Annotated in this window: 207 protein-coding genes, 3 tRNA genes, 3 pseudogenes and 2 riboswitches (1 of these 215 cut by a window edge); of the genes and pseudogenes, 145 read left to right on the top strand and 68 right to left on the bottom strand. The window is 40.0% G+C overall.

Features of this window, described 5'->3' with window-relative positions; all coding sequences use genetic code 11:
- The 3 genes from ACKWB9_RS10545 to ACKWB9_RS10535 form a co-directional block, all read left to right on the top strand.
- Positions 1 to 1,007, top strand: the end of a protein-coding gene (locus ACKWB9_RS10545; RefSeq protein ID WP_414002971.1) for a DUF5686 family protein. 1,495 nt of this gene lie to the left of the window's left edge; the window shows 1,007 of its 2,502 coding nt (coding positions 1,496–2,502); the start codon falls outside the window, past its left edge; its stop codon occupies positions 1,005 to 1,007.
- 74 nt (positions 1,008 to 1,081) lie between these two features.
- Positions 1,082 to 1,609, top strand: a complete 528-nt coding sequence (locus ACKWB9_RS10540) for an inorganic diphosphatase (protein WP_414002970.1) — start codon at positions 1,082 to 1,084, stop codon at positions 1,607 to 1,609.
- Positions 1,610 to 1,726: 117 nt separating this feature from the next.
- Positions 1,727 to 4,108 carry a sodium-translocating pyrophosphatase gene (locus tag ACKWB9_RS10535; RefSeq protein WP_414002969.1) on the top strand — a complete coding sequence of 794 codons (2,382 nt, stop codon included), beginning with the start codon at positions 1,727 to 1,729 and terminating at the stop codon, positions 4,106 to 4,108.
- A 70-nt stretch (positions 4,109 to 4,178) separates the two neighbouring features.
- Here the strand turns inward: ACKWB9_RS10535 and ACKWB9_RS10530 are convergent, their stop codons facing one another.
- Both ACKWB9_RS10530 and ACKWB9_RS10525 read right to left on the bottom strand, forming a co-directional pair.
- Positions 4,179 to 4,880 (bottom strand): energy transducer TonB, encoded by a 702-nt coding sequence (locus ACKWB9_RS10530; protein WP_414002968.1) that lies wholly within the window; start codon positions 4,878 to 4,880, stop codon positions 4,179 to 4,181.
- Between the two features lie 308 nt (positions 4,881 to 5,188).
- Entirely contained in the window at positions 5,189 to 5,803 is a 615-nt protein-coding gene (locus ACKWB9_RS10525; protein ID WP_414002967.1) for a deoxynucleoside kinase, read from the bottom strand.
- Between the two features lie 347 nt (positions 5,804 to 6,150).
- On the opposite strand from ACKWB9_RS10525, the gene metK reads away from it, so the two are divergent.
- The 24 genes from metK to ACKWB9_RS10405 all read left to right on the top strand — a co-directional run bounded on the left by metK (position 6,151) and on the right by ACKWB9_RS10405 (position 37,345).
- Positions 6,151 to 7,407, top strand: a complete 1,257-nt coding sequence (gene metK / locus ACKWB9_RS10520; protein ID WP_414002966.1) for a methionine adenosyltransferase — start codon at positions 6,151 to 6,153, stop codon at positions 7,405 to 7,407.
- A gap of 183 nt (positions 7,408 to 7,590) precedes the next feature.
- A complete protein-coding gene (locus tag ACKWB9_RS10515) occupies positions 7,591 to 9,534 on the top strand; it encodes a CocE/NonD family hydrolase (protein ID WP_414002965.1) in 1,944 nt (647 codons plus the stop codon).
- 212 nt (positions 9,535 to 9,746) lie between these two features.
- A riboswitch (SAM riboswitch) is annotated at positions 9,747 to 9,869 on the top strand.
- A 236-nt stretch (positions 9,870 to 10,105) separates the two neighbouring features.
- The gene (locus ACKWB9_RS10510; RefSeq protein ID WP_414002964.1) at positions 10,106 to 11,398 is read left to right on the top strand and encodes an O-acetylhomoserine aminocarboxypropyltransferase/cysteine synthase family protein; all 1,293 of its coding nucleotides are present in this window, start codon (positions 10,106 to 10,108) and stop codon (positions 11,396 to 11,398) included.
- A 50-nt stretch (positions 11,399 to 11,448) separates the two neighbouring features.
- Complete coding sequence (gene thrA / locus ACKWB9_RS10505) at positions 11,449 to 14,835, top strand: bifunctional aspartate kinase/homoserine dehydrogenase I (RefSeq protein WP_414002963.1); 3,387 nt, start codon at positions 11,449 to 11,451, stop codon at positions 14,833 to 14,835.
- A 152-nt stretch (positions 14,836 to 14,987) separates the two neighbouring features.
- Positions 14,988 to 16,163 (top strand): trans-sulfuration enzyme family protein, encoded by a 1,176-nt coding sequence (locus tag ACKWB9_RS10500; RefSeq protein WP_414002962.1) that lies wholly within the window; start codon positions 14,988 to 14,990, stop codon positions 16,161 to 16,163.
- Positions 16,164 to 16,236: 73 nt separating this feature from the next.
- The gene (locus ACKWB9_RS10495; RefSeq protein WP_414002961.1) at positions 16,237 to 16,647 is read left to right on the top strand and encodes an RrF2 family transcriptional regulator; all 411 of its coding nucleotides are present in this window, start codon (positions 16,237 to 16,239) and stop codon (positions 16,645 to 16,647) included.
- 198 nt (positions 16,648 to 16,845) lie between these two features.
- The gene (locus ACKWB9_RS10490; protein ID WP_414002960.1) at positions 16,846 to 17,109 is read left to right on the top strand and encodes a DUF2061 domain-containing protein; all 264 of its coding nucleotides are present in this window, start codon (positions 16,846 to 16,848) and stop codon (positions 17,107 to 17,109) included.
- A gap of 9 nt (positions 17,110 to 17,118) precedes the next feature.
- A complete protein-coding gene (locus ACKWB9_RS10485; RefSeq protein ID WP_414002959.1) occupies positions 17,119 to 17,742 on the top strand; it encodes a phosphoadenosine phosphosulfate reductase domain-containing protein in 624 nt (207 codons plus the stop codon).
- Positions 17,743 to 17,814: 72 nt separating this feature from the next.
- The gene (cysD, locus tag ACKWB9_RS10480; RefSeq protein ID WP_414003020.1) at positions 17,815 to 18,750 is read left to right on the top strand and encodes a sulfate adenylyltransferase subunit CysD; all 936 of its coding nucleotides are present in this window, start codon (positions 17,815 to 17,817) and stop codon (positions 18,748 to 18,750) included.
- A gap of 80 nt (positions 18,751 to 18,830) precedes the next feature.
- Positions 18,831 to 20,081, top strand: coding sequence for a sulfate adenylyltransferase subunit 1 (locus ACKWB9_RS10475; protein ID WP_414002958.1), 1,251 nt, complete (start codon positions 18,831 to 18,833; stop codon positions 20,079 to 20,081).
- A gap of 159 nt (positions 20,082 to 20,240) precedes the next feature.
- Complete coding sequence (locus ACKWB9_RS10470; RefSeq protein ID WP_414002957.1) at positions 20,241 to 22,331, top strand: nitrite reductase; 2,091 nt, start codon at positions 20,241 to 20,243, stop codon at positions 22,329 to 22,331.
- Positions 22,332 to 22,333: 2 nt separating this feature from the next.
- Entirely contained in the window at positions 22,334 to 23,164 is an 831-nt protein-coding gene (gene cobA, locus ACKWB9_RS10465; RefSeq protein WP_414002956.1) for a uroporphyrinogen-III C-methyltransferase, read from the top strand.
- Between the two features lie 89 nt (positions 23,165 to 23,253).
- Positions 23,254 to 24,315, top strand: coding sequence for an NAD(P)/FAD-dependent oxidoreductase (locus ACKWB9_RS10460; RefSeq protein WP_414002955.1), 1,062 nt, complete (start codon positions 23,254 to 23,256; stop codon positions 24,313 to 24,315).
- A 120-nt stretch (positions 24,316 to 24,435) separates the two neighbouring features.
- Positions 24,436 to 24,564, top strand: a riboswitch (SAM riboswitch).
- 189 nt (positions 24,565 to 24,753) lie between these two features.
- The gene (locus ACKWB9_RS10455) at positions 24,754 to 25,758 is read left to right on the top strand and encodes a homocysteine S-methyltransferase family protein (RefSeq protein ID WP_414002954.1); all 1,005 of its coding nucleotides are present in this window, start codon (positions 24,754 to 24,756) and stop codon (positions 25,756 to 25,758) included.
- On the top strand, positions 25,751 to 28,456 hold the full coding sequence (metH, locus tag ACKWB9_RS10450; protein WP_414002953.1) for a methionine synthase: 2,706 nt from the start codon (positions 25,751 to 25,753) through the stop codon (positions 28,454 to 28,456). The genes ACKWB9_RS10455 and metH overlap by 8 nt, the downstream gene beginning before the upstream one ends.
- A complete protein-coding gene (locus ACKWB9_RS10445; RefSeq protein WP_414002952.1) occupies positions 28,449 to 28,622 on the top strand; it encodes a hypothetical protein in 174 nt (57 codons plus the stop codon). Before metH ends, ACKWB9_RS10445 begins: the two co-directional genes overlap by 8 nt.
- 82 nt (positions 28,623 to 28,704) lie before the next feature.
- Positions 28,705 to 29,658, top strand: a complete 954-nt coding sequence (metF, locus tag ACKWB9_RS10440; protein WP_414003019.1) for a methylenetetrahydrofolate reductase [NAD(P)H] — start codon at positions 28,705 to 28,707, stop codon at positions 29,656 to 29,658.
- A 98-nt stretch (positions 29,659 to 29,756) separates the two neighbouring features.
- Positions 29,757 to 30,857: an acyloxyacyl hydrolase gene (locus ACKWB9_RS10435; RefSeq protein WP_414002951.1), complete on the top strand. Its 1,101-nt coding sequence runs from the start codon at positions 29,757 to 29,759 to the stop codon at positions 30,855 to 30,857.
- A complete protein-coding gene (locus ACKWB9_RS10430; protein WP_414002950.1) occupies positions 30,854 to 31,699 on the top strand; it encodes a head GIN domain-containing protein in 846 nt (281 codons plus the stop codon). Before ACKWB9_RS10435 ends, ACKWB9_RS10430 begins: the two co-directional genes overlap by 4 nt.
- Positions 31,700 to 31,792: 93 nt before the next feature.
- Positions 31,793 to 32,941 carry a serine hydrolase domain-containing protein gene (locus tag ACKWB9_RS10425; protein WP_414002949.1) on the top strand — a complete coding sequence of 383 codons (1,149 nt, stop codon included), beginning with the start codon at positions 31,793 to 31,795 and terminating at the stop codon, positions 32,939 to 32,941.
- A gap of 384 nt (positions 32,942 to 33,325) precedes the next feature.
- On the top strand, positions 33,326 to 34,153 hold the full coding sequence (locus ACKWB9_RS10420; protein ID WP_414002948.1) for a prephenate dehydratase: 828 nt from the start codon (positions 33,326 to 33,328) through the stop codon (positions 34,151 to 34,153).
- The gene (locus ACKWB9_RS10415; protein ID WP_414002947.1) at positions 34,150 to 35,295 is read left to right on the top strand and encodes a pyridoxal phosphate-dependent aminotransferase; all 1,146 of its coding nucleotides are present in this window, start codon (positions 34,150 to 34,152) and stop codon (positions 35,293 to 35,295) included. Before ACKWB9_RS10420 ends, ACKWB9_RS10415 begins: the two co-directional genes overlap by 4 nt.
- Before the next feature lie 5 nt (positions 35,296 to 35,300).
- Positions 35,301 to 36,167 (top strand): prephenate dehydrogenase, encoded by an 867-nt coding sequence (locus ACKWB9_RS10410; RefSeq protein WP_414002946.1) that lies wholly within the window; start codon positions 35,301 to 35,303, stop codon positions 36,165 to 36,167.
- Positions 36,168 to 36,262: 95 nt separating this feature from the next.
- Positions 36,263 to 37,345 (top strand): chorismate mutase, encoded by a 1,083-nt coding sequence (locus tag ACKWB9_RS10405; RefSeq protein ID WP_414002945.1) that lies wholly within the window; start codon positions 36,263 to 36,265, stop codon positions 37,343 to 37,345.
- Positions 37,346 to 37,390: 45 nt separating this feature from the next.
- Here the strand turns inward: ACKWB9_RS10405 and ACKWB9_RS10400 are convergent, their stop codons facing one another.
- Positions 37,391 to 37,831: a hypothetical protein gene (locus ACKWB9_RS10400; protein WP_414002944.1), complete on the bottom strand. Its 441-nt coding sequence runs from the start codon at positions 37,829 to 37,831 to the stop codon at positions 37,391 to 37,393.
- A gap of 193 nt (positions 37,832 to 38,024) precedes the next feature.
- Between ACKWB9_RS10400 and rsgA the strand changes: the two genes are divergently transcribed.
- From rsgA to ACKWB9_RS10355, 9 genes and pseudogenes are all read left to right on the top strand, one after another.
- On the top strand, positions 38,025 to 38,975 hold the full coding sequence (rsgA, locus tag ACKWB9_RS10395) for a ribosome small subunit-dependent GTPase A (protein ID WP_414002943.1): 951 nt from the start codon (positions 38,025 to 38,027) through the stop codon (positions 38,973 to 38,975).
- Positions 38,975 to 39,426 (top strand): annotated as a pseudogene (dtd, locus tag ACKWB9_RS10390) (D-aminoacyl-tRNA deacylase). The gene rsgA and the pseudogene dtd overlap by 1 nt, the downstream one beginning before the upstream one ends.
- Positions 39,427 to 39,508: 82 nt before the next feature.
- Positions 39,509 to 41,422: a DUF3857 domain-containing protein gene (locus tag ACKWB9_RS10385; RefSeq protein ID WP_414002942.1), complete on the top strand. Its 1,914-nt coding sequence runs from the start codon at positions 39,509 to 39,511 to the stop codon at positions 41,420 to 41,422.
- 21 nt (positions 41,423 to 41,443) lie between these two features.
- Positions 41,444 to 43,453, top strand: coding sequence for a DUF3857 domain-containing protein (locus ACKWB9_RS10380; protein ID WP_414002941.1), 2,010 nt, complete (start codon positions 41,444 to 41,446; stop codon positions 43,451 to 43,453).
- A gap of 4 nt (positions 43,454 to 43,457) precedes the next feature.
- Positions 43,458 to 43,784 (top strand): nucleotide pyrophosphohydrolase, encoded by a 327-nt coding sequence (locus ACKWB9_RS10375; RefSeq protein WP_414002940.1) that lies wholly within the window; start codon positions 43,458 to 43,460, stop codon positions 43,782 to 43,784.
- 77 nt (positions 43,785 to 43,861) lie between these two features.
- Positions 43,862 to 45,091, top strand: coding sequence for a 3-phosphoshikimate 1-carboxyvinyltransferase (locus ACKWB9_RS10370; RefSeq protein ID WP_414002939.1), 1,230 nt, complete (start codon positions 43,862 to 43,864; stop codon positions 45,089 to 45,091).
- 155 nt (positions 45,092 to 45,246) lie between these two features.
- Complete coding sequence (gene queA, locus ACKWB9_RS10365) at positions 45,247 to 46,296, top strand: tRNA preQ1(34) S-adenosylmethionine ribosyltransferase-isomerase QueA (protein WP_414002938.1); 1,050 nt, start codon at positions 45,247 to 45,249, stop codon at positions 46,294 to 46,296.
- A gap of 129 nt (positions 46,297 to 46,425) precedes the next feature.
- Entirely contained in the window at positions 46,426 to 47,469 is a 1,044-nt protein-coding gene (rlmN, locus tag ACKWB9_RS10360; protein ID WP_414002937.1) for a dual-specificity RNA methyltransferase RlmN, read from the top strand.
- Positions 47,470 to 47,624: 155 nt separating this feature from the next.
- Positions 47,625 to 48,602 (top strand): polyprenyl synthetase family protein, encoded by a 978-nt coding sequence (locus tag ACKWB9_RS10355; protein WP_414003018.1) that lies wholly within the window; start codon positions 47,625 to 47,627, stop codon positions 48,600 to 48,602.
- 141 nt (positions 48,603 to 48,743) lie between these two features.
- Here the strand turns inward: ACKWB9_RS10355 and ACKWB9_RS10350 are convergent, their stop codons facing one another.
- Entirely contained in the window at positions 48,744 to 50,150 is a 1,407-nt protein-coding gene (locus ACKWB9_RS10350; RefSeq protein WP_414002936.1) for a beta-propeller fold lactonase family protein, read from the bottom strand.
- 470 nt (positions 50,151 to 50,620) lie between these two features.
- Between ACKWB9_RS10350 and dnaG the strand changes: the two genes are divergently transcribed.
- Positions 50,621 to 52,603, top strand: coding sequence for a DNA primase (dnaG, locus tag ACKWB9_RS10345; protein ID WP_414002935.1), 1,983 nt, complete (start codon positions 50,621 to 50,623; stop codon positions 52,601 to 52,603).
- Between the two features lie 53 nt (positions 52,604 to 52,656).
- Here the strand turns inward: dnaG and ACKWB9_RS10340 are convergent, their stop codons facing one another.
- Entirely contained in the window at positions 52,657 to 53,286 is a 630-nt protein-coding gene (locus ACKWB9_RS10340) for a response regulator (RefSeq protein WP_414002934.1), read from the bottom strand.
- A gap of 161 nt (positions 53,287 to 53,447) precedes the next feature.
- Positions 53,448 to 54,245 carry an NAD(+) synthase gene (gene nadE / locus ACKWB9_RS10335; protein ID WP_414002933.1) on the bottom strand — a complete coding sequence of 266 codons (798 nt, stop codon included), beginning with the start codon at positions 54,243 to 54,245 and terminating at the stop codon, positions 53,448 to 53,450.
- A 91-nt stretch (positions 54,246 to 54,336) separates the two neighbouring features.
- Here nadE and gldB point away from each other — a divergent pair, with 91 nt between their 5' ends.
- Complete coding sequence (gene gldB, locus ACKWB9_RS10330) at positions 54,337 to 55,293, top strand: gliding motility lipoprotein GldB (RefSeq protein WP_414002932.1); 957 nt, start codon at positions 54,337 to 54,339, stop codon at positions 55,291 to 55,293.
- Entirely contained in the window at positions 55,294 to 55,629 is a 336-nt protein-coding gene (gldC, locus tag ACKWB9_RS10325; RefSeq protein ID WP_414002931.1) for a gliding motility protein GldC, read from the top strand.
- Positions 55,630 to 55,725: 96 nt separating this feature from the next.
- Here gldC and ACKWB9_RS10320 read toward each other — a convergent pair whose 3' ends face one another.
- Positions 55,726 to 56,499, bottom strand: a complete 774-nt coding sequence (locus ACKWB9_RS10320; RefSeq protein ID WP_414002930.1) for a hypothetical protein — start codon at positions 56,497 to 56,499, stop codon at positions 55,726 to 55,728.
- Between the two features lie 216 nt (positions 56,500 to 56,715).
- Here ACKWB9_RS10320 and ACKWB9_RS10315 point away from each other — a divergent pair, with 216 nt between their 5' ends.
- Positions 56,716 to 57,114: a GTPase gene (locus ACKWB9_RS10315; RefSeq protein ID WP_414002929.1), complete on the top strand. Its 399-nt coding sequence runs from the start codon at positions 56,716 to 56,718 to the stop codon at positions 57,112 to 57,114.
- Here ACKWB9_RS10315 and yihA read toward each other — a convergent pair.
- Positions 57,107 to 57,736, bottom strand: a complete 630-nt coding sequence (yihA, locus tag ACKWB9_RS10310; protein WP_414002928.1) for a ribosome biogenesis GTP-binding protein YihA/YsxC — start codon at positions 57,734 to 57,736, stop codon at positions 57,107 to 57,109. The two genes, ACKWB9_RS10315 and yihA, sit on opposite strands and share 8 nt — an antisense overlap.
- 12 nt (positions 57,737 to 57,748) lie before the next feature.
- A complete protein-coding gene (locus tag ACKWB9_RS10305; RefSeq protein WP_414002927.1) occupies positions 57,749 to 58,513 on the bottom strand; it encodes an alpha/beta fold hydrolase in 765 nt (254 codons plus the stop codon).
- A 247-nt stretch (positions 58,514 to 58,760) separates the two neighbouring features.
- Here ACKWB9_RS10305 and ACKWB9_RS10300 point away from each other — a divergent pair, with 247 nt between their 5' ends.
- The 15 genes from ACKWB9_RS10300 to ACKWB9_RS10230 all read left to right on the top strand — a co-directional run bounded on the left by ACKWB9_RS10300 (position 58,761) and on the right by ACKWB9_RS10230 (position 74,904).
- Positions 58,761 to 59,219, top strand: a complete 459-nt coding sequence (locus ACKWB9_RS10300) for a division/cell wall cluster transcriptional repressor MraZ (protein ID WP_414002926.1) — start codon at positions 58,761 to 58,763, stop codon at positions 59,217 to 59,219.
- Positions 59,206 to 60,114, top strand: a complete 909-nt coding sequence (gene rsmH / locus ACKWB9_RS10295) for a 16S rRNA (cytosine(1402)-N(4))-methyltransferase RsmH (protein WP_414002925.1) — start codon at positions 59,206 to 59,208, stop codon at positions 60,112 to 60,114. The genes ACKWB9_RS10300 and rsmH overlap by 14 nt, the downstream gene beginning before the upstream one ends.
- Before the next feature lie 31 nt (positions 60,115 to 60,145).
- Positions 60,146 to 60,472 carry an FtsL-like putative cell division protein gene (locus ACKWB9_RS10290; RefSeq protein WP_414002924.1) on the top strand — a complete coding sequence of 109 codons (327 nt, stop codon included), beginning with the start codon at positions 60,146 to 60,148 and terminating at the stop codon, positions 60,470 to 60,472.
- 2 nt (positions 60,473 to 60,474) lie between these two features.
- Positions 60,475 to 62,481 (top strand): penicillin-binding protein, encoded by a 2,007-nt coding sequence (locus ACKWB9_RS10285; RefSeq protein ID WP_414002923.1) that lies wholly within the window; start codon positions 60,475 to 60,477, stop codon positions 62,479 to 62,481.
- Entirely contained in the window at positions 62,478 to 63,947 is a 1,470-nt protein-coding gene (locus tag ACKWB9_RS10280; RefSeq protein ID WP_414002922.1) for a UDP-N-acetylmuramoyl-L-alanyl-D-glutamate--2,6-diaminopimelate ligase, read from the top strand. Before ACKWB9_RS10285 ends, ACKWB9_RS10280 begins: the two co-directional genes overlap by 4 nt.
- Positions 63,948 to 64,033: 86 nt before the next feature.
- Positions 64,034 to 65,254, top strand: coding sequence for a phospho-N-acetylmuramoyl-pentapeptide-transferase (mraY, locus tag ACKWB9_RS10275; RefSeq protein ID WP_414002921.1), 1,221 nt, complete (start codon positions 64,034 to 64,036; stop codon positions 65,252 to 65,254).
- A complete protein-coding gene (murD, locus tag ACKWB9_RS10270; protein WP_414002920.1) occupies positions 65,255 to 66,589 on the top strand; it encodes a UDP-N-acetylmuramoyl-L-alanine--D-glutamate ligase in 1,335 nt (444 codons plus the stop codon).
- Positions 66,590 to 67,792 (top strand): FtsW/RodA/SpoVE family cell cycle protein, encoded by a 1,203-nt coding sequence (locus tag ACKWB9_RS10265; RefSeq protein ID WP_414002919.1) that lies wholly within the window; start codon positions 66,590 to 66,592, stop codon positions 67,790 to 67,792. It abuts the gene before it with no gap.
- The gene (murG, locus tag ACKWB9_RS10260) at positions 67,779 to 68,882 is read left to right on the top strand and encodes an undecaprenyldiphospho-muramoylpentapeptide beta-N-acetylglucosaminyltransferase (protein ID WP_414002918.1); all 1,104 of its coding nucleotides are present in this window, start codon (positions 67,779 to 67,781) and stop codon (positions 68,880 to 68,882) included. The genes ACKWB9_RS10265 and murG overlap by 14 nt, the downstream gene beginning before the upstream one ends.
- Positions 68,883 to 68,938: 56 nt before the next feature.
- On the top strand, positions 68,939 to 70,291 hold the full coding sequence (murC, locus tag ACKWB9_RS10255) for a UDP-N-acetylmuramate--L-alanine ligase (RefSeq protein WP_414002917.1): 1,353 nt from the start codon (positions 68,939 to 68,941) through the stop codon (positions 70,289 to 70,291).
- Positions 70,281 to 71,000 carry a cell division protein FtsQ/DivIB gene (locus ACKWB9_RS10250; RefSeq protein WP_414002916.1) on the top strand — a complete coding sequence of 240 codons (720 nt, stop codon included), beginning with the start codon at positions 70,281 to 70,283 and terminating at the stop codon, positions 70,998 to 71,000. The genes murC and ACKWB9_RS10250 overlap by 11 nt, the downstream gene beginning before the upstream one ends.
- 4 nt (positions 71,001 to 71,004) lie before the next feature.
- Positions 71,005 to 72,327, top strand: coding sequence for a cell division protein FtsA (gene ftsA, locus ACKWB9_RS10245; protein ID WP_414002915.1), 1,323 nt, complete (start codon positions 71,005 to 71,007; stop codon positions 72,325 to 72,327).
- A 45-nt stretch (positions 72,328 to 72,372) separates the two neighbouring features.
- Complete coding sequence (ftsZ, locus tag ACKWB9_RS10240; protein ID WP_414002914.1) at positions 72,373 to 74,271, top strand: cell division protein FtsZ; 1,899 nt, start codon at positions 72,373 to 72,375, stop codon at positions 74,269 to 74,271.
- 87 nt (positions 74,272 to 74,358) lie between these two features.
- Positions 74,359 to 74,802 carry a GatB/YqeY domain-containing protein gene (locus tag ACKWB9_RS10235; RefSeq protein ID WP_414002913.1) on the top strand — a complete coding sequence of 148 codons (444 nt, stop codon included), beginning with the start codon at positions 74,359 to 74,361 and terminating at the stop codon, positions 74,800 to 74,802.
- A 28-nt stretch (positions 74,803 to 74,830) separates the two neighbouring features.
- Positions 74,831 to 74,904 (top strand) — tRNA-Arg (locus ACKWB9_RS10230).
- Positions 74,905 to 75,024: 120 nt separating this feature from the next.
- Here the strand turns inward: ACKWB9_RS10230 and ACKWB9_RS10225 are convergent.
- The 6 genes and pseudogenes from ACKWB9_RS10225 to mutS form a co-directional block, all read right to left on the bottom strand.
- Positions 75,025 to 75,276, bottom strand: a pseudogene (locus ACKWB9_RS10225) (transposase); the annotation flags it as partial.
- 75 nt (positions 75,277 to 75,351) lie between these two features.
- A pseudogene (locus tag ACKWB9_RS10220) lies at positions 75,352 to 75,582 on the bottom strand (transposase); the annotation flags it as partial.
- Between the two features lie 38 nt (positions 75,583 to 75,620).
- Positions 75,621 to 75,854 (bottom strand): transposase, encoded by a 234-nt coding sequence (locus tag ACKWB9_RS10215; protein ID WP_414002912.1) that lies wholly within the window; start codon positions 75,852 to 75,854, stop codon positions 75,621 to 75,623.
- Between the two features lie 680 nt (positions 75,855 to 76,534).
- A tRNA-Leu gene (locus ACKWB9_RS10210) sits at positions 76,535 to 76,619 on the bottom strand.
- 111 nt (positions 76,620 to 76,730) lie between these two features.
- Positions 76,731 to 76,803, bottom strand: a tRNA-Gly gene (locus tag ACKWB9_RS10205).
- Between the two features lie 185 nt (positions 76,804 to 76,988).
- A complete protein-coding gene (gene mutS, locus ACKWB9_RS10200) occupies positions 76,989 to 79,571 on the bottom strand; it encodes a DNA mismatch repair protein MutS (protein WP_414002911.1) in 2,583 nt (860 codons plus the stop codon).
- 144 nt (positions 79,572 to 79,715) lie between these two features.
- On the opposite strand from mutS, the gene ACKWB9_RS10195 reads away from it, so the two are divergent.
- The gene (locus ACKWB9_RS10195; protein ID WP_414002910.1) at positions 79,716 to 80,261 is read left to right on the top strand and encodes an RNA methyltransferase; all 546 of its coding nucleotides are present in this window, start codon (positions 79,716 to 79,718) and stop codon (positions 80,259 to 80,261) included.
- Between the two features lie 105 nt (positions 80,262 to 80,366).
- Here ACKWB9_RS10195 and folK read toward each other — a convergent pair whose 3' ends face one another.
- On the bottom strand, positions 80,367 to 81,506 hold the full coding sequence (gene folK / locus ACKWB9_RS10190; RefSeq protein WP_414002909.1) for a 2-amino-4-hydroxy-6-hydroxymethyldihydropteridine diphosphokinase: 1,140 nt from the start codon (positions 81,504 to 81,506) through the stop codon (positions 80,367 to 80,369).
- Between the two features lie 69 nt (positions 81,507 to 81,575).
- Between folK and sppA the strand changes: the two genes are divergently transcribed.
- From sppA to ACKWB9_RS10175, 3 genes are read left to right on the top strand one after another with little or no spacing between them, the layout of a single operon-like run.
- Positions 81,576 to 83,330, top strand: coding sequence for a signal peptide peptidase SppA (sppA, locus tag ACKWB9_RS10185; protein WP_414002908.1), 1,755 nt, complete (start codon positions 81,576 to 81,578; stop codon positions 83,328 to 83,330).
- A gap of 3 nt (positions 83,331 to 83,333) precedes the next feature.
- Positions 83,334 to 84,044: a queuosine precursor transporter gene (locus tag ACKWB9_RS10180; RefSeq protein ID WP_414002907.1), complete on the top strand. Its 711-nt coding sequence runs from the start codon at positions 83,334 to 83,336 to the stop codon at positions 84,042 to 84,044.
- 44 nt (positions 84,045 to 84,088) lie between these two features.
- Positions 84,089 to 86,797, top strand: coding sequence for an AsmA-like C-terminal region-containing protein (locus ACKWB9_RS10175; protein WP_414002906.1), 2,709 nt, complete (start codon positions 84,089 to 84,091; stop codon positions 86,795 to 86,797).
- Between the two features lie 88 nt (positions 86,798 to 86,885).
- Here ACKWB9_RS10175 and ACKWB9_RS10170 read toward each other — a convergent pair whose 3' ends face one another.
- On the bottom strand, positions 86,886 to 87,680 hold the full coding sequence (locus ACKWB9_RS10170; RefSeq protein ID WP_414002905.1) for a DUF2797 domain-containing protein: 795 nt from the start codon (positions 87,678 to 87,680) through the stop codon (positions 86,886 to 86,888).
- Between the two features lie 77 nt (positions 87,681 to 87,757).
- Here ACKWB9_RS10170 and ACKWB9_RS10165 point away from each other — a divergent pair, with 77 nt between their 5' ends.
- Both ACKWB9_RS10165 and ACKWB9_RS10160 read left to right on the top strand, forming a co-directional pair.
- Complete coding sequence (locus ACKWB9_RS10165; protein WP_414002904.1) at positions 87,758 to 89,272, top strand: GH3 auxin-responsive promoter family protein; 1,515 nt, start codon at positions 87,758 to 87,760, stop codon at positions 89,270 to 89,272.
- Positions 89,273 to 89,767: 495 nt separating this feature from the next.
- Entirely contained in the window at positions 89,768 to 90,325 is a 558-nt protein-coding gene (locus ACKWB9_RS10160) for an alpha/beta hydrolase family protein (protein WP_414002903.1), read from the top strand.
- On the opposite strand, the gene clpX is transcribed toward ACKWB9_RS10160, so the two are convergent.
- The 7 genes from clpX to ACKWB9_RS10125 form a co-directional block, all read right to left on the bottom strand.
- The gene (clpX, locus tag ACKWB9_RS10155) at positions 90,322 to 91,557 is read right to left on the bottom strand and encodes an ATP-dependent Clp protease ATP-binding subunit ClpX (protein ID WP_414002902.1); all 1,236 of its coding nucleotides are present in this window, start codon (positions 91,555 to 91,557) and stop codon (positions 90,322 to 90,324) included. The two genes, ACKWB9_RS10160 and clpX, sit on opposite strands and share 4 nt — an antisense overlap.
- Positions 91,558 to 91,642: 85 nt before the next feature.
- Positions 91,643 to 92,323, bottom strand: a complete 681-nt coding sequence (clpP, locus tag ACKWB9_RS10150) for an ATP-dependent Clp endopeptidase proteolytic subunit ClpP (protein ID WP_414002901.1) — start codon at positions 92,321 to 92,323, stop codon at positions 91,643 to 91,645.
- A gap of 85 nt (positions 92,324 to 92,408) precedes the next feature.
- A complete protein-coding gene (gene tig, locus ACKWB9_RS10145; protein ID WP_414002900.1) occupies positions 92,409 to 93,731 on the bottom strand; it encodes a trigger factor in 1,323 nt (440 codons plus the stop codon).
- A gap of 95 nt (positions 93,732 to 93,826) precedes the next feature.
- On the bottom strand, positions 93,827 to 94,177 hold the full coding sequence (locus ACKWB9_RS10140; RefSeq protein ID WP_414002899.1) for a phage holin family protein: 351 nt from the start codon (positions 94,175 to 94,177) through the stop codon (positions 93,827 to 93,829).
- A 126-nt stretch (positions 94,178 to 94,303) separates the two neighbouring features.
- On the bottom strand, positions 94,304 to 95,932 hold the full coding sequence (locus tag ACKWB9_RS10135) for a G-D-S-L family lipolytic protein (RefSeq protein ID WP_414002898.1): 1,629 nt from the start codon (positions 95,930 to 95,932) through the stop codon (positions 94,304 to 94,306).
- Positions 95,933 to 96,061: 129 nt separating this feature from the next.
- Positions 96,062 to 96,835: an alpha/beta fold hydrolase gene (locus ACKWB9_RS10130; protein ID WP_414002897.1), complete on the bottom strand. Its 774-nt coding sequence runs from the start codon at positions 96,833 to 96,835 to the stop codon at positions 96,062 to 96,064.
- Positions 96,832 to 97,545, bottom strand: coding sequence for a pyridoxine 5'-phosphate synthase (locus ACKWB9_RS10125; RefSeq protein ID WP_414002896.1), 714 nt, complete (start codon positions 97,543 to 97,545; stop codon positions 96,832 to 96,834). The genes ACKWB9_RS10130 and ACKWB9_RS10125 overlap by 4 nt, the downstream gene beginning before the upstream one ends.
- A gap of 92 nt (positions 97,546 to 97,637) precedes the next feature.
- Between ACKWB9_RS10125 and ACKWB9_RS10120 the strand changes: the two genes are divergently transcribed.
- The 7 genes from ACKWB9_RS10120 (at position 97,638) to ACKWB9_RS10090 (ending at position 104,825) form a co-directional block, all read left to right on the top strand.
- A complete protein-coding gene (locus ACKWB9_RS10120; RefSeq protein ID WP_414002895.1) occupies positions 97,638 to 98,294 on the top strand; it encodes a CBS domain-containing protein in 657 nt (218 codons plus the stop codon).
- A 2-nt stretch (positions 98,295 to 98,296) separates the two neighbouring features.
- Entirely contained in the window at positions 98,297 to 99,178 is an 882-nt protein-coding gene (locus ACKWB9_RS10115) for an NAD kinase (RefSeq protein ID WP_414002894.1), read from the top strand.
- 116 nt (positions 99,179 to 99,294) lie between these two features.
- Positions 99,295 to 99,981, top strand: a complete 687-nt coding sequence (gene porG / locus ACKWB9_RS10110) for a type IX secretion system protein PorG (RefSeq protein ID WP_414002893.1) — start codon at positions 99,295 to 99,297, stop codon at positions 99,979 to 99,981.
- A gap of 8 nt (positions 99,982 to 99,989) precedes the next feature.
- The gene (locus ACKWB9_RS10105) at positions 99,990 to 100,730 is read left to right on the top strand and encodes an isoprenyl transferase (protein WP_414002892.1); all 741 of its coding nucleotides are present in this window, start codon (positions 99,990 to 99,992) and stop codon (positions 100,728 to 100,730) included.
- Positions 100,731 to 100,734: 4 nt separating this feature from the next.
- Positions 100,735 to 103,341 (top strand): BamA/OMP85 family outer membrane protein, encoded by a 2,607-nt coding sequence (locus ACKWB9_RS10100; RefSeq protein ID WP_414003017.1) that lies wholly within the window; start codon positions 100,735 to 100,737, stop codon positions 103,339 to 103,341.
- A 104-nt stretch (positions 103,342 to 103,445) separates the two neighbouring features.
- On the top strand, positions 103,446 to 104,276 hold the full coding sequence (locus tag ACKWB9_RS10095) for an OmpH/Skp family outer membrane protein (RefSeq protein ID WP_414002891.1): 831 nt from the start codon (positions 103,446 to 103,448) through the stop codon (positions 104,274 to 104,276).
- A gap of 39 nt (positions 104,277 to 104,315) precedes the next feature.
- Complete coding sequence (locus tag ACKWB9_RS10090; RefSeq protein WP_414002890.1) at positions 104,316 to 104,825, top strand: OmpH/Skp family outer membrane protein; 510 nt, start codon at positions 104,316 to 104,318, stop codon at positions 104,823 to 104,825.
- A 61-nt stretch (positions 104,826 to 104,886) separates the two neighbouring features.
- Here the strand turns inward: ACKWB9_RS10090 and ACKWB9_RS10085 are convergent, their stop codons facing one another.
- The 4 genes from ACKWB9_RS10085 to gcvP all read right to left on the bottom strand — a co-directional run bounded on the left by ACKWB9_RS10085 (position 104,887) and on the right by gcvP (position 110,478).
- Positions 104,887 to 105,741: a glycosyltransferase family 2 protein gene (locus tag ACKWB9_RS10085; protein WP_414002889.1), complete on the bottom strand. Its 855-nt coding sequence runs from the start codon at positions 105,739 to 105,741 to the stop codon at positions 104,887 to 104,889.
- A 57-nt stretch (positions 105,742 to 105,798) separates the two neighbouring features.
- Positions 105,799 to 106,323 carry a methyltransferase gene (locus ACKWB9_RS10080; RefSeq protein WP_414002888.1) on the bottom strand — a complete coding sequence of 175 codons (525 nt, stop codon included), beginning with the start codon at positions 106,321 to 106,323 and terminating at the stop codon, positions 105,799 to 105,801.
- A 77-nt stretch (positions 106,324 to 106,400) separates the two neighbouring features.
- The gene (locus ACKWB9_RS10075; RefSeq protein ID WP_414002887.1) at positions 106,401 to 107,456 is read right to left on the bottom strand and encodes a 3-oxoacyl-ACP synthase III family protein; all 1,056 of its coding nucleotides are present in this window, start codon (positions 107,454 to 107,456) and stop codon (positions 106,401 to 106,403) included.
- Positions 107,457 to 107,628: 172 nt separating this feature from the next.
- On the bottom strand, positions 107,629 to 110,478 hold the full coding sequence (gene gcvP, locus ACKWB9_RS10070; RefSeq protein ID WP_414002886.1) for an aminomethyl-transferring glycine dehydrogenase: 2,850 nt from the start codon (positions 110,476 to 110,478) through the stop codon (positions 107,629 to 107,631).
- 126 nt (positions 110,479 to 110,604) lie between these two features.
- Between gcvP and ACKWB9_RS10065 the strand changes: the two genes are divergently transcribed.
- Positions 110,605 to 111,429, top strand: a complete 825-nt coding sequence (locus ACKWB9_RS10065; RefSeq protein WP_414002885.1) for a UbiA prenyltransferase family protein — start codon at positions 110,605 to 110,607, stop codon at positions 111,427 to 111,429.
- Here ACKWB9_RS10065 and ACKWB9_RS10060 read toward each other — a convergent pair.
- Together ACKWB9_RS10060 and ACKWB9_RS10055 are read right to left on the bottom strand one after the other, a co-directional pair.
- A complete protein-coding gene (locus tag ACKWB9_RS10060; RefSeq protein ID WP_414002884.1) occupies positions 111,426 to 111,653 on the bottom strand; it encodes a hypothetical protein in 228 nt (75 codons plus the stop codon). The genes ACKWB9_RS10065 and ACKWB9_RS10060 overlap by 4 nt on opposite strands.
- A 3-nt stretch (positions 111,654 to 111,656) precedes the next feature.
- Positions 111,657 to 112,211 (bottom strand): sigma-70 family RNA polymerase sigma factor, encoded by a 555-nt coding sequence (locus ACKWB9_RS10055; protein WP_414003016.1) that lies wholly within the window; start codon positions 112,209 to 112,211, stop codon positions 111,657 to 111,659.
- Positions 112,212 to 112,325: 114 nt separating this feature from the next.
- Between ACKWB9_RS10055 and ACKWB9_RS10050 the strand changes: the two genes are divergently transcribed.
- Positions 112,326 to 112,667 carry a rhodanese-like domain-containing protein gene (locus tag ACKWB9_RS10050; RefSeq protein ID WP_414002883.1) on the top strand — a complete coding sequence of 114 codons (342 nt, stop codon included), beginning with the start codon at positions 112,326 to 112,328 and terminating at the stop codon, positions 112,665 to 112,667.
- A gap of 100 nt (positions 112,668 to 112,767) precedes the next feature.
- On the opposite strand, the gene ACKWB9_RS10045 is transcribed toward ACKWB9_RS10050, so the two are convergent.
- From ACKWB9_RS10045 to ACKWB9_RS10035, 3 genes are all read right to left on the bottom strand, one after another.
- The gene (locus ACKWB9_RS10045; RefSeq protein WP_414002882.1) at positions 112,768 to 114,795 is read right to left on the bottom strand and encodes a M3 family metallopeptidase; all 2,028 of its coding nucleotides are present in this window, start codon (positions 114,793 to 114,795) and stop codon (positions 112,768 to 112,770) included.
- A 140-nt stretch (positions 114,796 to 114,935) separates the two neighbouring features.
- The gene (gene purE / locus ACKWB9_RS10040) at positions 114,936 to 115,427 is read right to left on the bottom strand and encodes a 5-(carboxyamino)imidazole ribonucleotide mutase (protein WP_414002881.1); all 492 of its coding nucleotides are present in this window, start codon (positions 115,425 to 115,427) and stop codon (positions 114,936 to 114,938) included.
- 58 nt (positions 115,428 to 115,485) lie between these two features.
- Complete coding sequence (locus ACKWB9_RS10035) at positions 115,486 to 116,640, bottom strand: 5-(carboxyamino)imidazole ribonucleotide synthase (protein ID WP_414002880.1); 1,155 nt, start codon at positions 116,638 to 116,640, stop codon at positions 115,486 to 115,488.
- A 138-nt stretch (positions 116,641 to 116,778) separates the two neighbouring features.
- Between ACKWB9_RS10035 and ACKWB9_RS10030 the strand changes: the two genes are divergently transcribed.
- The 5 genes from ACKWB9_RS10030 (at position 116,779) to ACKWB9_RS10010 (ending at position 121,997) form a co-directional block, all read left to right on the top strand.
- Positions 116,779 to 117,885 (top strand): adenylate kinase, encoded by a 1,107-nt coding sequence (locus ACKWB9_RS10030; RefSeq protein WP_414002879.1) that lies wholly within the window; start codon positions 116,779 to 116,781, stop codon positions 117,883 to 117,885.
- A 143-nt stretch (positions 117,886 to 118,028) separates the two neighbouring features.
- Positions 118,029 to 119,030 carry a GTPase ObgE gene (obgE, locus tag ACKWB9_RS10025; RefSeq protein WP_414002878.1) on the top strand — a complete coding sequence of 334 codons (1,002 nt, stop codon included), beginning with the start codon at positions 118,029 to 118,031 and terminating at the stop codon, positions 119,028 to 119,030.
- Between the two features lie 66 nt (positions 119,031 to 119,096).
- Entirely contained in the window at positions 119,097 to 119,627 is a 531-nt protein-coding gene (locus ACKWB9_RS10020) for a DUF4136 domain-containing protein (protein ID WP_414002877.1), read from the top strand.
- A 577-nt stretch (positions 119,628 to 120,204) separates the two neighbouring features.
- Complete coding sequence (locus ACKWB9_RS10015; RefSeq protein WP_414002876.1) at positions 120,205 to 121,269, top strand: sensor histidine kinase; 1,065 nt, start codon at positions 120,205 to 120,207, stop codon at positions 121,267 to 121,269.
- Positions 121,266 to 121,997 carry a LytR/AlgR family response regulator transcription factor gene (locus ACKWB9_RS10010; protein ID WP_414002875.1) on the top strand — a complete coding sequence of 244 codons (732 nt, stop codon included), beginning with the start codon at positions 121,266 to 121,268 and terminating at the stop codon, positions 121,995 to 121,997. The genes ACKWB9_RS10015 and ACKWB9_RS10010 overlap by 4 nt, the downstream gene beginning before the upstream one ends.
- Before the next feature lie 294 nt (positions 121,998 to 122,291).
- Here ACKWB9_RS10010 and ACKWB9_RS10005 read toward each other — a convergent pair whose 3' ends face one another.
- From ACKWB9_RS10005 to ACKWB9_RS09985, 5 genes are all read right to left on the bottom strand, one after another.
- A complete protein-coding gene (locus ACKWB9_RS10005) occupies positions 122,292 to 123,311 on the bottom strand; it encodes a transglutaminase domain-containing protein (protein ID WP_414002874.1) in 1,020 nt (339 codons plus the stop codon).
- Entirely contained in the window at positions 123,311 to 124,042 is a 732-nt protein-coding gene (locus tag ACKWB9_RS10000) for a carboxypeptidase-like regulatory domain-containing protein (RefSeq protein ID WP_414002873.1), read from the bottom strand. The genes ACKWB9_RS10005 and ACKWB9_RS10000 overlap by 1 nt, the downstream gene beginning before the upstream one ends.
- Positions 124,043 to 124,190: 148 nt before the next feature.
- Positions 124,191 to 130,580: an alpha-2-macroglobulin family protein gene (locus ACKWB9_RS09995; protein ID WP_414002872.1), complete on the bottom strand. Its 6,390-nt coding sequence runs from the start codon at positions 130,578 to 130,580 to the stop codon at positions 124,191 to 124,193.
- 127 nt (positions 130,581 to 130,707) lie between these two features.
- Positions 130,708 to 131,493: an SDR family oxidoreductase gene (locus ACKWB9_RS09990; RefSeq protein ID WP_414002871.1), complete on the bottom strand. Its 786-nt coding sequence runs from the start codon at positions 131,491 to 131,493 to the stop codon at positions 130,708 to 130,710.
- Between the two features lie 15 nt (positions 131,494 to 131,508).
- A complete protein-coding gene (locus tag ACKWB9_RS09985; protein ID WP_414002870.1) occupies positions 131,509 to 131,826 on the bottom strand; it encodes a cupin domain-containing protein in 318 nt (105 codons plus the stop codon).
- A gap of 96 nt (positions 131,827 to 131,922) precedes the next feature.
- Here ACKWB9_RS09985 and ACKWB9_RS09980 point away from each other — a divergent pair, with 96 nt between their 5' ends.
- The 7 genes from ACKWB9_RS09980 to ACKWB9_RS09950 all read left to right on the top strand — a co-directional run bounded on the left by ACKWB9_RS09980 (position 131,923) and on the right by ACKWB9_RS09950 (position 139,184).
- Positions 131,923 to 133,281 carry a UDP-N-acetylmuramate--L-alanine ligase gene (locus tag ACKWB9_RS09980; protein ID WP_414002869.1) on the top strand — a complete coding sequence of 453 codons (1,359 nt, stop codon included), beginning with the start codon at positions 131,923 to 131,925 and terminating at the stop codon, positions 133,279 to 133,281.
- A 212-nt stretch (positions 133,282 to 133,493) separates the two neighbouring features.
- Positions 133,494 to 134,192 carry a RadC family protein gene (radC, locus tag ACKWB9_RS09975; RefSeq protein WP_414002868.1) on the top strand — a complete coding sequence of 233 codons (699 nt, stop codon included), beginning with the start codon at positions 133,494 to 133,496 and terminating at the stop codon, positions 134,190 to 134,192.
- Positions 134,193 to 135,488 carry a polysaccharide deacetylase family protein gene (locus tag ACKWB9_RS09970; protein ID WP_414002867.1) on the top strand — a complete coding sequence of 432 codons (1,296 nt, stop codon included), beginning with the start codon at positions 134,193 to 134,195 and terminating at the stop codon, positions 135,486 to 135,488.
- Complete coding sequence (locus tag ACKWB9_RS09965) at positions 135,481 to 136,170, top strand: YjjG family noncanonical pyrimidine nucleotidase (protein ID WP_414002866.1); 690 nt, start codon at positions 135,481 to 135,483, stop codon at positions 136,168 to 136,170. Before ACKWB9_RS09970 ends, ACKWB9_RS09965 begins: the two co-directional genes overlap by 8 nt.
- 62 nt (positions 136,171 to 136,232) lie before the next feature.
- Positions 136,233 to 136,778, top strand: coding sequence for a hypothetical protein (locus ACKWB9_RS09960; protein WP_414002865.1), 546 nt, complete (start codon positions 136,233 to 136,235; stop codon positions 136,776 to 136,778).
- The gene (locus ACKWB9_RS09955) at positions 136,775 to 138,211 is read left to right on the top strand and encodes a DUF5723 family protein (RefSeq protein WP_414002864.1); all 1,437 of its coding nucleotides are present in this window, start codon (positions 136,775 to 136,777) and stop codon (positions 138,209 to 138,211) included. The genes ACKWB9_RS09960 and ACKWB9_RS09955 overlap by 4 nt, the downstream gene beginning before the upstream one ends.
- A gap of 85 nt (positions 138,212 to 138,296) precedes the next feature.
- Positions 138,297 to 139,184: a hypothetical protein gene (locus tag ACKWB9_RS09950; protein WP_414002863.1), complete on the top strand. Its 888-nt coding sequence runs from the start codon at positions 138,297 to 138,299 to the stop codon at positions 139,182 to 139,184.
- On the opposite strand, the gene ACKWB9_RS09945 is transcribed toward ACKWB9_RS09950, so the two are convergent.
- Positions 139,181 to 140,458, bottom strand: a complete 1,278-nt coding sequence (locus tag ACKWB9_RS09945) for a replication-associated recombination protein A (RefSeq protein WP_414002862.1) — start codon at positions 140,456 to 140,458, stop codon at positions 139,181 to 139,183. The two genes, ACKWB9_RS09950 and ACKWB9_RS09945, sit on opposite strands and share 4 nt — an antisense overlap.
- Before the next feature lie 147 nt (positions 140,459 to 140,605).
- Here ACKWB9_RS09945 and ACKWB9_RS09940 point away from each other — a divergent pair, with 147 nt between their 5' ends.
- A complete protein-coding gene (locus tag ACKWB9_RS09940) occupies positions 140,606 to 141,352 on the top strand; it encodes a rhomboid family intramembrane serine protease (RefSeq protein WP_414002861.1) in 747 nt (248 codons plus the stop codon).
- Position 141,353: 1 nt separating this feature from the next.
- Here ACKWB9_RS09940 and rlmB read toward each other — a convergent pair whose 3' ends face one another.
- Positions 141,354 to 142,094 carry a 23S rRNA (guanosine(2251)-2'-O)-methyltransferase RlmB gene (gene rlmB, locus ACKWB9_RS09935; protein WP_414002860.1) on the bottom strand — a complete coding sequence of 247 codons (741 nt, stop codon included), beginning with the start codon at positions 142,092 to 142,094 and terminating at the stop codon, positions 141,354 to 141,356.
- A gap of 356 nt (positions 142,095 to 142,450) precedes the next feature.
- On the opposite strand from rlmB, the gene rpsL reads away from it, so the two are divergent.
- The 36 genes from rpsL to ACKWB9_RS09755 all read left to right on the top strand — a co-directional run bounded on the left by rpsL (position 142,451) and on the right by ACKWB9_RS09755 (position 165,330).
- Positions 142,451 to 142,825, top strand: a complete 375-nt coding sequence (gene rpsL / locus ACKWB9_RS09930) for a 30S ribosomal protein S12 (protein ID WP_413967456.1) — start codon at positions 142,451 to 142,453, stop codon at positions 142,823 to 142,825.
- A 22-nt stretch (positions 142,826 to 142,847) separates the two neighbouring features.
- On the top strand, positions 142,848 to 143,324 hold the full coding sequence (gene rpsG / locus ACKWB9_RS09925; RefSeq protein ID WP_414002859.1) for a 30S ribosomal protein S7: 477 nt from the start codon (positions 142,848 to 142,850) through the stop codon (positions 143,322 to 143,324).
- Between the two features lie 7 nt (positions 143,325 to 143,331).
- Positions 143,332 to 145,458, top strand: a complete 2,127-nt coding sequence (gene fusA, locus ACKWB9_RS09920) for an elongation factor G (protein WP_414002858.1) — start codon at positions 143,332 to 143,334, stop codon at positions 145,456 to 145,458.
- Between the two features lie 10 nt (positions 145,459 to 145,468).
- On the top strand, positions 145,469 to 145,774 hold the full coding sequence (gene rpsJ / locus ACKWB9_RS09915) for a 30S ribosomal protein S10 (RefSeq protein ID WP_026915146.1): 306 nt from the start codon (positions 145,469 to 145,471) through the stop codon (positions 145,772 to 145,774).
- Positions 145,775 to 145,949: 175 nt separating this feature from the next.
- Complete coding sequence (gene rplC / locus ACKWB9_RS09910; RefSeq protein WP_414002857.1) at positions 145,950 to 146,567, top strand: 50S ribosomal protein L3; 618 nt, start codon at positions 145,950 to 145,952, stop codon at positions 146,565 to 146,567.
- Complete coding sequence (gene rplD / locus ACKWB9_RS09905; protein ID WP_414002856.1) at positions 146,567 to 147,196, top strand: 50S ribosomal protein L4; 630 nt, start codon at positions 146,567 to 146,569, stop codon at positions 147,194 to 147,196. The genes rplC and rplD overlap by 1 nt, the downstream gene beginning before the upstream one ends.
- A 7-nt stretch (positions 147,197 to 147,203) precedes the next feature.
- Positions 147,204 to 147,494 carry a 50S ribosomal protein L23 gene (gene rplW / locus ACKWB9_RS09900; protein WP_414002855.1) on the top strand — a complete coding sequence of 97 codons (291 nt, stop codon included), beginning with the start codon at positions 147,204 to 147,206 and terminating at the stop codon, positions 147,492 to 147,494.
- 9 nt (positions 147,495 to 147,503) lie between these two features.
- Positions 147,504 to 148,328, top strand: a complete 825-nt coding sequence (gene rplB / locus ACKWB9_RS09895) for a 50S ribosomal protein L2 (RefSeq protein WP_414002854.1) — start codon at positions 147,504 to 147,506, stop codon at positions 148,326 to 148,328.
- Between the two features lie 13 nt (positions 148,329 to 148,341).
- Positions 148,342 to 148,620 carry a 30S ribosomal protein S19 gene (gene rpsS / locus ACKWB9_RS09890; protein ID WP_414002853.1) on the top strand — a complete coding sequence of 93 codons (279 nt, stop codon included), beginning with the start codon at positions 148,342 to 148,344 and terminating at the stop codon, positions 148,618 to 148,620.
- 3 nt (positions 148,621 to 148,623) lie between these two features.
- Positions 148,624 to 149,031 carry a 50S ribosomal protein L22 gene (rplV, locus tag ACKWB9_RS09885; protein WP_414002852.1) on the top strand — a complete coding sequence of 136 codons (408 nt, stop codon included), beginning with the start codon at positions 148,624 to 148,626 and terminating at the stop codon, positions 149,029 to 149,031.
- A 1-nt stretch (position 149,032) separates the two neighbouring features.
- Positions 149,033 to 149,752 carry a 30S ribosomal protein S3 gene (gene rpsC / locus ACKWB9_RS09880; RefSeq protein WP_414002851.1) on the top strand — a complete coding sequence of 240 codons (720 nt, stop codon included), beginning with the start codon at positions 149,033 to 149,035 and terminating at the stop codon, positions 149,750 to 149,752.
- Positions 149,753 to 149,771: 19 nt separating this feature from the next.
- The gene (gene rplP, locus ACKWB9_RS09875) at positions 149,772 to 150,197 is read left to right on the top strand and encodes a 50S ribosomal protein L16 (RefSeq protein WP_414002850.1); all 426 of its coding nucleotides are present in this window, start codon (positions 149,772 to 149,774) and stop codon (positions 150,195 to 150,197) included.
- A gap of 12 nt (positions 150,198 to 150,209) precedes the next feature.
- Entirely contained in the window at positions 150,210 to 150,401 is a 192-nt protein-coding gene (rpmC, locus tag ACKWB9_RS09870) for a 50S ribosomal protein L29 (protein ID WP_414002849.1), read from the top strand.
- Positions 150,402 to 150,414: 13 nt separating this feature from the next.
- Positions 150,415 to 150,672: a 30S ribosomal protein S17 gene (rpsQ, locus tag ACKWB9_RS09865; protein WP_094996003.1), complete on the top strand. Its 258-nt coding sequence runs from the start codon at positions 150,415 to 150,417 to the stop codon at positions 150,670 to 150,672.
- A gap of 3 nt (positions 150,673 to 150,675) precedes the next feature.
- A complete protein-coding gene (gene rplN / locus ACKWB9_RS09860; protein ID WP_013993867.1) occupies positions 150,676 to 151,044 on the top strand; it encodes a 50S ribosomal protein L14 in 369 nt (122 codons plus the stop codon).
- 13 nt (positions 151,045 to 151,057) lie between these two features.
- Positions 151,058 to 151,372, top strand: coding sequence for a 50S ribosomal protein L24 (gene rplX, locus ACKWB9_RS09855; protein ID WP_414002848.1), 315 nt, complete (start codon positions 151,058 to 151,060; stop codon positions 151,370 to 151,372).
- 2 nt (positions 151,373 to 151,374) lie between these two features.
- Complete coding sequence (rplE, locus tag ACKWB9_RS09850; RefSeq protein ID WP_414002847.1) at positions 151,375 to 151,926, top strand: 50S ribosomal protein L5; 552 nt, start codon at positions 151,375 to 151,377, stop codon at positions 151,924 to 151,926.
- Position 151,927: 1 nt separating this feature from the next.
- A complete protein-coding gene (gene rpsN / locus ACKWB9_RS09845; RefSeq protein WP_414002846.1) occupies positions 151,928 to 152,197 on the top strand; it encodes a 30S ribosomal protein S14 in 270 nt (89 codons plus the stop codon).
- Between the two features lie 70 nt (positions 152,198 to 152,267).
- On the top strand, positions 152,268 to 152,666 hold the full coding sequence (rpsH, locus tag ACKWB9_RS09840; protein ID WP_414002845.1) for a 30S ribosomal protein S8: 399 nt from the start codon (positions 152,268 to 152,270) through the stop codon (positions 152,664 to 152,666).
- Positions 152,667 to 152,685: 19 nt separating this feature from the next.
- Positions 152,686 to 153,228, top strand: a complete 543-nt coding sequence (rplF, locus tag ACKWB9_RS09835) for a 50S ribosomal protein L6 (RefSeq protein ID WP_414002844.1) — start codon at positions 152,686 to 152,688, stop codon at positions 153,226 to 153,228.
- 10 nt (positions 153,229 to 153,238) lie between these two features.
- Entirely contained in the window at positions 153,239 to 153,595 is a 357-nt protein-coding gene (rplR, locus tag ACKWB9_RS09830) for a 50S ribosomal protein L18 (RefSeq protein ID WP_414002843.1), read from the top strand.
- A gap of 9 nt (positions 153,596 to 153,604) precedes the next feature.
- The gene (gene rpsE / locus ACKWB9_RS09825) at positions 153,605 to 154,129 is read left to right on the top strand and encodes a 30S ribosomal protein S5 (RefSeq protein WP_414002842.1); all 525 of its coding nucleotides are present in this window, start codon (positions 153,605 to 153,607) and stop codon (positions 154,127 to 154,129) included.
- A 101-nt stretch (positions 154,130 to 154,230) separates the two neighbouring features.
- Positions 154,231 to 154,410 (top strand): 50S ribosomal protein L30, encoded by a 180-nt coding sequence (rpmD, locus tag ACKWB9_RS09820; RefSeq protein ID WP_414002841.1) that lies wholly within the window; start codon positions 154,231 to 154,233, stop codon positions 154,408 to 154,410.
- Positions 154,411 to 154,422: 12 nt separating this feature from the next.
- Positions 154,423 to 154,875 carry a 50S ribosomal protein L15 gene (rplO, locus tag ACKWB9_RS09815; RefSeq protein WP_414002840.1) on the top strand — a complete coding sequence of 151 codons (453 nt, stop codon included), beginning with the start codon at positions 154,423 to 154,425 and terminating at the stop codon, positions 154,873 to 154,875.
- 14 nt (positions 154,876 to 154,889) lie between these two features.
- On the top strand, positions 154,890 to 156,233 hold the full coding sequence (gene secY / locus ACKWB9_RS09810; RefSeq protein ID WP_414002839.1) for a preprotein translocase subunit SecY: 1,344 nt from the start codon (positions 154,890 to 154,892) through the stop codon (positions 156,231 to 156,233).
- Between the two features lie 3 nt (positions 156,234 to 156,236).
- Entirely contained in the window at positions 156,237 to 156,452 is a 216-nt protein-coding gene (gene infA / locus ACKWB9_RS09805; RefSeq protein ID WP_013305172.1) for a translation initiation factor IF-1, read from the top strand.
- Position 156,453: 1 nt separating this feature from the next.
- Positions 156,454 to 156,570 carry a type B 50S ribosomal protein L36 gene (gene ykgO, locus ACKWB9_RS09800; protein ID WP_010519235.1) on the top strand — a complete coding sequence of 39 codons (117 nt, stop codon included), beginning with the start codon at positions 156,454 to 156,456 and terminating at the stop codon, positions 156,568 to 156,570.
- 2 nt (positions 156,571 to 156,572) lie between these two features.
- Positions 156,573 to 156,947: a 30S ribosomal protein S13 gene (gene rpsM / locus ACKWB9_RS09795; protein WP_120712460.1), complete on the top strand. Its 375-nt coding sequence runs from the start codon at positions 156,573 to 156,575 to the stop codon at positions 156,945 to 156,947.
- 9 nt (positions 156,948 to 156,956) lie between these two features.
- The gene (gene rpsK, locus ACKWB9_RS09790) at positions 156,957 to 157,349 is read left to right on the top strand and encodes a 30S ribosomal protein S11 (protein ID WP_414002838.1); all 393 of its coding nucleotides are present in this window, start codon (positions 156,957 to 156,959) and stop codon (positions 157,347 to 157,349) included.
- Between the two features lie 88 nt (positions 157,350 to 157,437).
- On the top strand, positions 157,438 to 158,043 hold the full coding sequence (gene rpsD / locus ACKWB9_RS09785; RefSeq protein WP_414002837.1) for a 30S ribosomal protein S4: 606 nt from the start codon (positions 157,438 to 157,440) through the stop codon (positions 158,041 to 158,043).
- Positions 158,044 to 158,057: 14 nt separating this feature from the next.
- On the top strand, positions 158,058 to 159,050 hold the full coding sequence (locus ACKWB9_RS09780) for a DNA-directed RNA polymerase subunit alpha (protein ID WP_414002836.1): 993 nt from the start codon (positions 158,058 to 158,060) through the stop codon (positions 159,048 to 159,050).
- Positions 159,051 to 159,113: 63 nt separating this feature from the next.
- The gene (gene rplQ / locus ACKWB9_RS09775) at positions 159,114 to 159,647 is read left to right on the top strand and encodes a 50S ribosomal protein L17 (protein WP_414002835.1); all 534 of its coding nucleotides are present in this window, start codon (positions 159,114 to 159,116) and stop codon (positions 159,645 to 159,647) included.
- A gap of 99 nt (positions 159,648 to 159,746) precedes the next feature.
- Positions 159,747 to 160,874 carry a glutamine-hydrolyzing carbamoyl-phosphate synthase small subunit gene (gene carA / locus ACKWB9_RS09770; protein WP_414002834.1) on the top strand — a complete coding sequence of 376 codons (1,128 nt, stop codon included), beginning with the start codon at positions 159,747 to 159,749 and terminating at the stop codon, positions 160,872 to 160,874.
- Between the two features lie 105 nt (positions 160,875 to 160,979).
- Positions 160,980 to 162,275: a phosphopyruvate hydratase gene (gene eno, locus ACKWB9_RS09765; RefSeq protein WP_414002833.1), complete on the top strand. Its 1,296-nt coding sequence runs from the start codon at positions 160,980 to 160,982 to the stop codon at positions 162,273 to 162,275.
- 105 nt (positions 162,276 to 162,380) lie between these two features.
- The gene (locus ACKWB9_RS09760) at positions 162,381 to 163,916 is read left to right on the top strand and encodes a glycogen synthase (RefSeq protein ID WP_414002832.1); all 1,536 of its coding nucleotides are present in this window, start codon (positions 162,381 to 162,383) and stop codon (positions 163,914 to 163,916) included.
- 127 nt (positions 163,917 to 164,043) lie between these two features.
- Positions 164,044 to 165,330, top strand: coding sequence for a citrate synthase (locus ACKWB9_RS09755; protein WP_414002831.1), 1,287 nt, complete (start codon positions 164,044 to 164,046; stop codon positions 165,328 to 165,330).
- 199 nt (positions 165,331 to 165,529) lie between these two features.
- On the opposite strand, the gene ACKWB9_RS09750 is transcribed toward ACKWB9_RS09755, so the two are convergent.
- Positions 165,530 to 165,955 (bottom strand): hypothetical protein, encoded by a 426-nt coding sequence (locus tag ACKWB9_RS09750; RefSeq protein WP_414003015.1) that lies wholly within the window; start codon positions 165,953 to 165,955, stop codon positions 165,530 to 165,532.
- A 113-nt stretch (positions 165,956 to 166,068) separates the two neighbouring features.
- Between ACKWB9_RS09750 and argS the strand changes: the two genes are divergently transcribed.
- Together argS and ACKWB9_RS09740 are read left to right on the top strand one after the other, a co-directional pair.
- The gene (gene argS / locus ACKWB9_RS09745; protein ID WP_414002830.1) at positions 166,069 to 167,850 is read left to right on the top strand and encodes an arginine--tRNA ligase; all 1,782 of its coding nucleotides are present in this window, start codon (positions 166,069 to 166,071) and stop codon (positions 167,848 to 167,850) included.
- Between the two features lie 8 nt (positions 167,851 to 167,858).
- Positions 167,859 to 168,671 (top strand): zinc-dependent peptidase, encoded by an 813-nt coding sequence (locus ACKWB9_RS09740; RefSeq protein WP_414002829.1) that lies wholly within the window; start codon positions 167,859 to 167,861, stop codon positions 168,669 to 168,671.
- Positions 168,672 to 168,683: 12 nt separating this feature from the next.
- Here the strand turns inward: ACKWB9_RS09740 and ACKWB9_RS09735 are convergent, their stop codons facing one another.
- The 3 genes from ACKWB9_RS09735 to ACKWB9_RS09725 form a co-directional block, all read right to left on the bottom strand.
- Positions 168,684 to 171,212 (bottom strand): TonB-dependent receptor, encoded by a 2,529-nt coding sequence (locus ACKWB9_RS09735; protein WP_414002828.1) that lies wholly within the window; start codon positions 171,210 to 171,212, stop codon positions 168,684 to 168,686.
- Positions 171,193 to 172,104: a FecR family protein gene (locus ACKWB9_RS09730; RefSeq protein WP_414002827.1), complete on the bottom strand. Its 912-nt coding sequence runs from the start codon at positions 172,102 to 172,104 to the stop codon at positions 171,193 to 171,195. Before ACKWB9_RS09730 ends, ACKWB9_RS09735 begins: the two co-directional genes overlap by 20 nt.
- Before the next feature lie 132 nt (positions 172,105 to 172,236).
- The gene (locus tag ACKWB9_RS09725) at positions 172,237 to 172,734 is read right to left on the bottom strand and encodes an RNA polymerase sigma factor (protein WP_414003014.1); all 498 of its coding nucleotides are present in this window, start codon (positions 172,732 to 172,734) and stop codon (positions 172,237 to 172,239) included.
- A gap of 121 nt (positions 172,735 to 172,855) precedes the next feature.
- On the opposite strand from ACKWB9_RS09725, the gene ACKWB9_RS09720 reads away from it, so the two are divergent.
- The 5 genes from ACKWB9_RS09720 to ACKWB9_RS09700 all read left to right on the top strand — a co-directional run bounded on the left by ACKWB9_RS09720 (position 172,856) and on the right by ACKWB9_RS09700 (position 179,669).
- Positions 172,856 to 174,616 (top strand): hypothetical protein, encoded by a 1,761-nt coding sequence (locus ACKWB9_RS09720; protein WP_414002826.1) that lies wholly within the window; start codon positions 172,856 to 172,858, stop codon positions 174,614 to 174,616.
- Positions 174,617 to 174,850: 234 nt separating this feature from the next.
- Positions 174,851 to 176,182 (top strand): signal recognition particle protein, encoded by a 1,332-nt coding sequence (gene ffh / locus ACKWB9_RS09715; protein WP_414002825.1) that lies wholly within the window; start codon positions 174,851 to 174,853, stop codon positions 176,180 to 176,182.
- 57 nt (positions 176,183 to 176,239) lie between these two features.
- The gene (locus ACKWB9_RS09710) at positions 176,240 to 176,602 is read left to right on the top strand and encodes a four helix bundle protein (RefSeq protein WP_414002824.1); all 363 of its coding nucleotides are present in this window, start codon (positions 176,240 to 176,242) and stop codon (positions 176,600 to 176,602) included.
- 36 nt (positions 176,603 to 176,638) lie between these two features.
- Positions 176,639 to 177,523 carry a bifunctional 5,10-methylenetetrahydrofolate dehydrogenase/5,10-methenyltetrahydrofolate cyclohydrolase gene (locus ACKWB9_RS09705; protein WP_414002823.1) on the top strand — a complete coding sequence of 295 codons (885 nt, stop codon included), beginning with the start codon at positions 176,639 to 176,641 and terminating at the stop codon, positions 177,521 to 177,523.
- A gap of 103 nt (positions 177,524 to 177,626) precedes the next feature.
- On the top strand, positions 177,627 to 179,669 hold the full coding sequence (locus tag ACKWB9_RS09700) for a M13 family metallopeptidase (RefSeq protein WP_414002822.1): 2,043 nt from the start codon (positions 177,627 to 177,629) through the stop codon (positions 179,667 to 179,669).
- A gap of 52 nt (positions 179,670 to 179,721) precedes the next feature.
- Here the strand turns inward: ACKWB9_RS09700 and ACKWB9_RS09695 are convergent, their stop codons facing one another.
- Positions 179,722 to 179,868 (bottom strand): hypothetical protein, encoded by a 147-nt coding sequence (locus tag ACKWB9_RS09695; protein ID WP_414002821.1) that lies wholly within the window; start codon positions 179,866 to 179,868, stop codon positions 179,722 to 179,724.
- Between the two features lie 114 nt (positions 179,869 to 179,982).
- On the opposite strand from ACKWB9_RS09695, the gene ACKWB9_RS09690 reads away from it, so the two are divergent.
- The 3 genes from ACKWB9_RS09690 to ACKWB9_RS09680 all read left to right on the top strand — a co-directional run bounded on the left by ACKWB9_RS09690 (position 179,983) and on the right by ACKWB9_RS09680 (position 183,587).
- Positions 179,983 to 181,983, top strand: a complete 2,001-nt coding sequence (locus ACKWB9_RS09690; protein ID WP_414002820.1) for an ATP-binding protein — start codon at positions 179,983 to 179,985, stop codon at positions 181,981 to 181,983.
- A 127-nt stretch (positions 181,984 to 182,110) separates the two neighbouring features.
- A complete protein-coding gene (locus ACKWB9_RS09685; protein ID WP_414002819.1) occupies positions 182,111 to 182,434 on the top strand; it encodes a hypothetical protein in 324 nt (107 codons plus the stop codon).
- A 298-nt stretch (positions 182,435 to 182,732) separates the two neighbouring features.
- Positions 182,733 to 183,587: an alpha/beta hydrolase gene (locus ACKWB9_RS09680; RefSeq protein WP_414002818.1), complete on the top strand. Its 855-nt coding sequence runs from the start codon at positions 182,733 to 182,735 to the stop codon at positions 183,585 to 183,587.
- 92 nt (positions 183,588 to 183,679) lie between these two features.
- Here ACKWB9_RS09680 and ACKWB9_RS09675 read toward each other — a convergent pair whose 3' ends face one another.
- From ACKWB9_RS09675 to ACKWB9_RS09665, 3 genes are read right to left on the bottom strand one after another with little or no spacing between them, the layout of a single operon-like run.
- Positions 183,680 to 184,519 (bottom strand): alpha/beta fold hydrolase, encoded by an 840-nt coding sequence (locus tag ACKWB9_RS09675; RefSeq protein ID WP_414002817.1) that lies wholly within the window; start codon positions 184,517 to 184,519, stop codon positions 183,680 to 183,682.
- 45 nt (positions 184,520 to 184,564) lie between these two features.
- Positions 184,565 to 185,119, bottom strand: coding sequence for a hypothetical protein (locus ACKWB9_RS09670; RefSeq protein ID WP_414002816.1), 555 nt, complete (start codon positions 185,117 to 185,119; stop codon positions 184,565 to 184,567).
- 4 nt (positions 185,120 to 185,123) lie between these two features.
- Complete coding sequence (locus tag ACKWB9_RS09665; RefSeq protein ID WP_414002815.1) at positions 185,124 to 186,629, bottom strand: helicase HerA-like domain-containing protein; 1,506 nt, start codon at positions 186,627 to 186,629, stop codon at positions 185,124 to 185,126.
- A gap of 358 nt (positions 186,630 to 186,987) precedes the next feature.
- On the opposite strand from ACKWB9_RS09665, the gene ACKWB9_RS09660 reads away from it, so the two are divergent.
- Positions 186,988 to 187,620: a 7-carboxy-7-deazaguanine synthase QueE gene (locus tag ACKWB9_RS09660; RefSeq protein ID WP_414002814.1), complete on the top strand. Its 633-nt coding sequence runs from the start codon at positions 186,988 to 186,990 to the stop codon at positions 187,618 to 187,620.
- A 110-nt stretch (positions 187,621 to 187,730) separates the two neighbouring features.
- On the opposite strand, the gene ACKWB9_RS09655 is transcribed toward ACKWB9_RS09660, so the two are convergent.
- Together ACKWB9_RS09655 and ACKWB9_RS09650 are read right to left on the bottom strand one after the other, a co-directional pair.
- Positions 187,731 to 188,627: a hypothetical protein gene (locus tag ACKWB9_RS09655; RefSeq protein WP_414002813.1), complete on the bottom strand. Its 897-nt coding sequence runs from the start codon at positions 188,625 to 188,627 to the stop codon at positions 187,731 to 187,733.
- Positions 188,628 to 188,673: 46 nt separating this feature from the next.
- A complete protein-coding gene (locus ACKWB9_RS09650; protein WP_414002812.1) occupies positions 188,674 to 189,384 on the bottom strand; it encodes a class I SAM-dependent methyltransferase in 711 nt (236 codons plus the stop codon).
- Positions 189,385 to 189,458: 74 nt separating this feature from the next.
- Here ACKWB9_RS09650 and ACKWB9_RS09645 point away from each other — a divergent pair, with 74 nt between their 5' ends.
- From ACKWB9_RS09645 to ACKWB9_RS09635, 3 genes are all read left to right on the top strand, one after another.
- Positions 189,459 to 189,959, top strand: a complete 501-nt coding sequence (locus ACKWB9_RS09645; RefSeq protein ID WP_414002811.1) for a YkgJ family cysteine cluster protein — start codon at positions 189,459 to 189,461, stop codon at positions 189,957 to 189,959.
- Between the two features lie 504 nt (positions 189,960 to 190,463).
- Positions 190,464 to 191,261, top strand: a complete 798-nt coding sequence (locus ACKWB9_RS09640) for a helix-turn-helix domain-containing protein (RefSeq protein WP_414002810.1) — start codon at positions 190,464 to 190,466, stop codon at positions 191,259 to 191,261.
- A 215-nt stretch (positions 191,262 to 191,476) separates the two neighbouring features.
- Positions 191,477 to 192,277 (top strand): CPBP family intramembrane glutamic endopeptidase, encoded by an 801-nt coding sequence (locus ACKWB9_RS09635; RefSeq protein WP_414002809.1) that lies wholly within the window; start codon positions 191,477 to 191,479, stop codon positions 192,275 to 192,277.
- Positions 192,278 to 192,289: 12 nt separating this feature from the next.
- Here ACKWB9_RS09635 and ACKWB9_RS09630 read toward each other — a convergent pair whose 3' ends face one another.
- Positions 192,290 to 193,579, bottom strand: a complete 1,290-nt coding sequence (locus tag ACKWB9_RS09630; RefSeq protein ID WP_414003013.1) for an exo-beta-N-acetylmuramidase NamZ family protein — start codon at positions 193,577 to 193,579, stop codon at positions 192,290 to 192,292.
- 3 nt (positions 193,580 to 193,582) lie between these two features.
- Between ACKWB9_RS09630 and ACKWB9_RS09625 the strand changes: the two genes are divergently transcribed.
- The 6 genes from ACKWB9_RS09625 to ACKWB9_RS09600 all read left to right on the top strand — a co-directional run bounded on the left by ACKWB9_RS09625 (position 193,583) and on the right by ACKWB9_RS09600 (position 199,969).
- Positions 193,583 to 194,824: an ABC transporter permease gene (locus ACKWB9_RS09625; RefSeq protein WP_414002808.1), complete on the top strand. Its 1,242-nt coding sequence runs from the start codon at positions 193,583 to 193,585 to the stop codon at positions 194,822 to 194,824.
- A gap of 75 nt (positions 194,825 to 194,899) precedes the next feature.
- Positions 194,900 to 195,676 carry an aldose epimerase family protein gene (locus ACKWB9_RS09620; RefSeq protein WP_414002807.1) on the top strand — a complete coding sequence of 259 codons (777 nt, stop codon included), beginning with the start codon at positions 194,900 to 194,902 and terminating at the stop codon, positions 195,674 to 195,676.
- Between the two features lie 10 nt (positions 195,677 to 195,686).
- Positions 195,687 to 196,277, top strand: coding sequence for a DinB family protein (locus ACKWB9_RS09615; RefSeq protein ID WP_414002806.1), 591 nt, complete (start codon positions 195,687 to 195,689; stop codon positions 196,275 to 196,277).
- Positions 196,278 to 196,297: 20 nt separating this feature from the next.
- Positions 196,298 to 196,636, top strand: a complete 339-nt coding sequence (locus ACKWB9_RS09610; RefSeq protein WP_414002805.1) for a TfoX/Sxy family protein — start codon at positions 196,298 to 196,300, stop codon at positions 196,634 to 196,636.
- A gap of 60 nt (positions 196,637 to 196,696) precedes the next feature.
- On the top strand, positions 196,697 to 198,427 hold the full coding sequence (locus ACKWB9_RS09605; RefSeq protein ID WP_414002804.1) for a SulP family inorganic anion transporter: 1,731 nt from the start codon (positions 196,697 to 196,699) through the stop codon (positions 198,425 to 198,427).
- 132 nt (positions 198,428 to 198,559) lie between these two features.
- Entirely contained in the window at positions 198,560 to 199,969 is a 1,410-nt protein-coding gene (locus tag ACKWB9_RS09600) for an MBL fold metallo-hydrolase (RefSeq protein WP_414002803.1), read from the top strand.
- Between the two features lie 41 nt (positions 199,970 to 200,010).
- Here ACKWB9_RS09600 and ACKWB9_RS09595 read toward each other — a convergent pair whose 3' ends face one another.
- Both ACKWB9_RS09595 and ACKWB9_RS09590 read right to left on the bottom strand, forming a co-directional pair.
- The gene (locus ACKWB9_RS09595; RefSeq protein WP_414002802.1) at positions 200,011 to 201,405 is read right to left on the bottom strand and encodes an exonuclease domain-containing protein; all 1,395 of its coding nucleotides are present in this window, start codon (positions 201,403 to 201,405) and stop codon (positions 200,011 to 200,013) included.
- Positions 201,406 to 201,444: 39 nt separating this feature from the next.
- Positions 201,445 to 203,754: an FdhF/YdeP family oxidoreductase gene (locus tag ACKWB9_RS09590; RefSeq protein ID WP_414002801.1), complete on the bottom strand. Its 2,310-nt coding sequence runs from the start codon at positions 203,752 to 203,754 to the stop codon at positions 201,445 to 201,447.
- A gap of 210 nt (positions 203,755 to 203,964) precedes the next feature.
- Between ACKWB9_RS09590 and ACKWB9_RS09585 the strand changes: the two genes are divergently transcribed.
- Positions 203,965 to 204,798 (top strand): glycoside hydrolase family 16 protein, encoded by an 834-nt coding sequence (locus ACKWB9_RS09585; protein ID WP_414002800.1) that lies wholly within the window; start codon positions 203,965 to 203,967, stop codon positions 204,796 to 204,798.
- A gap of 522 nt (positions 204,799 to 205,320) precedes the next feature.
- Here the strand turns inward: ACKWB9_RS09585 and ACKWB9_RS09580 are convergent.
- The 12 genes from ACKWB9_RS09580 to ACKWB9_RS09525 form a co-directional block, all read right to left on the bottom strand.
- A complete protein-coding gene (locus ACKWB9_RS09580; protein ID WP_414002799.1) occupies positions 205,321 to 205,851 on the bottom strand; it encodes a hypothetical protein in 531 nt (176 codons plus the stop codon).
- 41 nt (positions 205,852 to 205,892) lie between these two features.
- The gene (locus ACKWB9_RS09575) at positions 205,893 to 206,612 is read right to left on the bottom strand and encodes a hypothetical protein (RefSeq protein ID WP_414002798.1); all 720 of its coding nucleotides are present in this window, start codon (positions 206,610 to 206,612) and stop codon (positions 205,893 to 205,895) included.
- Positions 206,609 to 208,498, bottom strand: coding sequence for a thrombospondin type 3 repeat-containing protein (locus tag ACKWB9_RS09570; protein WP_414002797.1), 1,890 nt, complete (start codon positions 208,496 to 208,498; stop codon positions 206,609 to 206,611). Before ACKWB9_RS09570 ends, ACKWB9_RS09575 begins: the two co-directional genes overlap by 4 nt.
- Before the next feature lie 4 nt (positions 208,499 to 208,502).
- Entirely contained in the window at positions 208,503 to 209,540 is a 1,038-nt protein-coding gene (locus tag ACKWB9_RS09565) for a right-handed parallel beta-helix repeat-containing protein (RefSeq protein WP_414002796.1), read from the bottom strand.
- Between the two features lie 35 nt (positions 209,541 to 209,575).
- Positions 209,576 to 209,833 carry a hypothetical protein gene (locus ACKWB9_RS09560; protein ID WP_414002795.1) on the bottom strand — a complete coding sequence of 86 codons (258 nt, stop codon included), beginning with the start codon at positions 209,831 to 209,833 and terminating at the stop codon, positions 209,576 to 209,578.
- A gap of 306 nt (positions 209,834 to 210,139) precedes the next feature.
- On the bottom strand, positions 210,140 to 211,087 hold the full coding sequence (locus ACKWB9_RS09555) for a hypothetical protein (RefSeq protein ID WP_414002794.1): 948 nt from the start codon (positions 211,085 to 211,087) through the stop codon (positions 210,140 to 210,142).
- A 10-nt stretch (positions 211,088 to 211,097) separates the two neighbouring features.
- Positions 211,098 to 212,021, bottom strand: a complete 924-nt coding sequence (locus ACKWB9_RS09550) for a DUF6175 family protein (RefSeq protein ID WP_414003012.1) — start codon at positions 212,019 to 212,021, stop codon at positions 211,098 to 211,100.
- Between the two features lie 16 nt (positions 212,022 to 212,037).
- Positions 212,038 to 212,595: a hypothetical protein gene (locus tag ACKWB9_RS09545; RefSeq protein WP_414002793.1), complete on the bottom strand. Its 558-nt coding sequence runs from the start codon at positions 212,593 to 212,595 to the stop codon at positions 212,038 to 212,040.
- Positions 212,592 to 213,842, bottom strand: a complete 1,251-nt coding sequence (locus tag ACKWB9_RS09540; protein ID WP_414002792.1) for a hypothetical protein — start codon at positions 213,840 to 213,842, stop codon at positions 212,592 to 212,594. Before ACKWB9_RS09540 ends, ACKWB9_RS09545 begins: the two co-directional genes overlap by 4 nt.
- Before the next feature lie 206 nt (positions 213,843 to 214,048).
- Positions 214,049 to 214,717 (bottom strand): response regulator, encoded by a 669-nt coding sequence (locus ACKWB9_RS09535; RefSeq protein ID WP_414002791.1) that lies wholly within the window; start codon positions 214,715 to 214,717, stop codon positions 214,049 to 214,051.
- Between the two features lie 12 nt (positions 214,718 to 214,729).
- Complete coding sequence (locus tag ACKWB9_RS09530) at positions 214,730 to 216,370, bottom strand: ATP-binding protein (RefSeq protein ID WP_414002790.1); 1,641 nt, start codon at positions 216,368 to 216,370, stop codon at positions 214,730 to 214,732.
- Positions 216,371 to 216,684: 314 nt separating this feature from the next.
- On the bottom strand, positions 216,685 to 216,834 hold the full coding sequence (locus ACKWB9_RS09525; protein ID WP_414002789.1) for a hypothetical protein: 150 nt from the start codon (positions 216,832 to 216,834) through the stop codon (positions 216,685 to 216,687).
- Between the two features lie 144 nt (positions 216,835 to 216,978).
- On the opposite strand from ACKWB9_RS09525, the gene ACKWB9_RS09520 reads away from it, so the two are divergent.
- Both ACKWB9_RS09520 and ACKWB9_RS09515 read left to right on the top strand, forming a co-directional pair.
- Entirely contained in the window at positions 216,979 to 217,704 is a 726-nt protein-coding gene (locus tag ACKWB9_RS09520; protein ID WP_414002788.1) for a hypothetical protein, read from the top strand.
- Positions 217,705 to 217,712: 8 nt separating this feature from the next.
- On the top strand, positions 217,713 to 218,309 hold the full coding sequence (locus ACKWB9_RS09515; RefSeq protein ID WP_414002787.1) for a hypothetical protein: 597 nt from the start codon (positions 217,713 to 217,715) through the stop codon (positions 218,307 to 218,309).
- A 3-nt stretch (positions 218,310 to 218,312) separates the two neighbouring features.
- Here the strand turns inward: ACKWB9_RS09515 and ACKWB9_RS09510 are convergent, their stop codons facing one another.
- The 3 genes from ACKWB9_RS09510 to ACKWB9_RS09500 form a co-directional block, all read right to left on the bottom strand.
- Positions 218,313 to 218,813: a FlgO family outer membrane protein gene (locus ACKWB9_RS09510; RefSeq protein ID WP_414002786.1), complete on the bottom strand. Its 501-nt coding sequence runs from the start codon at positions 218,811 to 218,813 to the stop codon at positions 218,313 to 218,315.
- 659 nt (positions 218,814 to 219,472) lie between these two features.
- On the bottom strand, positions 219,473 to 223,246 hold the full coding sequence (locus ACKWB9_RS09505) for a caspase family protein (protein ID WP_414002785.1): 3,774 nt from the start codon (positions 223,244 to 223,246) through the stop codon (positions 219,473 to 219,475).
- Positions 223,247 to 223,257: 11 nt separating this feature from the next.
- Complete coding sequence (locus tag ACKWB9_RS09500) at positions 223,258 to 225,198, bottom strand: caspase family protein (protein WP_414002784.1); 1,941 nt, start codon at positions 225,196 to 225,198, stop codon at positions 223,258 to 223,260.
- A gap of 72 nt (positions 225,199 to 225,270) precedes the next feature.
- Between ACKWB9_RS09500 and ACKWB9_RS09495 the strand changes: the two genes are divergently transcribed.
- The 3 genes from ACKWB9_RS09495 to ACKWB9_RS09485 all read left to right on the top strand — a co-directional run bounded on the left by ACKWB9_RS09495 (position 225,271) and on the right by ACKWB9_RS09485 (position 230,471).
- Positions 225,271 to 226,092 (top strand): hypothetical protein, encoded by an 822-nt coding sequence (locus tag ACKWB9_RS09495; protein WP_414002783.1) that lies wholly within the window; start codon positions 225,271 to 225,273, stop codon positions 226,090 to 226,092.
- 101 nt (positions 226,093 to 226,193) lie between these two features.
- Positions 226,194 to 229,424, top strand: a complete 3,231-nt coding sequence (locus ACKWB9_RS09490) for a caspase family protein (RefSeq protein WP_414002782.1) — start codon at positions 226,194 to 226,196, stop codon at positions 229,422 to 229,424.
- A gap of 138 nt (positions 229,425 to 229,562) precedes the next feature.
- Positions 229,563 to 230,471, top strand: a complete 909-nt coding sequence (locus ACKWB9_RS09485) for a hypothetical protein (RefSeq protein ID WP_414002781.1) — start codon at positions 229,563 to 229,565, stop codon at positions 230,469 to 230,471.
- The last annotated feature ends 215 nt before the right edge of the window (positions 230,472 to 230,686 follow it).

The following is a 230,686-nucleotide window of genomic DNA, read 5'->3' as shown; positions in this document are numbered from 1 at the left end:
ACGGTATTTCGGGTAAATTTTTACTGGATAAAAATAGTCGTTTGATCCTTTCAGGAGGGAATAGGAGGGATATAGAGCAATTGGGCGGAAGCCTTACCGCTACCAATGATGTGTTAGGGAGAAGCGTTGCCTCGTCATCTTTGGTTACAGTGGGTGCTAACAATAGGCTGACGAATATTAATCTGAGTGCGCTGAACATTGAAATAGAGCCTTTGACCAATTTTAGAATTGGTTTGGGAAGTACTTTTCGTACCCTGAGTTCCGCATTGCCACAGGATTTTAGCTTGGATTATGTTTCCCCCGAATCCCCTACGGGAATAGCTTCGGAAATACGACAATTCGATGTCAACGGGCTTTTAATTTATACCCCCGGTAAAAAGACCATTGGTAATGGTGTTGAGCGGGTCAACGTCAATGATAATTACAGCACCTTGCTGGTGAGTTACACTAAAGGTATAGAAGGTTTTTTAGATAGCGATTTTAGTTATGACAAGTTACAGTTTTCCTACAGCCAACCATGGCAGATCGGTGGATTTGGCAGGTTGTTCAGTACCTTGGAGGTAGGTAAGACCTTTGGTGATGTACCCTTGGGGCTTTTAAGTGTAGTACCGGGGAATCAAACGGTTTTCTCCAATTATGGCACATTCCACAATCTCGATTTTTATGAATTTGTAACGGATACCTATTTGTCATTGCATTTGCAGCATAATTTTAACGGTAGGTTATTCTCTCGAATCCCCTGGTTACGTAAATTAAACCTTAGGGAGATAGTTGGGTTAAGAGGTGTATGGGGGAATCTTTCGGATTCCAATATTGCCTTGAATGCCCCTGCATCCATAATTACTCCGCTTCAGGCACCGTCCGATAATATATATTATGAATATTCTTTTGGTATAGGCAATATCTTTAAAATCTTCCGTATCGATTTTAATTTTAGGGGGAATTATCTGGATAATCCGAATGCCAGACCCTTTGGTGTCACCGGAACTTTTGGATTTAGTTTTTAATTCGAATAATTCATGCAATTTCCAAAATACTTTAACGTTTCTCTACGTAAATTTGCCAATCTAAAATTGAATATATGCCTGATAAGCAAGAAGTGACATTTGATGTGTTGATAGAAATTCCAAAAGGTAGTAGGAATAAATATGAATACGATTTTACCCTGCATAAGATACGCTTTGATCGAACGTTGTTTTCATCTATGATGTATCCGGGAGATTATGGCTTTGTGCCGGAAACCTTAGCGTTGGACAAGGATCCGTTGGACGTTTTGGTTTTGGGAACGGAACCAACATACCCTATGGTAGTTATGGAGGTAAAGCCCATTGGCGTATTTCATATGACCGATGAAAAGGGCCCCGATGAGAAAATTATCTGTGTACCCGTTTCGGATCCCGTATGGAGCATGAGAAACGATATAAGCGATTTAAATCCGCACCGACTTAAGGAAATAGAGCATTTTTTTCAGGTTTATAAGGATTTGGAAAAGAAAAAAGTAGATACCGGCGGTTGGGGCAATGCTCCAGAGGCAATAGACATCTATCACCAATGCGTAAAAAGATACGAGGAAAGTGAACATAAAAAGAAACGTACCTTCACAATTTAAAGAACTGATATTTATAGTTTAAAACCACACTGGGTATTCTCTCAGGGTGGTTTTTTTTATTCTGTTCTATTTTATTACATTAGCTGCCGTTAAAAAAAACTATAAAGAATCAAACCAATGGATTTAATCGTGAAATTTTTACCGGCATTTGGGGTACTGGCGCTCATTTTTGTATTTGTAAAAAATGCCTGGGTGTCAAAACAAGATGAAGGTGATGCTAAAATGTCTAGAATTGCCAAAAATATTGCCGATGGGGCAATGTCATTTTTAAAAGCGGAATACAAGATCCTTTCGGTTTTTGTAATCGCCGTGGCAATTTTATTATTTTTTAAAGGAAGCACCGAAGCCGGATCTAACGGAATGGTGGCGGTATCGTTCATTGTCGGGGCAATTTGTTCCGCTTTGGCTGGTTTCATAGGGATGAAGGTAGCGACCAAGGCAAATGTAAGGACGACCAATGCTGCAAGGAATTCTTTAGGAAAAGCACTTGAAGTGGCTTTTGCAGGAGGTGCCGTAATGGGACTAGGTGTTGTAGGATTGGGTGTTTTGGGACTTAGTGCCCTTTTCGCGTTCTATAGCGGACAAGGTTGGGAAATCAATGAAGTATTGAACGTACTTTCTGGATTTTCATTGGGAGCTTCGTCCATTGCTCTTTTTGCACGTGTTGGCGGTGGTATCTATACCAAGGCTGCCGATGTTGGTGCGGATTTGGTAGGAAAGGTGGAGGCTGGTATACCGGAAGACCACCCTTTGAACCCCGCTACCATTGCGGATAACGTAGGCGACAATGTAGGTGATGTTGCAGGAATGGGGGCCGACCTTTTTGAATCTTATGTAGGTTCTATCATCGGTACTATGGTATTGGGTGCCGCATTTACTCAAATTCCGGCCTTTGCAGGTGCGTTCGATGGTTTAGGTGCCGTTTATCTTCCTTTGGTATTGGCCGCTATAGGAATCATTATGTCCATAATAGGTACATTCTTTGTAAGGGTAAAAGATGGTGGTAATCCGCAATCTGCCTTGAATATTGGTGAATTTGGATCAGCCGGTTTAATGTTGGTGGCGTCCTATTTTATTATTCAGCAGATGTTACCGGAGACCTGGACTTTTGGGGGGTCGGAATACTCCAGTATGGGTGTTTTCTTTGCGGTAATAGCTGGTTTGGTCGCAGGGCTGGCCGTGGGTAAGGTAACGGAATATTATACAGGTACGGGTACCAAGCCCGTGAATTCGATTGTACGCCAGTCCGAGACCGGAGCGGCCACGAACATAATTGCCGGTTTGGGTGTTGGAATGATGTCGACCATGTTCCCGATTATATTGATCGCTGCCGCAATTTTGGTTTCGCACCATTTTGCGGGATTATATGGTATTGCGATTGCTGCGGTAGGAATGTTGGCAAATACGGGAATTCAATTAGCGGTTGATGCATATGGGCCTATTTCCGATAACGCCGGCGGAATTGCCGAAATGGCGGAATTGCCCAGTGAAGTACGTGAACGTACCGATAAATTGGATGCTGTTGGGAATACTACGGCTGCCATTGGTAAAGGTTTTGCCATTGCTTCTGCAGCATTAACGGCATTGGCCTTGTTTGCGGCTTTTATGCAAACGGCCGGGGTTACTGCGATCGATGTTTCCAAGCCTACCGTTATGGCCGGGCTTTTGGTAGGAGGTATGCTTCCTTTTGTATTTTCCGCCCTGTCCATGAATGCGGTTGGTCGTGCTGCAATGGCCATGATAGAAGAAGTACGCCGTCAGTTCCGTGATATTCCCCAGTTGAAAGCTGCCCTGGAAGTAATGCGGGAGGTAAATTCGGATATGTCCAAAGCAACTGCCGAACAAAGAAAGGTTTTTGATGCTGCCGATGGTGTTGCCGAGTATGATAAATGTGTGGCGATTTCCACACAGGCTTCCATTAAAGAAATGGTATTGCCCGGATTATTGGCCATTGCCGTTCCGGTTGCCGTTGGTTTTCTTGGCGGAGCGGAAATGCTTGGAGGGCTATTGGCAGGTGTTACCACCTGTGGTGTGTTGATGGCTATTTTCCAGTCCAACGCCGGTGGTGCCTGGGACAATGCGAAGAAAATGATAGAAGAACAAGGGAAGAAAGGTACGGATGCCCATAAAGCGGCCGTTGTTGGAGATACCGTTGGTGATCCATTTAAGGATACCTCAGGGCCTTCTTTGAATATCTTGCTGAAGTTGATGTCCGTTGTAGCCTTGGTAATTGCACCAAGTATTGCTTTGAACGGTGATACAGGTGTGGCCAACGTTACCGAAGAAGCTTCCAAAACCATTATGATGAACGTAGAACATAATGATATGACGGAAGCTACCGTAGATTATACTGCGGTGGTAGATAAAGAGGAAATATCCGAAGAAAAAAACGTTACCGGAACCAAGGTTGAAACCGCATCACGATTGAAAGTTGCCGAAAATAAAGCGGTTGCTGTGAAAGCTGATGAGATTGCCTTAAAAAGTAGCGATAGAAATTAGTCTTTATTGGAGATAAAACTAAAACGGGGCCTTTGGAATTCCAAAAGCCCCGTTTTTTATGCCCGGATTTTTATTGCAATTTAAATGTGATAGGTTGTGCAAAAGATACTTTCACGGATTTGTCCCGCTGTTTTCCCGGTGTCATTTTTGGGAGTTTGGAAATAATCCGAACCGCCTCTTTGACCAGAATGTCGTGTGGTCCCCGTTTGTTTATAGTTCCGATTTCCCCGTCTTTTTCTATAATGAATTGTAAATCCACCCTGCCTTCTAATCCCATTTCTTGAGCGGGAAGGGGATATTTGAAATTTTTCTTGATATGTTTTACCATCATTTTTTGAAAACACGCTCTTTTGTCCTTTGCATTTTCACAACCTGGAAAAATGGGAACTTCTTCTATGGTCACCCAATTTACTTTTACCTCTTCATCTACATCATCTATTATAATATCCTCTACTGCTATAATTTCGGTGTCGGTATTGGATTCCGTGGATAATATTTCCGTTTCTATAATCTCAACGTCATCTTCCTCAATCTTAATTTCCGGGGGTAAAACCTCTTTGATCTTTGGTTTTTCTATCTCGAATTTTTCAACGACCTCTTCCACTATGTCATTTTCCTGTATGTTCATTGAGGGGGCATAAACGTATTTCAGTTCATACGTTTTCCATTCCAAAGCCACAAAGGCCAGGAACATGACCAATAACAGTCCAAATACAAAGAAAAGTCCACTTTTTCTGTTGAGGTCCTTTTTAGGATTCTTTTTTGGTTCCATCTTTTTTAAGGTTTGTTCCCGCAGTTCTGCGAGATGGGTTAAACATCGTCTAAGTTCAATTGAAAAATACGGCCAGAATAAATCTTAAAAAATAGGAAATGAGGGAAGTGTCCGTTTAAATGAGGGAACGGGAAGGTATTTGTATAAAGAGGGTTTCCTTTTATATCAATTCAATTTAAAATGAAAGGAAATAGAATAGTTTATCCTTATGGAATTGATGGGGTATAAGTTGTTGGCAATGCAAAACAAACGACTTAAAAACCTGATAGGGCTGGGCCGTTCCGGAAACTGAAACTGATAAATCTTACCTAAAACAAGCCGTGGATTTCTGCATCGATTTTATTGATGACGCTCCCTAAATCTTCGGGATTGTCAACAAAATTCAATTGATCCACATCGATTACCAAAAGATTCCCTTTTTCGTAGCCGTGTACCCAGGCTTCGTAACGTTCGTTCAACCGGCTTAGGTAATCTATAGAAATGGTATTTTCATACTCCCTGCCCCTTTTATGTATCTGTTTTACCAAATTGGGAATGGAACTTCTCAAATAGATCAATAGGTCCGGGGGCTCTACCAAGCTCTCCATCAATTCGAACAAACTGGAATAATTTTGAAAATCCCTATTCGTCATCAATCCCATGGCGTGGAGGTTGGGTGCAAAAATATGGGCGTCTTCATAAATTGTTCGATCTTGGATGATACTTTTGCCGCTTTCCCTTATTTTAAGAATTTGCCGGTACCGGTTGTTCAGGAAATAGATTTGAAGATTAAAGCTCCATCGTTCCATTTGGGTATAAAAATCGTCTAGGTAAGGATTGTCCACTACATCCTCAAAATGTGCTTCCCATTTGTAGTGTTTGGAGAGTAACCTGGTCAATGTCGTCTTCCCTGCCCCAATATTTCCCGCTACGGCAATATGCATTATGCTTGGTTTTTTTTGGTTAGTGTTTATAAAAGGTTGTACCGCACAAGATACAAAGTATGGTGGGTTTGAAAAAAAATAGTAGATGAAATACGGATATTATTTTAAGTTGTTTTTATAACAAAAAAACGGATGTTTTATTTTTAAGAGGAACTATTTTCATACTTTTGACACTTCAAAATATGAGGAAAGATTTGACTGATTGCAACCTCCTGTCCTGAACGTGTTTCAGGATTTAAAAATGCTAAAGCAGTTTACTCCGATTTGGATCAAGAATTCCCTTTTCAGGGATACGTAAGCTACTTTTGGAAAACCCGTCAAATCTTTTGGAAATTTAAAGTTAGAGCATGGCGTATTTATTTACTTCAGAATCTGTTAGCGAAGGGCATCCCGATAAAGTTGCCGATCAGATAAGTGATGCATTATTGGATAATTTTTTGGCCTTTGACCCGGAAAGCAAAGTGGCCTGTGAGACATTGGTGACCACAGGGCAAGTAGTACTGGCGGGAGAGGTTAAGAGCCATACCTATTTGGATGTTCAACAAATTGCCCGGGAGGTCATCAATAAAATTGGCTATACCAAGGGGGAATATCAATTTAGCGGGGATTCCTGTGGGGTAATTTCATTGATCCATGAGCAATCGCAGGATATCAATCAGGGAGTGGATAGGGGTTCCAAAGAACAACAAGGTGCAGGTGATCAGGGAATGATGTTCGGTTATGCTACCAAGGAAACGGAGAACTATATGCCTTTGGCACTCGATATTTCACATCGAATTCTTCAGGTTTTGGCCGATTTACGTCGTGAAGGCAAAGAAATAGACTATTTAAGACCGGATGCCAAGGCACAGGTTACTATAGAATATTCGGATGATAACATTCCGCAACGGATAGATACGATCGTGGTTTCAACACAGCATGATGCTTTTGATGCGGATGACGAAAAAATGTTGGGCAAGATCAAGTCGGATATCATTGCCATCCTGATTCCCAGGGTAAAAGCGCAATTGCCCGTTACCATTCAGGAATTGTTCAATGACCGGATTACCTATCATATTAATCCTACCGGAAAATTTGTAATTGGCGGACCTCATGGGGATACGGGATTAACAGGACGAAAAATCATAGTGGATACCTATGGTGGTAAGGGTGCCCACGGGGGTGGTGCTTTTAGTGGAAAAGACCCCAGTAAGGTAGACCGTAGCGCTGCCTATGCCGCACGGCATGCTGCCAAGAATTTAATTGCCGCAGGTATTGCCGATGAAATTTTGGTACAGGTAAGTTATGCCATTGGAGTGGTGGAGCCCACCTCCATTTTTGTGGATACCTATGGTACGGCAAATATTGATATGAATGATGGTCAGATTGCCGAAAAAGTAGCTGAATTGTTCGATATGCGGCCATTTGCTATTGAAGAACGGTTAAAATTGCGGAATCCCATCTATTTGGAAACCGCCGCCTACGGTCATATGGGCAAAGTCTCGCAAAAAGTGACCAAAGTTTTTGAATCGCCCTATAATGGTCGTATAGAGAAAGAAGTGGAATTGTTCACTTGGGAAAAATTGGATAAGGTTCAAGAGATAAAAGAAGCCTTTGGGCTTTGATTTTTTGACTTGGACCATAAGATCGTTCCCTTTAGTGGGTTTTAAGGGTGTGGCCCTAATTGTTCTGGATTTATCCCTAGACCTATCCACGCAAAGAATACGTTGAAAAAGCACGGACTTCTCCCACTTTTATTCGTGTTCCTGATTGAACTTTAGTAGTTTTAAGCTTTAAAACTTTATGGCATGTTAAAATTCATATTCCAATTTTTTATTTTTTGTTTCGCAATGGTTTTGGTCGCTACTTCCTGTGGAAAGACCACAAAAGTTGTGGAAGAGGAGAAAATTACGAATACCTATGTTTCGGATAATTATACCAAACAAGAGGTGACCATAGCAATGCGAGACGGGATAAAACTGCATACTGTAATTTATTCCCCAAAAGATACTTCAAAAAAATATCCGATATTGATGCAACGTACACCCTATAGTTCCGGGCCTTATGGGGCGGGAGAATTTAAAGAAAAGATAGGGCCCAATATCCATTTGATGAAAGAAGGGAATATCATTGTCTATCAAGATGTGCGTGGAAGATGGTTGAGCGAGGGGCATTATGAAAATATGAGAGCCTATGTTCCGAACAAGACTTCGGAGAAAGATATAGATGAAAGTTCGGATACTTATGACACTATAGAATGGTTGGTGAACAATGTGAAGAACAATAACGGTAATGTAGGTATATGGGGCATATCATATCCCGGATTCTATTCTACCTATGCTACCGTAGATGCCCATCCCGCATTAAAAGCGGCATCGCCGCAAGCCAGTATCGGTGATTTCTTTTTTGATGATTTTCATCACAACGGGGCATATTTGTTGAGCTATTTTAGGGTTATCTCTCTTTTCGGTACACCCAGGCCCAATAATGATCGCCCCATTGACACTGCCTGGTACGATCTGCCCGATTTGCGTACCGCCGACCAATATCAATTTTTTCTGGATGCCGGCCCCTTAAAGAACCTGAACACCTTCTTTGAATATGAAACCAAAGATGCCCCAAGATTGGCCGTGGACGGAATGACCGATGATTATTTCTGGAACGAGTTAAAGGAGCATCCTAATTACGATGAGCTATGGCAAAGCAGGGGATTGATACAGCACTTGAAAAATGTAAAATCCCATGTAGCCACCATGGTCGTTGGCGGTTGGTTTGATGCCGAGGATCTGTATGGCCCTTTGGAAACCTATAAGAATATAGAAAAGTACAATGCCGGTAACTATAACACTATGGTCTTTGGGCCATGGGATCATGGGCGGTGGTCCAAAAGGGATGGGCGAACCGTAGTGGGCAATTACTATTTTGGCGATGGCGTATCCGAATTTTTTCAAGAGCATATCGAAACAAAGTTCTTTAATCACTTTCTAAAGGGAAAAGGCGATCATAACAGTGGATTGCCAGAAGCCTATGTTTTTGATTCCGGAAGAAAGGAATGGAAACAATACGATTCCTGGCCTCCGGAAGGTGTTGAAAAATATAAAATGTTCCTTTCCGAAAATCAGGAATTGACGACCGAATTAAAAAGCAATGCGAGAATAGAGTTTGTTAGCGATGTAAAAAAACCGGTACCCTATTCAGAAGATATAAAAACCGTATTTACCCCCAGAAAGTATATGACGGATGACCAGCGTTTTGCGGCAAGGCGTGCAGATGTTCTTGTTTTTGAAACCGGTGTAATGGAAGAGGATTTTACCTTGGCGGGCGATATCCTGGCCAAATTAAAAGTGGCGACTACTGGTACCGCAGCGGATTGGATCGTTAAAGTGATTGATGTGCATCCGGCAAATACCGAAACCAATGAAGAAATGCAAGGCCATTTAAAAATGAGCAATTACCATCTTATGGTACGGAGCGAAGTACTCCGTGGGCGATTTAGGAATAGTTTTTCCGACCCGGAACCATTTGTGCCCAATGAAAAAACTGATGTTACCATAAAACTTCAAGATGTTTTTCATACCATAAAAAAAGGACATAAGCTACAGGTGCAGGTACAAAGTACGTGGTTTCCCCTTATAGATTTAAACCCACAGACCTATGTAGCGAATATTTTTAAGGCCGATGAGGAGGATTTCAAAACCCAAAAACATACGGTATATACAGATTCCAGTATCGAGTTTTCGGTATTGGAATAAAATCGGATATGCATTTTATGCACGACCGATAAAAAAATCGACATTCGTGTAAATTAGTGAAATTGGTGTCGGTTTAAATGAGGATTGGATTTGTGAAATGTATTGTGCCAATTAGAAAACATATGCTTCAAATTGCATAATTTCCCCGATTCATTAGGATTTTAAAAAATTCTGACGTTATATTTGCAGTATAAGTTCAAACACATATTGAATAGTTATCAAGAAAGGTGGAGGGAGTAGACCCTTTGAAGCCTTAGCAACCCTTGTTTATCCCGATAACTATCGGGGTCTGCAAGAAGGTGCTAAATTCTATCTTTATACTATCCCGATAATCGCGTCTGGATACTTCAACATCTGTTGAATCGAATTTAAAGAATAGATAACAGTCATCGATATTTCTCGATTTCACTTTCTTATAACTTTTTGATTTTACCTATCCGCAATGTCGGCGGGGTAGGGTTTGGCTTTTAATATTTTATTTCGAGCTTGTACTAAACTTGTTTTAGTAAAAGAAGGGAATCAATTTAAAAACCGGCATCAAAAACAAAACGGATGCGTAAAACTTAAGATTATGAGTGATTCAAAATTTTCGACCAACGCTTTACATGCAGGACATGATGTATCCGCAAACGGAGGAACAAGGGCGGTGCCTATTTATCAAAGTACGGCTTATGTCTTTAACAATGCGGACCATGCGGCAAACCTTTTTAACCTTTCCGAACCGGGATTTATCTATACCCGGTTGAACAATCCTACCACAGATGTTCTGGAGCAGCGTCTGGCCACTTTGGAAGGAGGTATCGCAGCAGTGGCAACGGCATCTGGAACAGCAGCTATATCTACGGCTTTATTGGTATTGTTAAAAGCAGGGGACCATATTGTGGCCTCTAATAGCCTGTATGGCGGAACCTATAATTTATTGGCGAATACATTGCCTAGATTGGGAATCACCACCACTTTTGTGGATCCCGCCGACCCTACAAATTTTGGTAAAGCGGTGGAGGATAATACCCGGGCTATTTTTGTAGAATCCCTGGGGAATCCAAAGTTGGACGTGTTGGACCTAAAAGCCATTTCTTCAGAGGCCAAAAAAGTGAAAGTTCCCTTTATTGTGGATAATACCGTGGCCACACCAGCTTTGTTGAACCCTATTGAGCACGGTGCGAATATTGTTGTCCATTCCTTGACCAAATACATTAATGGAAACGGAACTTCTTTGGGAGGTGCAATTATAGATGCCGGAACCTTTGATTATGGTAACGGAAATTTTCCGGAGTTTACGGAACCTTCCCCGGGATACCACGGTTTAGTGTACCACGAGGCATTGGGCCCCGCTGCCTTTATAGCAAAAGTGAGGATAGAGGGGCTACGCGATTTTGGGGGAGCTATTAGTCCATATAATGCATGGCAGATCATCCAGGGACTGGAAACCTTGTCCATCCGTATGAAGCAACATAGTGCTGGTGCACTGGCTTTGGCGGAATGGTTGGAAAGTAGGGAAGAAGTGGCATGGGTCAATTATCCGGGATTAAAATCGAGTGCTTATTATGCCCAAGCGGAGGCTTATTTGCCCAACGGACAAAGTGGGATCGTAACATTTGGTGTAAAGGGCGGCTTTGAATCGGCCAAGAAAATTGCGGACGGGACCAAGATATTTTCCCTGTTGGCCAATATCGGAGATACCAAGTCCTTGATTATCCATCCGGCCAGTACCACGCACCAGCAGTTGGATGATGCGGCACAGGAAGCTACGGGAGTGACCAAAGATTTGATTCGTTTATCCGTAGGTCTGGAGGATATTGAAGATTTAAAAACGGATCTTGAAAATGCATTTGCCACGATCGATAAATCGGTTTTGGCCTAAACTTAACAGATCTGTCGGTTTTTAAAACTAGATGGATTTAACTTTTGACAATGTTACATCATATCAAAATAGAAAATTATACCACTTTGAGTGGCGTATCCCAAGAGATTCAATTATCCTATCAACTTTTTGGCAGAGAACTGCATTCGGCACCCATAATTTTGGTCAACCATGCCCTTACGGGAAATTCCAATGTAACCGGAAAAGATGGGTGGTGGTCTGCACTTATCGGGGATGGAAAATGTATAGATACCCAGAAGTATACCATTCTCTCTTTTAATATTCCCGGTAACGGATATGATAAATTTGTTATAGACAATTACAAGGATTTTGTTGCAGGAGACGTAGCGCGCATTTTTCTTTTGGGATTGAAAGCGTTGGAAATAGACCGACTTTTTGCCATTATCGGTGGGTCTCTAGGAGGAGGAGTCGCTTGGGAAATGGCGGCGTTGGACCCAAAACTTACCGAGCATTTGATCCCGGTAGCCTCGGATTGGAAATCTACGGATTGGTTGATCGCCAATTGTCAGATCCAGGAACAATTTTTGGTGAATTCCAAACAGCCTGTTCATGATGCACGTATGCATGCCATGCTGTGTTACCGTACGCCGGAATCCTTCAAAGAGCGTTTTAAGCGAAGTACCAATGAAGAGCTTCAGGTCTTTAATGTGGAAAGTTGGTTGATGCACCACGGTAAGAAGTTACAGGAACGTTTTCAACTATCGGCTTATAGGTTGATGAACCAATTGCTAAAGACTATTGATGTTACCCGTAACGGAGAGCAAAATTTTATCGCTTTGCAAAATAGTGATACCAATATCCATATCATTGGAGTGGATTCCGACCTGTTTTTTACCGCCAAGGAAAATAAGGAAACTTTTAAACGATTGGCCCAGGCCAATAGTAACGTTACTTATGGGGAAGTGCAATCCCTTCATGGCCACGATGCTTTTTTGATCGAATTTGAACAGATGGAGAAACTTTTGGATGGTGTTTTTAATTCCAATGGAAAATCCGGGAAGGTCAAGGTCTTGAAATTCGGAGGTAAATCCCTGAGTAACGGAGAAGGATTGGAACGGGTACTGGATGTAATTGTTTCCAAGGTCGAAAAGGGAGAAAACATTGCCGTAGTGCTTTCGGCCCGGGAAAAGGCGACCGACCAGTTGGAGAATATATTGGAAAAAGCGGCTAAGGGAGAAGACTATCGCAAAGATTTTGGGGCTTTTGAAAAATATCAAAAGCATACGTACACCAATATAGATCTGTCCGAAGAGTTTAAAGGGCTTGCCAAACTTTTTGAGGGCGTTTCCCTTTTGGGCGATTATAGTGCCAAGATAAAAGATGAGGTACTGGCCCATGGGGAGTTACTTTCGGCCAGGCTGATCGCTAAACTCCTTATAGGAAAAGGAATTAAAGCACGGTTTCTGGATTCCAGAAAATTGATAAAAACCGATGCTACTTTTGGTGATGCCAAGGTATTGGATGCCGTTTCCAAGGAGAACGTACTCCTGCAGTTTGCTCAATTGCCAAATGATACGGTTCCGGTGATCACCGGCTTTATAGCCTCTACCCTAGAGGGGGGAACCACTACTTTGGGGAGGAATGGCAGTAATTATTCCGCAGCGCTCCTGGCCAATTTTCTGGATGCCGGGGAATTACAGAATTACACGCATGTAGACGGTATATTTACGGCAAATCCGGATCATGTCCCCGAGGCCAAGCGCATTGCTAATCTATCTTATGCGGAGGCAAACGAATTGGCCAATTTTGGAGCTACCATTTTGCATGCAAAGACCATTATTCCGTTAATAGAAAAGAACATCCCATTACGTATCCTTAATACCTATAATAACGATAATGAGGGAACGCTGATCAGTGCTGAATCCAGTAAGGAAGGTATTAAATCACTTTCGGTAATTGAAGATGTCGCACTCATCAATTTAGAGGGGAGGGGACTTTTGGGGAAAGTAGGGATAGATGCCCGTATTTTTAAAACGCTGGAAAATAACAATATAAGTGTAAGCATCATTTCACAGGGTTCTTCGGAGAGGGGTATTGGACTGGTGGTGAAACAAGAAAAGGCGCAGAAGGCGAAACGTGCATTGGACAATGAATTTACAAGTGATTTTCAGGCCAAGGATATCAATATGATTACGGTCGTGGATGACGTTTCCGTCATATCCATCGTAGGTCAGGACCTGAGTACCTTTCATAAACCGTACAATGCCCTGATCAAAAATCAGATTACGCCTTTGTTGTTCAATAATACGGTATCTGGAAAAAATGTGAGTTTGGTGGTCGATAAAAGTGATCTGACCAAGGCACTAAACGTAATGCACGGGCAGATTTTCGGAATCAGTAAAAAAGTGAACTTGGCTATTTTTGGTCATGGCAATGTAGGAGGTACCTTGATCGACCAAATTTTAAAATCGGCCAAGACCATAGAAAATAGGAAAGGAATAGACCTTAATGTTTTTGCTATTGCCAATTCTAAAAAAGTATTGCTCAACGCAAAAGGGGTTTCCAAAAACTGGAAAACGAGTATCCGGACCAAAGGGAAATCATATCAGATCCAGGATATTTTCGATTTTGCGAAAAACCATCATTTAGAGAATCTGATCGTGGTAGATAATACCGCTAATCAGGATTTTGTGGCCCATTATTTCGATTTCGTGGAAAATGGTTTTGATTTGGTGTCCTCCAATAAGATCGCCAATACATTAGGTTTTGATTATTACCAGTTGTTGCGGGAGGAATTGGGCAAAAACCAAAAACAATATTTGTACGAAACCAATGTTGGGGCGGGTCTTCCATTGCTGGATACCATTAAGCTATTGCATTTGTCCGGGGAGAACATTACACGTATCAAAGGTGTTTTTTCCGGTTCGCTCAGTTATATTTTCAACACGTTTTCTGAGGTGGATGCTCCATTTTCATCCATTTTAAAAGATGCCATGCAGAAAGGCTTTACCGAACCGGATCCAAGGGAAGATCTGTCCGGAAACGATGTGGGTAGAAAATTGTTGATTTTGGCCCGTGAACTGGATTTAAGCAATGAATTTTCCGATATTCATATAGAGAATCTGATTCCTTCGACTTTACAAGAGGGTGCTGCGGAGTTTTTCATAGAAAATATGGAAGTGTTGAACGATAAATTCAATGAAATAAAAAAGAACCAAAAATCAGGTCATGTGTTACGGTATGTTGGCGATTTGCATGGTAATCTGCAAAAGGAAAAAGGTGTTTTGGATGTAAAATTGGTATCCGTTCCCAAGGAAAGTGCGTTGGGGCAGGTGAAAGGCTCGGATTCCATCATTGAAATCTATACGGAATCCTATGGGGAAAATCCATTAGTCATTCAAGGTGCGGGAGCCGGAGCTGCCGTAACGGCAAGGGGCGTATTTGGAGATATCTTACGGATTGCCGAAAAAAGCTGATCAAAAGGCGATATCGGAAATGTGCAGACAAGAAAAAGAATATGGGAAAGAGAAAAATCAGGACACAAGAAAACCCTTTGCACTTATAGCGGAGTGGCCTTTTGACTTTTCCATACGATCGTGAAAAGTAAAAATATCGAAGAAAAGATTTTATGAAAACGGATAGAGAAAATAAATTTGAAACCAACGCTATACGAACGCAGGTAAACCGAACGGAACATTTAGAACATTCCGTACCCATGTACCTGACCTCTAGTTTTGTATTTGAGGATGCCGAAGATATGCGGGCTTCTTTTGCCGAGGAAAAAGAACGCAATATTTATTCGCGTTATTCGAACCCCAATTCTTCGGAATTTATAGAGAAAGTCTGTAAAATGGAAGGAGCGGAAGATGGTTTTGCCTTTGCATCTGGTATGGCGGCCGTTTTTTCTACCTTGGCGGCCTTGTTGGACAGTGGCGACCATATTCTTTCTGCACGCAGCATTTTTGGTTCTACCCATTCGCTTTTCGATAATTTCTTTCCAAAGTGGAATATTTCCCATAGCTATTTTAAGATCGATGAACTGGATGCCCTGGAAAATCTGATTACGCCAAAGACCAAGTTGATCTATGCCGAATCGCCCACAAATCCGGGAGTGGATATTTTGGATTTGGAAGCATTGGGCAAAATTGCCAAAAAACATAATTTGATTTTGGTCATCGATAATTGTTTTGCATCGCCTTATTTGCAACAACCCATAAAATTTGGGGCAGATCTGGTCATCCATTCCGGCACCAAATTAATGGATGGTCAAGGAAGGGTTTTGGCAGGAATAACCGTGGGTACGGCGGCACTTATAGATAAGGTGTACCGTTTTTCAAGGATTACGGGCCCGGCACTTTCGCCCTTTAATGCCTGGGTGCTTTCCAAAAGTCTGGAAACCTTGGCGATACGAGTGGATAGACATTGTGAAAATGCCTTAAAACTAGCTGAATTTTTAGAAGGCCATCCCAACGTGAATTGGGTAAAATACCCCTTTTTAAAATCGCATCCCAAATATGAAATAGCCAAAAAACAAATGAAGGCCGGAGGCTGCGTGGTGGCTTTTGAGGTTAAGGGCGGACTGGAAGCGGGACAAAAGTTTTTTAATGCCATAAAGTTATTGTCATTGTCCGCAAATTTAGGAGACTCTAGAAGTATTGTTACCCATCCTGCATCCACTACGCATAGTAAATTGTCAACGGAAGAAAGGGTGGAATCCGGAATCACGGATGGTATGGTTCGGATATCAGTAGGTTTGGAGCATATTGATGATATTATTGGGGATATTGAACAGGCCTTGAAGTAAACACATTATAATATGTTTTTTACATTCGATATCTAAGCATCCGACTTTTTTCCATTTTCCCTATCTTAGCTACATGCTCTCAAAAAAGACAAAATACGGTTTAAAGGCATTGGCACATCTGGCTTCTCAGGAAAATAAAAAGCCGGTACAGATTTCCGAAATTGCCCAATGTGAGAATATTTCCCAAAAATTTTTGGAAAGTATTTTATTGTCTCTTAGGAAAACGGGTTTTTTGGGTTCCAAAAAGGGAAAAGGAGGAGGATATTACCTCATTAAAGATCCTGATGAAATTCTTATGACCGATGTAATGCGCGTTTTGGAAGGACCTATTTCCATGGTGCCCTGCGTTAGCTTAAACTTCTATGAAAAATGTGGGGACTGCCCGGACGAGGATTCCTGTGCCGTACATAAATTAATGTTACAGGTTAGGGACAGTGCCTTGGAAATCTACCGAAACAATACGTTGGCCGATATATTAAATTAATGCCATACCGATTAATGTAAAGGCGAAAATCTCTCCAATTTTAGTGCCAAAATCGTAAAATATAGTTCCTTTTGTTAATAATCTACTAAATCTATAGGGTAAACGTAAATTATGAATACTTATAACGTCATACTTTAAAAAATAATTCTACTTTTGTTATCCTATTAAATTGGTAGAGTAATAAGATTTTTAGAAAGTATGATTGTAGATCAACTGATTTTAGATAAAAAAACTTCAAAGGGAAAATACACATCGGATAAAAAATCCGAGAAGCCTATCCGTAGTATTGCCAAAGCAATAAGTTGGCGGGTTATTGGAACTTTGGATACCTTGTTGATATCCTATATCCTTACCGGGAAAGTAGCTGTAGCGGCATCTATAGCTTCCATAGACTTTGTGACGAAGATGTTCCTGTATTTTTTTCACGAACGTATCTGGAACAAGATCAACTGGGGTAAATAATATTGAATTATGACATTTACACAAGAGCAAATCGACAAATTGAATATTCAGTTCAAGGGAATTCCACCGGAGGAAATCATTTCTTGGGCGATAAAAAATGCACAAAAGCCTTTGGTCACAACAAACTTTAGACCCTATGAAGTGGCTATTTTGTATGCGATTACACAAGTCAAGAGCAATATTCCCGTAGTTTGGTGCGATACAGGTTATAACACTCCCAATACGTATAAACATGCAGAAGATTTGATCGAAAGATTGGGACTACATATCGATCTGTATGTGCCAAAACAGACAACGGCACATCGGGATTCTGTAATGGGAATCCCCCAGATAGATGACCCCAAGCATGCAGAATTTACCGAACAGGTAAAATTGGAACCCTTTAGAAGGGCGATGGATGCCCACAAACCGGATGTTTGGTTCACCAATCTTAGAAAGGGACAGACCGCCCATAGGGATTCTTTGAATATTTTAAGTTTAGGCAAAGATGGAGTGTTAAAAGTAAGCCCTTTTTATCACTGGGACGATACGCAATTGGATGTCTATTTAAAGGACAGGGAATTACCGAACGAACATAAGTATTTTGACCCTACCAAGGTATTGGAAAATAGGGAATGCGGGCTACATACATAACTATAGAATATAAATACCTCCTTGTTCATAAATAAGAAGAAAGGACTATAAAAAAGAAAAGATTTGGATACAATAGCTGAAATAGATACAAAAAGAGTTGCGACCGAGGCAATAAATACCTCCCATATAAATGCTTTGGAAAATGAGGCTATTTATATTATGCGGGAAGTTGCCGCACAATTTGAAAAACCGGTACTATTATTTTCTGGAGGAAAAGACTCCATTACCTTGGTGCGATTGGCCCAAAAAGCGTTTTGGCCATCCAAAATTCCATTTCCTTTAATGCATATAGATACGGGGCATAATTTCCCTGAAACGATAGAATTTAGAGACAGATTGGTAGAGGAATTGGGATTGGAACTTATTGTAAGGAATGTTCAGGATTCCATAGATCAGGGAAAAGTAAAGGAGGAAACCGGACGGTATTCCAGTAGAAATTCTTTGCAGACGACCACCCTATTGGATGCGATTGAAGAGTTTAAGTTTGATGCCTGTATCGGTGGTGCAAGACGGGATGAAGAAAAAGCCAGGGCAAAAGAACGTATTTTTTCGGTACGGGACGATTTTGGACAATGGGACGAAAGAAATCAAAGGCCCGAACTTTTCGATATGCTGAACGGTCAGATCGAATTGGGCCAGAACGTTCGTGTATTTCCCATTTCCAATTGGACGGAACTGGATGTATGGTCCTATATTCAAAAAGAACAAATAGAAATACCGTCCATTTATTTTGCCCATAAAAGGAAAGTCTTTTTAAGGGACGGACTTATTTGGTCCCATTCGGAATACGTGTATCAAGAAGAGGAAGAAGAAGTGCTGGAGCGTATGGTACGTTTTAGAACCGTAGGGGATATGAGCTGTACGGCAGCAGTCTTTTCCGAAGCTACCGATATTGATGCCGTAGTACAGGAAATCAGGGATTCCACAATATCCGAAAGAGGTGCCAGGATAGATGATAAACGGTCAGAGGCCGCAATGGAAAAAAGAAAACAACAAGGTTACTTTTAAAAGTTGGCGGTTTTCGGTCTCGGCAGACGTTCAAAATATAATCTGCCATGACCATGACTGCCTACTGAATACTAAAATATATGGAAGTATTAAAAATAGCGACAGCAGGAAGTGTAGATGACGGTAAAAGTACCTTGATAGGAAGGCTTTTATACGATACAAAATCATTGACCACCGATAAATTGGAGGCGATAGAAAAAACCAGTAAGCAAAAAGGATATGATTATCTGGATTTTTCCTTGGCAACGGATGGTTTGGTGGCGGAACGGGAACAGGGTATTACCATAGATGTGGCCCATATTTATTTCTCAACGGCGAAAAAGAGCTACATCATAGCGGATACACCGGGACATGTGGAATATACCCGGAACATGGTCACCGGGGCATCTACATCACAGGCCGCAATTATATTGATAGATGCCAGAAAAGGGGTTATAGAGCAAACAAATCGTCATTTCTTTATCAATAACTTATTGCGTATTAAAGACGTGGTAGTGGCTGTCAATAAAATGGATTTGGTGGATTATTCCGAAGAGACCTATAATGAAATAAAAGCGGATTTTGAAGAGTTGATGTCCAAGCGGGACTATCAAGATCAAAAAATTACATTTATACCCGTAAGTGCCTTAAAAGGGGATAATGTCGTGAATAAATCGGACAGAACCCCCTGGTATACCGGTCAAACCTTATTGGAACATTTTGAGGCCCTGGACAGAAAGGATATCTATAATGTAGGTACGCCAAGATTTCCGGTCCAATATGTCATTCGCCCAAAAACGGAGGAGCATCATGACTTTAGGGGATTTGCGGGAAAAGTGTATGGCGGGGAATTGAGTGTGGGCGACGAAGTGGTAGCATTACCATCACGGACACGTTCCAAAATAAAGGAGATTTATTTCTATGACAAAGCATACCAAACCGCTTCCAGAAGATCATCCGTTACCATTACGTTGGAGGATGAAATTAATTTGAGCAGGGGTGATATGTTGGTCAAGACAAACGATTTGCCGACCATTGATAAACAGTTTACGGCGACCATTTCCTGGATGGATTCGCAAAAACTTGTGACGGGCAATAAATATATTATACAGCATGGTGTCAATAAAGTTTTGGCGAAGGTGGATAATGTTCATCATAAGATAGCACCGGACTATTCCGGAGTGGATACAGAAGTGGATACACTGGGAATGAACGATATTGCCCAGGTAAGTTTTAGGTTGAACAAACCCATTTTCTATGACAAGTTTAAGGACCATAGGACCAATGGTTCTTTTATTTTAATAGATACGCAGACCAATAGTACGGTAGGGGCAGGATTTATTAATGAATAATTGTTTTTTGGATAATTTTCTTTAGGGGATAAGAAATACCCTTAATTGATGCGAATCCAAAAGGAAAGTAACGGATAATTTAATAAACCTATAAAATCTATAGGATTAATATATAAAAAGTCTGATATCTAACGTTTAGGTATTAGCGACAAAAAGAAAATGCGAAGTTTTAGAACAGAAATAGAAAACCCGATAGTTGAAAAGGATATCCTGGAATTGGAACGTAAGATCCATGAGTTCCATGCAGGGAAATTGGACGAGGAAAAATTCCGGAGCCTGCGATTGGCACGTGGTGTTTACGGTCAACGGCAACAGGGTGTTCAGATGATCCGAATTAAATTGCCCTATGGAAAGGTAACTTCCAGACAATTGAAGCGTATCTGTGATGTTTCGGATGAATATTCTACAGGGCGTTTGCATATTACTACCCGTCAGGATATCCAGATCCATTATGTGGACCTGGACCGTACTCCAGAGCTATGGGCCCAATTGGAAAAGGACGAGGTAACTTTGAGAGAGGCATGCGGTAATACCGTACGGAACGTTACGGCAAGTGAAACGGCCGGGATCGATACGGACGAGCCTTTTGATGTTTCTCCCTATGCAGATGCATTGTTCCGTTATTTCCTTAGAAACCCCATTAGTCAGGAAATGGGCCGTAAATTCAAGGTTTCTTTTTCGGCCAGTGATGCCGATACGGGCCTCTCCTATATGCACGATTTAGGATTCATCGCTAAAATTAAGGATGGCGTAAAAGGATTTAAAGTGTTATTAGGTGGTGGATTAGGTTCACAGCCACGTCATGCCGACGTACTTTTTGAATTTTTACCATCGGATAAGATCATTCCGTTGATGGATGGCGTTATCCGTGTTTTTGACAGATACGGAGAACGTAAAAGTAGGGCCAAGGCACGAATGAAATTTTTGTTAAAGGATGTTGGTCTGGATGGATTTAAACAGTTATTGGAGGAAGAACAAAAAGCGGTTCCGCACGTATCCGTTGCTATAGATGCGGACAGTTATCCAAAAATCCAAGTTGCGGAGACTGAAACGCCCAAGGTAAATATTACCGATACCGAAGCTTTTGAAAAATGGAAATCGACCAATATAGTGCCTCAAAAACAAGAAGGCTATGTGGCGATCGGTATCAAAGTATTGCTAGGGGATTTTTATACGGACAAAGCCAGGTTGCTGGCCGATCTGGTACAGCAATATGCCGCTGGGGAAATCCGTCTATCACTTCGTCAAAATATATTGATCCCCTATGTAAAAGAGGCATTGGTTCCTTTCTTTTATACGGCCTTGGAAAAATTGGGTTTTGTAGAAGCGGGATACAATAAAGCTTTGGATATAACGGCCTGCCCGGGAACGGACACCTGTAATCTGGGGATTGCCAGTAGTACAGGAATCGCCGTAGAGTTGGAGCGGATTATAAAGGCCGAATACCCACAGTATATCAGCAATCCGGATGTGGTTATCAAGATAAGTGGTTGTATGAATGCCTGTGGGCAACATAATATGGCCAATATCGGTTTTCAGGGAATGTCCGTTAGGACCAAGGATAAACTCGTGGCACCGGCACTTCAGGTCTTGTTGGGCGGTGGAAATATTGGAAACGGCGAAGGGAAATTTGCGGACAAGGTGGTAAAAGTACCCAGTAAAAGAGGCCCAGAAGCACTTCGTATTATCCTGGACGATTTTGATGCCCATGGAAATGGGCTGTCCTATGCGGAGTATTACGCCCAAAAAGGGGAACATTACTTCTATGACCGTTTAAAACACCTTTCGGACATAGAGAACCTGACCCAAGAAGACTTTATCGATTGGGGAAATACAGAGCGATACAAAAAAGAAATAGGTATTGGGGAATGTGCGGGAGTCGTTATCGATTTGATTGCGACCCTTTTATTTGAAAGCAAAGAAAAAATTGAAAATTCAGCGTCGAATTTAGCCGAGGAAAAATGGGCCGCAAGTATCTATCATGCCTATTCCTCTATGGTGAATTCCGCAAAAGCATTATTGACCTCGGAAAAGGTGAAGGTGAATACGCATAACAGTATCATCAAGGATTTTCAGGAAAAATTCGTGGAAACAGGAAGAATTAAGGTCGATGGCGGATTTGGGGAATTGGTACTTCAATTAAATAAAAATGAACCATCGGAAACCTTTGCAAAGCGTTATTTGGAAGATGCAAAAAACTTTTTGACTTCCGTAGAACAGTTTAGGGAAAAAGAATTGGCAGAAGCATAATTATGGAATATTCCGATAAAAATAGTGTTGCCCCGGGCCAAATAACTCCCTCCAATTTAGGGGTTAACGGGCTATTGACCGTAATTGGTGCCGGCCCTGGCGATGTGGAACTCATTACCCTAAAAGCGATCAAGGCCTTACAAATTGCAGATGTGGTTTTGTACGATGCCCTGGTAAACGATGTGCTATTGGAATATGCCCCAAATGCAGAAAAAATATTTGTGGGCAAACGTAGGGGATGTTATGCCTATCAACAAGAGCAGATCAATGAATTGATCGTTAACAGGGCCAGAATGCGTAAACACGTGGTTCGGTTAAAAGGTGGTGATCCCTTTGTCTTTGGCAGGGGTGCCGAAGAAATGGAACATGCGGCCGCCCAAGGTATAACCGTTGCCATGGTTCCCGGAATATCATCCAGCCTGTCCGTTCCGGCGGCTCAGCACATTCCCGTAACCAAAAGAGGTGCGGCAGAAAGTTTTTGGGTAATTACAGGAACCACTAAAGAACATAAACTTTCGGGAGATATTGCCTTGGCCGCAAAATCGAACGCAACGGTCGTTATTTTAATGGGAATGTCAAAATTAGCACAGATCGTATCGCTTTTTAAGAAAGAAGGAAAATCGGAAACGCCCATTGCCATTATACAAAATGGAACAAGGGAAAATGAGAAAATAGGAATTGCCACTATTGGAACCATAGAAGAGGAAGTAGAAAATAGACAATTGGCGAATCCCGCTATAATTATAATTGGAGAAGTAGTAAAACACAGGGAAAACATTATAAAAATTGCTCAAGAACAAGAATTGGTCGGAGCAAGCATAACAGATTATTGATTAATTAAATTTTAACGCCTTCCCTTGACCCATGGAAGACGGTATTGGTCAAAACCAATAATAAAAAAGGTCAAAGAAAAAAATAGACTATGATCAAAACAGATATATTGATAGTAGGTGCGGGACCAACAGGATTGTTTACGGTCTTTGAGGCAGGATTATTAAAGTTAAAAACGCATCTGATCGATGCCTTGGCACAGCCCGGAGGGCAATGCTCGGAAATCTATCCAAAAAAACCCATTTATGATATTCCTGCATTCCCGGAAATCTTGGCCGGGGATCTTGTCGATAACCTTATGGAACAAATAAAGCCGTTCGAACCTGGATTTACCTTGGGCGAAAGGGCCGAGACTTTGGATAAGTTGGATGATGGTTCCTTTGTAGTAACGACCAATAAAGGTACAAAGCACAGTGCCCCTGTAGTGGTTATTGCAGGAGGATTGGGTTCTTTTGAACCACGTAAGCCACCTATTGAAAATATCACCGATTTTGAGGATAAGGGCGTGGCCTATATGGTCAAGGATCCCGAAGTATATCGTGATAAGAAAGTTGTGATTGCCGGAGGTGGGGACTCTGCCTTGGACTGGGCCATTTTCTTAGCGGATGTAGCATCGGAAGTTTCTTTGGTACACCGTAGAAATGAATTTCGCGGTGCCCTGGATTCCGTAGAAAAAGCATCGGAATTGGCCAAATTGGGCAAAATAAAACTGTACACCGAAGCCGAGGTGAAAAAATTGTATGGCGATGAACATTTAGAAGCCGTTGTAATTAAGCACAACGATTCTGAAAAAGGAGAAACCTATGTGGAAGTGGATAATTTCATTCCCCTTTTCGGCCTTTCCCCAAAATTAGGGCCTATTGGTGATTGGGGCTTGGAAATAGAACGGAATGCCATTAAGGTTAACAATGCCAAGGACTACCAGACCAATATTCCAGGAGTTTTTGCCATTGGGGACGTTAATACATATGAGGGAAAATTAAAGCTCATTTTGTCCGGTTTTCACGAGGCGGCGGTGATGTGCCAGTATGCCTATCAAATCATTAATCCAGGTAAGCGGTATGTAATGAAATATACTACCGTAGGTGGTGTAGAAGGGTTTGACGGCTCTAAAAAAGAAGCAAAAAAAGAAGTAGTACAGAGTATTGCATAACATTTTGGTTTGGACCGTACAGGTTTTCAAAACCTGTACGGTCCTTAAAAATTACAAACTTTCCTTGTTTTTGATAAAGTTGTAGCTTTACTTTGTACCCAGTTCATTAAAAATCTGAATTTGTTATCAAGAAAGGTGGAGGGAATAGACCCTTTGAAGCCTTAGCAACCCTTGGTTCATCTCGATGCCTATCGGGACCTAAGAAGGTGCTACATTCTACCCCTGTCCTGATTAATTTTAGGATGTAAAAGGGATTAGATAACCAAAAAAGGACGGTTCGTCTTACCTTTTTTCCTTACTTGATAATTTTTTGGCATTACCGCATACTATTGCGGTCGGGCTTTGTATTTTTAGTTTAGCGGTGTATGGCCATGAACCGATCAGGTTTAATAAAACCCATTAAGAAGAAATCATGGGTATGTGTTTTTAAGAAATAGGATGAAAGACATAAAAAAGATATTGCAAGAGAGAATCCTCGTATTGGACGGTGCCATGGGTACCATGTTGCAGCGCTATAAATTTACGGAAGAGGATTTTAGGGGGGAGCGGTTCAAGGACTGGGAACATCCCCTGCAAGGGAATAACGATCTGTTGTCATTGACCCAACCCGAGGCCATTGCAGAAGTACACCGTAAATATTTTGCCGCCGGGGCGGATATTGTGGAAACCAATACCTTTTCAGGTACCACCATTGCCATGGCGGATTATCATATGGAAGAATTGGTGTACGAGCTTAACTATGAATCGGCACGAATTGCCAAAGAAGTGGCAAATGAGTTTTCGATCAAGGAACCGGACAAGCCACGTTTTGTGGCAGGTAGCATAGGTCCCACCAATAAAACGGCCAGTATGTCCCCAGATGTGAACGATCCGGGATTCCGGGCCGTGTCCTTTGATGAATTGCGGATTGCCTATAAACAACAAATAGAAGCCCTGTTGGATGGTGGGTCCGATATTTTACTGGTTGAGACCATTTTTGATACTTTGAACGCCAAAGCGGCATTGTTTGCTATAGAAGAGGTTAAAGAAGAGCGGAACATAGAAGTGCCCATTATGGTGAGCGGTACCATTACGGATGCCTCGGGCCGTACCCTGTCCGGGCAGACCGCGGAGGCATTCTTAATATCCATATCCCATATTCCCATTTTATCCGTCGGATTTAATTGTGCCTTGGGGGCAAGCCAACTCGTACCACATTTGGAGGTTATTTCCAATAGAACGGAGCATGCCATTTCTGCCCACCCAAATGCGGGCCTTCCCAATGCCTTTGGGGAATATGATGAAACCCCGGAGCAGATGGCCGCCCAAATGAAAGAGTATGTAGAAAAAGGGTTGGTCAATATTGTTGGGGGCTGTTGTGGTACGACACCGGAACATATAAGTGCGATCGTAGAAGTGGTAAAAGGGTTTAGTCCCAGAAAAATAGCGGTTGAAAGTGAGTGATAACAAACCAAAATATCTAAAATTAAGCGGTTTGGAACCGTTGATCGTCACTGCTGAAAATAATTTCATAAATGTAGGCGAGCGTACCAATGTAGCGGGTTCCAAAAAATTTCTTCGTTTGATCAAAGAGGAGAAGTTCGAGGAAGCCTTGGACGTGGCACGCCATCAAGTAGAGGGGGGTGCCCAGATTATAGATATTAATATGGACGATGGTCTGATCGATGGTAAGGAAGCCATGGTCAAATTCCTGAACCTGGTCATTGCCGAGCCAGATATTGCCCGGGTTCCCATAATGATAGACAGTTCCAAATGGGATATTATAGAGGCGGGCCTACAAGTGGTTCAGGGAAAATGTGTGGTCAATTCGATCAGTTTAAAAGAAGGTGAGAAGCAGTTTGTCCATCAGGCCAAACTTATAAAGAGATACGGGGCCGCAGTTATTGTAATGGCCTTTGATGAAGTTGGCCAGGCGGATAATTACGATCGGCGTATTGAAATCGCCAAACGCTCCTATGATATTTTGGTCGATCATGTTGGTTTTCCACCGGAGGATATCATTTTTGATTTGAATATCTTTCCCGTGGCCACGGGAATGGATGAGCATAAGCGCAATGCCATAGATTTTATTGAAGCGACCAAATGGGTACGTGAAAACTTACCGCATTGCAGTGTTAGTGGAGGGGTCAGCAATGTTTCCTTTTCGTTTAGGGGGAATAATCCCGTGAGGGAGGCCATGCATTCCGTGTTCTTGTACCACGCCATAAAAGCAGGGATGAATATGGGTATTGTAAACCCCACGATGTTGGAAGTTTATGACGATATTCCCAAAGATTTATTGGAATATGTGGAAGATGTTATCCTTAATAGAAGGGATGATGCCACGGAACGCCTGTTGGAGTTTGCCGAATCGGTAGTAGGGAAGACCAAAGAAAGCAAAGTAGATCTGTCCTGGCGGGAAGAACCTTTACAGGATAGGATAACGAGGGCCCTCGTAAAAGGAATAGACCAATATATTACCGAAGATATCGAGGAGGCAAGACAAGCCTCGGACCAACCCATTGAGGTCATAGAAGGGCATTTAATGATCGGTATGAACGTGGTGGGCGATTTGTTCGGTAGTGGAAAAATGTTCTTGCCGCAGGTGGTAAAATCCGCCCGGGTCATGAAAAAGGCGGTAGCATATCTGTTACCCTATATTGAGGCCTCTAAAGGTGGCACAACGGAGGGAGCGGGAAAAATCCTTATGGCGACCGTAAAGGGCGATGTTCACGATATTGGAAAGAACATCGTAAGTGTGGTACTGGCCTGTAACAATTATGAGATTGTAGATTTGGGCGTAATGGTACCGCCCGAAAAGATTATCCAGGCCGCTATAGAAGAAAAAGTGGATGTTATTGGCCTTAGTGGGCTGATTACCCCTTCTTTGGATGAAATGGTACATTTGGCCAAGGAAATGGAGCGCAAGAACTTTAACATACCACTTTTAATAGGTGGTGCTACAACCAGTAAGGCCCATACGGCGGTAAAAATAGACCCGCAATACAGCAATGCCGTGGTACATGTGAACGATGCGTCGCGTGCGGTAACCGTAGTGGGCGATCTGTTGCAGAAGGAAACATCGGAAGGATACCAAAACGGGATTAAACAGGACTATGAAATTTTTAGGGATAAATTTTTAAAGCGTACTAAAAAGAAGGATTATAAAACGTTGGCCGCCGCCCGCAAAAATAAATTCCGGATAGATTGGCAGCAAGCGGAGATCGTAAAGCCCCGGGAATTGGGAGTGCAGGTCATTGAGGACCTGGCATTGGAAAAACTTTTACCTTTTATTGATTGGTCGCCCTTTTTTAGAAGCTGGGATTTGCATGGAAAGTATCCGGATATACTAACGGATGATGTGGTGGGAACACAGGCCAAGGAACTTTTTGAAGATGCCCAGGAAATGATGGGTAGAATAATTAGCGAAAAACAATTAGGGGCAAAGGCCGTTTTTGGATTGTTTCCTGCAAATAGTGTTAATGATGATGATATAGAGGTTTTATATTCTTCTCAGGTAGGGGAGTTGTCGGGCCAAGACGGGCAGAAGGGATTTTTCAGGACCCTGCGCCAACAATTGCAGCGAAGGGAAGGGGTGCCGGACTACGCCCTGGCCGACTTTATAGCACCAAAAGAGACCGGGATCCAGGATTATATGGGCTGCTTTTGCGTAAGCACCGGATTTGGTACCGCAGAACTGGCCGCACAATATGAAAAAGATCTGGATGACTATAGTTCCATTATGATAAAGGCGTTAGCGGACCGATTGGCGGAAGCCTTTGCCGAGTATTTGCATAAAGAGGTGCGGACTGGACATTGGGGATATGCGGAAAAAGAAAACCTGACGAATACGGAATTGATAAAAGAATCCTATGAAGGTATTAGACCGGCTCCGGGGTATCCGGCATGCCCGGACCATTTGGAGAAGTTAACGATCTGGGAAATACTTGGGGTAGCGGAGAGGATAGGCGTAAAATTAACGGAAGGTCTGGCCATGTGGCCAGCGGCATCGGTAAGTGGATATTATTTTGGAAATTCGCAGGCCAGGTATTTTGGATTGGGAAAAATAAAGGAGGATCAAGTAGCGGATTTTGCAGAACGAAAGGGAATGCCACTGGAGGAAGCTATGAAATGGCTTGCCCCGAACATTGCGGATGATTGATCTGGACAAGAACTGTCCGGTTTTGAAAACGGATAATTTTGAGGCATACGTTAGGGATAGAGGTATTGTTGGAGCTCTTTTTCGCTCGCCGAGCGAAGCGGAAGCGATCGAAAAAAGCGACTACCGAAAGCCCGACCGCACTAAAAGTGGGGAAACGCCCGTATAGAGAAAAAATAAAATTGAATACGAACAGATAATATACCCTGATAAAAACTTCCTCTCTTTTGGGGAGGGTGGGGATAGAGGCCATGAAAATAACAGAGCATATAAAAAAATCCAACGGGAAGACCTTATTTTCCTTTGAGATCATACCTCCTGTAAAAGGACGCAATATTCAAGAATTGTACAACAATATTGACCCGTTGATGGAGTTTAACCCTCCGTTTATTGATGTGACGACGTCCCGAGAGGAATATGTGTACATTGACCGTAATGGGCTTTTGGATAAAAAATTGACCCGAATGCGACCTGGAACGGTGGGTATTTGTGCCTCTATAAAACATAAGTACAACGTAGATACCGTACCACATGTGCTTTGTGGTGGGTTTACAAAGGAAGAGACCGAATATGTTTTGGTGGATTGCCATTATTTAGGCATAGATAATGTAATGGCCTTGCGGGGCGATGCCATGCGGGAACAACAGTATTTTGAACCGACCGAGGGAGGGCATCCCTATGCCGTAGACCTGGTAGGGCAGATACACGACCTGAACTGTGGAAAATATTTGCACGAGACCATAGAATCCGATAACTGTGCCGATTTCTGTATTGGTGTGGCCGGCTATCCTGAAAAGCATTTGGAGGCACCATCTTTAAAAACAGATTTAAAACGTTTAAAGGAAAAAGTTGATGCCGGGGCGGATTATGTGGTAACACAAATGTTCTTTGACAATAAAAAATACTTTGAATTTGTGGCTGCCGCAAGGGCAATTGGGATAGAAGTACCCATTATTCCCGGTATAAAACCCATTGCCGTAAAGCGCCATTTACAACTGTTACCACAGGTGTTCCGTATAGATTTGCCCCAGGATTTGATAGATGCCGTGGACGGTTGTAAAACAAATAGGGAAATCCGTCAGGTAGGGGTTGAATGGGCCATTCAGCAGTCCAAAGAATTAAAGGAGGCGGGAGTACCTGTTCTACATTATTACTCCATGGGAAAATCCGATAATATAAAGGCGATAGCCAAGGAGGTTTTTTAAGGGAAAAGGTTTCTTGTTCATAATTTCAGTTTATGGAAGTCGATTTTGGACAAGAAACAATGGAAACTTAAAACCAGAAGTACTTACCTTTGCCTCCCATGAACCTTAGGATTCTTTTTTACCTGCTTTTTCCGGTTGTTTTTTGCTTTTCCCAAAACCGGAAGGAGAAAAAAAAATATACGATAGATGCCAGTCCCTTTTACGGGTCTGTATTATTGCATAACCCCGATATTTCGCATTTGATCACGGACCATCCCGGTGGGGCCATTTTAAGTTTCAACAGAAAAACCTATGGCTTGGAGGAATGGGAACAGCACTATAACTATCCGGATTATGGGGCTTCGTTTGTTTATCAGGATATGAACAATGAAACCCTGGGGAAAAATTTTGGACTCTATGCGCATTACAATTTCTACTTTTTAAAACGAAATATACAGTTTAGGATAGGACAGGGAATTGCATACACCACTAATCCTTATGATAAAGAGACCAATTTTAGGAACAATGCCTATGGGTCGGATTTTATGAGTTCTACCTATTTGATGCTCAATTACCACAAAGAGAATATTTTCAAGGGATTGGGCTTTAAGGCGGGGATTTCGCTCATACATTATTCCAATGCCAATTTTAGGGCGCCCAATACCTCCACCAATACCCTGGCTTTAAATGCCGGACTTATTTATGATTTGGATGGAGGCGAAACATTTGAATATCTGCCCAAATCCGAGAAGGTGAAAATTACGGAACCCATAAGATATAACATGGTTTTGCGGGGTGGATTGAATGAAAGTGATGTAATCGGTTCCGGGCAATATGGGTTTTTTATACTTTCTGCCTATGCCGATAAACGTTTGGGCAGGAAAAGTGCTGTCCAATTGGGGGCCGATGTATTTTTTTCCAACTTTTTAAAGGAACTGATTCGCTTTCAGTCCATATCCTTTCCAGAGATGAATGTGAATATAGATGATGATTACAAGCGCATTGGCCTATTTTTAGGACATGAACTGTTCATTAATAAAATGAGCGTGGTCACACAATTGGGGTATTATGTGTATTATCCGTTCGATTTTGAAGGTAAAGTATATAACCGTATCGGTCTAAAACGATATTTTGGGGATAAGGTATTTGGTGCAATAACCTTAAAGTCCCACGGTGCCGCCGCAGAAGCTGTTGAATTTGGAGTAGGAATTAGATTATGAACACTTTGAGACCGGAAATTGGAAATACGATGGTGAAAGAACGATACCATAACATCCAGGGTGTAATTGAAAAATTAGGGATGGTTTTCTATATAGGGAAAACCACTCTTTTTATGCTATTGGTTTTATTGGTGTCCTGTAATTCCGAAAACGCTCCGGACTGCTTTCAAAATGCCGGGAACCTTATCCGCAAAGAAGTTTCCCTGCCAACTTTTACGAAAATTACCGTTTTTGAGAAAGTCGCTTTGGTACTTAAGGAGGGACTTGAACAAAAGGTGGAAATAGAAACGGGGGAATTTTTATTGGATGAAGTAAGTGCCAAAGTTGAAGGTGATAGATTGATTTTGAGGAACTGGAACGGCTGTAATCTGTTCCGGGAATATGGGATTACCACAATTTATGTAACCGCTCCCAATATTACAGAAATACGAAGTAGTACCGGCCTTTTGATACGTAGTGATGGCCTTTTGAACTATCCGAATATGACCTTGCTTTCCGAGAGCTTCGTAAACCCTGAAACCGAGACTACCGATGGTGAGTTTGATCTGGAGGTCAATGCTGCCCGTGTTACCGTTGTAGCAAACGGTATTGCTTATTTTAAACTGAGGGGGACCGTGGAAAACCTGAATTTAAATATTGCGGCGGGAGATTCCCGGATCGAAGCTGAAAATCTTGTAACACAAAACGTGAATTTAAATCATCGGGGCACCAATGATATATTTATCGATCCACGGCAATCTATAAGGGGGAGTATACGTGGTACAGGAGATGTAATCAGCTTTAACCGCCCTATGACGGTTGAAGTGGAAGAGCTCTTTAACGGGAGGTTGATTTTTAGATAAAACGCTTCCATTTGATAAGGTAAGTGAAATGCTATGCTCCTGGAGCAATGCCATTAGAGCCATGGAAGGTACCATTGTTAAATTAAAATTGTTTTGGCGAACCCTATTCTTACATACCTTAAAAACTTATTCGTCTCCCAACGTATTATAGGAGATGATGTAGTGTTGGGCGGTTTGGTCGAGGCGGATATGTTGTTGCAGGCTTTGGTAGATAAGCAGAAGGTTCCGGGGCTTGCGATTGCCGTATTAAAAGAAGGGCGACCCATTTTTCAAAGGGGATATGGCTATGCCGATTTGGAGAACAAGACCCGGATTCATCCACAAAAAACCATTTTTCGTATTGCCAGTATCTCCAAACCCATTGCCGCAACCGCTTTGGCCCATATGGTGGAAGAAGGCATTATAAATTTGGATGCTTCTTTTTATGATTATGTACCCTATTACCCTAAAAAGCAATGGGATTTTACCATTCGCCAATTGGCAGGGCATACCGCAGGTATCCGTGGTTACCGGGGCATGGAATATGGATTGAACAAACCTTATTCCATAAAAGAAAGTATCGAAATTTTCAAGGATGACGACCTGCTTTTTGAGCCGGGAACGGACTACCTGTATAACAGTTACGGTTGGGTCTTGATTTCTTTGGCAATGCAGGAGGTGAGTGGCATTCCTTTTGAAAAATATGTGCGGGAAAAAGTATTGGTCCCTTTAGGGATGACAGCTACTTTTGCTCCCGAAAACCCCAAGGGTTCTTCAAATTTGCTAGGAATACGACCAAATCTGATGGCAGAGCGTAGCTTGTGTTATTCCAAAAACCGATTTGGTTTTAGGGAAGCCGTTCCTGTAAATAATTATTACAAACTGGCAGGCGGGGGCTATCTCTCCACAGTTGGTGATATTGCCAAATTAGGACGGGCCTATTTGGAGGGCAAAATTTTGAACGGGGAAATTATTTCACGATTCCTGACCTCGAAAACCATAAACGGGAAACCAACATATTACGGTCTGGGATGGCAAGTAAGCAAGGACAAAAGTGGTCGGTCTTACTATGGCCATATTGGTAATGGTGTGGGCGGTTATTCCAACTTTTTTGTATATCCCGAAGAACAAATGGTGTTTACTGTTTTGGTGAATTGTACGGATCCAAAAGTGCAGAAAGAATTGGATGATGTGCTGAGGATTTTTATAGAATACCGATCAAGGACAGCGGCAAAAAATAGGTGTAAGAGAAAATCGGATTAGCAGGGAATCCTGCTTTTTATGCACGGGTACACATTGTAAAGGAAAAACTGCTTTAGGATTCTATAAAACAAATTGCTTTTAATTAAAAAATTCGCATCAAACTTTCCTGATTTTCAGAAAATTGAAAAAACACACGCTTTTATCATGATTTTTAAATTTAATTACTACATTAGCCCCAGTTAAATACACAATGACAAAGCAATATTTTTGGAACGGTTTTTATTTTTACTTCTTTTTTAAAAGAGGTACGGGACTGTTCTAGTATAATTTGAATAAATGATATAGAAATAAGTTCCGATAGCCGTCGGAACTTTTTTTTGTTCAAAATTTAAAACCCTTAACCAGTATTGAAGGATCAAAGAAGTATAAAAAATAATAGGATAAGTGAGTTTAAAAATTGCCATACAGGGAATAAAAGGTTCTAACCATCATCAGGTCGCACAAGATTATTTTGGTGCTGATATTGAACTGGTGGAGTGTCTTTCCTTTGACACATTAGTGGATAGGCTTTTGACAAACAAAGCGGATAAGGGCATTATGGCCATTGAAAATTCCATTGCAGGCTCTATTATTCCCAATTACGCTTTGGTATATCATAATAACCTACACATTATAGGAGAACATTACTTGAATATTCACCATAACCTAATGATTTTAAAAGGGCAGAAATTGGAGGATATAAAGGAAGTATGCTCGCACCCTATGGCACTCTTACAATGCAAGGAATTTTTTAGGGATTATCCACAAATAAAATTGGTCGAGGATGTGGATACCGCGGAGACCGCAAAGCGTATTCAGGAACAAGGCCTAAGACATGTGGCGGCCATAGCACCCAGTGTTGCAGCGGAATTATACGGGTTGGACATTGTAGCGGAAAACATCCAGACCATAAAGAATAACGCTACCCGGTTTATTGTTGTAAAAACAAAAAATAAGGAGCTTCCCAAGGAAGAGATCAATAAAGCGTCCTTACGTTTTATAACCGATCATAAACGAGGGAGTTTGGCCACTGTGCTCAATGTTATGAGCGATTGTAATTTGAACCTGACGAAAATTCAATCACTTCCGGTTATAGAAACCCCTTGGAAGTATGCTTTTTTTGTAGACGTGACCTTTGGTAAATACGATGCCTTTAACAAGGCAAAATCACTTTTAAATATTATGTCGGAAGATTTTAAGGTATTGGGGGAATATAAAAATGCCATGTTATGATACGGACAGCGGATAGGCTCCAAACGGTACAGGAATATTATTTCTCTAAAAAACTAAGAGAGGTGAAAGCCCTCATGGCACAGGGTAAGCCCATAATAAATATGGGAATCGGTAGCCCGGATTTGGCACCTTCGGATGCTGTAATTGCCAGTATTCAAAATGCCGTTTTGGAGAATGGGGCACATCAATATCAAAGTTACCAGGGGCTTCCTGAGCTCAGGTCGGAGATCGCATCCTTTTACCGAGATAAGTTTAGGGTAACCATAGATGCTATGACGGAAATACTGCCATTAATGGGCTCCAAAGAGGGAATCATGCACATAAGTCTGGCTTTTTTGAACGAAGGGGATGAAGTGCTTATTCCCAATCCGGGATATCCTACTTATACTTCCGTGACCAAATTGGTAGGGGCCCGGGAAAAATATTATGACCTGACCGAGGCCAATGGGTGGTTTCCCGATATCGATGCTTTGGAAAAGGAAGACCTGGGCAAGGTAAAGCTCATGTGGCTGAGCTATCCCCATATGCCCACGGGAGCTAGGGCATCTGTGGAACAATTTAAAAAATTGGTCACCTTTGCCAAAAGGAATCATATTCTTTTGGTAAATGATAATCCCTATAGTTTTGTTTTGAACAATGATCCCCGGAGCATTTTAAATATTGCCGGGGCCATGGATGTGTGTCTGGAATTGAATTCCCTGAGCAAGACCTTTAATATGGCCGGTTGGCGGGTAGGGTTTGTATTGGGGAACCAAGAACATATGAATGCCGTTTTAAAAGTGAAGAGCAATATGGATTCCGGAATGTTCTATGGTATCCAAAAAGGGGCCATTACCGCATTGGCCAGCTCAGATGCTTGGTATGAAGGCTTAAATAAAATATATAGAAAACGAAAGGAATTGCTTTGTCAACTGGCCGATAAGCTTAATTGTACCTATGATAAAGATGCTGTGGGAATGTTCCTTTGGGCGAAACTTCCGGAAGGGATAGCATCGGCAGAGCAATTTATAGATGAAATTTTATATGAAAAGGATATTTTCATTACACCGGGAACTATTTTTGGAAGTAATGGAGAAGGGTATATTAGATTTTCACTTTGTGTGACCGAAGAAAAAATCAAGGAAGCAATAAATAGGTTTTAAAACTTATGAATGTATTTGTAATAGGTATCGGTTTAATAGGAGGCTCTTTTGTAAAAGACGTTAAGACGAATATGCCCGAAACGATCGTTTATGGGATCGATGTCAATGCTTCACATTTGGAAGAAGCACTTGCATTGGGTCTGATCGATAAAAAATCAAATTACGAAGAGCTGCATTTGGCCGATTTTGTCATGGTGAGCATCCCTGTAGATGTCATGGTAAGGGAATTGCCAAAAATTTTGAATGCCATATCTGATGAATGTGTTGTCTGTGATGCTGGCTCAACTAAGGAATTGATATGTGCCGAGTTGGACGATCATCCCAAAAGAAGGAATTTCTTGGCCTGTCACCCCATAGCGGGGACGGAATTTTCGGGCCCTTCCGCGGCTATTGATGGATTGTATGATGGAAAGACCAATATTATTTGCGAAGTGGAGAAAACGGCTTTCAAACTTCAGGAAAAAGCATTGTCCATTTTTCAGTTATTGGGGATGCGCATACGTTATATGAATCCAAAAGCCCATGACAAACACATAGCTTATGTCTCACATTTGTCACACATCAGCTCTTTTATGTTAGGAAAGACCGTTATCGAGAAGGAGAAGAATGAACGTGATATTTTTGACATGGCAGGGAGTGGATTTGAGAGTACGGTACGTCTTGCCAAAAGTTCACCGTCCATGTGGACACCAATTTTTGAGCAGAATAAGGAGAATGTTATAGAAACATTGGAAGAATATATACAAAACCTGTCCGAGTTTAAAGCGCTTTTGCTCAAAGACGATTTTGAAGGTATATATAATGAAATGAACAATACCAATAAAATAAAATCAATATTAAAAGGAATACCGTTAAATAAAAACAATCGCTAATTATCTACCCGAGAAGTTAAAGCAGGCTTTAAGGGTGTTTTTGAGAATACAGGAATAAATAAAATAATTTTAAAAAGACGAACAATAGCAATAAAATGGAAAATTCAAAAGAAATGAGAACATGGTTGGATGATATGGGTTTAGATCATCCACTAGTAATAGCAGGGCCATGTAGTGCGGAAACGGAAGAACAGGTTTTGCATATTGCCCATGAATTGAAAGATACCGACGTTAATTATTACCGTGCCGGTATCTGGAAACCAAGAACGCGCCCGGGTAATTTTGAAGGAGTAGGTGCCTTGGGGTTAAAATGGTTGCAAAAGGTAAAAGCCGAGACGGGATTAAAGACCGCAACGGAAGTTGCCAATAGGGCGCATGTAGAACTGGCTTTGGAATATGATGTTGATTTATTATGGGTGGGTGCACGTTCTACGGTAAGCCCGTTCATCATGCAGGAATTGGCCGATGCTTTGGAAGGTACGGATAAGATCGTACTGGTGAAAAATCCGGTAAATCCGGATTTAGCTTTGTGGTTGGGCGGTATAGAGCGTTTGCATACGGCTGGCATTAAAAAACTGGGAGCTATCCACAGAGGATTTTCTACCTATGAAAAGACCAAATATAGAAATATACCCGAATGGCAAATGGCCATTGAATTCCAGAACAGGTTCCCGGATTTGCCATTGATCAATGACCCTTCGCACATAACGGGAAAGCGTGAGATGATTTTTGATGTATCGCAGACCGCTTTGGACTTGAACTTTGATGGATTGATGATCGAAACACATCATGATCCCGATAACGCCTGGAGTGATGCCGCACAGCAAGTTACCCCGGAAAAGTTGGTGCAGATCATGAAGGATTTGAAAATTCGTAAGGAAACCGATGCGGAAGCCGAATACAATACAAAATTGAGCAATCTAAGGGCTCAAATCGATGTTATAGATAACCAATTGATCGAAACCCTTGGTAAACGAATGAAGATTTCCGATAGTATCGGGGAATTGAAAAAACAGAAAAACGTTGCTGTTTTACAATCCAATAGATGGAATCAAATTTTGGGAGCTATGATTTTGGAGGGGGAAAGCAAAGGACTTAGTGAGGAATTTGTATTGCGAATGTTCAAGGCCATTCACCAGGAATCCATTAATCATCAGGAGAAAATAATAAACCCTTAGGCATGTAAAACCCCGGCTTAGCCGGGGTTTTTATTTTAAGTATCGTTATTTTTTAAAGATATAACGGGTTACAAAAATACCTTGTCCGTCTTGGTCGCCGGCATCGGCCTCTACCGCACTGGTTACGAATACGAGTTCCCATCCCTCGGAAGCCATAGCGCTTAGTTTAGAAGAGATCAAAGCATCATTGGCGGCGATGTTCTGAAAACGGATTCCAGCTACATTATAGAAATTCAACAATTTGGTTTCCTCAAAATTCTTGACCCGAATAGCCTTTCGGTTAGATTTATTTCGGGTATTGTCCTCTGCGGTCTGTTCGGAAGTGAATTCGGCAAAATCCTTTTCCTCCTGTGCATCAATAATTCGGGAACGCCCCAGTCCACTGGGCACAATAGATTCTACACTGGTAATAACTTTATACTCTTGTGCATGGGCTTCGATAAAAGTACCCATAACCAAAAGGGTCAAACAAATGATTTGTTTCATAAATGTCCTATTTAAGATTATTAACAGTGAAGTTAATCGCTATTTTTATTTTGACCGAATTATCCCGAGATAAATTAACCCGAATATCACATTCCGATTTATGATAAATGTTCAGCTTGATAGTTATAAATAACCATCTGGCATTCAGTTAAAATGTTGTTATTTTGTAATCTAGGGATGCACTTGTAATTTAATGATAGGAACAGTATATAAATCAACGGGAAGTTGGTACACGGTCAAAAGTGAGGAAGGGCGGTTTTATGAGTGTCGAATAAAGGGGAAATTTCGGATCAAAGGAATCAAAAATACCAACCCCGTCGCTGTTGGAGACCAAGTTCATTTTGAACCAGAAGTTATGGGAGATGGGGCTTTGGGCGTTATAAATACAATAATCGACCGTAAGAACTACATTATCCGTAAATCGGTAAACCTTTCCAAGCAAACACATATCATAGCTGCAAATCTGGATCGGGTGTTTTTATTGATTACCTTGAACAATCCGGTGACCCATACCCTGTTTATCGATCGATTTTTGGTTACTGCGGAAGCCTATGATATTCCTGTGGTCTTATTGTTCAATAAGATAGATTCTTATACGGAGGAAGAATTGAGCGAAGTGAAATATTTGGCGGCATTATATCGTGATATTGGCTATACCTGTATAGGCATATCTGCCAAGACAGGGAAAAACGTGGATAAGGTCAAAGCTTTGATGATAGGAAAAACAGCTATGTTTTCAGGGCATTCCGGAGTAGGTAAATCCACATTGATCAATGAGTTGGAACCTGGTCTGACCATCAAGACAGCGGAAATTTCCCAACAACACTTGCAAGGCCAGCATACGACCACTTTTGCCGAGATGTTCGATTTAGGTTTTGATGCCCGTATTATAGATACACCGGGAATCAAAGGATTTGGTATTGTAGATATGGAACCCGATGAGATCGGGGATTATTTTCCCGAACTTTTTCAATTAAAACAAGATTGTAAGTTCAATAATTGCATTCATGTGGACGAACCCAAATGTGCGGTAAAGGCCGCCTTGGAAGAAGGTACGGTTTCCTGGAGCCGATATAGGAGTTATATGCAAATGATCACCGGAGAAGAGGAAACATACAGATTTGATAATTACGGAAAAAAATAATGAGGGCGGTTGTACAAAGGGTTTCCAGGGCAAGCGTTACCATAGAAGGTAAAGTAAATGCCGAAATAGGAGAAGGTCTACTTATCCTTATCGGGATAACAGATACGGATGGACGGGAGGATATTGATTGGCTGGCCAAAAAAATTGCCAACCTCAGGATTTTTAATGATAGGGATGTCGTTATGAACAAATCGGTTATAGATGTAGGGGGAACTGCCTTGTAGTAAGTCAGTTTACGTTGCACGCGGCCACTAAAAAGGGTAATAGGCCTTCTTATATTAAGGCGGCCAAACCCGATGTTGCCATTCCGTTGTATGAATTTTTTGTAAAGGCTTTGGAACAGGAAATAGGGAAAAAGATCGGGACGGGAATATTCGGTGCCGATATGAAAGTAGACCTTCTAAATGATGGCCCGGTGACGATCATTATCGATACAAAAAATAGGGAATGATTACTTTTCTGAAGTAATCTATAGGCTTATGTAAGAAAATTGGGTATTTTGTCGTTGTAGTATTTTCTTCATACCAAACCGCATGCGCATATTTTTCTTTTTCTGTACCCTATTGCTCCATTTTTTTTCCAACGGACAGCACGTTCAATACCAAGCGCTATTACTGGACAAGTCATTAACGGACAATGCAAATGCCGTTGTGCGTCTGGACGAGATGAAAATTAATGTGCTGGCCATAGATAGAATGACGTATACCGTAAATCAAATTGTAACGATACTCAATAAAAAAGGGGACAGGTTTAGTCGCACCAGGGTTGGTTATGATAAGGAAACGAATATCAAAAATATAAATGTACATATCTATGATAAGTTGGGAAATGAACTCGACCATATAAAAAAGAGGGATTTTCAGGATTTAAGTGCGGCGGACGGTTTTTCATTATATACGGACAATAGGCTCTTATATAATAAATATACACCAGTGAGTTATCCATATACCGTGTCGGTCTCTTATACCATTGAAACTTCGGATACAGGTTTTTTCCCTCCTTGGTATTTTATCTCCAATTATATGGTGAGTGTTGAAAAAAGCCATTATGAAATTTTATATGCCTCACCGGATTTAAAACCGGAAACAAAGGAATTTAATTTGGATGATATGGCCATAAATAAAATAGATGAACCGGGAAGGATCGTTTACGAAGCTGCTAACATAGCTGCAATTAAATCTGAAAGTCTAGGGCCTTCATTTCGTGATATAGCACCCAGATTATCCTTGAGAATGAAAAAGTTTAACCTTAAGGGAGAAAAGGCCGAGGTCCATAATTGGAAAGAGATGGGTCTTTGGATGAATAACGCACTTTTGAAGAATAGGGCGGTCCTGTCCGAAGCGACTATCAATAAAGCTAAAAGCTTGGTCCAAGGAGTTGCCGATGATTTGGAAAAAGCAAAAATCATTTATAAGTACATGCAGGACAATACCAGATACATAAGTGTTCAAATAGGTATTGGAGGTTGGAAACCTATTAGTGCCGTTGATGTAGACCGTGTAAAATACGGGGATTGTAAGGGACTTTCAAATTATACACATGCCCTTTTAAAAGCAGTAGGCGTTCAATCCTATTATACCGTAATACAGGCAGGCAGAAGAAAAGTTGACTTTGATCCAGAATTTTCGGCCTTGCAAGGAAACCATGCCATATTGGCCATTCCTTATGAAGGACAATATTACTGGATAGATTGCACATCACAAATTCATCCCTTTGGATTTGTCGGGGATTTTACGGATGATCGTTTGGCATTGGTAGTTACCCCCGAAGGAGGTGAAATTGTAAAGACCGTTTCCTATTTAAACGAGGAAAATCATCAAAAAACGATTGCAAAATATACAATTGATGGTAATGGTGCTATTGCTGCCAATATTGCCGTGAATACAAAAGGTATACAATATGATAATCGTTTTAGTTTGGAAAGTGACGCTAAAGAAGACATCATAAAGCACTATAAAGAGTATTGGGACAATATAAATAACCTGATTATAAATAATCACGAATTTAATAATGACAAGGAGCATGTAGTGTTTACGGAAACAGTTTCGATCGATGCTACAAACTATGCTACTAAAAGCGGAGAACGGATTTTATTTGTTGTTAATGCGTTTAACAAGAATAGCTATGTTCCGGATCGATATCGAAACAGAAAACTACCACTGGAAATACAACGCGGATATTTAGATGAAGACGAATACGAAATACATCTTCCTTTGGATTATGAACTGGAGTCGCTTCCTTCCGATAAGATTTTGGAAAATGAATTTGGAAGTTATCATGTAAAATACGAGTATAAGGAAACTGAAAGAACGATCAAATATAATAGAAGCTTGCTCATAAAGGAAGGTAACTATCCAAAAGAGAAGTATAATGCATATAGAAATTTCAGAAAAGAAATTTCAAGTACCGACAACGCAAAGGTCGTACTACTAAAAACCGCCAAATAATAACCTAAACCGATACGCATAATGATCAAACAAATTGCCATTGTAGTCTTTTTATTTTTAATGGCCTCGGTCATGGCCCAAGACGTGAAATTTGGAAAAGTTTCCAAAGCCGAGCTAGAAGAAAAAATATACGCCAAAGATTCTGCTGCCCCTGCGGTAGTGTCCTACAGAAAAATAGATATATTTTACAGGTATATTCAAAATTCTGGTTTTCAGGTAGTGACCGAAGTTCATGAACGCATAAAAATATATAATAAAGATGGTTTTGATTATGCTACGGTATCCGAAAGGTTATATACGGGCGGTAATGATAAAGAAACCTTTTCAGGATTAAAAGCCTATACCTATAGCTTGGAAAATGGAGAAGTAGTAAAGACCAAATTAAAAAGTTCCGATACTTTTTCAAAAGAACTGTCCAAATATTATGACGAAGAAAAATTTACCATGCCCAATGTAAAGGAGGGCAGCGTTATAGAGTATCAATATAAAATATCATCGCCTTATTCCTATTCTATCGATGAGATTGTGCTACAATATGATATCCCCATTAGAAAACAGCAAGTATTCATAGCCATACCGGAATATTATTCATTTAAGCCCAATATGAAAGGATATTTACCGTTGGATCCCAAATACTCAATGACCACATCAAAGATTACATTTACCAATAAGGAAAGAACAACGAATGGGCAAGTTACGGGCACTAGATTCAGTACGAGCGCAGTAGATTATAAGATAAATAAAACTACTTATGCCATGGAAGATGTCCCCGCATTAAAGGAAGAACCTTTTGTTAATAATATGGACAATTATAGGTCCAGTATAAATTATGAAATAGAATATGTGAAATTTCCAAATAGTGCCCCAAAAAGCTACGCTACGAATTGGGAGAAAGTGGTTAAGGCCATATATGACAATGACAATTTTGGAAGACAATTGGAAATCGCAAGATATTTTAAAGATGATCTCCCGGCAATATTGCAAGGAAAAGCCAGCGCTCTTGAAAAAATAACGGCTATATTTTCCTTTGTACAAAGGAGGATGAATTGGAACGGTTATATAGGAAAGTATGCCGATGAAGGGGTGGTAGATGCCTATAAGAAAAAATCTGGAAGTGCTGCTGATATAAACTTAATGTTAGTTGCAATGCTCAAAAAAGCAGGATTAAGATCCAATCCCGTATTGGTGAGCACACGGGATAATGGAGTACCCTTATTTCCTACTAGGGAAGGCTTTAATTATGTTTTGGCCGCTGTTGAGCTAGAGGGGCAAAACATTTTGCTGGATGCCTGTAATAAATACACGGAGCCGAATCTATTACCCGTTAAGGCCATAAATTGGTCCGGGAGGATAATAAAAGAAGATGGTTCGTCGAATGTTGTGCCCATTGTACCCGATAAGGCATCTAAAAAGCTTACAATGATGAACGTGAATTTAAAAGAAAACGGGGATATAGAAGGAAGAAAGAGGGAAACGAGCACTTTTTATAATGCATATCTTTTTAGAAATAGGAACAATGGCATTAATGAGGATGATTATTTGGAGAGAAAAGAGAATGACAACAACGGTATGGAAATTTCCGATTATGAAATAAAGGGAAAGACAGAACTGGGAAAACCTATTGTGGAAACCTATAGCTTTTTCGTTGAGAGCCAATCGGATGTAATTGGTGATAAAATTTATTTCTCACCCTTGTTTTTCCATGCAGAAGACGAAAATCCCTTTAAATTGGAAAAGCGGGATTATCCAATTGATTTTGTGTTCCCATGGCAGGAGAAATACACGGTGAATATCCTAATTCCAGAAGGTTATCAAGTTACTTCCGTGCCCCAAAGTATAAATCTTGTCCTACCCGGCCAAATGGGAAGTTTTCTGTATAAGATTCTCCATAAGGATAATAAACTTCAAATTGTTGCGGACGTAAAAATGAACCAGGCAATTATACCTGCAGGAGATTACGACGGAATCAAAGAATTATATAAAAAGATAGTTGAAAAAGAAGCGGAAAAAGTAGTTTTATCCAAAATATAGTACAATGGATATTCAAAATGCACAACAGGCCGTAGATAATTGGATTAAACAACACGGAGTCCGTTATTTTAATGAGTTGACCAATATGGCCCAACTCACGGAAGAAGTAGGGGAGGTGGCCCGTATTATCGCAAGAAGATACGGGGAACAGAGTGAAAAAGAATCCGATAAACACAAAGATCTAGGGGAGGAATTGGCAGATGTCCTGTTCGTGGTGCTTTGTTTGGCCAACCAAACGGGGATAGATCTACAACGAGCTTTTGACAAAAAACTGGATTTAAAGACAAAACGGGACCATGATCGCCACCAGAACAATGAAAAACTAAAATAAAGAAAATAAAATGCCTCCTTACAGGGACTTTAGAGGCGTTTTTTATAGTTTTGGAACTTCATTAAAACAAGAACATCTTGAAGCTTCACCTATTCGGCCCATCTAAAAACTTGCTACAGGCCAATATAAAGATTACGGGATCCAAGAGTGAATCCAATCGCTCATTACTATTGGCCGCATTATATCCGAATGTTACCATAACCAATCTTTCCAATTCCGATGATGCCCGGGTTATGGAAAAAGGTTTACAAATGAATAAAGGAACCGTGGACATCCATCATGCAGGAACGGCTATGCGTTTTTTGACCAGTTACTTTGCGAGCCAACCGGGAAAGGAAGTGATTTTGACGGGCTCCAAACGAATGACGGAAAGACCTATAAAAATATTGGTCGATGCATTGATGCATTTGGGAGCGGATATTTCCTATGTACAAGAAGCGGGATATCCTCCGTTGAAAATAGCGGGAACGCGCTTGGAAAAAGAGAAGGTGAGCCTTCCGGCAAATATCAGTAGTCAATATATATCGTCATTATTGCTCATAGCTCCAAGCTTAAGGAATGGATTGGAACTGGAATTGGTGGGTAAAATAACATCGGTCCCGTACATAAAAATGACATTGGGACTTTTGGAGGAACTCGGGATAAAAAGTTCTTTTAAGGGAAACAGTATAAAAATATTCCCAAAGAAAGCCGTAAACCCCACAACGCTAACGGTGGAGTCCGATTGGAGTTCCGCATCCTATTTTTATAGTCTAGTGGCCTTATCGGACGTGGGTTCCGAAATCTCCCTTTCTGCCTATAAAAAAAATAGTTTGCAGGGCGATAGCGTACTGGCAGAAATTTATAAAGATCTGGGAGTAGAGACATCTTTTGATAAAAATAGCATCAAACTAAAAAAAGTATCGTCTTCCTATCCGGAGGTCTTAAAAATAGACCTTGCGAATGCACCTGATATTGCCCAGACCATTGCCGTGACCTGTTTTGGATTGGGAATCGGTTGCTATTTGATCGGTTTGCATACCCTTAAAATAAAGGAAACGGATCGGTTGGAGGCCTTGGACGTTGAGCTTAAAAAATTGGGGGCGAATATTTCCGTTACCGACAAATCCTTGGAGCTGTTTCCAACAAATAATATTCGTGAAGATGTGGTCATAGATACGTACAACGACCACCGCATGGCGATGGCCTTTGCACCTTTGGCCTTACGAACCGGTATTATCATCAATGACGCCGAGGTAGTCTCCAAATCCTATCCCGATTTTTGGGATGATATAAAATCCCTTAAAATAAAGGTCAAAGAATTATAATTACCTATTTACTTGACAACCCCCTATTTAGGATTGTATCTTTGCAGCCGCAATTTTCTATTGTTAAAATCAACTAAATTAAATGAGCGTACAAAATAATTCGATCTTACATGAATTTTTTTATGCGAATTACAGATGACCTTTAAAAGATATATATGAAATTATCTCACTTCAATTTTGAACTTCCAAAAGAATTACTGGCCGAATATCCTTCCGAAAACAGGGACGAATCCAAACTAATGGTTATCCACAGGGAAACCGGTAAGATCGAACATAAGATGTTCAAGGATATGATCGATTATTTTGATGAGGGAGATGTAATGGTATTGAACAATACCAAGGTCTTTCCGGCAAGGTTATACGGTAATAAAGAGAAGACCGGAGCGAGGATCGAGGTTTTTTTATTACGGGAATTGAACGAAGAACAACGCCTGTGGGACGTTTTGGTAGATCCGGCCCGTAAAATCCGCATTGGTAACAAACTTTATTTTGGCGATGATGAAACGCTGGTAGCCGAGGTTATAGATAATACGACTTCCAGGGGCAGGACATTACGTTTTTTATACGATGGAGCCTATCTGGATTTCAGGAGAAAATTGAAGGAATTGGGAGAAACACCTCTTCCAAAGTACATTAAACGGGGTGTAGAGCCTGAAGACGAAAGTCGTTATCAGACCATTTATGCCAAGCACGAAGGTGCTGTTGCGGCTCCTACTGCCGGGCTGCATTTTTCAAAACATCTTTTGAAACGTCTGGAGATAAAAGGATTGGATTTTGCCGAACTTACGTTGCATGTGGGCCTTGGAACCTTTAATCCGGTTGAGGTAGAGGATCTGTCCAAACATAAAATGGACAGTGAGGAATTGTATATAGATGAAAGGGCAACGGAAATCGTTAACAATGCCAAGTTGAACAAGAAGCGTATTTGTGCCGTGGGAACGACGGTTATGAGAGGTTTGGAAAGTGCTGTGTCCTCAAACCATCAGTTGAATACTTTTGAAGGATGGACCAATAAGTTCATTTTTCCTCCATATGATTTTAGTATTGCCAATTGTATGGTGACCAACTTTCATTTGCCAAAATCTACATTATTGATGATGGTTTCTGCATTTGTAGGCCATGATTTGATGAAAAGATCTTATAAAGAAGCTATTTTGGAAAGTTACAAGTTCTATTCCTACGGTGATGCTATGCTGATCATATAAAAGTTTGTACCTTGAGTACGGTCGAAAGACCATTGCTTCGGATACAAAATCTTTACAATTAAATTATAATCCCGCTTTATCACGTATTGGAAAAGCGGGATTTTATATATAAAACCTATCTTTAAGAAAATGGGACAGATTAAAAAAAAGGATATTCGGGCATTGACGCGGGAGCAGCTTCGTGACTTTTTTGTTTCCAATGGAGATAAGGCTTTTCGGGGAAATCAAGTGTACGAATGGCTCTGGCAAAAGTCTGCCCATTCTTTTGAAGGGATGACCAACCTTTCCCGGGAAACAAGGGAGATGTTGCAGAAAAACTTTGTCATCAACCATATTAAAGTGGATCAAATGCAGCGTAGTGCGGACGGTACCATTAAAAATGCAGTACGGTTACATGATGACCTGATCGTGGAATCTGTTCTTATCCCCACCCAAACAAGGACTACGGCCTGTGTTTCCAGTCAGGTAGGTTGCAGTTTGGACTGTAAATTCTGTGCTACGGCCCGGTTAAAACGAATGCGAAATCTGAATCCCGATGAGATTTACGATCAGGTAGTGGCCATAGATAATGAGAGTCGACTATATTTTGATAGACCTTTGAGCAATATTGTTTTTATGGGTATGGGAGAACCTCTAATGAACTATAATAATGTGCTAAAAGCGATCGATAAGATTACTTCACCGGACGGTTTGGGAATGTCCCCCAAACGAATTACGGTATCAACATCCGGAGTTCCTAAAATGATTCGGAAAATGGCGGATGACGGGGTAAAGTTTAAACTTGCCGTTTCCCTGCACTCCGCAATCGAGCAGACCCGCACGTCCATAATGCCTTTTAATGCAACTTTTACATTAGTGGACCTACGGGAATCGTTGCAATACTGGTATCAAAAGACCAAAAGCAGGATAACCTATGAATATGTGGTTTGGGAGGGAATCAATGACACCCAAAAAGATATAGACGCACTGATCCGGTTTTGCAGGTTTGCACCGGCAAAGATAAATATCATTGAATATAACCCTATTGACGATGGGGAATTTCAACAAGCTTCCAATACCGCCATAGAAAAGTATCAACGATCGTTGGAAGCGAACAATATAACCGTTACCGTAAGACGTTCCAGGGGTAAGGATATTGATGCGGCCTGTGGACAATTGGCAAATAAGTCGTAAAATTAAGATTAAACCGGTTCGGACATCTCTTGATGTTTAAGACGTGACCTATCGGGACAAATTCATTTTATTGAGATTTTACTGTTGAATACTACCAATTGAACCCCGCTTACTAATTTCCTTTTCCCTAATTTTGGGTTTTTAAGTTAGATCACCTGAAAATAGTAGCGCAAATAAAAGAACCCGTAAATCGGGAAATGGAACTTTTCGAGGATAAATTTCGGGAATCCATGTCCTCCAAGGTGGCACTCCTCAATCGCATTACCCATTACATTGTAAACCGAAAAGGGAAGCAGATGCGGCCTATGTTCGTTTTTCTCACGGCAAAACTTTTGAATGACGGTACGGTCAATGAACGTACCTATCGTGGGGCATCTGTCATAGAATTGATACATACGGCCACATTGGTACATGATGATGTGGTGGATGAAAGTTATAAAAGGAGGGGGTTCTTTTCCATTAATGCCCTGTGGAAGAATAAGATTGCCGTATTGGTCGGGGATTATTTATTGTCTAAGGGGCTGTTACTTTCCATAGATCATGGTGATTTTGATCTGTTGCGGATTATCTCGGTAGCCGTTCGCGAAATGAGCGAAGGCGAATTGTTACAAATTGAAAAAGCGAGAAGGCTGGATATCACCGAGGAAGTCTATTATGATATTATCCGTCAAAAAACGGCAACCCTAATAGCCGCCTGTTGCAGTTTGGGCGCATGTTCCGTAAAACCGGAAAGTACAGATGTGGAAACGTTTAGAAAGTTCGGGGAACTATGCGGAATGGCATTTCAGATCAAAGACGACCTTTTTGATTATGGTGCCGAAAAGATTGGAAAACCTACCGGAATAGACATCAAAGAGCAAAAAATGACGCTTCCTTTGATCTATGCGCTAAATCATTGCTCTAAAAAAGAAAAAAGTTGGGTTATAAACTCCATCAAAAATCATAACAAGGATAAAAAAAGGGTAAAAGAAGTCATTGCTTTTGTCAAGGAAAAAGGCGGACTGGATTATGCGGTGGACAAAATGTTATCCTTTAAGGACAGGGCATTACAACTTTTACATACCTATCCGGAGTCAGACTACAGAAACGCCCTGGAACTGATGGTCAACTATGTGGTAGATCGAAAAAAATAACCTCATGTGGGGCGTAATCCAATATGCATCGTCTTGGGATTACGCTTTGATTTGGATCTATAAAACAGTTTAGTTAACTGAAAAAGCCGAAGGAAAACTCTTCCCTTCGGCCTAAAAACAAATAAAATCAGAACCAAACCTTTATATGGCTACGATACCTTGTGTATTGGTATCGGGAAGGTTTCCTGATTCCCTTCCGATTTCTTCAAGGGATTGACCATCGATCCGGTATATGCCTATGGTTCCGTCCAGCCCGAATAATTGGTAGAGATAAGCACCGTCATCGGTAATCCACATATCGATCCATCCTTCTGTTCTGGCAAAGGCATCGGGACCGTTGTCCGCTCCTCCGGTACCGGTACCGGAAGCTGCGGTCTGATCAATAAGTGCTACCACTCCATTATCAAAACTAAATGATGCCAACCCTGCTTCTATGGCATTTGATACAAAAAAAGTATTTCCATCGGCCGTAAAATCCAACCAGCATGCTGTTCTACCCGTATTACCTTCACCGGATCGTACGTCCAACGTAATTGCGCTTAAACTACCATCGCTCTGTATTTGCCAGGTAGACACGGAACCATCCTGTAGGGCGGGAAATGCAGGAGGTGTACCGTCTGGTTGAAACTCCCTTGCTTCGGTTACCACTACATAGTTGTCCCCTACAATTTGAAAGCCAATGGCCGATGGTAAGTTTCTGCCCTCCGTATTTCCTCTAAGGGTGGATGTTCCCGTTCCCCATGGCGTATCGCTCAATAAACCATCCGAACCTATATTATAGACTACGAGCTCATCTTCGCTGCCCGAAGCCAATGCAGCTGCACCTGAGTTTATAGAGGCTACTACCAACCATTGTCCATCAGGTGAAATTTGTACCGCAGACGGTCTGTTGGCCAGGTTTCTTGTTGACCCGGCAATGGGGGATAAGGTGCCATCTTCCAAAAGCCAAAAGCCGGTAACCGTTCCCTGTTGGGCCGGTTCACCTTGGGCAAGGAATTCAGAACGTGTAATGTTGGAGACATATATCAAGCCTCTAATACCATTGGCTTCTCGGGCACTAAATGCAATACTATTGGGACCAATGGCTCCCGTTGGCTGTGATTCACCCGCAATTTCCAATGAGAAATCGTCTTGAATGTTAAAGGACGTTATGGTATTACTGCCCGCATTTACCGCTAACAGGTTTTTGTTGTCATCCGTTTTGGTAAGCGCATAGGCAGAAATTAACGGGTCTAATCCTTCCCCACCATCATAATCGCCACCATTGCCCCCTGTTGGATTTGGCCCGATCGGGGTCAAAGAACCGTCCGAATTTCTACCATAGGCTATTATGGTATTGGGACCCTGCACATTGGAGCCGGCTATTTGCCCTTCACCATTGGTCATGGCATAAACGGCACCCACAAAACCTTCTTCCTCCTCTTCTGGCTCTTCTATTGGGGTTCCAACAAAATCATCATCGGAACAGGAAATAAAGAATAAGCCAAAGACCATGAGGGCAGATAAATATAGCTTTGGATTTTTAACGATAATATTTTTAAGTTTCATAGCAATTGTTTTTTAATTTAATAGATTATAGTGTTGTTGTTTCCAAATTTTTATTTTGAAATATGTCACTAATTAACCTGGCCAGATCTTATAGCGTGATAATTTTTTACAACGGTTTGAACGGAAATGATCCTGGGTGCTTACAGTGGAAAAAAGAGTATCACGAAAAAATATTTATGTGATATTTTAATTTATTTTATTGTAAATAATTGATAATCAGCAGAAAATTAATGCATTTTTAAAATGAAGCAAGGACGTGGAAAAATATAAAAGTTATATTTTTAGAATAAATATTAACATATCGTATAAAGTATTCGGAAGATGAATTTTGATTTTTTATACACCTTTTTATTCAAAAAAAGACTTTTATATTTGATGTTGGGGTTCTGTGAAAATGAGTCGTTTCCCTTTAAAAAGGTTTCATATTTGCCTTATATTTATCCATTATAGATTCTAAAATTATTTAGAGATTGATTTCAAGATCCACCATAGACCAAGTATATGAGACCGCCCGTTTGGAAGAGGTTATCGGGGATTTTGTCCAATTGAAGAAATCCGGTTCCAATTTTAAGGGATTAAGCCCCTTTAGTGATGAACGGACCCCAAGTTTTATGGTTTCTCCCGTAAAGCAGATTTGGAAGGATTTTAGTAGTGGTAAAGGAGGCAATGTAGTGGCTTTTCTAATGGAGCATGAACATTTTACCTACCCCGAGGCCATAAAGTACTTGGCCAAAAAGTACAATATAGAAGTAGAGGAAACGGAACAGTCTCAAGAACAAAAGGAGCAGGCCAATGAGCGTGAAAGTATGTATCTGGTTTCTGAATATGCCGGTAATTATTTTAAGAATATCCTTTGGGAGTCCGAGTTGGGAAAGGCCATAGGCTTAAGCTATTTTAAGGAAAGGAGCTTTACGGAAGAAACCATAAAGAAATTTGGATTAGGATATTGTCTTGATCAATGGGACGGTTTTACAAAGGCCGCTCTGGAAAGTGGTTATCAGCTGGAATATTTGGAAAAAACGGGACTTACTATTGTAAAGGAAGATACTGCCAATCCTACCGGTTCCAGAAAATTTGACCGATTTAAGGGAAGGGTCATGTTTCCCATTCATTCGTTAAGTGGTCGCATACTTGGTTTTGGTGGTAGGATTCTGACGAACGATAAAAAGGCCGCCAAATACCTTAACTCCCCCGAGAGCGATATATACCATAAAAGTAAGGTGTTATATGGTATATATTATGCAAAACAGGCCATAGCAAAAGAAAATAATTGCTACTTGGTAGAGGGGTATACAGATGTGATCCAGTTTTATCAAAGGGGAATCCATAATGTAGTTTCTTCCAGTGGAACGGCATTGACACCGGAACAGATTCGTCTTATTAATCGGTTGACCAAGAATATTACGGTATTGTTCGATGGGGATGCAGCCGGTTTAAGGGCGTCGTTACGAGGAATCGATATGATTTTGGAACAGGGCATGAACGTTAAGATATGTACGTTCCCGGAAGGGGAAGATCCCGATAGTTTTGCCAAAAACAATGATTTTGAGGATGTTGTTCTGTACCTTCAGGAGAATGCCAAGGATTTTATACAGTTTAAGGCATCACTTTTGGTGCGGGAAGCTTCGGACGATCCCATAAAAAGGGCCGAAACGGTAAGGGATATCGTCAATAGTATCGCGAGGATTCCAGACCGGATAAAAAAAGAGATTTATGTACAGGAATGTGCCCAGATCATGAATATTTCCGAAGCCGTTCTGTTCAATACATTGGCACAGATAGGCAAAAAGGACGTTGCCGATGCCCAAAGACAATTAAGGCAGGAGCAAAAAGCCTTTGATGTAGTTAAAAATGAAGAGGCCCCGAAAAAGGTAGATATTCAATATGAGTTGGAAAGAAAAATCATAGAGATATTATTGCTCTATGGAAATAAAAAGGAAGCATTTGAAGATTTGGTGTTGAAGGAAAATGAGGAGGGAGACTTGATTTTGGAACCGGAGTCCCTGGAAATCAAAGTATATGAAAAAATATATTTGGACCTGCAGGAGGACGAAATAGAATTGGCCCAACCAAGGTTCAAGGAGATATATTATAAACTTATAGAAACACTGAATACAAATACGGAAGATTTTTCCATCAATGGTTTTATGGCCGGATTGGAACAGGAAATAGTAGGTGAAATTTCATCCATACTAATGGAAGAAGAACGCCATGTACTCCATAATTGGGAACGAAAGGACATCTATCCTAAAAGTAAGGAAAACAATATATCCCAATTGGTAAGTGAGACCATTTTGACCTTACGCTGTTATTTGATCAAGAAGCGGATGGAATCCTTACAGGATCAAACCCGGGAAGTTCAGGAAGACAATAGGGAAGCCTTGGAGGAAATTATGAACTACCTCCAATTGAACAAACTGTTAAGCCAAAAATTGAACAGGGTACTTTCTTAAAAAAAAGGCCCGTTTTCGATTAACGGGCCTTTTATTTTTAATTAGCAGAGGATTTAGTACAGCTCCAAAGCTTTTGCCTGTTGTAGCAAATCTACCATATTGTCCACATTTAATTTTTTCATTAAACGCGCCTTATAGGTACTTACTGTTTTTTCATTGAGGTTCAATCCCTGGGCAACCTCTTTGTTTCTTTTTCCACTGGCAAGAAGCTTTAATACCTCTACTTCCCTTGTGGATAATTTTCGGAAGAATCTTCTTGGTTTCTTGGTACCCTCGTCAAAAGCCAAGCGTTGTGCCAATTCATTGGTAATGAACATGCTGCCGTCGCTAACCTTTTTTACTGCCGATATGATATAATCTATTTCGGAGGATTTGGAAAGATACCCATAGGCTCCAGCTCTTATGGCACTTAAGGCATAGACATCTTCCGATTGTCCGCTATACATAAGTACTTTTACATCTGGATACTCTTTTTTGATTTTTCGGAGTGCGGCGATTCCATTTATTTCAGGAATGTCCATTTCCAAAATTACTACATCGGGGGTAACTTTTTCCAGTTTTTCAAAAAGCTCCTCGGTTGTGGAAACATCGTCCACCAATTTAATGCCGGAGACGGACTCTAAAACGTATTTAACGCCCATTCTGATAATAGGATGGTTGTCCGCAATTAAAACTTTAATCATTCTGTTTATTTTTTCTAGATTCCCTTGTTCTTATATGATGTCTATAAAGACCTACATGCAAAGTAAGGTTAAATAATCTAATTTAGAAGACAAAGATGTATTATTTTCAATAAAGGTGTCAATTTAACATGTTTTTTTCGATTTATCTACTTGATTGTTAGTTAAATGGTAAATTTTAACATTTCAGGGATCGCACAAATGGGTATTGGACGCATTTTATGTTGGTTCATCGTATTAAATCGTTTGAATATCGAGAACACCTCTTTTTCCCTATTTTCAAAATCATTGACCGTCTTGCCTTCATCGTTCATTTTCATGGCCCATTCGAGTTCTGGATAAGAAGCTCCAATTTGATCTTCGTCCGTGCGGTCATCTCCCCATAGTCCATCGGTGGGAGCGGCCTTTATAATCTCTTCATTTATTTTGAGGGCCTTCGCAATTTCATAAACTTCGGTCTTTAACAAATCTGCTATGGGGCTAAGATCAACACCGCCATCCCCGTATTTGGTGTAAAAACCAACGCCAAAATCTTCGACCTTATTGCCTGTCCCGGCCACCAGATAACGTTCTAATGCCGCAAAATAATAGAGCGTCGTCATTCGTAAACGGGCCCTGGTATTCGCCAGGGACATAAAGCGCTCTTCTTCGTTTTCTACCTTTGGAAAAGCTGTCACCAGACTATCAAAGACGGGGGTGAGATTTACGGATTGTCGTTTTACGTTCGTAAAATTTTCCTGCAGCCAGTCGATATGGGCGGATGCTCGATCGGATTGATTTTCTGCTTGATGTATCGGCATTTCCAGACAGAGCAGGTCCAGACCGGTCTTGGCACAAAGCGTAGAGGTGACTGCAGAATCGATTCCGCCCGAAACACCGATGACAAAACCATTTTGTTTTGCAGTTATGGCATAGTCTTTAAGCCAATTTACAATATGGTCTATTACCTTATCCGTTTGCATTCGACTATAGATATTTATTTAAATCGATTAACTTTGCCCTAAAAATAACGTGTCCCAATTAAAAAATAAAATGTAACGGGAAATACTTGATATGAGAAAGCCTATTTTTATTGTATTGTTGGTCTTGCCTGTTTTTTTTGCGTGTAATGAAACCGATAAAGTAACTGCGGCGGTTGAAAAAATTCCTTTAGACCTTAAAATTTCACGTTTTGATAGGGAGTTTGCCCAAGCTTCCCCAAATAACCTGCCCCAATTGCGAAAAAAATACCCCTATTTATTTCCGGCACCGGATAGTATATGGATACAAAAGATGCAGGATTCCTTGCAAATAGAGCTTTTTCAGGAGGTAGGGAATACGTTCAGAAGTTTTGAGGACGAGGAAGGCGGGCTACAGTTATTTTTTAAATATGTCAAGTATTATTTCCCCGAAGCCGAAACACCTAAGGTAATTACCATGACCAATGATGTTCGTTACAATCAGCGTATTGTCATGACGGATACTTTATTGCTTATCGGATTGGATAATTATCTAGGCCCCCAACATAAATATTATGGAGGTTTCCAACGTTATATTGCCAAAAGCTTAGATCGTAAATATATGGTGGGCGATGTGGCCAGTGCCTTTGCTAAAAAAGTGGTTCCCAGACCAAGGGACCGAACTTTTTTGGCACGTATGCTCTATTTTGGAAAGGAACTTTATTTGAAGGACATACTTTTGCCCAAAGTCGAGGATGCTATAAAAATTGGGTACACCCAAGAAGAAATGGATTGGGCCGTGGTCAATGAAGAACCCATGTGGCGCAATTTTATAGAGCAGGAACATTTATATAGTACGGATAACAAATTGAACCAACGTTTTTTGGATCCCGCTCCCTTTTCCAAATTTGGATTGGAACTGGACAATGAGTCGCCCGGAAGATTGGGGAGGTATATAGGCTGGCAAATTGTACGTGCCTTTATGGAGAACAATAGGGTGGGCCTAAAACAAATGCTAGCAATGCCCGAAGAGGAATTGTTTAAAAAATCGAATTACAAACCAAGAAATTAGATGACGGATTTGCATACTTCAGAAATTACATTACGAGTGGGACTCGATGAAAATCGTGTTCCCGAGAAGCTTTTTTGGTCCGCTCAGGATGGGGGTATAGAGAATGAGGAAGCAAAGGCCATGTTGCTATCGGTTTGGGATAGCAAGAACCAGGAATCCCTAAAAATAGATTTATGGACAAAGGATATGCCGGTGGATGAAATGAAAACTTTCTTTCACCAGACATTAGTGGCCATGAGCGAAACTTTTATGAAGGCTACACAGGATGAGAAGATGACCGCTACCATGAAAGACTTCTGCGATTATTTTGCGGATAAGTTGGAGTTAAAGGGGTAAAGGATGGTTATTTTTTAAAATAGGTTCAATGCCCTAAAGTTCGTGTCCTGTAACTTTTAATACTTCGTAGATTTTTCCCAAGGAAATTTCTTGATTTTATTCTTTCTTGATGCCCAACAAATAGAGAACGATACCCGGGCCGGATTTTACTTTTCCCACCTCCCAATCAAAACTTTCTTTGTTTTTTAAACCCTTGATCAATTCGTGCATCTCTTTTACGGAATAGGTGCGAAAACAGGATACCAGCCCATCCCAAAGAACAAAAAGAGGAACTATGGGAATACTATAGGTAAACACTATGCGGCCCAATTTAAAGGGTTTGATAAAAGGAGTCGTAAGAAGTACACTTATGGGGGAGAAAATCATGGCTAGGATACTGGGGACACTTCTTTCCTGAGCCTCAAAAATGCCTATAGAACTATTGGAATCAACAGCGTTCTGTAAAATTAAGGAGGCGTCATTAGGCTTAAAATGATGGAGCGATAGAAATTGGGTGCGGAACCCCTTTAATTTTATCGGAACGTTGCGGGCATCCACAGGTGCTGATATAAATTCAAAATTATTAACTATTGTGGTGGTTCTTTTGAATGCCGGAATATTGGGATAGTAATCGGTCAACGTAATTTTTAAATCGGGGATAACCAGCATCAGTTCTTGATTTAACCATAATAGACCACCTCCCCCTCCAGAGCCAAGATCGAGAATCCGATTGGTCTTGCTTTTTTTTAAACCCTTTATGATTATTGGGATGATGGGTTTGTATATTCTGGCTTTGTTGGAAAGGAACTGTAAAAAATCGGTGCCATAATTTCGTAAAAAATCAGGAAACCAGTTTTGATCTTCAAACTCGAATAAATGAATGCGAGCCATATCGTTTCATTTTTGCATATCCCAATATAAGGATATTCAAAGCTAATTTTTTGGCCGTTTTAGAAAAGTTTATATAATTTCATCCATATAGAAGGGCTTGAGGTGGGAACAATTTTTAAGACTGTTCCATTTTAAGGCCAGGATATTTATCTGGATATTTTGGTGTAATAATAAGTGGGTTCTTTAGACCAATCCTTTATATATAATGTTTGTGTAATGGATAACGGAAAAAATCAACGGCTCATTTTTGTATATAATGCGGATTCCGGTCTGGGCAATCTTATTTTGGACGGAGCACATAAAATAATAAGCCCTAAAACGTATGCCTGTAGTCTATGTGATATAACGCACGGTGCCTTTTTTGAAAATAAAGTTTGGAAAACATTTAGAAAGCAATTGGTTTCAAATGGTTTTGATCTTGAGTTTTTGCACAAAGACGAGTTTGTCAATACCTATGGATCCAAATTTGGGTACAAATTCAGTTTCCCCATTATTCTTATTTCAAAACGAAGTGATTTGGAGGTTTTGGTGTCCACGGAAGAACTAAATCAAACGAAAAATGCCAAAGGTCTGATTCAATTATTGCAGAAACGCTTAGATTCCGGCATTATCTGATTTTATTGGAATCGGCGGCTTCAAAAAAAGAATTGTTAACATCATCAATATACTGTAGAAGTGTTTCCCGCCCTGTCTTGTGGCTAGAGGAGGTAATAAAGTGGGGAGGGACTTCCTCCCAGATGCCCGCCAATAATGTGGCCAAATAATTATTGGCCTGTTTTGCTATGGCTTTAGGTTTTAACTTGTCCGCTTTGGTGAAAATAATGGAGAAAGGAATGCCGTTCTTTCCTAGCCACTCCATGAACTCCAGGTCTATTTTTTGTGGCTCGTGGCGAATATCGATAAGTACAAACGAGCATACCAATTGCTCGCGTTGTAAAAAATAGTTGCCAATGTATTTTTGGAAGATGTTTTTATCTTTTTTGGAAACTCTGGCGTATCCGTATCCGGGTAAATCTACCAAAAACCAATTTCCATTGATTTTAAAATGATTGATGAGTTGGGTCTTTCCGGGCCTCCCCGAAGTCTTGGCCAGGCTCTTTCGCTCAGTGAGCATATTGATCAGAGAAGATTTCCCTACGTTGGATCGACCGATAAATGCGTACTCCGGAAGGATTTCGTTAGGGCATTTTGCAACATCCGAGTTGCTCATTACAAAGTCGGCCGACTTAATTTTCATTGAAATAGGGGTTTAGAAATTTCTCTTTTCCAACCAGGTGTCCAAAATTTTATTGAATGTTTTAGGGTGCTCCATCATGGGTGCATGACCACATTCCTTTATCCAATACAATTCGGAATCGGGCAAAAGCTCATGGAATTCTTTGGCAACCTTAGGTGGGGTTACGGTATCATTTTCGCCCCAGATGATACAGGTAGGAGTATTCATATTGGGAAGGTCCTTGCCCATATTATGCCTAATGGCACTTTTGGCGATGGCCAATGTTTTTACCAATTTCATACGATCGTTTACCGTGGCAAAAACCTCGTCAACAATTTCTTTTGTCGCCACGGCGGGATCATAAAAAACATCCTGTGCTTTTTTCTTTATAAATTCATAGTCGCCTCTCTTTGGGTAACCATCCCCCATGGCACTTTCATATAATCCCGAACTTCCTGTAATCACCAGTGCCTTCACCATTTCCGGATATAGTTTGGTGTGTAACAGACCAATATGGCCACCGAGTGAATTGCCCAAAAGAATTACGTCCTTAAGTCCCTTGTATTCAATAAAACGTTCCAAATATTTTGCGAAGTTCTTTACATTGGTCTTGAGCATGGACATATCGTAAATCGGCAACTCCGGCACCAAAACTTTATATCCTTTAGCCGGAAAATGATCGGTAACGCCATGGAAATTGCTCAATCCGCCCATCAGACCATGTAAGATTATGATAGGGGTGCCTTCCCCTTTTTCAATATACCTGAATTTCCCCTCCTTAATAATTTCGTCTTCCATTCAGAATGGTGCTGATCTTTGAGCAAATATAGACATTTCAAATTATTTGAACTTTTGAATTTTCATAGAACAGTTTAACAAGGTATACCGTGAATTAAGTGTCCGTTCATTGTGGTTTTTTGGATGGAAAAGTGGGTTTTTAGAATTTGTTGAGTGGAAAATTTATTAACAAAGTGGAATTTTGTGGAATTATCTGCAAATAAAATCTATATATTTGAGTTATTAATTGTAATTAACAGATTTTTAAGTGACCTCTATCGTTGGGCAATATGATTGTAAGGCAGATGCGAAAGGAAGAATAAACCTTCCTACTTCGTTGAAGAACAAACTATTGCCTTATATGAACGATGAATTTGTAATCAAGCGCTCCGTTTTTAAGGAATGCCTTGAGCTGCATCCTAAAGTGAAGTTTGACGAGGTGATGCAGAAGGTAATGAAAAAAGGAGGGCGTGGAAAGCAGTTTGAATTGTTTTTAATGAAGTTCACCGCCGGGCTAAAAGAAGTGCCCATTGATGCGGATACGGGGCGTTTGCAAATCCCCAAAAACCTGTTCGATTTTGCGGGCTTGGCCAAAGAAGTGGTGTTGAATGCCCAGCATGACAAAATTGAAATTTGGGACAAGGATAAGTATGAAGGTGTACTGGAGTCTATGTCCGATGCGGAATACGAGGCCATGGCGGAAAATATTTTTGATGTCGACGAGTAATCCGTACCACAGCCCCGTTCTACTCCATGAATCGGTAGATGGGTTGGAGATTGATGAAAATGGAATCTATGTGGACGTTACTTTTGGCGGCGGCGGGCATTCCAAGGAAATATTGAAAAGACTGGGGGGCAATGGAAAATTGTTCGCTTTTGATCAGGATGAAGATGCACGGGCCAATAGTTTGGCAGATGAAAGGTTTGTTCTGATAAGTGAGAATTTTAGGTACATCACCCAATTTTTAAAGTTCTATGGCATTCGGAAAGTAGATGGGGTCTTGGCGGATTTTGGGGTTTCCTCACATCAATTCGATAAAGCGGAAAGAGGGTTTTCTACCCGTTTTGATGCTGATCTGGATATGCGGATGAGTAATAGGAATGCACTTTCGGCATATCAGGTGGTGAATAATTACTCCTATGATGATTTGCGGAAAGTACTCTTCGATTATGGTGATTTGAGAAATGCCAATGCCATGGCCAAGGTGCTGATCGGTATGAGGGAAGAGGGGGAAATCAAAACTACGGAGGCTTTAAAAAAAGCGTTGGCCCAGTTTCTTCCCGAGCATAAAAAACACAAAATATTGGCTCAGGTTTATCAGGCGATACGTATAGAGGTAAACCAGGAGATAGCGGTAATAAGGGAGTTTTTGGAACAGGTTCCCGGATTGCTGCAAAAAGGGGGAAGGTTGAGTGTGATCAGTTACCACTCCTTGGAGGATAGATTGGTAAAACGATTTATAAGGGCCGGGCAGTTTGAGGGTGAACCTGAAAAGGATTTTTATGGTAACGTAAATGTCCCTCTAAAAAAAGTGGGGCCGTTAATAGTTCCATCTAAAGAAGAAATAGCGGTGAATAACCGTGCACGAAGTGCAAAGCTTCGGATAGCGGAGAGAATATAAAATATAGGATATCGGAGTTTAATAAAAGAAAATGAAAAAAGGAGTATTGGATATTTTAAAAGGTAAGTTTTTGGTAAGTGGGGATGCGCCAAAAAATTGGCTGTTTATCATTTTCGCTTCTTTTTTGGCTACGATTATGATCGGTAGCTCGCATAGTGCGGACAAAAAAGTACACAAAATTGCCGCATTGAACGAAGAAGTTAAGGAATTAAGGAGCGAGTTTGTGGATGTTCGTTCAGATGCGCAACAGCTAAAGTTGGAATCCACCATTACCAGTACGGTACTGGAAAAGGGTTTATACCCTTCTGAAATCCCCCCTAAAAAAATAAAGGTCAAATCCTTAAAAGAACACAACTAATTATGCCTGTTACGGACAAAAGTATATTGACCCGATTATATGTTGTGGTAGGCGTACTTGTATTGTTTGCGGGCATGGTACTGTTTAAACTGGTTTCCATTCAAATAATGGACGGGGAAAAATATAAGGCCCTGGCCGAGACCCGTACGACCAAAATGTTCACCATAGCGCCCAACAGGGGTAATTTATATTCGGATGATGGCAGCCTTTTGGCCACGTCGGTATCCAAATACACCATTCGTTTTGATGCCGTTACGGTGAGCGATGCGAATTTTAGGGAACACGTAAAACCATTGTCCGATGCCTTGGCCAAATTGTTTGGCAAGACATCGTCCCACTATCAGCAAATTCTTAGAAAGGCGAAAGAAAACAAGAGCAGATATGCGCTGATAGCCCGAAACCTTGATTATTCGGAATACATGGCGATCAAGGAGTTTCCCTTGTTCGATAAAGGACCCTATAAAGGAGGTTTGATCATAGAGCAAAAGACGAAAAGGGAACATCCCTTGGGAAAAATAGCCGAACGCAGTGTCGGTTATGAACGTATTGATGAAAACGGATACCGTACCCGAGTAGGAATGGAAGGTGCCTTTAGCGATTATTTGAGAGGTGAGGCAGGAAAAAGACTAAAGCAAAAAATTGCAAAGGGGCAATGGAAGCCTATTGGTACGGATAATATTCTTGAACCAAAAGACGGTTATGACGTGTACTCCACCATTGATATCAATATACAGGACATTGCCCACCATGCCTTGTTAAGGCAATTGGAACACTATAAGGCCGATCATGGAACCGTAATCGTCATGGAGACCAAAACGGGAGAGGTAAAGGCTATTTCCAATTTAGGGCGAACGCGGGAAGGCAAGTATTATGAAAGATTGAATTATGCCATTGGTGAATCCCATGAGCCGGGATCTACTTTTAAATTAGTAAACCTTGTGGCAGCTCTGGAAGATCAGGTCATAGATACCAGTACCGTTGTGGATACTAAAAACGGATCTTGGAAAATCTATAAGCATAGGGTAAAGGATTCCAAACGAGGGGGCTATGGAAAAATATCCGTGGCCAAAGCCTTTGAAGTCTCTTCAAATACGGCATTTGCACAGATGATTCACAACAATTATAAAGAAGAACCTGAAAAATATGTGAATCGCCTAATGCGTATGGATGTTCATAAAGAACTGGGACTCCCGGTAAAGGGAGAAGGTACGCCGGTTATTCGTTATCCCGGTGATAAGGGCTGGTCCGGTCTTTCACTGGCCCAAATGGCCTATGGCTATGAGGTGGCCCTAACGCCATTGCAGATACTCGCATTTTATAATGCCATTGCCAATGACGGAGAGCTCATAAAGCCCCGGTTGATCAAAGAAGTGAAAGAATGGGACAAGACCATAGAAAAGTTTGATAAAAAGGTACTGAACCCTGCCATATGCTCTAAGGAAACGGCCAAAAAAGTACGGCAACTGCTTAAGAACGTAGTGGAAAAGAAACACGGTACCGGTCATGGACTGTATTCCCCCAATTTTTCAATGGCGGGGAAAACAGGTACCTGTCAGAAAAACTATGTTGCCAAGGATCCGGATAAGTTAAAGTATATCTCATCTTTTGCCGGATATTTTCCTGCCGACAACCCTAAATATTCTTGTATAGTCGTCATTCACGAACCGGATAAAAGCGTGGGGTATTACGGGGCGGATGTTTCCGGTCCCGTTTTTAAATCGGTGGCCCAAAAAGTATATGCCAATTCACCTCTGATCGATGAGGTGGATGTAAAAGAGGCCTTGGTTGCGGATTTGGAGGATGCCTATGAAGGATATTTTAAAAAAGCACAAAAAGAATATAAAGCCGTCCCCGATGTGAAGGGTATGTGTGGGATGGATGCCGTGTCCATTTTAGAAAATTTAGGATTGTTGGTAGAGGTTCGAGGGAACGGTAAAGTAAAAACACAGTCCATTTCCCATGGAACCGATATAAAAAAAGGTGAAAAAATAGTCTTGGAACTTTCATGAAAGTATTGAAGGATATATTATACGGAGTTGGCCTTAAGGTCGTTAGTGGTACTACTAATTGCAGTATTGCCACGGTATGTTTTGACTCTAGAAAGGTTCGAAAAGGCGATGCGTTCGTGGCGATCAAGGGTACATTGACCGATGGTCATAAATATATAGATAAGGCAGTGGCATCTGGTGCAAGAGCCATTATTTGTGAAGAACTCCCGGAGAATTTTGGGAACGATGAGAGTGTCACCTATGTGGAAGTGGACAACGGGAACAAGGCATTGGCCATTATGGCTTCCAATTTTTATGGCAATCCCTCTAAAAACTTGAAGTTAGTAGGTATTACCGGAACCAATGGCAAAACCACGGTTTCAAGTTTGCTATATCGGCTATTTAAAAAAGCGGGCTATAAAGTAGGGCTTCTGTCCACCATTAAGGTTATGGTAGATGACGAAGAATATAAGGCAACCCATACTACTCCCGATGCCCTTGCAATTAATGAATACCTGAAATTGATGAACGAAGCGGGTGTGGAATTCTGCTTTATGGAAGTAAGCTCTCATGGAATCCATCAAAAAAGAACGGAAGGATTGGTGTTTGAAGGAGCAATTTTCACCAACCTATCCCACGACCATCTGGATTATCATAAGACCTTTGCGGAATATAGGGACACTAAAAAAATACTCTTTGACAATTTGCCCAAAAAAGCCTTTGCACTGACCAATATGGACGATAAGAACGGATCGGTCATGCTGCAAAATACAAGGGCCAGAAAATACACGTATGCTCTTAGGAATTATGCGGAATACAGGGCACGCGTGTTAGAGAACCAATTTGATGGTCAGTTACTTAAGATCGATGATAATGAGCTGTGGACCAAATTAATAGGTCATTTTAATGCTTATAACATATTGGCTATTTATGCTGCGGGGGATCTGTTGGGATTGGAAAAGTTGGAGATTTTACGCCTGTTGAGCGAATTGGATAATGTGGATGGAAGGTTTCAATATTATATATCGAAAAAGAAAATTACGGCAATAGTTGATTATGCCCATACGCCGGACGCTTTAAAAAATGTGTTGGAAACTATCGGCACATTGAGAACTGGAAATGAAAACGTCATCACCGTTGTGGGGTGTGGTGGCGACAGAGACAGATCTAAACGTCCGGTAATGGGTAATATCGCATCGGAAATGAGCAATAAGATCATTTTTACCTCGGATAATCCCAGAACGGAATCACCTACGGTAATTATCGAAGAGATGGAAGCCGGTGTGGAACCACAGAACTCGCAAAAAGTATTGTCCATAGAAAATAGGGAACAGGCAATTAAAACAGCCTGTCAATTGGCCGACCCTCATGATATTATTCTGGTGGCGGGAAAAGGCCATGAAACGTATCAGGAAGTAAATGGTGTACGAACGGATTTTGATGATTTTAAAACGGTAAAGGAAGTACTGGAAAAATTGGATAAATAGTAGTCCTCTTAGAAATCCCAATAATAATTATTAGGGGTTGGAGATGTGCTACGGAGTGCCTAATAGAAGAAAAGAAACAATAAGACATGTTAACCTATCTGTTCGAATATTTAGAAAAACAATATCAATTTCCGGGAGCTTCGCTTTTTGGTTTTTTGACGTTTCGGGCAGCTATGGCCATTCTCTTTTCTTTGGGTGTAGCAACCGTTTATGGTAAAAGGATCATCCTTTTTCTCCAAAAACAGCAAATAGGGGAAACCATACGTGATCTGGGCTTGGAAGGACAAAAGCAAAAAGCGGGAACCCCTACCATGGGCGGACTCATTATTATCATAGCCACACTGATTCCCGTGTTGCTATTCGCCAAATTAGGGAATATCTATATCATTCTTTTGATAATGACCATGCTATGGATGGGGATTATAGGATTCGTGGACGATTATATTAAGATCTTTAAAAAGAACAAAGAAGGTCTGAAAGGAAGGTTTAAAATTTTGGGCCAGGTGGTACTTGGGCTTGTAGTGGGCGCAACGCTTTATTTTCATCCCCAGGTAACCATGAGGGAGCATTCCCAAACGCCCATGACCGAAAACATTACCATGGCAGAGGTTCGTGGGGCGGATATTAAATCTACCAAGACGACTGTCCCTTTTTCTAAAAATAATGAGTTGGACTATAGCAGCTTTATCTCATGGATGGGAGAAGGTGCGGTTTCATATAGCTGGTTGATATTTATACCTGTTATCATTTTGATCGTTACCGCGGTTTCCAACGGGGCCAATCTTACAGATGGAATCGATGGTCTGGCTGCCGGGACTTCGGCAATTATAGTAATTACATTGGGAATCTTTGCCTGGGTATCCGGTAATATTATTTTCTCGGATTATCTGGATATAATGTACATATTCGGTGTAGAGGAGTTGGTGGTGTTTATTACCGCTTTTGCCGGGGCATTGGTCGGGTTCTTATGGTATAATGCCTTTCCGGCACAAGTTTTTATGGGAGACACGGGCAGTTTAACGATTGGTGGGGTTATAGCGGTAATTGCCATAATCATTAGAAAGGAACTGTTGATCCCGATATTGTGCGGAATCTTTTTTGCGGAATCTATTTCGGTGATACTGCAGGTAGGTTATTTCAAATATTCCAAAAAGAAATACGGGGAAGGAAAACGGATTTTCCGAATGGCCCCGTTGCATCACCATTATCAGAAAAAAGGATACCATGAAAGTAAAATAGTAACCCGTTTTTGGATCGTGGGAATACTATTGGCCATTATAACCATTGTGACCTTAAAAGTAAGATAAATGGGTCTTTTGGTGATACTGGGAGGAGGAGAGAGCGGTGTTGGTACCGCCATATTGGGATTAAAAAAGGGATACGGGGTTTTTGTATCGGATAAGGGAAAGATCAAAGAAAAATATAAAAACGTTCTTGAACATTTTGGAATTGATTGGGAGGAAGAAAATCATTCTGAAGAGCGAATCCTAACGGCGGATATTGTTATGAAAAGTCCGGGCATACCGGATAATGTACCGTTGGTTCGGGCATTGGTGAAGAAGGGAATCCCCGTGATATCGGAAATAGAGTTTGCTTCCAGATATACCAATGCTACTATAATAGGTATTACCGGTAGTAACGGCAAGACCACCACGACCATGTTGACCTATCATTTGCTCAAAGAAAGTGGTCTTAACGTAGGAATGGCGGGGAATATAGGAGATAGCTATGCTAGGATGGTGGCAGAGAACGATTATGATTACTATGTTTTGGAAATCAGTAGTTTTCAATTGGACGGAATCATGAATTTTAGACCGCATATAGCGGTCATAACAAATATAACCCCGGACCACTTGGACCGGTACGAGTACAAATTTGACAACTATATCACCTCCAAATTCAGAATAGCACAAAATCAGGAAAATTCGGATTATTTCATTTATGATTCGGATGATGAGGTGCTTGTTCAAAGATTGAAAGATACTCCGATCAAATCCACGCTTTTGCCATTTTCTTTAAAGAATAATTTTGAGGAAGGGGCATTTATCGAGAACGAACAAATTATGATTAGAACAGATATGAACACTATTACTATGATGAAAGATACTTTGGCGCTGGAAGGACAGCACAATTTAAAAAATACAATGGCGGCGGCCACTATTGCCAAATTGGTAGGTATCCGTAAAGAGACTATCAGACAATGTATTTCCAATTTTCAGGGAGCCCCCCACCGTTTGGAGAAGGTCTTGAAAATACACCATGTCCAGTATATAAACGACTCCAAGGCAACCAATGTAAATGCTACGTACTATGCATTGGAAAGTATGAAGACCCCTGTTGTTTGGATCGTTGGTGGCGTGGATAAGGGCAATGAATATAAAGAACTGATGCCGTTGGTCCGGGAAAAAGTAAAAGCGATCATATGTCTTGGTACGGACAATTCAAAAATAAAGGATGTATTTGGTAATGTCGTAGACCTGTTTGTAGAGACTTTTGCCATGGAAGAGGCCGTAAAGGTGGCCTATAAAATAGCGGAACGAGGAGATACGGTATTGCTTTCGCCCGCTTGTGCAAGCTTTGACCTATTTAAAGACTATGAGGATCGGGGGAATCAATTTAAGAACTGTGTGAAGAATTTATAAGTGTTAAAGGTATTTCAAAATATAAAAGGGGATAAGGCGATTTGGGCCATTGCGGCACTCTTGGCCCTATTTTCATTTTTACCGGTATATAGTGCCAGCAGTAATTTGGTCTACGTTGTAGGAAATGGAACTACGGCGGGCCACTTGGTGAAACATGCCCTACTGCTCTTTTTGGGTTTTGGGATCATGTACGGTATCCATAAGATACCAACACACTTTTTTAAGGGCCTTTCCTTGATCGCTATGCCTATCATCCTGGTGTTGTTGGTGTTCGTATTGGCCCAGGGCACGGCAAGTAGCGGAACAAATGCCAGTAGATGGATCAGGATTCCTTTTGTGGGTTTTGGTTTTCAACCCTCTAATTTGGCGGCGGTAGTGCTTATGATCTATGTCGCCAGATACCTTTCTAAGGTTCGGGATATTAAGGTCACTTTTACCGAAAGCATTTTGCCGTTGTGGCTGCCCGTGTTCTTGGTGGTGTTTTTAATTCTCCCCGCTAATTTTTCCACAGCGGGTATTATTTTTTCAATGGTGCTGGTACTCTGTTTTTTGGGCGGGTATCCCTTAAAATATTTGTTCGGGATCATAGGGACGGGACTTTTGTGCTTGACCCTTTTTGTATTGACGGCAAAGGCCGCCCCCGATTTGTTTTCCAATCGGGTAGATACATGGATGAGCAGGCTGGACAGTTTTTCAAACCCGGAGGACACGGAAGCCAATTACCAGATAGAAAAGGCAAAAATAGCGATAGCCACGGGCGGTATAGTAGGCAAGGGAGCGGGCAAAAGTGTGCAAAAAAACTTTTTGCCGCAAAGTTCATCAGATTTTATCTATGCGATAATCGTAGAGGAATATGGACTTTTAGGTGGTTTTGCCCTAATGTTCTTTTATCTGTTTTTGCTTTTTAGGATCGTAGTAGTGGCCAATGGGTGTGGAACAATTTTCAGCAAATTATTGGTGTTGGGGGTAGGATTGCCCATAGTTTTTCAGGCGATGATCAATATGGCGGTGGCCGTGGAACTTTTTCCGGTTACGGGTCAGAATTTGCCATTGATCAGTAGCGGAGGTACGTCCAGTTGGATGACTTGTTTGGCTATCGGCATCATATTGAGTGCAAGTAATAAGAGTTTGGTTCAGGATAGCAATAGTGCATCCGAAATGGATGGGAACAACCCTTTAGAAGTATTAAGTGGACAATTATAGCTTTATACTATCCGGTGGAGGGACGGGTGGACATATCTATCCGGCCATATCCATAGCCAATGAGCTAAAAAGAAGATACCCGGATGCGGAGTTCCTATTTGTGGGGGCCAAGGACCGAATGGAAATGGAGAAAGTTCCACAGGCTGGATATAAGATAGAAGGACTTTGGATTACAGGGTTGCAACGGAAACTGACCTTTAAAAACCTGATGTTTCCGATAAAATTGATAAGTAGTTTGATAAAGGCAGGTAAAATAGTATCTCGTATAAAACCTCACGTTGTAATTGGTACAGGGGGGTTTGCCAGTGGTCCTTTGTTAAAAGTGGCTTCCGGAAGAGGCATACCCTGTTTGTTGCAAGAGCAAAACTCCTATGCGGGGATTACGAACAAACTGCTAAAGGATAAAGTCGCTAAGATATGTGTAGCCTATGATGGGATGGATAAATTTTTTCCGAAAGATAAAATTGTAAAAACGGGAAATCCGGTCAGGGCGGATTTGGTTTCCCTAAAAGTGTCCAAAGATGAAGCTTTGGATTTTTTCGGATTGGAAAAAGGCATAAAAACGCTTTTGGTATTGGGGGGAAGTTTAGGGGCCAGAAGAATTAATGCCTTGGTGGCCGATAAATTGGAATATTTCAAAAATTCGGGAATTCAAGTGTTATGGCAATGTGGTAAGGGATATATAGGGATTTATGACCGTTACAATTCGGAAAATGTAAAAGTCCATGCCTTTTTAAATCAGATGGATAAAGCCTATACCACTGCCGATTTTATTATTTCCAGAGCGGGTGCCGGAGCGGTATCGGAATTGTGTTTAGTGGGCAAACCGACCATTTTTATTCCATCCCCTTTGGTAGCGGAGGACCATCAGACGAAGAATGCAATGGCATTGGCAAAAGAAGATACTGCAATACTGATTCGTGAAAAAGATCTGGATTCGGATTTTGAAAAGAGATTCAACGCCTTATTGAATTCCGAAGAAGAACAAAATAGACTTTCAAAAAAGATAAAGACCTTGGCATTGCCAAATGCGACCCGGGATATTTGTGATGAAATAGAAAAGCTTTTAAAAATGGGCAGCAAGAAATGACCAATACATAATTGCAATGGAATAAGCTTTTTTGAGCTTGAATTTAATACTGGATTTTGAACTTGAACAACATACATAATGTTTATTTTATTGGGATCGGAGGCATTGGTATGTCTGCTTTGGCCCGTTATTTCCAGTATGTCGGTAAATCGGTAGCGGGCTATGATAAAACGGAAACACCACTTACTCGAAAGCTTACGGAGAATGGGATCGGTGTACATTATCAAGATGACCTAAAAAAAATACCGACAAAATTCTTAAGGCCAGAAGATACACTTGTTGTATATACACCTGCCGTACCGGATACCCATACCGAGTATCAATATTTTCTGCAAAATGGTTTTGCCATTAAAAAAAGATCGGAAGTATTGGGACTCATTACCGAAGATTCTTTTTGCTTTGCGGTGGCCGGAACACATGGAAAAACCACAACATCCAGTATTCTGGCCCATCTGTTAAAAGAAACAGGTACGCCCTTAATGGCCTTTCTTGGGGGCATATCGGAAGATTTTAACAGCAATTTTCTTTTGGAGGGAACCGAGTATTCCGTAGTGGAGGCCGATGAGTTTGATCGTTCGTTTCTTAGGTTGTCGCCAAACGTGGCTTGCATCACTTCGATGGATGCCGACCATTTGGATATTTACGGGAATAGTGAAGAATTGAAAAAATCTTTTCTGGAATTTGTGGATAGGCTTAAGCCCGGAGGAACATTGTTGGTTCGTAAAGGGCTGCCTTTGGAAGGTATTACCTATGGAATAGAAGACGATTCGGATTATTGTATCCGAAACATAAAAATAGAACAAGGTGCCTACATATTTGATTTGGGAACTCCTGAGACTGTTCTGGAGGGAGTTAAGTTCAACAAGCCCGGAAGGCATAATTTGCTCAACGGACTGGTAGCTTTTGCTATGGCGATGCATGCAGGTTCCCCACCGCATCGCCTGGCGCAAGCTTTGGAAAGCTTTAAAGGGGTGCAAAGACGCTTTTCCTATAAGATCAAAACGGATGATCTCATTTTTATAGACGATTATGCGCATCATCCCAAAGAAATAGATGCGGTTTATGAAGCTATTTTAGAGATGCATCCCCAAAAAAAAGTATTGGCCGTTTTTCAGCCTCATTTGTTCTCAAGAACTCGGGATTTTGGAGATGATTTTGCTAAAAGCCTTTCAAGGTTCGATAATGTTTTGCTGTTGGAAATATATCCGGCAAGAGAGGAACCTTTAGATGGAATTACTTCGGAATGGTTGTTGGAAAAAATGACCAATCCCAATAAAAAAAGTATCAAAAAAGACGAAATCATAAGAGAGATAAAAGCGCAAGATCCTGAACTTCTGGTAACTATGGGAGCAGGGGATATTGGCTTGGAAATTCAAAAAATAAAAGAACATTTAGACTATGCACATTAATTGGAACTATTTAAAGGTAATTGCGCTTGTGTTAGTGATATTGGGGCTTTACGCATTTTCTAATCAACGGAACAATGAAAAAAATATCGTTAAGATGAAGGTGGAATTCCTTGGAGATGAGAATTTATATATCACGGAAGGCATGGTTAATAAATTGTTAATACAAAATTACGGAAGGCTCAAAAATGTGCCTAAAGAAAAATTAGTTTTGAATACTATAGAAGAGGTCCTTGAGACCAATGAAATGGTGAAAAGTGCCCAAGTCTATCTTACTATAGATGGTAAGCTTACGTCTAGAATTGTTCAACGTAAGCCAATCGGACGCATAGAGGGGAATACAAAATTTTATCTGGACGATGAAGGAAAACGCATGCCGCTTTCCAAGAACCATTCGGCCAGGGTTCCCATTATAACGGGCAATATTACAGGAAAAAGCCTGGAAGATGCTTACGTGATTTTGGAATTTATTAATGCGGACGATTTTTTGCGAAAGAACGTAATAGGTATTCATATCGAAGCGGAGAATGATTACCGATTAAAATTTAGGCTGAACCAATTTGTGGTGAATTTAGGGGGTGTTGAAAATCTAAAGGAAAAGTTCGGCAATTTCAAGGCGTTTTATGCCAAAGCGAATAAAGATAAGACCTTGGAAGATTTTACGGTAGTAAGTTTAGAATTCAATAACCAAGTAGTGTGCACTAAAATATAAAGAAATGGAACAAGCTAATTATTCAGTTGGTCTAGACATCGGAACAACCAAGATCGTTGCCATGATCGGCAAGGAAAACGAATATGGGAAGATTGAGATTTTGGGTATAGGCAAATCCAAAAGTCTGGGGGTGCATCGTGGTGTCGTAAATAATATTACCCAGACCATAAAATCCATACAACAGGCCGTAGAAGAGGCGGAGGTAAATTCCGGACTTAAGATCGGTTCCGTGGTGGTGGGTATTGCAGGGCAGCATATAAGAAGCTTGCAGCACAGTGATTATATTACCCGATCGAATTCCGAAGAAGTGATTAATGAGGGGGATTTGGATAAGTTGTGCAATCAGGTTTATAAATTGATCATGCTTCCGGGGGAAGAGATCATCCATGTATTGCCACAAGAATATAAGGTAGATGGCCAGGCGGAAATTAAACAGCCGATCGGAATGTACGGTGGTCGTTTAGAGGCTAATTTCCATGTAGTGGTGGGTCAGGTGACCTCCATCAAAAATGTGGGCCGATGTATTAAAAGTGCCGGATTGGATTTAGGGAACATTACCTTGGAACCTTTGGCCTCATCGGATGCAGTGCTGAGCCAGGAAGAAAAGGAAGCCGGGGTGGCTTTAATAGATATAGGGGGCGGAACAACGGATTTGGCCATTTTTAAAGATGGTATCATTAGACATACGGCAGTAATTCCTTTTGGGGGAGGTGTAATTACCGAAGATATTAAAGAAGGCTGTTCCATTATTGAAAAACAGGCAGAGTCGCTTAAAACGAAATTCGGATCGGCATGGCCCGGTGAAAACAAGGATAATGAGATTGTTTCCATACCCGGGTTAAGAGGCAGGGAGCCAAAAGAGATTACGTTAAAAAATCTGTCCAAGATCATTCATGCCAGAGTAGTGGAAATCATAGAACAAGTCTATGTGGAAATCAAGAACTATGGCCATGAAGAGCAAAAAAAGAAACTTATTGCAGGTATTGTACTAACAGGTGGTGGTAGCCAATTAAAACATTTAAAGCAATTGGTGGAATATATCACGGGAATGGATACCAGGATAGGATACCCGAACGAGCATTTGGCCGGAGATTCGGATGAAGAAGTAGCGAGTCCGCTTTATGCCACTGCGGTGGGTCTTTTGATGAACGCGATAAAGAACAAGGATAAGGCCGATCAAGGAGAAACATCTGAAATGGAAGGGGAGATGGCCTATGCAGCCCATGAAATGGATGAAACATCTCTAAATAATAATAAAAGAGAACGGAAATCCGTATTTGATAAGTGGTCCGAAAAACTAAAGGAATTTTTGGACAACGCAGAATAGAACATTTAAAAAATTAGCATTCAATAAACCAGTAATCAGAACAACATGAGTAAGAACAACGAATTTGATAGTATCTCTTTTGATCTCCCGAAAAATCAAAGCAATGTAATTAAGGTCATTGGTGTAGGCGGTGGTGGTAGCAACGCCATTAATCACATGTTCCAGGCCGGTATCAATGGAGTGGACTTTGTTATTTGTAATACTGATTCCCAGGCATTGGACAATAGTCCGGTACCCAATAAGATTCAGTTGGGCGTTTCATTGACCGAAGGATTGGGGGCTGGTGCCAACCCCGAGGTAGGTGAACAGGCTGCTATGGAGAGTATGGAAGACATTAAGAACATGTTGGGCAATACTACAAAAATGATTTTCATTACGGCCGGAATGGGTGGGGGAACAGGAACTGGTGCTGCTCCCGTCATTGCAAAACAGGCCAAGGAAATGGATGTTCTTACGGTAGGAATCGTTACCATGCCCTTTCAGTTCGAAGGAAAAATGAGATGTGAACAAGCGCAATTGGGTATTGAAAAACTGAGAAAGAATGTAGATTCCCTGATCGTCATCAATAATAATAAATTAAGGGAGGTTTATGGAAATCTAGGCTTTAAGGCGGGCTTTTCCAAAGCGGATGAAGTTTTGGCAACGGCCGCACGGGGCATTGCAGAGGTAATTACGCACCACTATACGCAGAATATAGATTTGCGTGATGCCAAAACGGTACTATCCAATAGTGGTACCGCTATTATGGGTTCCGCCATTGCTTCGGGATCGGCCAGGGCCAATGAGGCCATTATGAAAGCCTTGGATTCGCCATTGCTGAACGACAACAAAATTACAGGCGCCAAAAATGTATTGTTGCTTATTGTTTCAGGATCACAGGAGATTACGATCGATGAGATAGGTGAGATCAATGACCATATTCAGATAGAGGCCGGTTATGGCGCAAATATCATTATGGGCGTAGGTGAGGATGAGAGCCTGGGAGAAGCTATAGCGGTAACGGTTATCGCTACGGGGTTTAATATTGAGCAACAGGACGATATTGTAAATACAGAGGCAAAAAAAATTATCCATACCCTGGAGGATGAGCAAAAGGCGGAAAAGCAATTATTGCCCGGAAAAACAGTACATACATTAGAGGTTGAGGAAGAACCGGAACCAAAATATGAATTGTTGGACGAGGGTGATTTTGATTTGATACCCACGACCAATTATATCAAGAACTTTAATGTATTTTATGAAGAAGTGGTGGCGGATACCATTAGTGAAGATGATTTTGTTATTATAGAATCTTCCGATGCCCTGCGGGATATAGAAGTGGTAGAGCCGGAAATTCTTAAGGTGAAGGAGGAAGATCAAATAGAAATGAGCTTTGACCTGCCTTTGGTTTCCGAACCTTTGGAAGATGAGGAAAAAGAGAACGTAATCATGTTCAATTTGGACGATGAGGTCAAAGACATCAATGTTACTGACAGTATAGAGGTAATCCCTGTATTGGAATATGATAAAAATGGTGAGAAAAGATACAGTTTGGACGATTACATGCAGCTGGAAAACCAATTGACGGGAGCTAAGTCCAAAGCGGAGGAATTTGAACCAAAAATTGTAGAGGACGAACTGGTGTTTGAAAAAAGAACGGTTGTAGATCGTAGTGTCTCGCAGGAAAAAAAGCCGATGGACCCAATGGAAACCCCTATAGAGGAATTGTTAAAGGAGCGGGCCGATGAACGTAGAAGAAAACTAAAGGACTTTAATTACAAATTTCAGAATAGTCTTGGCAATATTGATGAAATAGAAAAAGAACCCGCATATAAACGCCAGGGAGTAAATTTAAACGATAATCCCAGGGAAAATAAGATTTCCAGGACAAGTTTAAGTGATGATAGTAATGATGAAGTTCAATTGCGGTCCAATAATTCCTTTTTACATGATAATGTAGATTAAATATTCCTTGAACTTAAAAGTTTAAACCCGGAAACAATAACCGTTTTCGGGTTTATTTTTTATCTTCGTGCCGCTAAATTAGATGATATGGGATTACAGCAAAAGGTAATGGAGCAAATGAAAGCGGCAATGAAAGCCAAGGACGCAGTTGCCTTAGAATCATTACGGGCCATAAAGTCGGCTATTTTGCTGGCCCAGACCAGTGGTCAGGGAGATTTGTCCGAAGATGATGAAATTAAACTCGTTCAAAAGCTGGTAAAACAACGTAAGGACAGTGCTACTATTTTTAAAGAACAGGGGAGGAATGATTTAGCGGAACCGGAATTGGCTCAAGTAGCGGTAATAGAACAGTTTTTGCCCGAGCAGTTGACGGAAGAAGAAATTGAAAAAGTGGTTGTACAGACCATTGAAGCTATCGGAGCTTCCGGAATGCAAGATATGGGTAAAGTAATGGGGATTGTTTCCAAGGAACTGGCAGGCCGGGCAGATGGAAAAACCATTTCAACAATAATAAAGAATAAATTATCATAATCCGGACCTAAAAGGTTTGGAAAATAATGGCCGCGTAGTTCAACTGGATAGAATATCAGATTTCGGCTCTGAGGGTTGGGGGTTCGAATCCTCCCGCGGTCACGAATAAATCACAGAAAATGTGAATTTCAAGCGAGTTTCAAAAATGGAACTCGCTTCTCTTTTTGAAACTTGACAGTATCCAAAATTTAGTATAAACAGAATTTCAGCGGGTTAGGTTTTTTATAGTTGGACCCTTTTTTCAAATATAGTCAAGAACCGATTAAGTATAAGCCCCCAATTGTGAATGGGTCGTGTCCATTTTTTAGTGATCTGCATCAAGGCCAGGTATACCGATTTTTTCAGGGCATCATCGGTGGGGAAGGCCATTTTGTTCTTTGTGTACTTTCTTATTTTCCCATTGAGGTTTTCTATCATATTGGTGGTATAGATGGTTTTTCTGATTTCCAAGGGGAAGTCAAAAAATATGGTAAGTTCCTCCCTGTTGGGCCCTACGGCCAGATAGACGGTCTTGTCGATGGCTTTGCCGCCCTGTCCTACTTTAAACACGATACCGTCCATCCATACAACGCAATAAACGGTTTCCAATGGCCTGTTCTGCCGGTCCAGTACGCGTTGGTTCACTCGGTCGGTAATAATGGATATGGCAGATGTGGATAACCTAAAACCATAAATTTCTTGGAGTTCTTCCTCAATATCCGAGAAGCTCATCCCTTTGGCATATAAAGAAATCACGATATTCTCCACCGAGAGCGAGTTGCTTTTGTGTTTGGGAACCACTACGGGCTCAAAACTGCCATGGCGGTCCCTGGGCACTTCTATCGCACTTTTTCGAACTTGGTCTTAATGCGCTTTATGCTAGTGCCGTTACGACTATTGGCACTGTCGCCCTTGCCGTTTTTCGGATAGTCCAAGTGGGTATCCAATTCCCCCTTGGACATAGACTCCAATGCAGTGCTGTGGAGCTGCTTCAAAAACGTGGTCGGTTCCCCTTCCGTTTTTAGACCGTCAAGAAGGCCACTGTTCAAAAGTCGTTGCTTTATACCTTCCATGATAACTGTGATATTAAAATTAGACAAAAAATTAGGCGGGTCTTAAGACCCGCCTAATTTTCTACTTACACAGTTTATTGGATACTGCCTAAATTTGCATCATGGGTATTGTTAGACGAACATCATCTGTTGAGGTGTTATTGGATGAATATCAAAAAGATTCGAACGCTATTTCTGCTATAACACTGATTAAACGGCTTAGTGGAAAAATAAACAAAACCACTGTTTATCGTATCTTGGATAAACTTGCAGATGATGGTGTCCCTGCATTCTTTTCTCGGTAAAAATGATATTAAATGGTATGCAAAATGCAATGGTTGTTCAAAATCTGAACATATAGACATTCATCCACATTTTCAATGCTTAAGTTGTGGTAAAGTAGATTGTTTATCTGTAGAGGTTAATATCCCACAAATTCCTAATCGAGAAGTGGAAGTATCTCAGATTTTGATACAAGGGAAATGTGAGGCGTGTTTTGGTTGATATTGGTTGGGATACATTGTTCAAGTTTTATTTTATCTAAATTCAGATTTATATTTTGATCATTAAAATGGTCGATTAATTCATACAAATCTTCCTTTTCAGATTTACTCATAGAATCGGAAACTACTAAATAGATTAAAGATTTGTTGTACTTAAATTAGAAAAGCCGGAGTTTTAAAACTCCGGCTTTTCCTTTGTACTCGAGATGGGACTTGAACCCATACGGCCATAATGGCCATTGGATTTTAAGTCCAACGTGTCTACCAATTCCACCACTCGAGCTTCTTGCTCGCTCTTGTGTCTACCTCCCGATAACTATCGGGACCACCACTCGAGCATTCTCAATGCCACGACAGGCATCCGAATAAAAAAACGCCGGCAAGCAGCGTTTTGAGCGAAAAACGGGATTCGAACCCGCGACCTCCACCTTGGCAAGGTGGCGCTCTACCAACTGAGCTATTTTCGCGTCTATCTGAAAATAACTTCCGAGCGGGAGACCTTTGTTTTTCAAGATTTCGGCACTCTACTCCCGATAACCATCGGGAAGCTATTTTCGCATGTTCAAGAACGTGCATCCCTAAAGATGCGGATGCAAATTTAATACAATTCTATAAAATCCAAAGTAAATTTTGGCAAAAGAAATAAAATTTATCAGGAGGTGGCTTTCTTGTTCTTGGTCAGTAATCGCTTTATTTCATTAAGCTTCATTAACGCCTCAACTGGAGTCAATGTATCTATATCCAAATGGAGTATTTCCTCTTTGATCTCTTCCAAAAGAGGGTCGTCTAGATTAAAGAAACTCAGTTGCATTTCATTGGGGACGGACTCCAGCTTTTCGGTCACTGCGTCTTTGGAATGGGAGCGTTCCATTTTTTCCAGGATTTTATTGGCCTTGTGGATAACCTGTTGTGGCATACCTGCCATTTTGGCTACATGGATACCAAAGCTGTGTTCGCTTCCCCCCGGAGTGAGTTTTCTTAGGAATAAGACAGTATCCTTTAGTTCTTTTACGGATACGTTGTAGTTTTTGATACGTTTAAATGTACCGGTCATTTTATTGAGTTCGTGGTAATGTGTGGCGAACAGTGTTTTTGCCCGTGCCGGATGTTCGTGCAAATATTCGGAAATGGCCCATGCAATGGATATCCCGTCATAGGTACTTGTACCCCGCCCAATTTCATCCAGAAGTACTAAACTTCGTTCCGATAAATTGTTCAGAATGGAAGCGGTCTCGTTCATTTCTACCATAAAAGTAGATTCTCCCATAGAGATATTGTCACTAGCTCCCACACGGGTGAAAATTTTATCCACATATCCGATTTTGGCCACATCGGCAGGAACAAAACTGCCCATCTGTGCCAGCAAAACAATTAAAGCGGTTTGCCTTAATATGGCGGACTTACCGCTCATATTGGGCCCTGTAATCATGATGATCTGTTGTTGGGTACGATCTAATTGTACATTATTGGCAATATAATTTTCGCCCGGGGGCAACTGTTTTTCTATAACGGGATGCCTGCCGTTTTTGATGTCAATATCCGTAGAGTCGTTTAATTCGGGAGCAATGTAATTATTGTCTTTGGCCAATTGGGCAAAACCACAGAGACAATCCAATTGTGCAATAAGGTTGGCATTATTTTGTACCGGGGCAATGTATTCCTGCATCCAGACGATCAATTGTGAAAACAACTGCTGCTCCAAAGATAGAATACGTTCTTCCGCCCCCAATATCTTAGCTTCGTACTCCTTTAGCTCTTCGGTAATATAACGTTCCGCATTAACTAAGGTCTGCTTGCGTATCCAGGATTCCGGCACCTTGTCCTTATGGGTGTTTCGGACCTCGATATAATAACCGAACACATTGTTGGACGCAATTTTTAAAGAAGTGATACCGGTTGCCACGGTTTCCCGTTCCAGCATTTTATCCAAGTATTCCTTTCCGGAGAAGGCCAGTCCCCTGAGCTCATCCAACTCTTCTGAAAAACCTTTAGCGATCGTATTGCCTTTTAGAATATTTACCGGAGCTTCTTCGTTCAATAGTTCCTTGATTTTGGCACGCAACAGGTCACAGGTGTGCAATTGATCGCCAATTAAGGCCAATGCTTCATTGTTGGCCTGGGAGATCTGTTGTTTTATCGGAACTATGGATTCCAGGGAGTTCTTAAGTTGAACCACTTCTTTTGGGTTTACTTTCCCTGTGGATATCTTGGAAATAAGACGTTCGAGATCTCCCATCTTTTTGATGCCGTTCCGGAGCTTTTCCAGAATCTCCTCATTTTCCATAAAGTGACGAACTACCTCATGCCGGTTTCTGATTTTTTGAACGTTCTTTAACGGTAGGGCCAACCAACGCTTTATCATACGTCCGCCCATAGGAGAAATGGTCTGGTCTATTACATCTAGAAGCGTAACCGCGTTTACATTGGTAGAATGGTATAGTTCCAGGTTTTTAATGGTAAAACGATCCATCCATATATACTCATCCTCGGCGATCCTTTGTAGTTTATTTATATGCTGTAGTTGTCTGTGTTGGGTTTCGGACAAGTAGTGGAGTACCACGCCCGAAGCCACTATGCCATACGTTAGATGATCTACGCCAAACCCTTTTAAAGTTTTGGTGTTGAAGTGGTTGTTCAGGTTTTCCACGGCATAATCTTCCTGAAAGACCCAATCTTCCATAAAAAAAGTATGGAATTGGGTGCCGAAAACCTCGGAAAATTCCTTTTTATGGTTTTTGGATATCAGGATTTCATTGGGCCCAAAATTTTGTAAGAGCTTGTCAATTTGCTCTTCGGTGCCTTCAGAGGTCAGAAATTCCCCGGTGGAAATATCAACAAAGGCAACCCCTAGTTTTTTTCTGCCAAAGTGAACGGCACAGAGAAAATTATTGCTTTTAGCGGATAAAATATCATCGTTTAAGGCCACCCCGGGAGTAACCAATTCCGTGACCCCTCTTTTGACAATGGTCTTTGTTTGTTTGGGATCCTCCAGTTGATCGCAGATGGCTACCCGCTGCCCAGCCTTTACTAATTTTGGTAGATAGGTATTCAAAGAATGATGGGGAAACCCTGCAAGTTCCGTTCTGTCCCCGCCATTATTCCTATGGGTAAGGATAATTCCCAGTATTTTGGAGGCCTTTACCGCATCTTCACCAAAAGTTTCATAAAAATCGCCCACGCGGAACAAAAGCATGGCATCAGGATACTTGGTCTTGATGGTATTGTACTGTTGCATCAAAGGAGTTACCTTTTTTGTCTTCTTCTTGCTCGTCACCTTGTATTTATCTACTTATTTTTGCTGAACCAAACGAATATATGCCATTCCCCATCTCAATGAAATTTTTGTTGATATTTAAGGGCGATAGTTGAAAAGTATTACATGAGAAAGCTGCGAAACGAAGAATTGGAGAGATTGGATGTGGATACATTTAAAGGTGTGGAAAAGATACCTATTGTATTGGTGTTGGACAATATCAGAAGCCTTAACAATATTGGTTCTGTTTTTAGGACGGCCGATGCCTTTTTGATTCAGAAGATATACCTCTGCGGAATTACGGCAACACCGCCTCATAAGGATATTCATAAAACGGCATTGGGGGCTACGGAAAGTGTAGAATGGGAATACGCTCCGGACACGTTGGAATTAATACAGGAATTGAAGTCGGAAGAAAAGGTCATCGTTGCCATTGAACAAGCCGATGGAGCGGTCATGTTGAACGACTTTAGGCCCAAGAGAGGAAAAACCTACGTGCTTATTTTTGGAAACGAAGTCAGGGGCGTGGACCAACAAGTGGTGTCCCATTGCGATGAAGTTCTGGAAATTCCGCAATTTGGGACCAAACATAGTTTGAATATTTCGGTAAGTGCCGGAATAGTGGTTTGGGATGTTTGGGGAAAATTAAATGCAATAAAAAACCCGGCCTAGACCGGGTTTTTTTGTAAAGTTTGAGTTAGTTAGTTAACTATTTATTCCCACAATAACGTAAATCCATTTGTTCTATGCAAGAAAATTCACAAAATTGTGTTAACCCTACTGAAGTATGGCGAAATCTTGAATATGTTCCAGAACCTTCAGATAGTCCATTTTTTTGTTTGCAAAATCCAATTCCGATATGTCTATAATAAGCTGGTTTTCTTTTGGATAGGTCTTTAAAAAATCCAAGTAGCCCCTATTGATGTTTTCCAGATAGTCCACAGCTATATCCTGCTCATAATCCCGCCCTCTTTTTTTTATATTTTCTAAAAGTCGGGCCGAAGTTTGGTGCAAATAAACATATATTTTTGGTTTTTTTATTTCCTTGTACATAAAACCAAAAACCTTTCTGTAGAGCTCAAATTCTTGTTTTTGTAAAGTGACCTTTGCAAAGATCAGGGATTTAAAAATGTCGTAATCGCTTATCATAAAACCTTTAAAGAGGTCGAATTGACTGGTGTCGTCCATAAATTGTTGATAGCGATCGGCCAAAAATGACATTTCCAAGGGAAAGGCAAATCGTGATCGGTCTTTATAAAAACTGGGTAAAAAGGGATTCTCCGCAAAGCGCTCCAAAATCAATTTTGCATTAAGGTCTTCAGCAATCTTAGTAGCCAGCGTAGTTTTTCCCGCTCCAATATTTCCTTCTATGGTAATAAACTCCATGGCCGAAAACAAAGCTTTTCTATCCGGATAGAGCTTCTTGCTTACTTTTGTCAAACTACTTTTATCCGGACATTGTTGTAAAAGGTTCCGGGTATCCTTATTGAATATAGGATGATAAAATTGCGGGGCAATATCGGCCAAAGGTTTCAAAACAAATTTACGCTCCTTCATTTTCGGATGGGGAATAGTCAGGGTGTCGGTATTGATAACTTCTTTGCCATAATAGAGAATATCAATATCTATGGTCCTGTTCGCATAACCTTTATGGATAGCCCTTTCCCTTCCCAGTTTTTGTTCCAATTGCAATAATCCCGATAAAAGCCATTCCGGATCTTTTGTGGTTTCCAATTGCACACAGGCGTTTAAAAATTCGCCCCCTTCAAATCCCCAGGAAGGAGATTTGTACATAGCGGACACTGCGGTAACCCTTCCCAGTTTTTCATTGATCAGAAAAATGGACTTCTGTAAGTTCAGTTTTTTATGACCTAGATTACTTCCAATAGATAGATATACAAATTGCTTCACCGCCATACTATAGGCAAAATAAACAAAACAAATTCACTTTGGTTATCTTTGTGATCGAATAAAATGTGCATTTAAGTGAACTTTTTAAGAAATCTATTAGCCGCTATTTTAGGTTGTTTGGTGGCATTCGGTATTATTTTCGTTATGTTTTTTGTCTTTGTGACCCTTTTGGGCTCGGGCGAGGATACCGTGGTTGTTAAGGACGGTTCCATATTGGAACTTCAATTGCAAAGACCTTTGGTTGATTATACGGGAAGCAGCGATTTAGATCCCTTTAGCGGACTATTTGATAAATCTCAGGGACTGGACGAGGTGCTGCATGCCATTGCCGTTGCAAAAGATGATGATCGTATAAAGGGAATCAGCATCAACAATAATTTTACCATAGCCGGCTTGGCCCAAACACAGGCCATTAGAAAAGCCCTGGAGGATTTTAAAGATACAGGAAAATTTATATACGCTTATGCGGATTTTTATCTGCAAAAGGACTATTACCTATCCAGTGTAGCCGATTCCATTTTTATGAACCCCGTTGGGGCTATGGACTTTAAAGGGCTTTCAACAGAAGTACTCTTCTATAAGGATTTACAGGAGAAAGCTGGTATTAAAATGGAAGTCATTCGCCACGGGAAATATAAGAGTGCCGTAGAGCCGTATTTGGAAAATGAAATGAGCGAATCCAACAGGAGGCAAATAAAGGAACTGATCCAATCCCTATGGAATTCGATGATTGCGGATATTGCCGTGGGAAGAGGGATTTCCGAGGACGACTTAAATACCATCGCAGACACCCTTGGAGGACGTTCCCCAAAACTGGCAAAGCGTTCGGGATTGATAGATGACGTTATTTTTTATGATGAATATGAAGGGAAATTGGCAGATGCCCTAGGGGAAAGCAAAGAGGTAAAGGTGACCGCCCTTGAAGATTATGCCAGATATGCAAATAAAAAAACCATGGCGTCCGGAAGCGATAAAATAGCCGTAATATTTGCGCAAGGTGAGATTTTATATGGTGAGGGAAGTCCGGAGATTATCGGTCAGGGCATCATCAATGATGCCTTGATAAAAGCCAGGGAAGATGATAAGGTCAAAGCTGTGGTGTTGCGGGTAGATTCGCCCGGCGGCAGTGCATTGACCTCGGATATCATTTGGCGCGAAGTAGAACTAACAAAACGAATAAAGCCTGTGGTGGTCTCCATGGGGAACGTAGCGGCATCGGGAGGGTATTATATTGCTGCGGGTGCGGACAGGATTTTTGCGGAACCTACCACGGTAACGGGGTCTATCGGGGTTTTTGGAACAGTACCCAATATAAGTGAACTGGCGAAGAACATCGGTATAAACTCAGAACAAGTGGGTACCAATGCCAATGCGGTAGACTATTCCTTGTTCAGCCCTATGACGGATAGTTTTAGGAATACGATCCAAGAAGGGATCGAGGAGACCTATCGAACTTTTTTAGAACGTGTATCCCAGGGGCGTAATATGTCCGTTGCGGAAGTGGATAGTGTTGCCCAAGGGCGTGTATGGAGTGGTGTGGATGCCAAACGTCTGGGATTGGTAGATGAATTGGGTACCTTGGAAGATGCTATTGCGGAGGCGGCCAATATGGCAGAACTCAAAGGGTATGGCGTTAAAAAATACCCGAAATATAAATCTGGTTTTGAGCGGTTTATGGAAGATGTAGGTGGAGCGAGTGCAACGGCCAAAGCGGAGATGTTGCGGGAAGAAATAGGGGAGGATGCCTATACGCTCTGGAAAGAAGTAAAATCGGTCATGACACAAAAAGGAGTTCAGGCCAGAATGCCGTTTACGTTGCATATTAAATAGTCCATGACGCATAGTGATACATTGTTCGCCCGCAAAATATACCTATATCTGGGGGCTCTTTTTATTACTTCCTTGGTCGTTTCCAATCTTATCTTTCAAAAATTCTTTTATTGGAACCCCTTTGGCGATATAACCGTATTTGGAGCCCCTTTGTTTGAAATTTCCGTGGGGATTTTACCTTATCCCGTTACCTTTTTGATTACCGATATAATTTCGGAAATCTTTGGTAAAAAGAAGGCCAACCAGATCGTAAAGGCAGGTATATTCGCTTCCTTTTTTTCACTGGTCATCGTGTACACTTCCGCTTCCGTTTCGGCCACTTCATGGTCTCCAGTTTCAGATGAGCTGTTCCATTCGGTCTTTGGGAATACCATTGTTGCGGTTTTCGCTTCTATGATGGCTTATCTGTTGGCACAGTTTGTAGATATCCAGATTTATCATTTTTGGAAAAACCTGACCCAAGGCAGGTATTTGTGGTTGCGAAATAACTTTTCTACGTTTTCGTCCCAATTGATAGATACGTTTACCGTAGTACTTCTGTTATGCTCTTTTGGAGAAATTCCCTGGGATAAATTTACGGGTCTGGTCATCAGCGGCTTCATTTTTAAGATTATTATAGCATTCTTGGATACCCCTTTCCTTTATTTGTTCGTATATATGTTGAGAAAACGGTTTAAATTGACCGTAGGCCAAGAAATTGATCTGGACGCATAATAATAGCGGTAAATAACAGTTTTTAAGGAAAATTGCACGAAGAAATGAAAAAGAAACTTATTAGGTTGATCGGGGTCGTTTTTTTATTGATAGTGTTGCTTTTGACGGCCATACCCTTTTTCTTGGAATCTAAGATCGGGGACATTATAAAAAATAACGTTAACAATAATCTTGACGCAACATTGGATTTTTCCAGTGCCGACCTTAGTCTTCTAAGTAGCTTTCCCAATGCCCAGGTGCGTCTGGCCGACGTGAGTCTTATAAACAAAGCCCCATTTGACGGGGATACCTTATTTTTTGCCAAAGGAGTGGTGCTTAAAATGGGAATAGGGGAATTGTTCAAGGGTTCGGGAACTCCCATTTCAATATCCGATTTCATAATAGATCAGGCGTTGTTGCATATTATGTTGGACAAAGAGGGGAACGCAAATTATGACATCGCCAAGAAAAATCCAGAAGATACCGGGGCAACGTCCGGGCAAAGTGGCGGCTTTTCGTTTAATATGGAATCGTATAAAATCAAGGATACCCGTATAGCGTATGACGACTTTTCAACAGGTCTGCATCTGGAAATAGCCGAAATGAATCATCAGGGTACCGGCGACCTGTCATTACAAACCTCGGAACTGGATACCCATACGGATGCCCTGGTCTCTTTTAAAATGGGTAGTACCAACTATTTGAACAAAAATAGGGTTCGGTTAGATGCGCTTATTGGTATTGATTTAAATGAAAACAAATACTCGTTTTTGAAAAATGAAGTGTTGGTAAACCAGCTTCCTCTAGTGTTTAACGGGTTTGTAAAGGTTAATGAGGATAATCAAGAAGTGGATATTAGCTTTAAGACACCGTCTTCGGATTTTAAAAATTTCTTGGCCGTTATTCCGGAAGTTTACTCGAAAAATATTGAAAATGTAAAGACTACAGGGAATTTTGTCGTCGCCGGAACATTTAAAGGTGTTGTGGATGAGGTATCTATCCCTAAATTCAATATTAAGATCAATGCTGATAATGCATCTTTTAAGTATCCGGATTTACCAAAATCCGTCCGTGCTATTTTTATGGACGTTGAAATCAATAATACCGAAGGAATAATTAAAAACACCTATCTGGACCTCCAAAAATTGTCTTTTATGATCGATGACGATCATTTTAATATGACTTCAAAAATTACGGAACTATTAGGCAATGCCAGTGTAAATGCCAGTGTTGACGGCAACATAAATTTGATCAATATTTCAAAGGCCTATCCCATACCGGCGAATCTGGATTTGAAGGGATTCTTGAATACGGATTTTACAACGGTATTCGATAGGGCCTCCGTAGAAAATGGCCAATATGAAAATACCCGGACTTCCGGTACGTTGGCCGTTCGGGACTTTGAGTACAATTCCGAAGAAATCAATGCCCCGATTAAAATAAATACCGCTGCCTTAGCTTTTGACCCAAAAACGGTTGTTCTGAACACATTGAACGGGACTATGGGCAAAACCGATTTTGATGTTACGGGAACCATCGATAATTTTTTGGGATACCTCTTCAACAATGAAAAAGTAGAGGGCGATTTTACCCTCCGGTCAAATGTGTTTGCGCTTGATGATTTTATGGTAGAAGAGAATGCGGGAGGCGAAAAAGAAAATCAAGATACTTCATCGGAAGAAAAAATTAAAATCCCTTCGTTTTTAGACGCAAATTTTAACGCCAGTGCCAATACGGTCATTTATGATAACATCAATTTAACCAATGTGCGGGGTAATCTGAAAATAAAAGATGAAAAGGCCATTTTAAGCAATATGACTTCTTCTTTGTTCAATGGAAAAGTAATTTTTGATGGGGAAGTTTCTACTGAAAATGAAACGCCCGCCTTTGCCATGAAATTGAATATGAACCAATTGCAAGTAGATGAAACCTTTAAATCCTTACAACTTTTCAAGGTTTTGGCACCGGTAGCACAAGTACTTAAAGGCAATTTTAGTTCGGACATTACATTGTCCGGTAAACTTACGGATAATTTTACCCCGGATCTACCTTCCTTAGCGGGTGATGTGTTGGCGAACGTTCTTACAGCGGAAATAAACCTGGAAAGTACACCCGTATTATCGGCATTGGGTTCCAAGTTGGATTTTATAGATTTTGATAAATTGAATTTAAAGGAATTAAAGACAAAACTATCCTTTAAGGACGGTCTCGTATCCGTAAAGCCGTTTACCATAAACTATCGGGATATTGCTATTAACGTTGCCGGTGGGCATGCATTTGACAGTAATATGAATTACAAGGTGGTTATGGAAGTGCCTGCAAAGTATTTGGGAAATGAAGTGAACGACCTGATTGCCAAAATTGATGATCGCTCATTGGAAAACATAACTGTTCCTGTTACGGCGAACATTGGGGGGGCATATACCAGTCCGGAAATAACTACGGATTTGACTTCGGGGATCGAAAGTTTAACAGGCCGATTGATCGAGATCCAAAAGCAAAAATTCCTGAATAAAGGCAAATCCAAGGTCAAAGACCTGATCGGGGATGTGCTAAGTGGGGGTAAAAAGGATACTATGGCCCGGCAAGATAAAGATTCTTTAAAAGAGCGTGCAGGAGATTTTTTGGGAGACGTATTGGATAATAAAAAAGGCGGTGCAGATACCGTTCCCACAAAAAACGATGCGGTTAAGGAAGCTGCTAAAGATATTTTGGGAGGTCTCTTTAAGAAAAAGAAAGATACAGCAAAGGCCCAAAAGGATTCGGTAAATTGAATAGGGTAAAAACAATTTCCCCTAAAACAAAATTAGCGGAAATCCTAATTTTTGTACCGGGTAAAAGAAAAAGGAGGGTGCTGAAATTTCAATGGATACCCAAAGAAACATAATACCCTTCACTGCCCCTGACATTAAATACGGTATTGTCTTCAAAGATGAGGTATTGCCCCTTTATGCCTTTAAGTTTTCCGGTAAAACTTGGAGTTTTGTCCAAGTTTAAACTTTTCACCTTTTCCGGATATTGAAGTATGGGGTATGCTAAATGGGTTTCTGTATTGTGTTCGATAAAATAGGCCATGGCTTCTTTGGGAATAAAGGGCCTTAATTTGTTTTTCCATTCGGATAAATCCTCATTGTCAACGGTGTTGGTCAACATTTTGCGCCAATTGGTCTTATCCCCAATATGGTCTTTTAAGGCTACTTCCGTTATACCTGCCAAATAGCGATTGGGAACTTCCACGATTTCAATGGCCTCATGGGCGCCCTGGTCTATCCACCGGGTGGGCACCTGGGTCTTTCGGGTTACGCCTACCTTTATATTGCTGGAGTTGGCCAAATAAACAATATGGGGTTGTAACTGTACTTTTTTTTCATATTCCAAATCCCGATCTTCTTTATCCAAATGGGCCGTGCTCAATTCCGGTCTCATAATCCAGTCCCCTGCGGACGGAATCTCATAAAAGCAGGTCTTACAAAATCCTTGGCGATAAATAGGGCGGTCATTGCCACAATTCAAGCATTGGAACTTGATGAAATCTATGCTGATTTCCTTGTCCAAAACTTGATTGACATTCAGAAAATCCGATTCAAAAACAAGATAATATTGAATTGGGCTTCCAATTTCCGTCTGCATTTTTCGTAAAACCCCTTGGTATTGCATAAGTAACGAATAATTTTTATTCAATTTGAAAATGATAGGTTTATGCCCTATTTTTAGCAAGCTAAAGATACCTAAAAATGCCGATTCCGCTATTTAATTCCATTGCTTCGTGGTTACTTAAAAAGCGCTATCATCAGATAGAACTTTTTTTGAAATATCCTGAAGAGGTACAGGAGGAAGTATTGTTGCAACTTCTGGAATTAGCGGAGGATACGGAAATTGGTGTCCGGTATGATTTTGGATCTATAAGTAATTATAACACCTTTAAGGACAGGGTACCCATAGTCTCCTATGAAGATATAGAACCTCTTATTGAGCGTACAAGAAAAGGGGAGCAAAACCTTTTTTGGCCTACGTCCGTCAAGCTTTTTGCAAAGAGCAGCGGAACCACCAACGCCAAGAGTAAATTTATTCCGGTAAGCTCTGAGGCTTTGGAAGATTGCCACTACAAGTCGGGAAAGGATTTATTGTGCCTTTATTTGAACAATAATGAAAACTCCCAATTATTTACGGGCAAGAGCTTACGGTTGGGTGGGAGTAAGGAACTTTATGGGGACAACGGTTCGTTCTTTGGAGATCTTTCGGCCATTTTGATCGACAATATGCCCCTTTGGGCAGAGTTTAGTAGCACACCTTGTAGCAGGGTATCCTTAATGAGCGAGTGGGAGCATAAATTAAAGGCCATTATTAAGGAAAGCGTTCAGGAAAACGTTACAAGCCTTGCCGGGATACCCTCATGGATGTTGGTATTGCTGAACAATGTTCTGGAGGATACGGGCAGTGAGCATCTTTTTCAAGTGTGGGAAAATTTGGAAGTTTATTTTCACGGTGGGGTGAGTTTTAATCCTTATAAGGAACAGTATGAAAAATTATTGCCCAGACAGCACTTCAGATATTATGAAATTTACAATGCCTCAGAAGGTTTTTTTGCCATTCAGGACAGAAATGATGCCGATGACCTTTTATTAATGCTGGACTATGGCATATTTTATGAATTTATACCTATGGACACCTATGGAACCAAAGAGCAATCGGCCATTCCGTTATGGGATGTTACAATAGGTGAAAATTATGCAATAATCATTACGACCAATTCCGGGCTTTGGCGTTATAAGATTGGAGATACAGTACGTTTTACTTCAAAGAAGCCTTATAGGATAAAAGTAACGGGCCGGACCAAACACCACATAAACGTATTTGGCGAGGAATTGATTATTGAAAATGCCGAGGAAGCTTTAAAAATAGTATGTGGTAAGGCCGGAGCTGAAATTAAGGATTATACGGCCGGACCGGTCTTTATGGCAGGAAAAGAAAAAGGTGCCCATGAATGGATCATAGAGTTCAGAAAACGGCCCGAAGACTTGGACTATTTTACGGAATTTTTGGATAATGCCCTAAAATCCTTGAATTCGGATTATGAGGCCAAACGGTATAATAACACCACCCTTACAATGCCCAAAGTACACATGGCCAGGGAGCATCTTTTTTATGATTGGTTAAAAGCGAACGACAAACTCGGGGGGCAACATAAAATCCCGAGATTATCCAATAAACGGGACTATATTGAGGAATTGCTCCGAATGAATAATTAAAAGATTCGTTTTGTGGCAGTAGTTTTAAGGTTCTTGTCAGAAACCGTCGAGATTGATTGCCATTCTTTCAGGTGACGATACCACTTAATTCTACCTTCCCATTCATGTATTTTGAGAAAATTGTTGAGCCTTTGGAACCCTATAAATAATAATATCCCATAATCATAGGATGGACACAACTGGTTCTTAATGTTGAACTTATTTAAATTTTCTTAAACAATTGAAAAATTGGATTTTTATATCCGCCTCCTAATCATTTTTCCCTTCCATAACCCTGCTATCTGTCTGCCGGTAGGCAGGTGCAATTCAAAAATACCTTCTAACGTACACAGGGCCATAATTTTAACTGTATACCAAATTTTTTATATAAGTTCATTAAAAAGAGAGCTACATCGATGAAAAACGGCGGATGAACAAATAAATATAGGATTCTGCCATTAAAGAAAGAATTTAGATAGCCCAGTTCCCAAACTAATAATTAACTAAACTACGATTATGGCTGAAAGATTGATTATTATCTCGGATATGTGGGGCGCAAAAAAGGGTCTTTGGATTACTTCCTACTTAGGGTATCTCCAACAATATTTTGACATTACTTTTTATGATAGCCAGCAATTGGCAAATCTTGATTTAACGGTGCAAACAGAAGAAAATATTCATAATGCTTTTGTACAGGGAGGCATTGAGACCGCCGTAGCGCATTTGTTAGAAAAGGAAAAACAGCCCTGTTATTACCTGGCGTTTTGTGCCGGTGCTACAGTAGTATGGGAGGCCGCTAAAAAAGGGTTGCCCGTCAAATCCCTATATGCTGTTTCCGCAACGGGAATACAATTTGGGAAAGATAAGCCATTGGTACCCTTTACCTTGTTATATGGTGAAAACGATTCCCATAAACCGGGTGAGGCATGGGCAAATAATTTAGACCTTGAATTAGAGGTAATGCCCAACTTTGGCCATACCTTGTACACCGACGAAAAAGTTATCCAAAAAATTTCTCTGGATTTACTACATCAAGTAACCCAAATAATGCCCCAGGTAAAAAAGGTGGTTTAAGAAACGGCCTTCAGTTTTTTCACGGTCTCATGGGAGAGTTTTTCTTCCGCATAAGATTTGGAAACTTTAAACTCCGTTTCTCCACTACTGGGCATTTCGAACATGGCATCCGTAAAAATAGCCTCACACAGGGATCGTAACCCTCTGGCACCTAATTTATACTCAATGGCCTTTTCCACAATGTAGTTCAATGCTTGCTCCGTAATGGTAAAGGTAATGTCGTCCATCGCAAAAAGCTTTTCATATTGCTTTATGATGGCATTTTTGGGTTCTGTAAGTATGGCCCTCAACGTTTTTTTGTCCAAAGGGTTCATGTGGGTCAGTACCGGAAGTCTTCCAATAATTTCCGGAATAAGCCCAAACTCTTTCAGATCCTTTGGGATGATATATTGAAGGATATTGGTGTTGTCCAATTGCTCATCGGCCTTGGATGCACTATATCCTACAGCCTGTAGGTTTAACCGTTTGGTTATGGCCCGATCAATACCATCAAAGGCCCCTCCTGCGATAAAGAGAATATTTTCCGTGTTTACTTCTATGAATTTTTGGTCGGGATGTTTTCTGCCCCCCTTTGGCGGAACATTTACTACGGTTCCCTCCAATAACTTGAGTAGGCCCTGTTGCACACCTTCCCCGGAAACATCCCGGGTAATCGAGGGATTATCACTCTTACGGGCTATTTTATCGATTTCATCGATAAAAACGATACCACGTTCGGCCTTTTCAAGATTGTAATCCGCGGCCTGTAATAAACGGGTCAAGATACTTTCTACGTCCTCGCCCACATATCCTGCTTCCGTAAGCACCGTGGCATCTACAATGGCCAGTGGAACGTTGAGCATTTTGGCAATGGTCTTGGCCATTAGGGTCTTTCCCGTACCTGTTTGGCCGACCATAATAATATTACTCTTCTGAATCTCTATATCATCTTCTTTTGAAGAAGGTTGTAACAATCTTTTATAATGATTATAGACCGCTACGGACATTACCTTTTTCGTGCGTTCCTGCCCAATGATAAACGTATCTAAAAATGCCTTGATTTCCTGGGGTTTTTTAAGGACCAGTTCCGAAGAAAGATCATTGGTCTTTGTTTGCCGCGATTCCTCGGCAACAATACCATGGGCCTGCTCAATACAGCGATCGCATATATGTGCGTCCAATCCGGCGATCAATAAATTGGTCTCTGGCTTTTTCCTACCGCAGAACGAACATTCTAAATTTTCCTTTGCCATAATATCTTTACACTATCTAGAACCTAAACGAAGGTATTTGGTTTTTGGTTCAAAAAATATAATTAATTTGGATAATTGGTCGAGATTAGTCTTTATCCCTGACTAAAATCTCATCGATCATGCCGTATTTTTTTGCTTCATTTGCCTTCATCCAGTAGTCCCGGTCACTATCTTCATGTACTTTCTCGATTTTTTGTCCGGAATGTTTGGCGATTATGGCGTAAAGCTCCTCTTTGAGCTTTAAGATTTCCCTTGCCGTAATTTCAATGTCACTTGCCTGGCCTTGTGCGCCTCCCATAGGTTGGTGGATCATGACCCTGGAATGGGTAAGGCCACTGCGTTTTCCTTTTTCACCTGCACAAAGAAGTACGGCACCCATAGAAGCCGCCATTCCTGTACAAATAGTAGCTACATCCGGTTTTATGAATTGCATGGTATCGTAGATGCCCAGACCGGCATATACGCTGCCGCCCGGTGAATTGATATATATCTGTATGTCCTTTGAGGCATCCGCACTTTCCAAGAACAATAGCTGTGCTTGTACAATATTGGCCACCTGATCGTTAATGCCCGTTCCCAGGAAAATAATACGATCCATCATTAAACGTGAAAAAACGTCCATGGCAATGGCATTCAATTGTCTTTCCTCTATAATATTGGGTGTCATGTTCGTAGGATACATGCTGCTCATTATTTGATCATAATAAGTACTGCTGATACCCTGATGTTTTATGGCGTAGTTCTTGAATTCTTTTCCGTAATCCATAAATATTAAATCGATTTGTATGTAAAAAAAGGTGCCGAAAATAGATTTTCCGGCACCGTAAAGATACTTAAATTATTGTTTGAAATTACCCGTAAACCTCTTTCACGAAGTTTTCATAGGTAACTTCCTTTGTTTTAAGATTGGTCTTTTCCTTATAAAGGGTCAACAATTTTTGACTCATCAATTGTTCGGAAAGTCGCTTTACCTCATCTTGGTTGCCCAATACCCTTGCAGCAATGTTATCCAATTCCTCCTCTTGGGGGTCTAACTGTCCAAATTGGGCCATTTGCGATTTTATAAAGCCTTTTGCAAATTCCTTAAGTTCGTCAAATTGAACTTGAAGGTCATTTTCTTTAATAATCTTACCTTCTATCAACTGATAGCGCAATCCTTTTTCGGACTTTTTATATTCTTCATTGGCCTCTTCCTCGGATAATGGTTTTTCTCCCGTCATTTGTATCCATTTGGTCAAAAATCCCGAAGGCAGGTCAAACTTTATATGCTCAATAAAATGTTCGGTAATATCGTTAAGGAGTTTCTGGTCCGATTGTTGTTCAAATTGCTTTTCGGAATCTTCTTTGATACGGTCTCTAAGCTCTTTTTCGGAAGTTATACCATCCTTGCCATAGAGCTTGTCAAACAACTCCTGGTTTAATTCGGCAGGTTCCCTTTCATTGATCTCGGTTATGGTAAAGGATACTTCAATATCTAGCTTTTCGGCCTTTTCCGCTGAAATTCCCAAAGTACTGGAAAGTAAATGATCTTCTTTTAAAAGGCCCTTAGTCTTTAATGTAACGGTATCCCCTACCTTTTTTCCGGTTAGGGCCTCAATGGCTTTTTTGCCTTTGAGCTTGTCCATTTCCAAGAGTGATTTATGGTCTATTTCAGCTACTTCGCTTACAAATTGACCACTTACTTCATCCGCCTTGCCGATAGCTTCCTTTGAAACAAGTTTTCCATATTGTTTTTGGATACGTTCCACCTGCTCCGTTATCATTTTTTTATCGGCTGTGATTTTGTAATGGGTGATGGCTTTTTTTGTTTTTAAGGAAACCTCAAATTCAGGAGCTATGCCCAGTTCAAATTCAAATGCCAATTCTTCCTGGTCCCAATCAAAATCATCCTGTTGTTTGGGTAACGGATTCCCAAGAACATCCAATTTTTCCTCAGTTAGATATTTGTTCAGGTTGTCTTGGAGCAATTTATTGACTTCATCAACTAAAACGGCTTTTCCATATTGCTTTTTTATAAGCCCCATAGGAACTTGGCCTTTTCTAAAACCAGGGATATTCGCCTGTTTTCTGTAGTCTTTTAAGATCGTGTCTACCTTGTCCTGATAATCCTCTTTGGTTAAGGCGACTTTGACCACTGCGTTTAAATCGTCTATTTGCTCTTTTGTAATATTCATCTATCGTTAGATTTACTTTTCTAAAATGGGTGGCAAAAGTACTATATTTTCCTTACCAGAGCAACTTTTCAAGCTGTTGAAAACCAAATGGTAACTTAGCTTTTTTTATCTTCTTTTAACAGTGAATGTAAAATGGATTGCAGTAGCGAAAGCAAAAGACCGAAGATTATGGCCCACACTACGCCATCTACCTGAAATCCCGTTATAAATGAAGCTGCCGTTAAGATAATAATGGCATTGATGATCAATAGGAAAAGGCCTAGGGTCAAAATGGTTATGGGCAGTGTTAATATGATCAGAACGGGCTTTACGAGAAAATTTAAAACACTTAATACGGCCGCTACGATGACCGCCGTAGTAAAATTGTCTACGTTCACGCCCGGTAGTACATACGATAAGATGATGACGGCAATAGCATTTAATAAAATTCTAAGAATGGTTTTCATCTGTTGTCATTTATGGTCAAAACTGCTTTTTGGCAGGCAGCTATAATTATTCGTGATTATAGCACGGGATCTGAAAATAAAAGAACATTGCTCCCACAAAGCTTTTGAAATTTTATGGTTTCATTTTTAATCGATATATAATCCTGTATAGTCTAAAGGATCCACATCAGGTAGGTTGGAGCCGTATTTTGTATTGATGGCCTTTGTAAATAGATTGGCCAAAAGGGCTTGCCCCCTTGGTGAAGGGTGTACGCCATCTAACGAAAAGCCTCCACCGGTAGCATAGGTGGCGGTTACGATACTTCCATCCGTTAATTGTATTCCTGTTTCCGCTACGGTACCCAACAAGGTATTTGCATCCACGAAGGCCAGGTCGTATTGGTCGGCCAAATTGGTAATTGCCATATTGTATGCCGTAGTGGTGGTCTGGACTATTTGTTGCTCACTTGGTGTCAAGACCCATTTGTCCTCAAGGGGATAGGTAATTCCATTTATTGCCAACTGTCCGGCATCCATAGCTGGCAGCCCTAAATTTTGAAGTGTCATAAAGGCTTCCCCGTTCAATTCGGCGATAATGGATTGACTCGGAAGAACGATCAAGTCATTTTCGTTGGCTTGTCTTGCCTGTCCATATAAAAAGCCTATTACCGCCGCTTGCTCTGCAGATGCACCAAAATTAATTAATGCGGTGGTTATGGCTTCTGAAAGGTCATCCAATGAATCATCTTTGATCACTAGGGCACTGGCACTATTTTCTGAAAAAGAAATGGCTCTTTCTGGAACATTTAAGAAACTGAAAACGGCGTTGAGTTGAGCAAAAGTTGCATTTAACGTTGTTATTTGCGGTCCGAAGGTTTCGTTTGTGGGATCCAAGGGATTATAAGGAACCACAGTAAAATAAGGGAGTGTAGTGATATCGGGTAGATTGACAATAGCTCCTTTTGCCCCATTTGCGGTAAGGGCTTGCAGCATACCATCAATAGAACCTGCAACTACATCTGGATCGGAAATATCTCCACTAGCGTACGTACTGGGATCTGTATTCCCTGTTTGATCTACACCGGCACCTCCGCCCGTGGCATATCCTAAAACATCATTATTACCGGCCCATAACGTAAAGAAGGTTGGATCTTGAGCTAAGGCATCGGCGAGTACCGTTGTGTTTGGATCGCTCGCAAACCGCACAAAATATGGGTTTGCCAACCCTGTTGCAAGCCCTAGGGCATTACCATAACCGGGAGCCAATAAATGGTAACTTTTGGCCCCGGGAACGCCCATATTATTAAAGGGCCCCGATAGGATATTGGTTATTTCCGTGGTGCCCGTTCCGCTCACTGGTACAGGCGCAGGCCTAGAGTTGGGGTCACTGGAATCAACATTTGCAAAGGAAAGAATAAGTCTATTCCCAATATCCGGAATACCGTCCATATTTAGATCGCTCTGTCCATTTATGGTTGCGCCTCCCAAATTGTCCGCCATAAAAGGAATGTTGAAAGAACCACCTCCTGCCAAGGCAAAATTGGAAGCCAAAATATTGGGGAATGAAGCCGTTTGCCCATCAACGAACAAAGCGGCATCCGAAAAACCGGCGGTCAGGGAATTGCCTATGGCCACATAGGTGCTAAAGTCCGCAGTACCACTTGTATATTCTATGGGGTCAGGCGTAGTTGGAACGGTCGGGTTTACACTATCGTCATCACTACAGGAAATGAAAAGCAATCCAAATAATATCAGTAAGGTTAAAATCTTTTTCATTGCATTAATTTTGAGTTAGTTATGACCTATTTTTTAATGTCAAATAGGTGCTTAATCAAAATTAAATAAAATTATGGGGCGGGCAATTATTTAAAGCAAAAAATTATGCATGCATAATAAATAATGTTTTTATGTTGTTAAAAAGGCCAAGGATTTGAGTAAAAACTCCCTTGGATTTTCGGCGTGCAACCAATGACCGGCATCGGTAATAGTGTCGACCTTGGCATTGGGAAAGTGCTTTTTGATTTGTGATATGTCCGTATCGGTAACATATTCCGATCGATCACCTCTCAAAAATAACGTTGGTCCGTTAAACCTGTCGGTGCCATTTATGGTTTCCCCTATTGCTTCCATTTTTTGGCTTAGGATCTCAAGGTTAAATCTAAAGGTTAATTTTTTTTCAGGGGTCCAGTAGAGGTTTTTAAGTAAAAATTGGCGTATACCAGAATTTGGCAGGTATTCTTTAAGCTGATTGTCGGCTGCTGTTCTTGAGGTTATATTGGTTAGGTCAATGACGTTTAGTGCACTTATAATATCCTGATGATGTGGAGGGTAAAACTTAGGGGCAATGTCCGCAACTAAAAGCTTATCCAGTAATTCCGGATACCGGCAGGCAAATTGCATGGCCGTTTTTCCACCCATGGAATGCCCGATCAAAGAAGTTTTGTCTATTTGATGAAATTTTAAATAACGCTGTAGATCTTCCGCCAGAATATCATAATTGAAGTGGGGGGAGTGAAAACTCTTCCCGTGATTTCTCTGGTCTATCAAATGTACTTCAAAATGGTTTTTGGTATAAGCGGAACCCAGGGTTTTCCAATTATCGGACATTCCCAGAAATCCGTGCAAGATGCACAATGGTTGGCCCTTGCCCAATATTTTTGAATGTAGTATTGGATTCATTTTAATCTGTTCAAATACATATTAATAACATTGTCCAGGCCCAGGTAGAGCGACTCGCAAATAAGTGCGTGACCTATGGAGACTTCCAACAGGTTTGGGATATTGGCCTTAAAATATTGAATATTGTCCAGATTAAGGTCGTGGCCTGCATTGATTCCTATTCCCAGTTCATTGGCCCTGTCCGCGGCCAGAATAAACTTTTCGATCGCTTTTTCCTTGTTTTCCGAATAAGTGGATGCATAACTTTCTGTATAAAGTTCTATACGATCCGCTCCTGTTTCCCGGGCACCCTCTACCATTTTTACATCCGGATCAACAAATATGGAGGTGCGAATGCCCTGTTTTTTGAAAATAGCAATGACCTCAACAAGAAAATCTTTATGTTTTATGGTGTTCCATCCGGCATTTGATGTAATGGCATCCTCGCCGTCCGGGACCAAGGTAACCTGGGTAGGTTGTACGGCCAGGACCAGATCCATGAATTTTGGGATCGGGTTTCCTTCTATATTAAATTCGGTAGTAACTATACGCTGTAACTCTCTTACATCTTGATAACGTATGTGCCTTTCATCCGGTCTGGGATGGACGGTAATCCCTTGTGCCCCGAATCTTTCTATGTCCTCGGCTACTTTTATCAGATTCGGTACATTGCCCCCCCTAGAATTTCTTAAGGTGGCTATTTTGTTCACATTGACGCTTAGTTTGGTCATATCGTCGATTTTGATTTAAAGCAAGTCCAAAAATACGAATAAGGCATGCCTTTTGATGTTATAAATTGCTATTTTGCACTATAATTTGAGCTATGAACATTCAAAATCATATTATAACCAATATCCCCATTTTTGAAATCGAGGATTCTTTTGAAAAGATTCTGGAATTTTTCAAGGGCAATACGTTTTCCCATATAGCCATTGTTGAAAAAGGAAGGTTCATCGGGGCATTTTCGGAAAATGATGTCGAGATTGCCGATTCCAAAACGAAAATTGAGGATTACAGATATGATTTGGAAACTTTTTTTGTCCGGAAAGAGACAAATTGGTTGGATGTTTTGGAAGCATTTGCAAGAAATGAGGCCAATCTGTTGCCTATTTTAGGAGAAAACGAAGAGGTATTGGGTTATTATGACCTTACGGATATTGTTGCCGTATTTATCGATACGCCCTTTTTTACAGATCCAGGAAATATTCTTATGGTGGCCACCGGGATCAAGGATTACTCCTTTAGTGAAATAGCCCAAATTGTGGAGAGTAATAATTCAAGGCTCATAGGGGGATTCATTACCGATGTCCAGAATGATGTAGTGCAGGTAACTATCAAAATAAGTTCTTCCAATTTTAACGAGGTGGTACAGACATTTAGGCGCTACAATTATCATATTCTTTTTGGAAATAATGATGATCAGTTCCTGGAAGACCTGAAACAACGATCGGATTATTTGGACAAATATCTAAATGTCTAAAAATGAAAGTTGCTATCTACGGACAGACCTACCAAGATGGTGCCATAGAATTTCTGGTAGAACTTTTGGATGAGCTTAAAAAAGAGACGGCCCAAATTTTTTTGGAAGAAGAGTTTTATAAACTGTTCGGCACTAAGGGGAATAAGGAGGCCTTTTCTACTTTTTCCACCGATTCCGGTCTGGATGGCAGCTTTGATATGTTCGTTAGTTTTGGAGGTGACGGCACCATCCTTAGGGCCATTACTTATGTAAAAGACCTAGGTATCCCTATCGTGGGTGTAAATACGGGACGTCTTGGGTTCTTGTCCACGTTTAAAAAAGAGGACGTAAGAAAGGTAGTAAAGGAATTCGTTCTGGGGGCATATACTATTGTGGAAAGGAGCCTCGTTCAATTGAATACACCGTCTTTGGACATGGAATTTGGCGATTTAAATTTTGCCTTGAATGAAATTGCGGTAAGCAGAAAGGATACCACTTCCATGATCAGGGTCGAGACCTATTTGAACGATGAATACTTAACATCGTATTGGGCGGATGGCCTAATTATCTCCACGCCGACCGGTTCTACAGGATATTCGCTTAGTTGTGGTGGTCCTGTAATCGTACCCACGGCCAAATCCTTGGTGTTGACACCTATTGCTCCCCATAATTTAAACGCAAGACCATTGGTCATTTCCGATGAAACGGTTATCCGATTAAAAGTTTCCGGAAGAGAGGAGAACCATTTGGTTTCTTTGGACAGCAGAATAGCATCATTGGAGAACGGTCAGGAAATTACCATTAAAAAAGCTCCGTTTACCATAAGGATGATAGAATATACCTCGGAAAGTTTTCTGAAAACCTTAAGGAATAAATTGTTGTGGGGCGAGGACAAGCGTAATTGATGCAAAGAGCGAACAATAAATACCTGCAAATACTGTTTATCTTGTGAGAACAAATTTACGGGAATATAGCTATCTGCCTTAGCTGTAATTTTATATTTGAAAACTTTGATCAGGATATGCGGAAGATTGCTTTTGTCTTATTTTTTTTAACCGTCATAGGACTTCGGGCACAGACTTATGAAGTTGGTGTTTTTGCCGGTGGTGCAAATACTATAAGTGATGTGGGGAGAACTAATTTTATACTTCCTTCGGGTATCGCTTTTGGAGGAATATTCAAATGGAACAAGAGTAAAAGATATGCATGGAGGGGCAGTGTCACGTATGGGAAATTTACTGCGGATGATAATAAATCCAATATAAGTTCCAGAAGACAGCGTGGTTATGTGGTCGATAATGCCGTTTTGGAAGCTTCGGCGGGTCTGGAATTTAATTTTGTAGCATATAACCTTCATAAATTAGGGCCGGCCTTTACACCCTATCTCTACACGGGCCTTACTTATTTTAGATACGATTTTGAATACTTCAATGGGGGGGTATTACAGGAAATTTCACAAAAAGATGGCTCATTTGCCATACCAATGACGGTCGGTTTTAAGTACCGTATCAATCAGTTTCTTATTTTTGGGGCGGAAATTGGTGCCAGATATACGTTTACGGATAATCTGGATGCCAGCAATCCTGTGGGTTCAAATTTTAAGGACTTTAGATTTGGAAACGTTTTTAGTGATGATTGGTATGTTTTTTCGGGAGTCACGCTAACCTATACCTTTGGAAGAAAACCCTGCATGGATTGTTTTGAGTAAAACATGAGATGAACAAGATTGAAGATATTGTTCCGCAAAATTTGCCGGAACATTTGGCCATAATTATGGATGGTAATGGCAGATGGGCAAAGGAAAAGGGAAAACACCGAATCTTTGGCCATGAAAATGGCGTTAAGACCGTTAGGACAGTTGTGGAAAACTGCACAAAAATGGGTATAAAGTACCTTACACTTTATACATTTTCCACAGAAAACTGGAATCGCCCCAGGATAGAAGTGGAAACGTTAATGCGATTATTGGTCTCTTCCTTGAGGAAAGAACTTAAAACTTTTAACAAAAACAACATTCGTTTGAACACTATAGGTGATATTTCCGCCCTTCCTAAAAAGGCACAAAGGGAATTATCCGAAGTCATGGAAAAAACAAAGGAAAACACGGCCATGACTTTGACACTGGCCTTGAGTTATGGTTCTAGACAAGAGTTGCAATCGGCTATAAAAGCCATTGCGTTCAAAGTTAAAAATAATATAATTTCACCTGAAAAAATTGATGAAACCATTATAAATAACCATCTTTACACGCAAAATTTGCCAGACGTAGACTTGCTCATCCGTACCAGTGGAGAACATCGGATCAGCAATTTTTTATTATGGCAGATCGCATATGCCGAATTATATTTTATTGATGTATTTTGGCCCGATTTTAGTGAGCATCATTTGGTAGAGGCCATAAAAAATTACCAAAACAGAGAACGAAGATTTGGAAAAACTAGCGAACAACTTACCTAAAGATATGATCAGGTTCATATCCTTGAGCCAATTATCCACCATTTTACTACTGCTTTTTACGGCTTTGAGCTTTGCCCAAGGTTCATCTTACCAAGATGGGAAAAGCTATATATTGGGAGGATTGGAAGTAACGGGGCTTCAGAGTTATAATGAACAAACGGTCAAGACATATACCGGGCTTCGGGTGGGGCAACCCATTATACTTCCGGGGGAACAAATAAGTGCCGTTATCAATAAGCTATGGGGCTTGGAACTATTTAGTTCTATTGATTTTTATATCACCAACATTGAAGGTGATACGGCATTTCTTGAACTCAATATCATAGAGAGGCCCACTTTGACCGATGTTACTTTCTATGGTGTTAAAAAGAGGAAAATAGAGGAACTTGTTAAGGATACGGATTTAAAAAAAGGTAAAAAGATTACGGAAAGCCTTATATCCAATACTAAAAATTACCTTACCAATAAATACAAAAAGCAAGGCTATCTCAATACAAAAGTACATATTGCCACGGCTAAGGATACCTCCGAAACCAATGCGCAAAGTATGGTGGTCAACATAAAAAAAGGAGATAAAGTTAAAATTAAGGATATTGTTTTTGAAGGGAATGAACAACTTTCCAATAAGAAATTGCGTAAGGCCCTTAAAAAGACCAAAAAGAAAAAACTAGGGCGTTTTTGGAAAAAATCCAAATATATCCAAAAAGACTATGAAGAAGATTTGGGTCTTTTGATAGATAAATATGCTGAAAACGGTTATAGGGACGCACGGATAATTTCAGATACTTTGGTGAAGGTAGATGAAAACAATATCGCATTAAAGATTAAGGTAGAGGAAGGAAATAAGTATTATTTTGGAGATATAGATTTTATCGGGAACACCGTATATACTGATCGGCAGTTATCCCGTCAATTGGGAATAAGAAAGGGATCGACCTATAATGGGGTCTTATTACGGGAACGCATTGCCGATAACTCTAAACCCGACCCTAATGATGTAACCAGCTTATATCAAAATAACGGTTACTTATTTTCACAGATCAATCCCGTTGAAGTTTCGGCGGCGAACGATACCATAAATTTTGAGATTAGGATCATAGAAGGTAAGGAGACCTTTTTGGATCATGTTACCGTTTCGGGGAATGACAAGACCAATGACCATGTTATCTTTCGCGAACTGCGCACGAGGCCGGGACAAAAATATAACAAGTCCGATATTATAAGAAGTATCCGAGAATTAGGACAGTTGGGCTTTTTTGATGCCGAACAGATTACCCCCGATGTTTTAAATGCAAATCCCAATGAAGGTACCGTGGATTTGGCTTGGAATTTGGTAGAATCCGGTTCCAGTCAGATAGAGTTGCAGGGCGGTTACGGCGGTGGCGGTTTTATAGGTACCCTTGGCCTTTCATTTAGTAACTTCTCCATACAGAATTTGTTTAAGGGCGAAGCCTATAAACCGGTTCCCATGGGAGATGGGCAGACATTTGCCTTACGTGTACAGGCAAGTAGGACCTTTAGGGTGTATAGTTTAAACTTTTCGGAACCCTGGCTGGGAGGCAAAAAACCGGTCCGTTTTAATTTAAGCCTTTCTAGAACACAGCAATTTGCATCATCCTTTGGAGGCAGAAGGGGAATAAATGTGGATAAGAGCCGTCAGTTTAGTATAACGGGAATAAGTCTTGGTTTGGCAAAGCGGGTGCAATGGCCAGATGATTTCTTTACTATTTCCCATTCTTTAGGATATCAATTGTACGACTTTAGAAATTATAATATAGGGTTGTTCAACTTTGGAAATGGAAAATCCAATGCATTGACCTATACCTTTGGAATAACAAGAAGCGCAACACAGGGAGGGCGTATTTTTCCAAGGGGAGGTTCTAATTTTGAGATTACGGCCAAATTTACCCCACCCTATTCTTTGTTCAGCAATAAGGATTTCAAATCATTGAGGGACAGAAGTGAGGAATTGACCACTAGAAGAGCCAGGGGGCAGGCGTTAACACAGAGTGAAATCCGGGAGTTGGAAAACTCGGATCAGGAACGTTTTAGATTATTGGAATACTATAAGATTAAATTCAAGGGAGACTGGTATACCACTTTAGTAGATAAATTGGTCTTGAGGACCAATGCGGAATTTGGGTTTTTGGGCAATTATAATAGTGATATTGGCGATGTGCCTTTTGAACGCTTCTTTGTAGGTGGGGATGGTTTGGGGAATTTTACCTTGGATGGCCGGGACGTAGTTCAATTAAGAGGGTATGAAAACCAATCACTTACCCCGATAGACCCGCTTACCGGGCAACAGGATGGCGGTTTGGCATACAATAAATTTTCTATGGAACTAAGATATCCATTAACTCTAAAACCTTCCGCATCTATTTATGGCCTTGCTTTTCTGGAAGGGGGAAATTCTTTCAACAATTTTCAGCAATTTAATCCGTTTCAATTAAAACGGTCGGCCGGTGTGGGGCTTCGCATCTTTATGCCAGCATTTGGATTACTGGGAATTGATTTTGGCTATGGGTTTGATGAGGACCTTAGGCCTCAATCTATTGGGCAAGGTCCAAGCGGATGGCAAACGCACTTCATTATTGGTCAGCAGTTTTAATTTTTATAAGATGATTTGTAATTGTGCTTTATGCTAACCCTTTCATTTTAAAAGTTTTAGTAATTTTGGCACGATATTTTCTATTGGATTAAACGATATCAAAAATGAAATCAAAAACCAAAGTTCTTTTTTTATTGATCGCCTTTTTTGGAATACGAGCTTCCTTTGCACAGAGGGGGATTAGAATGGCCTATATCGATATGGAATATATTCTGGAGAATGTAGAGGAATATAGGGATGCAAGTACCCAATTGGATGCCAAAGTCCAAAAATGGAAAATACAAGTAGAGCAAAAACAGAACAGGGTAACGCAAATGAAGAAGGATTTAATGGCGGAGAAAGTATTGCTGACCCCGGAGTTGATCGCTGAACGGGAAGAGGAAATACAGGTTTTGGAAAAAGAGATGTTGGAATATCAACAAGACCGTTTTGGACCGCAAGGAGATTTGGTTTTACAAAAGCGACGATTAATACAACCTATACAAGATCAGGTCTTTAATGAGGTACAGAAGATAGGGGCAAATAAAAAGTATGATTTTATTTTTGATAAATCAGCGGATGTTGTAATGTTGTATTCCCAAAAAAGACATGATATCAGCGATTTGATATTAAGGAGTATTGCCAGAACACGAAAAATTAGTAAACCGGCAAAAAAAGCCAGGGAAAGAAGTAAACTGGACGATTTTGAAGCGATAGAGGACAAGGAGCTGACGGAGGCCCTTCAGGAGAGGTTGGATAAGGCAAAACAGGCGGAAGAGGCCAGGGCTAAAACGGCACAGGAAAGAAGGGCGGAGCAATTGAGATTACGGGAAGAGCGTAAAAAAGCTTATGAAGAACGACGAAAAAAATTGTTAGCGGAAAGAGAAGCAAGGAAAAAGGAAAAGCTGGAAGAGCGAAAAAAGAGTACGGAAAAAAAAGAAGATAATAATCAGTAACCATTAATTAACACTCAAATACGAATTAAATTTTAACTCATGAAAAATGTAAAAAAAGTAGCGGTAGCCTTGATGTTGTTCGTGGCGGCTACCAGTTTTGTGAACGCACAGAGTAAAGTAGCTCATATAGACGTTACACAATTGCTTGCCGCAATGCCCGAAATGAAAACGGCCGAAGCGGAACTTAAAAAATTATCGGAAACCTATCAATCCGATATTCAAGCGTCCGTAACCGAACTCCGTAATAAATACACACAGTATCAAAACGAGGCTCCTTCAAAATCAAAGGAAGAAAATGATAAGAGAGCCTTGGAGTTACAAGGGTTAGAGAAAAATGTTACTGAATTTCAACAAAATGCCCAACAGGAAATCCAAAAAAAGCAAGCGGAACTTTTTGCACCCATTTCCGAAAAGGCAAAAGCTGCCATTGAAAAAGTAGCGGCTGCCCAGGGGTTTGACTATGTTTTGGATGCGCAACCTCAGGCAGGCCTTATCGTTGCTAAGGGAAAAGACCTTTTGGTAGATGTTAAAAAAGAACTTGGTATCTAAACAAATATTAGCAATAGATAAAAATAAAGCAAGCCATCTTTAAAGATGGCTTGCTTTATTTTTATGAAATCAATTTTCGTTTTATAGTTGCCCAACGCAAGGATCGGATAAATTTTCCTTCCTTGGGGGAGACTAAAAAAGGAGCCTCTTCCTTTTTCGCTTCCAGATACCCATACATATTATCTATAAAAGCTGCTCGCCTTTTTTGTTTCCAGGCCATTTTTAAAGAGGCGATACAACTGATCCAAAAGCCATAGCGCATGGTGTACATGGCCCTTCCCTGAAGCAGTTTTGCCTTGGGATTATAAGCTTTTCCCGTTGGTCTCAGATGCTTTACTTTTAAGCTATCCACGGTTTCAATTTCAAAACCATGATATTGGGCCAGGAGTTCGTCCACGGTATCCCAACCCATGGCTGTTTTGAGCCCTCCGATAGCTTCAAAACAACTTTTGGAATAGGCCTTAAAGGCCCCTCTGACGTGTTTTTTGTCCATCGGATGGTTTAGTGCCCATTTTCCGTTTGTGGTTTCTTCATAGATAAAACCACCTGCTATACCTATTTGTGGGTTTCCTTTAAAGGTAAACGCTATTTTTTCAAAATAATCATTGGGCAATATAATGTCTGCATCAAGTTTTACTATAAAATCGTAATCGTTGTCTAATATGGTCAGCCCAGAATTAAATGCGTTGACGACCTTGCTTCCCGGTAAATGTTCCGTAGCGGAGGATATATTCAGTTTTTTGAAAATTGGATTTTTTAAGGTAAAATCCGTTATGATTTTTTCCGTTGCATCCGTAGAATTATCATTTACAGCGATTACTTTTTGGGGCGGCAGGGTCTGGGATAACACAGATTCCAAAGTCTTCTGAATAAAGGCTTCCTCATTATGTGCCGGTATAACAATGTAATATCTCATTACAAAATGTTGAATTTTTAAATTCCACCCTAGCTATCAGGGCTGATTCTTGTTTTTTTAGTTTTCACGAACGGCATATACGATATAGTATCTAGGGGTGAAGCTTCTTAATAATGGACGTACCCCCAATTTCTTAACGGGATTGGTCCATTTTGCACTATCCTTTATGGTCCAACCTGATTTTTCCATCAACCAATCAAATTGCCAGGTCTCAAATTCATGATAATGTCTGTCCCATGGATCTGTTTTACTTTTATAGGCCGGGGAAAACCATAATTTTAATGGAATACTGGCAACCAATCGATTTGCTTCTATTTCTTTCAGAATATTAAAAGGGGCCAGAAGGTGTTCAAATATTTCAAAGGCGGTAATTACGGTTGCATTGGAGTTTTTAACCGAAGAAAAATCTAGGTCCAAATCTTCTCCTTTCGTGTTTTGAACACGGTAGCCTTGGGAGGTCATGATTTTGGAAAATGGATTCTCAACGCCCAGATCCAATATGGTTTCATCCGTGTTTACATGCTTTTGGAGAAATTCCAGGGTATGGCGAAAACGTTTGGATGGAAAGGTGTTTTTGTACATTTATTCGGTTTCAGATTTCTATTGTTTCAAGTTTAAACCAGGGAAACCTCTCCAGGGACGGGCAGGCTTGAACCGTTTTAAACTCTGTACACAATGGCGTTTACGTTCATTCCGGCGCCAACACTGGCAAAGATAACAACATCTCCCTTTTTGAGCTGGTGGTTTGCCATTTTTCCTTTTCTGATCATATCCAAAAGTGTGGGTACGGTAGCTACAGAACTATTGCCCAATTTTTTGATGTTCATGGGCATAATTCCCATGGGGTTTTCCATTTTGTATAATCCATAAAAACGTTTCACGATCGCTTCGTCCATTTTTTCATTGGCTTGATGAATTATTATTTTTTTGACATCGTTAATAGATACACCACTTTCATCTAAACAAGCTGCCATTGCGCCAGGAACATAAGTAACCGCAAATTCATAGATTTTTCTTCCATACATTTTTATGTATTTCGTGCCTTTTTCTGTTGGGTTGTACGACTTTCCGTAGAATAAGAAGTAAGCCTCTTCATAGGTGTATGTAGCGCTGGAATGGGATAGGATTTCGCCACCATCCTTTTTTTGTTCGATTATGGTAGCGCCTGCCCCATCTGAATAGATCATGGAATCCCGATCAAAGGGATCAACGATTCGGGATAAGGTCTCGGCACCTATGACCAAACACTTTTTGGCGATACCGCTTTTAATGAAGGCATTGGCCTGTATGACCCCTTCGATCCATCCCGGACACCCGAACAATAGATCATAGGCAATACACTTGGAGTTTTTTATTCGTAAATGATGTTTTACCCGGGTAGCCAAACTGGGTAGCACGTCACTCTGCGATTGACCATGGGAAACATCACCAAAATTATGTGCAAAAATAATATAGTCCAGTTCTTCTTTGTCGATCCCGGCATCCGCAATGGCTTTTTCCGAAGCCAGAAAGGCAATGTCAGAAGTATTTAGGGTAGGCTCTACGTACCTTCTTTCCGCTATACCGGTTATGGCCCGGAACTTTTCAATGATAACAGGATTATCGTATTTGAACCGACTTCCGTCCGAATTCAAGAATTCATGATTTTCAAAATCTTTGTTCACTATAACTTTGGATGGTACATAACTTCCCGTTCCGGTAATTCCTACACTCATTGGTCCTGTTCTTTTATTGGTGATCAACAAGATAAGTGAAAAGAAGGCAGCTTGTTATGTGCGCATGATACCTATTACGATGTTCATAAGGGGTTATCCCTGGTTTTTAGATTACAAAAAAGCCCCTACTTATACTGTAGAGGCCTTTGTTTTGTTGCTTATTCTTAAGGTGTTATGCTTCTGCATAAGCTTCAATGGGTGCGCAGGTGCAGATTAAATTACGATCTCCGTAGGCATCGTCCACCCTTCTGACCGATGGCCAAAATTTGTTATCCGAAACGTAAGGCAACGGAAAAGCTGCTTGTTGCCTGGTATACGGGAGGTTCCAATCATTGTTCGTAACCATTTCCAGAGTATGTGGGGCGTTTTTCAGTACATTGTTCGGATTGTCCGGGTCAACACTGTTTATCTCCTCTCTAATAGAAAGCATGGCATCGCAAAAACGATCCAGTTCCGCAAGGCTTTCACTTTCTGTAGGTTCTATCATTACGGTGCCCGCTACCGGAAAAGAAACGGTAGGAGCGTGAAAACCATAATCCATTAATCGTTTTGCAATATCGGTAACCTCGATTCCCTTTTGTTTAAACGGTCTGCAATCAATGATCATTTCATGTGCGGCCCTTCCTTTTTCCCCGGTATATAGCACATTGAACGTACCGTGTAAGCGGTGTTTAATATAGTTGGCATTTAGTATTGCCGTTTCCGTGGATTTTGTAAGTCCGTAATGCCCCAACATTTTTATATATCCGTAAGAAATCAAACAAGCCAAAGAGCTTCCCCAGGGTGCGGCCGAAACCGATGTAATGGCATGCTCGCCCCCGGTCTTGATTACCGGATTCCCAGGCAAAAAAGGCACTAATTGAGAAGCCACGCAAATAGGGCCTACCCCGGGACCGCCCCCACCATGGGGAATGGCAAAAGTCTTATGCAAATTTAAATGACAGACATCCGCCCCTATGGTAGCGGGATTGGTGAGACCTACTTGAGCGTTCATGTTGGCACCGTCCATATATACTTGTCCGCCATGGTCATGAATGAGTTTTGTAATATGTATTATCGAGGATTCAAAAACGCCATGTGTTGATGGGTAGGTAACCATCAGAGCGGCCAAATTTCCCGAATGCAATGCTACTTTTTCCTCCAGGTCCGCCACATCAATATTCCCTTTTTCATCCGTTTTGGTCACTACTACTTTCATCCCTGCCATAACAGCGGAAGCCGGGTTGGTACCATGTGCGGATGCGGGAATAATACAGATATTCCTATGTGCTTCCCCACGGGATTTATGATATGCCCTTATTACCATCAATCCTGCATATTCTCCTTGGGCCCCGGAATTAGGTTGTAAGGAAGTGCTCGCAAACCCTGTGATCGTTGTTAAATCCTTGGCCAATCCCTTGAGCATAATTTGGTATCCTTCGGCCTGTTCTGTAGGTACAAAAGGATGGATGTTCCCCCAATTTGCCTGACTCAACGGAAGCATTTCACTCGCTGCATTCAATTTCATGGTACAGCTTCCCAAAGAAATCATACTGTGATTGAGTGCCAAATCCTTCCGCTCCAGTTTTTTTATGTACCGCATGATTTCCGTCTCCGAATGATAGGAATTAAAAACCTTATTTTCCAGAAAAGGGGTGGTACGTTGAATGCTTTCCGGAATATTACATGCTTGTAATAACTCCCCGATATTTTCAACAGTTTTTCCCGATGCTTCCGAAAAAATGGTGACAATCTGATTCAAATCGTTCAATGATGTGGCTTCGTTTACCGCAATGGAAACGGTCTCTTCATCAATATACAGGAAATTTACCTCATGCCTTTCAGCGATCGGTCTTATTTTTTTTGCATTTGCCTTAACGGTGATAGTGTCAAAATAAGAGGTATTGATTTGGTATAATCCTAATTTTTCAAGGGCATCTGCCAGGGTACTGGCACTTGAATGCACTTTGTTCGCAATATATCTTAGTCCGTCAGGACCGTGGTAAACGGCATACATCCCTGCCATTATGGCCAACAATACCTGGGCAGTACAAATATTGGAAGTGGCCTTGTCCCTTTTAATATGTTGTTCGCGGGTCTGTAGGGCCATGCGCAGACCGGGCTTTCCATCCGTATCTTTTGTTACCCCAATAATTCGTCCGGGGATATTTCTCTTGTATTGTTCTTTTGTGGCAAAAAAGGCGGCATGGGGCCCGCCATATCCTAATGGAATGCCAAAGCGTTGTGTGGTTCCAATGACCACATCGACACCAAATTCGCCCGGAGGGGTCAATAAAACCAAACTAAGAATATCTGCGGCTACGGCCACTTTAATATCCGTTTCTTTGGCTTTTGAAACAAAAGAAGCATAATCATGGACCTGGCCATATTTCCCAGGATATTGTAGCAAGGCACCGTAAAAGTCGGTTTCAAAAGTAAAATCTTCATGATTGCCTATCACCAATTCTATGTTAAGAGGTGTGGCCCGTGTTTTTAGAACCGATAGTGTTTGCGGTAACACTTCTTCCGAAACGAAAAATTTTAGGACACCGTTCTTTTTTTGTTCCCTGCTCCTTACGTCGAACAACATGGTCATTGCCTCGGCCGCGGCAGTACTTTCATCCAATAAGGAGGCATTGGCGAGTTCCATTCCTGTTAAATCGGTGACTATGGTCTGAAAGTTCAATAAAGCCTCTAAACGTCCTTGGGCTATTTCCGCTTGATAGGGTGTATAGGCCGTGTACCATCCGGGATTCTCCAATATATTCCTTTTGATGACCGAAGGCATTAGGCTTTCATGGTACCCAAGGCCTATATAGGAACGAAAAACCTTGTTCTTTTTGGAAAGAGCTTCAATATGTGCCAAAAATTTGTGTTCACTCATAGGTGCATCCAGATCCAAAGGTTTTTTCAATCGGATTTCATCCGGTATGGTTTCATAAATAAGCTGTTCCAGATTATCTACCTGAACTGTCTTTAGCATGTGTGAAAGATCTTTTTCACGGATTCCTATATGGCGCGATGCGAACACGTCGGTCTTCATTGTTTCTTAGAATTAGTCGTGCAAAATTAGGGATAAATTCCTTGTGAAAAAGCACTTTGTCAAGAGGTTGGATGAAAGTTTTTAACCAAAAAGAACCGTTATGAACAGTTTGGTTATTTTTGTTGAATGACGTGGGTTCGCCGTATTTTTGACTTTTATCTGGATGCCAGTATCCACATTGCTTTTGCCGTTTTTGCTTTGGTACAGGTGACGATCTTGACCTTGGATATTTCCAATGATGGACATCTTTCCTGGTTTCTTTTTTTTGGAACCATAAGTTGCTACAATTTCATCAAGTTTGGTGTGGAAGCGGAAAAATATCTTGTTTTGGTAAATAGGTATCATAAAAATATTCAACTGGTCAGTTTTTTGGCCCTGGCCCTGGCCCTTTATCATGCCACTTTTTTGAATAAGGAAGTTTGGTTGGGTATAGGGGCGTTATTGTTTCTGACAGGGCTTTATGCATTGCCGGTTTTGCCAAGTGCGAAGAATTTGAGGAGTTGGGGCAGTCTCAAGATTTTTATTGTGGCCCTGGTCTGGGCGGGTGCGACCGTGATTCTTCCTTATTTGGTAGGGAACGTTATAGTTTCTTGGGATGTTGGTATCGAATTTGTACAGCGTTTTCTCATTGTTCTGATTTTATTGATTCCCTTTGAGATACGGGATTTAAAATACGATAAGGAAGAACTTGGGACATTGCCACAACGTTATGGTATAACCAAAACCAAAATACTTGGGGCCTGCTTAATTATATTATTCTTTTTCTTAACTTTTGTAAAGGACGGGATAACCCATTTGGAGCTTTGGGCAAAAGCAATAGTATGTTTACTGCTCTTGAGCGTAATATACGTTACTAAACAAGACCAATCGAAATATTTTGCCTCGTTTTGGGTGGAAGGCATTCCAATAGTATGGTATTGCCTTGCATTTATTTTAGGAAAAGGGTTTTAATCTTTCTTCTGTAACTGTTGCTTCATTTTTAGTTTTTCCTTTTCGGACAGGCTATGAAGATTTGCCTGATTACAAAGGGTGGTGAACTCCTTGTTCTTTTTGGTGAATACGGAACACGTTTTACATACGATTAAATGAAACCTTAATTTCATTTTCTCTATAAAGGTAGCCTCTCCGTATTGGGCTTTATTGCAAATTTGAGCTGCTTTGTCACAAGAAATCATATACTAATACCAATTTTCATTAAGGCATCCCATCAAGGCCGTTCTGGCCCGATGGATCATTACCCATAGGTTGGACGGATTAATTCCTAACTCATTACAAATATCTTCCGTACTTATTCCTTGAATGGTCTTCATAGTAAAGACCGTGGATTGTTTTTTAGGTAATTTGGCGATACATTCCTGTATGGCCAACCCCAATTCTTCATTTTCTATCGTGCTATTTTCATAGTTGCTAAAAGGGTCCGCCACTTGTTCTTCTAGCCAATCCCCTTCAATATCACTATTGGAACTATAATTCATCCGAACTTCGGCCTTTCCTTTTTTGGAATTTATTTTTCGGTAATAATCTATTACCTTTCTTTTCAAAATGGCGATTAACCATGTTCGCTCTGCGGCATCACCTTTATAGTTTTTGGCCGATTTGAGTCCTGCAAAGAACGTTTCCTGAACCAGATCCTTTGCTATTTCAGCATCGCTGACCCGTCCAATGGCATAATTAAAAAGATAATCTGCATAGTTATCCACCCAATTGTCCGGTTGTAGTTGATTTATGGTCATATTCTTTTGGTAGTTTTCAAAAGTAATTGAATTTGATTTAATTACCCTTATATTTTCATTTTGTTCTTGGTATTTTAGTGCTGACATATTATTTGCTTTTAATAAAAGAGATTCATGAGATTCTTATTTTTTCCAATATTTTTATTGTTATTTAATGCAGGCTATGCCCAAAGTACTTCAAAACATATCACAGAGTTTTCACAAAAAGATATCAATAATGGGATAGTGATAGATGTACGTACTCCAGAAGAGTTTGAACAGGGGCATTTGGATAATGCCATCAATATCAATTGGTTCGATACCAATTTTGCCCGGCAATGCAATACATTGGACAAGGACAAGATTATTTATGTTTACTGTAAAAAAGGAGGGAGAAGTGCTGAAGCACAGAAAAAATTAATATCCCTAGGATTCAAGGTAATCGATCTGGAAGGTGGTTATGATGCCATTAAGTAAGTCATAATTGATCATGTTATGAGTCCATGCCAGAACATAACGGGAGTTTTGGTTTAAAGTTTAAACAGCTATTTAAGATAGTTTACTGGATATTTCCAAATTATTCGGTTGCTAATAACCCTGCCCGTTCCAATAACGCTTCAACTTTTGGTTCGGCACCCCTAAAGCGTTTATATAGTACCATTGGATTTTCTGTACCGCCTTTTGAAAGAACATGTTTTTTGAATTTATCGGCTACGGCCGCATTGAAAATTCCTTTTTCCTTAAAATGGGCAAAGGCATCCGCATCCAAAACTTCGGCCCATTTGTAACTGTAATATCCAGAAGAATAACCTCCCTGAAAAATATGGGAAAAAGCCGTACTCATACAGGTCTCAGGAGTTTCGGGATAAAGCATCGTATTTTCAAAAGCACTGGTTTCATGTGATTTCACGTTGGTAATATGGGATGGGTCAATACCGTGCCATGCCATGTCCAATAATCCAAAACTTAACTGCCGTAAGGTCTGCATGCCTTCTTGAAAGGTGGCGGACTCCTTTATTTTTTGAATCAATTCCATGGGGATAATTTCTCCCGTTTCATAATGTTTGGCAAAAAGTTCCAGGGCTTCTTTTTCATAACACCAATTTTCCATAATCTGGCTTGGCAATTCTACAAAGTCCCAATAAACGGATGTACCCGATAGACTTGGGTAAACTGTATTGGCCAACATACCATGTAGTCCGTGACCAAATTCATGAAACAGGGTAGTTACTTCATTAAAGGTCAATAAAGAAGGTTTGGCCGTTGTTGAAGGGGTAAAGTTGCAAACGTTGGAGATATGGGGGCGTATATTTTTACCGTTCTTTTTATATTGTGATTTAAAGGAAGTCATCCATGCACCTCCCCGTTTTCCGGCACGAGGGTGAAAATCGGCATAAAAAATAGAGATAAAGTTTTTCTCGCTGTCATATACCTGATAGGTCTTTACCTCTTCATGATATTTTTCAATATCCGTTACTTCCTCAAACTGTAGTCCAAATAATTTTTCCGCTATTTTAAAAACACCGGCTATAACATGCTCCAGTTTAAAATAAGGTTTTAATTGCTCGTCGTCCAAACTGAATAATTTTTGTTTCAGTTTTTCCGAATAATAGGCACTGTCCCATTTTTCCAACCGGTCTATATTGTCCAATTCTTTTGCGAAATCCTGCAATTGGGCAAACTCCCGCTCAGCGGCCGGTTTGGCTTTTTCCAAAAGTTCGTTTAAAAAAGAATATACTTTTTCCGGTGTTTCAGCCATGCGTTCCTCCAATACATAATGCGCATGGGTCTTATATCCCAAAAGATTTGCCCTTTCATGGCGCAGTTGGGCAATACGCAATACATTTTCTTGATTGTCAAGTACATCGGAATGAAAACCTTTGGAGCCAAAAGCCATGGAAAGTTCTTTGCGTAATTCCCTGTTCTTGGCATACTTCATAAAGGGGATATAACTGGGGTAATCCAAAGTGATTGTCCATCCTTCTTTCTGTTCTCTGGTCTTTGCCAATAGGGCGGCGGCTTCCTTGGCTCCTTCCGGTAACCCCTCTAGATTGGATTCATCGGTCAGGTGCAATTGATATTTATTGGTTTCTGCCAATACGTTTTCCCCGAATTTTAGCTTTAATCCAGACAATTCGGCATCAATTTCACGGAGTCTTTTCTTCTTTTCCTCGGGGAGGTTTGCACCGTTTCGGCTAAAGCTTTTGTATTTTTTATCCAATAGTGTCCGTTGTTCTGCGGATAGCCTCAATTTCCCTTTTTGCTCATAAACCGATCTGATCCGCCCAAAAAGTTCTTCGTTCAAGGTAATATCATTGCTGAATTCCGATAATAGCGGGGAAATTTCCTGGGCTATTTTTTGAATTTCTTCATTGGTTTCGGCCGAGTTCAGGTTGAAAAAAACACTCGAGATCCTGTCCAATTGTCGGCCTGAAAATTCCAAGGCCTCTACGGTATTCTCAAAGGTCGGTGTTTCCGTATTTTTTGTTATGGCATCGATTTCGGTTCGGGCATCTTCCATTGCCCGCAAAAAGGCAGGTTTAAAGTGTTCGTTTTTTATTTGGGAAAAAGGTGCGGTATCGAATGGGGTCAATAATGGATTCATAAAAAGTTTATGGGATTATGGATTTATGGGAAGAAAAAAATCAATTTGCCAACTGCCAACTGCCAACTGCCAACTGCCAACTGCCAACTGCCAATTGCCAACTGTTTATTGTTCACTGTTCACTGTTCACTGTTCATTGCTTATTGTTCGCCGTTTACTGATTTTGCCCCTTCGATTACTTTTTGCTTTAGGCCTTCTTTATATAGGATAATTTTGTCCAAAACACACTTGTCCGAACTACCGATAATCTGTGCGGCTAAAATACCTGCATTTTTTGCACCATTTAGGGCTACTGTAGCTACGGGAACACCGCCAGGCATTTGAAGAATGGAGAGTACGGAATCCCAACCATCTATGGAGTTACTACTCTTTACCGGAACCCCGATTACGGGAAGGGGAGACATGGATGCCACCATTCCGGGAAGATGGGCGGCCCCGCCCGCACCGGCTATAATTACGGAATAGCCGTTGGTATGGGCATTTTTGCTGAAATCGAACAATTTTTCAGGAGTCCGGTGTGCGGAAACAATATCCACATCCACGGTAATATCAAATCCTTTTAAGATATCGATGGCGTCCTGCATAACGGGGAGGTCACTGGTGCTTCCCATGACAACGGCTACTTTACTCATAAAATTCCAAATTATAAATTCCAAATTCCATATTTCTTTGGTATTCGGTCTTTGTGATTTATTTGCTGATTACGTTAATCGTTTCCTTGACTTGTTGTGCCACTATCCTTGCTTTGGCAATATCTTTGTCCACTATGGTCACATGTCCCATTTTTCGAAAAGGGCGGGTCTGCTTTTTGCCATAGATATGAGGGGTTACACCGTTCATGTCAAGAATTTGTTCCATGTTTTCATAGACTACATCGCCGGTATGGCCTTCCGCACCCGTTAAATTTACCATGATTCCGGCCAATTTGCTTTCGGTCCGCCCCAATGGCAAATTTAAAATGGCACGCAAGTGCTGTTCAAATTGGTTCGTATAGCTCGCTTCTATACTGTAATGTCCACTATTATGGGGTCTGGGAGCCACTTCGTTCACTAGGATCTCATCGTCTTCCGTTTGGAACATCTCCACGGCCAGAAGCCCGGTCAATTCAATCTTTTGGGCTACTTTTAGGGCCAGATTTTTTGCTTTCTCAGCTACTTTACTGTCTATTCTGGCAGGACAGACCACATATTCTACCTGATTGGCTTCCGGATGAAATTCCATTTCCACAACAGGATATGTGGCTAGGTTTCCACTGGAGTTTCGGGCTACGATTACCGCCAGTTCGTTTTTAAAGGGAACCATGATTTCGGTAATGCATTCACCGGAAGGCAGTCCGTCCAAATCTTCCAATTTGCGGACTATTTTTACCCCCTGTCCGTCATATCCAAACTGTGCAACTTTCCATACAAATGGGAAACTAAGCCCGCCATTGGCAATACTGTCCTTGATTTCGCTCAAATAAGCAAAGCGTTGAAAGCCCGCCGTAGGAATATTATTGTCCACATAGAACAGTTTTTGTTTGGCCTTATTTTGGATAATGCGTAACGGTTTCGATTGCGGATATACTTTAACGCCCTCTTTTTCCAATTGCTCCAGGGCATCAAGGTTAACATTTTCAATTTCAATGGTAAGCACATCTACGTCTTTTCCAAAACCGTAGACCGTTTCATAATCTAGGAGACTCCCCTGAACAAACTCATTGCAGGCTATTCTGCAAGGCGCTTCGATGGAAGCATCCAGAACCTTGGTGGCGATATCCCATTTTCGGGTTTCGTATAGCATCATTTTGCCCAATTGCCCACCACCTAAAATACCAAGCTTAAAATCCGAAGAAAAATAATTCATAAGGTCCGGGATATGTTCTAGAATTAAATCGACCTGATTTACGACAAAAATACATCTAAATATGAGAATCCTATCCCTTTAAATTCAAAAAACACAGGGCAAAATGCTATCTTTGCCAACCTTATTAATAATTTGAAATTGATACAGCTGCATGACAAATTTTTTAAGCCTTTTCTAAGCGAAAAGGAAATTCAGCAGGCCGTGAAGGGTATTGCCGATAGGATTGCGGCCGACTATGCCGATGAGACGCCCATTTTTGTAGGGGTACTCAATGGTTCGTTCATGTTCGTATCGGATTTTTTAAAGGCATACCCCCATCCTTGTGAAGTCTCTTTTGTGAAATTGAGCTCTTATCAAGGGCTTACCTCTACCGGAATTGTGGAAACCTTATTGGACCTACCCGAAAATATTGAAGGGCGCAGTGTTATTATTTTGGAAGATATTATAGATACCGGGAGAACTTTGCAGGAATTGGTACATCTATTTACGAATACCAATGTAAAGGAATTCAAGATTGCCAGTCTTTTTTATAAATCCGAGATATATAATGGGGAGTATACCATTGATTATTTTGGCTTGGAAATACCGGATCGATTTATTGTCGGGTATGGACTGGATTATAAGGAATTAGGAAGAAACTTAAAAGAAATATACCAACTAAACCAAAAGCATATGATCAACCTTGTACTTTTTGGAAAACCTGGGGCAGGAAAAGGCACACAGGCAGAATTTTTAAAGGATAAGTACAATTTAAAGCACATTTCTACAGGAGATGTTTTCCGATACAATATTAAAAACGGTACCGAATTAGGAACCTTGGCCAAGTCCTATATTGATAAGGGCGATTTGGTACCGGATGAAGTAACCATTAAAATGTTGGAGAGCGAAGTGGATAAAAACCCCGATGCTGACGGTTTTATATTTGATGGTTTTCCAAGAACGGCGGCACAGGCGGAGGCCCTGGACAATTTTTTGGAATCCAAGGACATGAACGTGAATGCCACCATAGCTTTGGAGGCCAATGACGAGGTGTTGATAGCACGTTTGTTGGAAAGGGGAAAGATCAGTGGCCGTACGGATGATCAGGACGTGGATAAAATCCGAAATCGTTTTGACGAATACAATACCAAAACCGCGCCGTTAAAGGAATATTATGAAGAACAGCATAAATTCCATAGTGTAAACGGCATTGGAAGTATTGCCGAAATCACGGAAAGATTGACTAAAGTGATCGAGCAATTTTAAAGCGTTTCTTCGGTTTCCTGTTCAGTATAAATAGGAGAACATTTTAATTGCGAAGTTCGGTTATGGCATAATAAAGATGGCGGATGGCCTTTTTTGGATTTTTGATTAATTATCGATAAAGATAACTTCAGTAAAAACAATCTATGACCGAAGGTAATTTTGTGGATTATGTTAAGGTATTTGCCGAATCGGGTAACGGGGGCAAAGGTTCCGTGCATTTACATCGGGAAAAATACATTACCAAAGGAGGTCCGGACGGGGGCGATGGTGGTCGTGGCGGTCACGTTATCGTACGTGGAAACCAAAACCTGTGGACCTTGGTCAATTACAAATTCAAAAAGCATTTTAGGGCGGGCCACGGGGGGCATGGCGCGAAAAGTAGGAGTACCGGTGCGGACGGGGAAGATGTCTTTATGGATGTGCCCCTTGGAACGGTCGTTCGGGATACGGAAACCAATGAGATCCTTTTTGAGATTACGGAACCGGGCGAGGAGAAGATTTTGATAGAAGGCGGTATGGGAGGTCGTGGCAATTGGCATTTTAAATCGGCCACCAACCAAACCCCCAGATATGCCCAACCCGGTATTCCCGGACGGGAAATTCGGGTGACCCTGGAGTTAAAGATATTGGCCGATGTTGGCTTGGTGGGGTTTCCAAATGCCGGAAAATCTACCTTGCTATCCGTAATTACTTCTGCTAGGCCCAAAATTGCGGATTATGAGTTCACCACGTTAAAACCCAATTTAGGAATCGTGGAATATCGTGATTTTCAAAGTTTTGTGATGGCCGATATTCCCGGGATTATCGAAGGTGCTGCGGAAGGGAAAGGTTTGGGACATTATTTTTTAAGGCATATAGAAAGAAACGCTACTTTGTTGTTCTTAATCCCTGCGGACAGTAAGGATATTGGCAAGGAATATAAAATTTTATTGGACGAACTTCGCAGGTATAACCCCGAGCTCTTGCATAAGGAACGCTTCGTCGTTATTTCTAAAAGCGATATGTTGGACGGGGAATTGATGGCCGAGATGCGAACCGAATTAGATAAGGATATACAGGGCGTTGAATATATGTTCATTTCATCCGTAGCACAAATGGGCATTACGGAATTGAAGGATAAACTCTGGACCATGCTTAACGCCTAATCGAATATTTGAATATTAGGTTCAAAACCAGCCATTTTTTCTTTACATTTATATAAAGTGCGGTATATGAAATATTTAGCTTCAATCTTCCTGCTCTTGTTATTTATTTCCTGCGGGTCTGTCCGGGTAAATTATGATTTTGACCATAAGACGGATTTTTCCAGCTATACCACTTATAATTATTTTGATGATATGGCAACCGGTCTGAACGAATTAGAAGAAAAAAGGCTGTTAAAGGCCATGGACATCACCTTACGGTCCAAAGGGTTATTGTTTTCCGAAGAACCGGACATATTGATCGATATAAAAAGTACTATTTATCGGTCACGGCCCAATAATACTGTTGCCGTAGGTCTTGGAGGTGGTGGCCGTAGCGTTGGCGGTGGGGTATCCGTTGGTTTGCCCGTAGGTGCCCCGAACATAAAAAGAGAATTACGATTGGACCTGGTAGATGCAACAAAGGATATGTTGATTTGGCAGGCGGTGAGTGTAAGTGGATATAAAGAAAATAACCCACCGGCTCTTAAGGAACAAAAAATGCAAGAATTGATAATCAAGATTTTTGATAAGTACCCTCCCAAACAACGAAAAAAGTGATTTCCTTTTGTGAACTCATCCTGACTTTTTCCATTCCCTAAAAACGCTTTCAAAATATACAAAAATCTTATTCCCAGGGCTTCTGCAGAATATTACTTTTATGTGATATAATGAATGGACTATCATAATTTACTTGAATTAAGCAAATTCCCCGTTCGGGCAGATCATTCTACCGTTCGTCATAATTTGTTATGACGAAGACCGTTCTCCATGTATTTTTATATCGGGTTATTTTACGGTAAACGAGTTCAATAAAAACCATACATGAAAACGATCAACAAAACAAGATTACCGGTCATGGGCTCTTTAACCGTTATTGGATTACTTTTCCTATTATACATCGGACCGACCTATATAGGAACAGTATTTTGACAGAAATAAAATAGCATTGAAAGGAAAGAAACTTACGAAGCATAAACGGGTTTATTCATCAATCTTACAATCAATTAATTATAATGTCATGATAGCTTTAGTAAAATTACTTTTTTCCTTGATCTTAAGTTTACTTTTGGTGGTAGCTTAAATACCCGGGCTACCCCATTAGTTTACTTATATTTGAAAAAATTAGAAATACGGCATGGCATCTTTCCTAAGGACCTATAGATGGGATATTGCTTTTTGGACAGTACAGTTATCCGGTTGGGGCGCATTGGTGTATTATAGTTATTTAATGGCTCCAAGTAGTGAATACAGGCAAAGTGAATTTTATAAGTATGCTTTGCTCGCCGGATTTTTGATAGGAATTTTTTCAACTTCATTATTGCGTCTTTATTTAAAGCGAAATATTTCTTTGGATAATTTTAATAGAAGGGAACTATTGAAAATAGGACTTTCGGTATTGATCACTTCACTGCTGTATAGTGTTCTTAATTTTTTAACGGATTATCTGAAAGACCATTTGGGGAAGCATCATATTGAAACGCCAGAATTTTATGAGGATTTTGGAATAGGATTGACCATACTCAATGCCTTATTTTTAATTGTGGGGTGGACTATTTTTTATATGTCCGTTAAAATTGTATTCAAGTTAAATACGGATAGGTTTGAACGTTCCCAATTGAATACAACCTTAAAACAGGCACAGTTGAATACTTTAAAAGGGCAGATCAACCCCCATTTTATGTTCAATAGCCTGAACAATATTCGAGGGTTGATGTTAGAAGATGTTGAAAGGTCTAGGGATATGCTGACCAAACTTTCAGAAATGTTACGGTATTCCCTTACCAAGAACAATGTAAATGCTATTGCCCTGGAAGAAGAACTGGAAATGGTGGATAATTATATAGCCCTGTCCAGAATACAGTTTGAAGATAGGTTGTGGTATGTTCAAGAGATCGATCAAGAAGTACTGGGTATTCAAATTCCGCCTATGATTATTCAACTATTAGTGGAAAATGCCACTAAGCATGGTATTTCCAACTTAAAGTCCGGGGGGACCATAAAACTGATCGTAACTAAAAACAATACGGTTTTATCCATAAAAGTCATAAATACCGGTAAGTTGGCCATGATTCATGATTCCACCCAATTGGGACTCAAAAACATAAGGCAACGGCTAAGGCTTCTGTATGGGGGGAAAGCTTCCTTTTCCTTAAAAGAAGTAGATGAGGAGGTGGTGGCACACATAAATATTCCTTTATGAGTACGATTAAAGCGATTATTGTAGAAGATTCGAGATTGGCCCGTAACGAGCTGAAGGAACTTATAAAGGGACATGCCCGGATCGAACTTATCGGAGAGGCCGAAAATGTTGATAATGGATATCGATTAATTCAGGAAAATCATCCGGATTTGTTGTTTTTAGACATTAATATGCCCGAAAAAGACGGTTTCGAATTGTTGGAAATGTTGGATGAGGTGCCCATTACCATTTTCACCACGGCATTTGATGAGTATGCCCTAAAATCCTTTGAATACAATGCCCTGGATTATCTTTTAAAACCCATTAATGAAAAACGATTTGCCCGGGCAATGGAAAAGGTCGAGGGTAAATTGAACGATAAAAACGAGGTCCCTTCCAATGCCAGGGAGCGTTTAACGGACAGTAGTCAGATATTCATCAAGGATGGTGAAAAATGTTGGTTGGTCAAGATAGGCGATATTTCACATTTTGAAATAGTGGGCAATTACACCCGTGTCTTTTTTCAAGATGAAAGCCCGATGCTCTATAGATCATTGAACCAAATAGAGGGAAAATTGCCCGAAGAATGTTTTTTTAGAGCGAATCGCCAACAGATTATCAATACCAATTTCATTCATAATGTCATACCCTGGTTTAATGGGAAATTAAAATTGACGATGAAAAACGGTAATGAAATTGAAGTATCTAGAAGACAGTCCTATCTCTTTAAGGATAAGATGAGTCTGTAGTTCGGTTTTAAGAATCGGAAAATCCAAAGATGTTTTTTGAGCAAAAATTCTGATAGGTTTATTACCTGGTCAAAGGTTAAAACCCTGTTCCCGATAACTACGGGAATCCATTGCAGTTGTTTTAGTTTCCATAAATTTTAAAGGATATCTCTTCATTTCGACAGAGTGAGGAACGAGTGACGAGAAATTTTGATCACAATAGGATCCCTCTTCGTGCCACATTCTGAATGGCGGACCATGCTTAAAGGAATTTCACTCTTTTATTAGAACTATGGATTTCAAATCTATAATGGTTTACTTTCGCTTCCGCTTCACTCGCACTACATAAGTGGCAATTATAGTATCGTTAACCAAAATGTGAAGATCGTACAACCCTGCTTTATCAAAGCTATGTTGAAAAATATATTCTTCCTGATGACGCGTAACTTCAGGTCGCACCGTTTTATCGGAACTGCCATTGTTCAAAAGCAGATGTATATTTTTGGCGGAGGAAGTGTCGGGTACGTTAAATTTAAACGGGATGGGTACATTTCGCACCGTTTCAAATCTCATTTGGATCGGTGCCATGGGGATGATATTAGAACAAAATGCTTCTTTGTAAATTATTGGCCCCTCTAAAAACTGATTAAAAGTAGGGGGTTCTGGCAACAATATCCATTCTTTTTTCAATGGATAATGATTTTTTACGAATAAAGCGGGTTCCCCTAAAAAGTAACCGTCAAAATATTCACTTTTAAATACGGGGCCATCTTTCTCAAAAATAACGCTTCCCGCAGACCATGTGGCATCGCATAAATACCATTTGCCATTGAGTTTTACGGTATTCCAAGAATGGTTCGGAAGACTACCGGTATTTAAACTTAACGTTGCCGTGCGACCGAACCCATCTATAATTTTGCAATTGATATTGGCTAAATTAGCCATCTCACGGATTAAATAAGCATAGCCCGTACAGGCCGTTTTGCGTTGGCTCCGTAATTTTTTAAATACTTTGGGCGTAAAACCATTGTTCCATTGTAAAAATGCTTCCCTGTTTTCAGCTAGTTTTTTACGCTTCTTCTTGGTCTTTAGATAAGCATCGTAATCATTTTCGATATTTGTGCAGACCCATGTATAAATAGCCCTGAATTTTTCAACACCGGTAGATAGGTTAACCGTTAATTTATGGGTAAGTACAGGCAGGTTTTTAAGGCTTTCCCCTTTATAGGATAAAGCAATGCTATCCGCTTTTTTAAAACTGATGTGGCCAAAATCAGATCGCTGCCCAAAGGATAGCGCATGTACGGATAGCAATAGCCATAAAACCCGTTTCATTATTTAAACAGGGCAATGAATTTTTGAAAGATATTGCGTTTTGTCCTATGAACACCGCCAACCACTACTTCTCCCATTAACTCAACGTCAACAGCATCAAAAATGATCGTGATGTCCAAGACTTCGGATTCGCTTTTAGCTACCTTGTACTTTTTGGTTTCATAGCCCAAATAACTAAAGACCAAAACATCATTTGCCTCCAGGGATTTCGGAAATTCAAATTTTCCGTCAAAATCGGTTTGCGTACCTACACGGGTTCCCTTTAGCACAACGTTGACCCCGGCCAAGGGTAAATTTTCCTCATCCAGTACGGTGCCTTTAACGGTATATTTGTCCACTAGCTGTAAATGGGTCGATTCTTCGCTTTTATCGGTGCTTGTTTCGGTTTTTACGGAGGTATTTAAACGAACTTTTTCTTGTGCCAGCGTATTGGAAACTGCACATAAGGACAATAGTGAAAAACTCATTATCCCTATACCTCTCAACAGAAGATTGTTATTTGTTCTCATTTTGTTTGACCGATAGGTTTTTAGTTGTGCCATTCTAAAACGACCACATAGCTCCCCATTGTTATTACTAAAATAATTAATTATTTCCATTTCCGACATGATACTAAAGTCAATTACCTCTTTTTGACATGTTGTGCAGAACCCTCCTTTTTCGGTTTTGCCAAAGTCTTCGTATTTTTCGGAACATGGTTTTTGTACGGATATACTAAATGCCTTTCCCATAATATTTTGGTTTTTGGATTATACCTCCAAACTATACTATGGTCAGGGGATTTGAAACCGATATTTAGTATAACCTTGTTTTTGATGAGTAAAAGTAGTTTTTCAACAAGTTGCCCGGCGTATTAATGGTATGCCGGTATAACGGCCGCTATTGTATTTTTACCCTTGTTCCTTCACTATGGCTACTGAATTCCGGAGCGTACATACTTTGTACGGTAGTGATCCCGTTGCTAAAGTTGCCCGCATTGTTCACTTTTAGGCCATACTCAAAAACATAGACGCCTTTTGGTAAGTGGTCAAAAAAGAAATTGGTACTGGCATCCTTGGTGCTTTCGTAGTAGCCCAGACCGTCCTGCCATTTGTACCGCGAAAGTACATTTATGGGCTCAAAACCGGCCGCACGCATATCTTTCATATGGATAAATTCCATATCCCGATCTGTTTTCAGTGTTATCCGAACACGGATCAGGTCCCCTACTTTTAATTGGGTATCTGGGGTTATTTCCGAAATAATTTCGCCGGTATCCGTGTTTTTCTTAAGGAAGAGTTTCTTTTTGAGCCGAAGAGGTGTTTCGGCAGGGGTAATTTTATCCAGATCCTCAAAATACTGCCAATATAGGGCTCCCCAGGCCATACCATTTCCTTTTTTGGAAAGCTGCACTTCGGCCATTTCAGATTTAATTTCCATAGCGTTCCAAGTGGTTTTAAAATAACCGGTTCCCGCTTCTATTTTTGTATTTTTCCCGTGGTGGTTATCGGGATTTGAGGGTTCGATTTTTTCTCCACCGATATGAACGGTAAGGGTATCGGTTATAGAAAGCCAATCGCTTCCCTGTAATAATAGGGCATAGACGGCCTCGGTAGTCGCTTTTGTTGTTTTCCATCGGTTGGTCTGCTTGTTTTTTAACAACCAAATTTTGAGATTATCTATGATGGCGGTATCTCCGTCAATTTCGGAAAAAGCCTCGATCAATAACGCTTGTGTCTCAATAGGTGCCTTATACCATCCCCAGGAAGCTATGTTCTCTTTCCAATACATACCCAATTCTTCGGAGATGATACTGTTTTCTTTAAGTGAACGAATTATCTTTTTTACTGTTTTTTCGTCTTTTGTTCTGTGCAATACAAGTGCTAACATTCCCTTGCAATACAAATTTCTTTTGGCCCAATAGCGTCTTGCCTGCCCCAAGTAATAGCCTTTTATTTCGTCCACCTTTTTAGGGGTTTTGATGTGCGTAAAAAAACTGCGCATATACAGGTAGTGGATTTGGGTAACGCTCAGACGGTCTTTTGAAAGATTGTCCGTGCGTTTTTTCATTCGTTCGTATTCCGACACAAATTCCCCGTCCAAATAACGTATCGCTTTTTTGATCATTTGTTCGTTAAACTGCCCAGTATCCTTTTTTTGAATATCAAAGGTCGTGGAGGTCAGTTGTGCCAAATGCCCTAGGCCCGTCATAATATGTTGGGTGATATACCTGTTTCCCGTACCGCCCTGGAACCAGGGCCATGCTCCCGAGGATAATTGGCCGTTTTCCAATTTTCTTAGTGCAATACCCTGCTCGTTCCTCATTTTGTTCAAATCGAACAATAGTGCGATTCGTTTTTTCCGCTCGGTTTCCGATCTTGCATCACGTAACCATGGGGTTTCTTGTATGATCAACGATTTCAATTCCTGATTTTTTTCCAAATTGCTCAACAAAGCATCGGAATTTCGCCATTGATCAAAAACCTTCTTGATCCCCGAGTTGGTGCTGGCAATAAAGGAAGCCAGGTTATTGGCATAATACCTGGCAAAAATCTGTTCATTGCATTCATAAGGGTATTCCATTAAATAGGGGAGTGCCTGTACCGCGTACCAGACCGGGTTGGACGTTATTTCCAAAGTGAGCTTATGGTTCTTCAACGTTGTGGAAGTATTGTCCTTTAGCTGATCTAGTGTAAAGGTCTTTGTCCGATCACTGTTTACCCACATGGGCAAGGTTTCCGTTACCAGCATTCGATTGGTCAGTACGGGCAATACATTTTGTTCCCCGTCGCTAAAGTTTCCCGCTTTGGCCATTATTTTGTATTCCACTGCCTGTAGGCCTTCCGGGATGTTTATCTTCCAGGAAAGCTGTGTATTCCCTTTTGCATCAACAGTAAAGGCCTGTGTTTTTGGGATGTTGCCGAGTATCGTATCCATGGTTTGTCCCGTAAGTGCATCCGTTAATTCCAACAGGCCAAAACCCTCCAAACCTTTATTGGACAAGTTGGAAATTTTACCGCTGATAGTGATGGTATCCCCTTCTCTTAAAAAACGAGGGGGATTTGGCAATACCATCAATTCTTTTTGTGTGACCGCGGAAAGTGTTCGGGCACCTTGGTCTAAATCTTTGGTGTGCGCCAATAACTGAAGGTTCCAACGGGTCAGGGCCTCCGGGGTCGTAAAATTGAAGCTTACGTTCCCCTCTTTATCCGTGGTCAAATGCGGAAAGAAAAAAGCCGTTTCCTGCAAGTCTTTACGAATCTGGGCATTGTCAAAATCCATTTTTGCTTTGTTCTCTACTGGTACGGGAGCACTATGTACTCCGGCTATTTTCCCTTGCGGTACCCGGTCCGCTTCCATCTCAAGTGATTCTTCTGCCATTATGGGTATTGCTCCCACTATTTCTTCTCGTTTTGAAGTTCCGTAGCCTACAATGACAACTTCGTCCAAGGTGCTGGAATCTTCCCGTAAATGAATGTTCAATACATTGTGTTTTCCAATTATTTGGGAAATGGAAACGAATCCAATATAGGAAAAGGTCAATTTGTCCCCTGCTTTGGCCTTGATCAAAAAGTTACCATCAAAATCGGTCTGCACGCCTATAGTAGCTCCTGTTATGAGTATGGTGGCACCAACTAAGGGTTGCCCATTGGCATCATATACGGTTCCTTTTACAAAACCTTCCTTTACCGTAGTGTCCCAATACGAAGTGTTTCGTAGTTTGGACCGTTGTTTTCTTAAATACCTTTGTTGGGCATAACGGGAGTTGTTAAAACTTAGGCCAAACCATTCAAATTGATCATAATTGATATTGGGAACGGTTAGGTATGATCCATTTGGATTGTAATTCCTAAAGTTTATTGTTCCAAAACTTAAATTGGCATTTGCTTTGGAAATAGGATAATAATATGGCTTTTGAATGGGATTGAAATACCAATTATGCGCTTTGAACTGATCTAGGGAAGCATCGTACATATTGGCCAAAAGTTCCGCTGAAACTTTTCCGCCCTTTGGCCCTTTTATCTTAAAACTCCAGGTCTCATCTGTTCCAGGGCGTACTTTATCCCTAAAAGTAACCGTTTCAATTTCCAGGTCGGTATCCGGATAGGGTACCGGAATGGTAACGCTGCCGGAGTGGTAAGAATTATAGGCCGAAAAACTATAGTTGACTACAAAACCCCCTTCATCCGTATCCAAAACAGGGATTTTAATGGATTTATACCCTTTTTTAAGATAGAGCAAATCTGTTTTAACGATTCTTCGGTCTTTTTCTATCCAATAGGTCAAAGTCAAATTTTCCGACCCGGTATAAAAGGATATTTCCGCTGTATCGCCTATGGTGTATGTTGGTCTGTCGGTTTTTACTTCAAACAATCGATGATCTACCAATTCCTTTTCCTTATCGCTAAATAAAATGGTTTGTGCTTTTGCGGTTACTTTTCGCCCAAACCGGTCTTTGCTTTCCAACTCCAGGATATACTGGCCCGAAATCCATTTTTTGATATTTTTCAAGGGGATTTCATTGCTTTTTTTAGTATCAAAATCCGTTTTTAAGACCAGTTCCCCTTTTGCCCAAGTGGTAGGATCATGTTCCGTGGCAAAGGCATCATGGGGAAAGAGTTCCTCAAATGCCGTTTTGGTCCAATTTTGATAATCGGGTGCGGGCCATGGCCTTGGGCGCAATACGGCATTTGGCCCCTTTAACTTGTATATTTTGACGGTTCCCTTTGCTGGAACGGGTTGTCCGTTCAGGTTATGGGTGTTCACCATAATTTTATGGCCCCTACTGTTTTTTTCCAATCGGGAATCAATTTCAATGGTTGCCGTTACCGCATGATAACCCACCGTTACTATTGTAGATGCGCTTTGTGTCTCTCCGTTAATGTCCGTAACGTCTGCCGTAACGGTGTAATTGAATAGGGGCAAATCCTCTTTTTTTGAGGTGAGATCTGGTAGGGCTTTAAAGGTAATTTCAAAATTTCCATCAGCATCGGTAATTGTTTCGCCATGTCCAATTTCCTGGGGTTCCGCATAAAAACGAGGACGGCCCCAATAATGCCATTGCGGATAGTTCACATTACGTTGAATCCTATACGTTACTTTGGCGCCCGAAACAACACTACCGGCAAAGGCTTTGGCGCGGCCTTTTAGGGTTACGCTGTCATTGACTTTAAAAGTATCTGTTATGGGATTAAAAGCGGTTTCAAATTTGGGGCGTTTGTATTCCTCTACGGAAAAATAGAACGTGTCATCTATTATCCCCGAAAGGCCATGGATCTCTAAATAATATTCTCCGGTCAGTCCGGAAGGGGGTAAAATAAATTCCCCCGAAAAAGAACCGTAATCATTGGTTTTAAAATCGATTTCAGTAACCATTTGGCCGTTTGCATCGTACAGTCCAACGGTAATGGTTTCGTCCGCCGCCAGTTGTGAACTGTTCCCATCTTTTTCAATGATTATTCCCTTAAAATATAGTGGTTGCCCTGGCCTGTAGATACTCCGGTCCTTGAACAAAAAGGTCTGGTACCGTATACTTTCTTTTTGTGGTTTTTGCTTTCTATTGATGTAAGTGCCTCCAAAATGAGCTACATCACCGCCATGTTCCACTTTTACATATTGGACGGAAAAACCGGATTTTGTATAGAGAACCGTAACCAGGCCTTTGTAATCCGTGATTAGATTTTTACTCAATAACGGTCCGTTATGTGTTCGTTTGTAATATAGGGTGACTTTGGCCCCTTTTTTAGGGCCGCCATTATTGCGATCTATGACCTGAAAGATTTTTTCTTGTGAACCATGGTATTCGTGTATGGCCAGATCGGTGATCTGTATCTTGCTGAACGCAAAAACCATATCTTCTTTTTCCGTAGTTTGTTTATGTGGCGTGGCAAAAATGAGAAATTGGCCATTGGGCAATGCCGGCATTTTTATTTCCAGACCATGGGATTGGTAATCCTGTTCGTTTTGTAATTGTGCGGTCCAACTTTTTGCCTTTTTTAGTTTTTTAATAAACTCCAATTGTTTTGAAGATGGATAAAGATCGTTGAGTGTTTCCCATTCTTTTTTTGAGATTTTATAGGCCGTTAAGTTTAATTCATCGTAGTTCTTGTAATTGACCAATAAACGGGAAATTTTGTTTGCGGGAATATAACGCTCCGTGGTAAGTTTCAGGTTTTTGGAACGTATTCTCGATTTTAACGCGATACACTTTTCCGTACCACGGCTTTTGGGAAAAAGAGCTTCCATTTGGTTACATAGGGCAATGGCTTCCTTTAACCGCCATCTATAGGTTTCATTGGTTTTTGGTATGTATGTATTGCCCTGTTTATAGAAGAGTTGGGCGATTTCAGCATTGTACAGTGCAGAAACTTCATGATTTTTTAAATTTTTGGCAGAGGTTTGTAAGGCTTCCAAATAGTACGGATCCCTATCATCAAATACGGAGTGATCATAGATGTAGGACAATCGTTCTATATCCACATCGACCAAGGCATCCAGTTTGGGATGTCCAAAATGAAAAGCGATTAAATCCTGATAGAGTTTTAAAGCCTTTAACTGTAAGGAGCTATCATCCGTTTCTGGAATGTTCAATTGCGTAAAAGAATAGGCTTCGCACAATAATTCAGGATCATCTATTTGAAATTTATCGGTGGGTCGGGCGATATTGTTTTCACCCGTCTTATAAAATTCAAGTGCGGTGTGCGCTAATAGATCGAACAATGTAGATCTATAATTTTCCGAACCTTCTTGTTGATCGATAATGTCCTGAAATTTGGATAGCTCTGTTTTTTGAAGCAGTTCGGGATTTTCCAGTGATTTTTCAAAATGGATGGAAATCTCCTTGAAGAGCATGGTCAGGTCCCAGGTCCTGAAATCAATGGAGTCTATCTTTTGTGAAGTTGCCGTTCTGTTATAGAATTGATAACGGTTTCGTTGAAAATACTGCCAGTACAGTTTGCCCAAATAACTTTCCATTATGTTACTGACAGGGGACTGGGCCTTTTTAATTTCTTGTTTTAGGTCGTTTATGACCTTTAACTGGGCATCTTCCTCCAGGATCAGGGCATATTTTGAGGTGAACAGCAATGATTTAATAATTTGGCCACCGTTGCCTTCCTTTTTGGCTTTTGTATTTATGGTGTTCACAACCTCCAAAGCGGATTTGGTCAACACTTCGGTTTCCAAGCTAAAAACCTGCTCCCAAAGGGTATCGTATGATTTGGACGGTTCTTGGGCTGGTACTATCTGTGAAAATAGTACTATGGTGAATGTAGCTATCAATAATTTCATTACGTTAAATTTACGCAACAAAGATTTGCAAAAGCCGTACCAATGCCAAATACCGATTAGGGAAATAATATTTTCGTGAAGGGAAGAATGCCAATGACTTCGTATTGATCAAAGAAATGACCTGCGATTACAGGCTTTTTAACAGACCTCCATCAATAGGAATATTGGTTCCGGTGATATAGGCCGCTTTTTCCGAGGCCAAAAAAGTGACCAGATAGCCATATTCCTTTGGGTCACCAATACGTCTTACGGGCACCCGTGACTCCATTTCCCTTAGGACTTCGGTCTTTTCGATACCCAATTGTTCGGCTTTTTTGGCATTGAGTTGGCCTATACGATCCGTATCAAAATAACCGGTCAATATATTATTGACGGTAATCCCGTTCCTGCCCACATCCGTGGCGAGTGATTTTGCCCAAGTGGTGACCGCTGCCCTGATCGTGTTGGAAAGTGCCAGATAGGGTAAAGGTTCTTTTACGGAAACGGAAGCGGCATTAATGATTCGGCCCCAATTGTTCTGTGTCATTTTTTTCAAGGCCAATTCCGTGGTAAAGACCACGGTCTTAAAAAGCAGGTCAAAAGCGTTTTGGTAATCGGTTATTTTCTTTTCCAATGCATTGCCCGCCAGAGGCCCCTGTGTATTATTAATCAGAATATCAACGGTATTACGTTCAAAATAATCCGAAATTATGACCTGATATTGATTGAAATCCGTAAAATCAACGACGATATACTGATGTGTCTGTCCTTTGTCCGTGGGTAATTTAGAAACAATTTTTTTTAGTTTGTTCCCATTTCTGGACATCACCGTAACGCTTGCCCCGCTTTCTGCCAATTGTTGGGCAATGGCTTTGCCGATACCGGCACTACTGCCTCCTACCAGAGCTTTCTTCCCGATCAGGTCTATCTTCATTTTTTAGATTGTCCGTTATTGGTATTCTTCCCTGGCGGGACTAAAGACATCCATAAGTTTGCAAGGGGTCAAAGCCTTTCCGCTATGCTTTATATAGGAACCTATGATAACAATATCACCCGCATGATACGTTTTGGTCTCACCGTCCAACGTAAATTCAAAAGTACCTTCCACTACATGCATTATCTGTTCATGTTTATGGGAATGTTCAGGCACTGTGGCACGCGCTTTAACGTCCCAAAAAACCCAGGTCATATTTTCCGAATGAACAAGTTTGCCATGGTATCCGGGCATGACTTCCTTTGAGGGGATATCCGATAATCTTAGGTGCATCGCTTATTTTTTTCTAAGATAAAAATAAACTTGAGAATCCTAAAGCGGTTTGTGTTGCTATTCGCTATCCCTATCTTTGGAGCTTAAATTTTTTATATGCAGATTCATTTTATTGCTATTGGAGGTAGCGCCATGCACAATCTTGCCTTGGCCCTTGAACACAAGGGATATACCATTACGGGTAGTGACGATGTTGTTTTTGAGCCTTCAAGGTCCCGTTTAGCCGAAAAGGAGCTGTTACCTGAAAGTTTTGGGTGGTTTCCGGAAAAAATCCATGCAGGGCTGGATGCCATAGTCCTGGGTATGCACGCCAAAGCCGATAATCCGGAATTGTTAAAGGCCCAGGAATTAGGATTGACCATTTATTCCTATCCCGAGTTTTTATACGAACAATCCAAAGATAAAACACGGGTAGTAATCGGGGGAAGCCATGGAAAAACGACCATTACCTCTATGATCTTACATGTATTGGACTATCATAATAAAGATGTGGATTATATGGTAGGGGCCCAGCTGGAGGGTTTTGATCGCATGGTACACTTAACGGAGGAGAATGATTTTATAGTGTTGGAGGGCGATGAATATCTTTCCAGTCCTATAGACCGCAGGCCTAAATTTCATTTGTATAAACCCAATATAGCCTTGTTGAGCGGTATCGCATGGGATCATATAAACGTGTTTCCCACTTTTGATGATTATACGGCACAGTTCGGGATTTTTGTGGACCGTATTGTAAATGGAGGAAGCATTACGTACAATGCAGATGATGAAACGGTGAAAGAAATTGTTGAAGCATCGGAGAATACCATACGAAAGTTTCCCTATAATACCCCGGAATATACTGTTGAAAACGGGCAGACCTTATTGGAAACCCCGGAAGGCCCCATGCCCATAGCGATATTTGGAAAGCATAATCTGAGTAATCTTGCGGGCGCCAAATGGATTTGCCAGAACATGGGCGTGGACGAAGCTGATTTTTATGAGGCCATTGCGACTTTTAAAGGTGCTTCCAAACGTATGGAAAAATTGGCCGAAAATGCTACAAGCGTCCTTTATAAGGATTTTGCCCATTCCCCCAGTAAAGTTGCGGCGACCACTAAAGCTGTAAAAGAACAATACCCCGATCGCAAGTTATTGGCCTGTTTAGAGCTGCACACCTACAGTAGTTTTGATCCGCAATTTTTAAGAGAATACAAAGGAGCATTGGATGCCGCCGATGTAGCGGTTGTTTTTTATTTACCGGAATCCGTAGCGATCAAAAAGCTGGCCGCGGTTACACCCGCACAAATTTCAGAAGCCTTTCAAAAGGATGACCTGAAGATTTTTACGGATGCAGCATCGTTCCACGCTTTTGTTATGGAGGGAGATTATAAGGATACTTCCATTTTGCTAATGAGTTCCGGAAATTATGGCGGGTTGGATCTGGATCAGGTTAAGGCTAGGCTATACGATTGATATATTGTAGTTTATTATTTGTCCGTATTGCCCTTTTGTCCTTGATTATGGGAATTTTGATGAATTTTTCTACAATGATTTATGGTATAGCGTAATTTTTTTAATCCGTTTTACAAACCTATTTTTCGTTTGGATAAAAAGAGTTTCATGATGTAGAACTTATAATCGGGAAGAAATTTACGATAGAATAATTAGTTCATTATCTTTAGGCAATGCAAGAAAATCCCATACCATTTTCTATAAAACACTGGTCGGACGATGATAGGCCCCGGGAGAAATTAGTTCAGAAAGGGCGGTCCGTACTGTCCGATGCGGAGTTGATCGCCATATTGATCGGTTCTGGAAGCAAATCTGAAAGTGCGGTGGAACTTTCCAAAAAGATTTTGGCCTCGGTAGACAATAATTTAAATGAGTTGGGAAGATTGTCCATAAACCAATTGATGCAGTTTAAAGGTATTGGAGAGGCCAAAGCAGTAAGCATTGCCGCTGCACTGGAAATCGGAAGGCGGAGAAGGGGAGAGGGCGAAACCAAAATCAAAAAAATAGGAAGCAGTAGAGATGCATATGAACTTTTGTTCCCGCTCATGGGAGATTTGGAACATGAAGAGTTTTGGATCTTATTTCTCAATAATGCCAATAAAATAATGCATAAATCCCAGTTGAGCAAAGGTGGGATAACCGGTACCTTGGTAGATATTCGCCTAATTATGAAACAGACCCTGGAACTTGGTGCGGTGGGTTTGATACTGGCCCATAACCATCCTTCCGGTACGTTGGTGCCGAGCAATGCCGATAAGGAAATCACACAAAAAATTAAAAAAGCGGGAGAAGCCTTGGATATCAAAGTCTTGGACCATCTTATTATTACCCAGCATGATTATTTTAGTTTTGCGGACGGCCAAATTCTTTAAATGTTACTAATCTATACCCATAAGATCACGCCTCGCTTCAGTTATATCATGAAGCATATTTTCACTAGGATTTTAGGTATGGAAATTGGCTTTACGACAAAAGTAGAGGAATTTATAAAGCACTCGGATGCTAAAATAACCTTTACAAAGCAGCCGTTGCAAAATGAATTTTTTGTGCGTAGCCACGATCTTTTGTTCGAACAGGGCATTAATGATATGCAGATCAATGTTGCGGATTGGGATGGGGTACCCTGCTTTTTTTCATGTGGGGAACGTAGTGCTATTCCTTTTGATGTTTTTTCCGCAAGTTTTTTTCTTTTAAGTAGATATGAAGAGTATTTGCCCCATGTAAAGGATATACATGGCAAATTCTCCCCAAAAGACAGTTTGGCCTATCAAAACCAATTTCTTCAACGCCCAGTGGTGGATATTTGGGCCTATAAACTATTATCGGTATTAAAGGAACGGTTCCCGGACCTGGAACACAAAAGAAGGGTTTATGATTACCGGTCCATAGTAGATGTGACCACTTCCCATTGTTATGCCCATAGGGGCGTGGTAAGGGGAATATCCGGGCTTTTATGGGATTTAGGAACTTTTAGACTGAGGAGGGTGTCCGAAAGAATAGGGGTTTGGCTGAAAATTAAAAAAGACCCCTATGATAATTTTGCCACATTGATAGCCTTTCACAAGCAGTTTAAAATAAAGAGCACTTTTTTTTTCCAATTTGCAGATTATTCGCGCTATGATAAAAATCTATCCATAAACAACAATAGGTTTAGGTCCCTGATCAAATATGTGGCCGATTACAGTACGGTGGCCCTGGCTGCCTCTTACAGTTCTTTTGATAATATAGAGATGCTGAAAAGGGAAAAGAATAATTTGGAGAATGTAATAAACAGGCCCGTACATAATTGCAGAATGCGCTATAATAGAGTGGATGTACCCGATACGTACCGTAATCTTTTGACCACTGAATTTTCAGATGACTTCACGATGGGCTACACCCATGAAGTTGGTTTTAGAGCGGGTACCTGTACATCGTTTTATTTATATGATATTCCTTTAGAGGTCCAACAACCTATTAAGATCCATCCATTTACCTTACACGATTATGCGCTTGTGAACATGAAGAACAGGGATCAGGTAAAAATGCAGTTTGATGCCATATACCATGATATCAAAAAAGTGCAAGGCTCGTTCATAACCGTATTTTCCAATGAATTATTAGGTGGCGATACAACGTTGGACTGGTTGGATATATACAAAACAATGCTAAGGGATTATCATGTATAAAAATTTGGTCAGTGATGTTTTTTTCGATTTGGATCATACCCTTTGGGATTTTGAAAGAAATTCTGCATTGACGTTTGAAAAAATATTAAGCCAACATTCTATTAAAGTTGGGTTATCCGAATTTTTAGACGTGTATGTGCCGATAAATTTTAAGTTCTGGAAACTGTACCGTGAGGAAAAAATCACAAAATCGGAGTTGAGATATCAACGGTTAAGAAGTGTATTTGATACTTTGGGCCATGAGATTTCCGACGATACTATACATCGTTTGTCCGAAGAATATATTGCACACCTGTCCTCTTTCGGTCACCTGTTTCCGGATACCATCGAGATTTTAAATTATTTGAGACCAAAATATAAACTCCATATTATTACCAACGGGTTTCGGGAAGTTCAGAAAAAGAAACTTGTAAACGCCAAGATCCATTCTTTTTTTGACCATGTTGTGGATTCCGAAATGGCGGGCGTAAAAAAACCAGATCCCTTTATTTTTGAACTGGCCATGAAAAAAGCCCGGGTATCCCCTGAAAATTCCATTATGATAGGAGATAACCTGGAAGCCGATATTTTTGGTGCCCAGGCTTTAGGGATGAAAACGTTACACTTTATGGTGAATGACGAACCACCTCATAACCATTGCCCGATCATTGGTCACCTACAGGAAATAAAAACCTATTTATAGAGTTATTACTAATACTATAACGGATTTGCCATAAATCCGCTTCTGGTTTTAGCGATTATAAAATGAGCAATATATCTAAAACACTATTGTTTTTTTCGGTTTTTAGTTTGATGGTTTCGTGTTCGGAAGACCTGGATTTCAATCAGTATGACGATTTGGAAATCACCCCTACTTACGAAGCAAGTATTTTTTTTATAAAGACCCAGGAAAGTTTGATCAACCGGATCAATGGAATTAACTTCTTTTCCCAGGATTTTAACTTCGATGCTTTTGAAGAAGCCCTTTTTGCAGATAGGGTCCTGGAAGGTTCCATAACGTATGAATTGGAAAATACGACCAGTAAGGATATAGAGATAACGATCGAGTTTTTAGATGCGGGCGATACCGTTCTGGATACCGAGCTCTTTCAGATGACCGCCGCTCCCGCTGCCGTGCTGTTGCGGGAAGTGATCTATGGCAATGCAGGAAAAGATATCGATATCCTTAGGAACACGACCACGATAAGGCTAAGCGCTGGAAACCAGGGAGACAATACCAGTACATCGGGCCTTCCCGATCCGGCCCTGATACTAAGGTCCAGTGGTAAATTTACGTTGCGTTTAAAATGAGATTTTTTCGGGAGTTCATTATCAGCGTATTTATAGGCATTGGTTTTGTACATGCGCAGAACAAGCAGATTCTTTATGATTTTATGGAGGTTCCACAATCTTTGATGGTCAATCCAGGAATGGAAACGGACTTTAAATGGTTTAGTGGAATTCCGATAATATCCGGTATCTCGGGGTATGGTGGTTCAAACGGAATTGCGGTCAATGAGCTTTTTGCGGCGGACGGTTTGGACATCAATGACAAAGTCCGTAACCGGATGTTACAGGGGCTAAAGACCAGGGATGAATTTAGTTGGAACACTCAGATAACATGGCTGAGCGGAGGTTTTCGTAGTAAGGACCCCAATGTTTTTTATTCATTCGGTTCCTATCTGGAAATTGATAATATTGCATATTGGCCCCGGGACTATGCGTTTTTGGTTTTTGAAGGAAATGCCGACCAACTGGACAGGAGGTTTGACCTAAGCGATTTAAAGGCCGGGGGCAGTATGGTGAACGTTATTCATTTTGGTGTGAACAAAAAAATGAAGAGGGGGCTTACCCTTGGGGCCAGAGGGAAAATTTACGCCGGAATCTTGGATTACAATACCACCCGAAATAAGGGTTATTTGGTGAATACCGAGGGGCGGAACAATCCTCTGTCCACTACCCTGGATGCAGATCTCAAACTAAGGAGTTCCGGTTTTGGCGAAATAAGAAATGCGGAAAATGAAGGCAACGTGGCAAATAGCGTTCTTAAAAGAGCATTGTTTGGCGGGGATTTGGGCCTTGGCCTGGATTTGGGTTTTTCCTATCATTTGAACGAACGGACCGTCCTTACGGGAAGCCTGTTGGACTTGGGGTTTATATATCACAGTGGAGACGTGTACACCTATAGTCTTAACGGAAAAGCAACTACAGAAGGAATAGAAATAAATGTATTGGAAGATTTTGCCGATCTGAATAGGGATTTTTGGCAAGATTTGGTAGATGATATCGAGGAATTGATTCCTTTTGCAACTACCAATAAAGGTTATGTTACTTTTAGGCCCACAAAACTATACGGTTCCATTAGGCATGATTTTGGAAAACCTATAGGGAATTTGGACGAAAGCTGTGATTGTTCCCCTACCGTATCTTCAGGCAATGATCGTGCCTTGCGTTATAGAAATTCAGCAGGAGGGCAATTATATGTTATCAATAGGCCCAGAGGACCGCAAATGGCAATAACGGCCTTTTATGTAAGAAGATTGGGCAATTCTTTGGCATTAAAGGCGACTTATACCGCGGACAAATTTAGTTATACGAATGTCGGGTTGGGATTGAATCTACAGGCAGGCCCCGTAAATTTCTATCTAATGGCGGACAATTTACTGTCTTACCAAAACATAGCGGCCAGTAACTATGCATCTTTTCAATTAGGATTAAATATCATATCTTGGGGCAGGAAATGATGGTGTAGGGCCTTGTTTTTCCCTTTTTATTTTTGTTTGGCACACTTTTTTCATTTCAGATAAGGAAATCTAAAAATTTAGAATTTTGAAAACTATAATAATATCCGTTTTTGTATTGTTCAATTATATGGGCATAGGGCAGGTTAATTTAAATGAATATAAGTACATTATTGTACCAAAACATTTTGACGGCTTTAAAAGAGAAAACCAATATCAGACCAGTACTTTGGTAAAATACCTTTTGACCCAAAAAGGGTTTTCGACCGTTTATGATGATGCCTTGCCCGATGATCTGCGCAAAAATAGATGTCTGGGACTTATGACATCATTAGAGGACAAGTCGCGTTTGTTCAGGACCGGGGTAATCGTAACATTAAAGGATTGTAGCGGGAATGCCGTATTTTCTACCCGGGAAGGCAAAAGCAAAATAAAAGCATATAAAGAGGCCTATTCCGAGGCATTGCGAGAAGCTATGGGTTCTTTTAACAATTTGAACTATGAGTACAAGGAAAAAACGGAAGCCTCCGAACCGATTACCATAAGTTTTAAAAACGATGTAAAAAAACTGGATGATAAAAAACCGCAAGCTAACCGGAGTGATGTCAGTGAGGTTTCAAAAAATACAAATACGGCCGTTGTTCAAAAAGCGACGGAAACGGAGCAATTATATGAAGACAGGCAACCTATTGCCTCCGATATCAAAAAGGGAAAAAATAACGAATTGAAAAAGTTAAAGATACATAAACCGGATCCCAATGATATTTGGTATGCCCAATCACTTTCCAATGGTTTTCAATTGGTAGACAGTTCACCCAAAGTAAAGATGAAGCTATTAAAAAGCTCTACTGATAATGTTTACATGGCACAGGCGGAAGGAAAAAACGGAATAGTCCATAAAAAAGAGGGAAAATGGGTGTTTGAATATTATGAGGGCAATAAATTGATTCAGGAAGAATTGAATATCAAGTTCTAAAAATCATATTTTTCTTTCCAACGATTTTTTAAAAACTCCCTTAGCGCATTTTCTCGTTGATTGTTTCCGGGAACGTAAAAGGACATACCCGATACCTCATCGGGGAGAAATTCCGCGGCCACAAAGTTATCGGTAAAATCGTGGGCATATTTATAATCCTCACCATACCCTAGGTCTTTCATCAATTTTGTCGGGGCATTCCGTAAAGAAAGGGGAACGGATAGATCTCCCGTTTCCCGTACCGTTTGTTGTGCCTTCTTTATGGCCAGATAACTGGTATTGCTTTTTGGCGAGGTTGCCAAATAAACGGCACATTGGCTCAATATAATTCGTGCTTCCGGATACCCGATGGTGGACACCGCCTGAAAAGTGCTGTTGGCAATGACCAGGGCCGTAGGATTCGCCAATCCGATATCCTCGGAGGCCGAAATGAGCATTCTACGGGCGATGAATTTTACGTCCTCGCCCCCTTCTATCATTCTGGCCAACCAATAGACCGCCGCATTGGGATCGCTACCTCGGATAGATTTAATGAACGCAGATACTATATCATAATGCTGCTCTCCCGTCTTATCGTACAGAACAGTGTTCCTTTGCACTTTGTCAAGGACCAGTTTATCCGTAACGGTAATTGTATCGGTGTTTTCTGAATTGATCACCAACTCGAATATATTCAATAGCTTTCTACCGTCTCCCCCGGATAATCGCAAAAGTGCTTCCGTCTCTTCAAGGGTTATTTTTTTGGATCGGAGCCAGGTATCTTTTTCCATGGCCCTTATTAAAAGCACCTCTAGGTCTTTTTTGTCAAAAGCGTTGAGGATATAGACCTGACATCGTGATAATAATGCGGGAATAACCTCAAAGCTAGGGTTTTCCGTGGTTGCACCCACCAGGGTGACCCAACCCTTTTCAACGGCCGCTAAGAGAGAATCTTGTTGGGATTTGCTAAACCGGTGTATCTCGTCAATAAATAAAATGGGATTTTTAGAAGTGAACAGTCCCCCGGATTGTTTTGCCTTCTCAATGACCTCCCTTATATCTTTTACACCGCTGTTAATGGCACTCAACACATAGAACGGACGTTGACTTTCTTCCGCAATAATATGGGCAAGGGTGGTTTTCCCCGTTCCCGGAGGCCCCCAAAGAATCAAGGAAGGAATGACCCCCTTTTTGATCTGATGCGTTAGGGAGCCTTTTTCACCTACCAAGTGGTTTTGGCTAATATAGTCTTCCAGTGTTTTGGGGCGTACCCTTTCCGCCAACGGTTCGTTCATTTGGTAAAAGTAAAATAAAGTTGGTTCATACTCAATGGAAGAAAGATGTCCATATGATTTTTATTCCCGGAATTATTTTAAATGACAATTTAACAGAATTTGGGGTTATGGCTGGAAAATTGATGTATTCCCCTTAATTTTAGTGCTATGTCCGATAATCAAAATTTTAGATATTCCAATAATGTTTTACTAGTGCCTATTTTCTTTGTTCTGCTTATTTGGAGCGTGTATTGGGCGGAATTGGCAATGGGGGTCAATTTGAATCGTTTTGGGGTATTGCCAAGAACGTTTTCGGGGTTGAGGGGAATTGTTTTGAGTCCGTTTATCCATGGGTCCCTGGAACATCTTTATAACAATACCATTCCGTTGGCCGTTCTTCTTGCTGCCTTGTTTTATTTTTATCGCAATGTCGCTTGGAAGGTCGTCCTATGGGGAATAGTACTTTCAGGAATCGTTACATGGGGCATTGGGAGGTCATCTTATCATATCGGGGCCAGCGGGCTTATCTACGTATTGGCCAGTTTTACCTTTTTTAAGGGGGTTTTTACCAAATACTATAGATTAATAGCATTATCGTTGGTCGTGGTTTTTGTTTATGGAAGTCTATTATGGTATATTTTTCCGGTAAAAGAGGGCATATCTTGGGAAGGACATTTAGGAGGTTTTTTAACTGGTTTGGTATTGGCGTTCCTTCTAAAGGCCCAATTGCCCGCTCCCAAAAAATTTGAATGGGAAAAAGAGGATTTTAAAGCGGAAGAAGATCCTTTTTTAAAACACTTTGATGAGGACGGGAATTTTGTTGGAACGATAGAAGAGGAAAAAGAGGATTTTGAGAATATTAAGGTGAATTATTTTTATAGAAGTAATAAAGATACTGATGATCTTATAAATTGAATCAGTCATTCAACCGTTGCCTAACGGCCTCATATAAAAACACACCGCATGCCACGGACACGTTCAACGAACCAATTTCGCCTAATAAGGGAAGTTTGGCAAGTTGATCGGAAGCTTTTAAAATTGAAGGGGAGATGCCCCGATCTTCGGCACCCATAATAATTGCGGTATCCTCTTTAAATGAAACATCATAAACGGAATTATTGGTTTTCTCCGTTGCCGAAACAACTTTTATTCCCGAAGCCTGAAGATAAAACACGGCATCTTTTAGATGGTCTACCTTGATTATGGGAACCTTAAAGGCAGCCCCGGCCGAAGTTTTGATGGCGTCCGGTGTTACCGGTGCAGCACCTTTTTTCTGAACGATAATACCATCTACGCCCGTACACTCTGCTGTACGGATAATAGCGCCAAAATTACGTACATCGGATAATTGATCCAAGAGAAGGATAAGGGCGGAACCTTCCTTCCTTTCAATAATGCCCATGAATTCCTCCAAAGAGTGGAACCGAATGGGAGAGATATTGGCCACGGCCCCCTGATGGTTGTTCTTGGTCAACCGGTTCAGTTTCTCTATAGGTACATAAACCGTATTTATTTCATTTTTACGTAACAGATGTTCCAATTCCCGCATCAAATCCCCCTTAAGGCCTCTTTGTACAAAGACTTTGTCTATTTCCTCATTGGAGTCGATGGCTTCAATAATTGCTCTGATTCCGTATATCTGATGGGTTTTCTGCATGCGGCAAAAATAGGAAAACCCCTTGATAATCTAACGATGTATCCGTATGTAGTAATTATTTTGATCCGTACGGCTCCTCCAAAGGTTCCGTTTCAAGAAATTCCTTCATTTGGAAGGCTTCATATGTATTTTCGGAATACATAAATATATGGGCGATAGGATTTGTGTTTTCCATACTTCTATGAGATGAGGAAAGGAGGTAATTATTCTTATAAAGATGACAGATCCATAAAAGATTTTATAACCATTTGAAATAAAGTTCAAAAATAAATACATGGGGGTTTGAATTATTATGAAATATTACTACATTTGCCGACCCTTAAATAGGGGGTTATTTTATACATATATAATATAGTATGCCAACAATTTCACAATTAGTACGAATAGGAAGGTCCACGATTACTAAGAAGAGTAAATCGGCTGCTTTGGATTCCTGTCCTCAAAGAAGGGGTGTCTGTACGCGTGTTTATACCACTACGCCAAAAAAACCTAACTCTGCAATGCGTAAAGTTGCCAGGGTGAGGTTGACCAATGGTAAAGAGGTGAACGCTTACATTCCCGGTGAAGGACATAATTTACAAGAGCACTCGATAGTATTAGTAAGGGGCGGAAGGGTAAAGGATTTGCCAGGAGTTAGATATCACATCGTTCGTGGGGCATTGGACACCGCTGGGGTGGCCGGAAGAACACAACGTAGATCTAAATACGGTGCAAAAAGACCTAAGAAGTAATTAAACTTTTTAAAGAGAAGCAATGAGAAAAAGACAGGCAAAGAAAAGACCACTTTTACCAGATCCGCGGTTTAATGACCAATTGGTAACAAGGTTTGTTAATATGATGATGTGGGATGGTAAAAAATCCGTAGCATTTAGTGTATTCTATGATGCTATCGATATTGTGGATGCCAAAAAGACGGACGAGGAAAAAACGGCTTTGGAATTGTGGAAAGATGCATTGAGCAATGTAATGCCGCACGTAGAAGTGAGGAGTAGAAGGGTTGGTGGAGCAACGTTTCAGATTCCGATGCAAATAAGACCGGATAGAAAAATTTCCACGGCCATGAAATGGTTGATCAGCTATGCGCGTAAAAGAAATGAGAAGGGGATGTCGCAAAAACTGGCTGCGGAGATTTTAGCTGCCGCCAAGGAAGAAGGTGCAGCGGTCAAGAAAAGAGTCGATACCCATAAAATGGCCGAAGCAAATAAAGCATTTTCCCACTTTAGATTCTAGAACAGAAATGGCAAGAGATTTAAAATATACAAGAAATATAGGTATTGCTGCCCATATTGATGCCGGAAAGACGACAACTACCGAGCGTATTCTTTTTTATACCGGGGTCAGTCATAAAATAGGTGAAGTGCATGATGGTGCGGCCACTATGGACTGGATGGAGCAGGAACAGGAGAGGGGTATTACCATTACCTCCGCTGCAACGACTTGTGAATGGCATTTTCCAACTGAAAATGGCAAGCCGACCGCCGATGCGAAAGGATATCACTTTAATATAATAGATACTCCCGGACACGTTGACTTTACCGTAGAGGTGAACCGATCTTTGCGGGTGTTGGACGGGTTAGTCTTCTTGTTCAGTGCGGTAGATGGTGTGGAGCCACAATCCGAAACAAACTGGAGGCTTGCGGATAATTATAAGGTTCCGAGAATAGGTTTTGTGAACAAAATGGATCGTCAGGGATCTAATTTCCTTAATGTGTGCAAGCAGGTTAAAGAAATGTTGGGTTCCAATGCCGTGCCCATTGTTTTGCCTATTGGTGAAGAGGCCGATTTTAAGGGAATCGTTGATTTGGCAAAAAACAGGGCGATCGTATGGCATGATGACAATTTTGGTTCCACTTTTGACGTAATCGATATTCCGGAAGAAATGAAGGCCGAGGTTAAGGAGTATAGAGCTGCCTTGATAGAAGCTGTTGCGGAATATGATGAGGCATTGATGGAGAAGTTTTTTGAAGATGAGGATTCTATTACGGAAGATGAGGTCCATGCTGCGTTAAGGGCGGCCGTTATGGATAGGGCCATTATTCCAATGGTCTGTGGTTCTTCCTTCAAGAACAAAGGAGTTCAGTTTCTGTTGGATGCGGTGTGTAGGTATTTGCCTTCCCCAACGGACAAAGATGCCATTGTGGGTACGGATCCCAATACAGGTAATGAAATCGAAAGAAAACCGGATGTTAAAGAACCGTTTTCAGCTTTGGCGTTTAAGATTGCCACGGATCCTTTTGTGGGAAGATTGGCATTCTTTAGAACATATTCAGGACGTTTGGATGCAGGTTCCTATATATTGAACAATCGTTCCGGTAAGAAAGAACGTATATCGCGTATCTATCAGATGCATTCCAATAAGCAGAATGCCATTGACTATATAGAAGCTGGGGATATAGGTGCTGCCGTTGGTTTTAAGGATATTAAGACCGGGGATACCATGTCCGATGAGAAACATCCGATTATATTGGAAAGTATGGATTTTCCTGATCCCGTAATCGGTATAGCGGTTGAACCCAAAACAAAGGCCGATGTGGATAAATTGGGGATGTCTTTGGCTAAATTGGCCGAGGAAGATCCAACGTTCCAGGTCAAAACAGATGAAGCTTCCGGCCAGACCATTATATCGGGTATGGGTGAACTTCACTTGGATATCATCGTTGATCGTTTACGAAGGGAGTTTAAGGTGGAGGTTAACCAAGGGCAGCCTCAGGTTGAGTATAAGGAAGCCTTGACTCAAAAAGCGGATCACAGGGAAGTGTACAAGAAACAATCCGGTGGTCGTGGTAAATTTGCGGATATCGTCTTTGTGATGGAGCCGGTAGAAGGAGATGAGCAAGGATTGGAGTTTGTTAACGAGATAAAAGGAGGTAACGTTCCAAAAGAATATGTTCCTGCTGTTGAAAAAGGCTTTAAGGAAGCTATGAAGAACGGTCCTTTGGCCGGATTTGAAATGGATAGCATGAAGATTACTCTTAAAGATGGATCTTTCCATCCTGTGGATTCTGATTCCTTATCTTTTGAATTGGCCGCCAAATTAGGATATAAGGCTGCTGCAAAAGCTGCACGTGCCGTATTGATGGAACCGATTATGAAGATCGAAGTTTTGACCCCTGAGGAGAATATGGGTGATATCGTTGGGGATTTGAATCGTAGAAGGGGAACAATTTCCAATATGAGCGATAGGGCAGGTGCCAAGGTTATAAAAGGTGAAGTTCCGTTATCCGAAATGTTCGGTTATGTTACGTCACTTAGAACATTGTCATCAGGTCGTGCAACATCTACCATGGAATTTTCACATTATGCCGAAACACCTTCCAATATATCGGAAGAGGTAATCAAGGCAGCTAAAGGAGTAACAGCTTAATAGTTTAAAAATGAGTCAGAAAATAAGGATAAAACTGAAATCTTACGATCACAACTTAGTGGATAAATCCGCTGAAAAAATCGTAAAGACGGTAAAGACTACAGGAGCTGTTGTAACGGGTCCGATTCCTTTGCCAACAAATAAAAAGATATTTACGGTCTTGCGTTCCCCTCACGTGAACAAAAAATCCCGTGAGCAATTTCAATTAAGTTCGTATAAGCGATTGTTGGATATTTACAGCTCTTCATCAAAGACCATAGACGCTCTTATGAAATTGGAGCTTCCTAGTGGTGTTGAGGTAGAGATCAAGGTTTAATGAGTATAGAGCCTGATTTTCTTTTGATCGATCAAGGGAAGATCATTGATTGAATAAACATGTCCCGAGCTGCGTGCAAGGGAAAAACGGAGAAAGAATAATTTAAGGGTTAAATTATTTTTGACCCTATTTTTTTGAAAAGAGTTTAAATAAATTTTAATTAATATAAATACGTATGTCTGGGTTAATAGGAAAAAAAGTAGGCATGACCAGTATTTTTGACGAGAACGGGAAAAATATTCCCTGTACCGTTATCGAAGCTGGCCCATGTGTAGTTACCCAAGTCAGAACCGAAGAGGTAGACGGGTATAGTGCCCTTCAGCTTGGTTTCGATGACAAGGCAGAAAAGCGTGCCAATAAGGCCGAGATCGGTCATTTTAAAAAGGCAGGTACTTCTCCTATGAAAAAAGTCGTTGAATTTCAAGATTTTGAAGGAACGTTTAAATTAGGAGACACTGTAGGTGTTGACGTTTTTAAAGAAGGCGAATTTGTTGATGTTGTAGGGACATCAAAAGGAAAAGGATTCCAGGGTGTTGTAAAAAGACATGGTTTTGGTGGAGTGGGACAGTCTACCCATGGTCAGCATAATCGTCTTAGAGCTCCGGGTTCAATAGGTGCCGCATCATATCCTGCAAGAGTTTTTAAAGGTATGAAAATGGCAGGTAGAATGGGCGGGGAACGCGTTACCGTTCAGAACCTAAGAGTATTGAAAATAGTTCCAGAGAAAAACCTTATCGTCGTAAAAGGGTGTGTTCCTGGTCATAAGAACGCTTACGTAACTATTGAAAAGTAATGAAGGTAGCAGTTTTAGATATCAAAGGAAAAGACACGGGTAGGAAGGCAGACCTTTCTGACGGCGTTTTCGCTATAGAGCCGAATAACCATGCGGTCTATTTGGATGTTAAGCAATATTTGGCACATCAAAGACAAGGTACCCACAAATCAAAAGAGCGTGGGGAAATTGCGGGAAGTACCAGAAAAATCAAAAAACAAAAAGGTACGGGTACGGCCAGGGCCGGTAGTATAAAATCGCCTATTTTTAGAGGTGGTGGTAGAATTTTTGGCCCAAGACCAAAAGATTATACCCAAAAATTGAATAAAGGACTCAAGCGTTTGGCAAGAAAATCGGCCTTGAGTTTAAAATCTAAAGAGAAAGCTATTTTGGTAGTGGAGGACTTTGATTTTGACACGCCAAAAACAAAAGATTTTGTACAGGTTTTAAGGTCTTTGGGTCTGGAAAATAAAAAATCTTTAATAGTGTTGGGCGATTCGAATAAAGGTGTATATTTGTCTTCGCGTAATTTCAAGGGTTCAGACGTTATAACTAACTCAGAATTAAGTACTTACAAAATACTAAATGCTAATAGCATTGTGTTTACGGAAGGCTCGTTGGAAGGAATTGAATCGAACCTAAATAAATAGTAGAACCATGAGTGTGTTGATAAAGCCAATCATTACGGAAAAAATGACCGCGGAAAGCGAGTTGAACAACCGTTATGGTTTTTATGTGGATCCGAAAGCCAATAAGATTCAGATCAAGGATGCGGTAGAGGCTGCATATGGTGTTTCGGTAAAGAAAGTCAGGACCATGAATTACGGACCTACTAGAAAATCCAGATATACAAAAACCGGTGTGCAGCACGGTAAGACAAATGCTACTAAAAAAGCGATCGTTGATGTTGTGGAAGGTGATGTTATCGATTTTTACAGTAATCTATAAAGACGAAAAATGTCAGTTAGAAAATTAAAACCAGTCACTCCTGGACAGCGTTTTAGAGTAGTAAACGGATTTGATGCGATTACTGCTGATAAGCCGGAGAAAAGCTTGCTTGCTCCGTTAAAAAAGTCTGGAGGAAGAAACAGTCAGGGAAAGATGACCATTCGCCAAAAGGGTGGTGGTCATAAAAGAAGGTATCGTGTAATCGATTTTAAAAGGGATAAGCAAGATGTTGCGGCAACCGTAAAATCTATAGAATACGATCCGAACAGAACGGCTTTTATTGCTCTGTTGGAATATTCCGATAAAGAGAAAAGATATGTAATCGCCCAGAATGGCCTTCAGGTGGGGCAGGAAGTTTCTTCCGGTGCCAAATCGGCTCCTGAAATTGGTAACGCCTTGCCTTTGAGTGCAATTCCATTGGGAACTATTATTTCGTGTATCGAATTGCGTCCCGGACAAGGGGCGGTTATGGCCAGAAGTGCCGGAACTTTTGCGCAATTAATGGCAAAGGATGGGAAATTTGTTACCGTGAAAATGCCTTCTGGAGAAACGAGATTGATTCTTTCGGGATGTTTGGCCACTATTGGTGCGGTTTCCAATTCGGATCACCAATTACTGGTTTCTGGTAAGGCCGGTAGAAGTAGATGGTTGGGTAGAAGGCCTAGAACAAGGCCTGTGGCGATGAATCCTGTGGATCACCCAATGGGAGGTGGTGAAGGTAGGGCTTCCGGAGGTCACCCAAGGTCTAGAAACGGTATACCTTCCAAAGGATACAAGACTCGTTCCAAGACAAAGAGTACCAACAAGTATATAATAGAACGTAGAAAGAAATAAAAAGTAGAAAGAAATGGCACGTTCACTAAAAAAAGGACCTTACGTTCATTACAGTTTGGAGAAGAAGATTCAGCAAAATATTGCCTCTGGTAAAAAGTCCGTTATCAAGACTTGGTCCAGAGCCTCTATGATAACCCCGGACTTTGTGGGGTTGACGATTGCTGTGCATAACGGTAGGCAATTCGTACCTGTTTTCGTTACGGAAAACATGGTAGGACATAAATTGGGAGAATTTTCACCGACAAGATCTTTTAGGGGTCATGCAGGTGCAAAAAACAAAGGTAAAAAGTAAGCTATGGGAGTTCGTAAAAAACAAATGGCCGAAAGAATTAAGGCGGAGAAACAGAAAGTCGCTTTTGCAAAACTTAACAATTGCCCTACTTCTCCTAGAAAAATGAGATTGGTCGCCGATTTGATCAGAGGGGAGAAAGTTGAAAAAGCTTTGGCGATATTAAGGTTCAACCCTAAGGAGGCATCTAGAAAATTGGAAAAACTGTTGCTTTCGGCACTGGCCAACTGGCAGGCGAAAAATGAGGATGCAAGTTTGGAAGATGCTGACTTGGTTGTAGCGGAAATCAGGGTTGATGGTGGTACAATGCTGAAAAGATTAAGGCCTGCCCCCCAGGGTAGGGCACATAGAATAAGAAAACGATCCAATCATGTAACATTGGTCTTGGGGTCTAACAATAATATAGAAAGCTAGAATGGGACAGAAAACAAATCCAATAGGGAATCGTCTAGGAATAATCAGGGGATGGGAATCCAACTGGTACGGAGGAAACGATTATGGTGATAAACTAGCTGAGGACGATAAAATAAGAAAGTATATCCATGCCAGGCTTTCAAAAGCAAGTGTGTCCAGGGTAATCATAGAGCGTACTTTAAAACTGATTACGGTGACCGTTACTACGGCACGTCCCGGAATTATCATCGGTAAAGGTGGCCAGGAGGTAGATAAGTTGAAGGAAGAGCTTAAAAAGATTACGAGCAAAGAGGTTCAGATCAATATCTATGAGATAAAGCGACCTGAGGTAGATGCCAATCTTGTTGCGGCCAGTGTTGCCCGTCAGATAGAAAGTAGGATTTCTTATAGGAGGGCTATAAAAATGGCTATAGCCGCTGCTATGCGTATGAATGCCGAAGGTATTAAGATACAGATTTCCGGACGTTTGAACGGTGCTGAAATGGCCCGGTCGGAATCTTATAAAGATGGAAGAATACCATTGTCCACTTTTAGGGCGGATATAGATTATGCTTTGCACGAAGCTCAAACTACCTATGGTAAGCTGGGGATAAAAGTTTGGATCATGAAGGGTGAAGTGTATGGTAAAAGAGAATTATCTCCTTTGGTAGGAATGCAGAAAGGGCAGTCCAATAAAGGTGGAAAACAGGACGGAGGAAGAAAACCCCGTCGTAGAAAGTAATTTTTTAAAGAAGTAAAAGATGTTACAACCGAAAAGAACAAAGTTCCGAAAAATGCAGAAAGGCCGTATGAAAGGCAATTCTGGTAGAGGGCATAGGCTTTCTAATGGTATGTTCGGTATAAAATCAATGGATGCTTCTTTTTTGACATCCCGTCAGATAGAAGCGGCCCGTATTGCGGCGACAAGATATATGAAAAGGGAAGGTCAATTATGGATAAAGATTTTTCCGGACAAGCCTATAACCAAAAAGCCTTTGGAAGTACGTATGGGTAAAGGTAAAGGGGCTCCGGAATATTTTGTTGCTGTAGTGAAGCCGGGAAGGATTATATTCGAGGTGGCCGGTGTTTCAATGGATGTTGCTAAAGAAGCACTTAGATTGGCAGCTCAAAAATTGCCGGTTAGAACAAAATTTATTGTCGCACGAGATTATTCAGTTGAGAATTAAGCGTAAGGAATCATGAAAAAACAAGAAATTAAAGAATTGTCTGTTGAAGAACTTACGGAGAAACTTGCGGAGTATAAGAAACAGCATGCAGATTTAAAAATGGCTCATTTTGTAACCCCGTTGGAGAATCCACTTCAAATCAGAAAGGTGAGAAGAGCGGTTGCAAGATTGGCTACAGAATTAACTAATAGGGAAAACCAATAATTGGTTCTGCTTTATGGAAAAAAGAAACTTAAGAAAGGAAAGAATCGGGGTTGTTACCAGTGATAAAATGGAAAAATCCATTGTTGTATCGGAGGTAAAGAGAGTAAAGCACCCTATGTACGGTAAATTCGTTTTGAAAACAAAAAAGTATGTTGCTCATGACGAAAAGAATGACTGTAACATTGGTGATACGGTAAAGATTATGGAGACTCGCCCTATGAGTAAAACAAAATGTTGGAGGTTAGTAGAAATCTTAGAAAGAGCTAAATAAGTTATGTTACAGCAAGAATCTAGATTAAAGGTAGCGGATAATACCGGGGCAAAGGAAGTGTTGACTATCCGTGTTCTTGGAGGTACTAAAAGAAGGTATGCTTCTATTGGGGATAAGATTGTGGTTACCGTTAAGGAGGCTACGCCCAATGGAGGTATTAAAAAAGGAGCGGTATCCACAGCGGTTGTGGTCCGTACCAAAAAAGAAGTAAGAAGACCCGACGGTTCTTATATAAGGTTTGATGATAATGCGTGCGTTTTATTGAATCCGACCGGAGAAATGAGAGGTACCCGTGTATTTGGACCTGTAGCTAGAGAGCTTAGGGACAAGCAGTTTATGAAAATTGTATCATTGGCCCCCGAGGTGCTTTAATATGTATAATGCAATGAGAAAATTAAAGATAAAAACAGGAGATACGGTAAGGGTTGTCGCCGGAGACCATAAGGGATCTGAAGGTAAGGTAATGCTTGTAAATCTTGAAAAGAACAAAGCTATCGTAGAGGGAGTGAACATGGTTTCAAAACATGAGAAGCCAAGCGCAAAAAACCCTCAAGGAGGTATTGTTAAAAAAGAGGCATTGATACATGTTTCGAACCTTTCGTTGATCGATCCCAAATCTGGAGATGCTACCAGGGTGGGCTATGAGGTGAGAGATGGTAAAAAAGTAAGATTTTCCAAGAAATCCAATGAAGTAATTTAGTTATGGCTTACGTTGCAAGATTAAAGAAAGAATATAAGGAACGTGTTGTGTCCGCATTAACGGAGGAGTTCAGTTACAAAAATGTAATGCAGGTTCCCAAGTTGGAGAAGATAGTTTTGAGCAGGGGTGTAGGTGCCGCTGTTGCCGATAAGAAATTGATCGACCATGCAGTGGATGAAATGACCATGATTACAGGTCAGAAAGCTGTAGCGACCGTATCCAAGAAAGATGTTGCCGCCTTTAAATTAAGAAAAGGTATGCCGATCGGTGCAAAAGTTACCTTGCGAGGTGAACGTATGTACGAGTTTTTGGATAGATTGGTAACAACTGCACTTCCTCGAGTAAGGGATTTTCAAGGGATAAAGGCTACCGGATTCGATGGTAGGGGAAATTATAGCCTTGGTGTTACCGAACAGATTATATTTCCAGAAATAAATATTGATAAAATCAATAGGATTAACGGAATGGATATCACTTTTGTTACCTCTGCCGGTACGGACAAGGAAGCAAAATCATTATTAACGGAATTAGGATTACCTTTTAAAAAGAACTAGTATGGCTAAAGAATCAATGAAGGCCCGTGAAAGAAAAAGGGCGAAGACCGTAGCTAAATACGCTGAAAAACGTAAAGCTCTGAAAGAAGCCGGAGATTTTGAAGCACTACAGAAATTGCCTAAGAATGCTTCACCCGTGCGTATGCATAACAGGTGTAAGCTTACCGGAAGACCAAAAGGATATATGAGGACTTTTGGGATTTCTAGGGTAATGTTCAGGGAAATGGCAAACAAAGGATTGATTCCAGGAGTGAAAAAGGCCAGTTGGTAATATAAAAGAAAGAATAAACTGGTTTCAGGTTTAGCAATGGTGCTAAAAACCGTCACCAAAATAAATAGAAATGGTAACAGATACTATAGCAGATTATCTAACAAGAGTTAGAAATGCGAGCAGAGCGGGTCACAGGGTAGTTGAAATTCCTGCATCCAATGTGAAAAAGGAAATGACCAAGATACTTTTCGACCAAGGATATATTTTGAGCTATAAGTTCGAAGATGACAAGGTTCAAGGTACTATCAAGATCGCCTTAAAATATAATAAGGCCACTAAGGAACCTGTAATCAGGAAAATACAACGTATTAGCAAGCCTGGTCTTAGAAAGTATGCTCCCAGTAAAGATTTACCTAGGGTTTTGAACGGATTGGGAATAGCAATTGTTTCAACATCCCATGGCGTTATGACAAGTAAGCAAGCCAAGGCTGAAAATGTTGGTGGTGAAGTTCTTTGCTACGTATACTAATAGAATAAAGTTTTAGAAAATGTCTAGAATAGGAAATAATCCGGTAGCGATTCCAGAGGGAGTTACGGTTGAAATAAAGGAAAATATCATTACCGTTAAGGGTAAGTTGGGTGAATTGACCCAGGAATTTTCCGGTGTAGAAATTAAGAACGAGGACGGACAGATTTTGGTGGCCAGGCCTTCGGATTCTAAAGAACACAAATCAAAACATGGTCTTTATAGGTCTTTGGTCGATAATATGATGGAAGGGGTTTCCAAAGGATGGACCAAAGAACTGGAATTGGTCGGTGTAGGTTATCGTGCCAGCAATCAGGGACAAAAATTGGATTTGGCATTAGGTTTTTCCCATAATATTGTGATGAATTTGGCCCCTGAAGTAAAGATCGAAACAATTTCCGAGAAAGGAAAAAACCCGATCGTAAAGCTTACATCCCATGACAAGCAATTGGTGGGGCAGGTAGCGGCAAAAATCAGATCTTTTAGAAAACCTGAACCGTACAAAGGAAAAGGTGTCAAATTTGTAGGTGAACAATTAAGAAGAAAAGCTGGTAAGTCAGCTTAATAACAGCATTATGGGATTATCAAAGACGCAAAGAAAGTATAGGATACGAAGAAGGATTCGTAAGGTTTCCTTCGGAACGGCGGAAAGACCAAGATTATCCGTTTTCAGGAGCAATAGTGAAATCTATGCCCAGATTATCAATGATGAAAAGGGGATAACCTTGGCTGCAGCTTCTTCTAGGGATAAGGATATTGCCTCCGCAAAAGGAAGTAAATCCGAAATAGCGACCCTTGTCGGAAAGGCTATTGCGGAAAAATCCAAAGCGGCAGGTTTTGAGAAGGTAGCTTTTGACAGAGGTGGAAATTTATACCACGGAAGAGTTAAATCTTTGGCTGAAGGGGCAAGGGAAGCAGGATTAAAATTCTAAAATAATAGTATGTTTCAGAAATACAAAAACGTAGAAACTGTTAAGCCGGGAGGTTTAGAATTAAAAGATAGATTGGTCGGTGTTCAACGTGTGACCAAAGTTACTAAAGGAGGTAGGGCCTTCGGATTTTCCGCCATAGTTGTAGTTGGGGATGAGAACGGTGTTGTTGGTCATGGGCTCGGAAAATCCAAAGAAGTGGCAACTGCGATTGCAAAGGCCATTGAGGACGGAAAGAAGAACCTGATCCGTATTCCTTTGAACAAAGGTACGTTACCTCATGAGCAAAAAGGAAAATATGGTGGTGCCAGGGTATACGTGCAGCCTGCTTCACATGGTACGGGTGTTATTGCCGGAGGTGCCGTTAGGGCGGTATTGGAATCTGTGGGAGTTCATGATGTATTGTCAAAGTCCCAGGGTTCATCCAATCCACATAACGTGGTCAAGGCTACTTTTGATGCTTTGTTGCAGTTGAGGGATGCTAAAACAATAGCGCAGCAAAGAGGAGTTTCTTTGGAGAAAGTATTTAAAGGATAATTAGAAAGTATAAAGTACAAGGTATATAGTATTAAGTAGTTTATTTTTGTTTACTGATTTATACTAATTACTTAAATACAGATTACTAAATACCAAATAAAATGGCAAAGATTAAGGTAACAAAGGTTAAGAGTAGTATAAAAAAACCTCAGAATCAAAAAAGGACTTTAGAGGCTCTTGGTTTAAAAAGGATAGGTCAAGTAGTTGAACATGATTCGACACCTAATATCCTTGGAATGATAAATAAAGTTAAACATTTGGTTTCCGTTGAGGAAGCTTAAATATAGGAATTGATGAATTTAAGTAATCTACAACCCGCAGAAGGTTCGGTAAACAGAAGTGGTAAACGTCTTGGACGGGGACAGGGTTCTGGTAAGGGAGGTACTGCCGCAAGAGGTCATAAAGGTGCTAAATCCAGATCGGGATATTCTAAGAAAATTGGTTTTGAAGGTGGACAGATGCCATTGCAAAGACGTGTTCCCAAATTTGGTTTTACCAATATCAACCGTAAAGAATATAAAGGAATCAATTTGGACAAGTTGCAAGAGCTGGTAGATAAAAAAGCGGTTAAGAATACCGTAACCTTGGATACCCTTATTGAGAACAGACTTGTTAAAAAGAATGATTTAGTGAAAATCCTAGGAGGTGGCGAATTAAAGGCTTCCTTAAAGGTTTCCGTACATAAATTTACGGCTACGGCCAAAGCTGCTATTGAGGGTGCTGGTGGTGAGGCCATAAATTTATAAGCATAAACGAGCGCATGAAGAATTTTATTGATACAATATCCAATATTTGGAAGATAGAGGAACTAAGGAATAGAATAGGTATTACTTTAGGTCTTTTATTGGTGTATAGATTTGGTTGCCAAATTGTTCTTCCGGGTATTGATTCCACACAATTGGGTGGATTGGTAGATGGTACAGATCAGGGTATTTTTGGTCTTTTAAATGCATTTACAGGAGGGGCGTTCGCCAATGCTTCCGTATTTGCATTGGGTATCATGCCCTATATTTCCGCATCTATTGTTGTGCAATTAATGGGTATTGCCATACCTTATCTTCAAAAGCTTCAAAAGGAAGGGGAAAGCGGTCGTAAGACTATCAATCAGATTACCAGGTGGTTGACCATTGGAATATGTATCGTTCAGGCACCGGCCTATTTATATGGGTTGGAGGCATTTGGAGTTAGGGATAGTGCTTTTGTTTTAGGAAAAGGACTTGATTTTATGGTGCCGGCGGTGATTATTTTGGTTACAGGATGTGTCTTTGCCATGTGGTTAGGCGAAAAGATTACGGACAAAGGTATCGGTAACGGTATTTCCCTTTTGATCATGATCGGTATTATAGCCACCATGCCACAATCTTTTGTTCAGGAATTCATTTCAAGGACCACGGACAATAACGGTGGTCTAATGTTCATTTTGATCGAGGTTATTATCTGGTTCCTCGTAATCCTGGCCAGTGTGTTATTGGTCATGGCCACACGTCAGATTCCGGTTCAATATGCCCGAAGAACGGCATCTGGAGGATATGAGAAAAACGTAATGGGGTCTAGACAATATATTCCATTAAAATTGAACGCATCCGGTGTTATGCCTATCATCTTTGCCCAGGCAATTATGTTCGTACCGGGATTGATCGGGCAGGCTTTTGACGATACGGCTTTTGGCCAGTGGATGCAAGTACAATTTGCAGATATATTCGGTTGGGCCTATAATATACTTTTTGCGCTGTTGATTATCATATTCACCTATTTTTATACGGCCATTACCGTTCCTACGAACAAGATGGCGGATGATTTAAAAAGAAGCGGTGGATTTATTCCAGGCATCAGGCCCGGTAAGGAAACCGGGGATTTCTTGGATAAGATCATGTCCTTGATTACATTGCCCGGATCGGTATTCTTGGCTTTATTGGCCGTGTTACCGGCAATCGTTGTCAAGTTATTGGATGTGCAGCAGGGTTGGGCATTGTTTTATGGCGGTACATCATTATTGATTATGGTGGGTGTGGCCATAGATACTGTTCAACAAGTAAATTCATACCTGTTGAACAGGCATTATGATGGTCTTATGAAAACGGGTAAAAACAGAAAAGTAGCATAAATTATGGCAAAGCAAGCGGCAATAGAACAAGATGGGTCTATCATAGAAGCGTTGTCCAATGCAATGTTTCGTGTAGAATTGGAAAACGGTCATGTAGTTACCGCCCATATTTCTGGAAAAATGAGAATGCATTATATCAAATTGCTTCCAGGGGATAAAGTGAAATTAGAAATGAGTCCTTACGATTTGACTAAGGCAAGAATTACATATAGATACTAAGATGAAGGTTAGAGCATCAATAAAGAAAAGAAGTGCCGACTGCAAGATTGTTCGCAGAAAGGGCAGGTTGTACGTAATCAACAAAAAGAATCCTAGATTTAAACAAAGACAAGGGTAATTATGGCAAGAATTGCAGGTATTGATATACCAAAACAAAAAAGAGGCGTGATAGCCTTGACCTATATTTTTGGAATTGGAAAAAGTAGGGCAAAAGAAATTTTGGAAAAAGCGCAAGTAAGTGAAGATACCAAGGTTTCTGATTGGAACGACGATGAAATTGGACGTATCAGGGAAGCGGTTTCCAGCTATACGATCGAAGGGGAATTACGTTCCGAGACCCAATTGAACATTAAGCGATTGATGGATATTGGATGCTATAGGGGTATCCGCCACAGATCTGGGTTGCCGTTGAGAGGCCAGAGGACCAAGAACAACTCTAGGACCAGAAAAGGAAAGCGTAAAACAGTTGCTAACAAGAAGAAAGCTACGAAATAATAATTAGGTATGGCAAAGGCAAATACTAAGGTAACCAAGAAACGTAAAGTTGTAGTTGATGCTATTGGAGAAGCGCATGTAACGGCTTCATTCAATAATATCATCATTTCCCTTACCAATAAAAAAGGGGATGTAATCTCTTGGTCTTCCGCAGGTAAATTAGGATTTAGGGGTTCCAAGAAAAATACTCCTTATGCTGCTCAGGTAGCTGCTGAGGATTGTTCCAAAGTAGCTCATGAAGCAGGTCTTAGAAAAGTAAAGGTATATGTAAAAGGACCGGGGAACGGAAGGGAATCCGCAATACGTTCCATACACAACTCGGGGATCGAGGTAACGGAGATCATAGATGTTACCCCAATGCCGCATAACGGTTGTAGGCCTCCTAAAAGAAGAAGAGTTTAATCAGTATTAATATATTTCACGGAAAGTGTAGTTACGATTATCGAAGGATAAGCCTTAATTCATAATCTCACTTTCAAACTAAAAGAAAATGGCAAGATATACAGGACCAAAATCAAAAATCGCTAGAAAATTCGGAGAAGCGATTTTCGGGGACGACAAGTCTTTTGAAAAGAAAAATTATCCTCCAGGACAACACGGAAATAACAGACGTAGAGGAAAAAAGTCTGAATATTCCGTTCAGTTGATGGAGAAGCAAAAAGCAAAATACACTTATGGGATTCTAGAAAAACAATTTAGAAACCTATTTGCCACGGCAAAAAGAAAAGAAGGTGTTACCGGTGAGGTATTGTTGCAATTATGTGAATCGCGTTTGGATAACGTAGTTTATAGAATGGGAATTTCACCAACAAGAAGCGGTGCAAGACAATTGGTATCCCACAGGCATATTACGGTAAATGGGGAATTGGTAAACATTCCATCCTATAGCCTAAAAGCAGGAGATATTGTTGGTGTTAGGGAAAAATCGAAATCTTTACAGAGTATTCAGGATTCTCTTTCCGCTAGCAATTCCGTTTACGAGTGGATTACCTGGAACAGCGAGAAGAAAGAAGGAACCTTTGTTTCGGTCCCTGAAAGACTTCAGATTCCGGAAAACATCAAAGAACAATTAATCGTCGAGTTATACTCTAAATAAACACACCGATCCACATGGCATTATTTAATTTTCAGAAACCCGATAAAGTAATAATGATCGATTCTTCAGATTTCGAAGGGAAATTCGAATTTCGTCCTTTGGAACCTGGTTATGGATTAACGGTCGGGAATGCATTAAGAAGGGTATTGCTTTCTTCATTGGAAGGGCATGCCATTACATCCGTAAGGATTGATAAAGTAGAACACGAATTCTCCGTGATACCTGGTGTTGTAGAGGACGTAACCGAGATTATCCTGAACTTGAAACAAGTTCGGTTTAAAAAGCAGATCGAAGATTCCGAAGTAGAGGTGGTTTCTATCTCCGTTAGCGGTAAAGATCAATTGACCGCTGGAGATTTTCAAAAATTTATTTCCGGTTATCAGGTTTTAAATCCTGATTTGGTGATTTGCAATATGGATGCCAAAGTGAGTATCAATATGGAAATTACCATTGATAAAGGTCGTGGATATGTACCTGCCGAGGAGAATAAGAAATCAGGAGCACCACTGGGAACCGTAGCTGTGGATTCTATCTTTACTCCGGTAAAGAATGTAAAATATAGCATAGAGAACTTTCGTGTGGAACAAAAGACCGATTATGAAAAATTGGTATTTGAAATTACAACGGACGGTTCTATTCACCCCAAGGATGCATTAACGGAAGCGGCCAAAGTATTGATCCATCACTTTATGTTGTTCTCCGATGAGCGCATCACTTTAGAAGCGGATGAGATTGCACAGACAGAGACTTATGACGAAGAATCCCTGCATATGAGACAATTGTTGAAAACCAAGTTGGTAGATATGGATTTGTCCGTTCGTGCATTGAATTGTTTGAAAGCTGCGGAAGTGGATACCCTAGGGGACTTGGTTTCTTTCAACAAGAACGATTTAATGAAATTCAGGAACTTTGGTAAAAAATCATTAACGGAGCTTGAGGAACTTGTTATCAACAAAGGGTTGAGCTTTGGCATGGATCTGTCCAAATATAAATTAGATAAAGATTAAACAATCATATTTTGCTCTCCCGACGGCAATCGGGATTTGGTAGCAAGATGATAAAATAAGAGCATGAGACACGGTAAAAAAGTCAATCATTTAGGAAGAAAGGCCGCCCATAGAAAAGCTATGTTGGCCAATATGGCCTGTTCCTTAATAGAGCACAAAAGAATCAATACTACGGTTGCCAAGGCAAAGGCCTTAAAGCAATTTGTGGAACCATTGATTACGAAATCAAAAGCGGAGAACAATAAAACAGCGGAAAAGGGCACCCATAACAGGCGTATCGTTTTCAAGAACCTTAGGGACAAATATGCTGTTACAGAACTGTTCAGTGTAGTATCCGAGAAAGTTGCCGATAGGCCCGGTGGTTATACCAGAATCATCAAATTGGGAAATCGTTTGGGCGATAATGCCGATATGGCAATGATAGAGTTGGTGGATTTCAACGAACTTTACAATGTCGGCAAGCCCAAAAAGAAATCTACAAGAAGAAGTAGAAGAGGTAGCGGAGCCAAAACTGAAGCTCCCGTGGCGGCGGTTGCGGAACCAAAGGTTGAAGCACAAACGGATGCAGAAGTTAAGGCAGATGATTCTGAAGAATAAAATGTCGATAAATAGTGATAATTATAAAAGGATAAGCCTAAAAGCTTATCCTTTTTTTATGTTTTTTTGTTAATCGAATAATAGTATATATACAACAGTATGAAATATCAATCTAAGAGGAGGGCATTGTTATTATTGGCCGATGGAACCATTTTTTATGGTAAATCTGTTGGGAACAAAGAAGGGACGGCCTTTGGCGAAGTATGTTTTAATACCGGAATGACAGGGTATCAGGAGATTTTTACGGATCCTTCCTATTTTGGTCAGTTAATGGTCACGACCAATGCCCATATAGGTAATTATGGTACGAATAAAGAAGAAATAGAATCGGAATCCGTTAAGATTTCCGGGTTGATATGTAGAAATTTTAGCTATGAATATTCTCGACCTCTGGCCGATACCGGTCTGGAAGAATTTCTGAACGCAAACAATCTTTTTGCCATTTCAGATGTGGATACCAGGGCCTTGGTAAGTTACATTCGTGATAATGGTGCTATGAACGCTGTTATTTCTACCGATATTGATGATGTTGATAATTTAAAAAAGCAATTGGCAGCTGTACCAAGTATGGAAGGCTTGGAACTTTCTTCGAAAGTTTCCACCCAAGAACCCTATTACTACGGCAATGAAAATGCGACTTATAAAATATCCGCTTTGGATATTGGGATAAAAAAGAACATTCTAAGGAATCTTGCCAAACGGGATGCCTATATTAAGGTATTTCCCTATAATACTACATTTGAAGAAATGTCCAAGTGGAATCCGGATGCTTATTTTATATCCAATGGTCCGGGCGACCCCGAACCCCTTACCGATGCTATTGCCGCTGCCGGGGAAATAATCAAAACGGATAAGCCTTTGTTCGGGATTTGTTTAGGTCATCAGGTCATTGCCTTGGCCAATGGGGTATCTACCTATAAAATGCATAACGGGCATAGGGGAATTAACCACCCGATTTTAAATTTGGCAACAGGAAGGGGCGAAATCACTTCCCAGAACCATGGTTTTGCCGTTAATCGGGAAGAAGCGGAAGCCAATCCCGATTTGGAGATAACCCACGTACATCTAAATGACGATACGGTAGCGGGAATCAGAATGAAAAACAAAGATGTCTTTTCAGTACAATACCACCCTGAAGCAAGCCCTGGACCTCATGATGCGGATTACCTTTTCGATGATTTTTTTAGATTAATTGAGAAAACGGCAAAACAAACGGCAGAAGTTTAAATAATCGTTATTTTCCTTGGAAATACGGTGCATAAATGATTCGCTCCAAGGGGGTTTCGTATATTTGCGGTTCATAAAAATCAACGTACTAAAGAAAGAAAACACATGAGTATCATAGGAAGCGTGCATGCAAGGCAAATTTTGGATTCAAGAGGAAATCCAACGGTTGAAGTAGATGTAGTAACGGAAAATGGTGTTATGGGAAGGGCTGCCGTACCATCGGGAGCTTCTACCGGGGAACATGAAGCCGTGGAATTACGCGATGGTGGGAATACGTTTATGGGGAAAGGTGTTTCCAATGCGGTGAAAAATGTAAATACGATTATTGCGGACGAGATTTTCGGAATGTCCGTTTTTGATCAAAACCTTGTGGACCAGGCCATGATTGATTTGGATGGAACTCCCAACAAATCAAAATTGGGGGCCAATGCCATTTTAGGTGTTTCCTTGGCAGTGGCTAAAGCGGCCGCTAATGAATTGGGCCAGTCCCTTTTTAAATATGTGGGCGGGGTAAGTGCCAACACACTTCCCGTTCCAATGATGAATATCATTAATGGTGGATCGCATTCCGATGCTCCTATAGCGTTTCAGGAATTCATGGTCATGCCCGTAAAGGCCAAAAACTTTCCCCATGCTATGCAAATGGGAACGGAAATCTTTCATAACCTTAAGAAAGTGCTCCATGACAGAGGGTTGAGTACGGCCGTTGGCGATGAGGGCGGTTTTGCCCCTAATCTGGCCGGAGGTACGGAAGATGCATTGGATACCATAGCAAAAGCGGTTAAAAAAGCGGGCTATAAACTGGGCGATGATGTAATGATCGCTTTGGATTGTGCCTCTGCCGAATTTTATGTAGATGGTAAGTACGATTATACCAAATTTGAAGGAGATAAAGGTGTTGTTAGAACATCAGAGGAGCAAGCTCAGTATTTAGCCGATTTGACCGAGAAATATCCGATCATTTCAATTGAGGACGGTATGGATGAAAATGATTGGGATGGATGGAAGGCCTTGACCGATAAAGTCGGAGATAAAGTACAACTAGTAGGTGACGATCTATTTGTGACCAATGTAGAGAGACTGGCTACCGGAATCGAGAAGGGAATTGCCAATTCCATATTGATCAAAGTAAACCAGATCGGGACTTTGACCGAGACCATAGCAGCGGTAAATATGGCAAAAAATGCAGGATATACTTCTGTTATGTCCCACCGATCCGGGGAAACGGAAGATAATACCATAGCAGATCTGGCGGTGGCCTTAAATACCGGTCAGATAAAGACGGGTTCCGCATCGCGTTCAGATCGCATGGCCAAATACAACCAATTACTCCGTATTGAAGAAGAGCTGGGAGATACGGCATACTATCCAAAGGAAAAAGCATTTAAAATAAAATACTAAAATTATAAAAAGCCTTTCTAACTCGGAAAGGCTTTTTTTTTGGCATGATCGGAAAAGTTGCCTATCTTTTTAAAAATTCAATACTAAAATTCCTCTATTTTTTATATGAATAATTTCCTTTTTGTTTCTGCCGAAAATGATGCCATAGCCAATTGTAAAGCGGGTGGCATGGGCGATGTAGTCCGAGATGTTCCAAGAGAGATTTCCAGACGTGGGGATAAAGTACATGTTGTAGTGCCATCCTATTCTAGGTTACATCAAGATGGTATTTTTAAAGCACATTTGGAATTCCAGTTAAGAGGCACTACATATAATGCGGAACTTTATGAGGTTCTGCCAAAGAAAGTATATCCACATATAACCCATTATGTAATTCATCACCCTGAAATAGAGGAGGGAGGTATAGCACATATTTACCACGATGATCCGGAAGAACCTTTCTATACCGATTCTATCAAGTATTTTATTTTTTGTACGGCTGTTGCGGAAGCCATAAAAATAGAGGCTTTTGGTAAATTGGATGTTGTTCATATGCATGACTGGCATTCGAGTACCCTTTTGTTTTTAAAAACATACCATCCTGTTTATAGGGCCCTAAAGAAAATGCGTTACGTTTACAGCATCCATAATTTGGCGATTCAGGGTATTCGTCCGTTTTATAACAACTATGCTTCAGTGCATAATTGGTTCCCGGATATGGAACTGGACCATAAGGCATTGATGGATCCCAATTATCAGGATTGCATAAACTTAATGGCCGTTGGCATTCGTTTGGCCGATGCCGTTCATACCGTATCCCCTTCCTATAAAGAAGATGTGATGATTCCCAGTCGTAGGCCGGAATTTATAGGTGGGGAAAGTTTGGAAAAAGATTTACAACAAGCGGACAATGAGGGGCGTTTATTCGGAATATTGAATGCTTCCAATTATGGGAATATCAGGAAAGCGGAAAAGGGATTGCTCTATAGGAATACCGTTAAGGCCCTGTTTAAATGGTTGCAGGACGAATCAAAAAAATATAAAGCGGATTTCTTGGCGCATACGGGAGAAAAAATAATGAAATATGTTGGACAACGGCCTAAATTCATTGTCTCCAGTGTAGCCCGACTTACAGAGCAGAAATTTTATTTCTTTATGCGTTCACCGGAAGCTTTTGAAAAAATCCTTAAAAGATTGGACAAGGTAGACGGTATTTTTATGTTGTTGGGCACAGGTGATCCCGGTTATGAGGAATACTTTCGGGATATGAGCTATAAGCATAGGAATTTTATATTTACCAATGGTCAATCGGAAGACCTGATAGATTCTATCTATTTGGAGACGGATCTTTATTTTATGCCCAGTTTGTTCGAGCCATGTGGGATTAGTCAGATGTTGGCCATGCGCAACGGAAACCCGTGTCTGGTACATCATACGGGAGGGTTGAAAGATACAGTCTCACATTTAAGGACCGGCTTTGTTTTTGATGGAAAGACCTATGACCAAAAAATAACGGATATGATCAAATCCTTTAATCTGGCCCTGGATATTTGGCAAAATGACCAACCAAAATGGAAGAAAATAAAAGACAACGCCAAAAGAATGCGGTTTACCTGGGAAAAATCCGTTGACGAATACTATAAAGTTTTGTATTTGTTGTAAAGATCTTTAAGGATTATATACTTCCCGATCCCCCTGTTAATAATTGTTTAAAGGGATTTGTTTAATTGTTAAAACGATGGCTTTTCCGTAAATTTACGGTTCACATAAATAACAAGAATTACAATAAATGTCAGATAAAGCTACATTAGAATTTAACGGTCAAAAATATGAATTCCCTGTAATTAAGGGAGCTGAAGAAGAATCCGCCATTGATGTCAAAACGTTGCGTTCCGCCACCGGAGGATTAATTACGATAGATCCTGGATACAAGAATACAGGTTCTTGTGAAAGTGCCATTACTTTTTTGGATGGCGAGAAAGGAATTTTAAGGTATCGGGGTTATTCTATTGAAGAACTGGCCGAAAAGGCCGATTTTTTAGAAGTAGCTTATTTGTTGATTTTTGGTGAATTGCCCAACAAAGGGGAACTGGAGAAATTCCATAACGACATCAAGGAAGAATCACATGTAGATGAGGAAATGAAAAAGATTTTGGACGGTTTTCCTAAATCTGCCCACCCTATGGGAGTTTTGTCCTCGCTCACCAGTGCCTTGATCGCTTTTAACCCCTCTACGGTAGACGTATCTTCGGAAAAAGATATGTATCATGCCATAGTACGTATTTTGGCAAAATTCCCTGTTTTGGTAGCTTGGGCCTTGAGAAAGAAGAAAGGGTTGCCCTTGGATTATGGAGATGATACTTTGGGGTATGTGGAGAACATTCATAAGATGATGTTCAAACGCCCAAATCAAGAATATAAAAAGAACAAAGTTGTCATAGATGCCCTGGATAAACTATTGATCCTTCACGCCGACCATGAACAGAACTGTTCTACCTCTACCGTGCGGATCGTTGGGTCATCACATGCCGGATTGTTCGCATCATTGTCTGCGGGGATTTCCGCACTTTGGGGTCCATTGCACGGTGGGGCCAATCAAGCAGTCTTAGAAATGCTGGAGGCCATTGAGACCGATGGTGGAGATACCAAAAAATATATGGCCAAAGCAAAGGACAAACAAGATCCCTTTAGACTTATGGGCTTTGGGCACCGGGTTTATAAGAATTTTGACCCACGTGCAAAAATCATCAAAAAAGCAGCGGATGAAGTATTAGGAAATTTGGGCATAGAAGATCCTATTTTGAACATTGCCAAAGGCCTGGAAAAGGAAGCGTTGGAAGATCAATATTTTGTAGATAGAAAATTATATCCTAATGTCGATTTTTATTCAGGTATTATATATCGGGCATTAGGAATTCCTACGGAGATGTTCACCGTTATGTTCGCTTTGGGCAGATTGCCCGGATGGATCGCCCAATGGAGGGAGATGAGACTTAGAGGTGAGCCAATTGGCCGGCCTAGGCAAATATATATCGGAGAGAACCACAGACCTTTTGTTGAATTGGGCAAGAGGTAATAGCCAATGGATATCGAATAATTAAAACGCTCTTTTTAAGTACGAAAGAGCGTTTTTTAATAAAATCTTTTTTTTCGAGGTTTGATGCGTTTCCTTTTGACATAAAAGAAGGAGTTTCACATTGCCTTTGTCATGAATCGAGTGCGACATGCATTGATTTTTACGGATTCATTTTATAATCGATTATTGGTAATATTTTTTATAAGTCTTCAATGGAAGTTGCAGTATTATCAGCCTTATGATCCAATAGTTTTCTAAAGAATTTCTGTACGGCCTTGGTATCGGATTTTACTTTGATAAAACAATGGTCCCGATAGATGGTATATATTGCCATATCTCCTTTATGGATGGCTAATTTATAATAGGGGACGATCAGGGCATACGTTTCCAATAAGGAACGAAAACGGATAATAATTCCTTTTGGCCTCATTTCTATAGAACAAATGTTCCTGTTATTATCCAAAATGAGCAAGTTTTGGATTTCGATACTGGTTCCGGTTATAATCAATTTAGGAGAGCCGATACCATTCAAATTCCATCTTTCCTTTAAGGTGTAGGGCTTACCGACTTCGGTATCTATCTTGCGGGTAATTTCCCTGTTGTTATAGGATACGTTCAAGAGCATAGGGTTTTCTTCATCGGTTTTTATAAAATTAGATAAAAGCATTTGGAATACCTTGATTATAGGGTGCAAAGGGCAAAAAATGATTAGTTTTGCAGCCTTAATCAGAAGTGTTGATGAATATCCAAAATACCCTAGAACAGAAAGTAAAAGAAGCGGTTTTGTCCGTATATCAGATAGAATTACCATCCGTGGAATTTCAGCCCACGCGCAAGGATTTTGATGGGGATATTACGGTAGTGGTCTTTCCCATGCTGAGATTTGTAAAAGGGAATCCTGTACAGATCGGGGAGCAGATCGGAAGGTATTTGGAAAAGGAAGTGGCCAATGTTTCCGGTTTTAATGTGGTAAAAGGTTTCTTGAACATCGTGATTTCGGACTCATATTACCTCGATTTTTTTAACGCTATCCGGGAGTTGTCAAATTTTGGGCATGTTTCACAAGCGGATGGAGCCATTATGGTGGAATACTCGTCGCCCAATACCAACAAGCCATTGCATTTGGGTCATATCCGCAATAATCTTTTGGGGTATTCCGTAGCCGAAATTCTAAAAGCTTCCGGAAAGAAAGTGTATAAGACCCAGATTATCAATGACCGGGGAATCCATATCTGTAAGAGTATGTTGGCCTGGCAGAAATTTGGAAAAGGAGAGACCCCCGAAAATACCGGATTAAAAGGGGATAAATTGGTAGGCAACTATTATGTGGCCTTTGATAAGGCGTATAAGGAAGAGATTGCACAAATGGTTGCTGATGGAATCGATAAGAAAACGGCCGAAAAAGAGGCCCCTATTTTGCTCCAGGCACAACAGATGCTACAAAAATGGGAAGCCGGGGATAAGGAGGTAGTTTCACTTTGGAAAAAAATGAATGCTTGGGTATATGATGGTTTTGATACTACCTATAAGAATTTAGGGGTAGACTTTGATACCTTCTACTATGAAAGTGATACCTATTTATTAGGTAAGGATGTGGTTGCGGATGGGCTGAAAAAAGACGTATTCCATAAAAAAGAGGATGGCAGTGTTTGGATAGATTTAACCGATGAGGGGCTGGACGAGAAAATTGTTCTGCGTTCCGATGGTACCGCCGTATATATGACACAGGACATAGGTACCGCCATTCAAAGGGTCAAGGACTATTCCGATGTTGACGGTATGGTTTATACTGTTGGAAATGAACAGGATTATCATTTTAAGGTCCTATTCTTGATATTGAAAAAACTTGGATATACTTGGGCGGAACAACTTTATCACTTAAGCTATGGTATGGTAGATCTGCCCAGTGGAAAGATGAAGAGTAGGGAAGGAACCGTAGTGGACGCCGATGATCTTATGGAAGACATGACCCGGACAGCTGCTGCGATTTCCGAAGAACTCGGCAAATTGGAAGACTATTCGGAAGCTGAAAGACAAGAACTCTATAAAATGATAGGTCTGGGAGCTTTAAAATATTATATCCTTAAAGTTGATCCCAAGAAACGTATCTTGTTTGATCCGGAAGAGTCCGTGGACTTTCAGGGAAATACCGGTCCCTTTATCCAATATACCTATGCCCGGATACAATCTATATTAAGAAAAGCGGATGAAACCAATGTAGATCTGACCGGTTATAAAAACCTTAAAAATCTTCACCCCAAGGAAAAGGAACTTATTAAACAACTACAACTATTTCCTGAGACCATTCAATTGGCGGCGGAAAATTATAGTCCCGCATTGATTGCCAATTATACCTATGATCTGGTCAAGGAATTTAACTCTTTTTACCAACAAGTCTCCATTCTTGGGGAAACGGACGGGCAAAAGAAAATTTTTAGGATACAGTTGTCCAAAAAGGTAGGCGAGGTTATCCAATCCGCTTTTAAGCTATTGGGGATTGCCGTTCCAGATCGGATGTAATGCAAGAAATGACCGAAACCCATAAAGAAATTGCCGTCATTATATTATGTGCCGGGCTTCTTTTGGTTTTTTTAAGGGTAGCATTACGCTATTTTTATAAAGGGAATATTACGCTTTTTGATATCTTCATAAAAGTGAAGCCGCTAACCAACAAGGAAAAGACCTTATTGACCACATTTTTACTTCCTTTTAATAACTTTCCCCCAAAGCAAAAAGACCGATTTGTAAAAAGGCTTCAATGGCTTAGGAGTAAAAAGAGGTTCGTATGTTATGGAGAATTGGATAATAAGGAAGAAATCAAGCTGTTCATATGTGCCGCTATTGCCTTGCTCACTCTGGGGATGAAAAAATTTCAATTGTCCAGGTCCGTTGCAAGAATAATCGTGTATCCATCTAAATATTATTCCAAGATAAAGAGGCGGCACCATCTTGGGGAGTATAATCCAGCCTATAAAAGTTTGGTCTTTTCTGCCGATACACTGGAAGAGGGTTTTCACATTCCCAATGACAATAGGAATTTGGCATTGCATGAAATTGCACATGCCCTATGTTTTGAAACAAAAGGGGTCAACTCCTGGGAAGCCAGGAAATTTCAATTTGGCCTTAGAAAACTCACGGAAATACTTTCTTCTGAAGAGTTTCGGGGCCAATTGGCGGAAGAAGGGTATTTTAGGGAGTACGGACTTGAAAACAGTTATGAATTCTTCGCCATATTAACGGAGAGTTTTATTGAAAGCCCAAACGAATTTAAAGGGAAATATGAACAATTGTTCAAAATTGTGCAAACCATGTATGGTTTTGATTTTCGTTTTAGACCTTGACGGTTCCAAAATTTAGAACCTGACCCTAAAACTGGCATTTGGGGTGACGCCCAGAGAAACACGTTGTACCGTTTCTATTTCATTATTGGTATTCAGACGGTAATAGGTGTTCAAGGTATTTTTTCTATTGGTGAGATTTAGGATGGACAGCCCGCAAGAAGCTCTGAAAGTATTGCCTAAATTGAAATTATAAATAGCGGAAGCATCTGCCCTAAAATATTCCGGTAATCTACTGCTATTGGGTTCTTGATAGTTGATTTCGTTTGGGAACACGCTTGTATTTATGGGATTTGTTGCGTCCGGTTCCGTAAATGATTTTCCTGAGCGGTAATTGATACCGATACCGATTTTAAAATCCCTATAATTGTAATTGGCCGCTAAGGTTATGGCATGCCGAATATCCAGGTTATTAGGGAAGTTGGGTGGTACAAGGGTCTCAAAGGTGTAATCATTGAGATTGTAGGTATAACTTAACCAGGCACTGTAATAATTATTTTTTTTATTGATCAAGAATTCCAAACCTTTAACAGTATAACGCCCTATCTCCCCATTAAACTGATTTTGGTTCTGGAACCCCTGTGTGGTTACATTAATACCGTTCACATTCTTATAAAATGCTTCCAGACCTATATAAAAACTATTTTCATCATAGTTGAAGCCTATAGAGCCCTGTTTGCTCCTTGTTATAGGAAGACTGGTACCGTCGGCCAAAATCCAGCGCCTTTTTTCAATACCGAGAAAGTTCTGTTCCAGATCAATGATTTGGTTGGTGGCCTGACTTTTATATTCCCCTAAAATTTCTGCTCTAAAATTAGGCAGAAGTTCGTAACTGAGATTCAATCGTGGTTCTACGATAAATTCTTTAAATGTCTTTAAATTCTCAAAGTAATTTATCCGTCCACCAAGCTTGGCCATCAGTTTTTGGTCGCCGGAAACGTAATTTATTTCGGAATACAAGGCATGTGCCCTGATAACGCCCCGAATGGTGCTTTCAAAAAAAGGCTGATCTAGTTTGGTAATGTTCTCGATTCCGGTTTCCGTAAACTGATAACCATTTAACCAGCTTAACTCATCGGAAACCCTGTAAAAAGTATTCAACTTGGCACTGGTTTCAAGAACCTTATTGTTTTGGAGCAACCTTTGTGTTCCATTATTGGAAATACTCAGGGCATTTAACCGGTATCTTGTGTAATAGGCGTTGAATTCAGTCGAAAAATTATCCGTCCAATCGCTTTCTAACGTACCACCAAAGGAAAGGTTGGTCTGATCCAGATCACTTTCATTGGTTCTGTTACCATTATCCGAAGTTTCTAAATAATCCAGGTTGTTATTGATCTTGATCAGACTCACCCTTACTCTTTGATCCGGACTAATATCATAAAGGACCTTACCCGTAAAATCATAAAAATAGAAATCGTTATCCGCTTGTACTTGGGTATCCTGAAAGGCTTTTTCCGAGAATGTATTGTAGGTCGGAGTGTTTATAAAATCGGTATGGGAGCGCCTTCCTGAGAATTGCAGGGAAAGATTTTTGGCAATAGGCAGTTGCCCATAGATATCCCCACTGATTAAATTGAGTCCGGCTCCTCCATAAAAACCATTTTCGATGGTGTTTTTGGTACGCATATCTATAACACCACTAACACCATCCCCATATAACGCACTTGTGCCGTTTTTTATAACCGAAATTTTTTCCGTTAGATACGGGTTGAAGGCCGAAATAAGTCCGAAAAAATGACCGGACTGATACATTTTTATGCCATCCCATAAAATGAGGTTTTGATCATTGGTACCGCCTCGTATATTTATGTCGGATACGGTCTCGTCCACACTCCTGATTCCCGGAAGTGCCTGTACCGTCTGTAATACGTCCGGTTCGATTAATCCGGGAAGAATACCGAAATCTTCCGTATTCAGTTGTATGCTGCCGTCATCAAGTTTGGCAAGGCCACTGGTCAAGAATTTATACACGATCACCTCTTCCAACTCTTGGTAGCTTTGTGCCATGGCAATAGGAACGCAAGGTTTATGCCCCATTAAATTTTCGGCTATAATGAACAGCGGTTTGAAGCCAAGATGCTTTATTTGAATGACGGCTTTTCTCGGGATATTCCGGAAGGAAAAACTGCCGTCCAAATCTGTAATACCGGCTACAGAACTTCCCATAACCTGTACGGTAGCCCCGGGGATGGTATTGTTTTCATAATTATCCAGTACCCTGCCACAGATATCGATCAAAGTGCTTTTGACAATGGTATAGTAACGCTCATTTAACTTTTGGATTTTAAGTTGTGTATGATCGGAAATGAAGGATAAGATAGATGTCAGGTCATTTTGTTCGGGCCTCGCAAAGGCAATATCCTTTAAGTCTTCGTCTATATAAGAAAACTTTACATCAAAACGTTCCTCCAGTTCTTGTATATAGGTAATGATGCCAACGGTTGGGCTGGCCATATTTTGTGCCTGCCCAATGTTCCAGAAGAACATGGATAGAAAGCATACGTGAAAGAAAATAAGCGTTTTAAGGTGCGCTTTCCCCATAGAACAGCACTTTATTCCCCTCTAATTTAAACTTTATTTGAAGAGGAACGCTTATACTTTTTAAGGCTAGATCTTTATCCGTATTGCTAAATGTACCGGTAAAAAGCTGATTTGTGTCAATATTATTATGTTCGACTCGAATATCGTGTTGACGTTGAAACTCATCAAAAACATATTTTAAGGGAATACTCTTGAAAGTACTTTCTTTGTCCACCCATGAAGGGGAGCTATTTTTGGGAACGATAGATTTGAATATGGATCCATTAATGGCCATAAAGGAATTACCAGCGGGTAATTTAATTTCTTCCCCATTGAATGTAACGCTTACCAAACCTTCAAAACACGTTACCTCAAAGAAACCGTTCCTGTTTTCAACATTGAATTGCGTACCTAGCACGGAAACCGTACCCTGATCGGTAAGTACCGTAAACTTTTTTCCTTTCGCCACTTTAAAAAAAGCTTCCCCGCTCAGGCTTATATTTCGTTCCGAATCCCAGTTTTTTTCATCATAGGATAATCGGGAATCCGCATTAAGAATGATTCGGGAAGTATCAGGAAGTATAACTTCCTTGTTTTCGGCGTATTCCGTAGTTATATTTTCGTCCAATGCATTCAAATAAAAATATGCGCCTCCCAAAAGTACGGCTACCACTGCCGCTATACGTAAGAAGGTCTTGAACGGTGATAAGGTCAATACTTTGGGCCGGGCAACATTTCGCCTTTCTTCCAAAGTTTTCCAAACCTTGTCCATATCAAATTCAGGAGCTTTATAACCATCGGAAGTTTCAAGGATTTTTTTATAGGTAGCATACGCTTCCGTTTTTTTAAATTCCTTCAACTCCGCTTCTGTAAGCTCGTTGTTAAGCCATTTTGCCAAGTAATTTTCTTGCATGATTTCTAGCTTTATACCGTAATAACAATTCAAATCTAAAAAACCCTACCATAAAGAGTTTAAATGTTCAAGGTTTCATATTCAAAGTTGTTGGTACCGGGTATTGAACATTAAAACACAGAACATTGAATTTCAAATACCATCAATTTTCTCCCGTAAGGCCTTTAAGGCCAAATGCATCCGTTTTTCGATCGCCTTTACACTTACACCTTCCATCTCTGCAATTTCAGCATATTTTTTGCCATCTATCCGATTTAATAAAAAAGTACTGCGTTGATTCTCCGGCAAGCTATTAAGAGCATGGTCCAATTTTTCCTTAAACTGATTTTCCTCCATGATGAACTCAGGAGACTCGTTGGTGTTTTTTAAGGACTTGTCCGCATATTTTAACCTAACCTTCTCCGCTTTTATCACATTGAGGTACAGATTGTTTGCAACGGTATATAAAAAGGATTTTGCCTTTCCCGGAACAACTTTTGCACAATTCTCCCAAAGTTTGATGAATGCTTCCTGTACCGCATCATGTGCTTTTTCCTCATTGCCGAACTTATAAAAGATATAATTGAAAATGGTTCTGGAGTGTTCCTGGAATATACCGTTGTATACACTTTCCTGGCAAACGTTTTGAATAGTAGCTTTATCCAATGGGTCGGTTTTCCCCAAAGATATTTTAAAAAAATTAAAAAAATAGGTAGGGTATTTTTAAAGTGGGTTGTTTTAAGGCCGTACGAACAAATAATACCAAATCGTTATGAAAAAGTTTTTGAGTTACGCAGTTTATGTTGGCCTACTCTTGGCAGCCTTAAGTTTTACTTCTTGTCAAGATGAATTCGAGGAAATTAATACAGGTGAGGAACCGCAAGCCATTATGGCTAATTCCAGTACCGCCCAATTAGTGAAAAAAACGGCTACCAGAGATGGTTCTTTTGATAATATAGTGGATGGCGCTAGCTGTTTGGATATCAAATTCCCGTATACTGTTGAGGTCAACGGACTGGAAATTACGATTAATAAAAGGGAAGATCTTAAATTGATCGAAGAAATTTTTGATGCCTTGGAGGATGATGAAAACTTATTGGAGATTTTATTTCCCATAACGATTACGGTAGGTGACTTTACCGAGATAACCGTTAATGGAATAGGGGATTTAAGGGAGTTGGCCGCCCAGTGTAAAGAAGGTGGCGAAGACGATGATATTGAATGTATAGATTTTGTATACCCAATGACCTTGTTCACATTTGATGTTAACCTGGAACAAACAGGTAGTGTTACCGTAGAGAGTGATAAGGATCTTAGGATGTTCTTTGGAGGGTTGGATGAAAATGACCTGGTAAGCTTTGATTTCCCCATTACTTTGGAGTTATTCGATGATACCAAGATTACCGTTGATAGTAATGAAGAATTGGCAAGGGCTATTGAAAATGCCAAAGACGCCTGTGATGAGGATGATGACAATGATTATAACGATGACGACTTTGATCCCGAACGGTTTGATGCCTATTTGATCCAGTGTCCTTGGTTGGTAAAGGAGATTAAAAGAAATGATGTAGACCAGACCGATCAATATGAAAATTACTTGTTCAACTTTAAGGAAGATGGTACGGTAAACGTAAAAGATAGGGAAGGACTGAACATAAACGGTACTTGGGAATCCAGAGTGGACGAAAATGGAGCTGCATTGATTATGGAGTTTGAGACTCTGGTAGACTTTACGTTGGAATGGCGCGTATATGAAATTGATGACCGTAGGATAAAACTTTTCAACGGAGAGGGCAATAGGGTTATCATGAAACAACTTTGTGAAGATGATAAGGCAGATCCAAATACTTTAAGGGAAATACTTAGAGAGTGTGAGTGGGTAATCAGAAAGGTAAAGAACCAAGGCGAGGAAATCGATAGATTGTTAGGATATGAATTTAAGTTCATGCCAGAAGGAGTGATTACCTTGAGCAATGGTGTAAATACTTCAGAAGGTACCTGGGCCATAGAATTAAACGAAGAACAAATATTGGTGATGGCCATTACAATGGGCGAAGAGCCGGGTGTGAACTTTGAGTGGCCGGTTAGGGACCTTAAAAATGAGCGATTAAAATTTGAAGTCGAAGAAGTAGGTTATGAACTGATATTGCAACGTGTTTGTGATGATAATACCGATGATGGTGATGTTCCCGAAGTCCGAAATGTAATGATGGGCGGTGAATGGATCGTAGCTTCTTATACGGAAGGCGATGAGAACAATACAGAAACTTTTAACGGATATAGCGTACAGTTTATGGCCGATCACCAGATAACCATATCGGAAGGTGGAGAAGCTTTCGGAGAAGGACTTTGGAGAGTGTTAAGAAATTATGACCAGAGACTTAAGGTATATCTGAATTTTGGTGAAAATATGCCTTTTGATGAATTGACGAAGGTCTGGACCTTTGTTTCGGCCGAAGAAGGTCGCGTCGAAATAAAACATGTTGATGAAGAGACAGAGGTTATAACTACGTTGGTCTTTGAAAGACAATAGCGGCAAAACATCCAGAAATACACCGCCAACAGTAATGAGTTGGGCCTCGTTGGCGGTGTTGATGGAAGTTTGAAATTATAGGATTATAAAAGCACGACACTTTTTTTGCCCCACATCCCCTAAAAGGGCATCCATTCTAAATGGATGCCCTTTTGTTTTTATAGATTTTAAGACACATACTACGCACTTAACGTTGATATTGTTAAATTTGCTATCCCCATAAAATTGAGGAAAATGTTTGATAATTTAAGTGAAAAACTAGATAAGGCGTTACATGTCTTAAAGGGACATGGGCAGATTACCGAAATTAATGTTGCGGAAACGACCAAAGAGGTTAGAAGGGCACTTTTGGATGCTGATGTCAATTTTAAAATAGCCAAGGAATTTACCAACAAGGTAAAGGAGAAGGCACTGGGCCAAAATGTACTGACCGCTTTGCAGCCGGGCCAGTTAATGATCAAAATAGTCAAGGATGAGTTGACGGAATTAATGGGAGGGGAATCCGAAGGGATTAACCTTTCAGGAAACCCTTCGGTTATTTTAATGTCCGGTCTCCAAGGTTCCGGTAAGACCACTTTTTCTGGAAAACTGGCCAATTTTTTAAAGACCAAGAAATCTAAAAACCCTTTATTGGTGGCCTGTGATGTGTATCGCCCCGCGGCCATAGACCAGCTGCACGTGGTGGGCGATCAAATTAATGTTCCCGTATATTCCGATCGGGAGAACAATGACCCCGTTGCCATTGCCAAGGCAGGTATTGCCAAGGCCAAGGCAGACGGTAACAATGTGGTCATTATAGATACCGCCGGGCGTTTGGCGGTGGATGAGAAAATGATGACGGAAATATCGGATATCCATAAGGCCATAACTCCTCAGGAGACATTGTTCGTAGTGGATTCCATGACAGGTCAGGATGCCGTGAATACGGCAAAAGCCTTTAATGATATCCTCAACTTTGATGGTGTTATATTAACAAAACTTGATGGTGATACCAGGGGCGGGGCGGCCATTTCAATAAAATCCGTTGTAAATAAGCCTATTAAATTTATCGGTACGGGGGAAAAAATGGAGGCGATAGACGTTTTCCATCCTTCCAGAATGGCGGACCGGATCTTGGGTATGGGAGATGTTGTTTCCCTAGTGGAACGTGCACAGGAGCAGTTTGATGAGGAGGAAGCCCGAAAAATCCAAAAAAAAATTGCCAAGAACAAATTTGGTTTTGATGATTTTTTAAGTCAGATACAGCAGATAAAGAAAATGGGGAACATGAAGGATCTTATGGGTATGATTCCGGGTGCCGGGAAGGCATTAAAAGGTTTGGATATAGATGATGATGCCTTTAAACATATTGAGGCCATAATCCATTCCATGACCCCGGACGAGCGATCTACACCTTCTAAATTGAATGCCAGCCGTAAAAAACGGATAGCAAAAGGTAGTGGAAGAGATGTACAGGAAGTCAATCAATTGCTCAAGCAATTTGATCAAATGAGTAAAATGATGAAAATGATGCAAGGGAGCGGTGGTAAAAAGATGATGCAGATGATGAGCGGCTTAGGCCGTTAGTCATAAGTAGGCAGTGGCAGTATGCGGATTTTTTAACCGAATTAAGACTTCAAAATAATGAGTCTTCAAAAATTATTAGCATATCAAAAAGGTTTTGATTTGTCCATGGAGATTTTTGAAATGTCAAAAACTTTTCCCAAAGAAGAGAAATATTCCTTAACCGATCAAATAAGACGTTCTTCACGTTCGACCTGTGCCAATATAGCAGAAGCCTATAGAAAAAGACGATATGAGAAACACTTTATTAGTAAAATTACCGATGCCGAAGCGGAAAATTCAGAAACACAAGTATGGTTGCAATTTGCCTTGGCTTGTGAATATATGTCTTTTGAGGATGAGCAAAAATTAAAGATGTTAAGTGATGAAATAGGAAAATTAATTCAATATATGATAAATAATCCAGGGAAGTTTGGGGTATAATATGCTGCTAACTATAACTGTTAACTGAATACTATTATGAAACTACTAGACGGTAAAAAAGTATCTAACGACATTAAAAACGAAATTGCCGCAGAGGTGGCCAAAATGAAGGAACGGGGTGAAAAGGTTCCACATTTGGCCGCGATCATTGTAGGGAATGACGGTGCCAGTCTTACCTATGTAGGGAGCAAGGTACGTTCTTGTGAGCGAGTGGGGTTTGAGTCCACATTGGTAAAAATGCCCAGTACCACTTCTGAGCAGGAATTGTTGGGTAAAATTCAAGAACTCAATGAAGATGATAATATAGACGGTTTTATCGTTCAATTGCCGCTCCCAGATCAGATAGACACCCAAAAAGTGATTATGGCCGTTCATCCGGATAAGGATGTAGATGGTTTCCACCCTACCAATTTCGGTAAAATGGCCTTGGATATGAGCACCTTTATTCCGGCAACGCCCTTTGGCATTTTAGAATTATTGGAACGCTATCAAGTAGATACCAAAGGAAAGCATACGGTAGTTATTGGAAGAAGCCATATTGTGGGTAGACCTATGAGCATTTTAATGGGAAGAAAGGGCTGGCCCGGAAACTGCACGGTTACGTTGACACATAGTCATACCAAGAACATCACCCAGATCATTTCTCAGGCAGATATTGTTATTTCTGCTTTGGGCGTACCTAATTTTCTAAAAGCGGAAATGGTAAAAGATGATGCCGTAATTATTGATGTAGGGATAACCCGAGTGCCGGATGATTCCCGTGAAAGAGGATACTATATTACGGGAGATGTGGATTACGAGAACGTAAGTAAGAAAGCCTCCTATATTACCCCGGTTCCGGGGGGTGTAGGCCCCATGACCATTGCCATGTTATTAAAAAATACACTTTTGGCCCGTGAGCGTCATAGAAGCAAAGAATAAGAAAGTCCTATCAGGACTTTTTTTTGGCCCTGGTTTTAACATTTAATCTGTAACGGCGGCCGTTTAATATAGTCTAATGATAAACTATTAAGTCATGATCGATATGAATAAATCTAACATTTATGTAATAGGAGGGCTTGCCGCCATTCTTTTGGTTGTTGCTTGTAAGACAGACATTAAAGAAGCTCCTGAAAAAGAATTGACTTCCGGTATTCTTAAAGAATATATGGATACTTCCGTAAATCCCGGGGATGATTTTACGGCTTATGTAAACGGTACATGGATGAAAGAAACCGAAATACCCGCTGACAAATCTTCCTACGGCGTTGGTTTTATAGTTCATGAAGAATCCGAGGATAACGTAAAGAAGATAATAGAAAAATCCGCTTCAGGAGATTTTTCCAAAGGTTCCGATGAGCAAAAAGTAGGTGATCTGTACCAATCCTATATGGATATGGAAAAACGGAATCAGTTGGGTGTATCCCCTTTACAGGAAGAATTTGAAAAAGTGGATGCCATAAGCAATTATGATGAATTGGCGACGTATTTTGCCTATGCCAATAAATACGATATTAGTACTCCTTTAGGCCTTTTTATTTATCAGGATTTTAAAGACCCTACAGTTTATACCGTATATACCTGGCAATCGGGTTTAGGTCTTCCCGAGCGGGAATATTACCTGAAGAACGATGAACGTTCCAGAGAAATACAGACCAAATACGTTGCCCATATTGAAAAGATGTTCAAATTAACCGGTTTGCCAAATGGCAAGAAAGCTGCCCAAACCGTTATGGATTTAGAGACTAAAATTGCTTCCGAACATTTGGAAAAAGAAAAAACAAGGGATTTAGTGGGCCTTTATAATATGTTTCCGGTAGATACGCTATCCAATATTATGCCCAAATTCAATTGGAACAACTTTCTAAGGGAAGCAGGCTTGGACAAACAAAAAAAATTAGGGGTATTAATGCTGGATTATACCAAAGCGTTGGATGGTATTATTGCTTCAACTGCTTTGGATACCTGGAAAACCTATTTAAAATGGGGTGTTCTAAATGCGAACGTATCAGTTTTAAATGAAGTTATTGATAAGCAAAACTGGGAGTTTTTCAGCAAGGAATTAAGAGGAACCCAGGAACAACGCCCTATGTGGAGAAGAGGCGTAGCAACGGTTAACGCAACCTTGGGGGAGGTAGTCGGAAAAGTTTATGTAAAAAAACACTTTCCACCAGAGGCCAAGGAGCATATGGAGACTTTAGTGGACAACCTCCTGAAGGCCTATGAAGTAAGCATTAAAGAATTGGATTGGATGAGTGATGCCACCAAGAAAGAAGCCTTGGATAAACTAAGTAAGTTTACACCTAAAATAGGATACCCGGATATCTGGAAATCCTATGACATTGAAATAAGACCGGATGACCTGTATGGAAATTTAAGAAGATCCGCACTTATGGAATATAATAGGCAACTGGCCAAATTAGGGCAACCAATTGACAAAAATGAATGGGGCATGACACCACAGACGGTAAATGCATATTACAATCCCACAATGAATGAAATAGTTTTCCCGGCCGCTATTTTACAACCGCCGTTTTTTAACTTAAATGCAGAAGATGCCGTAAACTATGGAGCTATAGGAGCGGTAATAGGACATGAAATCGGACATGGTTTTGATGATACGGGAAGTACTTTTGATGGTGACGGTGCTATGCGCAATTGGTGGACAGATGCCGATAAGGAGGAATTCAAAAAACGGACAGGTGCTTTGGTTGAACAATATAATGGTTTTGAAGTATTGCCCGGACTAAATATAAATGGTGAGTTTACCTTGGGGGAAAATATCGGTGATTTGGGTGGACTTAGCATTGCACTTAAAGCGTACAAAATGTCCCTAAAAAATAAAGAAGCACCAAAAATGGATGGCTTTACAGGCGAACAACGTGTATTTATAGGATATGCCCAAGCATGGAGAAATAAGGCAAGGGATGAGTCTTTGCGGGTTCAAATTAGTACAGATCCCCATTCCCCGGCGGAATATAGGGTAAATGGTATTGTTAGGAACGTTCCGGAATTTTATTCCGCCTTCAATATAAAAGAATCGGACTCCCTTTATTTAGCCCCTGAAAATAGGGTGAAAATTTGGTAAGCATCCGGTTAACTTGGCATAAAAGCCTTCAAACCTTGGTTTGAAGGCTTTTTTATTTGAGGATTTGTTTGAAATCCGTTCCCGTTTCTAAAGAATCGATGGGTTTCAAAATATCGATATCATTACTATCATCATAATCACATCCGGCAATACTTGAGATAGCTATGAATAAACCTGAAACATAAAGTATTTTTTTCATAATCCAAGATTATTAAGACCTGTAGAATGATAACGCATATAGAAGCCCTTTCTTATAAAGGATTATAATATTGTAAGAAAAAACCCGTTAACTTATTTATAAAAGTAACATCGCATGAATTTAACCCTACCCATCCCGACCGATGAAGAAGAACGGCTACAAAAATTATACAACTACAACATCTTGGATACTGAAGCGGAGGATATGTTTGATGACCTTACCGGAATGGTATCTAAATTACTGGAAGTGCCCATATGTCTTATTAGTTTGGTAGATGTAGATCGGCAATGGTTTAAATCTAAACAAGGTTTGGGGGTCTCCGAGACTCCAAGGCCCAATTCATTCTGCCAATATGTTATTATGACAGATGACCTCTTTGAGGTAAAGGATACATTAGTAGATGAAAGATTTAAGGATACACATATAGTAACCTCCAATCCGGATATGAGATTTTATATAGGGGCTCCGCTAACGGATGAGGAAGGTAGTGCGATCGGTGCCTTGTGTGCCATAGATTCCAAACCTAGAAAAATTACAAATGACCAACGAGATTCGTTACGGTCCATCTCACGGACGGCCATGCAATTGATAAAGCTGAGAAGGGAAAAGTTAGAGGCTGAAAAACTTTCCCTGGTCAAGGATGAATTTTTATCCAATATGAGCCATGAGATACGAACGCCTTTGAACGCTATCATCGGATTCAATGATTTATTGAAAAAAACAGCTTTGACCAAAGAACAGGCAGATTACCTAAATACCATTCAGGTATCTTCCCAAAACTTAAAAGTAATTATCAATGATATTTTGGATGTAGCCAAATTGGAGAGTGGAAATATAGATCTTGAGAAAAAAGCAATTTCATTGAGTGATTTAATGCAGCATGTTGTGCGGTTACAAGCCCCATTGGCAAAAGAAAGGGGAATTAAATTGCTGTATAGTTTTGATCACGAAATACCTGATTACGTTGTTGGGGACGAGACCCGTCTTACACAGATTTTTATAAATCTGGTGGGAAATGCAATCAAATTCACCAATGAAGGTTTTGTGGAGCTAAGGGCAATGGCCATTGCGCAAGAAAAAGAAAAAGTTACCGTACAGTTCTCGGTTAAAGATACGGGTATTGGAATTCCAAAAGAAAAACTGGATACAATTTTTGAGCGTTTTACCCAAGCGGAAACAAGTACTACACGTGTTTTTGGCGGAACAGGTTTGGGCCTAAGTATAGTAAATATGTTGGTAAACCTCTATGAAGGGGAAATTACTGTAGAAAGTGAACGCGATAAAGGTTCCGAGTTTAAGTTTAAGATTTCGTTTGCCATTACGGAAAAAGAAGAGACCCCGCAGTTATTTACAGCGGAACGAAAGGAAAATCAGGAAGCATTTAAAGGTATCTCGGTTCTTTTAGTGGAAGACAATGTTCACAATCAGCTCCTGGCAAAGAACTATTTTAAGCGGTGGGGATCGGATATCGTCATTGCTGAAAACGGAAAGGAGGCATTGGACTTTATTGGTAAAAATACGTTTGATGTCATTTTAATGGATTTACAAATGCCTGTAATGGATGGTTTTGAAACTACCGAGCAAATTAGGCAAAATTTAAAATTGACCATACCCATAATAGGTTGTTCCGCCCATTCACTCGTGGGTGAGAAGGAGAAATGTTTGGCGGTCGGAATGAATGATTATATCGCAAAACCGTACACCGAGGAAGAATTGATACAAACAACACTCAGTTATTGCGATAAACCGTCCAATAATACGAATGAAGAGGTAGAACTTAGCGACCTTCAGTTTGATGATTTTGAAACCTTGATCAAGGATATGGTAGAACAGGAAGGTGCTGATTTCGTTGAAAGTATAAAATCACATTTTCAAAAGCGCACGCCCAAGGATATTAAAGAAATACAATTCGCCATGACGGAGAATGATTTAGGGGCGCTTCAAGAAAAATCCCATTTGATAAGCGGTACTTTAGGTGTTTTTGGATTCGATAAAGGTAGGGAGTTATCCTCTTCCCTGGAAAACCGGGCAAAGAAGGGAGATGCCCAAAATGCCATGGAACTAGGGGAACAATTAGTTTCGTATTTAAACAGGGCTTTACGGGAAATGCATTAAAAATAAATAGTGCGTTTGGTTTTTAAAGGCTTTGTTTGCACACTTTTTGTATTTTAATGGGAATTTTAAGAGTCAAATATCTATTTTAGATTTTTTCATATTATATCTATCACACAGGCTCTAGGTTATGTATAAGGAAAAACTAAAAATATATGATGCTTTAGTGGCCACATGTTCACGTTTTGAACGTAAAGGAAAGACCATGCCCTATACCTCTGCCAATGGATATATGTTCTCCTTGTTCAATAAGGCGGGTGAAATAGGTATCCGTTTTTCAAAGGATCGTCAGAAAATATATTTGGAGCAATTCCATACTACCCTTTACAAATCCTATGGAGCAACTATGCAAGGTTATATTTTAGTGACCGAAACCATGTTGGAAGATATGGATATGGTGACCGGATTGCTTAATGAAAGTTATGATTATGTCATGACCTTGCCTCCCAAATAATATAGTTTCACATTTATTATCAAGTTAAAGGTTAAAATTCTGCTCCCGAGCTATCGGGATTCATTATAATTACTTTAGTTTCCATAAATTAAGGGCATCCGGTCTTCCTTGTAGAAGTGAACTAATTTGACAGAGCAAGGAACGGGCGACGAGAAATCTTGATCATAATGGGATTCCTCTTCGTACCGCATTCGGAATGACGGACTACACTTAAAAGGAATTTCATTCTTTTATTAAAACTATGGATTTCAAATCCATAATGGTTTATTCAATACGGGATATTTCTTATCTTGTCTCAATGAAAAATAATATTCTTTTCGTTTTGGCAATTCTGTGTATGGCCATGAGCTATGGGCAATCTGGTAAAGTCTATGATAACCTTTCCATGACAAGCAAGGTTTTAAAAGGTGAACGTAGATATGCGGTATATCTACCGCCCGATTATGAGTCGTCCGAAAGAAGTTATCCCGTACTTTACCTATTACATGGTGCAGGAGATGACCAAACCGGTTGGGTTCAATTTGGGGAGGTATTGCGTATTACGGATACTGCCATAAAAAATGGTACGGCCACTCCAATGATCATTATAATGCCGGATGCCAATACAGGTCGAAGAGGCTATTTTAATGTAGGCGATTGGAAATATGAAGATTTCTTTTTTGAGGAATTAATGCCCCATGTAGAGCGAAAGTATCGGATAAAGGGTGAAAAAAGATATAGGGCCATTGCCGGACTTTCCATGGGTGGCGGTGGTTCATTTATGTATGCCCTTCACCGATCGGACCTGTTTTCGTCGGCCTGTCCCTTGAGTGCCTATATAGGGCCATTGACCTTACAGGATTTAAAGGTGCGTATGGAACGTACCGATCAAAAGTTTTCGGAGGAAGATTTAAAAAAATGGTTTCAAGAACATAATGCGTTAAATTTAATTGAAAGTGTTCCTGCAAAAGATATTAAATCGGTTCGTTGGTATATAGATTGTGGTGATGATGATTTTCTGTATGAAGGCAACAGTTTGGTACATATTGCCATGGCCAAAAAAGGAATCTCCCATGAATATAGAGTTAGGAACGGCCGCCATAGTTGGACTTATTGGAGAGAATCTTTACCAACAGTGCTTGGTTTTGTTTCTGATGCGTTTCACCAATATTGATACGAGTAATTGTTCCCGGAGAACCTAAACTCTCGTTATGAGGTATGCCGATACGTCAAAACCCTTGATTCCCGTTGTGGAAGATTTGGTAATCATGAACCCAAAAAAGTAATGATTTCGTCATTTATTTCATCTTGATGCATAGAATGCCCTAAACCTTGGGTGCTGATAAATTTGCTGCCTTTCCAGTTGGCATGTACTTGTTCCGAAGCATGATATGGTGCAATTTTGTCCGATCGATCATGAAAAAGCAATCCTTTTTTTGTATTGCTACGAGCGAAATCGGAGGTGGAAAATTCACGGATCGTAAACCCCAGCTTTTCTACGATAAAAGTTTCCAAGGCACTGTAAACACGTTTGTTTAGTCCCAATAAATCCCGATAGTGAAATATAATTTCATGGAACTCCGAAGGAGAGCCAATAGTCACCATTTTCTCTGTGAAAGGACTCGGGTTTTTATGTTCGTTATACATAAGGGTCATTCCTCCCACGGAATGGCCTATCAAGCTTTTAGGTTGGTACGTCTCTATCATAAATTGTACTATTTTGGCATATAGCGGTACATAGAGGTACTTTCCGGAAGAATACCCATGGGCAGGTGCATCAAAAGCTATAATACGGTAATTTGCTTCCCGTAATTTTGCTATTAATTTATGCCAACGCCAACTATTGCTTTCCCAGCCATGTACTAAAAGAACGGTATCCTTAACACCTTTCCACTCATAAGCCTGAATAGTATGCCCGGCAATTTGATATTGTTGGTTTCTAGCGGGCTCAAGAAATTCTTTTTGATCTGGTTTTACCCTTCCTTTACGAACCTTACAAAATACATAAAACGCTTTTTTAGCTGTCCTTTTTGGATTTATGTGCACATATAGGTTAAAAAAGAGGCCATAGGCCTTGGGGAGTATTTTGGAGCGTAATTTTTTCAAAGTTTGATTTTTAACGTCAACCCCTGCGCCAGGCGGTTGAAAAGGTCAATCCCATCCTACCATGAAATATTTGATTTTGGCATCATCTGGAATCTGTACGCTCTCAATATTGGAATTGGTATTGTAACGCAGATTGGCCGGTAATTCCGCTTTATCTATCGTAAAGTAAATATCATTATCCTTCAACAGAATAACCACATTATTGATAGAAGTGATGATTTTTTTGATGCTGTAGGCCTCCCTGATTTCCTTGAAGGTACTGAGGGTGGTGATGCCCTTTTCCGTGCTAAACCTTTGGTCGTTTATTTGCACATTCTGTATCGTTGGAATGCTGTCCGAGCTAGGGGTAAGTGTCAACAAATGCGTACCTCCTTTTTCAAATACTTTTATTTTGCTTGCCCCACTGCCAAAATGAAGCTTGACCGTGTCCACGATTAGGGAATCCTCGGAATATATGAGTTCCAAATCCCGTGCAAGACTGTTCTTGTCCAGTTTTCCTACCTGCGTTGAGGTAATGACGAAATTTGAATTTTTTTCCGGCCGACATTGTGTGATGAGCACAATGGCAAAAAATAGGATGATGATTTTGATCAATTTCATAAAACTAACGTATTACTTTTTTAAGTACACCGAGAACACCACGAATAAAGGTTGCACTGGTCAATACCTTGATGACAGGATTTTGCCGCGTACTTCTTCTACTTGCGGTCTTTCTTGTACTGGTTTTGATTTTTTCTTTTGCGGCAGCGACTTCCGCTTTCTCTATTTTTTCGTTCAGGATTTCATAGGCACTTTCCCGATCTAAAACTTCATTATATTTTTTAACGAGTTTAGAACCTTTGATAACGTTTTTAAGTTCATTGGCCGTCAGAACGTCCATACGGCTCATTGGTGCCCGCAATAAAGTGGCGGCCAAGGGTGTAGGCCGTCCTTTTTCATCTAAAGCGGATATCAATGCTTCTCCTATTCCCAAGGAAGTAAGTACCTCTTTGGTATCATAATATTCCGAAATCGGATAATTTTCCGCTGTTAACTTAATGGCTTTTCTATCCCGTGCCGTAAAGGCCCTAAGGGCGTGTTGCACCTTTAGGCCCAATTGGGCCAATACCTCATTGGGAACATCGGTAGGGTTCTGGGTAACAAAATAGAGCCCGATACCTTTTGACCGGATCAATTTAACAATACTTTCAATTTGATCCAACAAAGCTTTTGAGGCTTCCTTAAAAATGAGGTGTGCCTCGTCAATAAACATAATAAGTTCCGGCCTGTCACTATCGCCCTGTTCCGGAAACGTCCCATAGATTTCTGCCAGGAGGCTCAACATGAATGTTGAGAATAATTTAGGTCTGTCCTGAATATCCGTAAGGCGAATAATATTGATATACCCTCTTCCTTCTTCATCAATACGCGTAAGGTCATCCACATCAAAAGATTTCTCCCCAAAAAAGAGATCGGCACCTTGTTGCTCCAGCTCAATAATTTTTCTGAGAATGGTTCCTGTGGAACTGGTAGAGATACGGCCATAATCTTTGGTGAATTCCTTTTTACCGGTTCCTGTGGCGTATTGTAAGGTCTTTTTTAAATCTTTAAGATCCAAAAGGGGGAGTTTATTGTCGTCGCAATATTTAAAGATAACGGCCATGATACCTTCTTGTGTTTCCGTTAGGTCCAGTATTCTGGATAACAGGGTAGGTCCAAATTCCGAAACCGTGGCCCTAAGTTTTACACCGTCCTGCTCGGATAGGGACAATATTTCAACGGGAAAATTTTTGGCATTAAAAGGAATACCGATTTTTTCATGGCGTTCATCAATTTTTGGATGACCGGGACTAGGTTGCGCAATGCCGCTCAAATCCCCTTTTAGGTCCATTAACAGAACGGGGACCCCCTTATCGGATAGGTTTTCGGCCAATACCTGAAGTGTTTTGGTCTTTCCGGTACCGGTAGCACCTGCAATTAGTCCGTGGCGATTGAGCGTTTTAAGCGGAATTTTAACCAAAGCATTGGTAACCGCCTCTTCTTCTAACATTGCCGCTCCCATGGTAATGAAATCACCTTTGGTCGCATATCCTTTTTCAATATGTGAGAAGAATTCTTCCTTAGAACCCATGAAGTATATTTTTGTTAAAAATAGAAGATTTTTGAGCAATAGAAAAACGGATCGGGCAGGGTTTTATAAAATGTTACTGGCCTCATGTGGGTTTTGGCAAAAGTTTGTCCGTTCCAGTAGATTTTATGAATGAAAATGTATGAGGTTGGTACTTTAGAAAAATCAGCAAAATTACAGGGAATCCAATCTTTGGTTTTTAAATTGTTCTGAATGTAGTTTTCCTTGATTTTGATTACACCGGACCTGATAGAGAATTCCCCGACCAATATATAATCATATCCGAATAGCTGAAAATGGGCAACGAGTTAAATACGTGATTTTTCGTTTTTGGACTTTGGGTAATGTCTATCTTTGCCGAATGGAAAAGAAGGGTCCCATGACTTTGGTCGATAAAGGGTTGTCATTACCGTTGATGGAGGAATTTTATACTATTCAGGGTGAAGGGTTCCATAAGGGAACGGCGGCTTATTTTATTAGGGTAGGAGGGTGCGATGTAGGTTGCCATTGGTGCGATGTTAAGGAAAGTTGGGATGCGAAGACCCACCCCCCTACGGATATCAACTTGATTATTGGTAATGCAGCAAAATATTCCGATACGATCGTGGTAACGGGTGGGGAGCCTTTGACCTGGAATATGGGGCCATTGACCCAAGGCCTAAAGGCAAATAACCTTAAAACACATATTGAAACTTCCGGAGCATATGCTTTAACGGGAGATTGGGATTGGATTTGCCTTTCGCCCAAAAAAAATAAACTCCCTTTTGGTGAAATTTACGAGAGGGCACATGAGTTAAAGATTATTGTTTATAATAAGCATGACTTGGTTTTTGCAGAGGAACAGGCTGCATTGACCCATGCAAATTGTATTTTATATCTACAACCGGAATGGAGCGTTCGGGAAAAAGTTACCCCGATGATCGTGGATTATGTCATGCAGAACCCCAAATGGAAGGTTTCATTGCAAACACATAAATACTTGAATATTCCCTAAGTTTTTAGTAAAAAGTCGGTTGTTTTACCTATAGTACCTACTGGCTTTTACCCTATAGGATTTGTTGTCTTGAACAAATTTGATTTTTTCCTTTCACAAAACATCAAAAACTACCTCGCTCCATTCGCCTGGATATCCAAAATACACTCAGGGTCCAAACCTGGTGGGGCCACACCTCTAGCCGTATTGGTATTGGACTGGAGCAGGCTTAACACCGTTTTTCCTGAAAGGATACAACCGGGTTTTATACCATCTTCATAACTGGCATTGGCCAATACATTGGATTTACCGCTACCCCCTCCAAACTGTAGTTCGGCACGCATTAAACAACCAAGCACATTACAATGGTTTTCGGCATCTGGATCTTCATGGTCATTAATGGCCGGAGTTCCCAAATTCACTAATCCAAAGAGATGCCCAAACTCATGGTTGAGCGTAGCTACCTCCACATCGGCATCTGAGATAATAGGACTGCGTGCGGCCAATCTCTTAATGGTCGCTTCATGAATGACCATGGAGGTGTTGCGATATACCGCGCCCAAGGTCACCAAGCCCTCATCTTCTTCATCCCCTTCCGCAGGGGCGTCCGCAAAATAAATATATATGGCCAAAGTACTGCCGTTATTGTATACGGTTCTATTTTCACTTTCCAGATTTGCGATTTCCTGTAGCGTTAAATCGTCCTCTTCGGGAGATTCCAGTTCTTTATATATAAACTCGATATTTTGTTTAAAGGAATGCTGTTGTAAAAAAGAAGTTAGACCATTAATGGCTTCCGTTGTTGGTCTAAAACCTGTTACGTGGCCTATTTCTACGAGAATTCTATCAAAATTGTTATTGGAGAGGATGTCATTGGCAGAATCTCCGGTTCCTTGCAAATTGGCTCTTTTTTGTTCTTCTGTTATAATTGGTGGATCATCTGTACTATCATTATCATTACTGCTTTTAGAACAGGAGAGTACAAAAGTGAACAGGCTAAACAAAAAAATAGTTCCAATCTTTTTCATAATCGATTTTTATATCAGCATAACGCAAAAAACATGCCCAGTAGTATTATTTTAAGGATAATCTTGTTAAATAGTCGTAATGTTCGCCTTGGCTTACAAGTTCACAATGCAAACCGTGATAATCGGCAGCTCTTTGCAAGGTGTTGTAATCTACATATAACCAGTTAAATGGCTCACTTCTTAATCCTTTATATTCCATGGTAAAAGTAACTTCGCCATAGTAATCCATACCTTCTGGAATCCAATGTCCCCCATCTTCATCGGAATCGTACATATATATGATATCGCTAGAATCCAATAAGATCTGTCCATTGGGCTTTAAGAGCGATTTCAGTTTTTCTAAATAGCTATCCAATCGATTTAACTTTCCCGCAATGCCTATACCGTTCATCAATAGAAGCAATGTATCAAAACGCCCACCGGTAAAATTGAGCAATGTATCGTGTACCGTTTCTGTAATTCCCCTCCTTTTGCAGACTTCTATGGCACCTGCCGAACGGTCCAGGGCAGTAACCTGCCATCCTTTTTCCTGTAGGTAAAGGCTATGTCCTCCCGCACCACAACCAATGTCTAAAATGGCCCCATGGCATAGGCCCAAGGCCTTTTGTTCCAGAATGGGCATTTTATGGTAATTGCGAAAAAGATAGGGCAAGGGCAGTGCATCCTTTTCGTCCAAGGAGGAATACGTAACAATGTCCTCAACGTAGTTTCCGTTTTGATAGTCCAACAGGGCCCGACCTAGAATATCTTTTTCCAATCTGAAAGTATTTGAGATGCAAAAATCCCAAATTTTAAAGTGACTTTCCTAGTTTTGTTATGAAATTTAACTCCATGGAGGAAGTACTGCGCCAATTGCCGCAACAGGCAAAGGAAAAACATACCGAAAATAAAAAGTTCTTTTCCAAATTAAAGAAAAGACCGCCCAAGAATCTGGATTATCTCATGCGGGAACTGCATGAAGAAACGTTTGAAAAAACGGACTGTCTTACCTGTGCCAATTGTTGTAAAACTACGGGACCCCTTTTTACGAATGCGGATGTTGAACGTATTGCCAAGCATTTCAGGTTAAAACCGCAACAGTTTATCGATACTTACCTGAAGATAGATGAGGATAACGACTATGTGTTGCAAAAGGTTCCCTGTACTTTTTTAGGACAGGATAATTACTGTTCTATTTATCATGTACGGCCCAAGGCCTGTAGGGAGTACCCGCATACGGACCGGAAAAAATTTCAGCAAATAAGTCATCTTACCCTTAAAAATGTGGCCGTTTGCCCGGCTGCTTATCATATTGTGGAGGAAATGAAGAAACGCATAAACAATTCGCGATGATTCGTTTACGGTCTATTTAAACCAATAGGTAAATTACTCGTACCATGCACGCTTTCATAAATGGAAGGGCCGGATGAGTTTGAAAAAAGAATCTTACATTTATTGATACCATACAAGGAAACCTGGTATTAAAATCATGGCGGGGTATTTTTGTCATAAGTCTTTAAAACAATGGAGTTTATATTAACGATAGGAATTGGTGTTAATGTTTTTACGTTAGCCCAACTTTTGACAGGGAAAATCTCGAAAGTCCTTTCTAACAAAATTGCTGCCGCAATAATCTCTGTTTGGACTTTACGCTTTTTGTTCTTTTTTATAAAAAGTAATGGAATAGCTTTAAAATACCCTTTTTTACTAACCCTGGATCAAAATTTATTTTTTTTAGACAGTGTATTATTATGGTTTTATGCAAAATCACTTTTAAAGAGAATAGTGTTTTCCAAAAAGGTGTTGTTACATTTTTTACCTTTTCTAATAGGTTTGCTTATTTCTATGTACAACATAATGTTCAATTCAAAAGAGGTTATTGCTCAGGAATACCTGAATACCTTACAATCTTTCTTTTCAGGGGATAGAATTTTAATCTCATATAATGCGTTGATCTTTATCATTATAATTCTTGTTATTTCCCTGATTTATTTTTTTAAGAGCGTTCATGAGGTTCGAAAGTATAATCGAGTATTGTTTGCCAATTTTTCCAATCTGAAAAACTTAAAGGCCAATTGGATCGTTACTTTTCATAGGTTATGGATCATTTTGTTTACGATTCCAATTCTTGTCTATTTTATAAATTATATATATCCGATACTGGATATGAATGTGCTGGCATCTGTATTGACGGTTTCATTGATCGCTCTTTCGTTTTTATTTAACTCCAATATTCTTAATCAACATTATGTCCTGTCCGATTTTCAGGAGAATGATTTTAAAAACAACAATCCAATTGTACAAAAAGAGGCTGAAGACCAATTTCGGCAATTAGAAAATGCTCTCGAACAACAAAAATACTATCAAGATGAAAACCTATCGCTCCATAAACTCTCATCTTATTTAAACATTAAACCCATTACCCTTACGGAATTAATTAAATTAAGCGAATATGATAATTTTTATGATTTAATAAATACGTATAGAATTAAATCTATAAAGAAAGAGCTCATTGCCACAAACGATCAAATAATTATTATTGCCTACAATAATGGTTTTAATAGCAAATCCGCTTTTAATAGAATTTTTAAGGAAAAAACAGGCAAGACTCCCCGTGAGTATAGAAAATCAAAAAATACGTCCCTAAAAGATTAGAAGGACGTTTTAGTGTTTAACATGTCTTTTTTTTGTCGCAGAACTGGTTTAAATTTTTTCAATTGGCTAAAAAATTGCCCTTTTGCACCCTGGTTTTGTCATTTTTCCCTTACGTAACGCTGCTATGTAACTCAAAAATGTCTTCGGTAGGGCACAAAACCCCTAATTTTCGCTACAATCCAAAAAGTTTAAACCAGTTCTTAAAATAAATAACTATGAAAAATATTTGGCAAAAATTACCAGCTTGGATTAAAGCTATCCTTTTGAACATTGTTTTGTTGTTTCCCATCGTAATCCTTAATCAACTCATAGTACAGCTTAATCTCAAATTTTCACCTCAATTTGGGTGGGGATTGTTGCTTGTTTTGGCAACACTTTACTTGTATTGGAATTTGGTGAGGAAATGGAATCCTTTTAAAGGGGAAAAGGATATTAAACTAAGCCTGGCATTTGATTTAACCGACTTCTCCAATATTCTTGACTGCATTGGATTAGGTATTTTTACTTTTTCCATTATCAGTCTTGGGTTTATAATATTTGATGTTCAGGAAAGCCAGCAATTACAGTTTATATACGGGTTTTCTAATTTAGGCCCGTTGACCGCCATACCTCTTTTACTTGCTTTGGCCTTAACGGCGGGTCTTGTGGAAGAAGTTACCTATAGAGGATTTATACAAAATACCACGCATAAGAAATACTCGAGAATATTGAGTTATGTTATTATTGGGTCATTATTTTCCTTACTACATTTTCTGCCCTGGCCATTGATTCTTCCCTACGCATTGGTATCAATAGCGTACAGTATTGTTGCCGATAGGCAACGATCAATAGGATTAGGGGTTTTTACACATTCATTATATGATTTTATAATATTCTTATTGATCTATTCTGATTTTTTCTCGTTTGATAACAGTGAAGTTGAAAGTACTACATTAGGAATGTACCTAATATTGCTGGTTATAGGAATTTATTTCATTGTTAAAAGAAAAATGCCGGTAGTTAATAACGATTCTTAACTGTACTCCATTTTAAGGATTATGATACCTTAAGTATTTTGCCCGTACCTTTTTAAACCCTTCCAGATCTTTTTGCCAGGTTTGCTTTATTTCAGTTTCTGAAAGTCCGGCTTCTATTTGTTTCTGTAATTTTTCGGTCCCAGCATGTTTGGTAAAACCTTTGGTATTAAAAAATCGGGTTTTATCCGTACAGTTTTGATAGGCATCTATTATCCATTCCAGGGAAACGGTATTCATTTTTGGGATTTCGGAAAGATTTTGGCCATAGCATGTCTTATCCTCTTCCTTGGGGTGCTTGGACCCGAAATTGGGTTTTGGTACATAGCTGAATGTATAGGCAGTGCTATCCAAAAATGAAGCACCATACCTTTGGAACTGGAACTCGGTACCACGACCGGCATTAATAGTAGTGCCTTCAAACAATCCTAAGCTGGGGTATAGGTTTATGGCAATATCATTGGGTAGATTGGGAGAGGGGCGTATGGGAAGGGAATATTCCGTGCTGTACGTCCAATTTTTAAGTGGAATTATGGTCAGGTCGGCTTTGTAAGAGTTTTTCAACCAACCTTCCTCGTTGATCATTTGGGCATATTCCCCAATGGTCATTCCATAGACCAATGGGATTTCGGTCATTCCTAAAAATCCAGTATGTTCGGTTTCCATGGTCGGGCCATCTACATAATGGGCATTAGGATTGGGCCGGTCCAAAACAATTATGGGGATTCTTTTTTCGGCACAGGCTTCCATGACCAATTGTAGGGTCGCAATATATGTATAAAAGCGTACCCCTACATCCTGAATGTCGAACAGGACTACATCAAGATTCGTTAATTGATCTTGGGTCGGTTTTCGATTTTTGCCATAAAGCGAGATAATGGGAAGCCCGGTTTTGATGTCCGTCCCATCTTTTATTTTTTCCCCGGCATCGGCTTTACCACGAAAACCGTGTTCGGGAGCAAAGACCTTTTTAATTCGTATTCCCAAAGAGAGTAAGGAATCTACTGAATGGGTATAGTTGATTTCTTTTTTTATTTCAGGATCCGCACCCTGTATTTCGTATTCCGAATTTTTAAAAATAACGCTTGTCTGGTTGGCGACCATGCCTATATCCTTATCTTTTAATAGTGGTAAATACAGTGCTGTTCGGTTGGCGGCGGTCACCGGTTTTAAAATAGAATCCTTTGCTTTTGCCGAAACCATATTTTCGGGAATTGTACCGATTTTTCGTGTTGGGTTTCCGCAGGAAGCCAATACCAGAAACCATAATAAAACTGTACTTTTGAAATTGAATAAAAAGAACATCATTTGAACCTAGAATATTTTATTGCCAAACGGCTAATAACGGGTAAGGAGCATAAAATTAGTATTTCCGCACCAATAATAAAAATAGCGATTGCCGCTATTGCCTTGGGTATTCTAATGATGTTGATCGCCATTGCGACGGGGGTAGGACTTAAACATAAGATCAGGGAAAAGGTAGCCGCTTTTAACGGGCATGTTCAAATCTATAATTACGATAATAACAATTCCGAGGTCTCTATTGCCCCGGTTTCCAAGAATCAGGAATTTTATCCGGAGTTTACCAATATCGAAGATATTGTTCACGTGCAGGCGGTGGCCGCCAAGGCGGGCATTATCCGAACGGCGGAAACCTTTGAGGGAGTTATTGCCAAAGGCGTAGGACAGGATTATAATTGGCCTGTTTTAGAAGAGTTTTTAGTAGAAGGGAAACTCCCGGACTATTCGAATGGACTGAATTCAGAAGTGTTGATTTCCAGTATTTTGGCAAGCCGACTACAACTCTCGGTAGGGGATGGGTTTTTTACTTTTTTTCTTAGGGATGACGATACCGACAAAATTCCCAATCAACGAAAATTTACGGTCAGCGGTATTTACAATAGCGGCTTTGAGGAGATAGACGGGCAATATATTTTTATTGATATTCGCCATATTCAGCGTATGAATAAATGGAAAGAAGACGAGGTGGGCAATTTTGAGGTTTTTTTGAAAAGCTTTGATGATATAGATGCGAAAAGCACGGAAATTTTTGGAAAAACGGTTTCTACCTTGGATACGCGTTCCATTAAGGATAAATATCGGAATATATTCGATTGGATAGGTTTGTTCGATTTTAATACCAACCTGATTATCGGGATAATGATTATTGTGGGTGGGATCAATATGATCACGGCGCTATTGGTGCTTATTCTGGAGCGTACCCCTATGATCGGTGTTTTAAAGGCTTTGGGTATGGCCAATTGGAGCATTCGCAAGGTATTTTTGTACAATGCGACCTATCTAATAAGCTTAGGATTGTTATGGGGCAATGCCATTGGTCTGGGGCTGATATTTGTACAGGATAAGTTTAGATTGTTCAAATTTCCCAATCCCAAAGAATATTATATAGAATACATCCCCGTGCACATTGATCTTATGACTATTATCGTGTTGAACCTTGGGGTCTTGGTACTATGTCTTTTAATGCTATTGTTGCCTTCCTATATCATTACTAAAATTACGCCGGTTAAGGCCGTTCGGTTTGAATAATGATGGGAAAACGGATTTTTATAGTTTAAATGAAAGAATTAACGGTTGCAGCGATCGATCAAATTAATTTTTAGGATGATACAATTAGAGTTTAAAAATCAAAAGGTAAAAGTAGATGCCGGTGAATTGGTGGGCTATCAAGTAGACGGCCATGAATTTATTCACCAAAAAGGAAGCCCCGGATGGCGAAGTTCGGATACGGAGATGTTTCCCGTAATAGGCCCGACGAATAATGCCGATTTCAGGGTGCAGACCCCTAAGGGCAAAGCTGTACAGGACCAACACGGCCTGTTGAGGGAAATGGAATATCATTTGGTAGAACAAACCGGGACCAAAGCCGTATTCCGTAAAAAATATACCAAAGATACACCGGTTACCAATTCCAAGTACCCGGATAAATCTACCGCGGAAGCGTTATTCTGGCCCTATGATTTTGAGTTTTCCAAAATGTTCGAGTTAAAGGAAGAAGGACTGGAAATAACGTTTGAAATTAATGCGGGGATGGACATGCCCTTTATGCTGGGCTATCATCCCGCTTTTAAGTTGCACGCTCAAGATGCTAAGGTCAGTGTTAAGGAAAGGGAAATTTCCATTCCCCAGGTAATGGCCGTTGGCCATAGGGCCATGCAGATTCCCGATCATAATGTTATTGTCCTAAAAGATAAGAAAGACTTGAAAATTTCTACAGAAGGCTTTGGTCATTTTATGCTATGGACGGAAGTCCCGAACATGGTCTGTATAGAACCTATCACCTTTTACCCCTATACAGTGGCACAAGAGAATTTACACAATGGTTTTGAAAAACTTAACGACGATAATAATACCTTTCAGGTCGTTTTAACACCACAATAAATATATTTAGATGAAAAAATTGATTTTTGGAATACTGATCCTAACACACATGACCATGTTTGCACAAGAAAATACCTCGGAATCGGATTATTATGCAGCAATCCCGAATGCTCCCGAAACGTTTACCCCGGGAACCGTAATCTCCAGAATGATAGACGGATTGGGATTTAGATACTATTGGGCCGTACAAGGATTAACGGAAGACGACTTAAACTACAGGCCCAGTAAAGATGGCCGCACCCTGGCCCAAACCCTGGACCATATCTATGGACTCTCCGGGACCATTGTAAGTACGGCGAAAAAACAGCCTTCGGGCACTACTAAAAAAAGGGAGGGAATGACCTTTGATGAAAAAATAGCCGCTACGTTAGACAATTTCAAGGTAGCCAGCGGATTATTTTTGAGGACCGAAGACCTGAGCGAGCATAAAATCATTTTTAAGAGACCCCAGGGAACTTCTGAATTTCCTTTTTGGAACCAGATCAATGGTCCCATTGAGGATGCTATATGGCATACCGGTCAGGTCGTAGTTTTACGTAGGGCTGCCGGAAACCCCATCAACCCTAAAGTCAATGTGTTTTTGGGAAAATTGAACGATTAAGACCTGATCAAGATTTAAAAATGGCCTATAGTGAATACTTAGCGGAACGGGTTCGTCATCGTCTGCACGGGAACGGATTCATAGAAGAGAAGAAAATGATGGGCGGACTCATATTTATGTGCAACGGCAAAATGTGTGTCGGTGTGGATATCGATAAAGAGACAGGACAGGATCGGCTTATGGTCCGTGTGGGTAAATTGGATTATCAAGAGCTGCTGCAAAAAGAGGGAAGTAAAAAAATGGATTTTACCGGTAAGCCCATGAGAGGTTTTCTTTTTATAGATTCCAATGGCTTTGATGCGGAGGACGATCTTGATTTTTGGATAAATAAAGCCTTGGCCCTCAATGTACTTTTATGACGAATACCGTTTCATGGAAGTTTGAACTTCATTTACATTGATTATTGATAACTTTGCCCTGTGCGACAATTTTTACCTTTTTTAGATTGGCTGTCCATTTATAAGAAAGCATACCTCCCAAAGGATTTAATTGCAGGTATCATCGTTGGTATCGTTTTGGTACCGCAAGGAATGGCATATGCCATGGTCGCAGGGCTACCACCGGTGTACGGCCTTTATGCATCTCTTTTCCCCGTTTTAATTTACGCTTTGTTGGGTACGTCCAGAAAAATTGGGATAGGGCCGGTAGCCATGGATTCGTTACTTGTTGCTGCAGGTTTAGCTACTTTAACCATTACGGGATTGGAAAATTATATAGCCCTGGTTGCGGTATTAACGTTCATGGTGGGGGGCATCCAATTTGTACTGGGCTCTTTTCGGATGGGGTTTTTGGTCAATTTCCTGTCCAAGCCCGTTATTAGCGGTTTTACTTCTGCCGCCGCCCTTATCATTATAATGAGTCAATTAAAACATTTATTGGGAACTTCTGTAATAGGGAGTAATCGCTTTCATGAGCTTATCATTAATGTTCTGGATAAAGTTGGGGATACCAGCCTTATTGATTTAGCTACTGGAATTATGGGCATAATGCTTTTGGTGGGTTTCAAAAAATGGAACAAGAATATTCCGGGCATATTGATCATAGTGATCCTGGGGATTCTGGGCGTATATCTTTTTGGGCTCGATGAACAAAATATTCGACTTGTCGGAGAAGTTCCCAGCGGTTTCCCAACTTTTACTTTGCCCCATTTGAATATGGACGATATAAAGAAATTGGGGCCAATAGCTTTGGCATTGGCATTGGTAGGTTATTTAGAGGCCATATCCATTGGTAAGACCTTGGAAGAAAAAAGCAAAGAAGAGACCATAAGGCCCAATCAGGAACTACTTGCTTTGGGAACATCCAATATACTGGGTTCCTTTTTTCAGGCCTATCCCGTAACTGCCAGTTTTTCCAGATCGGCCATTAATCATGAGTCCGGGGCGAAAACCAATTTGGCGTCCATTTTTAGCGTGGTCCTGGTCGTGTTAACGTTGTTGTTCCTAACTCCTTTGTTTCAATATCTGCCCAATGCCGTTCTGGCGAGTATTATTATGGTTTCCGTTTTTGGCCTTATTGATTTTACCTATGCCAAAAACTTATGGGATACCAGAAGGGATGAATTTATAGTATTGCTGATAACATTTTTAATTACCTTGTTCATGGGGATTACCCAGGGTATTCTGGTAGGTGTATTGGCTTCTTTGTTGTTACTGGTCTATCGTACTTCCAATCCACATTTTGCCGTGTTGGGAAATATCAAAAATTCCGACTATTACAAGAACGTCAATAGATTTGGGGATGAGGTTATCGTACGTAAAGATTTGCTCATTGTTCGTTTTGACTCCCAAATATATTTTGGGAACGCCTCATTTTTTAAGCGGGAATTAACAAAACACATTCAAGCCAAAGGAGACGGACTAAAAGGAATTGTCTTAAATGCGGAGGCCATAAGTTATATTGATGCCAGCGGGGCCCAGATGTTGATCAATGTAATTCATGAAGCTCATAAAAGGGGGCTTCGATTTTATATTGCAGGTGCCATTGGGCCTACAAGGGACATTATCTTTAACAGTGGAATCATTAATGCGCTACAAATGGAATACCTGTTCGTGAAGACCAAGGAAGCGGTAGCGTTTTTTGACGACCCCAATAATGTTTCTGCCATCGGTTCGCGAATAGCCTATGAGAATAATAAAAAGAATGACTGATGTCATATTTATAGTGCCATAAAACCAGTTATTTTTGTAACTGAATTATCGGAATGACCTTAAGGGCTATTGAAAATTTTAAAATGATTGTTAAAAGAATTCCACTTCCATAGGAATGAAAATGAAATTATAATGAAAATAGAGCAGATTTACACCGGATGTTTGGCACAGGGTGCCTATTATATTGAAAGCGAAGGAGAAGTTGCTATTATTGATCCCTTGAGGGAAGTATCGCCCTATATAAAAAGGGCCGGTGCGGATAACGCCAAGATCAAGTATATTTTTGAGACCCATTTTCATGCGGATTTTGTAAGTGGCCATGTAACACTTTCCAAAGAAACCGGGGCACCAATAGTTTATGGGCCTACGGCAAATCCATCATTTGATGCCATTATTGCCGAAGATGGGCAGGAATTCAGGTTGGGAAAGGTTACTTTAAAAGTGTTGCACACACCGGGTCATACCATGGAAAGCACAACCTATCTTTTAAGGGACGAAAACGGAAAAGACCATGCTATCTTTTCTGGGGATACTTTGTTTTTAGGAGATGTAGGCCGTCCGGACCTGGCGCAAAAAGCGGCTCATTTAACACAGGAACAATTGGCGGAAACCTTATACGATAGCTTGCGGACCAAGATAATGCCTCTTGCGGATGATATTATCGTGTATCCCGCCCATGGTGCCGGTTCTGCCTGTGGAAAGAATATGATGAAGGAAACGGTGGATACATTGGGCAATCAGAAAAAAGTAAATTACGCCTTGCGGGCCAATATGACAAAGGATGAATTTGTTAAAGAGGTTACGGACGGACTATTGCCCCCTCCAAAATACTTCCCTTTAAACGTAAAAATGAACAAAGAGGGGTATGAGGATATAGACAAAGTATTGGATAGGGGAACACGTGCTTTGGCACCTGAAGAATTTGAACGTACCGCAAACTCCTCAGAAGCACTGGTTTTAGATGTAAGACATCAGAACGAATTTATAAAATCCCATATTCCCAGATCTATTTTCATAGGATTGAACGGCGATTTTGCCCCCTGGGTAGGAGCACTTATCGCGGATACGGAACAACCCTTACTTTTGGTAATTCCGGAAGGGAAGGAAGAAGAGACCATTACACGCTTATCCAGAGTAGGTTTTGATGGGACCATAGGATACCTAAAAGGTGGTTTGGATGCCTGGGAGGCGGCCGGAAAAGAAATAGATGAAGTTGATTCAAGACCAGCAGCTACGGTAAAAAAGCAATTGTCCCAGGAAGGAATACCCGTTTTTGATGTACGTAAAGAAGGGGAGTTTATTTCCGAACATGTTGAGAATGCCATACATACCCCTTTAAGCAACCTCAATGACCATCTTTCGGAATTTCCTTCGGGAAAGCCTTTCTTTTTGCATTGTGCGGGAGGATACCGGTCCATGATAGCGGCATCTATCTTAAAAAGTAGGGGGATACATAATTTAATCGATGTGGCCGGAGGTTTTGGTGCATTGAAAGAAGAAGGTGTAAAAACTACCGATTATGTTTGTCCCTCCACATTATAGACTGAATAGCCGTCTTGCAGGTTTAAGGGAAAGATAAGCGATTAAAATGAAGCAAGTCTTAAGTCCTTTTTATCGGTTTCAATAACGGTATTTGGATTCTTCCTCGTATAACTTTCTACAATACGCTGTGTTTCCAATGTGTTTTTTTGTCGAATTAGAAAATTTCCCAGATCGGGGGTGTTTTTAAAATCGAATTCCTTGGGAACGAATCCGTACCCTATGTACCTATTTGCCTCTACCATAACAAAGCTTTCCTCTTCTGGTGTTCTGCCCTTGGTTTTTATGATATAATCCAGACTTTGTAAACTTATAGATTCCATGGCTTTTACCACTCTGGCATTGTATTCCTTAAGATGTATGCTATCCGAGCAAATACCGATACATGGTTTTATCCTATAGTGGGAGCAGGAGGCAACATTTTCCTGTAGGTGACAGTACTTGGGGCAAAGTCCATATTTTTCGCACAATACTTCCAAAAATGTGCGGCATTCGGATGGACTATAAAAAATGGCCAATACTTTGGGTGCCGTTTTTAACTTGCCGTAGGTCAGATGTATAATTCCGTTTCTGTCCTCATAATTGAATATTCCATATCGTGATACGTTCCTTTTTTGGGCACGATTGTATTTTGGATGGTGTTGTTTTATTTCACTGGATTCCCGGAGCAGTGCTATGAGCTCGTTTCCCGTCTCTTCAAAATCCAAAAAACCCGTCTCTGCGCAAAGTTTTACCTCTTTGTTGGATTTATCGTAAAAATGACCCAAAACCCGTTTCTTTATGTTAATGGCCTTACCCACGTAAATAATAGTTCCGTTATTGTCTTTAAAGTAGTAAACCCCAGGTGTGGAAGGCAATTTTTCAAATTCCGATTTGTGCAGGGAGGGTGGTAAGGTAGCTTCTTGTGACCGAGCATTCAAGAATTGCTTAAATACTTCTGGTGCACCTTCCGATCTTAATAGTTTATGAAAGAGCAGGGTAGTGGCCTGTGCATCTCCACGGGCCCTATGTCTATCCGTTAAGGGAATACCGATGGCGGAACATAGTTTGCCCAAACTATAAGATCGGTAACCGGGCAGTAGTTTTCGGGATAATCGTACGGTACAAAGTTTCTTTCGGATAAAGTCGAGCCCTATTTGTCGGAGTTCGTTTTTAATGACATTATAATCAAAATTAACGCTATGGGCCACAAATACCGTATCCTTGGTAATTTCTAAAATTTTTTGGGCAATAGCTTCCAATTTAGGGGCGTTCCTGACCATATCATTGTCAATGCCCGTTAAGCCGGTTATGAAAAAAGGAATTTCGCAATCTGGGTTCACGAGCGTGGTAAACTCGTCTACCACTTCATGGCCGTCGTATTTAAAAATGGAAATTTCGGTAATCCGGTTTCCCTTAATACCGTTGCCCGTAGTTTCTATATCAACAATGCAGTACAACCAAAAATGATTTAATGATTAACCAAGCTTAAAGTTAAGTCAATTTTTGACCGTTTTGTTTTTCGCTATCCGTACAATAACGGATTTACTAATGGGCGTATGACTTTTATCCGCAAAATGATCGTGGGGTACCAGTACATTGGTTTCGGGAAAATAGGCCGCCAAGTTGCCCTGGGGAATGTTATAGGGAACGATCAGAAACCGGGAGGCCCTTCTTTCTTTGCCATCATAATTACTGATCAGATCGACCGCTTCTAATTTTTGCAAGCCTTGCTTTTCCATATCCGTTGGGTTGATAAAAACGACCCTTCTTTCATTATATACACCACGATAACGATCGTTGAGACCATAAATGGTCGTATTGAACTGGTCGTGGGAACGTATGGTCATTAATAGGAATCCATCATTTGGTATGTTGTGATCCGCTGTTTTACAGATGCTGAATTGGGCTTTGCCGTTGGGCAGTTTGCTGAAATCGAGCTTACGTATATTATTGGGCAGGTAGAAACCAGAACCTTTGGATCTTTCGTCCATATTTTCAAATCCGTTGATGGTTTCCGAAATTTTTTGACGGATCAAATCATAATCCATACCCATGGCCTTCCAGGGAACGGGATGTTTTCCGTTAAAATAGGCATGGGCAATACCGGATATAATCTCGGGCTCGCTTTTAAGATTACCGGATTTGGAATGGAGAACGCCTTTGGTGCGGTGAACCTTCCCCATGCTATTTTCCACGGTAAGATACCGGTCTTTTCCATTTTTAGTGTCTTTTTCGGACCTTCCTAATGTGGGAAGGATCAAAGCGGTTTTCCCGGTAATCAAATGACTCCTGTTTAGTTTTGTACTGATTTGAACGGTCAGGTCGCAGTTTTGTAATGCAGCGGTCGCATAGTAGGTATCAGATACGGCGGATACAAAATTCCCGCCCAGGGCCATAAAGACTTTGATCTTGTTTTCATACATCGCCCTTAGGCCATGTACGGTATCCAATCCTGTCCTGGACGGCGGGGCAAAGCCAAATACTTTTTCAATAGCGTTGTTCAATTCTTTGGATACATGGTGCATGATGCCCATAGTACGGTCCCCCTGGACATTGCTATGCCCCCTAACGGGACAGGTGCCGGCACCGGGTTTTCCCATACTGCCCTTGAGGAGCAAAAGGTTGACACATTCCTTAATGTTGTCCACGCCATTTTTATGTTGCGTCAACCCCATGGCCCAACATATAATAATTTTATTTTTTTTGGAGAGTAATTCAACGGCTTCATTAATTTTTGCCTCTTCAATACCGCATAGTTCCAAAAGTTCCATTTCTGAATAATTATCCAGGTCCTTTAGCAGATTGTTATGGCCATTGGTATATTCTTGGATGAATTCATGATCGAATACCTCCTTGTTCTGGATATCCAAGGCCGCCAATTTTTTCATGATGAGTTTTAATAGGGCGACATCCTGATTTATTTTGACCTGCAAATAAATATCGGTCAATGAAGTGCCTTGGGTAATCCCTTTTATTTGCTGTGGATTTTTAAAATGGACCAAGCCCGTTTCCTTCAAAGGATTTATGGTGATTATTTTACCTCCATTTTCTTTGCATTTTTGTAGGGCGGACAACATTCTGGGGTGATTGGTCCCGGGATTTTGGCCCAGGACCATAATGACTTCCGCTTTTTCAAAATCATCCAATTTGACCGATCCCTTTCCGATACCCAGGGTCTCGGATAAAGCTACACCACTACTTTCATGGCACATATTGGAGCAATCCGGCATATTGTTCGTTCCCAGGGCCCTGACAAACAGACCATAGAGGAAAGCCGCTTCATTGCTGGACCTGCCCGAAGTATAAAAAACACCCTGATCAGGATGCTTCATTGCTTTTAGTTCCGTTGCTATTAATCGGAAAGCCTCTTTCCAGGAAATGGGTTCGTAATGAACGCTATCGGGCCTGAGAACCATGGGTTCTACCAGTCGGCCACTTTTCCCGATCTGATAATCCGACCATCTTGAAAGCTCCTCAACACTATGCTTCCTAAAGAAATCCTTGCCTAGAGTGTGATGGGTAGCTTCTTCTGCAAGGGCTTTTGCCCCGTTTTCGCAATATTCGCCCAATTGGGAAGGTTTATCCGGGTCGGGCCATGCACATCCCGGGCAATCAAAACCTTCTTTTTGGTTCATACGGGCCAAAGTGGAAAAAGATTTTAGAACCCCCATTTCCTTGAATACATGCTTTAATGCTACTTTTACCCCAAGTAGTCCGGCCGCATGTACACTGGGTTTTGACTGTGATATTCCCGTAAATTTTATTTCACCGGTTACGGATATATTTCGTTTTTTATAATCGGGCATGGGCTTGAAACAAATTTGCTTCAAGGTATTACAAAAAGAACTTCATTCTTAATGAACTCATTTAAATTTTTTTTGAGATGGAGCGAACCCGCTTGCCGGACGGGCAGAAATTAACGGTTTTGTGTCTTTTTGGGCACTCAATTCCTCTTGACTCAAGGGGAAGGTGTAGAATACCGTAAATTGCAGTGGGCACACTATAAAATACATGAAATGAAAAAGTACTTCCCCATCACACTCCTTAGTATGGTCTTCTTAAATATTGGATGTAGGTCCGTTCGATCGGTGAACACCAGTTCCTATATCCATATACAAAAAGAACATAGGAACAATAAGGATTGGAAAATAGTATGGGAAGATTATTTTGACACTCCCCTGCTGGATGCCGATAAATGGACAAAAATCCCCCAAGGAACATCCGATTGGAACGATCAGATGACAGATAAGGATAATCGTTGTTTTGATTGGAAAGACGGAAAACTCTATCTGATCGGTATCAAAAATACCGATACTCTTACCGATTCAAGACCTTATCTTACGGGAGGTATTTATACCAAGGGAAAATTTGCTTTTCAATATGGACGAATAGAGGTTCGTGCCAGGCTTGAATCCTCACAAGGGGCTTGGCCGGCCATATGGATGTTGGGCATGAATAAAGCCGAAGTAGGTTGGCCCGCCAATGGGGAAATAGATATTATGGAACATCTTAATTTTGATAAAATAATCTACCAGACTACCCACTCGTACTATACGGTAAAACTTAAACAAAAAGACAATCCACAATACTATGGGACTGTTTCTGTAGACCCCGAAGAATTTAATACCTACGGACTTGAATGGTATCCGGATAAATTGGTGTATACCTTAAATGGAAAAGCTACGTTCACCTATCCCAGAATAGAAGGCGTTGATCCTTCACAATGGCCTTTTGATCAACCTTTTTATGTATTGATAGACCAACAACTTGGAGGCTCGTGGGTGGGGGAAGTGGATATTGAACAACTCCCGGTAAATATGATCATAGATTGGGTAAAAGTATATCAATAACTATTGGTGTATGGTTTCGTCATAAAATTGGGAGAAGGTTTTCCGATTAAGAAATCAAGATAGGAAATTCAGAAGTAATGAATTATAAACGCTCTTCGTTGCACTTTACCCTTTCGGTATAATTTTTGTATTATATGCGAAACGTTGGATGAAGGCTTATACTAGGATCAATGGATCTTATGGATATTTTTTGGCATCTATGCATGATGCGGATTTAAGGATTCTTGTAACGAGTAAGTTCGATCAGTAGAAAATCATCATAAAAATTACAGCAAAAGACCCTGATCAAGGAGCAATCCAAAACCGGATCGGAAACCTGTGGAAAAGATTGTGGCCAAAATAAAATTAGACCGGACCAATTGAAAAACTCGATTTATTCCTGAACATCCTTATTAAAAACAAAAACCCTGAAACCAAGGAAAATATTAAAATCCGCCACCTGAAGATGACGGATTTTCATTAACTAAAACTAACAACTCAAACTATGTTAAAGCCTGTTGATCCACAACAGGTTTTATGTAATCAGATCCTAAAGGATATTCCAAGAGTCAAATAAGCAAAACCATAACCGCCTTCGGCAAATACGGCAAGATTGTCGGCAAAAAACCATCGGGCACCAACAAAACCTGTCGCTCCCGGTCTGCTGCCGAAGTTTCCACTGGTTCCGTTATAGGATAAAATGCGGTAAGAGATCATGGCCCCTCCATAGAGATCCAGGTTCTCAATATCAAAACCGTTATAATGATAGACACCACGAACACCTATTACGGTGTACGTCCATTTATCATTACCTCCAAAATAGTCATAATTGTAGGTCTTGTATCCAAGAAATCCGCCGAGGCTTACTACGCCCGGACCGGGGACTTCCCAAACGCCCCTTTCAAAACTGGCACTTAACCCGAGACTTTGAGATGAAGTGGTGTAGCTGCCATAAGATCCTCCTAGCCCAATGCCTCCGTTAATGACATTGGTACCGATATTGAATTCTTGGGCCGAAGCGAAATGTATCATTGATAATGAAATGATCGTCAAATGGATAATTGTTTTTTTCATTGTATTAGTTTTAACTTATTGTAATTTTTATATGGGTTTATTTACTGTACTTTAAATTCAAAAATATCGGAAGTAGATGTATTGCCTTTGCTATCCGTGGTAATTATTTTCCAATAATAAAAGGAATCCAGACTAATCGAAATATCAGCAAAGTCGGTATTTTCCGTAGTCCCGATTGGTGTTTCAGCGGCAGGATCCGTTCCAAAAAACACTTCATATTCAACAATATCATTATCAACATCACTTCCATTCCATTCTAGAGCAACAACACTATTTGTTGATGTAATAGTGGCGCCTCTTGCAGGACTTATTGCATCCGCGGGAAAAGGAGCATAACTTTCTATTCCCGGCCCTTGGTTATAAAACTTCCAAATGGTACTAGAAGCTGTTTCAGTGGTTCCATTGGCTTGTGAGGTTACGGACCATTCATAGGGTGTTCCCCTTAGAATGGTAATATCGATTTCGTTGGTCTGGGAAGTGGTCACGGATTTTGCCCCGGTAGTTAAATTGGTGAGGTTTACCGAATAACTATCCGTGTTCTGGGAGGCGTTCCATTTAAAGGCTACCTTGCTTTCCGTGTCGTTGATAACCGTTCCCTCATTACATTCTGTATTGTCTTCGGGAAAAACCAGTGTTGATGCCGAAGGGGCGGCTATAGGGTCGGGATCAGGGATTTCTCCCGCGTTGTCGGAACTTTTGCTGCAGCCGGTGAGAAAAGGAAAACTTAAAAGTATGAGGTATGGTATATGATTTATTTTCATCTTTTAATTATTTTATAATTCAACAAGGACTTTTTGGTCTTAATGTTCAATAAATATGTTCCTTTCGATAATCCATCCATATTCAGAAGAATATAACCGTTATTAGGTTCGGCAACCTTATCTAACACTTTTGTCCCGTTTACATTATATAATGAAGTTTCAACCCTTTTAAATTCATCGGAAGAGCCCAGATAAATAGTGAGTTCGCCATTAGACACAGGATTGGGGTAAATAAATATTTCCGAGCTCTGTACAATGGTTTTCTCATAAATGCCTTGACAATCCTTGTCGGCCCTTACGGATAGGGTGTTTTCGACTTTGTCTAAAGGAAGTATTATCTCGCTGTCCAAAGTAGTATAAACCGCATCGTTCAATTGAATGGTATACAATTTTCCACCGGAGAGATTTAATGTGAGCTTACTATTGGTAATATCAATTTTTGAACTCACTGAAAGGGATTCCGGTTCGGAAATGATAATGTCAAAGCACCTTTCGAAATCGGTCTGCCCCTCGACTTCAATACAAAGGGTATAATCTCCCGCCCGTAAATCTGTAAAGATGGTATTGGCCGTGAAGCTGGCCGTTAATGTATTTATTTCATTGGTCAATGAAGCGGTATAATTCAAATTGATGGCGACTTCAATTTCTATGCTGCCATTATTGCTGGAGATGCAGGATTCCCCGATGGATTTGATCGTGAAATTATTGGCCGGCAATGAGAATATTTCACAGCCATTAAAATCCACTATGGCATTTGGGGGAGTATCGTTACAGGCATCAAGGGCATCTGGAACGCCATCGTTATCCATATCATCATCACAAACATCCCCGATACCGTCATTATCAGTATCCGTTTGATCGGTATTGGCCGTTAGGGGACAATTGTCTTCGGCATTCAAAATACCATCGTTGTCCCCATCATCCGGATTGTCCTGTACGTCTATCTGGATACATTCTGAAAGTACCGTTTGGGCGTCAAATGTAATACTAACGGCATAGTTGCCACTTATCAGGGGTGTGAAACTTCTATCTGTCGCATTTTCAATGATCGTACCGCCATTCGAACAATCCAACCATTGGTACATTGTGCCGGTATCATTAAAAGTTGCGGTAAGGGTAACATCATTTAGTGTTACGGAATTGTCTATCGTAGCTGTTGAAACCGTAAAGCTTTTATGGTCATATAAACTCCAGTTACCACCTTGTGTCCGTACTCGGATATAAACCGTATGAATACCATTGGCCAAGCTGTTGGTTGGAAGAAGTATGGACTGATTTACCTTTCCTGTGTTGGTATCCAGGGCAATTGTAGTGCCATTGCCGGCCCCGGGATCCGTGTCATAAAAATACTCTGCTGAAATAAGGGGTTCTTCTTCATCAACAAAAGAATCGATGAAGAATATGATGCGGTCATAGAGGCTCCATAGGTTTTTCGTGTTTTTTGCTCTTATATAAAAACTATGAAATCCCTTGGCTAATCCAGTTATGGGTACGGCCAAAGTTTGGGTTAAATTTCCTGTATTGGAATCTAGGGCTATGGCAGTACCATTACCTGCTCCTGGATCCGTATCAAAAAAGTATTCCGCTCCGTTTAATGGTTGAGCGATATCGGAAAAAGAGCGTATAAGAAAAGCCGTTCTATCGTAGAGGCTCCATTCCCCGTTTGTCGTTTTTGATCTTACATAAAGACTATGAAAACCATCATCTAACCCTGTTGTCGGGATAGAAAAAGTTTGCGTTAGTGAACTGGTATTGCCCGTTAAGGTCAATAATGTTCCATTGTCAATACCCGGATCCGTATCAAAAAAATATTCGATAGCATTGATGTTTTGGGCAATGGCACAATTGCCCAATAGCACCATGGCTATTAGTAGTATATTCCTCATTATTTTAATGATTGGTAGTACTGATGATTACATTTAAATCTTCGTCTGGTGCAACGGTAGTACTAATGGCTTCAATTTTTATGGTGGGTATGCCGTTGGTAAAACCAAAATTATTGAAGGTAAAGCTGCTGTCATCAAAAAGACCCAAGTCTTCACCATTTACTCCTGCACTGATTGCTGGGGAGTTGGTCTGGAGATTATAATTGTCAATGGTCGATTCGAATATAATATTGTCATTGTCTTCTATGAAAAGAGGGTTTTGATTGTCTAAATTATCGCTGCCCATTAAGGTGGTTACATTGCCCGAAGAACGATTATAAGAGAGGCAATTTTCAAAAATAACTCCAGTACTATTAGGGTTTGGTGTACTGGCTATAGAATAATATAAAATATTGTTTTCTACGGAAATGCTACCGCTGGCATTTCCTGTGTTGAATATAACCCCAACAGTTACAGGCTGTAGGAAAAGGTTATTTTTAATGGTTACGGATTGATGGTTCTTTACACCTATTCTAGTTGTAATTATATTATTTGTTATTATGGTGTTACTATAGTTGTTTGCAGATGTACCGAATACCGTAGAACCGATTTGTCCAATTATATTTCCTCTTATGATTACATTATTGGCCCCGGCATCATTAAATAGTATTACACTATCAATTATACAGTTCTCTATGGTAATATTCGTTAGTGTGGTATTAAGGTTTTGAACCAAAAAATCATCCGTTAAATGCAACCCACTGAATTTACTGTTAGAAGCATTTTCACCGAGAACAATATCCGTTATCAAGGTTTTTTTATCGGCGGCACTATGTGAAAACCCTATAAGTGTTAAGGGTTTGTCTACTGTGATATTCCCGTAATTGGTTACAGAGGCATGTATATAAATAATATCCCCATCGGATGCAGATGAAACAGCACTCTGTAAATCGCTAAACTGTGCGTTGGCACCGGTTGAATTGTCAACGGTAATGATGTTTTGGGCGTTAACAATTGGTAAAAACCCCAAAAACAGGACAATTATCGACGTAAATTTTTTCATTTTTCAGTTTGGTTTTATGTATTGTCTTAAATAATCTAATTGTCTTGGCATAATGCTTTGATGACAGCTATACTTGCTCTACTGTCCTCGTCTAGAAATCGGCTACAGTCCCTTTCCAGTTTATCCAACTCTCGATTCAATTCGGAACAGCTGAGATCGTCGTCATTATTGCTTAACCTAACGAGGGTACTGATGCACCCTGCACTATCAAAGGCATCCAAAGTATCATTAGCTTTGGAACAGCTTAAAAAACTCGTAAGCGAAAGGGATAATAGAAGTATGATTTTTTTCATGTTCAATTGGTTTTAGTTAGAATTCTCAAACCTAATTGAACCTTTGGGATATTTTTTACGGTTAACCGTATGTACTGGGAATTCCCGGGGGTTTTCGGTAAAGTGTTAGTTAAAAACGATATATGGTTCTTGCAAAATTTAAATCAATTTTAAGGTCTTGGTAAGGCACAGATCGAGGTGCTTGATTTTGGTATAAAAGAATTTCCCGGAAACCTTCTCACAAGAAATTGTGATTGTACGGGTAGCTCTAAGGTGAGGTATTTTTAGGTATAACCATAACGAGAACATAAGGCAGTTTAGTCGAATTCAATACCAACGGCTTATGTTGTATCTAACGGTCTTTCTTGGTTGATTTTTAATGTATTCTAAGATAAGCTCACGTGAAAATCCAGTACTTTCTATTTCTGCATCTGCTTGTTTGAGTACTAATTCCCATTCTTTGCCCCCTATTTCTCTTACTCCTTCTGCAATCTCATCATAAAGTGATTTTAACTGATCTTTGCACCAAGCCCTTGGTTCAATTTCTGCTAAAATTGTACCGGCTTTTTCCGCTCCCTCCATAGATTGATTGGTATACCAGGCAGCTCTGGCCTCGTTTAGGCTTTTTCTACATTTTTGATCTAATACTTTTTGATAGAATTTTCCAATATCTTTTTCATTTTTTGAATAACATTTGGTCGAAATGGGAATATTGGCAAGAACGATAACCGCTTCATCTGTCTTATCTTGTGCTTTTAAGGAGTACGCTTTCTTTTTTACTTCTTCGCAATGCTCTTCATAATAGTTTATTATTTCTTTTTTGGTATCATCTAGAAAGGCAATGATTTTCGGATTCTTTGGGGCAAGCCTTTTTATAGCGGATATATATGCCTTTTGCTCGTTTTGCCCAATTCCTTTAAGTGTAACGACCTTGGTTTGGAAAACGTTCCCTTTTTCTTCTTCAACGTCCCCCACGAATAAAGTTACCTCTAGGTTTAAGATAATTCTAGTAGGAGCGGTACCTAGTACTTCTTTATCCAACACCGCAATTTTTGGATACAAAAAAAAGCGAGGTTTAAACAAATTGCCACTAATTCCATTTGTTGTAACCAATTGGTACATACGTGTTTTTAATAAACTTAAGGCATTGCTTGGTACATGCTCTATTTGATCTGCAACATATGCTCCCAATAAGATGTCATTATTATCGTGATCGTCCTGTGCATTTACTATAAATACAGATAATAAGGTTATGATGGTGAAGATTTTTTTCATATCAATTTATTTATTTGCCTCCTAGAATAATAGTGACCTTTCCTAATCCTTCGGTGGCAAGTTTATTAGGAATATTATGGGCAGGGCTACTCAATTTCTTGCTCAGGCCCCTAAAGAAGTTCCGAGCGGCCATAGCCCTTCCTTTTTCATTGAATAAGGGCATACGTACTTGCTCGAACAGGGCATAAGTATCCGTTACATCAGTGGTTGAAAAACGGCCTTCTACGGTTTTTTCGTCCAACCAATCTTCAATTTCAAAAGAAAGATCGTCGAGATTACCTTCCCAGTCTTCCCAGGTTAAAATTTGCAAAGTCACCTCTCTGCCATTTGCAAACATATCCTCAAAATGCTCCTGTAAGGTATAAATGAAATCCTCCATATTTTCTAAAACGGCCTCTTCCAACAATACGGGTAGCTCAACACTGAAAGAAGGTGCCCCGGTAGCTGCTGCGGTAGCGATTTGTTTGTAGGTATAGGAATCCAACCCCTGTAAATTATAAGTTATTGAACGCTTTGGTCCTAATTTATTCACGGTCCAGGTCAATTGAATGATAATGTCGGCCTTTGCGGTCTTGATTATTTGATCGACCAGTGATTCCGATACTGAAGCACCAGTGTCCTTGGATGTCCTTACGATATTTAGACCACGAGAATTTTCCAGGCCTTTTAAAACCGTTTCCAAGTTTTTCAGTGGAAATTGCCTTTCTGCCATAAGACCATTTAATTTGCTGATCATTAAAAGCAAATCTGTATTTTCCTGTAACGCTTTTTTATAATCCGGTACTTTGGTTATGATACCTTGATTATCATATTCCTGTACATAGCCATTTTTTATGCACCAGGCATCACTTGGAACAACCATCAACGTTGGTTTTTTTGCGTTTTGGGCCCGCCCAATAAATAGTATTAAAAAAAATAAAAACCCCAGTCTCATATTGTAATTTATCATGTTAAAAACCTTTTGCCAATGAATTGATCATACCCTTTTTTTCTAGATGTTTTCGTAATTCATCTGAGGCTACACGTACTACAACGCCAATTTTGTATTGGTGAAACTTTTCCCTTTTCTCTTTTTTCTTTTTTACCAGTTTTTGAACATCTGTAACGCCTTTATGGTTTGAAGCATAGGTGACAAAACGATTAAAATTCCCATCATTTGAAAAGAAATCCTTGAAAAAATCCTTATACTCCTTGTCTGTCATTTCTCGGTTCATCAATGGTCGTGATGACCTGCATCCACGCCCCTCACCGGCATAACCTTTAAATATGATACCGTGTACGGCATTTTTTTTAGCTTGAGCGGTGGCGATGCTTTTTTCTTTAGAATAGGACCAAATTTTTACCAGTTTAAAACCGTGTTTTGCGGTTCCTCCATAGCATTCGATATCATATTCCCATTCAAACGTATCTTTATCGGCTAATTTTTGTTTTTTTTGGGCAGTGACCATGAAACCTATGGAAATGGTCGCATATAAAACTATTGGTCTCTTTAAGAGATTGTGTATCATTTAAATATATTTTGGTTTTTTTTAAAGCGAAGGAGCATTCCCGGATACAATTTCTTGGAATTGCCCTTAAAAACGGAATACTCTAAATCTGATTTTGGAACTTCTTCGGGAAGATAGGAATTATCCCAAATTTGATTTGGATCAACTATGATTTCTGTTATTTTTTGATAAGTTACAGTACCGTCTTCCTGTAAGATCTGTTCCAGTACCTCAAATTTATCTCCCTTTGTAAGGCCTTCTTTAGATCCAATTTCAGCGGCTAAAGGATCAATGCTAATGAGCGGTGTTTTTGTTCGGAACACTTCAAACTTTCTTTCCAATTTGGATATTGCGGCATCTGTGACCTTTATGGTCGCTCTTTCGATCAATTCATTGTCTGACTTTAAAGTGTATTTTGTAGATTGTACATCCGCCCAGGAATCCTGTTTGCCGATATATTCAAGTTTAAAAATATCGGTTTTATTAAAAGCATTCACCCGGGCTTTGTCGTAGTTTTTGTGGGTTGCCCATAGCTCCCCGTAAAATTTTGCGGCGATTTCCTGATTCCAAATAAGGCGGTACAAGTAGGAGGTGGCCTTTACGATATAACCTTTGGCGAACTTGTCCACGACCTCGATCGTGTTCTTTTGTTTGGAAGTTTTGGTTTTAACAAATTTAGAAATGTCATTTATAAGTAACTTCCCTTTGGACATGACTTCCTCTTTGTTGGTGTATTTGTAATCGTTTACGACTATAAAGGAATTGGAGATAAGATGCTCTCCTGCATCTTCCAGCATGGCATTGCCTCGCAAAGTGTTTTTTGCAATATGTATATCTAGTGAGCTTGCGTTATATAGTCCCCTATCTTTGACCAAATTCAGGTTGAAGGCTCCCTTCTTCGTTCTATTGAACCATTTAGCAACCATCTTTTTTGCAATCTGGGCTTCCTTTAACTTCTTTAGGATAATACGTGATTGATCTTTTGTTTCATACGCCAGGGGTATGAAGGAAATATCCAAACTATGGTCATTGAATTTTTCCGGAATAGGAATTTGTTGAAAAATACTTTTAATGACACTTAATTTTTCCTTTTTTGGGGTTTCCACCATGAGGGTGAGAAGGGAACTTCTTTTAAAGTCCTTTATTTCCGAAGAAAAATCGGCTTTACGGAGTAATTTTCTTCCCTGAGCTTCGGCATTGGGCAAGGCGAAGGCAAGAATGGTAATTTGCAGAATAATTAGTTTCGTTTTCTTAATCGTATCAACCATTTAGAAATTAATTTCTTCTAGTATGCCAACAAAAAAATCTAGTACTCGATACCCGAACAAATTGTTGTGATTCTAGACTATTTTTAATAGAACCAAACATAGCGATTACGTGTATGAGTAAAATACGGTTTCCCGTAAAAATCAACTTCTTTTCTTATTTATTTTCCAAGTTATGTTCTCATTGTAAAGGATTAAAGAAAAGAATATCAGATTAATCCTAAATCTTTTGCATTGGCCACCAACTGCACATTATTATTGGCCTGTAGAATGTCTTTTAATTTGTTCAAGCGTTTTTCGATAGAACTCAAACTGTTCGGTGAGACACCTTTGATGTTAAAGAGACTGGAAATTTGATCTTGGGTAAGTCCATTGGAAAGATATAATAAAAGGGAAACATCGTACTCTTCAATTTCAAAAGGGTTTTTTCCATGGGTGAGCCTTTCAATCTTGTTCGAGAGGAATTTTTTACCTTCAAAAACGGCCCTGACCGCATTTTTTAGATCTTTTAGCCCATCTCTTCCTTTTAGAACATAGGCGGATACATGATTAACCTTTATAAAACGCTTTATCATATCCGGTTTTTCTTCAACGGAACAGATAATTATGGGCAACTCTTGATTTTTCTCACGTAATTTTTTGATCAAGGATTTGCCCGATTCGATTTTTGGTAATCTATGATCACGTTGAAAGGAAAGATCTGTAATTAGTAGATCAAAGGGTGAATTTTTTTGTAAGGCAGATCGAAACTTTAGGTAAGCATCATCGCAGTATTGGGCCAGGACCACTTCGGTAATGCCCAAGTCTTGTTGTAACATCATGGAAATGCCATAACCTACCGTGTCCAAATCTTCTACAAGCAATACTTTTTTAAACATGGGATAAATAACTTAAAGCGGAATGGAGATGATCACTTTGGCTCCATGACCTTGTTTGTTTTCAAAGATAAGATCTCCACCTATGGAACGAATACGGTTTTCCGTATTCATTAAACCTTTACCATTGGACATTTTAGGACCGAAACCTATACCATTATCGCTATAAGAAATTATTAGGTCATTTTTTTTGTTTTCAAATTGTAACGAGGCCAGACTGGCTTGGGCATGCTTTTTCATGTTCACCAGTAATTCTTTGATACAACGGTGTACGATAACGCATTTATGTTCGCTTAGTTGAGACCAATAAACGGTATTTATGCCTTTAATGAGTAACGTAGTGCCGTCATCCTGATAGTTGCCGATGAGGTCATTTAGTTCATCTTTGAAATATATACCGGTTTTAATAGCCGCATTTTCGTGGGAAATCTGCCTAGTAGTTTGATAAATATTTTCTAAGCGGTTGATTAGGTCTTCATTTCCCTTGTTTTGTATTTGTACTTTGGTCATAAGCCCGAAAACGTCATTGGCAAGGCCGTCATGAAGGTCTTGACTTATACGTTTTTCCGTATTGTAAACTTCTTGGAACTTTTCTTTTTTGTGGCGTTGCCCTAAAACAAAATACAGGGAAATTCCACTTAGGAGTAAAAACCCACTGAGTGATAAAAAAATAACTTTTTGAGTCTTTTGTTCTGCTAATTGAGCTCTTTCTTCTACTCTTCGTTTTTCAAGATTTGAAAGTCTTTTTTCTGTTATATCTGAATTATATTTAATAAAAGCAAAATTAGTTTTTGCTTTAAGGTTTTCTGTTTCAATACTGTCTTTTAAAAAAATATATCTATTTTTTAAGTCAATGTCTTTAGGCAGCAAATTCAAAAGTAATTTTAAGGCAGTAACTTCTGACTTTGGTTTTCCCAACTCTTTAGAAAGTGAAATTACCGTATCTAAATATGATATGGACTTTTTAGTTTTGGCCTTTTCGTAAAACCTAGCTAAATCTATATAGCTCCCAATGAGTCCTTCCTTGTCATTTCTATCTTTTCTTATACTGACTGCTTTTAGCATATTTTTATGAAAGCCGGTCTTACCTTCCAACCAATTGGAAAAAGCATGATTATGAATAACTCGGGCATAATTCTTAGGATTTTCTATTAAGGCAGAATCAGAAAGAATTTCATTGAAAATACTAATGGCTTTGGAAAAATCACCTAATTCACTATACTCTTTAGCTAGATTATTTTTATAAGTGAGTACATCTTCATGTTCGGATGACAATTCCAAGGCCTTTAAATAGTAATCTATAGCAATCTTTTTGTTCTCAAGTTCACTATTATTTATTGCTAATTCATTATACAAGGAGGCAATGTAGTTTTTATCTCTATTTTTATCTAGGTAGGAAATAGCTTTGGTTAAAGTTTCTTTGGCCCCTATATTGTCGTTCTTTAGACGTTCAATGATAGCTGCTCTCAATAAACGTCTACCTATCCTTGAATTATCATTTATCTTACTAAACTCGTTCTTCGCAATTATATTATAATAATAAGCACTATCTAAATTCAGCGTTCTGTTTTCATGATAATATGCGATAAGGTGGTAATATTTTCCAAGATTTAAGTAGTTTTTACTTTTTGTTAATTTTTTTCCTTCTAAATACATACTGTCAAATTCAGACAATAAGAAATGTATTTTACATTTTGAGTATAATATTTTATAGTATAAGGAATCTCTTTTATATGAAGTTTTTAAAGCCTTACTAAGAAAGTGTTTTTTTTCTTGAGACGTATATATAGAACTAGCACCTTTTATTATTAGGGAATCTCTTTTATTTGTAATTAAGGTCTGTGAATTCTTAGTTTGATTACAGTTTAGGAATAATAAGAAAAATAAAAAAAGGATTTTATTCCACATTTATCTTTTATTGCAATATAAATAGAAGCATCCGTATTTCATAATACGGATGCTTCGATCTTTTAATCTTCTAGTGGGTCTTTACCACTACCTTTATTTTCATCTGAAGCAACTTCATAAATCGTTTCATCCTCCACAAGACTTTCCTTAGAGCAAGAAATAAACGAAGTGACCAACATTGTAAAAATAAAAGTGTACATTAAAGTTCTCATAATTATTTATTTTAAAATTATAAGAGCTAAATACGCTGTATTTCAGAAACTTACATTGACAAGTCGATGCGTGTTGTTTCATGTCCGTGCATGTATATATTGATTGGATGAAATTGTTTATAGGTTTTGTTTATTTTTGAGCTTATGGCATTTTATAAGCTTAACAAGAAGTATTTGCCCACTTTTATATATTTGATGGACTGCATCCAGGAAAAGGATATAGAAGTGGATTATGGGGAGGTTGCCGATTTCGAAACCAAGAAAAAGGACAAGGCGCATAAGATATCCATAGATAGGGCATTTAAATTGCGGACAGCGTTAAAAGAAGGATGGGACAAAAAACCGGGACTTCCTTTAAAACCTACTTTAAATATTCTGGCGGCCTATTATGAAGAAAACGATGATTTCTCGTTTTTAAAATTTCATTTCAAATATGAAGGTGAAATTCAGGAATATTTTAAGGAAAAAGCTCCGGATAATATCTTGACGGATAAATTATTTCCTAAAAGAGCACAGAAAATACATCATTTAGAGACACAACTGGAAACTACCGAATTTTATGCCAATGAGGTGGAAGCAAAGGGTATGGCCGAGTTTGTCAAGAATTTAGAGATACGATTCAATAATTTTAGAGGAGAGGTAGAGAACGAATTAAAATTAAAGACCGACTTTATTCTTCATCTTAAAGACCGGATCGACGAATTGGAATCTACTTTGGCCCAGGCGGATTTTATGAACAATAAACTGGGTGCCATAGGTCTGTTTTTTGTTTCCATAGATTATGGATTGGTTACTAAAGAATCCTTGATAGAAGGTTTTATGGATGATTTTGATGGAGTAGGGGATGATTTTTTGGATGATTTGGTTTAATTGACAAAATGGATTTAAAAAAAGAGCAAATACTAAAGAGCAAGCTGGGCTTGATCTTAAAAATATTGTTAATAGCCGTAGCAATTTTTAAACTGGCCGATTTAGTTTGGGACGATAAAGAGAAATTTTTCACTGGCAGCGACAAGGAAAATGAAGACATTGCTGTTATTGATTCCGTTGTCGATAAAAACGACGAGACCAAGGTAAAGGAGGTGATGAAACCTTTGGCGAATGCCGCAAGCATTTACATATTTGGAGCTAACGGATTGGATAGGGAAACAGGCCGACGTATCGGAGCCGTCTTTTTTAACGATTATAAGTTGATGGGGACGCCCCCAGATTATGTAAGGGAAGATTTGCTCTTGGGAAATCTAAGTTCCTCTGCAAATACAGAATTGGTCTGTGTGGGTACGGTAAGTTACTCTTATTGGAGAAATTCAAAAAATGATACGACTTGCAACTTGGATATTTATTTTGACACCTTTAATAAAAATACAGGAGAGAAAGTAAAGCATCTTTCAAAATCAATATTCAAAAAAGGCGTTGGTATCGGTAATGATAAAAACGGGGCCAGACAAATGGCGTTACAAAGAGTGCAACCTTAAAATTTATAGTTTTCCTAAAAGTTTGGCAATGTTTTCGTCCATTGATAGTGTACCTATAGTACCGGCAAACTGTAATGCGGTCTCTGTATCCAAGACTTTTGCACGTACCTTTATTTCGGAATCAAAAATAGTATATGTGCCAATGACCAAAGCATCCGCAGCTAAAATTTTCCCTAGACGTTTTGTGGTTTTTTCATCTATGTAGCCTTCGGTATTCAAACGATGTTCTTTTAGGACAATGTTTAAATGTGTGCGGTCTATCATTGCAAAATTTTCGGCATGGTTTGCCAAATAAATTGCAAAATCTTCAGTCAAATAATTTCCAAAATGGGTTTGCTCATTTTTTTCGGAGAAAAATCCCCATACCGCTATTTTGGTTTTTTTTCCAACGTCTATCCGTTGGGCAAGTTCTTCGGCCAAACCTTTTAATTCATCATCAAAATCTTGAGCTTGAAGAACCATAGGAAGTGTTATGAGTAAGTATAAAAGTGCTTTGATTTTCATAGTGGTAAATAAGATTGGTCGAGTACAAAGTCTATTTTTCCAATTGATGCGATGCCTCATCCCAAATCGTAGTATATGTGATAGGGTGTTTCAATTTAATTTTATCCTAAGTTAATGCAAATGTGGTGATAAAACGTAAGCCGAAAGATAAATAAAGGTTTTTGGCCAAACAACAAAAAGCAACATAATGAACATTGATCGGTACTTGATTTAATATAAATGTACTGACCATTGGGGTGTATTCACATGGATTAGTATCTACAGAAGCCTGCTGTTTATAGCTTGTTTTCCAAATCAGTTATATAATAAATAAGCCCTCCGAAACTTGAACGAGCGATAATAAAGGAGGGTGAAGGTGGAGCCGGAGACGGCCGTGCGTTAAGAAAATATCCTGTGGATATTTTTAGCAAAGGAGTGAGCCAATGTGTTGGCCTTCGACGACCGTAGGCGAAACCGACGGGAGGTTCATGAATTCCTTTAAAAGCGATGTAAATCAATGAATTAAACGAAAAACACCACCTAAAGGTGGTGTTTAGAGTGGAGCCGGAGGGACTAGAACCTACCGCTGAAATGCCCAATAAATATATACTTTGCGGCTATTCAAATTTTTATGCTCACCGAATAGGTGACTTTCTACAATAACATTAACAAAGAAAGCGCTACTTTTCTACTAATGCTACAATATTTTCAATTAACTCTTCTTTGTTTTTTGCTTTCAGCTCAAATGATTTTAGGCTTTCCCCGCATCGGATTTTCAATAGGACGGAAATGTCGTTCTCTCTCATAGTGTAGCCCCCGCTAATTTTACAAGCGTTCGGGAATTTTGCAGAATCAAAGTAAACAAGAGGCGAACTTTTTCCTTTATTCGAAACTAAGGATAGCTGCTGATTCAGTAATTCGGATAGGCCAAGATTATCTTCAAAATCTTCTGCATTGACTAAAGTTGACCGTACAAACACTGTTTTGGCACTTGCTAAAGGAATTGCTTTTTTATCGATATCCTTGAGCATTCCAATATCGAAAGACCCTCCTTTTGGAACTAATAATTGCGGTTCTTGGATGCCTCCGATTCCCTCAGCTAATTTTGGTACTGTTTCTCTCGCATAATCCATAATGGTAAATATATCGATATACTTATCTTCTTTCAGAGCGGCCCCTTTAATGCCTTGTAGAACAGAATACGTGAGAAGCCCCTGCCCGTAAACACTTGCCTCATAGCTAACCGCATCTGCGGTACATCCGGAAATAATATACATTCCCGTACGATCTTTCATTCTATCGATAGCTTTTATTTGGGAGGGTTCAACATCACGTTCTGCAATGAGGTTATCGACCGCTTTCCCAGAACCGCAGGCATCGATTATCATTACTTGTTTTAACGCCGGAATATCTTTTAACCATTGTACCCATTCTGAGGTTGAAATCGAAGTATTCTCTCTAATAATAGGGTCATTATAAGCATCGCTACTTGTAGCCGTCGCATCGGATGTGAGAAAATAGAAATCTCCTCGTTCTCCTCCCCATGTTATCCCATGACCACTTAAATAAATCACAATTATATCTTCCGCCTTGGCATCAGCGCTTATGTTTTCAAAGATATTTTTTATGTTTCTTTTGCTGGGTAATTTATCTCCTGAAGAAGTAATCTTATAGATATGGGTTTTTTCTTTACTGAACAGATTTTCCGCACCCAATTGCATAGCCTTAGATATGGCCTCAGCATCATTTACGGTATATTTTAATTTTAGTTGGTCGTTTGCATAGTCACCAACGCCTATTACAACTCCAAAAAATTGGGGTTGTTTCAAGACCTTTTTTCTTACTATTATTTTTGCTTTAATACCTTTACCTTGTACAAAACCATCTTCTGATGAAGCTTTGACCGTAATCTCATTTTTTCCATCTCGGAAATAGGGATGTTCTTTTATGGATACATTGAAGGTTTGCTCATTTAAAGTATAATCCATATTAGTTGGTCGTACATCATTGATAGCCTCTTTACCATTAATAAATAGAGCTACTTTGCCATAACCACCCTCCCTTTTTTTGAGATGTATTGTGACATTATCTCTCGTAATATCTTCAATTTCTATCTCAGGTTGAAGCTTAAGTTCGCTCATATTTCGAACATCCGGTAGTTTCTCTCCTTTCATGACCTTCTCCCACAACCCCGGAAGCCAGTACCTGTCCTTTAACTGTTCAAATTCAATGATTTCTAGACCTTTGGTCCAATACATTAATTCCATCGCCTCATCCGACGCATTAAATAATCCAGATGGGTGAAGGTTTACCCAAATTTTTTTGTTATCATTTAAGACGATTTTTTGTATCATCAGACCACCGTCGAAAGCGTTCCAAATGATACAACTACCATCGTTAGAAGCTGTTAAAATATATTTATCGTCTATAGAAAACTCAGCCGAAGCTATATCATCGCTATGTCCTTCAAGATTATATAAGAATTCTCCATTGTCTTTCCATACTTTAATCATCCCACCCTCCGCTATTGACATAATTTTTGAACCATCATGTGAGTACTTAGCATTTACAACATTTTCGGTATGCCCTTCTAAAGTTTCAATTAAATTACCAGATTTAGTTTCCCATAATTTTGAAGTATTGTCATCAGAAGTTGTCAAGATTTGTTTGCCATTTGGAGAGAAAATTGCTGAACGAGAATAATAATCACCACGAGCATCTATCTCTCGAACTACCTCACTTGATTTAACGCTCCATATTTTTAGGGGATAACGAAATGATGAAGTCAAAATAAAATCATTAGTTTTTGAGAAACTAACTGAGGTCGTCTCATCAAAGTTGGGATATATATAATTATCCTTCTGCTTATTTAGTAACTCCCCAGTCGAAGTATCCAAAATAGCTAACTTTTTATCTCCTAAAGCAATATATTGCCCGTTAGATGAAAAATCAATACGATTAAATTTTTTAGGAAAATCGGCATAAATATCATCTCTTTCATAAATCAACTGGCCAGACGATGTGTCCCAAAGTTTTATGCCGTCATAGTTTGAGGCAGTTATCAGTTTATTTCCGTCATACGAGTACCTGGCTGAGTTTATAGCTTTAGGACCTCTGTCTATAAGTTTTAGCTCATTAGTTTCATAATTCCAAATCCTTACTAAGCCATCATTGTAACCAACAAGAATTTCAGGTGCTGTAGGAGATTTTTCCAATACATTAATTCCTATCTCGTTATCAAGGACTTTTTCCACTTTACCGGTTTTAAAGTTCCAAAGACTTATTTCTCCATTTAAAGAACTTTCAGAATGCATGATAATATATTCATCACCCTTAGAAAACGTGACTTTTTGATTCGTTGTCACTTTTGATGAAAGGTCAACTGGCTCTTCGGATTCTAAATTGAATATTCTACATAATCCATTATCGTATGAGCTAAGAATTCTTTTACCATCATTCGAGAATGTTGCACTACTGAAGGGAGTTGACGATAAGTTTTGCCATGTATCCCGTTCCCTCCCAGTATCAATATGCCATATCGATATTTTGTCAGAACTACTAGTCAAAACAAATTTGTAATCAGGAGAGAATACGGCTGAATTAAGAACATGAATGCCAGAACTAAAATACTTAATAGGCAGCACTCTTTCAATATCCCAGAGTCTAGCCCCATCATACGAAGCGGTCAAAAAATAGTTACCATCATTAGAAAAAACTGCGGTTTCTACATGATCTTCATGCAAATAGGTCATCAATAGATTACCATTCGTTGCATCCCACAATTTGGATGTTGAATCCCAAGAAGATGTCAGCAAAAGCTTTCCATTTGGGGAAAATTCTACTGATCTCACCCATTTTATGTGACCAAATTTCTTAATCAATTTACGGGTATTGAAATCCCAAAGGACAACACTTCCATCCTTAGCTGCAGAAACTAGCCTATCTCCGTTAGGTGAGAATTTTGCTGAAGTGACAAAACTAGTATGACCTTCATCTAAGGAAAATAATAGCTCTCTAGAATCCAAATCCCAAACTTTAGCAGTAAAATCATTTGACGCAGTGATAACAAACTTTTCGTTAGGCGAAAAATTTACAGAATTGACGGCATTTTCATGCCCTATCATCGTCCAAATTAAAGCTCCTGTTTTGGTATCCCAAAGTTTAGCGGTATTATCCCAAGAACAGGTTAGGATTTTATCACCATTTTGAGAAAATTTGGCAGACTTTACAAAATTCGAATGTCCATTTAAAGAATGTAATAAGTATCCAGATTCCGAGCTCCATATTTTTGCAGTATTGTCCCAAGAAGATGTTAAAACCAATTTGTCATCTGGAGAAAATGATACAGAACTAATCTTGTTATTGTGTCCCATAGGCACGCCTAATTTAACCTTTTGAGAAAAATTCCCTTGGACGAAAAAGAATAGGGAAATGATCAAAGTACAGAATCTCATTAAATTAGGGATTAGTTTCTTTTAATTTCAATTAACTTGTCGACAACCGCCCACCCATTTATATCATATTTTCCACTTTTTCTAGGTTTTACGTTTTTGCTATTGCCGTCATAACAACCTAGCGTTAGATAATTGAGATTAATTTCTCCTTCCACTGAGGCTATGACTTTTATTATTTCTGTGGTTTTATTAACACCTGGGTTCAAAGCTGTTTCCAATTCAAGGGTTACGGATTCTTTGGGAGCTAAAAGTTCAATTCCGTTTGGAAAATCTGCCATACAAAGACTTTGAACTTCTGGAGTGTCAACAATATCTAAAATGTGAATGAAAATATGTTTGTCACTCTTGTTTGTTATTACCAAATTGAATGATTGGCCTACACCAAAAGTATTTTCTACATTACTCAAAAGATCAATTAAACCTTTCGAACCCTCATTTACAATTTCTGATTCAAGATTAACCTCTATTTGCAATTGAGATTCTGGATTTTTGATTTCTATTGCAGCGAACCAACTGGCCCATTCCTCTATATAATTTAATAAATTTTCATGCGAAGTATCGGCAGAAAATTTCCTTTTCGATTGCTCTACATTATTACCCAAGTAAAAGTCAAACCCTTCTATTGATTTTCTGATTATCAAATCTGCATTCTCCGGCATTTCACTTAATGAAGCGAAATCTAAATGGTCAATTGCATTAATCAGTTTTCGATCATCTGTCCAGTTGCCAGCACAGTATACTTTTAGATTAATTCCTTCGAAGCTATGACTGGTTTCTATAGCTTTAGAATTGATTGCCGAAATGGAGTGTTTACCCATAATATTAGCCTCACTATGGTCGGAGTAAACTTTAGTCAATTTTATTTTCCCTAAGGTTTTTTTGTAGGTCGAACGCAAATCTTCTTGAGGGGAATAGATTTCAAATTCAGACCCCTTTGTTGCTCCAGCAATACCTCCAATATTTAATTCAATCTTATTGCCATCAATAGAAGTAACCCGAGCATGTTTTACTGGTGTTAAATCTCTAACTCCAAATACTTCTTTATTCGTTTCTGTTCCATAAAGCTCAGGATATTGAAACGGATATCGTGTTTTTACATTAGTTCTTATGCTTCCAACAATATCTTCATAGGAAAAAAGCTCCTTGTTTTTTGACAGTTCTTCCGTCAAGAAGTAGGTGAAAGCACCAACCATTGAACCATTAGGGGCTTTCATTTCATATGCGAATTGATTCGATTTACAGGCAGTAAAAAAGGCAAACTTCGTATCTGAAGATCTTAAATTTCTGGTTTCGACAGCAAATTTCTTCACATTGTCAAAATGCCTTGGTTTCGCTTCAATTCTTCTCACTGAACCCAATGACTTTGAAGCACCCGCCGAATTACAGGCGTCAAGAATAAAGGTCACGTTATCAGTTATTTGAGAAAGTCTTAATAGTACACCATTAATTTCATCATCAAGGATTCCTTTAAAGGGTTTGTTTGGACTATCCTCAAAATCATGAGCAACCAAAATTTCCTCTAATTTATCAATTTCATTTGCAGATTCTACTGAAAGATTCTGTATTTGAGCACCATGACCACTATAAAAGAAAACGACTACATCGTTTTCTTTTACTTTATCGAGAAGGTGGTCTTCGAAACTGTCAATAATACTATCTCTTTTCGCATTTTCATTAAGTAGCTTCTTGATATTCTTTTCATTAAACCCAAATTTATTAATGAGTAAATTTTCCATTAGGATAATATCATTTTCACAACCTTTTAAATCTGTCGCATATTCATACTTGTTAATTCCTACAAGTAATGCATATTTTTTTGGGTTTTCGATTTCGCTTTGGACGATATTATCCAAATTGCTATTACTGGCTAAGTCTAATTTTTCGGTCGAACTTTTGCAGGAATACAGAAAAAATAAGAGAGATATAAAAATTGAAAAGTTAATGATCTTCATGTGCTACATTTAATTATAATATGTTAAATTTAGTCAGAAATTTGTTATTATAATAATCAAAATCAACCAACTATGAAAGAATTTACTCTTATTCTATTATCTGTATCATTACTTATTTGTTCCTGTAAAAAGGAAGAATACACATTTGAATTTGAAGAAATAGAATCAAACGAAGCTGATTGGGTTGCTCAAGACACCATTAATACTAAATTTTTTCGAGGACAAACATGGAAACAGTGGAGAGGGACTTTCAAAGATTGCATGCAATCCAAATGGATTAAAAAGCCATTTTATTTTGGACCATCGAACACTGTAGGTTTAGGTTCAATTAGTTCAAAAAATTATAAAAATTTAATTTGGACGTTTGATAGAGTATTTTCAGAAGAAGAAAAAAAGAAAATAATCCAATTAGGAACATCCGCCTCTTGCGAAATCAAGAGAAAAATTGAATTGGACTTAGAAACCACCCTTGAAGGTGAACTAAAAGAACAAGGGTCTGCCAATATAAATTTTGCTCTGGATAACGCCAAATCTACTACTACAAGTATTGATGGCTTTCAGGTCGATAACTTGATAGAAGGTGAATTAAGAATAGCTTTGAGAAATAGCGAAGACGAAAGAAAGAAAGAATATTTAAAGGATTTAACAACGGGAAATAATGTTCTTTTGAACCGTGTGGTAAGGGTTAGTGGATTTACCTCAGAAATTGAATTGAACAATGAAATGTCTGCAGATTTGGAAGCTGAATTGGCAAATAATCCAGAATTGGAATTGGGGGATGCAGGTGTTAAAGTAAAGTTTTCAAAAAAGAACGAAACAACCATAATAGTTAAATCTTTGGGTAATTTTGTTGTATTTGGGAAATTCGTCAAAGGGAAAAAAGTACAACTTTAATCACTTTAAACTTCTCTATGTTCGATTTAATGTTAATCCTTGATAGGTATATTGTTACTTCTTTGTTCTGTTTTATATGGTCCACTTGTGTTTCTCAAGAAATGCGAACCGTAATACAAAGCGGTCATCAATCAAGAGTTGATTTGATTGAATTTCATCCTACAAAAAATCAACTAATTTCGTTGGGGGAAAACTTAAAGATATGGGATGTTGATAGTGGATTGCTATTAAAGTCCTTTAAATCGGTAGGGTATGATCTTAAAACTTTTGCAATAAGTAAAGATGGAAAGTTCATCGTTGCAGGAGGGGCGGACAATATGTTACATTGTTTTAACTTATTAGATGATAGTTATTTTGCAATAAGGCACAACGTAAACAATATTCCTTTAAATTATATTACTTCAGTAGAATTTATTGATAGGGAAATTGTTGTATCAGGACATGTAAGTGGACAAATCTCGCTCTTCGATCTCACTCAGAAAAAGAAAATGAAGACCTTAAGCGCTCATAGTAAATCTGCTGGTTTGAGTGGGTTTTCTAAAACTGTAACAGGTCTTGCTTTTATTGAAAACGACAAGATAATATTATCTTCATCACTTGCCGGAGACATTAAGCTGTTCGATACCAAAACACTAGTTGAAATTGACTTTAAGGACTTACATAGTAAAGGAATCTTAGGAACTGATATTAGTGCCATGAACACCAAATTTTTAACGTTTACAAGCGACTCCATCTCAATTGGAAGTTTACAGTCTCATGAGAGGATTAGTATGTTTCAAAACCCTTTTGGAAATTCTACACTATCATCGGTTAAATTCGATGCAACAAATGAAAATTATATCTATTTAGCTGATTACGATGGAAACTTCGGAAAGTTGAGAAGAACCAATACTGGTTATATTTTAGAAAAAGCAATAAAACGATCATCTCCAGTATTATCAATTTTCAGTTCGTCTAATAACAATTTAGTAGCGACAGGTCACTTAGATTATATTCCAAGGCTTTTGAACGATAAATTCGATGTAGTCTCGGAATTTCGTGGTCTGAATGTACCATATAAAAGTTCGGATATTTCTCGGGACGGAAAAACTCTTGTAATTGGAGGTGGGGACAGCTCCAAAAGAAACGGTTTTTTAAAAGCGGTTTCTTTAGATAAAGGTGAATTGGATTGGAATCTAACCTCCAATCAAGAAATCAATCATGTTTATTATCTTGAAGATAGCACCTTTGCGCTCGGGATTGAAGGAAAAAAAATAACCATTTTTGATTTAGAAACTAAAAAGCGAAAAGCGGTTTCAAAATCAACTTATGACTACATTGTCAAATCGTATTCAGGGTCTTATCTAGCAGCCAATAATCTTGGTGATGGTTTAATTGAGTTATTTTCGACCGCTGATTTACTCAAGGGCAACATCGAAAGTTTTGAAAAACTTCCATATAGGCCAAGTGAATGGTATGGGTTTTTTACTGCTAGTATTGATAGAAAAGATGAAACTATATTTTTTGTATCTAACAAAATCGAATCATGGAATATAGATACAGGGAGAAAATTGACAAATAGATTTCCACCACTAAATAGGGTGGCTACTACTGCTATTACACATCCAACTAAAGACATTTTGATATTAGGAAATAGTCAAGGAGAACTTCAATTATGGAACTATGGCACCTTTGAATTATTAGATACTACGACCATACCTACGAGGAGTAGGTTTACCAAATTTGAATTTGACAATGAAGGCAATCTGTTAACTGCTTCTGTGGATAAGGTCATTAGGAAATGGAAAATTAGTGATGCAACTAAACTTGAACTATTGGGGGTACATTCCAATAACAACTTGGTATTTGATATGAGTCGAACAAGTTCCGGCTTCGTGGCAACTGCAACTAACCAAGTTGAATTTTTTAAGGGCTTATCCGAGGAACCATACATTTCTTTCCTAAGTCCTCATAATACCTCAGATTATATTTTTTTTGATTCAAAAAACAGATATAAAGCTAGTAAATCTGCTACTGATAACTTAATAGCATTCAATTATGAAAATTCGGCAGTACCCATTGAGTATTTTGATAACACTTTAAATAGGCCTGATATAATCTTGGCAGAAATAAGCAAAGACAAAAATTTAGTAGATGAATATGAAAAAATTGTTCAAGCTAGAAAAGCAATCAATGGTAATAATCAAAGTGTTCTTGGAGTAAAGAAGTCAAATTTTGTTACTACAATTTCAAATTTTTCTCCTGTTACCAATAAATCCTATGCTGATATTTATTTAAAATCATTCGATGAAGACATACGTAAAATTATCATCAATGTTAAGGGAGTACCTTATCCTACAGGTGAGGGAATAAAGGTTAAACCTTTTTCATTAATTGATACTGTTTTAAGTATTCCTTTATCACTAGGGATTAATGATATTCTCATAAATAGCGTAGACAAGAACAACTTAACATCAATACCAAAGCTATATAAGATTAATAGGGTTTTTCAAACAGAGGAGAATAAACCCAAAGTATTCGTTTTGGCCATTGGTGTATCAGATTATCTGGATTCTTCATTAAATCTTAAATACGCAAAAAAAGATGCCCAAGATATAATGAATTTCATGGTTAATAAGTCTGGTTTGGAAATTGCTGATACGCTATTACTGTTGAATCAGAAGTTCAACCGTAAAAATCTTGATAAGATTAAACTGTGGTCAGAAAAGGCTAAAATAGAGGATGTTCTAATCGCCTTTTATTCCGGTCATGGGGCGATTAAAAATGGAAACTACTATTTGACCACCAACTTGACTAAAAAAGATAATATAGAGGATTCCTCGATTAATTATAGTCGTTTAACCAGTCTTTTTGACCAAATAGGGTTACGAAATCGACTTTTTTTGATTGATGCATGTTATTCAGGGGAATATTATGGTAATAAATTTAACTCTGGAGCTGAATTTTTAAATGAAGAGCTGAAGCCTAATGTCATAATCTCGGCAAGACCAAAACCTATAATTCCCATAGCCAAAAGTGAAAACCGCTATTTTGATTTAGCAAAAACATACTTTAATGAATACAGAAGTGATTTTGGTATTAATGTAATATCTTCTTCGAAAGGAGTCGAATTTTCTTATGAAGACAATAATTGGAAAAATGGGCTTTTTACGTATGGATTGCTGGAAATATTGCAGAACCAAGAAAAGTACTTTCCAAATCAAACAGGAATAAAAGTTTCTAGTCTTTCAAAACAAGTTGGTGAGTTGGTAAGTAATTTGTCTAAAGGACTTCAAAATCCTGGCTCTAGATCTGTAAATATTAGAAACGATTTTACTTTGAGAATTAAATGAAAAAAAGTTAAAAGCTCATTATTCTTTGTTTTTGAATAACAATTATTTCGGATTTAATTATTATTCAATAGTTATGATAATCAAGAAAACGAATTCGCGAGGTTACTTATATTTTATATGGTTAATTAAAACTTAATTATGAGAAAAAAGCTGACATTTTTTATATGCTTGTCCCTATTTTATGTACAGGTGAACGCCCAAAATGAAGATGTTGTTAATAGGGGTTTGACTAAGTTTGAAAAACTTAGAGATTCTATTTTTCCCACAACTAAAAGTCCATTTGCCAAAAGTATTGAAGAACAATATATTTATGATAGAATGGTATATGAAAATTATCTCGATAATGTGATAAAAAGAAATCAAAAAAAGGGTTTAGAATATAGTTATAGAGAGAATGTCTTCTATGACGATATTGAAGATGCTGATTATAGAACTTCGGAGGAGATTGCCTTAAGAGAACTTGATTATTTCACATTACCGATTAAATTGAAGAGTGGTGATTCAGTAATTGTGAATTTTGGCAGAACTAAGGATTTTGTCACTTCATATCAAAAAGTGATAAATTTAGTCATAACATCTTTGACCGAAGTTCTGAATAATGCTAATGAAAATCTTTTGAACGATTCAATACCCCCTATTAAACAAATCTATATTAGTGCCAGTAGTAACGGGAAGCATTCAAAATATAGTAATCATTATAAGAAGGAGGCTATCGATATAAGTAGAATTAACGGTCAAATGATAGCATATCATCAATTTTCTTATAAAGTGAAAGAAGAATTGAAAGACTATATAGAAGGGTTAAATTATAATGACTATGAGGATAAATATTATCTTTTTATAGAAGGCACGCCCTACAATTTGGATGAGATATTTTTATGGGACAGACTTAAAATACTTCAAGAGGCAATACTTAACAACAAGCATACTAGGGAAAACTACGGACCATACTTAAATACTAAATACGATAAAAATTCGGAAAAATTGATAGAATATGATTATGTCATTCCTGGTCATCATAATCACATTCATTATTCAGTAAGGTGACAAAACAACTGTTTTAGTTTATTTTTTAATGAATGATTATAAATAATCATTACACTCATAAAACTCAATTGTCCATGATTACCTTGAGTATAAATTAACCCGTTGTGCATTTTGATTGAGATATAAAAAGTTGTGCAAACTGCTCAATGGCAGTAAATTGTAATAACGACAAAACAATTAAGATGCACAACTTTGATGAAATTTACGAAAGAATA

It is taken from the genome of Maribacter spongiae (assembly GCF_047345125.1).
Taxonomy (GTDB): domain Bacteria; phylum Bacteroidota; class Bacteroidia; order Flavobacteriales; family Flavobacteriaceae; genus Maribacter.
Note: the sequence above shows the minus strand (reverse complement) of the source record. Positions and strands in the feature narration are given on the sequence as shown.

What these genes read in the sequence shown, in the direction of transcription:
- ACKWB9_RS10540 (WP_414002970.1), top strand. Translation starts at nt 1,082, where the DNA reads ATGCCTGATAAGCAAGAAGTGACATTTGATGTGTTGATAGAAATTCCA.
- ACKWB9_RS10535 (WP_414002969.1), top strand. Translation starts at nt 1,727, where the DNA reads ATGGATTTAATCGTGAAATTTTTACCGGCATTTGGGGTACTGGCGCTC.
- ACKWB9_RS10530 (WP_414002968.1), bottom strand. Translation starts at nt 4,880, where the DNA reads ATGGAACCAAAAAAGAATCCTAAAAAGGACCTCAACAGAAAAAGTGGA.
- ACKWB9_RS10525 (WP_414002967.1), bottom strand. Translation starts at nt 5,803, where the DNA reads ATGCATATTGCCGTAGCGGGAAATATTGGGGCAGGGAAGACGACATTG.
- metK (WP_414002966.1), top strand. Translation starts at nt 6,151, where the DNA reads ATGGCGTATTTATTTACTTCAGAATCTGTTAGCGAAGGGCATCCCGAT.
- ACKWB9_RS10515 (WP_414002965.1), top strand. Translation starts at nt 7,591, where the DNA reads ATGTTAAAATTCATATTCCAATTTTTTATTTTTTGTTTCGCAATGGTT.
- ACKWB9_RS10510 (WP_414002964.1), top strand. Translation starts at nt 10,106, where the DNA reads ATGAGTGATTCAAAATTTTCGACCAACGCTTTACATGCAGGACATGAT.
- thrA (WP_414002963.1), top strand. Translation starts at nt 11,449, where the DNA reads ATGTTACATCATATCAAAATAGAAAATTATACCACTTTGAGTGGCGTA.
- ACKWB9_RS10500 (WP_414002962.1), top strand. Translation starts at nt 14,988, where the DNA reads ATGAAAACGGATAGAGAAAATAAATTTGAAACCAACGCTATACGAACG.
- ACKWB9_RS10495 (WP_414002961.1), top strand. Translation starts at nt 16,237, where the DNA reads ATGCTCTCAAAAAAGACAAAATACGGTTTAAAGGCATTGGCACATCTG.
- ACKWB9_RS10490 (WP_414002960.1), top strand. Translation starts at nt 16,846, where the DNA reads ATGATTGTAGATCAACTGATTTTAGATAAAAAAACTTCAAAGGGAAAA.
- ACKWB9_RS10485 (WP_414002959.1), top strand. Translation starts at nt 17,119, where the DNA reads ATGACATTTACACAAGAGCAAATCGACAAATTGAATATTCAGTTCAAG.
- ACKWB9_RS10475 (WP_414002958.1), top strand. Translation starts at nt 18,831, where the DNA reads ATGGAAGTATTAAAAATAGCGACAGCAGGAAGTGTAGATGACGGTAAA.
- ACKWB9_RS10470 (WP_414002957.1), top strand. Translation starts at nt 20,241, where the DNA reads ATGCGAAGTTTTAGAACAGAAATAGAAAACCCGATAGTTGAAAAGGAT.
- cobA (WP_414002956.1), top strand. Translation starts at nt 22,334, where the DNA reads ATGGAATATTCCGATAAAAATAGTGTTGCCCCGGGCCAAATAACTCCC.
- ACKWB9_RS10460 (WP_414002955.1), top strand. Translation starts at nt 23,254, where the DNA reads ATGATCAAAACAGATATATTGATAGTAGGTGCGGGACCAACAGGATTG.
- ACKWB9_RS10455 (WP_414002954.1), top strand. Translation starts at nt 24,754, where the DNA reads ATGAAAGACATAAAAAAGATATTGCAAGAGAGAATCCTCGTATTGGAC.
- ACKWB9_RS10445 (WP_414002952.1), top strand. Translation starts at nt 28,449, where the DNA reads ATGATTGATCTGGACAAGAACTGTCCGGTTTTGAAAACGGATAATTTT.
- metF (WP_414003019.1), top strand. Translation starts at nt 28,705, where the DNA reads ATGAAAATAACAGAGCATATAAAAAAATCCAACGGGAAGACCTTATTT.
- ACKWB9_RS10435 (WP_414002951.1), top strand. Translation starts at nt 29,757, where the DNA reads ATGAACCTTAGGATTCTTTTTTACCTGCTTTTTCCGGTTGTTTTTTGC.
- ACKWB9_RS10430 (WP_414002950.1), top strand. Translation starts at nt 30,854, where the DNA reads ATGAACACTTTGAGACCGGAAATTGGAAATACGATGGTGAAAGAACGA.
- ACKWB9_RS10415 (WP_414002947.1), top strand. Translation starts at nt 34,150, where the DNA reads ATGATACGGACAGCGGATAGGCTCCAAACGGTACAGGAATATTATTTC.
- ACKWB9_RS10410 (WP_414002946.1), top strand. Translation starts at nt 35,301, where the DNA reads ATGAATGTATTTGTAATAGGTATCGGTTTAATAGGAGGCTCTTTTGTA.
- ACKWB9_RS10405 (WP_414002945.1), top strand. Translation starts at nt 36,263, where the DNA reads ATGGAAAATTCAAAAGAAATGAGAACATGGTTGGATGATATGGGTTTA.
- ACKWB9_RS10400 (WP_414002944.1), bottom strand. Translation starts at nt 37,831, where the DNA reads ATGAAACAAATCATTTGTTTGACCCTTTTGGTTATGGGTACTTTTATC.
- rsgA (WP_414002943.1), top strand. Translation starts at nt 38,025, where the DNA reads ATGATAGGAACAGTATATAAATCAACGGGAAGTTGGTACACGGTCAAA.
- ACKWB9_RS10385 (WP_414002942.1), top strand. Translation starts at nt 39,509, where the DNA reads ATGCGCATATTTTTCTTTTTCTGTACCCTATTGCTCCATTTTTTTTCC.
- ACKWB9_RS10380 (WP_414002941.1), top strand. Translation starts at nt 41,444, where the DNA reads ATGATCAAACAAATTGCCATTGTAGTCTTTTTATTTTTAATGGCCTCG.
- ACKWB9_RS10375 (WP_414002940.1), top strand. Translation starts at nt 43,458, where the DNA reads ATGGATATTCAAAATGCACAACAGGCCGTAGATAATTGGATTAAACAA.
- queA (WP_414002938.1), top strand. Translation starts at nt 45,247, where the DNA reads ATGAAATTATCTCACTTCAATTTTGAACTTCCAAAAGAATTACTGGCC.
- rlmN (WP_414002937.1), top strand. Translation starts at nt 46,426, where the DNA reads ATGGGACAGATTAAAAAAAAGGATATTCGGGCATTGACGCGGGAGCAG.
- ACKWB9_RS10350 (WP_414002936.1), bottom strand. Translation starts at nt 50,150, where the DNA reads ATGAAACTTAAAAATATTATCGTTAAAAATCCAAAGCTATATTTATCT.
- ACKWB9_RS10340 (WP_414002934.1), bottom strand. Translation starts at nt 53,286, where the DNA reads ATGATTAAAGTTTTAATTGCGGACAACCATCCTATTATCAGAATGGGC.
- nadE (WP_414002933.1), bottom strand. Translation starts at nt 54,245, where the DNA reads ATGCAAACGGATAAGGTAATAGACCATATTGTAAATTGGCTTAAAGAC.
- gldB (WP_414002932.1), top strand. Translation starts at nt 54,337, where the DNA reads ATGAGAAAGCCTATTTTTATTGTATTGTTGGTCTTGCCTGTTTTTTTT.
- gldC (WP_414002931.1), top strand. Translation starts at nt 55,294, where the DNA reads ATGACGGATTTGCATACTTCAGAAATTACATTACGAGTGGGACTCGAT.
- ACKWB9_RS10320 (WP_414002930.1), bottom strand. Translation starts at nt 56,499, where the DNA reads ATGGCTCGCATTCATTTATTCGAGTTTGAAGATCAAAACTGGTTTCCT.
- ACKWB9_RS10315 (WP_414002929.1), top strand. Translation starts at nt 56,716, where the DNA reads ATGGATAACGGAAAAAATCAACGGCTCATTTTTGTATATAATGCGGAT.
- yihA (WP_414002928.1), bottom strand. Translation starts at nt 57,736, where the DNA reads ATGAAAATTAAGTCGGCCGACTTTGTAATGAGCAACTCGGATGTTGCA.
- ACKWB9_RS10305 (WP_414002927.1), bottom strand. Translation starts at nt 58,513, where the DNA reads ATGGAAGACGAAATTATTAAGGAGGGGAAATTCAGGTATATTGAAAAA.
- rsmH (WP_414002925.1), top strand. Translation starts at nt 59,206, where the DNA reads ATGTCGACGAGTAATCCGTACCACAGCCCCGTTCTACTCCATGAATCG.
- ACKWB9_RS10290 (WP_414002924.1), top strand. Translation starts at nt 60,146, where the DNA reads ATGAAAAAAGGAGTATTGGATATTTTAAAAGGTAAGTTTTTGGTAAGT.
- ACKWB9_RS10285 (WP_414002923.1), top strand. Translation starts at nt 60,475, where the DNA reads ATGCCTGTTACGGACAAAAGTATATTGACCCGATTATATGTTGTGGTA.
- ACKWB9_RS10280 (WP_414002922.1), top strand. Translation starts at nt 62,478, where the DNA reads ATGAAAGTATTGAAGGATATATTATACGGAGTTGGCCTTAAGGTCGTT.
- mraY (WP_414002921.1), top strand. Translation starts at nt 64,034, where the DNA reads ATGTTAACCTATCTGTTCGAATATTTAGAAAAACAATATCAATTTCCG.
- murD (WP_414002920.1), top strand. Translation starts at nt 65,255, where the DNA reads ATGGGTCTTTTGGTGATACTGGGAGGAGGAGAGAGCGGTGTTGGTACC.
- ACKWB9_RS10250 (WP_414002916.1), top strand. Translation starts at nt 70,281, where the DNA reads ATGCACATTAATTGGAACTATTTAAAGGTAATTGCGCTTGTGTTAGTG.
- ftsA (WP_414002915.1), top strand. Translation starts at nt 71,005, where the DNA reads ATGGAACAAGCTAATTATTCAGTTGGTCTAGACATCGGAACAACCAAG.
- ftsZ (WP_414002914.1), top strand. Translation starts at nt 72,373, where the DNA reads ATGAGTAAGAACAACGAATTTGATAGTATCTCTTTTGATCTCCCGAAA.
- ACKWB9_RS10235 (WP_414002913.1), top strand. Translation starts at nt 74,359, where the DNA reads ATGGGATTACAGCAAAAGGTAATGGAGCAAATGAAAGCGGCAATGAAA.
- ACKWB9_RS10215 (WP_414002912.1), bottom strand. Translation starts at nt 75,854, where the DNA reads ATGGAAGGTATAAAGCAACGACTTTTGAACAGTGGCCTTCTTGACGGT.
- mutS (WP_414002911.1), bottom strand. Translation starts at nt 79,571, where the DNA reads ATGCAACAGTACAATACCATCAAGACCAAGTATCCTGATGCCATGCTT.
- ACKWB9_RS10195 (WP_414002910.1), top strand. Translation starts at nt 79,716, where the DNA reads ATGAGAAAGCTGCGAAACGAAGAATTGGAGAGATTGGATGTGGATACA.
- folK (WP_414002909.1), bottom strand. Translation starts at nt 81,506, where the DNA reads ATGGCGGTGAAGCAATTTGTATATCTATCTATTGGAAGTAATCTAGGT.
- ACKWB9_RS10180 (WP_414002907.1), top strand. Translation starts at nt 83,334, where the DNA reads ATGACGCATAGTGATACATTGTTCGCCCGCAAAATATACCTATATCTG.
- ACKWB9_RS10175 (WP_414002906.1), top strand. Translation starts at nt 84,089, where the DNA reads ATGAAAAAGAAACTTATTAGGTTGATCGGGGTCGTTTTTTTATTGATA.
- ACKWB9_RS10170 (WP_414002905.1), bottom strand. Translation starts at nt 87,680, where the DNA reads ATGCAATACCAAGGGGTTTTACGAAAAATGCAGACGGAAATTGGAAGC.
- ACKWB9_RS10165 (WP_414002904.1), top strand. Translation starts at nt 87,758, where the DNA reads ATGCCGATTCCGCTATTTAATTCCATTGCTTCGTGGTTACTTAAAAAG.
- ACKWB9_RS10160 (WP_414002903.1), top strand. Translation starts at nt 89,768, where the DNA reads ATGGCTGAAAGATTGATTATTATCTCGGATATGTGGGGCGCAAAAAAG.
- clpX (WP_414002902.1), bottom strand. Translation starts at nt 91,557, where the DNA reads ATGGCAAAGGAAAATTTAGAATGTTCGTTCTGCGGTAGGAAAAAGCCA.
- clpP (WP_414002901.1), bottom strand. Translation starts at nt 92,323, where the DNA reads ATGGATTACGGAAAAGAATTCAAGAACTACGCCATAAAACATCAGGGT.
- tig (WP_414002900.1), bottom strand. Translation starts at nt 93,731, where the DNA reads ATGAATATTACAAAAGAGCAAATAGACGATTTAAACGCAGTGGTCAAA.
- ACKWB9_RS10140 (WP_414002899.1), bottom strand. Translation starts at nt 94,177, where the DNA reads ATGAAAACCATTCTTAGAATTTTATTAAATGCTATTGCCGTCATCATC.
- ACKWB9_RS10135 (WP_414002898.1), bottom strand. Translation starts at nt 95,932, where the DNA reads ATGAAAAAGATTTTAACCTTACTGATATTATTTGGATTGCTTTTCATT.
- ACKWB9_RS10130 (WP_414002897.1), bottom strand. Translation starts at nt 96,835, where the DNA reads ATGAATCCAATACTACATTCAAAAATATTGGGCAAGGGCCAACCATTG.
- ACKWB9_RS10125 (WP_414002896.1), bottom strand. Translation starts at nt 97,545, where the DNA reads ATGACCAAACTAAGCGTCAATGTGAACAAAATAGCCACCTTAAGAAAT.
- ACKWB9_RS10120 (WP_414002895.1), top strand. Translation starts at nt 97,638, where the DNA reads ATGAACATTCAAAATCATATTATAACCAATATCCCCATTTTTGAAATC.
- ACKWB9_RS10115 (WP_414002894.1), top strand. Translation starts at nt 98,297, where the DNA reads ATGAAAGTTGCTATCTACGGACAGACCTACCAAGATGGTGCCATAGAA.
- porG (WP_414002893.1), top strand. Translation starts at nt 99,295, where the DNA reads ATGCGGAAGATTGCTTTTGTCTTATTTTTTTTAACCGTCATAGGACTT.
- ACKWB9_RS10105 (WP_414002892.1), top strand. Translation starts at nt 99,990, where the DNA reads ATGAACAAGATTGAAGATATTGTTCCGCAAAATTTGCCGGAACATTTG.
- ACKWB9_RS10100 (WP_414003017.1), top strand. Translation starts at nt 100,735, where the DNA reads ATGATCAGGTTCATATCCTTGAGCCAATTATCCACCATTTTACTACTG.
- ACKWB9_RS10095 (WP_414002891.1), top strand. Translation starts at nt 103,446, where the DNA reads ATGAAATCAAAAACCAAAGTTCTTTTTTTATTGATCGCCTTTTTTGGA.
- ACKWB9_RS10090 (WP_414002890.1), top strand. Translation starts at nt 104,316, where the DNA reads ATGAAAAATGTAAAAAAAGTAGCGGTAGCCTTGATGTTGTTCGTGGCG.
- ACKWB9_RS10085 (WP_414002889.1), bottom strand. Translation starts at nt 105,741, where the DNA reads ATGAGATATTACATTGTTATACCGGCACATAATGAGGAAGCCTTTATT.
- ACKWB9_RS10080 (WP_414002888.1), bottom strand. Translation starts at nt 106,323, where the DNA reads ATGTACAAAAACACCTTTCCATCCAAACGTTTTCGCCATACCCTGGAA.
- ACKWB9_RS10075 (WP_414002887.1), bottom strand. Translation starts at nt 107,456, where the DNA reads ATGAGTGTAGGAATTACCGGAACGGGAAGTTATGTACCATCCAAAGTT.
- gcvP (WP_414002886.1), bottom strand. Translation starts at nt 110,478, where the DNA reads ATGAAGACCGACGTGTTCGCATCGCGCCATATAGGAATCCGTGAAAAA.
- ACKWB9_RS10065 (WP_414002885.1), top strand. Translation starts at nt 110,605, where the DNA reads ATGACGTGGGTTCGCCGTATTTTTGACTTTTATCTGGATGCCAGTATC.
- ACKWB9_RS10060 (WP_414002884.1), bottom strand. Translation starts at nt 111,653, where the DNA reads ATGATTTCTTGTGACAAAGCAGCTCAAATTTGCAATAAAGCCCAATAC.
- ACKWB9_RS10055 (WP_414003016.1), bottom strand. Translation starts at nt 112,211, where the DNA reads ATGACCATAAATCAACTACAACCGGACAATTGGGTGGATAACTATGCA.
- ACKWB9_RS10050 (WP_414002883.1), top strand. Translation starts at nt 112,326, where the DNA reads ATGAGATTCTTATTTTTTCCAATATTTTTATTGTTATTTAATGCAGGC.
- ACKWB9_RS10045 (WP_414002882.1), bottom strand. Translation starts at nt 114,795, where the DNA reads ATGAATCCATTATTGACCCCATTCGATACCGCACCTTTTTCCCAAATA.
- purE (WP_414002881.1), bottom strand. Translation starts at nt 115,427, where the DNA reads ATGAGTAAAGTAGCCGTTGTCATGGGAAGCACCAGTGACCTCCCCGTT.
- ACKWB9_RS10035 (WP_414002880.1), bottom strand. Translation starts at nt 116,640, where the DNA reads ATGAATTATTTTTCTTCGGATTTTAAGCTTGGTATTTTAGGTGGTGGG.
- obgE (WP_414002878.1), top strand. Translation starts at nt 118,029, where the DNA reads ATGACCGAAGGTAATTTTGTGGATTATGTTAAGGTATTTGCCGAATCG.
- ACKWB9_RS10020 (WP_414002877.1), top strand. Translation starts at nt 119,097, where the DNA reads ATGAAATATTTAGCTTCAATCTTCCTGCTCTTGTTATTTATTTCCTGC.
- ACKWB9_RS10015 (WP_414002876.1), top strand. Translation starts at nt 120,205, where the DNA reads ATGGCATCTTTCCTAAGGACCTATAGATGGGATATTGCTTTTTGGACA.
- ACKWB9_RS10010 (WP_414002875.1), top strand. Translation starts at nt 121,266, where the DNA reads ATGAGTACGATTAAAGCGATTATTGTAGAAGATTCGAGATTGGCCCGT.
- ACKWB9_RS10005 (WP_414002874.1), bottom strand. Translation starts at nt 123,311, where the DNA reads ATGAAACGGGTTTTATGGCTATTGCTATCCGTACATGCGCTATCCTTT.
- ACKWB9_RS10000 (WP_414002873.1), bottom strand. Translation starts at nt 124,042, where the DNA reads ATGGGAAAGGCATTTAGTATATCCGTACAAAAACCATGTTCCGAAAAA.
- ACKWB9_RS09995 (WP_414002872.1), bottom strand. Translation starts at nt 130,580, where the DNA reads ATGAAATTATTGATAGCTACATTCACCATAGTACTATTTTCACAGATA.
- ACKWB9_RS09990 (WP_414002871.1), bottom strand. Translation starts at nt 131,493, where the DNA reads ATGAAGATAGACCTGATCGGGAAGAAAGCTCTGGTAGGAGGCAGTAGT.
- ACKWB9_RS09985 (WP_414002870.1), bottom strand. Translation starts at nt 131,826, where the DNA reads ATGCACCTAAGATTATCGGATATCCCCTCAAAGGAAGTCATGCCCGGA.
- ACKWB9_RS09980 (WP_414002869.1), top strand. Translation starts at nt 131,923, where the DNA reads ATGCAGATTCATTTTATTGCTATTGGAGGTAGCGCCATGCACAATCTT.
- radC (WP_414002868.1), top strand. Translation starts at nt 133,494, where the DNA reads ATGCAAGAAAATCCCATACCATTTTCTATAAAACACTGGTCGGACGAT.
- ACKWB9_RS09970 (WP_414002867.1), top strand. Translation starts at nt 134,193, where the DNA reads ATGTTACTAATCTATACCCATAAGATCACGCCTCGCTTCAGTTATATC.
- ACKWB9_RS09965 (WP_414002866.1), top strand. Translation starts at nt 135,481, where the DNA reads ATGTATAAAAATTTGGTCAGTGATGTTTTTTTCGATTTGGATCATACC.
- ACKWB9_RS09960 (WP_414002865.1), top strand. Translation starts at nt 136,233, where the DNA reads ATGAGCAATATATCTAAAACACTATTGTTTTTTTCGGTTTTTAGTTTG.
- ACKWB9_RS09955 (WP_414002864.1), top strand. Translation starts at nt 136,775, where the DNA reads ATGAGATTTTTTCGGGAGTTCATTATCAGCGTATTTATAGGCATTGGT.
- ACKWB9_RS09945 (WP_414002862.1), bottom strand. Translation starts at nt 140,458, where the DNA reads ATGAACGAACCGTTGGCGGAAAGGGTACGCCCCAAAACACTGGAAGAC.
- ACKWB9_RS09940 (WP_414002861.1), top strand. Translation starts at nt 140,606, where the DNA reads ATGTCCGATAATCAAAATTTTAGATATTCCAATAATGTTTTACTAGTG.
- rlmB (WP_414002860.1), bottom strand. Translation starts at nt 142,094, where the DNA reads ATGCAGAAAACCCATCAGATATACGGAATCAGAGCAATTATTGAAGCC.
- rpsL (WP_413967456.1), top strand. Translation starts at nt 142,451, where the DNA reads ATGCCAACAATTTCACAATTAGTACGAATAGGAAGGTCCACGATTACT.
- rpsG (WP_414002859.1), top strand. Translation starts at nt 142,848, where the DNA reads ATGAGAAAAAGACAGGCAAAGAAAAGACCACTTTTACCAGATCCGCGG.
- fusA (WP_414002858.1), top strand. Translation starts at nt 143,332, where the DNA reads ATGGCAAGAGATTTAAAATATACAAGAAATATAGGTATTGCTGCCCAT.
- rpsJ (WP_026915146.1), top strand. Translation starts at nt 145,469, where the DNA reads ATGAGTCAGAAAATAAGGATAAAACTGAAATCTTACGATCACAACTTA.
- rplC (WP_414002857.1), top strand. Translation starts at nt 145,950, where the DNA reads ATGTCTGGGTTAATAGGAAAAAAAGTAGGCATGACCAGTATTTTTGAC.
- rplD (WP_414002856.1), top strand. Translation starts at nt 146,567, where the DNA reads ATGAAGGTAGCAGTTTTAGATATCAAAGGAAAAGACACGGGTAGGAAG.
- rplW (WP_414002855.1), top strand. Translation starts at nt 147,204, where the DNA reads ATGAGTGTGTTGATAAAGCCAATCATTACGGAAAAAATGACCGCGGAA.
- rplB (WP_414002854.1), top strand. Translation starts at nt 147,504, where the DNA reads ATGTCAGTTAGAAAATTAAAACCAGTCACTCCTGGACAGCGTTTTAGA.
- rpsS (WP_414002853.1), top strand. Translation starts at nt 148,342, where the DNA reads ATGGCACGTTCACTAAAAAAAGGACCTTACGTTCATTACAGTTTGGAG.
- rplV (WP_414002852.1), top strand. Translation starts at nt 148,624, where the DNA reads ATGGGAGTTCGTAAAAAACAAATGGCCGAAAGAATTAAGGCGGAGAAA.
- rpsC (WP_414002851.1), top strand. Translation starts at nt 149,033, where the DNA reads ATGGGACAGAAAACAAATCCAATAGGGAATCGTCTAGGAATAATCAGG.
- rplP (WP_414002850.1), top strand. Translation starts at nt 149,772, where the DNA reads ATGTTACAACCGAAAAGAACAAAGTTCCGAAAAATGCAGAAAGGCCGT.
- rpmC (WP_414002849.1), top strand. Translation starts at nt 150,210, where the DNA reads ATGAAAAAACAAGAAATTAAAGAATTGTCTGTTGAAGAACTTACGGAG.
- rpsQ (WP_094996003.1), top strand. Translation starts at nt 150,415, where the DNA reads ATGGAAAAAAGAAACTTAAGAAAGGAAAGAATCGGGGTTGTTACCAGT.
- rplN (WP_013993867.1), top strand. Translation starts at nt 150,676, where the DNA reads ATGTTACAGCAAGAATCTAGATTAAAGGTAGCGGATAATACCGGGGCA.
- rplX (WP_414002848.1), top strand. Translation starts at nt 151,058, where the DNA reads ATGAGAAAATTAAAGATAAAAACAGGAGATACGGTAAGGGTTGTCGCC.
- rplE (WP_414002847.1), top strand. Translation starts at nt 151,375, where the DNA reads ATGGCTTACGTTGCAAGATTAAAGAAAGAATATAAGGAACGTGTTGTG.
- rpsN (WP_414002846.1), top strand. Translation starts at nt 151,928, where the DNA reads ATGGCTAAAGAATCAATGAAGGCCCGTGAAAGAAAAAGGGCGAAGACC.
- rpsH (WP_414002845.1), top strand. Translation starts at nt 152,268, where the DNA reads ATGGTAACAGATACTATAGCAGATTATCTAACAAGAGTTAGAAATGCG.
- rplF (WP_414002844.1), top strand. Translation starts at nt 152,686, where the DNA reads ATGTCTAGAATAGGAAATAATCCGGTAGCGATTCCAGAGGGAGTTACG.
- rplR (WP_414002843.1), top strand. Translation starts at nt 153,239, where the DNA reads ATGGGATTATCAAAGACGCAAAGAAAGTATAGGATACGAAGAAGGATT.
- rpsE (WP_414002842.1), top strand. Translation starts at nt 153,605, where the DNA reads ATGTTTCAGAAATACAAAAACGTAGAAACTGTTAAGCCGGGAGGTTTA.
- rpmD (WP_414002841.1), top strand. Translation starts at nt 154,231, where the DNA reads ATGGCAAAGATTAAGGTAACAAAGGTTAAGAGTAGTATAAAAAAACCT.
- rplO (WP_414002840.1), top strand. Translation starts at nt 154,423, where the DNA reads ATGAATTTAAGTAATCTACAACCCGCAGAAGGTTCGGTAAACAGAAGT.
- secY (WP_414002839.1), top strand. Translation starts at nt 154,890, where the DNA reads ATGAAGAATTTTATTGATACAATATCCAATATTTGGAAGATAGAGGAA.
- infA (WP_013305172.1), top strand. Translation starts at nt 156,237, where the DNA reads ATGGCAAAGCAAGCGGCAATAGAACAAGATGGGTCTATCATAGAAGCG.
- ykgO (WP_010519235.1), top strand. Translation starts at nt 156,454, where the DNA reads ATGAAGGTTAGAGCATCAATAAAGAAAAGAAGTGCCGACTGCAAGATT.
- rpsM (WP_120712460.1), top strand. Translation starts at nt 156,573, where the DNA reads ATGGCAAGAATTGCAGGTATTGATATACCAAAACAAAAAAGAGGCGTG.
- rpsK (WP_414002838.1), top strand. Translation starts at nt 156,957, where the DNA reads ATGGCAAAGGCAAATACTAAGGTAACCAAGAAACGTAAAGTTGTAGTT.
- rpsD (WP_414002837.1), top strand. Translation starts at nt 157,438, where the DNA reads ATGGCAAGATATACAGGACCAAAATCAAAAATCGCTAGAAAATTCGGA.
- ACKWB9_RS09780 (WP_414002836.1), top strand. Translation starts at nt 158,058, where the DNA reads ATGGCATTATTTAATTTTCAGAAACCCGATAAAGTAATAATGATCGAT.
- rplQ (WP_414002835.1), top strand. Translation starts at nt 159,114, where the DNA reads ATGAGACACGGTAAAAAAGTCAATCATTTAGGAAGAAAGGCCGCCCAT.
- carA (WP_414002834.1), top strand. Translation starts at nt 159,747, where the DNA reads ATGAAATATCAATCTAAGAGGAGGGCATTGTTATTATTGGCCGATGGA.
- eno (WP_414002833.1), top strand. Translation starts at nt 160,980, where the DNA reads ATGAGTATCATAGGAAGCGTGCATGCAAGGCAAATTTTGGATTCAAGA.
- ACKWB9_RS09760 (WP_414002832.1), top strand. Translation starts at nt 162,381, where the DNA reads ATGAATAATTTCCTTTTTGTTTCTGCCGAAAATGATGCCATAGCCAAT.
- ACKWB9_RS09755 (WP_414002831.1), top strand. Translation starts at nt 164,044, where the DNA reads ATGTCAGATAAAGCTACATTAGAATTTAACGGTCAAAAATATGAATTC.
- ACKWB9_RS09750 (WP_414003015.1), bottom strand. Translation starts at nt 165,955, where the DNA reads ATGCTCTTGAACGTATCCTATAACAACAGGGAAATTACCCGCAAGATA.
- argS (WP_414002830.1), top strand. Translation starts at nt 166,069, where the DNA reads ATGAATATCCAAAATACCCTAGAACAGAAAGTAAAAGAAGCGGTTTTG.
- ACKWB9_RS09740 (WP_414002829.1), top strand. Translation starts at nt 167,859, where the DNA reads ATGACCGAAACCCATAAAGAAATTGCCGTCATTATATTATGTGCCGGG.
- ACKWB9_RS09735 (WP_414002828.1), bottom strand. Translation starts at nt 171,212, where the DNA reads ATGGGGAAAGCGCACCTTAAAACGCTTATTTTCTTTCACGTATGCTTT.
- ACKWB9_RS09730 (WP_414002827.1), bottom strand. Translation starts at nt 172,104, where the DNA reads ATGCAAGAAAATTACTTGGCAAAATGGCTTAACAACGAGCTTACAGAA.
- ACKWB9_RS09720 (WP_414002826.1), top strand. Translation starts at nt 172,856, where the DNA reads ATGAAAAAGTTTTTGAGTTACGCAGTTTATGTTGGCCTACTCTTGGCA.
- ffh (WP_414002825.1), top strand. Translation starts at nt 174,851, where the DNA reads ATGTTTGATAATTTAAGTGAAAAACTAGATAAGGCGTTACATGTCTTA.
- ACKWB9_RS09710 (WP_414002824.1), top strand. Translation starts at nt 176,240, where the DNA reads ATGAGTCTTCAAAAATTATTAGCATATCAAAAAGGTTTTGATTTGTCC.
- ACKWB9_RS09705 (WP_414002823.1), top strand. Translation starts at nt 176,639, where the DNA reads ATGAAACTACTAGACGGTAAAAAAGTATCTAACGACATTAAAAACGAA.
- ACKWB9_RS09700 (WP_414002822.1), top strand. Translation starts at nt 177,627, where the DNA reads ATGAATAAATCTAACATTTATGTAATAGGAGGGCTTGCCGCCATTCTT.
- ACKWB9_RS09695 (WP_414002821.1), bottom strand. Translation starts at nt 179,868, where the DNA reads ATGAAAAAAATACTTTATGTTTCAGGTTTATTCATAGCTATCTCAAGT.
- ACKWB9_RS09690 (WP_414002820.1), top strand. Translation starts at nt 179,983, where the DNA reads ATGAATTTAACCCTACCCATCCCGACCGATGAAGAAGAACGGCTACAA.
- ACKWB9_RS09685 (WP_414002819.1), top strand. Translation starts at nt 182,111, where the DNA reads ATGTATAAGGAAAAACTAAAAATATATGATGCTTTAGTGGCCACATGT.
- ACKWB9_RS09680 (WP_414002818.1), top strand. Translation starts at nt 182,733, where the DNA reads ATGAAAAATAATATTCTTTTCGTTTTGGCAATTCTGTGTATGGCCATG.
- ACKWB9_RS09670 (WP_414002816.1), bottom strand. Translation starts at nt 185,119, where the DNA reads ATGAAATTGATCAAAATCATCATCCTATTTTTTGCCATTGTGCTCATC.
- ACKWB9_RS09665 (WP_414002815.1), bottom strand. Translation starts at nt 186,629, where the DNA reads ATGGGTTCTAAGGAAGAATTCTTCTCACATATTGAAAAAGGATATGCG.
- ACKWB9_RS09660 (WP_414002814.1), top strand. Translation starts at nt 186,988, where the DNA reads ATGGAAAAGAAGGGTCCCATGACTTTGGTCGATAAAGGGTTGTCATTA.
- ACKWB9_RS09655 (WP_414002813.1), bottom strand. Translation starts at nt 188,627, where the DNA reads ATGAAAAAGATTGGAACTATTTTTTTGTTTAGCCTGTTCACTTTTGTA.
- ACKWB9_RS09645 (WP_414002811.1), top strand. Translation starts at nt 189,459, where the DNA reads ATGGAGGAAGTACTGCGCCAATTGCCGCAACAGGCAAAGGAAAAACAT.
- ACKWB9_RS09640 (WP_414002810.1), top strand. Translation starts at nt 190,464, where the DNA reads ATGTTCAATTCAAAAGAGGTTATTGCTCAGGAATACCTGAATACCTTA.
- ACKWB9_RS09635 (WP_414002809.1), top strand. Translation starts at nt 191,477, where the DNA reads ATGAAAAATATTTGGCAAAAATTACCAGCTTGGATTAAAGCTATCCTT.
- ACKWB9_RS09630 (WP_414003013.1), bottom strand. Translation starts at nt 193,579, where the DNA reads ATGTTCTTTTTATTCAATTTCAAAAGTACAGTTTTATTATGGTTTCTG.
- ACKWB9_RS09620 (WP_414002807.1), top strand. Translation starts at nt 194,900, where the DNA reads ATGATACAATTAGAGTTTAAAAATCAAAAGGTAAAAGTAGATGCCGGT.
- ACKWB9_RS09615 (WP_414002806.1), top strand. Translation starts at nt 195,687, where the DNA reads ATGAAAAAATTGATTTTTGGAATACTGATCCTAACACACATGACCATG.
- ACKWB9_RS09610 (WP_414002805.1), top strand. Translation starts at nt 196,298, where the DNA reads ATGGCCTATAGTGAATACTTAGCGGAACGGGTTCGTCATCGTCTGCAC.
- ACKWB9_RS09600 (WP_414002803.1), top strand. Translation starts at nt 198,560, where the DNA reads ATGAAAATAGAGCAGATTTACACCGGATGTTTGGCACAGGGTGCCTAT.
- ACKWB9_RS09590 (WP_414002801.1), bottom strand. Translation starts at nt 203,754, where the DNA reads ATGCCCGATTATAAAAAACGAAATATATCCGTAACCGGTGAAATAAAA.
- ACKWB9_RS09585 (WP_414002800.1), top strand. Translation starts at nt 203,965, where the DNA reads ATGAAAAAGTACTTCCCCATCACACTCCTTAGTATGGTCTTCTTAAAT.
- ACKWB9_RS09580 (WP_414002799.1), bottom strand. Translation starts at nt 205,851, where the DNA reads ATGAAAAAAACAATTATCCATTTGACGATCATTTCATTATCAATGATA.
- ACKWB9_RS09575 (WP_414002798.1), bottom strand. Translation starts at nt 206,612, where the DNA reads ATGAAAATAAATCATATACCATACCTCATACTTTTAAGTTTTCCTTTT.
- ACKWB9_RS09570 (WP_414002797.1), bottom strand. Translation starts at nt 208,498, where the DNA reads ATGAGGAATATACTACTAATAGCCATGGTGCTATTGGGCAATTGTGCC.
- ACKWB9_RS09565 (WP_414002796.1), bottom strand. Translation starts at nt 209,540, where the DNA reads ATGAAAAAATTTACGTCGATAATTGTCCTGTTTTTGGGGTTTTTACCA.
- ACKWB9_RS09560 (WP_414002795.1), bottom strand. Translation starts at nt 209,833, where the DNA reads ATGAAAAAAATCATACTTCTATTATCCCTTTCGCTTACGAGTTTTTTA.
- ACKWB9_RS09555 (WP_414002794.1), bottom strand. Translation starts at nt 211,087, where the DNA reads ATGAAAAAAATCTTCACCATCATAACCTTATTATCTGTATTTATAGTA.
- ACKWB9_RS09550 (WP_414003012.1), bottom strand. Translation starts at nt 212,021, where the DNA reads ATGAGACTGGGGTTTTTATTTTTTTTAATACTATTTATTGGGCGGGCC.
- ACKWB9_RS09545 (WP_414002793.1), bottom strand. Translation starts at nt 212,595, where the DNA reads ATGATACACAATCTCTTAAAGAGACCAATAGTTTTATATGCGACCATT.
- ACKWB9_RS09540 (WP_414002792.1), bottom strand. Translation starts at nt 213,842, where the DNA reads ATGGTTGATACGATTAAGAAAACGAAACTAATTATTCTGCAAATTACC.
- ACKWB9_RS09535 (WP_414002791.1), bottom strand. Translation starts at nt 214,717, where the DNA reads ATGTTTAAAAAAGTATTGCTTGTAGAAGATTTGGACACGGTAGGTTAT.
- ACKWB9_RS09530 (WP_414002790.1), bottom strand. Translation starts at nt 216,370, where the DNA reads ATGTATTTAGAAGGAAAAAAATTAACAAAAAGTAAAAACTACTTAAAT.
- ACKWB9_RS09525 (WP_414002789.1), bottom strand. Translation starts at nt 216,834, where the DNA reads ATGAGAACTTTAATGTACACTTTTATTTTTACAATGTTGGTCACTTCG.
- ACKWB9_RS09520 (WP_414002788.1), top strand. Translation starts at nt 216,979, where the DNA reads ATGGCATTTTATAAGCTTAACAAGAAGTATTTGCCCACTTTTATATAT.
- ACKWB9_RS09515 (WP_414002787.1), top strand. Translation starts at nt 217,713, where the DNA reads ATGGATTTAAAAAAAGAGCAAATACTAAAGAGCAAGCTGGGCTTGATC.
- ACKWB9_RS09510 (WP_414002786.1), bottom strand. Translation starts at nt 218,813, where the DNA reads ATGAAAATCAAAGCACTTTTATACTTACTCATAACACTTCCTATGGTT.
- ACKWB9_RS09505 (WP_414002785.1), bottom strand. Translation starts at nt 223,246, where the DNA reads ATGAGATTCTGTACTTTGATCATTTCCCTATTCTTTTTCGTCCAAGGG.
- ACKWB9_RS09500 (WP_414002784.1), bottom strand. Translation starts at nt 225,198, where the DNA reads ATGAAGATCATTAACTTTTCAATTTTTATATCTCTCTTATTTTTTCTG.
- ACKWB9_RS09495 (WP_414002783.1), top strand. Translation starts at nt 225,271, where the DNA reads ATGAAAGAATTTACTCTTATTCTATTATCTGTATCATTACTTATTTGT.
- ACKWB9_RS09490 (WP_414002782.1), top strand. Translation starts at nt 226,194, where the DNA reads ATGCGAACCGTAATACAAAGCGGTCATCAATCAAGAGTTGATTTGATT.
- ACKWB9_RS09485 (WP_414002781.1), top strand. Translation starts at nt 229,563, where the DNA reads ATGAGAAAAAAGCTGACATTTTTTATATGCTTGTCCCTATTTTATGTA.